General features: G+C 66.2%; 201 protein-coding genes, 2 tRNA genes and 14 pseudogenes (2 of these 217 only partly in view). 120 read left to right on the forward strand and 97 right to left on the reverse strand.

What is annotated here, in order from left to right:
• From R0D99_RS08130 to R0D99_RS08150, 5 genes are all read left to right on the forward strand, one after another.
• A protein-coding gene (locus tag R0D99_RS08130; RefSeq protein WP_317750896.1) for a cobyric acid synthase crosses the window boundary here: on the forward strand, positions 1-895 show its 3' portion. The gene continues 644 nt to the left of window position 1, outside the view; only the last 895 of its 1,539 coding nucleotides appear in the window; its start codon lies beyond the left edge, outside the window; it ends in the stop codon at positions 893-895.
• A gap of 177 nt (positions 896-1,072) precedes the next feature.
• Complete coding sequence (gene cobT / locus R0D99_RS08135) at positions 1,073-2,134, forward strand: nicotinate-nucleotide--dimethylbenzimidazole phosphoribosyltransferase (RefSeq protein ID WP_317750897.1); 1,062 nt, start codon at positions 1,073-1,075, stop codon at positions 2,132-2,134.
• A gap of 69 nt (positions 2,135-2,203) precedes the next feature.
• Positions 2,204-3,007: an adenosylcobinamide-GDP ribazoletransferase gene (locus R0D99_RS08140; RefSeq protein ID WP_317751043.1), complete on the forward strand. Its 804-nt coding sequence runs from the start codon at positions 2,204-2,206 to the stop codon at positions 3,005-3,007.
• Complete coding sequence (locus R0D99_RS08145) at positions 3,004-3,558, forward strand: histidine phosphatase family protein (RefSeq protein ID WP_317750898.1); 555 nt, start codon at positions 3,004-3,006, stop codon at positions 3,556-3,558. The genes R0D99_RS08140 and R0D99_RS08145 overlap by 4 nt, the downstream gene beginning before the upstream one ends.
• A 60-nt stretch (positions 3,559-3,618) precedes the next feature.
• Positions 3,619-4,194, forward strand: a complete 576-nt coding sequence (locus R0D99_RS08150) for an alpha-ketoglutarate-dependent dioxygenase AlkB (RefSeq protein WP_317750899.1) — start codon at positions 3,619-3,621, stop codon at positions 4,192-4,194.
• 34 nt (positions 4,195-4,228) lie between these two features.
• Here the strand turns inward: R0D99_RS08150 and lysS are convergent, their stop codons facing one another.
• A complete protein-coding gene (gene lysS / locus R0D99_RS08155) occupies positions 4,229-5,776 on the reverse strand; it encodes a lysine--tRNA ligase (protein ID WP_416365994.1) in 1,548 nt (515 codons plus the stop codon).
• Between the two features lie 184 nt (positions 5,777-5,960).
• Here lysS and R0D99_RS08160 point away from each other — a divergent pair, with 184 nt between their 5' ends.
• The 7 genes from R0D99_RS08160 (at position 5,961) to R0D99_RS08190 (ending at position 13,957) form a co-directional block, all read left to right on the forward strand.
• Positions 5,961-7,229 (forward strand): lipopolysaccharide biosynthesis protein, encoded by a 1,269-nt coding sequence (locus R0D99_RS08160; RefSeq protein ID WP_317750901.1) that lies wholly within the window; start codon positions 5,961-5,963, stop codon positions 7,227-7,229.
• A complete protein-coding gene (locus R0D99_RS08165) occupies positions 7,226-7,837 on the forward strand; it encodes an acyltransferase (protein WP_317750902.1) in 612 nt (203 codons plus the stop codon). Before R0D99_RS08160 ends, R0D99_RS08165 begins: the two co-directional genes overlap by 4 nt.
• Positions 7,838-7,962: 125 nt before the next feature.
• Positions 7,963-9,036, forward strand: a complete 1,074-nt coding sequence (locus R0D99_RS08170; protein ID WP_317750903.1) for a glycosyltransferase — start codon at positions 7,963-7,965, stop codon at positions 9,034-9,036.
• Complete coding sequence (locus R0D99_RS08175) at positions 9,033-10,058, forward strand: glycosyltransferase family 2 protein (RefSeq protein WP_317750904.1); 1,026 nt, start codon at positions 9,033-9,035, stop codon at positions 10,056-10,058. The genes R0D99_RS08170 and R0D99_RS08175 overlap by 4 nt, the downstream gene beginning before the upstream one ends.
• Before the next feature lie 47 nt (positions 10,059-10,105).
• Positions 10,106-11,269 carry a DegT/DnrJ/EryC1/StrS family aminotransferase gene (locus tag R0D99_RS08180; RefSeq protein WP_416365982.1) on the forward strand — a complete coding sequence of 388 codons (1,164 nt, stop codon included), beginning with the start codon at positions 10,106-10,108 and terminating at the stop codon, positions 11,267-11,269.
• A gap of 85 nt (positions 11,270-11,354) precedes the next feature.
• Positions 11,355-12,122, forward strand: coding sequence for a sugar transferase (locus R0D99_RS08185; protein WP_416365983.1), 768 nt, complete (start codon positions 11,355-11,357; stop codon positions 12,120-12,122).
• Positions 12,116-13,957, forward strand: coding sequence for a nucleoside-diphosphate sugar epimerase/dehydratase (locus R0D99_RS08190; protein WP_317750906.1), 1,842 nt, complete (start codon positions 12,116-12,118; stop codon positions 13,955-13,957). The genes R0D99_RS08185 and R0D99_RS08190 overlap by 7 nt, the downstream gene beginning before the upstream one ends.
• 12 nt (positions 13,958-13,969) lie before the next feature.
• Here R0D99_RS08190 and R0D99_RS08195 read toward each other — a convergent pair whose 3' ends face one another.
• On the reverse strand, positions 13,970-14,614 hold the full coding sequence (locus tag R0D99_RS08195) for an LON peptidase substrate-binding domain-containing protein (protein ID WP_317750907.1): 645 nt from the start codon (positions 14,612-14,614) through the stop codon (positions 13,970-13,972).
• 134 nt (positions 14,615-14,748) lie between these two features.
• On the opposite strand from R0D99_RS08195, the gene R0D99_RS08200 reads away from it, so the two are divergent.
• Complete coding sequence (locus R0D99_RS08200) at positions 14,749-15,318, forward strand: YggT family protein (protein ID WP_317750908.1); 570 nt, start codon at positions 14,749-14,751, stop codon at positions 15,316-15,318.
• Between the two features lie 231 nt (positions 15,319-15,549).
• On the opposite strand, the gene accD is transcribed toward R0D99_RS08200, so the two are convergent.
• The 6 genes from accD to R0D99_RS08230 form a co-directional block, all read right to left on the reverse strand.
• Positions 15,550-16,425: an acetyl-CoA carboxylase, carboxyltransferase subunit beta gene (gene accD, locus R0D99_RS08205; RefSeq protein WP_317750909.1), complete on the reverse strand. Its 876-nt coding sequence runs from the start codon at positions 16,423-16,425 to the stop codon at positions 15,550-15,552.
• Positions 16,426-16,465: 40 nt separating this feature from the next.
• Complete coding sequence (gene trpA / locus R0D99_RS08210) at positions 16,466-17,275, reverse strand: tryptophan synthase subunit alpha (protein WP_317750910.1); 810 nt, start codon at positions 17,273-17,275, stop codon at positions 16,466-16,468.
• Entirely contained in the window at positions 17,272-18,549 is a 1,278-nt protein-coding gene (gene trpB, locus R0D99_RS08215; RefSeq protein WP_317750911.1) for a tryptophan synthase subunit beta, read from the reverse strand. The genes trpA and trpB overlap by 4 nt, the downstream gene beginning before the upstream one ends.
• A 57-nt stretch (positions 18,550-18,606) precedes the next feature.
• Positions 18,607-19,305: a phosphoribosylanthranilate isomerase gene (locus R0D99_RS08220; RefSeq protein ID WP_317750912.1), complete on the reverse strand. Its 699-nt coding sequence runs from the start codon at positions 19,303-19,305 to the stop codon at positions 18,607-18,609.
• Positions 19,306-19,314: 9 nt separating this feature from the next.
• Positions 19,315-20,097 carry a tRNA pseudouridine(38-40) synthase TruA gene (truA, locus tag R0D99_RS08225; protein WP_317750913.1) on the reverse strand — a complete coding sequence of 261 codons (783 nt, stop codon included), beginning with the start codon at positions 20,095-20,097 and terminating at the stop codon, positions 19,315-19,317.
• Between the two features lie 90 nt (positions 20,098-20,187).
• The gene (locus R0D99_RS08230; protein ID WP_317750914.1) at positions 20,188-22,275 is read right to left on the reverse strand and encodes a FimV/HubP family polar landmark protein; all 2,088 of its coding nucleotides are present in this window, start codon (positions 22,273-22,275) and stop codon (positions 20,188-20,190) included.
• Positions 22,276-22,577: 302 nt separating this feature from the next.
• Here R0D99_RS08230 and R0D99_RS08235 point away from each other — a divergent pair, with 302 nt between their 5' ends.
• Positions 22,578-22,850 (forward strand): hypothetical protein, encoded by a 273-nt coding sequence (locus R0D99_RS08235; RefSeq protein WP_317750915.1) that lies wholly within the window; start codon positions 22,578-22,580, stop codon positions 22,848-22,850.
• 246 nt (positions 22,851-23,096) lie between these two features.
• On the opposite strand, the gene asd is transcribed toward R0D99_RS08235, so the two are convergent.
• Positions 23,097-24,227, reverse strand: coding sequence for an aspartate-semialdehyde dehydrogenase (asd, locus tag R0D99_RS08240; protein ID WP_317751044.1), 1,131 nt, complete (start codon positions 24,225-24,227; stop codon positions 23,097-23,099).
• A gap of 529 nt (positions 24,228-24,756) precedes the next feature.
• The gene (locus tag R0D99_RS08245) at positions 24,757-25,491 is read right to left on the reverse strand and encodes a haloacid dehalogenase type II (RefSeq protein ID WP_317750916.1); all 735 of its coding nucleotides are present in this window, start codon (positions 25,489-25,491) and stop codon (positions 24,757-24,759) included.
• A 136-nt stretch (positions 25,492-25,627) separates the two neighbouring features.
• Here R0D99_RS08245 and R0D99_RS08250 point away from each other — a divergent pair, with 136 nt between their 5' ends.
• A complete protein-coding gene (locus tag R0D99_RS08250; RefSeq protein ID WP_317750917.1) occupies positions 25,628-25,843 on the forward strand; it encodes a toxin-antitoxin system HicB family antitoxin in 216 nt (71 codons plus the stop codon).
• Between the two features lie 17 nt (positions 25,844-25,860).
• Entirely contained in the window at positions 25,861-26,136 is a 276-nt protein-coding gene (locus R0D99_RS08255; RefSeq protein WP_317750918.1) for an addiction module antidote protein, read from the forward strand.
• 140 nt (positions 26,137-26,276) lie between these two features.
• On the opposite strand, the gene R0D99_RS08260 is transcribed toward R0D99_RS08255, so the two are convergent.
• The 5 genes and pseudogenes from R0D99_RS08260 to R0D99_RS08280 all read right to left on the reverse strand — a co-directional run bounded on the left by R0D99_RS08260 (position 26,277) and on the right by R0D99_RS08280 (position 32,453).
• A complete protein-coding gene (locus tag R0D99_RS08260; RefSeq protein WP_317750919.1) occupies positions 26,277-27,029 on the reverse strand; it encodes a hypothetical protein in 753 nt (250 codons plus the stop codon).
• On the reverse strand, positions 27,026-28,591 hold the full coding sequence (locus R0D99_RS08265; RefSeq protein ID WP_317750920.1) for a hypothetical protein: 1,566 nt from the start codon (positions 28,589-28,591) through the stop codon (positions 27,026-27,028). The genes R0D99_RS08260 and R0D99_RS08265 overlap by 4 nt, the downstream gene beginning before the upstream one ends.
• Before the next feature lie 226 nt (positions 28,592-28,817).
• Positions 28,818-30,803 (reverse strand): DNA ligase D, encoded by a 1,986-nt coding sequence (gene ligD / locus R0D99_RS08270; protein ID WP_317750921.1) that lies wholly within the window; start codon positions 30,801-30,803, stop codon positions 28,818-28,820.
• 226 nt (positions 30,804-31,029) lie between these two features.
• Positions 31,030-31,632: pseudogene (locus R0D99_RS08275) on the reverse strand (DNA polymerase ligase N-terminal domain-containing protein); the annotation flags it as partial.
• Positions 31,580-32,453, reverse strand: a pseudogene (locus R0D99_RS08280) (Ku protein). The pseudogenes R0D99_RS08275 and R0D99_RS08280, both read right to left, overlap by 53 nt.
• Positions 32,454-32,642: 189 nt before the next feature.
• Between R0D99_RS08280 and R0D99_RS08285 the strand changes: the two are divergent.
• Together R0D99_RS08285 and R0D99_RS08290 are read left to right on the forward strand one after the other, a co-directional pair.
• The gene (locus R0D99_RS08285; RefSeq protein WP_317750922.1) at positions 32,643-32,864 is read left to right on the forward strand and encodes an AbrB/MazE/SpoVT family DNA-binding domain-containing protein; all 222 of its coding nucleotides are present in this window, start codon (positions 32,643-32,645) and stop codon (positions 32,862-32,864) included.
• A gap of 56 nt (positions 32,865-32,920) precedes the next feature.
• Positions 32,921-33,394: a PIN domain-containing protein gene (locus tag R0D99_RS08290; protein ID WP_317750923.1), complete on the forward strand. Its 474-nt coding sequence runs from the start codon at positions 32,921-32,923 to the stop codon at positions 33,392-33,394.
• Here R0D99_RS08290 and leuB read toward each other — a convergent pair.
• The 5 genes from leuB to R0D99_RS08315 all read right to left on the reverse strand — a co-directional run bounded on the left by leuB (position 33,391) and on the right by R0D99_RS08315 (position 38,053).
• On the reverse strand, positions 33,391-34,464 hold the full coding sequence (leuB, locus tag R0D99_RS08295) for a 3-isopropylmalate dehydrogenase (protein ID WP_317750924.1): 1,074 nt from the start codon (positions 34,462-34,464) through the stop codon (positions 33,391-33,393). The genes R0D99_RS08290 and leuB overlap by 4 nt on opposite strands.
• A 151-nt stretch (positions 34,465-34,615) precedes the next feature.
• Positions 34,616-35,266 (reverse strand): 3-isopropylmalate dehydratase small subunit, encoded by a 651-nt coding sequence (leuD, locus tag R0D99_RS08300; protein WP_317750925.1) that lies wholly within the window; start codon positions 35,264-35,266, stop codon positions 34,616-34,618.
• A gap of 152 nt (positions 35,267-35,418) precedes the next feature.
• Complete coding sequence (locus tag R0D99_RS08305) at positions 35,419-35,565, reverse strand: entericidin A/B family lipoprotein (RefSeq protein ID WP_416365984.1); 147 nt, start codon at positions 35,563-35,565, stop codon at positions 35,419-35,421.
• A gap of 45 nt (positions 35,566-35,610) precedes the next feature.
• Entirely contained in the window at positions 35,611-37,083 is a 1,473-nt protein-coding gene (leuC, locus tag R0D99_RS08310) for a 3-isopropylmalate dehydratase large subunit (protein ID WP_317750926.1), read from the reverse strand.
• A gap of 10 nt (positions 37,084-37,093) precedes the next feature.
• Positions 37,094-38,053: a LysR family transcriptional regulator gene (locus tag R0D99_RS08315; protein ID WP_317750927.1), complete on the reverse strand. Its 960-nt coding sequence runs from the start codon at positions 38,051-38,053 to the stop codon at positions 37,094-37,096.
• A gap of 357 nt (positions 38,054-38,410) precedes the next feature.
• On the opposite strand from R0D99_RS08315, the gene R0D99_RS08320 reads away from it, so the two are divergent.
• Positions 38,411-39,019 carry a class I SAM-dependent methyltransferase gene (locus tag R0D99_RS08320; protein WP_317750928.1) on the forward strand — a complete coding sequence of 203 codons (609 nt, stop codon included), beginning with the start codon at positions 38,411-38,413 and terminating at the stop codon, positions 39,017-39,019.
• Positions 39,020-39,186: 167 nt separating this feature from the next.
• Here R0D99_RS08320 and gltA read toward each other — a convergent pair whose 3' ends face one another.
• The 7 genes from gltA to R0D99_RS08355 all read right to left on the reverse strand — a co-directional run bounded on the left by gltA (position 39,187) and on the right by R0D99_RS08355 (position 45,225).
• Positions 39,187-40,482 (reverse strand): citrate synthase, encoded by a 1,296-nt coding sequence (gltA, locus tag R0D99_RS08325; RefSeq protein WP_317750930.1) that lies wholly within the window; start codon positions 40,480-40,482, stop codon positions 39,187-39,189.
• Positions 40,483-40,513: 31 nt separating this feature from the next.
• On the reverse strand, positions 40,514-40,801 hold the full coding sequence (locus R0D99_RS08330) for a succinate dehydrogenase assembly factor 2 (RefSeq protein ID WP_317750931.1): 288 nt from the start codon (positions 40,799-40,801) through the stop codon (positions 40,514-40,516).
• Positions 40,802-40,823: 22 nt separating this feature from the next.
• A complete protein-coding gene (locus tag R0D99_RS08335; RefSeq protein ID WP_317750932.1) occupies positions 40,824-41,528 on the reverse strand; it encodes a succinate dehydrogenase iron-sulfur subunit in 705 nt (234 codons plus the stop codon).
• A 31-nt stretch (positions 41,529-41,559) separates the two neighbouring features.
• Positions 41,560-43,365 (reverse strand): succinate dehydrogenase flavoprotein subunit, encoded by a 1,806-nt coding sequence (gene sdhA, locus R0D99_RS08340; RefSeq protein WP_317750933.1) that lies wholly within the window; start codon positions 43,363-43,365, stop codon positions 41,560-41,562.
• Between the two features lie 46 nt (positions 43,366-43,411).
• Entirely contained in the window at positions 43,412-43,777 is a 366-nt protein-coding gene (sdhD, locus tag R0D99_RS08345) for a succinate dehydrogenase, hydrophobic membrane anchor protein (RefSeq protein ID WP_317750934.1), read from the reverse strand.
• 25 nt (positions 43,778-43,802) lie between these two features.
• Entirely contained in the window at positions 43,803-44,234 is a 432-nt protein-coding gene (gene sdhC, locus R0D99_RS08350; protein WP_317750935.1) for a succinate dehydrogenase, cytochrome b556 subunit, read from the reverse strand.
• A gap of 214 nt (positions 44,235-44,448) precedes the next feature.
• Positions 44,449-45,225 (reverse strand): GntR family transcriptional regulator, encoded by a 777-nt coding sequence (locus R0D99_RS08355; protein WP_317750936.1) that lies wholly within the window; start codon positions 45,223-45,225, stop codon positions 44,449-44,451.
• Between the two features lie 230 nt (positions 45,226-45,455).
• Here R0D99_RS08355 and R0D99_RS08360 point away from each other — a divergent pair, with 230 nt between their 5' ends.
• From R0D99_RS08360 to acnB, 4 genes are all read left to right on the forward strand, one after another.
• Entirely contained in the window at positions 45,456-46,442 is a 987-nt protein-coding gene (locus R0D99_RS08360) for a malate dehydrogenase (RefSeq protein ID WP_317750937.1), read from the forward strand.
• A 93-nt stretch (positions 46,443-46,535) separates the two neighbouring features.
• Positions 46,536-47,510 (forward strand): HpcH/HpaI aldolase/citrate lyase family protein, encoded by a 975-nt coding sequence (locus tag R0D99_RS08365; protein ID WP_317750938.1) that lies wholly within the window; start codon positions 46,536-46,538, stop codon positions 47,508-47,510.
• Between the two features lie 55 nt (positions 47,511-47,565).
• Positions 47,566-48,132 carry a hypothetical protein gene (locus R0D99_RS08370; protein WP_317750939.1) on the forward strand — a complete coding sequence of 189 codons (567 nt, stop codon included), beginning with the start codon at positions 47,566-47,568 and terminating at the stop codon, positions 48,130-48,132.
• A 90-nt stretch (positions 48,133-48,222) separates the two neighbouring features.
• A complete protein-coding gene (acnB, locus tag R0D99_RS08375; protein WP_317750940.1) occupies positions 48,223-50,817 on the forward strand; it encodes a bifunctional aconitate hydratase 2/2-methylisocitrate dehydratase in 2,595 nt (864 codons plus the stop codon).
• Positions 50,818-50,879: 62 nt separating this feature from the next.
• On the opposite strand, the gene R0D99_RS08380 is transcribed toward acnB, so the two are convergent.
• From R0D99_RS08380 to R0D99_RS08395, 4 genes are all read right to left on the reverse strand, one after another.
• Positions 50,880-51,074: a hypothetical protein gene (locus R0D99_RS08380; protein WP_317750941.1), complete on the reverse strand. Its 195-nt coding sequence runs from the start codon at positions 51,072-51,074 to the stop codon at positions 50,880-50,882.
• Between the two features lie 94 nt (positions 51,075-51,168).
• Positions 51,169-52,851: a PhoH family protein gene (locus tag R0D99_RS08385; protein WP_317750942.1), complete on the reverse strand. Its 1,683-nt coding sequence runs from the start codon at positions 52,849-52,851 to the stop codon at positions 51,169-51,171.
• 170 nt (positions 52,852-53,021) lie between these two features.
• Positions 53,022-53,498 (reverse strand): peroxiredoxin, encoded by a 477-nt coding sequence (locus tag R0D99_RS08390; protein WP_317750943.1) that lies wholly within the window; start codon positions 53,496-53,498, stop codon positions 53,022-53,024.
• A 116-nt stretch (positions 53,499-53,614) separates the two neighbouring features.
• A complete protein-coding gene (locus R0D99_RS08395) occupies positions 53,615-54,010 on the reverse strand; it encodes an Mth938-like domain-containing protein (protein WP_317750944.1) in 396 nt (131 codons plus the stop codon).
• Positions 54,011-54,088: 78 nt separating this feature from the next.
• Between R0D99_RS08395 and R0D99_RS08400 the strand changes: the two genes are divergently transcribed.
• From R0D99_RS08400 to R0D99_RS08425, 6 genes and pseudogenes are all read left to right on the forward strand, one after another.
• Entirely contained in the window at positions 54,089-55,363 is a 1,275-nt protein-coding gene (locus R0D99_RS08400) for a pyridoxal phosphate-dependent aminotransferase (protein ID WP_317750945.1), read from the forward strand.
• 36 nt (positions 55,364-55,399) lie between these two features.
• Positions 55,400-56,746, forward strand: a complete 1,347-nt coding sequence (locus tag R0D99_RS08405) for a homoserine dehydrogenase (RefSeq protein ID WP_317750946.1) — start codon at positions 55,400-55,402, stop codon at positions 56,744-56,746.
• Between the two features lie 55 nt (positions 56,747-56,801).
• A complete protein-coding gene (gene thrC, locus R0D99_RS08410) occupies positions 56,802-58,253 on the forward strand; it encodes a threonine synthase (RefSeq protein WP_317750947.1) in 1,452 nt (483 codons plus the stop codon).
• A gap of 67 nt (positions 58,254-58,320) precedes the next feature.
• Positions 58,321-58,866, forward strand: coding sequence for a molybdopterin-guanine dinucleotide biosynthesis protein B (gene mobB, locus R0D99_RS08415; protein ID WP_317750948.1), 546 nt, complete (start codon positions 58,321-58,323; stop codon positions 58,864-58,866).
• On the forward strand, positions 58,859-60,112 hold the full coding sequence (gene glp / locus R0D99_RS08420; protein ID WP_317750950.1) for a gephyrin-like molybdotransferase Glp: 1,254 nt from the start codon (positions 58,859-58,861) through the stop codon (positions 60,110-60,112). Before mobB ends, glp begins: the two co-directional genes overlap by 8 nt.
• Positions 60,109-60,362, forward strand: a pseudogene (locus tag R0D99_RS08425) (MoaD/ThiS family protein). The gene glp and the pseudogene R0D99_RS08425 overlap by 4 nt, the downstream one beginning before the upstream one ends.
• Before the next feature lie 28 nt (positions 60,363-60,390).
• Here R0D99_RS08425 and R0D99_RS08430 read toward each other — a convergent pair.
• A pseudogene (locus tag R0D99_RS08430) lies at positions 60,391-61,251 on the reverse strand (4-hydroxy-tetrahydrodipicolinate synthase family protein).
• 325 nt (positions 61,252-61,576) lie between these two features.
• On the opposite strand from R0D99_RS08430, the gene R0D99_RS08435 reads away from it, so the two are divergent.
• From R0D99_RS08435 to R0D99_RS08455, 5 genes are all read left to right on the forward strand, one after another.
• A complete protein-coding gene (locus R0D99_RS08435) occupies positions 61,577-62,125 on the forward strand; it encodes a molybdenum cofactor biosynthesis protein MoaE (RefSeq protein WP_317750951.1) in 549 nt (182 codons plus the stop codon).
• A gap of 99 nt (positions 62,126-62,224) precedes the next feature.
• On the forward strand, positions 62,225-62,683 hold the full coding sequence (locus R0D99_RS08440) for a thermonuclease family protein (protein ID WP_317750952.1): 459 nt from the start codon (positions 62,225-62,227) through the stop codon (positions 62,681-62,683).
• 164 nt (positions 62,684-62,847) lie between these two features.
• Complete coding sequence (gene clpB, locus R0D99_RS08445) at positions 62,848-65,448, forward strand: ATP-dependent chaperone ClpB (protein ID WP_317750953.1); 2,601 nt, start codon at positions 62,848-62,850, stop codon at positions 65,446-65,448.
• A gap of 133 nt (positions 65,449-65,581) precedes the next feature.
• A complete protein-coding gene (locus R0D99_RS08450) occupies positions 65,582-66,037 on the forward strand; it encodes a hypothetical protein (RefSeq protein WP_317750955.1) in 456 nt (151 codons plus the stop codon).
• Positions 66,037-67,464 (forward strand): coniferyl aldehyde dehydrogenase, encoded by a 1,428-nt coding sequence (locus R0D99_RS08455; protein WP_317750957.1) that lies wholly within the window; start codon positions 66,037-66,039, stop codon positions 67,462-67,464. Before R0D99_RS08450 ends, R0D99_RS08455 begins: the two co-directional genes overlap by 1 nt.
• 130 nt (positions 67,465-67,594) lie before the next feature.
• On the opposite strand, the gene R0D99_RS08460 is transcribed toward R0D99_RS08455, so the two are convergent.
• The 4 genes and pseudogenes from R0D99_RS08460 to R0D99_RS08475 form a co-directional block, all read right to left on the reverse strand.
• A complete protein-coding gene (locus tag R0D99_RS08460) occupies positions 67,595-68,926 on the reverse strand; it encodes an FAD/NAD(P)-binding oxidoreductase (RefSeq protein ID WP_317750958.1) in 1,332 nt (443 codons plus the stop codon).
• A gap of 19 nt (positions 68,927-68,945) precedes the next feature.
• Entirely contained in the window at positions 68,946-69,245 is a 300-nt protein-coding gene (locus tag R0D99_RS08465; protein ID WP_317750959.1) for a c-type cytochrome, read from the reverse strand.
• Positions 69,246-69,516: 271 nt separating this feature from the next.
• Complete coding sequence (locus R0D99_RS08470) at positions 69,517-69,627, reverse strand: helix-turn-helix domain-containing protein (protein ID WP_317751046.1); 111 nt, start codon at positions 69,625-69,627, stop codon at positions 69,517-69,519.
• Positions 69,628-69,697: 70 nt separating this feature from the next.
• Positions 69,698-70,324, reverse strand: a pseudogene (locus R0D99_RS08475) (AraC family ligand binding domain-containing protein); the annotation flags it as partial.
• Positions 70,325-70,491: 167 nt separating this feature from the next.
• Here R0D99_RS08475 and R0D99_RS08480 point away from each other — a divergent pair.
• The 3 genes and pseudogenes from R0D99_RS08480 to R0D99_RS08490 all read left to right on the forward strand — a co-directional run bounded on the left by R0D99_RS08480 (position 70,492) and on the right by R0D99_RS08490 (position 73,651).
• Positions 70,492-71,730 (forward strand): MFS transporter, encoded by a 1,239-nt coding sequence (locus R0D99_RS08480; RefSeq protein ID WP_317750960.1) that lies wholly within the window; start codon positions 70,492-70,494, stop codon positions 71,728-71,730.
• 233 nt (positions 71,731-71,963) lie between these two features.
• Positions 71,964-72,260: pseudogene (locus tag R0D99_RS17235) on the forward strand (thiamine pyrophosphate-binding protein); the annotation flags it as partial.
• Positions 72,261-72,547: 287 nt separating this feature from the next.
• Positions 72,548-73,651 (forward strand): thiamine pyrophosphate-dependent enzyme, encoded by a 1,104-nt coding sequence (locus tag R0D99_RS08490; RefSeq protein ID WP_317750961.1) that lies wholly within the window; start codon positions 72,548-72,550, stop codon positions 73,649-73,651.
• Between the two features lie 122 nt (positions 73,652-73,773).
• Here R0D99_RS08490 and R0D99_RS08495 read toward each other — a convergent pair whose 3' ends face one another.
• Positions 73,774-74,181: an SWIB/MDM2 domain-containing protein gene (locus R0D99_RS08495; RefSeq protein WP_317750962.1), complete on the reverse strand. Its 408-nt coding sequence runs from the start codon at positions 74,179-74,181 to the stop codon at positions 73,774-73,776.
• Positions 74,182-74,507: 326 nt separating this feature from the next.
• Entirely contained in the window at positions 74,508-75,404 is an 897-nt protein-coding gene (locus R0D99_RS08500; RefSeq protein WP_317751047.1) for a DMT family transporter, read from the reverse strand.
• 247 nt (positions 75,405-75,651) lie between these two features.
• Here R0D99_RS08500 and R0D99_RS08505 point away from each other — a divergent pair, with 247 nt between their 5' ends.
• The 3 genes from R0D99_RS08505 (at position 75,652) to R0D99_RS08515 (ending at position 78,192) form a co-directional block, all read left to right on the forward strand.
• Complete coding sequence (locus R0D99_RS08505) at positions 75,652-76,089, forward strand: gamma-glutamylcyclotransferase family protein (protein WP_317750963.1); 438 nt, start codon at positions 75,652-75,654, stop codon at positions 76,087-76,089.
• A 290-nt stretch (positions 76,090-76,379) separates the two neighbouring features.
• Positions 76,380-77,708, forward strand: a complete 1,329-nt coding sequence (gene aceA, locus R0D99_RS08510) for an isocitrate lyase (RefSeq protein WP_317750964.1) — start codon at positions 76,380-76,382, stop codon at positions 77,706-77,708.
• Between the two features lie 169 nt (positions 77,709-77,877).
• A complete protein-coding gene (locus R0D99_RS08515) occupies positions 77,878-78,192 on the forward strand; it encodes a YdhR family protein (RefSeq protein WP_317750965.1) in 315 nt (104 codons plus the stop codon).
• A gap of 63 nt (positions 78,193-78,255) precedes the next feature.
• Here R0D99_RS08515 and R0D99_RS08520 read toward each other — a convergent pair whose 3' ends face one another.
• Positions 78,256-78,504: a hypothetical protein gene (locus R0D99_RS08520; RefSeq protein ID WP_317750966.1), complete on the reverse strand. Its 249-nt coding sequence runs from the start codon at positions 78,502-78,504 to the stop codon at positions 78,256-78,258.
• Between the two features lie 535 nt (positions 78,505-79,039).
• On the opposite strand from R0D99_RS08520, the gene thrS reads away from it, so the two are divergent.
• The 13 genes from thrS to arsA all read left to right on the forward strand — a co-directional run bounded on the left by thrS (position 79,040) and on the right by arsA (position 91,051).
• Positions 79,040-80,947, forward strand: a complete 1,908-nt coding sequence (thrS, locus tag R0D99_RS08525; protein WP_317750967.1) for a threonine--tRNA ligase — start codon at positions 79,040-79,042, stop codon at positions 80,945-80,947.
• Between the two features lie 153 nt (positions 80,948-81,100).
• Positions 81,101-81,637 (forward strand): translation initiation factor IF-3, encoded by a 537-nt coding sequence (gene infC / locus R0D99_RS08530; protein ID WP_317750968.1) that lies wholly within the window; start codon positions 81,101-81,103, stop codon positions 81,635-81,637.
• A 145-nt stretch (positions 81,638-81,782) separates the two neighbouring features.
• Entirely contained in the window at positions 81,783-81,986 is a 204-nt protein-coding gene (gene rpmI, locus R0D99_RS08535) for a 50S ribosomal protein L35 (protein ID WP_317751048.1), read from the forward strand.
• A 26-nt stretch (positions 81,987-82,012) separates the two neighbouring features.
• Positions 82,013-82,369 carry a 50S ribosomal protein L20 gene (gene rplT, locus R0D99_RS08540; protein WP_317750969.1) on the forward strand — a complete coding sequence of 119 codons (357 nt, stop codon included), beginning with the start codon at positions 82,013-82,015 and terminating at the stop codon, positions 82,367-82,369.
• Between the two features lie 118 nt (positions 82,370-82,487).
• On the forward strand, positions 82,488-83,561 hold the full coding sequence (pheS, locus tag R0D99_RS08545; RefSeq protein WP_317750970.1) for a phenylalanine--tRNA ligase subunit alpha: 1,074 nt from the start codon (positions 82,488-82,490) through the stop codon (positions 83,559-83,561).
• Positions 83,562-83,603: 42 nt separating this feature from the next.
• Positions 83,604-86,039 (forward strand): phenylalanine--tRNA ligase subunit beta, encoded by a 2,436-nt coding sequence (pheT, locus tag R0D99_RS08550; RefSeq protein WP_317750971.1) that lies wholly within the window; start codon positions 83,604-83,606, stop codon positions 86,037-86,039.
• A 23-nt stretch (positions 86,040-86,062) separates the two neighbouring features.
• Positions 86,063-86,422, forward strand: a complete 360-nt coding sequence (locus R0D99_RS08555) for an integration host factor subunit alpha (protein WP_317750972.1) — start codon at positions 86,063-86,065, stop codon at positions 86,420-86,422.
• A 96-nt stretch (positions 86,423-86,518) separates the two neighbouring features.
• Entirely contained in the window at positions 86,519-86,989 is a 471-nt protein-coding gene (locus R0D99_RS08560) for a MerR family transcriptional regulator (protein WP_317750973.1), read from the forward strand.
• A 12-nt stretch (positions 86,990-87,001) separates the two neighbouring features.
• Positions 87,002-87,078, forward strand: a tRNA-Pro gene (locus R0D99_RS08565).
• Positions 87,079-87,424: 346 nt separating this feature from the next.
• The gene (locus tag R0D99_RS17330; RefSeq protein WP_416365995.1) at positions 87,425-87,922 is read left to right on the forward strand and encodes a helix-turn-helix transcriptional regulator; all 498 of its coding nucleotides are present in this window, start codon (positions 87,425-87,427) and stop codon (positions 87,920-87,922) included.
• Between the two features lie 451 nt (positions 87,923-88,373).
• A complete protein-coding gene (locus R0D99_RS08570; protein WP_106702855.1) occupies positions 88,374-88,760 on the forward strand; it encodes an ArsR/SmtB family transcription factor in 387 nt (128 codons plus the stop codon).
• A 70-nt stretch (positions 88,761-88,830) separates the two neighbouring features.
• Positions 88,831-89,247, forward strand: coding sequence for an arsenite efflux transporter metallochaperone ArsD (gene arsD / locus R0D99_RS08575; RefSeq protein ID WP_106702856.1), 417 nt, complete (start codon positions 88,831-88,833; stop codon positions 89,245-89,247).
• 22 nt (positions 89,248-89,269) lie between these two features.
• The gene (gene arsA / locus R0D99_RS08580) at positions 89,270-91,051 is read left to right on the forward strand and encodes an arsenical pump-driving ATPase (RefSeq protein WP_164675516.1); all 1,782 of its coding nucleotides are present in this window, start codon (positions 89,270-89,272) and stop codon (positions 91,049-91,051) included.
• Between the two features lie 68 nt (positions 91,052-91,119).
• Here the strand turns inward: arsA and R0D99_RS08585 are convergent, their stop codons facing one another.
• The 3 genes and pseudogenes from R0D99_RS08585 to R0D99_RS17240 all read right to left on the reverse strand — a co-directional run.
• The gene (locus R0D99_RS08585) at positions 91,120-91,932 is read right to left on the reverse strand and encodes a nitroreductase (protein WP_317750974.1); all 813 of its coding nucleotides are present in this window, start codon (positions 91,930-91,932) and stop codon (positions 91,120-91,122) included.
• A pseudogene (locus tag R0D99_RS08590) lies at positions 91,929-93,035 on the reverse strand (arsenate reductase (azurin) large subunit); the annotation flags it as partial. The pseudogene R0D99_RS08590 and the gene R0D99_RS08585, both read right to left, overlap by 4 nt.
• Before the next feature lie 177 nt (positions 93,036-93,212).
• Positions 93,213-93,395: pseudogene (locus R0D99_RS17240) on the reverse strand (LAGLIDADG family homing endonuclease); the annotation flags it as partial.
• A 118-nt stretch (positions 93,396-93,513) separates the two neighbouring features.
• Between R0D99_RS17240 and R0D99_RS08595 the strand changes: the two are divergent.
• From R0D99_RS08595 to R0D99_RS08615, 5 genes are all read left to right on the forward strand, one after another.
• The gene (locus R0D99_RS08595; RefSeq protein ID WP_317750976.1) at positions 93,514-93,825 is read left to right on the forward strand and encodes a helix-turn-helix transcriptional regulator; all 312 of its coding nucleotides are present in this window, start codon (positions 93,514-93,516) and stop codon (positions 93,823-93,825) included.
• 664 nt (positions 93,826-94,489) lie between these two features.
• Positions 94,490-96,226, forward strand: a complete 1,737-nt coding sequence (locus tag R0D99_RS08600) for a hypothetical protein (protein WP_317750977.1) — start codon at positions 94,490-94,492, stop codon at positions 96,224-96,226.
• Positions 96,223-97,191 (forward strand): DUF2726 domain-containing protein, encoded by a 969-nt coding sequence (locus R0D99_RS08605; RefSeq protein ID WP_317750978.1) that lies wholly within the window; start codon positions 96,223-96,225, stop codon positions 97,189-97,191. Before R0D99_RS08600 ends, R0D99_RS08605 begins: the two co-directional genes overlap by 4 nt.
• 5 nt (positions 97,192-97,196) lie before the next feature.
• A complete protein-coding gene (locus R0D99_RS08610; protein ID WP_317750980.1) occupies positions 97,197-98,072 on the forward strand; it encodes a DUF6035 family protein in 876 nt (291 codons plus the stop codon).
• Between the two features lie 94 nt (positions 98,073-98,166).
• Positions 98,167-99,702, forward strand: coding sequence for a DEAD/DEAH box helicase (locus R0D99_RS08615; protein WP_317750981.1), 1,536 nt, complete (start codon positions 98,167-98,169; stop codon positions 99,700-99,702).
• A gap of 156 nt (positions 99,703-99,858) precedes the next feature.
• On the opposite strand, the gene R0D99_RS08620 is transcribed toward R0D99_RS08615, so the two are convergent.
• Positions 99,859-100,938 (reverse strand): IS5 family transposase, encoded by a 1,080-nt coding sequence (locus tag R0D99_RS08620; protein ID WP_317750982.1) that lies wholly within the window; start codon positions 100,936-100,938, stop codon positions 99,859-99,861.
• A gap of 1,201 nt (positions 100,939-102,139) precedes the next feature.
• On the opposite strand from R0D99_RS08620, the gene R0D99_RS08625 reads away from it, so the two are divergent.
• The 4 genes from R0D99_RS08625 to R0D99_RS08640 all read left to right on the forward strand — a co-directional run bounded on the left by R0D99_RS08625 (position 102,140) and on the right by R0D99_RS08640 (position 108,445).
• Complete coding sequence (locus R0D99_RS08625; RefSeq protein WP_317750983.1) at positions 102,140-103,393, forward strand: hypothetical protein; 1,254 nt, start codon at positions 102,140-102,142, stop codon at positions 103,391-103,393.
• 960 nt (positions 103,394-104,353) lie between these two features.
• Positions 104,354-104,572, forward strand: coding sequence for a protein NO VEIN domain-containing protein (locus R0D99_RS08630; protein ID WP_317750984.1), 219 nt, complete (start codon positions 104,354-104,356; stop codon positions 104,570-104,572).
• Positions 104,573-104,590: 18 nt separating this feature from the next.
• Positions 104,591-106,816 (forward strand): dynamin family protein, encoded by a 2,226-nt coding sequence (locus R0D99_RS08635; protein ID WP_317750985.1) that lies wholly within the window; start codon positions 104,591-104,593, stop codon positions 106,814-106,816.
• A 78-nt stretch (positions 106,817-106,894) separates the two neighbouring features.
• Complete coding sequence (locus R0D99_RS08640) at positions 106,895-108,445, forward strand: DUF1156 domain-containing protein (protein ID WP_317747851.1); 1,551 nt, start codon at positions 106,895-106,897, stop codon at positions 108,443-108,445.
• Positions 108,446-108,494: 49 nt separating this feature from the next.
• On the opposite strand, the gene R0D99_RS08645 is transcribed toward R0D99_RS08640, so the two are convergent.
• Entirely contained in the window at positions 108,495-109,721 is a 1,227-nt protein-coding gene (locus R0D99_RS08645; RefSeq protein ID WP_317747852.1) for a site-specific integrase, read from the reverse strand.
• A gap of 402 nt (positions 109,722-110,123) precedes the next feature.
• Between R0D99_RS08645 and R0D99_RS08650 the strand changes: the two genes are divergently transcribed.
• The 7 genes from R0D99_RS08650 to R0D99_RS08680 all read left to right on the forward strand — a co-directional run bounded on the left by R0D99_RS08650 (position 110,124) and on the right by R0D99_RS08680 (position 117,462).
• Positions 110,124-110,948, forward strand: coding sequence for a thiazole synthase (locus R0D99_RS08650; RefSeq protein ID WP_317747853.1), 825 nt, complete (start codon positions 110,124-110,126; stop codon positions 110,946-110,948).
• A gap of 12 nt (positions 110,949-110,960) precedes the next feature.
• Positions 110,961-112,577: a bifunctional hydroxymethylpyrimidine kinase/phosphomethylpyrimidine kinase gene (locus tag R0D99_RS08655; RefSeq protein WP_317747854.1), complete on the forward strand. Its 1,617-nt coding sequence runs from the start codon at positions 110,961-110,963 to the stop codon at positions 112,575-112,577.
• Positions 112,578-112,731: 154 nt separating this feature from the next.
• Complete coding sequence (gene thiD / locus R0D99_RS08660) at positions 112,732-113,601, forward strand: bifunctional hydroxymethylpyrimidine kinase/phosphomethylpyrimidine kinase (protein ID WP_317747855.1); 870 nt, start codon at positions 112,732-112,734, stop codon at positions 113,599-113,601.
• A 33-nt stretch (positions 113,602-113,634) separates the two neighbouring features.
• On the forward strand, positions 113,635-114,669 hold the full coding sequence (locus tag R0D99_RS08665; protein WP_317747857.1) for a histone deacetylase family protein: 1,035 nt from the start codon (positions 113,635-113,637) through the stop codon (positions 114,667-114,669).
• Entirely contained in the window at positions 114,666-115,811 is a 1,146-nt protein-coding gene (locus R0D99_RS08670) for an NAD(P)/FAD-dependent oxidoreductase (RefSeq protein WP_317747858.1), read from the forward strand. The genes R0D99_RS08665 and R0D99_RS08670 overlap by 4 nt, the downstream gene beginning before the upstream one ends.
• 114 nt (positions 115,812-115,925) lie before the next feature.
• Positions 115,926-116,498, forward strand: coding sequence for a LemA family protein (locus R0D99_RS08675; protein WP_317747859.1), 573 nt, complete (start codon positions 115,926-115,928; stop codon positions 116,496-116,498).
• A 31-nt stretch (positions 116,499-116,529) separates the two neighbouring features.
• Positions 116,530-117,462, forward strand: coding sequence for a hypothetical protein (locus tag R0D99_RS08680; RefSeq protein ID WP_317747860.1), 933 nt, complete (start codon positions 116,530-116,532; stop codon positions 117,460-117,462).
• A 20-nt stretch (positions 117,463-117,482) separates the two neighbouring features.
• On the opposite strand, the gene R0D99_RS08685 is transcribed toward R0D99_RS08680, so the two are convergent.
• Positions 117,483-118,565, reverse strand: coding sequence for a quinone-dependent dihydroorotate dehydrogenase (locus tag R0D99_RS08685; protein ID WP_317747861.1), 1,083 nt, complete (start codon positions 118,563-118,565; stop codon positions 117,483-117,485).
• A 63-nt stretch (positions 118,566-118,628) separates the two neighbouring features.
• On the opposite strand from R0D99_RS08685, the pseudogene rpiA reads away from it, so the two are divergent.
• A pseudogene (gene rpiA / locus R0D99_RS08690) lies at positions 118,629-119,304 on the forward strand (ribose-5-phosphate isomerase RpiA).
• Positions 119,297-119,857, forward strand: a complete 561-nt coding sequence (locus tag R0D99_RS08695; protein WP_317747862.1) for a hypothetical protein — start codon at positions 119,297-119,299, stop codon at positions 119,855-119,857. Before rpiA ends, R0D99_RS08695 begins: the two are co-directional and overlap by 8 nt.
• A 129-nt stretch (positions 119,858-119,986) precedes the next feature.
• Here R0D99_RS08695 and R0D99_RS08700 read toward each other — a convergent pair.
• The 3 genes from R0D99_RS08700 to R0D99_RS08710 form a co-directional block, all read right to left on the reverse strand.
• A tRNA-Ser gene (locus R0D99_RS08700) sits at positions 119,987-120,077 on the reverse strand.
• A gap of 154 nt (positions 120,078-120,231) precedes the next feature.
• Positions 120,232-121,167: an SPFH domain-containing protein gene (locus tag R0D99_RS08705; RefSeq protein ID WP_317747863.1), complete on the reverse strand. Its 936-nt coding sequence runs from the start codon at positions 121,165-121,167 to the stop codon at positions 120,232-120,234.
• A 57-nt stretch (positions 121,168-121,224) separates the two neighbouring features.
• Complete coding sequence (locus R0D99_RS08710; RefSeq protein ID WP_317747864.1) at positions 121,225-121,650, reverse strand: NfeD family protein; 426 nt, start codon at positions 121,648-121,650, stop codon at positions 121,225-121,227.
• Between the two features lie 143 nt (positions 121,651-121,793).
• Here R0D99_RS08710 and R0D99_RS08715 point away from each other — a divergent pair, with 143 nt between their 5' ends.
• Together R0D99_RS08715 and R0D99_RS08720 are read left to right on the forward strand one after the other, a co-directional pair.
• On the forward strand, positions 121,794-124,148 hold the full coding sequence (locus tag R0D99_RS08715) for an arginine/lysine/ornithine decarboxylase (protein WP_317747865.1): 2,355 nt from the start codon (positions 121,794-121,796) through the stop codon (positions 124,146-124,148).
• 43 nt (positions 124,149-124,191) lie between these two features.
• Positions 124,192-124,422: a DUF465 domain-containing protein gene (locus tag R0D99_RS08720; protein ID WP_317747866.1), complete on the forward strand. Its 231-nt coding sequence runs from the start codon at positions 124,192-124,194 to the stop codon at positions 124,420-124,422.
• Positions 124,423-124,579: 157 nt separating this feature from the next.
• On the opposite strand, the gene R0D99_RS08725 is transcribed toward R0D99_RS08720, so the two are convergent.
• Positions 124,580-125,428 carry a DNA ligase gene (locus tag R0D99_RS08725; RefSeq protein WP_317751049.1) on the reverse strand — a complete coding sequence of 283 codons (849 nt, stop codon included), beginning with the start codon at positions 125,426-125,428 and terminating at the stop codon, positions 124,580-124,582.
• Between the two features lie 97 nt (positions 125,429-125,525).
• On the reverse strand, positions 125,526-126,329 hold the full coding sequence (gene fabI, locus R0D99_RS08730) for an enoyl-ACP reductase FabI (RefSeq protein WP_317747867.1): 804 nt from the start codon (positions 126,327-126,329) through the stop codon (positions 125,526-125,528).
• 43 nt (positions 126,330-126,372) lie between these two features.
• Between fabI and R0D99_RS08735 the strand changes: the two genes are divergently transcribed.
• From R0D99_RS08735 to R0D99_RS08775, 9 genes are all read left to right on the forward strand, one after another.
• Positions 126,373-128,187, forward strand: a complete 1,815-nt coding sequence (locus tag R0D99_RS08735) for an extracellular solute-binding protein (RefSeq protein WP_317747868.1) — start codon at positions 126,373-126,375, stop codon at positions 128,185-128,187.
• Between the two features lie 42 nt (positions 128,188-128,229).
• Positions 128,230-128,484 carry a type II toxin-antitoxin system CcdA family antitoxin gene (locus tag R0D99_RS08740; RefSeq protein WP_317747869.1) on the forward strand — a complete coding sequence of 85 codons (255 nt, stop codon included), beginning with the start codon at positions 128,230-128,232 and terminating at the stop codon, positions 128,482-128,484.
• An 8-nt stretch (positions 128,485-128,492) separates the two neighbouring features.
• A complete protein-coding gene (locus R0D99_RS08745) occupies positions 128,493-128,822 on the forward strand; it encodes a CcdB family protein (protein WP_317747870.1) in 330 nt (109 codons plus the stop codon).
• 168 nt (positions 128,823-128,990) lie between these two features.
• On the forward strand, positions 128,991-130,022 hold the full coding sequence (locus R0D99_RS08750; protein ID WP_317747871.1) for a microcin C ABC transporter permease YejB: 1,032 nt from the start codon (positions 128,991-128,993) through the stop codon (positions 130,020-130,022).
• A 214-nt stretch (positions 130,023-130,236) separates the two neighbouring features.
• The gene (locus R0D99_RS08755) at positions 130,237-131,532 is read left to right on the forward strand and encodes an acetyl-CoA hydrolase/transferase family protein (RefSeq protein ID WP_317747872.1); all 1,296 of its coding nucleotides are present in this window, start codon (positions 130,237-130,239) and stop codon (positions 131,530-131,532) included.
• Between the two features lie 78 nt (positions 131,533-131,610).
• A complete protein-coding gene (locus tag R0D99_RS08760; protein WP_317747873.1) occupies positions 131,611-131,910 on the forward strand; it encodes a type II toxin-antitoxin system Phd/YefM family antitoxin in 300 nt (99 codons plus the stop codon).
• Between the two features lie 16 nt (positions 131,911-131,926).
• A complete protein-coding gene (locus tag R0D99_RS08765; protein WP_317747874.1) occupies positions 131,927-132,331 on the forward strand; it encodes a type II toxin-antitoxin system VapC family toxin in 405 nt (134 codons plus the stop codon).
• 2 nt (positions 132,332-132,333) lie between these two features.
• Positions 132,334-133,380, forward strand: coding sequence for an ABC transporter permease (locus R0D99_RS08770; protein WP_317747875.1), 1,047 nt, complete (start codon positions 132,334-132,336; stop codon positions 133,378-133,380).
• A gap of 73 nt (positions 133,381-133,453) precedes the next feature.
• Positions 133,454-135,076 (forward strand): dipeptide ABC transporter ATP-binding protein, encoded by a 1,623-nt coding sequence (locus R0D99_RS08775; RefSeq protein WP_317747878.1) that lies wholly within the window; start codon positions 133,454-133,456, stop codon positions 135,074-135,076.
• Between the two features lie 25 nt (positions 135,077-135,101).
• Here the strand turns inward: R0D99_RS08775 and chrA are convergent.
• Positions 135,102-136,354 (reverse strand): annotated as a pseudogene (gene chrA, locus R0D99_RS08780) (chromate efflux transporter).
• Between the two features lie 223 nt (positions 136,355-136,577).
• On the opposite strand from chrA, the gene rimP reads away from it, so the two are divergent.
• The 9 genes from rimP (at position 136,578) to R0D99_RS08825 (ending at position 147,671) form a co-directional block, all read left to right on the forward strand.
• Positions 136,578-137,156: a ribosome maturation factor RimP gene (gene rimP, locus R0D99_RS08785; protein ID WP_317747879.1), complete on the forward strand. Its 579-nt coding sequence runs from the start codon at positions 136,578-136,580 to the stop codon at positions 137,154-137,156.
• Positions 137,157-137,215: 59 nt separating this feature from the next.
• Entirely contained in the window at positions 137,216-138,700 is a 1,485-nt protein-coding gene (nusA, locus tag R0D99_RS08790; RefSeq protein ID WP_317747880.1) for a transcription termination factor NusA, read from the forward strand.
• A 24-nt stretch (positions 138,701-138,724) separates the two neighbouring features.
• On the forward strand, positions 138,725-141,559 hold the full coding sequence (gene infB / locus R0D99_RS08795; protein ID WP_317747881.1) for a translation initiation factor IF-2: 2,835 nt from the start codon (positions 138,725-138,727) through the stop codon (positions 141,557-141,559).
• Positions 141,560-141,571: 12 nt separating this feature from the next.
• Complete coding sequence (gene lepB / locus R0D99_RS08800; RefSeq protein WP_317747882.1) at positions 141,572-142,252, forward strand: signal peptidase I; 681 nt, start codon at positions 141,572-141,574, stop codon at positions 142,250-142,252.
• A gap of 10 nt (positions 142,253-142,262) precedes the next feature.
• Positions 142,263-142,643 (forward strand): 30S ribosome-binding factor RbfA, encoded by a 381-nt coding sequence (rbfA, locus tag R0D99_RS08805; RefSeq protein WP_317747883.1) that lies wholly within the window; start codon positions 142,263-142,265, stop codon positions 142,641-142,643.
• Positions 142,640-143,623 carry a tRNA pseudouridine(55) synthase TruB gene (gene truB / locus R0D99_RS08810; RefSeq protein WP_317747884.1) on the forward strand — a complete coding sequence of 328 codons (984 nt, stop codon included), beginning with the start codon at positions 142,640-142,642 and terminating at the stop codon, positions 143,621-143,623. Before rbfA ends, truB begins: the two co-directional genes overlap by 4 nt.
• The gene (gene typA, locus R0D99_RS08815) at positions 143,620-145,452 is read left to right on the forward strand and encodes a translational GTPase TypA (protein WP_317747885.1); all 1,833 of its coding nucleotides are present in this window, start codon (positions 143,620-143,622) and stop codon (positions 145,450-145,452) included. Before truB ends, typA begins: the two co-directional genes overlap by 4 nt.
• A 29-nt stretch (positions 145,453-145,481) precedes the next feature.
• Positions 145,482-146,420: a DMT family transporter gene (locus R0D99_RS08820; RefSeq protein WP_317747886.1), complete on the forward strand. Its 939-nt coding sequence runs from the start codon at positions 145,482-145,484 to the stop codon at positions 146,418-146,420.
• A gap of 144 nt (positions 146,421-146,564) precedes the next feature.
• On the forward strand, positions 146,565-147,671 hold the full coding sequence (locus R0D99_RS08825; protein ID WP_317747887.1) for an enoyl-CoA hydratase/isomerase family protein: 1,107 nt from the start codon (positions 146,565-146,567) through the stop codon (positions 147,669-147,671).
• Positions 147,672-147,875: 204 nt separating this feature from the next.
• Here the strand turns inward: R0D99_RS08825 and R0D99_RS08830 are convergent, their stop codons facing one another.
• The gene (locus tag R0D99_RS08830; protein WP_317747888.1) at positions 147,876-148,289 is read right to left on the reverse strand and encodes an ATP-binding protein; all 414 of its coding nucleotides are present in this window, start codon (positions 148,287-148,289) and stop codon (positions 147,876-147,878) included.
• Positions 148,290-148,373: 84 nt separating this feature from the next.
• Complete coding sequence (gene smpB / locus R0D99_RS08835; protein ID WP_317747889.1) at positions 148,374-148,853, reverse strand: SsrA-binding protein SmpB; 480 nt, start codon at positions 148,851-148,853, stop codon at positions 148,374-148,376.
• A 94-nt stretch (positions 148,854-148,947) separates the two neighbouring features.
• On the opposite strand from smpB, the gene R0D99_RS08840 reads away from it, so the two are divergent.
• Positions 148,948-149,397, forward strand: a complete 450-nt coding sequence (locus R0D99_RS08840; RefSeq protein ID WP_317747890.1) for a type II toxin-antitoxin system RatA family toxin — start codon at positions 148,948-148,950, stop codon at positions 149,395-149,397.
• A gap of 56 nt (positions 149,398-149,453) precedes the next feature.
• On the forward strand, positions 149,454-149,735 hold the full coding sequence (locus tag R0D99_RS08845; RefSeq protein WP_317751051.1) for an RnfH family protein: 282 nt from the start codon (positions 149,454-149,456) through the stop codon (positions 149,733-149,735).
• Positions 149,736-149,832: 97 nt separating this feature from the next.
• Here R0D99_RS08845 and R0D99_RS08850 read toward each other — a convergent pair whose 3' ends face one another.
• A complete protein-coding gene (locus R0D99_RS08850) occupies positions 149,833-150,360 on the reverse strand; it encodes a DUF4124 domain-containing protein (RefSeq protein WP_317747891.1) in 528 nt (175 codons plus the stop codon).
• A gap of 143 nt (positions 150,361-150,503) precedes the next feature.
• Between R0D99_RS08850 and guaB the strand changes: the two genes are divergently transcribed.
• The 5 genes from guaB to R0D99_RS08875 all read left to right on the forward strand — a co-directional run bounded on the left by guaB (position 150,504) and on the right by R0D99_RS08875 (position 153,572).
• Positions 150,504-151,973, forward strand: coding sequence for an IMP dehydrogenase (gene guaB, locus R0D99_RS08855; protein WP_317747892.1), 1,470 nt, complete (start codon positions 150,504-150,506; stop codon positions 151,971-151,973).
• Positions 151,974-151,990: 17 nt separating this feature from the next.
• On the forward strand, positions 151,991-152,353 hold the full coding sequence (locus tag R0D99_RS08860) for an NINE protein (RefSeq protein ID WP_317747893.1): 363 nt from the start codon (positions 151,991-151,993) through the stop codon (positions 152,351-152,353).
• A gap of 87 nt (positions 152,354-152,440) precedes the next feature.
• Positions 152,441-152,665 carry an AbrB/MazE/SpoVT family DNA-binding domain-containing protein gene (locus R0D99_RS08865; RefSeq protein ID WP_317751052.1) on the forward strand — a complete coding sequence of 75 codons (225 nt, stop codon included), beginning with the start codon at positions 152,441-152,443 and terminating at the stop codon, positions 152,663-152,665.
• Between the two features lie 28 nt (positions 152,666-152,693).
• Positions 152,694-153,116 (forward strand): putative toxin-antitoxin system toxin component, PIN family, encoded by a 423-nt coding sequence (locus R0D99_RS08870; protein WP_416365996.1) that lies wholly within the window; start codon positions 152,694-152,696, stop codon positions 153,114-153,116.
• A 3-nt stretch (positions 153,117-153,119) separates the two neighbouring features.
• On the forward strand, positions 153,120-153,572 hold the full coding sequence (locus R0D99_RS08875; protein ID WP_317747895.1) for a DIP1984 family protein: 453 nt from the start codon (positions 153,120-153,122) through the stop codon (positions 153,570-153,572).
• A gap of 284 nt (positions 153,573-153,856) precedes the next feature.
• Here the strand turns inward: R0D99_RS08875 and R0D99_RS08880 are convergent, their stop codons facing one another.
• Together R0D99_RS08880 and R0D99_RS08885 are read right to left on the reverse strand one after the other, a co-directional pair.
• On the reverse strand, positions 153,857-155,311 hold the full coding sequence (locus R0D99_RS08880; protein WP_317747896.1) for a UdgX family uracil-DNA binding protein: 1,455 nt from the start codon (positions 155,309-155,311) through the stop codon (positions 153,857-153,859).
• A gap of 304 nt (positions 155,312-155,615) precedes the next feature.
• Positions 155,616-156,920 carry a putative DNA modification/repair radical SAM protein gene (locus R0D99_RS08885; protein ID WP_317747897.1) on the reverse strand — a complete coding sequence of 435 codons (1,305 nt, stop codon included), beginning with the start codon at positions 156,918-156,920 and terminating at the stop codon, positions 155,616-155,618.
• A 63-nt stretch (positions 156,921-156,983) separates the two neighbouring features.
• Between R0D99_RS08885 and guaA the strand changes: the two genes are divergently transcribed.
• The 3 genes from guaA to R0D99_RS08900 are packed head-to-tail and all read left to right on the forward strand — an operon-like array spanning position 156,984 to position 159,312.
• On the forward strand, positions 156,984-158,600 hold the full coding sequence (gene guaA, locus R0D99_RS08890; protein WP_317747898.1) for a glutamine-hydrolyzing GMP synthase: 1,617 nt from the start codon (positions 156,984-156,986) through the stop codon (positions 158,598-158,600).
• Between the two features lie 41 nt (positions 158,601-158,641).
• The gene (locus R0D99_RS08895) at positions 158,642-159,001 is read left to right on the forward strand and encodes a type II toxin-antitoxin system RelE/ParE family toxin (RefSeq protein WP_317747899.1); all 360 of its coding nucleotides are present in this window, start codon (positions 158,642-158,644) and stop codon (positions 158,999-159,001) included.
• Entirely contained in the window at positions 159,001-159,312 is a 312-nt protein-coding gene (locus R0D99_RS08900; protein WP_317747900.1) for an XRE family transcriptional regulator, read from the forward strand. Before R0D99_RS08895 ends, R0D99_RS08900 begins: the two co-directional genes overlap by 1 nt.
• A 76-nt stretch (positions 159,313-159,388) precedes the next feature.
• Here the strand turns inward: R0D99_RS08900 and R0D99_RS08905 are convergent, their stop codons facing one another.
• Positions 159,389-159,919, reverse strand: coding sequence for a hypothetical protein (locus R0D99_RS08905; protein ID WP_317747901.1), 531 nt, complete (start codon positions 159,917-159,919; stop codon positions 159,389-159,391).
• Between the two features lie 126 nt (positions 159,920-160,045).
• On the opposite strand from R0D99_RS08905, the gene R0D99_RS08910 reads away from it, so the two are divergent.
• Together R0D99_RS08910 and R0D99_RS08915 are read left to right on the forward strand one after the other, a co-directional pair.
• Positions 160,046-160,789, forward strand: coding sequence for an SDR family oxidoreductase (locus R0D99_RS08910; RefSeq protein WP_317747902.1), 744 nt, complete (start codon positions 160,046-160,048; stop codon positions 160,787-160,789).
• Positions 160,790-160,873: 84 nt separating this feature from the next.
• Entirely contained in the window at positions 160,874-161,470 is a 597-nt protein-coding gene (locus R0D99_RS08915) for a 2-hydroxychromene-2-carboxylate isomerase (protein WP_317747903.1), read from the forward strand.
• 102 nt (positions 161,471-161,572) lie between these two features.
• On the opposite strand, the gene R0D99_RS08920 is transcribed toward R0D99_RS08915, so the two are convergent.
• Together R0D99_RS08920 and R0D99_RS08925 are read right to left on the reverse strand one after the other, a co-directional pair.
• Positions 161,573-162,202, reverse strand: a complete 630-nt coding sequence (locus R0D99_RS08920) for a hypothetical protein (protein WP_317747904.1) — start codon at positions 162,200-162,202, stop codon at positions 161,573-161,575.
• Positions 162,199-163,365 carry a DUF72 domain-containing protein gene (locus R0D99_RS08925; protein WP_416365854.1) on the reverse strand — a complete coding sequence of 389 codons (1,167 nt, stop codon included), beginning with the start codon at positions 163,363-163,365 and terminating at the stop codon, positions 162,199-162,201. Before R0D99_RS08925 ends, R0D99_RS08920 begins: the two co-directional genes overlap by 4 nt.
• Before the next feature lie 140 nt (positions 163,366-163,505).
• Between R0D99_RS08925 and R0D99_RS08930 the strand changes: the two genes are divergently transcribed.
• From R0D99_RS08930 to R0D99_RS08945, 4 genes are all read left to right on the forward strand, one after another.
• Positions 163,506-164,186 carry an FMN-binding negative transcriptional regulator gene (locus tag R0D99_RS08930; protein ID WP_317747905.1) on the forward strand — a complete coding sequence of 227 codons (681 nt, stop codon included), beginning with the start codon at positions 163,506-163,508 and terminating at the stop codon, positions 164,184-164,186.
• Between the two features lie 24 nt (positions 164,187-164,210).
• Complete coding sequence (locus R0D99_RS08935; protein WP_317747906.1) at positions 164,211-164,456, forward strand: hypothetical protein; 246 nt, start codon at positions 164,211-164,213, stop codon at positions 164,454-164,456.
• Positions 164,457-164,541: 85 nt separating this feature from the next.
• A complete protein-coding gene (gene tadA, locus R0D99_RS08940; protein ID WP_317747907.1) occupies positions 164,542-165,885 on the forward strand; it encodes a tRNA adenosine(34) deaminase TadA in 1,344 nt (447 codons plus the stop codon).
• Positions 165,886-165,978: 93 nt separating this feature from the next.
• Positions 165,979-166,965, forward strand: coding sequence for an LD-carboxypeptidase (locus R0D99_RS08945; RefSeq protein ID WP_317747908.1), 987 nt, complete (start codon positions 165,979-165,981; stop codon positions 166,963-166,965).
• Between the two features lie 23 nt (positions 166,966-166,988).
• Here R0D99_RS08945 and R0D99_RS08950 read toward each other — a convergent pair whose 3' ends face one another.
• The 7 genes and pseudogenes from R0D99_RS08950 to mltG all read right to left on the reverse strand — a co-directional run bounded on the left by R0D99_RS08950 (position 166,989) and on the right by mltG (position 172,470).
• Entirely contained in the window at positions 166,989-167,321 is a 333-nt protein-coding gene (locus R0D99_RS08950) for a hypothetical protein (RefSeq protein ID WP_317747909.1), read from the reverse strand.
• A gap of 408 nt (positions 167,322-167,729) precedes the next feature.
• The gene (locus R0D99_RS08955; protein ID WP_317747910.1) at positions 167,730-168,401 is read right to left on the reverse strand and encodes an ankyrin repeat domain-containing protein; all 672 of its coding nucleotides are present in this window, start codon (positions 168,399-168,401) and stop codon (positions 167,730-167,732) included.
• Positions 168,398-169,204: a TatD family hydrolase gene (locus R0D99_RS08960; protein ID WP_317747911.1), complete on the reverse strand. Its 807-nt coding sequence runs from the start codon at positions 169,202-169,204 to the stop codon at positions 168,398-168,400. Before R0D99_RS08960 ends, R0D99_RS08955 begins: the two co-directional genes overlap by 4 nt.
• Before the next feature lie 87 nt (positions 169,205-169,291).
• Positions 169,292-169,672, reverse strand: coding sequence for a PilZ domain-containing protein (locus tag R0D99_RS08965; protein WP_317747912.1), 381 nt, complete (start codon positions 169,670-169,672; stop codon positions 169,292-169,294).
• A 28-nt stretch (positions 169,673-169,700) separates the two neighbouring features.
• Positions 169,701-170,703, reverse strand: a pseudogene (gene holB / locus R0D99_RS08970) (DNA polymerase III subunit delta').
• Complete coding sequence (tmk, locus tag R0D99_RS08975) at positions 170,691-171,350, reverse strand: dTMP kinase (protein WP_317747913.1); 660 nt, start codon at positions 171,348-171,350, stop codon at positions 170,691-170,693. The pseudogene holB and the gene tmk overlap by 13 nt, the downstream one beginning before the upstream one ends.
• A 124-nt stretch (positions 171,351-171,474) precedes the next feature.
• Positions 171,475-172,470 (reverse strand): endolytic transglycosylase MltG, encoded by a 996-nt coding sequence (mltG, locus tag R0D99_RS08980; protein ID WP_317747914.1) that lies wholly within the window; start codon positions 172,468-172,470, stop codon positions 171,475-171,477.
• Positions 172,471-172,516: 46 nt separating this feature from the next.
• On the opposite strand from mltG, the gene R0D99_RS08985 reads away from it, so the two are divergent.
• The gene (locus R0D99_RS08985; protein ID WP_317747915.1) at positions 172,517-173,461 is read left to right on the forward strand and encodes a folate-binding protein; all 945 of its coding nucleotides are present in this window, start codon (positions 172,517-172,519) and stop codon (positions 173,459-173,461) included.
• 79 nt (positions 173,462-173,540) lie between these two features.
• Here R0D99_RS08985 and R0D99_RS08990 read toward each other — a convergent pair whose 3' ends face one another.
• The 6 genes and pseudogenes from R0D99_RS08990 to R0D99_RS09015 all read right to left on the reverse strand — a co-directional run bounded on the left by R0D99_RS08990 (position 173,541) and on the right by R0D99_RS09015 (position 179,095).
• A complete protein-coding gene (locus R0D99_RS08990) occupies positions 173,541-174,452 on the reverse strand; it encodes a porin (RefSeq protein WP_317747916.1) in 912 nt (303 codons plus the stop codon).
• A 268-nt stretch (positions 174,453-174,720) separates the two neighbouring features.
• A complete protein-coding gene (locus tag R0D99_RS08995) occupies positions 174,721-175,590 on the reverse strand; it encodes a YbgC/FadM family acyl-CoA thioesterase (RefSeq protein WP_317747917.1) in 870 nt (289 codons plus the stop codon).
• Positions 175,591-175,833: 243 nt separating this feature from the next.
• Positions 175,834-176,808, reverse strand: coding sequence for an alpha/beta hydrolase (locus R0D99_RS09000; protein ID WP_317747918.1), 975 nt, complete (start codon positions 176,806-176,808; stop codon positions 175,834-175,836).
• Between the two features lie 138 nt (positions 176,809-176,946).
• The gene (locus R0D99_RS09005) at positions 176,947-177,468 is read right to left on the reverse strand and encodes a DUF3011 domain-containing protein (protein ID WP_317747920.1); all 522 of its coding nucleotides are present in this window, start codon (positions 177,466-177,468) and stop codon (positions 176,947-176,949) included.
• Between the two features lie 76 nt (positions 177,469-177,544).
• A pseudogene (locus tag R0D99_RS17335) lies at positions 177,545-178,069 on the reverse strand (DUF3011 domain-containing protein); the annotation flags it as partial.
• Positions 178,070-178,189: 120 nt separating this feature from the next.
• Positions 178,190-179,095, reverse strand: a complete 906-nt coding sequence (locus tag R0D99_RS09015; protein ID WP_317747922.1) for a fumarylacetoacetate hydrolase — start codon at positions 179,093-179,095, stop codon at positions 178,190-178,192.
• A gap of 66 nt (positions 179,096-179,161) precedes the next feature.
• On the opposite strand from R0D99_RS09015, the gene R0D99_RS09020 reads away from it, so the two are divergent.
• On the forward strand, positions 179,162-180,298 hold the full coding sequence (locus R0D99_RS09020) for an iron-containing alcohol dehydrogenase (RefSeq protein ID WP_317747923.1): 1,137 nt from the start codon (positions 179,162-179,164) through the stop codon (positions 180,296-180,298).
• Positions 180,299-180,322: 24 nt separating this feature from the next.
• On the opposite strand, the gene R0D99_RS09025 is transcribed toward R0D99_RS09020, so the two are convergent.
• Positions 180,323-181,477, reverse strand: coding sequence for a phospholipase (locus tag R0D99_RS09025; protein ID WP_317747924.1), 1,155 nt, complete (start codon positions 181,475-181,477; stop codon positions 180,323-180,325).
• Between the two features lie 8 nt (positions 181,478-181,485).
• A complete protein-coding gene (locus R0D99_RS09030; protein ID WP_317747925.1) occupies positions 181,486-181,848 on the reverse strand; it encodes a DsrE/DsrF/TusD sulfur relay family protein in 363 nt (120 codons plus the stop codon).
• A gap of 197 nt (positions 181,849-182,045) precedes the next feature.
• Here R0D99_RS09030 and R0D99_RS09035 point away from each other — a divergent pair, with 197 nt between their 5' ends.
• Positions 182,046-182,249: a hypothetical protein gene (locus R0D99_RS09035; RefSeq protein ID WP_317747926.1), complete on the forward strand. Its 204-nt coding sequence runs from the start codon at positions 182,046-182,048 to the stop codon at positions 182,247-182,249.
• Positions 182,250-182,305: 56 nt separating this feature from the next.
• Here the strand turns inward: R0D99_RS09035 and R0D99_RS09040 are convergent, their stop codons facing one another.
• From R0D99_RS09040 to R0D99_RS09115, 16 genes and pseudogenes are all read right to left on the reverse strand, one after another.
• A complete protein-coding gene (locus R0D99_RS09040; RefSeq protein WP_317747927.1) occupies positions 182,306-184,723 on the reverse strand; it encodes a Tex family protein in 2,418 nt (805 codons plus the stop codon).
• Positions 184,724-184,892: 169 nt separating this feature from the next.
• On the reverse strand, positions 184,893-185,804 hold the full coding sequence (locus R0D99_RS09045) for an SDR family oxidoreductase (protein WP_317747929.1): 912 nt from the start codon (positions 185,802-185,804) through the stop codon (positions 184,893-184,895).
• Positions 185,805-185,965: 161 nt separating this feature from the next.
• Complete coding sequence (locus tag R0D99_RS09050) at positions 185,966-187,624, reverse strand: isovaleryl-CoA dehydrogenase (protein WP_317747930.1); 1,659 nt, start codon at positions 187,622-187,624, stop codon at positions 185,966-185,968.
• A gap of 12 nt (positions 187,625-187,636) precedes the next feature.
• Positions 187,637-188,653, reverse strand: a complete 1,017-nt coding sequence (locus R0D99_RS09055) for an NADP-dependent oxidoreductase (protein ID WP_317747931.1) — start codon at positions 188,651-188,653, stop codon at positions 187,637-187,639.
• A 78-nt stretch (positions 188,654-188,731) separates the two neighbouring features.
• On the reverse strand, positions 188,732-189,172 hold the full coding sequence (locus tag R0D99_RS09060; RefSeq protein ID WP_317747932.1) for a PaaI family thioesterase: 441 nt from the start codon (positions 189,170-189,172) through the stop codon (positions 188,732-188,734).
• Between the two features lie 136 nt (positions 189,173-189,308).
• A complete protein-coding gene (locus tag R0D99_RS09065) occupies positions 189,309-190,100 on the reverse strand; it encodes an SDR family oxidoreductase (protein ID WP_317747933.1) in 792 nt (263 codons plus the stop codon).
• A 157-nt stretch (positions 190,101-190,257) separates the two neighbouring features.
• Positions 190,258-192,087: an acyl-CoA dehydrogenase gene (locus tag R0D99_RS09070; protein ID WP_317747934.1), complete on the reverse strand. Its 1,830-nt coding sequence runs from the start codon at positions 192,085-192,087 to the stop codon at positions 190,258-190,260.
• A gap of 95 nt (positions 192,088-192,182) precedes the next feature.
• On the reverse strand, positions 192,183-193,358 hold the full coding sequence (locus R0D99_RS09075) for an acetyl-CoA C-acyltransferase (protein ID WP_317747935.1): 1,176 nt from the start codon (positions 193,356-193,358) through the stop codon (positions 192,183-192,185).
• 37 nt (positions 193,359-193,395) lie between these two features.
• Positions 193,396-194,893, reverse strand: a pseudogene (locus tag R0D99_RS09080) (M20 family peptidase).
• A 16-nt stretch (positions 194,894-194,909) separates the two neighbouring features.
• Positions 194,910-197,024: a 3-hydroxyacyl-CoA dehydrogenase NAD-binding domain-containing protein gene (locus R0D99_RS09085; RefSeq protein WP_317747936.1), complete on the reverse strand. Its 2,115-nt coding sequence runs from the start codon at positions 197,022-197,024 to the stop codon at positions 194,910-194,912.
• 309 nt (positions 197,025-197,333) lie between these two features.
• Positions 197,334-198,029 (reverse strand): ABC transporter ATP-binding protein, encoded by a 696-nt coding sequence (locus R0D99_RS09090; protein ID WP_317751054.1) that lies wholly within the window; start codon positions 198,027-198,029, stop codon positions 197,334-197,336.
• An 11-nt stretch (positions 198,030-198,040) separates the two neighbouring features.
• Positions 198,041-198,814, reverse strand: a complete 774-nt coding sequence (locus R0D99_RS09095) for an ABC transporter ATP-binding protein (RefSeq protein ID WP_317747937.1) — start codon at positions 198,812-198,814, stop codon at positions 198,041-198,043.
• Positions 198,811-200,110: pseudogene (locus tag R0D99_RS09100) on the reverse strand (branched-chain amino acid ABC transporter permease). Before R0D99_RS09100 ends, R0D99_RS09095 begins: the two are co-directional and overlap by 4 nt.
• A gap of 2 nt (positions 200,111-200,112) precedes the next feature.
• Positions 200,113-201,147, reverse strand: a complete 1,035-nt coding sequence (locus R0D99_RS09105; RefSeq protein ID WP_317747938.1) for a branched-chain amino acid ABC transporter permease — start codon at positions 201,145-201,147, stop codon at positions 200,113-200,115.
• Positions 201,148-201,297: 150 nt separating this feature from the next.
• Positions 201,298-202,533 carry a branched-chain amino acid ABC transporter substrate-binding protein gene (locus R0D99_RS09110; protein WP_317747939.1) on the reverse strand — a complete coding sequence of 412 codons (1,236 nt, stop codon included), beginning with the start codon at positions 202,531-202,533 and terminating at the stop codon, positions 201,298-201,300.
• 210 nt (positions 202,534-202,743) lie between these two features.
• Entirely contained in the window at positions 202,744-204,372 is a 1,629-nt protein-coding gene (locus R0D99_RS09115; RefSeq protein ID WP_317747940.1) for a 3-(methylthio)propionyl-CoA ligase, read from the reverse strand.
• Positions 204,373-204,690: 318 nt separating this feature from the next.
• On the opposite strand from R0D99_RS09115, the gene R0D99_RS09120 reads away from it, so the two are divergent.
• Both R0D99_RS09120 and msrB read left to right on the forward strand, forming a co-directional pair.
• The gene (locus R0D99_RS09120; RefSeq protein WP_317751055.1) at positions 204,691-206,175 is read left to right on the forward strand and encodes a protein adenylyltransferase SelO; all 1,485 of its coding nucleotides are present in this window, start codon (positions 204,691-204,693) and stop codon (positions 206,173-206,175) included.
• A complete protein-coding gene (gene msrB / locus R0D99_RS09125; protein WP_317747941.1) occupies positions 206,172-206,582 on the forward strand; it encodes a peptide-methionine (R)-S-oxide reductase MsrB in 411 nt (136 codons plus the stop codon). Before R0D99_RS09120 ends, msrB begins: the two co-directional genes overlap by 4 nt.
• Before the next feature lie 70 nt (positions 206,583-206,652).
• On the opposite strand, the gene R0D99_RS09130 is transcribed toward msrB, so the two are convergent.
• Positions 206,653-207,327, reverse strand: coding sequence for a hypothetical protein (locus tag R0D99_RS09130; protein ID WP_317747942.1), 675 nt, complete (start codon positions 207,325-207,327; stop codon positions 206,653-206,655).
• The gene (locus R0D99_RS09135; protein ID WP_317747943.1) at positions 207,273-208,859 is read right to left on the reverse strand and encodes a hypothetical protein; all 1,587 of its coding nucleotides are present in this window, start codon (positions 208,857-208,859) and stop codon (positions 207,273-207,275) included. Before R0D99_RS09135 ends, R0D99_RS09130 begins: the two co-directional genes overlap by 55 nt.
• Before the next feature lie 214 nt (positions 208,860-209,073).
• On the opposite strand from R0D99_RS09135, the gene R0D99_RS09140 reads away from it, so the two are divergent.
• The 3 genes from R0D99_RS09140 to R0D99_RS09150 all read left to right on the forward strand — a co-directional run bounded on the left by R0D99_RS09140 (position 209,074) and on the right by R0D99_RS09150 (position 210,899).
• The gene (locus tag R0D99_RS09140) at positions 209,074-209,622 is read left to right on the forward strand and encodes a septation protein A (RefSeq protein WP_317747944.1); all 549 of its coding nucleotides are present in this window, start codon (positions 209,074-209,076) and stop codon (positions 209,620-209,622) included.
• Complete coding sequence (locus tag R0D99_RS09145) at positions 209,619-209,894, forward strand: BolA family protein (protein ID WP_317747945.1); 276 nt, start codon at positions 209,619-209,621, stop codon at positions 209,892-209,894. The genes R0D99_RS09140 and R0D99_RS09145 overlap by 4 nt, the downstream gene beginning before the upstream one ends.
• A gap of 186 nt (positions 209,895-210,080) precedes the next feature.
• Entirely contained in the window at positions 210,081-210,899 is an 819-nt protein-coding gene (locus R0D99_RS09150) for a peptidylprolyl isomerase (RefSeq protein ID WP_317747946.1), read from the forward strand.
• 116 nt (positions 210,900-211,015) lie between these two features.
• Here the strand turns inward: R0D99_RS09150 and R0D99_RS09155 are convergent, their stop codons facing one another.
• Positions 211,016-211,816, reverse strand: a complete 801-nt coding sequence (locus R0D99_RS09155) for a DUF1624 domain-containing protein (RefSeq protein ID WP_416365855.1) — start codon at positions 211,814-211,816, stop codon at positions 211,016-211,018.
• A 55-nt stretch (positions 211,817-211,871) separates the two neighbouring features.
• Here R0D99_RS09155 and R0D99_RS09160 point away from each other — a divergent pair, with 55 nt between their 5' ends.
• From R0D99_RS09160 to R0D99_RS09170, 3 genes are all read left to right on the forward strand, one after another.
• Positions 211,872-214,064: an AsmA family protein gene (locus tag R0D99_RS09160; protein WP_317747947.1), complete on the forward strand. Its 2,193-nt coding sequence runs from the start codon at positions 211,872-211,874 to the stop codon at positions 214,062-214,064.
• 116 nt (positions 214,065-214,180) lie between these two features.
• Entirely contained in the window at positions 214,181-216,169 is a 1,989-nt protein-coding gene (locus R0D99_RS09165; protein WP_317747948.1) for a U32 family peptidase, read from the forward strand.
• 230 nt (positions 216,170-216,399) lie between these two features.
• Positions 216,400-216,852 carry a universal stress protein gene (locus tag R0D99_RS09170; RefSeq protein WP_317747949.1) on the forward strand — a complete coding sequence of 151 codons (453 nt, stop codon included), beginning with the start codon at positions 216,400-216,402 and terminating at the stop codon, positions 216,850-216,852.
• A gap of 80 nt (positions 216,853-216,932) precedes the next feature.
• Here the strand turns inward: R0D99_RS09170 and R0D99_RS09175 are convergent, their stop codons facing one another.
• From R0D99_RS09175 to purL, 3 genes are all read right to left on the reverse strand, one after another.
• Complete coding sequence (locus R0D99_RS09175; RefSeq protein WP_317747951.1) at positions 216,933-217,244, reverse strand: AzlD domain-containing protein; 312 nt, start codon at positions 217,242-217,244, stop codon at positions 216,933-216,935.
• The gene (locus tag R0D99_RS09180) at positions 217,241-217,954 is read right to left on the reverse strand and encodes an AzlC family ABC transporter permease (RefSeq protein ID WP_317747952.1); all 714 of its coding nucleotides are present in this window, start codon (positions 217,952-217,954) and stop codon (positions 217,241-217,243) included. The genes R0D99_RS09175 and R0D99_RS09180 overlap by 4 nt, the downstream gene beginning before the upstream one ends.
• A gap of 148 nt (positions 217,955-218,102) precedes the next feature.
• Entirely contained in the window at positions 218,103-222,257 is a 4,155-nt protein-coding gene (gene purL / locus R0D99_RS09185) for a phosphoribosylformylglycinamidine synthase (protein WP_317747953.1), read from the reverse strand.
• A 216-nt stretch (positions 222,258-222,473) separates the two neighbouring features.
• Here purL and map point away from each other — a divergent pair, with 216 nt between their 5' ends.
• Both map and R0D99_RS09195 read left to right on the forward strand, forming a co-directional pair.
• A complete protein-coding gene (map, locus tag R0D99_RS09190; protein ID WP_317747954.1) occupies positions 222,474-223,292 on the forward strand; it encodes a type I methionyl aminopeptidase in 819 nt (272 codons plus the stop codon).
• A gap of 12 nt (positions 223,293-223,304) precedes the next feature.
• The gene (locus R0D99_RS09195) at positions 223,305-225,995 is read left to right on the forward strand and encodes a [protein-PII] uridylyltransferase (RefSeq protein WP_317747955.1); all 2,691 of its coding nucleotides are present in this window, start codon (positions 223,305-223,307) and stop codon (positions 225,993-225,995) included.
• Positions 225,996-226,078: 83 nt separating this feature from the next.
• Here R0D99_RS09195 and R0D99_RS09200 read toward each other — a convergent pair whose 3' ends face one another.
• Positions 226,079-227,118, reverse strand: the 3' portion of a protein-coding gene (locus R0D99_RS09200) for a cation diffusion facilitator family transporter (protein ID WP_317747956.1). 1 nt of this gene lie beyond the right edge of the window; only the last 1,040 of its 1,041 coding nucleotides appear in the window; only part of the start codon is in view: it crosses the right edge, with 2 bases visible at positions 227,117-227,118; it ends in the stop codon at positions 226,079-226,081.

The raw sequence follows: 227,118 nt of genomic DNA on the forward strand, positions 1-227,118 counted from the left end.
ACAGTTGCAGGCGCTGACCGGCGTGCCCACCGTGGCCGTGGTGCCCATGCGCTTCGGCCATGGCCTGCCCGAGGAGGACGGCGTGTTCGACGCGGCGGCGACGCAGGCGCACGCACCGCTTCAAGCGGAATCGGCTGCCAGCGCTTTACCAACGGGCGGCGGCAGCTATGGTAATGATAGTGAAGCCGTGCCGCGCCACATCGCCGTCATCGCCTACCCCCGCATCAGCAACCTGGACGAATTCCAGCCGCTGAAGAACGTGCCCGGCGTGACGCTGACCTGGGCGCGCACGCCCGCCGCGCTGCACGGCGCCGACACCGTCATCCTGCCCGGCAGCAAGGCCACCGCCGCCGACCTGGCGTGGCTGCGCGCGCAGGGGCTGGACGCGGCGATTGCCGCCCACGCCGCGCGCGGCGGCCGCGTGCTGGGCATCTGCGGCGGCCTGCAGATGCTGGGCGAGGCGCTGATCGACCTGCACGGGGTGGAATCGAACGGCAACGCGCCGGGCCTGGGGCTGCTGCCGCTGGTCACCCGCTTCGAGCCCGACAAGACCGTGCGCCGCACGCAGGCCCGCTTTGGCGATGTGGCCGGCGCGTGGTCGGCGCTGTCGGGCGTCGCCGCGGTCGGCTACGAAATACACGCTGGCCAGACCGCGCAACACCCTGCCATGGCTGCCCAGGGCGACGTGGCGCGCGACATCGTCCCCGGCCTGGCCTGGCAGAACGCCGCCGGCAACGTGCTGGGCGTTTACCTGCACGGCCTGTTCGAAGACGCCGCCGTGCTGCACGCGCTGTTCGGCGCGCGGGCGCCGTCGCTTGACGCGGTGTTCGACGGCCTGGCCGCCGAGATAGAACAGGCGTTTGCACCCGGCGCGCTGGCGTCGCTGATCGGCTGACGGCGCGACCGCATGGCAACCCAACCGCTTTCATCCATGACTTCCACTAAACCCGATCACGCCTACCCACCGTCATTGCCAAGCAGGCGGCAATTCATGCACCCATCCACCATCCCGACGGCGCGACCGACAGGGATTGCCGCCTGCGCGGGCATGACCGGCGAGGGGGGGTGAGCAATGAGCCGCTTGCTGCGCCACCAATCGGCGCCCGCTTTGCCCGCCGTAGCCGACCTGCACGACCCCGCACTTGCTGCCGCCCTGCAGCACCGCATCGACCGCAAGACCGTGCCGCACGGCGCGCTGGGGCGGCTGGCGGCGCTGGCGATGCGGCTGGGGATGATCCTGGGCACGACCGAGCCGCGCCTGGTCGCGCCGCAGCTGGTGGTGTTTGCGGCCGACCACGGCATTGCGGCGCGCGGCGTGTCGGCCTACCCGAGTGACGTGACCTGGCAGATGGTGGGCAACTTCCTGGCCGGCGGCGCGGCGGTGAGCGTGCTGGCGCGCCAGCACGGCATCGCGCAGACGGTGGTTGATTGCGGTGTGCGGCACGACTTTGAGCCCGCGCCTGGGCTGATCAGCCACAAGATCGCGCCCGGCACCGCCGACATGAGCGCCGGCCCGGCCATGACGGCCGCGCAGTGCGCGCAAGCCATCGCCAATGGCATCGATATCGTCAAAAGCCTGACCGGCAACGCGCTGCTGCTGGGCGAGATGGGCATTGGCAACACGTCGCCCGCCAGCTGCCTTTCGGCGCGGCTGGGCGGCATCGACGTGGGCGAAGTCACCGGCGCCGGCACCGGGCTGGACGCGGCCGGCATCGCGCGCAAGACGGCGGTGCTGCGCGAGGCGCTGGCCGCCAACGCAGGTGCCACCGAGCCGCTGGACGCGCTGGCCGCGCTGGGCGGCTTCGAGATCGCCACCATGGTCGGCAGCGTGCTGCAGGCGGCGGCCGAGCGGCGCGTGATCGTGGTCGATGGCTTCATCGCCAGCAGCGCGGTGCTGGTGGCGGCGCGGCTGTCGCCGCACGTGCTGCAGCGCTGTGTGTTTGCGCACCGATCCGACGAGCGCGGCCACGCGCGGCTGCTGCAAATGCTGCCCGCCGAGCCGCTGCTGGACATGGGCCTGCGGGTGGGCGAGGGCAGTGGCGCGGTGCTGGCCTGGCCGCTGCTGGAGTCGGCCTGTCGTATCCTGAACGAGATGGCCAGCTTTGAGTCGGCGGGCGTCAGTGACAAGGGTTGATATCAAAACGATAGCTGCTGGCGCTTGTCTGGCAAGCGCTGCGGCCATGAATTCATGCGCATGAAACCCGTGCAGGCCTTACGCCACTTCCTGCTTGCGCTGCAGTTCTTCACCCGCATTCCGGTCACCGGCCGGCTGGCGGACTGGGTGGGCTACAGCCCGGCCATGCTGCGCGCCAGCGCCGGGCACTTTCCGGGCGTGGGCTGGGTGGTGGGCGCGGCGGCGGCGCTCGTGCTGGCGGCGGGGCTGCGCTGGCTGCCGCCGGGGCCGCTGGGCGCGCTGGTGGCGACCGGGCTGGCGACGGCGGCCACGGTGTGGCTCACCGGCGCCTTTCACGAAGACGGCCTGGCCGACACCGCCGACGGCCTGGGCGGCGGGCTGACGCGCGAGCGCGCGCTGCAGATCATGAAGGATTCGCGCATCGGCAGTTACGGCGCCGTCACGCTGGTGCTGGCGCTGGGGCTGAAGGTGGCGCTGACCGCACTGCTGGCCCAGCGCGGCGCCGGTGCCGCCGCCGCGGCGGTGCTGGGCGCGCACGTGCTGTCGCGCGCCGCGCCGCTCGACGTGATGCGGCGCCTGTCCTATGTGGGCGAGGCCGACGGCAGCAAGGCCAAGCCGCTGGCCGATGCGATATCGCCGGGCGGCATCGCCACCGGCATCGCGTGGTCGCTGCCGGCGCTGCTGCTGCTGGCGTGGGCGCTGGGCGGGTGGTCGCTGCTGGCGGCCGGGGTGCTGTGGGTGCTGGCGCTGGCCTACATGCGCCGGCTGCTGGCGCGCCGCCTGCAGGGCTTTACCGGCGACACGCTGGGGGCCACGCAGCAGGTGTGCGAGCTGGCGCTGCTGCTGGGCCTGGCGCTGGCGGCGTCGCCATGACGCTCTGGCTGCTGCGCCACGCGCCGGTGCTGGCGGAAGCTGGCCTGTGCTACGGCGCCAGCGACCTGCGCGCCGACCCGGCTGTCACGCGGGCGGCAGCCGGCGCGGCCGCTGCCGCCTTGCCGCAGGGCTTCGCGTTGTTCACGTCGCCGCTACAACGTTGCGAGCAGCTGGCGCAGTCGCTGCAAGCGCTGCGGCCTGATTTGTCGCTGCAAATCGACCCGCGCCTGCGCGAAATGGACTTTGGCGCCTGGGAAGGCCGCCGCTGGGCCGACATCGGCCGGGCTGAATTCGACAGCTGGATCGCCGACTTCGCCAACGCGCCGCCGGGCGGGCAGGGCGAGCCCGTGCGCGACTTCATGGCGCGCGTGGGCGCCGCCTGGGACGACTGGCGCGCCAGCGGGCGCGACGCCGTGTGGGTGACGCACGCCGGGGTGATGCGCGCGGCGCTGCTGCTGTCGCGCGGCGTGCGGCTGCCGGCCAGCGCCGCCGACTGGCCGGCCGAGGCGCTGGACTTTGGTGAACTGCGGGCGTTGCGCGCGGATCCGTAGACGCCCGAACGCCGCCCGTCCCCCTTGCGCGACAGCCCGCGCAGCGTTAGCATGGACTGTATGAATTCACAGTGTTTGCTGTTCGCCGACGAAGCGCTGACCCTCGTGCACGACGCGCAGGGCGGCATCCGCCACCACCCCGGCGTGGTGGCGCCCGACGTGGCGGCCGAATGGCTGGCCGCGCTGCTGCCGCTGGTGCCCTGGCGCAGCGAACGGCGGCCGATGTACGACCGCATCGTCGACGTGCCGCGCCTCATGTCCAGCGTGTCGCTGGCCGACCCCGACCGACCGCCGTGCATCGACGCCGCGCTGGCGGCCGTGCAGTCGGTGGCGCCCGCGCCCTACACGCGCGCGGGGCTCAACCTGTACCGCGACGGGCGCGACAGCGTGGCCCTGCACAACGACCGCGTGCACGACCTGGCGCCGGGCCAGCCCATCGCCATCGTGTCGCTCGGCGCGCCGCGCGACATGCTGATCAAGCCCAAGCGCGGCGGCAGCGCCCAGCGCATCTGCCTCGAAGCCGGCAGCGTGCTGGTGATGAGCCACGCCTCGCAGTTCACGCACGACCACGGCATCCCCAAGACGGCGGCGCGGGTGGGGGCGCGGGTGAGCGTGGCGTTCCGGGTGCGGCTGTAGCGCGCGCAGGCCGTGGCGCAGCGCCTGCGGGCGCTCAGGCTTCCTGCCGCAGCGCCGGGAACAGGATGACGTCGCGGATGCTGGGGCTGTCGGTCAGCAGCATCATGAAGCGGTCGATGCCCACGCCGCAGCCGCCGGTGGGCGGCATGCCGTATTCGAGCGCGCGCACGAAGTCGGCGTCGTAGAACATGGCCTCGTCGTCGCCCGAATCCTTCGCGCTGGCCTGGGCTGCAAAGCGCGCGGCCTGGTCCTCGGCGTCGTTCAGCTCGCTGAAGCCGTTGGCCATCTCGCGGCCGGTGATGTAGAGCTCGAAGCGCTCGGTCACCTCGGGCCGCTGGTCGTTGGCGCGCGCCAGCGGGCTGATCTCGGTCGGGTGTTCCATGATGAAGGTGGGCGCCCACAGGTGCTGCTCCACTTCTTCCTCGAAGTACATCACCTGCAGGCTGGCCAGGCTGCGCGCGCTCAACTTGTCTTTTTCTTCGGTCAGGCCCAGCTTCTTCAGGCGGCGGGTCAGTTCGGCGGCGTCGTCCACATGCGCGCCGATGTCGGTGTGCGCGTGGATGGCTTCGCGGATGGTCAGGCGCGCAAACGGCTGGCTCAGGTCGACCGCGCGGCCCTGGTAGGACAGCTGCAGCGAGCCGACGGCCTGCTGCGCCGTGTCGCGCAGCAGCTGTTCGGTGAACGCCATCAGGTCCTGGTAGTTCCAGTACGCGGCGTAGAACTCCATCATCGTGAATTCGGGGTTGTGCCGCACGCTGATGCCTTCGTTGCGGAAGCTGCGGTTGATTTCGAACACGCGCTCGAAGCCGCCGACGATCAGGCGCTTGAGGTACAGCTCGGGCGCGATGCGCAGGAACATCTGCTGGTCCAGCGCGTTGTGGTGCGTGACAAACGGCTTGGCGTTGGCGCCGCCCGGAATCGGGTGCAGCATGGGCGTCTCGACTTCCATGAAGCCGTGGCCGGTCATGAAGCCGCGCATGGCGGCCAGCGTCTTGCTGCGCGCGGCAAAGCGCGTGCGCGCCGCCTCGTCCATGATCAGGTCGACGTAGCGCTGGCGGTATTTCAGTTCCTGGTCCTGCATGCCGTGGAACTTGTCGGGCAGCGGGCGCAGACTCTTGGTGAGCAGGCGGATCGACGTGGCGTGGATCGACAGCTCGCCCGTCTTGGTCTTGAACAGATGGCCTTCGGCGGCCACGATGTCACCCAGGTCCCAGTGCTTGAAGGCGTTGTAGGTGTCCTCGCCCACGTCGTCGCGCACCACGTAGATCTGGATGCGGCCGGTGGCGTCCTGCAGCGTGGCAAAGCTGGCCTTGCCCATCACGCGCTTGAGCATCATGCGGCCCGACACGCTGGCGCGCACCGGCTCGGCGGCCGCCATTGCTTCTTTTTCGATAGCGCCATGCGCTTGATGCAGCTGCGCTGCGCGGTCTTTGGGCTTGAAATCGTTGGGAAAGGCCACGCCGCCGGCGCTGCGCAGCGCCTTCAGCTTGTCGCGCCGCTCGGCGATCAGCTTGTTTTCGTCTTGTGGCAGGTCGTCGGTGGGCGGGGTCTGGGTCACGGTGAATCGCGGAAAGGAAGGAATGGGGAGAGGTTGCGGTGAGCCCCGTGGCCGATAATGGCCGTGCTCACGCGAAAAGAGCAATTTTAGGCGGCTTGCCCGGTGCGTCTGCCGACCCGCGCGGCGCTGACCCGGTTCGCCACGCGGCGCACGGGTCATATTTAAGCGGGTGCCTGCGCCGCAACCTCTACACACCACCCCATCGCCCATGCTGCGCGCCACCCTGACCCTGCTGACCGGCGGCGCGCTGGCGCAAATGGTGCCGCTGCTGCTGGGGCCGGCGCTGGCGCGCCTGTTCAGCCCCGAGGCGTTTGGCCTGTTCACCGCGTTTTCGACCATCGCCGCCAGCGTGGCCGTGGTGGCCTGCGCGCGCTACGAATACGCGCTGCCGATGGCGCAGGACGATGCCGAGGCGACGGCGCTGCTGGCGCTGGCGCTGCGCATCGGGCTGGCGGTGACGCTGCTGAGCGTGCCGCTGGCGTGGGCGCTGCACGTGGCGGGGCGGCTGCCGGTGGCGTGGGCGCTGCCGCTGTCGGTGGCGGCGGCCGGGCTGTTGCAGGCCCTCAGTTTGTGGGCCAACCGGGCCGAAGCGTATCGGTCGCTGGCGGCCAGCCGCTTCGTGCAGTACGCCGGCGCGGCGCTGCTGCAGGCGGCGCTGGGGCTGGCGATCTGGCGCGCCGGCAGCGGCCAGGCGGCAGGTGCCGACGCGGCCTGGGCGCTGGTGCTGGGGCCGGTGGTGGCCGTGCTGCTGGCCGCGCTGTGGCTGGCGCGCAGGGCGCCGCCGGGCGGCTGGCGCGCGCTGTGGCAGGTACCGGCCGATGCCTTGCGCGGCGTGGCGCGCCGTTATCGCGACTTTCCGCTGCTGAACACCCCGCACGCCTTTCTGGGCACGCTGCAGGACGCGCTGGCGGTGGCGCTGCTGATCGCCTGGTCGGGCGAGGCGGCGGCGGGCTTCTGGGGGCTGGCGCTGCGCTACCTGAAGGCGCCGGCCACGCTGGTGGGCTCGGCGGTGTCGCAGGCGCTGTACCCGCGCCTGACACAATCGGCCCCGGCCGAGGCGCAGCGCGCGGTGCGCCAGACCATGGCCGTGCTGGCGCTGCCGGCGCTGGGGCTGATGGCGCTGCTGGCGCTGGCGGGGCCGCGCCTGTTTGAATGGGCATTTGGTGCGCCGTGGCGCGACGCGGGCGAGCTGGCGCGCGCGCTGGCGCCGTACATCGCCGCGCACTTCGTCGCCGCGCCGCTGGCGGTGGTCACCATGGCCTGGCACGGGCAGCGCTGGGCGTTCAGGCTGGCGCTGGTGGGGCAGGCGGTGTTTCTGCTGTGCCTGGGCTGGGGTTTGTGGACGGGCGGCTTGTTGCGGGGGGCTTGGGCGGTGTCGGCGGGCATGGTGATTTACTTCGGCTACTACTTCTGGCGGCTGGCGCACTGGCCGCACATTCCGTCGCGTGGCGCGGCCGCGGGCGAGGCGCGGGCATGAGCGTGGGCCTGCGCGCGCTGGCCAACCGCTGGCGGCGGCGGCTGTGGCATGCGCTGTTCTTTCGCATGCTGTTTGGCGAACGGGCGGCGGATGGCGCCGCGCTGCACGGCACCCGCATCTCGCCCACCACCTGCATCGAAAACGAAGCCGGCCTGACGCTGGGCGACGACGTGTTCATCGGCCACTTCAACTACATCGAAGCCAGTGCGGGCGTCACCATCGGCCGTGGCACGCAGGTCACCAACTACGTCAGCATCGTCAGCCACAGCACGCACCGCGCGGTGCGCGTGGCGGCCGGGCTGTCGGGCGCGGCGCTGGAGGCGGCCGTGATCCGCGCGCCCATCGCCATCGGCGAGCGCTGCTTCATCGGCCCGCACAGCACCGTCGAAGCCGGCACCACCCTGGGCCACGACACCCTGGTGGCCGCGCACAGCCGCGTGCGCGGGCAGTTCCCCGACTTCGCCGTGCTGGCCGGCAGCCCGGCGCGCGTGGTGGGCGACGTGCGCGAGGCGGATGCGCGGTGGCTGGAAAGGATGCGTCAGGGCGGGGAGAGGGATTTTTTGAACGCAAAGGGCGCAGAGGGTTCGCAGAAGGCGCAGAAATTTTGATGAAAAATGTCTTTGGCGCTTGCTGGACCAGCGCAGGCAGCTATTATTTTTGAAGCAATGAATTCTTTTCTGCGACTTTTGCGTGACCTTCGCGCCCTTGGCGTTCAAAGGACTTTTCAGCCGACATGACCCAAGCCCCCCATCTGGTCCTGCTGGGCGATGCCATCAGCGTGCACGTGCAGCGCTGGGTGGCCGAGATGCGCGCGCGCGGCTGGCGCATGTCGCTCCTCACGGCGCGGCCGCAGGCCATCGACGGCATCGAGCAGGTCACGCTGCCGCCGGTGCGCCGCTCGACCGACTGGCTGTTTCGCGTGGGGGCCGCGCGGCGCGCGCTGGCCCGGCTGCAGCCCGACCTGGTGCACGCGCACTACGTCACCTCGTACGGCTATCTGGCGGCGCGCGCGCATCGCGGCACCCGTTGCCCGCTGGTGATGACCGCGTGGGGCAGCGACCTGCTGCTGACGCCGCGCGAAAGCGCGCTCAAGCGCCGGCTGACGGCGTGGACGCTGCGCCAGGCCGACGTGGTGACCGGGGATTCGGCCGACCTGCTGGCCGCCGCGCGCGCGCTGGCGCCCGGCGTGCGCACCGAGCTGATCCACTGGGGCGTGGACCGCGCGCGCTTTGCCCCGGCGGCGTGGGCCGACAAGCCCGGCTTCGAAGCCGTCAGCCTGCGCAGCTGGGAGCCCAATTACGAGATCGGCACCATTCTGCACGCCTTCGCGCTGGTGCGCGCCACCCATTCGCAGGCGCGGCTGCACCTGCTGGGTGGCGGCTCGCAGGAAGCCGCGCTGCGGGCGCAGATCGAGCGGCTGGCGCTGGCCGACGCGGTGCAGATGCACGGCCGGCTCGACGACGCGGGCATGGCCGCAGTGTTGGCGCGCGGCAAGCTGTCCGTCAGCGTGCCGCGCAGCGATGCCACATCGGTGTCGGTGCTGGAAAGCATGGCCTGCGGCCTGGCCGTGATCGCCAGCGACCTGCCGGCCAACCGCGACTGGCTGGACGCGCGGCTGCTGGTGCCCCCGGGCGATGCGGCGGCGCTGGCGCGCGTGTGGGGCGGCCTGATTGACGACGACGCACAGGCGCGACAGGCCGGCGCGCGCAATGCCGCGCGCATCGCGCTGGACGGCGACCGGCGCGTGCAGATGGATGCGGTGGACCGCCTGTACCGCGAACTGATCAACGGCCGGGGCCGGACATGACCGAGCCGGCCATGCCACTCGTCAGCGTCATCGCGCCGTGCCGCAACGAGCGCGCCGCCATCGACGCCTTCTGCGACAGCGCGCTGGCCCAGCAGCTGCCGCCTGGCTGGCAGCTGGAAGTGCTGGTGGCCGATGGCCGCAGCGACGACGGCACGCGCGAACGGCTGGCCGAGCGCGCCGCGCAGGATGCGCGCCTGAAGCTGATCGACAACCCCGGCCGCATCGTTTCAACCGGCCTGAACGCCGCGCTGGCCCAGGCGCGCGGCAAGGTCATCGTGCGCTTCGACATCCACACCGAATTCGCGCCCGACTACATCGCCGAATGCCTGGCCGCGCTGGCGCGTACCGGCGCCGACAACGTGGGCGGGCCCTGGGTGGCGCGCGGGCAGGGCGCCATGGGGCGCGCGGTGGCGGCGGCGTTTCAGAGTCGCTGGGTGGTGGGCGGCGCGCGCTCGCGCGACCGGGCGTACGAAGGGCCGGTGGACACGGTCTACCTGGGCTGCTGGCCGCGCGCCACGTTCGACCGCTTTGGCGGCTTCGACGAACGACTGGTGCGCAACCAGGACGACGAACACAACCTGCGCCTGCGCCTGGGCGGCGCGCGGCTGTGGCAAAGCGCGCGCATCCGCTCGCTCTACCAGCCGCGCGGCAGCGTGCGCCAGCTGTTCAACCAGCAGATGCAATACGGCTACTGGCGGCCGTTTGTGATGCGCAAGCACGGGCAACCCGGATCGCTGCGCCAGCTGGTGCCGGCGCTGTTCGTGGCCGCGCTGGCCGGCAGCGCGCTGGTGGCGCCGTGGTGGCCGTGGCCGCTGGCGCTGCTGCTGGCCGCCTATGCCGCGTACGTGGCCGGCGCATCGCTGGCGGCGGCGCGGCAGGCGGGCGATGCGGGCACGCTGGCGCGCCTGCCGCTGGTCATCGCCGCCTATCATCTGGGCTATGGCGTGGGCACCTGGCGCGGCCTGCTGGACGTGCTGCTGCGGCGCAACGCGGGGCAGCGCTGGAGCCGCCTCACGCGCTAACAAAACGATAGCTGTTCACGCGCTTCTGACAAGCGCTGGAGGCTGATTTGGCTTTGAAAAACGAATCTTTCATCCCCTTTGCCCGACCCGACATCACCGACGCCGAGATCGACGCCGTGGCGCGCGCCATGCGCTCGGGCTGGGTCACCACGGGGCCGGAAACGAAGGCGTTCGAACAGGAATTTGCCGCGTACCTGGGCGGCGGCCTGCACGCGATTGCCGTCAACTCGGCCACCGCCGGCCTGCACCTGGCGCTGGAGGCCATCGGCATCGGCCCCGGCGACGAGGTGATCGCGCCGACGCTGACCTTCACCGCGACGGTGGAAGTGGCGCGCTACCTGGGTGCGGACGCAAAGCTGGTGGACGTGGACCCGGTCACGCTCAACATCGACCCCGCCGCCATCGAGGCCGCCATCACGCCCCGGACGAAGGCCATCCTGCCGGTGCATTACGGCGGGCTGGCGTGCGACATGACGGCGATTTTCGACATCGCGCGCCGCCACGGCCTGCAGGTGATCGAAGACGCGGCGCACGCGCTGCCCACTACCACAAACGGAGCGCTGGTCGGCCAGCTGGCCAGCGCTGCCGCAGTCTTCAGCTTCTACGCCAACAAGACCATGACCACCGGCGAGGGCGGCATGGTGGTGACGCGCGACGAGGCGCTGGCGGCCCGCATGCGGGTGATGCGCCTGCACGGCATCAGCCGCGACGCGTTCGACCGCTTCAGCAGCCGCACGCCCGCGTGGTATTACGAAATCGTCGCGCCCGGCTTCAAGTACAACATGACCGACATGGCCGGCGCGCTGGGCCGCGTGCAGCTGGCGCGGCTGCCCGGCTTTGTGCAGCGGCGCCAGCAACTGGCGGCGCGCTATCGGGCCGAGTTGCAAGGCCTGCCGCTGGTGTTGCCCGCCGACGCGCCGGCGGGCGATGCCCACGCGTGGCACCTGTTCGTGCTGCGCCTGTCCGACGCCGCGACGGTGACGCGCGACGAAGTGATCCAGGCGCTGAGCGACGCCGGCATCGGCACCAGCGTGCATTACGTGCCGCTGCACCGGCAGCCGTACTGGCGCGATCGCTATGGGCTGACCCCCGAGCAGTTTCCGGTGGCCGAAGCCGCGTACCAGCGCATGTTCAGCATCCCGCTGTTCACCGCCATGAGCGACGACGAGCAGTCGCGCGTCATCGCCGCGCTGCGGGCCTGCGTGCGATGAGCGTGCGGCGGTTGCAAGCCAAATCGGGCGCCAGCGCTCGCCTGATCGGCGCAGGCAGCTATCAAAAGATGAGAAGGCGCGGCGCGTGAACACCCGCAGCGCCGCCGCCAAGCGCGCCATGGACCTGGCGCTGACGCTGGCCGCGCTGCCGCTGGCGCTGCCGATGATGGCGGCCATCGCGCTGTGGGTGCGGCTGGATTCGCCCGGCCCGGCGCTGTTCAGGCAGCAGCGCGTGGGGCGGGGCGGGGCGCTGTTTCGCATCCACAAGTTCCGCACCATGCACCTGCACGACGGCGCCGGGCCGCAGATCACGGCCGGCGGCGATGCGCGCATCACCCGCGCCGGCAGCTGGCTGCGGCGCACCAAGCTGGACGAATTGCCACAGCTGATCGACGTGCTGCGCGGCGACATGAGCCTGGTCGGCCCGCGGCCCGAGGTGCCGCGCTACATGGCGCTGTATGACGACGACGTGCGCCGCCAGATCCTCAGCGTGCGACCCGGCATCACCGACCGCGCGGCGATCGAGTTCCGCGACGAAGAGCGCCTGCTGGCCGCCAGCACGGACCCGGAGCGCACCTACGTCCAGCAGGTCATGCCCGTCAAGCAGCGCTATTACCTGGACTACGTGGCGCGCCGCAGCGTGGGGGGGCGATGTGCGCATCCTGCTGGACACGCTGCGGGCGCTGGTGAAATGAATCGCGGGCAGGCGGCTGGGCTGGCCAGCGCGCAGACCCGCGGAGGCTACACCGCGCGCCCAACGCATAATCACACGCCTGCGCTGGCCCATCCAGCGCGGACAGCTATGAACACTGTAGCAATTTCAACCGTGACCCACAGGATTCCGCCGTGCTGAGTGGCTGGTGGAAAGACCTGCGCAGCAAGAGCTGGCTGCCCGATCTGGTGCTGATCGTGCTGGCGTGGTGGGCCGCGTTCTGGCTGCGCTTCAACCTGACGGTGCCGCAGCCGTACCGCGACCAGGCGCTGCAGACGACGCCGCTGGCGCTGCTGTGCATGGCCGTGGGCCTGCTGCTGGCGCGCGTGCCCCGCCAGTCGTGGCGCTATGTGGGCCTGGCCGACCTGCGCCAGCTGGCGGGCGGCGTGGCGCTGGGCGCGCTGCTGACCACGGCGGTGGTGATGGGCTCGCGCACGCAGGGGTTTCCGCGCTCGGTGTTTCTCATCAGCGGCGTGCTGGCCCTGCTGGCGCTGGCCGGCGCGCGCGCCACCTGGCGCACGCTGGCCGAATACACGCAGGCCCAGGCGCGGCCGGCGGCGGCGCTGCAGCCCTTGCTCATCGTCGGCACCATCGACGAGGCCGACCAGGCGCTGCGCACGCTCAAGGGCGTGGAGGGCTGGCAGGTGGTCGGCATCGCGTCGCCGCGCGCGCAGGACGCGGGGCGCACGGTGCAGGGCGTGCGCGTGCTGGGCGGGGTGGACGCGCTCGACCAGCTGGCGCGCGCGCAGCAGGCCGGCACCGTGCTGCTGGCCAGCGCGCCGGGCGATCTGGCGCGGCGCGACGTGCTGATGCGCTGGTCGGGCAGCGGCCTGAACCTGCTGACACTGCCCACCGCCGACGAACTGCTGCGCCCCGGCGCGGCCACCCGGCTGCGCCAGGTGCGGCTGGAAGACCTGCTGGGCCGCACGCCGGTGCAGCTGGACGCGCGCGGCCTGGCAGCGCTGTTCAGCGGCCAGACCGTGCTGGTGACGGGGGCGGGCGGCTCCATCGGGTCGGAGCTGTGCCGCCAGGTGGCGCGGCTGGGCGTGGCGCGGCTGGTCTGCGTCGATGTGTCGGAATACGCCACCTACCGGCTCGAGCAGGAACTGCGCCAGGCCTTTCCCGCCATGGAAGGCGTGTACTACACCGCCAACGTGCGCGAGCCCGATCGCCTGCGCGCCATCGCCCTGGCGCACCGGCCGGGCGTGGTGCTGCACGCCGCGGCCTATAAGCACGTGCCGCTGATGGAGACCCACAACGAGATCGAGGCGCTGCGCACCAACGTGCTGGGCACGCTGCACGCCGCGCGCGTGGCGGGCGAGGTGGGCGCGGCGCGCTTCGTGCTGGTGTCGACCGACAAGGCCGTCAACCCCACCAATGTGATGGGCGCCACCAAGCGGCTGGCCGAGCAGGTGGTGCAGGCGGTGGCGCGCGAGTTCGAGCACACGCAGTACGTGTCGGTGCGCTTCGGCAACGTGCTGGGCTCCAGCGGTTCGGTGGTGCCGCTGTTCACCACGCAGATCGAGCTGGGCGGCCCGGTGACGGTGACGCACCCCGAGATCGTGCGCTACTTCATGACCATCCCCGAGGCCGCGCAACTGGTGCTGCAGGCGGGGCTGATGGGCCGCTCGGGCCAGATCTTCGTGCTGGACATGGGCGAGCCGGTCAAGATCGTCGAACTGGCGCGCCTGCTGATCCGCCTGTCGGGCAAGACCGAGGCCGAAGTGCCCATCGCCTTCACCGGCCTGCGGCCCGGCGAGAAGCTGTACGAGGAACTGCTGGCCGACGACGAAACCACCGAGCCCACGCCGCACCCCAAGCTGCGCGTGGCGCGCGTGTCGCCGCCGGCGGACGACGTGGCGGCTGCGGTGCTGGCGTGGCTGGCGCAGGCCGGCGCGGCGCCCGGCCCGGCGGACCTGCGCGGCTGGCTGCACCAGCGCGTGCCCGAATACCAGGCGCAGCCGGTGCGCTTCTGACGGCGGGGGGCGTCAGCCGGGCTGGGCGCCGATGCCGGCCTTGCCCAGCGCGTCGGCCACCAGCTCCAGCCGCAGCAGCGGGCTGTCCAGGCTCATCAGGTGCTGGCGCACGGCGCCGGGCAGCGGCAGCAGCTCGCACCAGCGGTTGGCCACCCAGCCTGCATCGTCGAAAAGTTCACTGCCCGCCTGGGGCAGGGGCGCGGCGGCGGCCTGCGCGCGCAGGCCGGCGTACAGCTTGTTCAGCGCGTGCGCCGTGTGCTGCAGGTCGGCGGGGATGGCCAGCGGCCGGTCGGCGGCCAGCAGGGTGACGTCGGCCACCCACAGCCCGTGCTTCAGCTGGCTGGCGCGGTCGATGCGAAAGCGCTGGTCGCCCCGGCATTGCACCGTCAGCAGGCCGGGCTGCGGGCGTTCCAGCGCGGTGATGTGGGCCAGCGTGCCGATGCCCGCCAGCTGCTCGGGCGGCGCGCCGGCGGCGCGCACTTCGTGGCCGTGCTCCAGCGCCACCACGCCAAAGGGCGCACCGGCGCGGTGGCACTTGGTCACCATGTCGAGATAGCGCACCTCGAACACGCGCAGCGGTAGCACGCCGTCCGGAAACAGCACCGTGCCCAGCGGAAACAGCGGCAGGGACGAAAGGGTCAGCGTGGGGCTTGGCATGGTCCGGGCATCGCGGCAGCACGCCGGTGGCGGCGCGACGCGGGGCAGGTCGTGGCTCGCTATCATCGCACGCAACACCCTTTGGGCGCCGCGCCGGTCCAGCGATGGACGCGCGCCGCCCGCCTTGCCTGCCCATGCTGTTTCAAGTCCTTGCCTTTGTGATCGAAGTCGCCGTCACGCTGATCGGCGGCGCCTGCTTGCTGCGCCTGTACATGGGCTGGCGCCGCCTGTCGCTGGCCAACCCCGTGGGGCGCTTCGTGCAGGCGCTGTCGGACTGGCTGGTGTTGCCGCTGCAGCGCCTGATGCCCGCCGCGGGGCGCTGGGACCTGGCCAGCCTGCTGGGCGCGTGGCTGCTCAAGCTGCTGCAGTACGCGATGCTGGTCGGCATGCTCGGACTGGGCCGCTGGAGCGTGCTGCCGGTGCTGGCCTTGCTGGGCGTGGCCAAGCTGGCGGTGTCGGTGGCCACGGCGGTGATCATCGTCGCCGCCGTGCTGTCATGGACCGGCAACCGCACCCCCGTGCGCGACGTCTTCGAGCGGCTGTGCGAACCCATGCTGGCGCCCCTGCGCCGCCGCTTGCCGCTGGTGGGCGGGGTCGATCTGTCGCCGCTGTTGCTGGTGGTGGCACTGCAGGTCGCCGGCATCGTGCTGGGGTCGATGCAGGCCGGCCTGCTGGGGGCGGGCGCGGCGATGCTGGCGGGGTGAGTTTGCTATCGAGTTGATAGCTTTAGGCGCAGTGCGGGCGAGCGCAAACAGGCGATGGGCTTTGGTTGCGTTGTAAAAGTCAACAGCCGGACGCAGAGGACGCAGAGATTCCGCAGAGGACGCAGAAAAAGCCAAAAAATATTCTTGGGCTGTTTCTTTTGCGTCCTTCGCGATCCCTTCGCGTCCTTCGCGTCCGGTATTCGGTCTTCTCTACCTGGGCTCAGCGCCCCATCATTCCACCGCGTCCGCAGGCTGGCGCTGCAGCATCGCCAGCACCTTGGCGATTTTTTCGCGCAGTTCGCGCCGGTCGCAGATGAAGTCGACCGCGCCTTTTTGCTGCAGGAACTCGGCGCGCTGAAAACCGTCGGGCAGCTTCACGCGCACCGTGTTCTCGATCACGCGCGGGCCGGCAAAGCCGATCAGCGCCTTGGGCTCGGCAATCACCACGTCGCCCACAAAGGCAAAACCGGCCGACACGCCGCCCATGGTCGGGTCGGTCAGCACGCTGATGTAGGGCAGGCCCTTCTTGGCCAGGCGGGTCAGGGCGGCGTTGGTCTTGGCCATCTGCATCAGGCTCAGCAGGCCTTCCTGCATGCGCGCGCCGCCGGTGGCCGTGAAGCAGATGAAGGGCACCTTTTGTTCGATGGCGGTTTCGACGCCGCGCACGAAGCGCTCGCCCACCACGCTGCCCATGCTGCCGCCCATGAAGTCGAACTCAAACGCCGCCGCCACCACGCTGATGGAATGCACGGCGCCGCCCATGACGACCAGGGCATCGGTTTCGCCGGAGTTTTCGAGCGCTTCTTTCAGGCGCTCGGGGTACTTGCGGCTGTCCTTGAACTTCAGCGCGTCGACCGGCAGCACCTCCTGCCCGATCTCGTAGCGGCCTTCGTTGTCGAGGAACACGTTGAGCCGCTCGCGCGCGCCCATGCGGTGGTGGTGGCCGCATTTCGGGCAGACGTTCTGGTTGCCTTCCAGGTCGCTCTTGTACAGCACCGTGTCGCATTCCGGGCACTTGATCCACAGGCCTTCGGGCACCTGGCGGCGCTCGGCGCCGTCTTCGGTCTTCTGGATCTTGGGCGGCAGCAGTTTTTCGAGCCAGCTCATGGCGGAACTCCTTGTTTGATAGCGCGATTATGCGTGCACTTCATGCGTCCAGCGCGGCGCGGATCGGCCGCAGGAAGTCGATGGCGGCGGCGGCCACGCGCTCGTGCGGCTGGGTTTCGATCTGCTGGATCAGCCGGCTGCCGATGACCACGGCGTCGGCCACCTGGCCGATGGCGCGGGCGGTCTCGGCGTCGCGGATGCCGAAGCCGACACCGACCGGAATGTGCACGTGCTGGCGGATGCGGGGCAGGGCGGCTTCCACTTCGGCCGTGTTGAGCGCACCCGAGCCGGTCACGCCCTTGAGCGAGACGTAGTACACGTAGCCGCTGGCGACCTGCGCCACCTGCTGCATGCGCTGCTCGGTCGAAGTCGGGGCCAGCAGAAAGATCAGGTCCATGCCGTTCGCTCTCAACTTGGAAGCAAACTCGGCACATTCCTCGGGCGGGTAGTCGACAATCAGCACCCCATCGACCCCGGCGGCCGCGGCATCGCGGATGAAGGCGTCGGCGCCGTGGCGCTGGTCGTAGCGCTCGACCGGATTGGCGTAGCCCATCAGCACCACGGGGGTTTTCTGGTCCTTTTCGCGGAAGGTCCTGACCATGGCCAGCACCTGCGCGAGGCCGATGCCCAGTGCCAGCGCGCGGTCGCCGGCCTTCTGGATGACGGCGCCGTCGGCGCTGGGGTCGGAAAACGGCACGCCCAGCTCGATCACGTCGGCGCCCGCGGTGACCATGCCGTGCATCAGCGCGGGCGTGATGTCGGCGTACGGAAAGCCGGCGGTGACGTAGGGAATCAGCGCCTTGCGCTTTTGCTCTTGCAGCCGGGCGAAGGTGGCGGCGATGCGGTTCATGGCTTGGCTCCTGGCTTGGGCGCGCCCTTGACGACGTGGCCGCGCATGGATGGTCGGTCGTAGAACTCCACGCCGTCCAGGTCGGCGACGGTGCCGATGTCCTTGTCGCCCCTGCCAGAGAGGTTGACCAGGATGGACTGGTCGGGCCGCATGGTCGGCGCCAGCTTCATGGCATAGGCAAAGGCGTGGCTGGATTCGAGCGCGGGGATGATGCCCTCGGCGCGGCACAGGTGGTGGAAGGCGGCCAGCGCCTCGGCGTCGGTGGCACCCACGTATTCGGCGCGGCCGATGTCCTTGAGCCAGGCGTGTTCGGGGCCGACGCCGGGGTAATCCAGGCCGGCGCTGATCGAATGCGTCTCGGTAATCTGGCCGTTGTCGTCCTGCAGGATGTAGGTGCGGTTGCCGTGCAGCACGCCGCTGGAGCCGCGCTGCAGGCTGGCCGAGTGCTTGCCGCTGTCCAGGCCCTCGCCGGCGGCCTCTACGCCGATCAGGCGGGTCTGCTCATGCGGGATGTAGGGGTAGAAGATGCCCATGGCGTTGCTGCCGCCGCCCACGCAGGCGATGACGGCATCGGGCTGCTGCGCGGCGATGCCTTGCGCGGCCAGCAGCTCGGGCATCTGCGTCAGGCATTCCTGCCCGATCACGCTCTGGAAGTCGCGCACCATCATGGGGTAAGGGTGCGGGCCGGCCACGGTGCCGATGATGTAGAAGGTGTTGTCCACGTTGGCGACCCAGTCGCGCATGGCTTCGTTCAGCGCGTCCTTCAGCGTCTTGCTGCCGGATTCGACCGGCACCACGGTGGCGCCGAGCAGCTTCATGCGGTAGACGTTGGGCGACTGGCGCTTGACGTCTTCGCTGCCCATGTAGACCACGCATTCCAGCCCGTAGCGCGCGCAAATCGTGGCCGTGGCCACGCCATGCTGGCCGGCGCCGGTTTCGGCAATGATGCGCGGCTTGCCCATGCGGCGTGCCAGCATGGCCTGGCCGATGACGTTGTTGATCTTGTGCGCGCCGGTGTGGTTCAAGTCCTCGCGCTTCAGGTAAATCTGCGCACCGCCCAGTTCGCGGCTGGTGCGCGCGGCGTGGTAGACGGGCGAGGGGCGGCCGACGTAGTGCGCCAGTTCGTACTTGAATTCGGCCAGGAAGTCGGGGTCGTGCTGGTACTTCGCGTAGGCGTCTTTCAGCTCGTTGATGGCGTAGGTCAGCGTCTCGCTGATGAAGCTGCCGCCATAGCGGCCGAAATGGCCTGAAGCGTCGGGTTGTTGGTAATCCATGGTGTCACATCCAAGGCAAGGGCGGGGCACTGGCCCCGCGGGGGAAATGGGGGGAGGTCACGCCGCCAGGTCGGCGGCGCGGACGGCGGCCACGAAGGCGCGCATGCGGGCGGCGTCCTTGATGCCCTTGAGGGGCGCACCGTCGGGGTCGACGGCTTCGACGCCGCTGCTCACGTCAACCGCCAGCGAGCGGCCGCGCGAGCGCAGGGCGCGCAAGCCGTCGCCCACGTTTGCAGGTGTGAGCCCACCAGACAAGACGAGGTGAGCGGGAACGCTTGGTGGAAGCCGTGACCAATCGAATGTCTTTCCGCCGCCGCCGTAGCCCTGCGTCTGTGCGTCGAGCAGGATGCCGGTGGCCGCGCTGAAATCGTGGGCAAATTCTAGCAAGTCGAAGCCTGCCGCCGGGTCGGCCGGAATGCGTGCGGCGCGCAGCCAGGGCAGGTGGCAGGCGCGCGCGATGCGTGCGCATTCGGCCGGTGATTCGTCCCCATGAAATTGCAGGCAACCGGGCGTCGATAGGGCGCAGTCAGCTTCTATTTCTGTAGCATCGGCGTTGACGTACAGCAGCACCGCGTTGACGAACGGCGGCAGGCGGCGCATCAGCTCGGCCGCGCGCGCGGCGCTGACGTGGCGCGGGCTCTGGGCGTAGCGCACGAAGCCGATCGCGTCGGCGCCGGCTTCGACGGCGGCGTCCACGTCCTGTTCGCGCGTCAGGCCGCAGATCTTGATGCGGGTGCGAAGCGGTGAATCAAGCATGGCGGGGTGTCATTCGATCCAATCATAGGCGCTGGTGCGTTCGGGCAGGCCCCAGGCCGGGTCGTAGCGGGGCCCCAGGAAATAGAGGCCGTCGGGCGCGAAAGTGGGCGCGGCGGCGTCGCGGTCGCGCGCGGCCAGGACTTCGGCCATGGCGTCGGGCGGCAGCAGGCCCTGGCCGATCTGCACCAGGCTGCCCATGATGTTGCGGATCATGTGGTGCAGGAAGGCGTTGGCCTCGAAGTCGAAGCGCCAGTAAGCGCCCTTGCGCGTGATGTCGAGCCGCGTCAGCTGTTTGACTGGCGACAGCGCCTGGCACGCCGATGCGCGAAACGAGGTGAAGTCGTGCGTGCCGATCAGGTGACGGGCCGCCTGGCGCATGGCGTCGCCGTCGAGCGGGCGAAATGTCCAGCCGACGCGGCCGGCGTCGACGCTGGGGCGCACGGGCGATTCGAGCAGCAGGTAGGCGTAGCGCCTAGCCAGTGCGCTGGCGCGCGCGTGAAAGGCGTCCGGCACCGCCTGCGCCCACTGCACCGCAATGTCGGGCGGAAGGAAGCGGTTGGTGCCGCGCACCCACGAAAACGCTTCGCGCGCCAGATCGGTGTCGAAGTGCAGCACCTGCATCAGGCCGTGAACGCCGGCGTCGGTGCGGCCGGCACACAAGGTGTTGAGCGGTACCGTGGCGAACCGGGACAGCGCCGACTCCACCTGGTCCTGCACCGTCTGCCCCGAGGGCTGGCTTTGCCAACCCTGATAGTGCGTGCCAAGGTAGCTGATGCCGAGAGCGATTCTCACAATGGGCCGATTGTCCGGCAAATCGATGGCCCCAAAAGCGCGCGGCGCCCCAAGGGCGCCGCGAGCGGGACAGCTATAGACGACGCCAGGTCACCCCAGCTCGGACAGGAAGCGCTCTGCCTTGGTGCGCATGACGCCCGACGATTCGGCAATCACTTCCTTCAGCAAGGCGCGCGCGCCTTCGGTGTCGCCAATGGCGTGGAACTCCCTTGCCAGCGCCAGCTTGGTGCCCAGCGGGTCTTCGTCGGCGTCGTCGGATTGCCGAGTGCGTCCATTGGACGACGATTGGGCGCCGGCATCGGCCGCAAGAGCTTCTAGCTCGAAGTCAATCAGAGTGGAATCGACGGCGTCCCCATGCGACTGTGCGGGAGCGGATATCCTGGCCGATGGCACCGGAGGTTTGCTCAGTTCCGAGGGCGGTGCGAAGGCGATGTCCAAGTCAAGGTTGGGCGGTTGGATATGACTGGACAAAGGCGTGGGCACAGGCGCGGCGGGCGCAGTCGGGGGTTGCGTGGCCAGGACGGAGGAGGCGCCAGCGGCCACCGCGGCTGCGGCGGGGCGGCCTGCAGGAGGCACCGTTCTTATCGGCAACTCGGACGACGAAACGTGTGTTGGCTGCGTGTCGGGGCTGTAGGCCGGGGTGCGCACGCCCAGGGGCTCGGTGTCGGCGCCGAAGTCGTGACGAATCGGTGTGGAAGTAGGCCCGTTGCCGGGTGCGCCGCCAGGACGATACATCGGGTTGCTTGGGTCAAGGGTGCTGCCCAAACTCGCAATGGCCAGCCATTCGGAACCTTGGCCCTGGGTGACTTTGTACGCATCGATCGCAATTGCTTCAAGTCCACGCACGTCGCGGCGCTTGGCGTAGATTTCGACCAGCTTTCGATGAATAGCCACGCGGCCCGGGTGCGTGCGCAGTGCTTCGCGAAGAATTTCTTCAGCCTGCAGGTCGCGGCCATAGGCCAGATATACGTCGGCTTCCGCCACCGGGTCGACGTCGCCGCCGGCATCGAGTTGGCTGGGCGAATAGGACATCGATGAGCTGCCGCTGATCGACGAGCCACTGTTCTCGGTATTCACCCGTTGACCGCCACTGGCGCCGAAGAACGAATCGGCTGGCCGATGGCTTTCAATGAACGAGCTATTGAGCTGCGCGTTTTCTTTTTTTTTGCGTTGGCGCGACCGGTACAGGAGACCGTATCCCGCCAACAAGGCCACCAAACCGGCGCCTGCCACCGGCAGCATGGGGTTTTCTGTCAGGCTATCGAGGAACGATGGCGCTTCAACGGGTGCCGGCGCAGGATTGAAGCGCGGACGGGACGCTGCCGGCGCAACTGCGCTGGCAACGGTGGCTCCCGATGCGGGCGACTCCATCCTGGCAGCGGTTTCGGCCGCAGATGCCGGCTGTGTCACCGCAGGCGTCGCAGGGCTGGCCGTATCTGACGCGGGATTGAGCGCTGCTGCAGGCACTTTTGCGGGCGGGGCTGCCGATGCCGCTGGACTGGCCGGCGGGGCGGCTGGCGGCTTCACCGGCGAGGTGATTGGCACGGTGATGCCTGGTGCAGATGCACGGGTCGACGGGGCGCTGCCCGAGGCCGACTGAAGCTGAGTCAGGTCGCTGAGATTCTTGTTCAGCTCGGCCACGCGGGCGGCCTGTTCCTGAGCCTGGCGGGACTGCGCGATCTTGGATTCGGTTGCGCTGGGGGCGCCGCCACGGGACAGCGTCAGGCGATCTTGCGCCGGCGCTGCGGGGCGGCTTTCCTGCACCTGGGGCTGCACGCCACCCGAGGCGCTGCGCGTGGCAGCTGCCATGCGCGTGCTGCCCGAACGCAGAGCCAGGCCGCGGCGGTAGGCGTTGAAGTCCCGCGTTTGGGCCGCGACCGCACGCCGGGCAGCTTGGCGCGAGGTTGCCGCCGCCTGTTCGGCGGAAGGCATATTGAGCACGACTCCCGCTTTCATCCGGTTGACGTTGCCGCGGATGAAGGCGTTGGGGTTGGCACGCAGCATGGCGACCAACATCTGGTCAAGCGACACGCCGTCGGCGGCGTGCGCCGACGCAATGGCAGAGGCGGTGTCGCCGCGCTGCACCGTGACCTGGGCGCCGTCGCCCGCAGGCGCTACGGCCCGCGCACGATGGCGCAGTCCTTCGGCCGTCGGCGCGGCGCGACGAGGGAGGGCCAAGGTCTGGTCCCTGGGGGCCTGCACCACAGCGGCAGGGTCGATGGCCGGTGCAGCCGGTAGAGTGGGCGCCACCGCCGGAGGGGCGGGCGTTGTGACGGACTGGGGGGGCGATTTGAGATGGGTTGACCGCCACCGCTGGCGGCGCCGCTCGGCCCGGAGGATCAACCAGCATGGTGTAGTCGCGCACCACCCTGCCGCTGCTGGACGTGGTCTCGATCACAATGCCCAGAAAGGGCTCGTTGATCGGCCGCTCGCCCGTTACGCGCAGATAAGCCTGCCCATTGGCACGGCGATGCAGGCTGATGCGGGTGTTGGTCAGCGCGGGCGTGTATTCCACCCCGGCGGCGCGGAACGCCTGCGGCGAAGCGACCGACGCGCTGAACGTGGCGGCTTCCTGCGAGGAAATGTCAGGCACCTCGATCTCGGCGCGCAGCGGCTCGCCCAAAGCGGAGCGCACGCTGATGGCGCCCAGCGCCAAGGCGTGCGCGTCAAAGGCGACGGCGCCCCACAAGGCCAGCGCTGCCGCGGTGGCCACGACCCCTGTCCTCCATGGTTGCCGGGCCATGCTGTCTTGATCGATCGACCCGTTCGGGGCCAGCGCGGTCTTATTCTGCATGCGTTTGGGTGGGCAGGCCGAGCCTCGCCGGAAGGGAATTGAATAGGGGAATTAACATCATATTCGGCGGTCAACCGGAGCCCCAAGTTAACCAACGTCACAAATTAACACATCCCGGCAAGTTGGCCGGGATGTTGCCCCCTTGCAACGCGCACGGCAGCCAGCGCACCGCCTGAGGCGGCCATTTGCCGCCCGCGCCGCGGCCTTACGCGGCCAGCAGAATCCGCAGCATGCGGCGCAGCGGCTCGGCCGCGCCCCACAGCAACTGGTCGCCGATGGTGAAGGCGCCCACGTAGTCCGGCCCCATGGCCAGTTTGCGGATACGACCGACGGGAATGGTCATTGTGCCGGTAACGGCGACCGGCGTCAGGTATTTCAGCGTGTCTTCGCGGTTGTTGGGCACCACCTGCACCCATTCGTTGTCAGCGGCGATCATGGCCTCGATGTCGGCCACCGGCACATCCTTCTTCAGCTTGAAGGTCAGCGCCTGGCTGTGGCAGCGCATGGCGCCCACGCGCACGCAAAAACCGTCGACCGGCACGGCGCGTGTGCCGAAGCCTTCACCCTGACCCAGGATCTTGTTGGTCTCAGCCATGCCCTTCCATTCTTCGCGGCTGACGCCATTGCCCAGGTCCTTGTCGATCCAGGGGATGAGCGAGCCGCCCAGCGGCACGCCGAAGTTGGCCATCTCAGCGGGCGACAGCGCACGCTGCTTGGCCGCCACCAGGCGGTCAATTTCAAGGATGGCGCTCTTCGGGTCGTCCAGCAGCGCGCGTACCTCGGCGTTGAGCGTGCCGTATTGCGTCAGCAGCTCGCGCATGTGCTGCGCGCCGCCGCCGCTGGCGGCCTGGTAGGTCTGGGTGCTCATCCATTCGACCAGGCCCGCCTTGTACAGCGCGCCCACGCCCATCAGCATGCAGCTCACGGTGCAGTTGCCGCCGATCCAGTTGTTGCCGCCCTTGAGCAGGGCGCTCTGAATCACTGGCAGGTTCACCGGGTCCAGCACGATGACCGCGTCGTCCTTCATGCGCAGCGTGCTGGCGGCGTCGATCCAGTGGCCCTTCCAGCCGGCGGCGCGCAGCTTGGGGAACACCTCGCTGGTGTAGTCGCCGCCCTGGCAGGTGATGATGACGTCGCACTTGCTTAAAGCGTCGATGTCGTGCGCGTCCTTCAGCGTCTTCTCGTTCTTGGCCATCGCCGGCGCCGCGCCGCCCGCGTTGCTGGTCGAGAAGAACACCGGCTCGATCAGGTCGAAGTCTTTTTCGGCCTGCATGCGGTCCATCAGCACGGAGCCGACCATGCCGCGCCAGCCGACGAGGCCAACCAGGTTACCGATCTTGTTCATGATTTCTCGCGCCTTTCAAACAAAGTAAATCTGTCTGACCTGTCCCCGGCTCGTCTGGCAGCGGGGAGGCGCGCACGACGAACCGAGAGCTGGGTCAGCCCTTTTTGGTGGTCGTGGTAATGGAAGAGGCAATGCACGCAACCCCGCCTGCTGCCAGGAGCAGGGCGGTGGGATCGAAGCGATCTGCAGCGTTCATCGTGGCCTCGATTGTAATGGAGCCGCCTTCGCCAGCCTGACGCCGATCACCGGCTGGGCGCAGGGTTGTTGGCGTGGTACGACGTGTGCTGACTGCTGTGCACGTAGGTTGAGGCGTAAAAAAAGGCCTCTGGCGCACGACAGACAAGCGCAGCTAGCTATCAAAACAGAAGCGACGAGGATGGCCTGCCGAGGGACATTGATCGAACCCACGTCCCGCCGGCCCCTTGGCCAGCGCCGCCATGGCGCGGTCGCCGCGTGCCTACGGCCGTCGGTCACGCGTCTGGCGCAGAGTCGCCCAAGCCCTGCAGCGACGGCGCTAACGTCACCCGCCGGCGTCCTCATCCGCCGGCGCCCCGCGCGACGCCAGTTGCCGCGCCAGGTCGATGAAATCCCGCGCGTGCAGCGTGTTCTCAGCCACCGGCGACACATCCTTGGGCCGCGCCGCGCCAAACTCCAGCGGACGCTCGATGTAGGCCGTCAGCAGTCCGCAGGCCCGCGCGGCGGCCAGGTCGTCGTGGTGCGCGGCCACCAGCATCACCTCATGCGGCGCCACGTCGAACACCTCTGCCACGCCCAGGTACACGCGCGGGTCGGGCTTGTAGGCGCGAAACACCTCGGACGACAGCACGCAATCCCACGGCAGCCCGCCGTGCTTGGCCATGTTGGTCAGCAAGCCAATGTTGCCGTTCGACAGCGTGGTGATGATGTGCCGCCGCTTCAAAAGCGATAGCCCCTCCACCACGTCCGGCCAGGGGTTGAGCCGGTGCCACACGCGGTTGAGCGCGCGCCGCTCGTGCTCGGGCAGGTCGCCCAGACCAAAGCGCGGCAGGATGCTGTCCAGAATCAGCCGGTGCAAGTCGTCGATCTTCGTCCATCCCAACTCGCCCGACCGCACCCGCTGCATCGCCGGCTGATACCCCTCGCGCCACGCCAGCGCCAACCCGTCCCCATCCACCTGCGGATACAACTGCCGCACCTCCGCCGCGATGGAGCCGTGCCAGTCGACCACGATGCCGAAGAAGTCGAAGGCGAGGATTTTGGGGGTGATTTGGGACATGGGGCAACGTCCAGTGTGCGGGAGAAGCTATGAATTTGAGAGTATCTCAGTAACATTGTTCACTGCACAGTGGGTACGCCGCAACGTGCGCGATTCGCGCGTGCTGACCTCCGCGCAATGCTTGTAGATATAGGCCATGAGCAGGCTGACCATTCGTTTGCCCGATCAAACCGCCGCGCGCCTAAAGCAGGTGGCGCAAAGCCGTGGCCTGTTCATGAGCACACTCATCGAGGAAATGAGCCAGGCCACTGCCGCGTTCGATGACGAAACGCGCTTCCGCGCGCTGGCCGCGCAGGCTGATCGGGTCGACGCTCTGGAGGTGCTGGATCGGTTGGACAGGGTGACGAGTTGAAGCGCGGAATTGCCAACATGACCAACATTGCAGATCTGCCCGATTTCGACATGGCCGAATGGCTGCCCGACGAGGCGGGGGTGGCCGAATACCTGACCGTGGTGATGGAAGAAAACGACCCGGCTGCCTTGGCCAAAGCGCAAAGGACCATTGCGCGCGCACGCGACATGACCGAGATGGCGGCCAAGACGCGCATTGGCCGCGAGGCGCTGTGCAAGGCGCTTACGCACAGCGCTTCAACGCGCTACAAGACTATTCTAGGGTATCTCCGGCGCTTCGAGTTAAGGTGGTAGCGGTGCTATACGGGAATTAAAATTATCGCAATTGTAATCGTCCGATTTTCCCCATTTTTCCAATATGAGTTTTACTATACTTGAGCAGAAGTAATCCGCTTTGAAAATGTTCGAATTGATAATGAAAAAAATAGAACTTTCTAAATCTTCTTCTTTTTTAAGCATTCCCACTTAAAATCTCCGATAGGAAATGTTCCAGTTTCGATTGCATCAGTCTTAAACCCTTCTCCAACCGTTCTCTTTTCAGCTACGTTCTTGAAATCATTTAACACGTGTACCGCCGATCCAAGCCCAGTAGATAAGAGCAAATCTGGCGACCCAAGAAATCTTGCGAGCCCGTTGACTGGTGAGCCCCAAACGTGTTCGTCTTCTGCTCGCCATTTAGAGTTAGTTGGAATCAAATTGTCAATAAGTGTTATAAACAAAGTTGCTTCGATGACTCCATTGGTGCAAAGTATTTCATATTCATAGTCGTCATATACGCTCGGCTCTATCGCATCTTTCTTCAATAGGCTTGCCTCTACAGCCGGGTCCAACATAGAATATGGCCCAACGTCCACAATAGACACATCCAAAAAGAAATTACCAAAATGGCCGTCTGGATGAGAATCCTTGTATCCGATCGTGTATCGACCATCCCCTGTACGCGTCAAGCTATCTTGACTCGCTAGAATTCTCGATGTTGAGCCGACCGAGTGGAATCCAGTGCATTGAACGGTCTTAGGGAATATCGCTCTTGGGAATTTATATTCCTCTCCAGGCTTAAGTGGTGCCATTACCACTGTTTTTCCATCTATGATCAATTTGTATTCAAGCCAATGAGCCCATGCTGCGTCCCCCGCCCGTGCTTTTAAATGTAGAACGTCGCCCTTTTTTATCTCAAATTCTCTCATTTTAGACTCCTGTAGTTCGCTTGAATTTGTTGGACGATCGCCCCGCTGCAGGCGGTCCCGTTTACTAACGACTTGTCGACCTCCAATTCCGCTTCCTGTAATACATCCTCTGTCGGCGCAAATCCATCTAGTTTTTTTCTTGCGGCAGCCAACTTGCGAAGCTCAGACTTTAGAAAAAGCCCATATGCGCATGCTGCTTCCGTTTTCAGCGTATCCTCTTTAGATGCGGCGTTTGAAATTATGCCTTTCCTATCGATTTCGCTAATAACATTGAACGCAAGTGGAAATTTGGCTCTGTAAGCGTAATCGTTGTACGCAGGGATTTTAATCGTTTGGCATACTTTTTTGTTTCCCGATTTCGGCATACATGCCGCGAGGCCGTTGCTTACATCGGACAGTACGGATAATATATTCTTTCTTAAGTCGCGTAGTCCATTGAGATCGCGAAGAGGAGTATCGAATGATGGGACTATGAAATAATCTTCGCTGGTGGACCCAGAGGCATTCATTTTTGCCACGATCAGGTCATCAATCTCGTTTAAAATTGAGTTAGCGCGCCCGCCGATTCTTATAAGTGTTTCTATTTTTGATATATCACTCATTGTGAATTCCTCGGAGACACTAGCAAAATCCGTATATCTCACCACAACCATGGAGAACGCCCGCTCGTTATTTTTTAACTCTTTAGGGAAATTTTTATATATATCTAGTAAGTCTTCTTTGTTTACTGGGTTGAATGCGCCGCCTCCCCCGGAGCGGGAATATTTGATATTGGTTTTGTTGGATAGATTTTTGTATGTTTCTTCGCTTTTTGATGTGCCATTAACAGAAAACAAATTTGCTGGCCCGCTAGCATTAATTGCGGCAATCAGTGATTGATTTTGTTCGTAACTCAATCCTGTGAATTCGAATGTTGCATACATTTCTCCGCCATAATTTATTTGTTGGACAAAACCATCACCACAGACATCTCTGAATGCAACACGGTCCTTCTTATAAAGTTCCAGTGCTTTGGGTGTCAAATCAACCCGGAGGGCTGGGTATTTTTTGTCTTGATAGATTGTTCCGTCTATTTTAGGTACTTCGATGAAATCAGAGTAAGAAAAAATGTCGGACCCGACAAGAATGACTTTTTTCGTACTGGCGGATTTTGTCTCAATAGATGACGATGTGGAACCTCCCCCCGAGTAACCGGCATATGATGCACGCCCCTCAAGGCTGTAATTCAACTTTCTTGTGAGCACTTCCTCATCGGTTATTTCATATAGCGAGCTGTGCTGCTTCATAATCGGAATTTTTCCTTTATTATTGTCATTGACGCATCGAGCAAGTTTTCGCCTATTAGTTAGCAGATCGTAGCCATGTCCAAGTGTTGTAACCTCTTCGGTCGGAAAAGGTAGTACGAAGTACTGGGGAACTGCCACAGCGACGGAATCGTCAAAGGTTCGGGTGCCCTCACTCTGCGCCCGCTCTGTCATAGGTTGTACGACAGTCTGTTCCCATGCTTGGGCAACAGAAAATGTGAATATTGACGCAACGACAAACACTGTCGATTTTTTCATAAATCCCTCCTGTTAAATCTCAGTTATCTTTTGCGTTTTCTCGCGCGCTTATTTTCTGATGCGCCACTGTTTGGAAGTTCAATTGTCTACAGCTATGAAATCGCTCCCAATACTATCTGAACCAGAAACTACTTAGTTACGAAAATGATCTTGAGATCTGAGCGGATGACACTTTTTCCAAACCGCTACGCCGGGCCAATCTAATCATCTGACCACTAGAGGAACGTCATCGCGCATGCTCTCTACGAAGCCCCAAAGTCGCTCCACTCAGGCTATTGGCGCTTTCATGGTATGCGCTCCACGGTTGACTTGCAACCCTTAACCTCGCCTCCACATTCCCCACCGTCCACTGCGCCGCCCCCGTCAGCCCCGCCAGTTCATCCCAGGCGACCGGCACCGACACCCCCAATCCCGGCCGGGCGCGCACGGACCACGCACACACCGTCGTCGCCCCGCGCCCATTGCGCAAATAGTCCGGGTAAATCTTGCCGACGCGGTTCTTGGGGCCGCTGACGGCGGTGAAGCGGTCGGGCATGAGGCGGGCGAGGTGGTCGACCAGTTGTTTGCTGAAGGCCTTGACGGTGTCCCAGTCGTACAGGCGCTTGATGGGGGTGACCACGTGCAGGCCTTTGCCGCCGCTGGTTTTGAGGAAGGGCACCAGGCCCAATTCGGTGAGCAGGGTGCGCACCAGTTGCGCGGCTTCCTGCACTTGCGGCCAGGCGACGCCTTCGCCGGGGTCGAGGTCGAGGACGAAGCGGTCGGGGCGCTCGATCTTGTCGTGGGTGGCGTTCCAGGTGTGCAGCTCGACGGTGTTCATCTGCACCACGCCCATCAGCGCGGCCTCGGTGTCGATTTCGAGCAGCGCGGCGTGGCCGGGGTCAAGCGCGGGGTCGAGCAGGGTGACGCCGGGGAGCTGGCGGCCTTCCATGTGCTTCTGGAAGAACTGCTCGCCCCCCACGCCATCCGGCGCGCGCAGCAGGGCGACCGGGCGCTTGGCCAGGTGCGGCAGGATGAGCGGGGCGACGGTGGCGTAGTAGCGCGCCAGGTCGAGCTTGGTGGCGCCGCTGGCGGGGTCAATGACGCGCTCGGGGTGGGTGATGGTCTGGCCAGCGAGCACGGCGGGGCCGTCGGTCTTGGCGGGGGGTGTTACAGATTTCATAGCTGCTCGCGATGGGTTGACGCCGACCCGCGCCTGTTTAGAACCTGAAATGGCATCGGCCCGGAGTTCGGCAACGGGTTTGTCTTCGCGCAGGCCCTGAAACACCGGGTGTCGCAGATGGCCAGCCTGCGTGACGCCGGCGTGCGTGATCTGCGCCACCAGCTCGGGCCGCACCCAGGTGATGGCGGACGGCGCCTTGACGCGCTGGCCCTCGGTCAGCGGGCTGTCGGGCGTGACGAGCGGTGCGAGCCGCTTTTTGAGCAGCGCGAGGGTGCCGCCGTCAAACCCGCTGCCCACGTTGCCGGCCCAGCGCAGGGCGCCGTCGGCCGTGGGCGCGGCCAGCACCAGCGCGCCCAGGTCCCCCGCCGCCGCGCGCGCGCCCTGACCGGCGGTGAAGCCGGCAATGATGAATTCGTCGCCTTGGCCGCATTTGAGCTTGATCCAGTCCGCCGAGCGCCCGCTGCGGTAAGCCGCGCTGGCGCGTTTGCCGATGACGCCTTCCATGCCCAGCTTGCAGGCGCTGGCCAGCAGGCTTGGCGGGTCGGGCGGCAGCTGCTCTGATAAACGCAGCATGGGGGAATGGTCGGCGGCCAGCAGTGCGGCCAGCCGCGCGCGGCGGTCGGTCAGCGGGGCAGGGCGCCAGTCTTCGCCATCCAGCCAGAGCAGGTCGAACAGGTAGTACACGAGCGCGTCGGTCTTGCGGCCGTCAAAGGCGTTTTGCAGCGCGCCGAAATCGGGCAGGCCGTCGGCGCCGGGCATGACGACTTCGCCGTCGAGCCAGGCGTTTTGCACCGGCAGGGCGGCCAGCGCGCGCGCCAGGGCAGGCATGCGCGCCGTCCAGTCGAGGCCGTTGCGGGTGAACAGCTGGGCGCGGCCAGCGCTGGTGCGCGCGAGCAGGCGGTAGCCGTCGAATTTCAGCTCCCACAGCCAGTCGGTGGCGGCATCGGGCGGGGGCTCGGTGACGAGCGTGGCGAGTTGGGGGGGCGATGGTGTCGGGCAGCAGCTGTTTCTTGGTTGCTTTAGTTTTGATAGCTGCTCGCGCTTGTCCAGCAAGCGCTGGGGGCTGTTTTTTATCTGAATCCCCAGACTGCGCCTTGCGTGCGCGAATCTGCCGCACCGTGTCGGCCAGGATGGCGTCGGGCGCGGCGCGCCGGTCGGCCGGGCCGACGGAATCGGGCAGCGCCTCGGTCACGCTGAATTCGCTGGCGGGGCGGGCGAAAGCGTCTTTTTCCTTGATGAGCAGCCAGTTGGCCTTGCCGGGCTGGCTGTCCTTCAGACGCACCAGCGCCCAGCCGCCTTGCAGCTTGGCGCCGTGCAGCATGAACTTGAAGTTGCCGGCCGCCAGCCCGGCCTGTGCTTCGTGCCCGGGCGTGGGGGACCAGCTGCCGCGGTCCCAGATGATGACGCGGCCGCCGCCGTACTGGCCGGCGGGGATCTGGCCTTCAAAGTCGTTGTAGCTGATCGGGTGGTCTTCCACCTGCACGGCCAGCCGCTTGTCGCGTGGGTCGAGGCTCGGGCCCTTGGGCACGGCCCAACTGCGCATGGTGCCGTCCAGCTCCAGCCGCAGGTCGTAGTGCAGGTGGCTGGCCCAGTGCTTGTGGATGACGTAGCTGAAACCGGCCGCGCTGCCAATGTCGCCGGCCGGTTCGGGCGTGCGGGTGAAGTCGCGCTTGGCGTGGTAGCGGGCGAGCGGGGCGTCGTTGCCGGAGGCCGAGGGCTTTGAACGCTTCTTCGCGGCGGGCTTCTCTGATACTACGTTTTTTATAGCTGCTCGCGCACGTCCAGCAAGCGCTGGGGCCTTTTTTGGCGTGGGATCGGCGCGGCCAACCTCAGGCGCGCTTGCGGCTGGCTTTGGCTTTGGCGGGCGCTTTGGCGTCGGCATTGTCGGTCTCTTCGTCCTTGACCGACGACTTGCCGCCGCCTTGCAGGCTGCGCTTGAGCAGTTCGGTCAGATCAATGATTTCCGCCCCCGGCTTGGCGGCGCCGGGCGAGGCGACTTTTTCGACGCTCTGCACCTCGCCGGCTTCGGCTTTTTGCTTGACCAGCCGCATGATCTCGTCCTTGAACGAATCGCGGAAGTCGTCGGCGTCCCAGGGGGGCGGACATTTCCTCGATCAGCTTCTCGGCCATTTTCAGCTCGGCGTCTTTCAGGCCGGCGGCCTTGGCGCCTTCGGGCGGCAGCTTCAGCGCCTCGAACGACTTGATCTCGCCGCCCCAGCGCAGCAGGTTCAGGATCAGCGCCGGGCCGCTGGGCACCAGCACGGCCAGGTGCTGCTTGGTGGAGATGACCACGCGCGCCACGCCCACGCGGCCGCTGGCGATCAGCGCCTCGCGCAGCAGGGCGTAGACCTTTTCGCCGCGGTTGATGGGGGCCAGGTAATACGGGCGCTCCAGGTAGACAAACGGAATCTCGCTGGCCTTGATGAAGGTCTCGATCTCGATGGTCTGCGTGGTCTTGGGGAAGGCGGCCTTGATCTCGTCGGCGCTCAGCACGACGTAGTGGCCGTCTTCCACCTCCACGCCTTTCACGATGTCGGCCGAGGCGATTTCCTTGCCGGTTTTCTTGTTGACGCGCTTGTAGCCCACCGGCTCCATGGTGCGCTTGTCGAGCCAGTCAAAGTCCACCCCGCTGCTGGTGGTGGCGGTGTACAACGCCACGGGGATGTGCACCAGGCCAAAGCTGATGGCGCCTTTCCACACCACGCGGGCGGTGGAGCGGGTGGAGGAATCGTCGGTGGGGGGTGGAGTCGTCGGCCATGGCGCTGCCTGAGGGTGATGGTGGCAGCTTAAATGAGGCCAGATGGGTTCGGTTGTAGGACGCGAAGTCAAGACGTTGACATGTGGCTTGCAGAATTACTGCATTGCAGTATAATTGACACTATGCAAGCCACATTGACCATCAACAGCCGCGGCGTCGTCACACTGCCGGCCAAGCTGCGCCAAGCCATGGGACTGAAGGCCGACGATCAATTGATTGCGGAAACCACGGTCGAAGGCCTGCTGCTGCGCCCGGCCGTCACGCTGCCTATCGAGATTTATACCGACAAGCGGATTCGGGAGTTCGAACAGGGTGAGGCCGAACTGGCGGCCTATCTGAAGAAGCAGGGCCTTTGATTTCGTCCAGCCGGTATCCCCGGCTGTTTTCCAGTGCTCTTATAACAACAAGAACAATGAGCATCCGGTCCCTTGAACCGTCCAGCGATCAGCATCGCATTTATCTCGACGCCAACATTCTTTTCTCAGCCGCGAGGTCGGATGGCGCGGTCCGAAAGGTATTTCGGCTTGGTATCGACTGGGGATACGCGTACGTCGCAGATGCTTATGTAGTGGCAGAAGCGAGGAGAAATCTCAGCAGGAAGGCGAGCGCGGACAGTCTTAAGTCCTTCGAGTCACTGCTGCAACAAATCGACGTGGTCGAGGCGCAGCGATTCGATCCAGACGCGGAGATCGCGGCGTGGTTGCCCGCGAAGGACCGGCCCGTCTTGCTGGCCGCCATCGCCTTGCGCTGCGAATTGCTGGTGACGGGAGACCGGGATTTCGAGGCAGGCTACGACGAGCGTTTTGATGGCGTCAAGGTCGTCAACGCCCAGCAGTGGGCCGAGCACATGCTGACCCGTCGAAAGCCGCCAGAGCTGAGCTCTTAGCTGAGCGCCCTTACCACCGCCTCGCCCATCTCGCGCGTGCCCACTTTCGTGGTGCCTTCGCTGTAAATGTCGGGCGTGCGCAGGCCCTGGGCCAGCACCTTTTTCACCGCCGCCTCAATGCGGTCCGCCGCCTCGGGCTGGTTGAGCGAGAAGCGCAGCATCATCGCCGCGCTCAGGATGGTGGCCAGCGGGTTGGCCACGCCTTTGCCGGCGATGTCGGGCGCGCTGCCGTGGCTGGGTTCGTACAGGCCCTGCTTTTTGTCGTTGAGCGACGCGGAGGGCAGCATGCCGATGGAGCCGGTCAGCATCGAGGCTTCGTCGCTCAGGATGTCGCCGAACATGTTGCCGGTGACGACCACGTCAAAGCGCTTGGGTTCCTTCACCAACTGCATGGCGGCGTTGTCGACGTACATGTGGTCGAGCGCGATGTCGGCGTACTCCTTCGCGTGCACCTCGGTGACCACGTCTTTCCAGAGCTGGAAGGTTTCCAGCACGTTGGCCTTGTCCACGCTGGTGACGCGCTTGCCGCGCTTGCGCGCGGCCTCGAAGGCGACGCGGGCGATGCGCTCGATCTCGGGGCGCGTGTAGCGCATGGTGTCGAAGGCCTCTTCGGCGCCGGGAAAGTGCCCGTCGGGCGCCACGCGGCGGCCGCGCGGCTGGCCGAAGTAGATGTCGCCCGTCAGCTCGCGGATGATGAGGATGTCCAGGCCCGCGACCAGCTCGGGCTTGAGGCTGCTGGCGTGCGTGAGCTGCTCGTAGCAGATGGCGGGGCGGAAGTTGGCGAACAGGCCGAGCGCCTTGCGCAGGCCCAGGATGGCCTGCTCGGGGCGCAGCGGGCGGTCCAGCTTGTCGTACCTCCAGTCGCCCACGGCGCCGAACAGGATGGCGTCGGATGCCTGGGCCAGCTTCAGCGTGGCTTCGGGCAGCGGGTGGCCGTAGGCGTCGTACGCGGCACCGCCGACCTTGGCTTCTTCCAGCTCAAACTTGAGGTCGAGCGCCTTCAGGACCTTGACCGCCTCGGCGACGATTTCGGTGCCGATGCCGTCACCGGGGAGGATTGCGATTTTCATGGGTGTAAAGGTGGGAATGAGAAAGAAAACAGCCGGACGCGAAGGGCGCAAAGATTTCGCGAAGGACGCAAAATAAAAACCAAATACCTGATTGGTTTTCTTTCGCGCACTTTGCGAGCTTTCGCGCCCTTCGCGTCCGGCTGTTCGAATTTCAAGCGCTGAGGGTATGCGCCAGCCAAGGCTTTGTAGCCAGGCGGTTGGCCTCGAACGCCTGGATCTTGTCCTTCTGGCGCAGGGTAAGGCCAATGTCGTCCCAGCCGTTCAGCAGGCATTCCTTGCGGAAGGGCTGCACGTCGAAAGGCAATTCGGTGCCGTCGGGCTTGACGATGACCTGGCGCGGCAGGTCCACCGTGAGCCGGTAGCCAGGGAAGGCAGCCACTTCGTCGAACAGCTTGGCAACGGCGCTTTCGGGCAGCACGATGGGCAGCAGGCCATTCTTGAAGCAGTTGTTGAAGAAAATGTCGGCAAAGCTGGGCGCGATCAGGGCGCGAAAGCCGTACTGCTGCAGCGCCCAGGGCGCGTGCTCGCGGCTGGAGCCGCAACCAAAGTTCTTGCGGGCCAGCAGCACGCTGGCGCCGGCATAGCGCGTCTGGTTCAGCACGAAGTCGGGGTTGGGCTTGCGCGTGGCGGGGTCCATGCCCGGCTCGCCCTTGTCCAGGTAGCGCCACTCGTCGAACAGGTTGGGGCCAAAGCCGGTCTTCTTGATCGACTTGAGAAATTGCTTGGGGATGATCGCGTCGGTATCGACGTTGGCGCGGTCGATGGGTGCAACCAGGCCCTGATGAACGGTGAACTTTTCCATGATGCAGTCGATGGATGGGACGCGGCCCGCGCGGCAGGCTAGGTCAGGGGGAATCGCCCTGCGGCAGCGGGGCGGTAGGGCGGCCAGCGTGATGCGGCCGCGACGTCAGGCATGCGCTGGTGGCAAGGCTGCCAGCGCATGCCATCGGTGGCTTAACGCTTGGCTTTTTCGGCGGCGTTCTGCACGCCTTCGCCGGCTTTTTCAACGTCTTTGCCCATGCCGGCCACGGTGTTGCAGGCGGTCAGGGAGGTCAGGGCCACGGTCAGCGCGCCAACCAGCATGGCGATTTTCTTCATCATGATGAAACTCCTCTATTGAGTTGAATGGACTCCCGTTGCCGGGCCTTACATGAAAGCACGGACATCGACGAAATGCCCGTGCACCGCAGCCGCCGCGGCCATCGCCGGGCTGACCAGGTGGGTGCGGCCGCCATTGCCCTGGCGGCCTTCGAAATTGCGGTTGCTGGTGGAGGCGCAGCGCTCGCCCGGCTCCAGCCGGTCGGCATTCATGGCCAGGCACATGCTGCAGCCAGGTTCGCGCCACTCAAAGCCAGCGGCGGTGAACACCTTGTCCAGCCCCTCGGCCTCAGCCTGGCGTTTGACCAGGCCGGAGCCTGGCACCACCAGCGCCTGCTTGACGTTGCCTGCCACCTTGCGGCCCAGCTTTTTGACGACGGCCGCAGCTTCGCGCATGTCTTCGATGCGGCTGTTGGTGCAACTGCCGATGAACACCTTGTCGACGTGAATGTCGGCCAGCGCCTTGTTGGGCTCAAGGCCCATGTAGGTCAGGGCGCGTTCGATGGCGCCGCGGCGCGTGTCGTCCTTTTCCTTGTCGGGGTCGGGCACGCGGCCGTCGATGCCCAGCACCATCTCGGGACTGGTGCCCCAGGTGACTTGCGGCACGATCTGAGCGGCGTCGAGTTCGACTACGGTGTCGAATTTTGCGCCGGGGTCGGAATGCAGCGTCTTCCAGTGGGCGACAGCCTGGTCCCACTCGGGGCCGCCGGTGAACTTGCCTGTGGCAGAGTCGGTACCCGGCGCCAGCAGGCGGCCCTTGACGTATTCGATCGTCTTGTCGTCCACGGCCACCAGACCTGCGCGCGCGCCGGCCTCGATGGCCATGTTGCACACCGTCATGCGGCCTTCCATGCTGAGCGCGCGGATGGCGTCGCCGGCAAACTCGATGGTGTAGCCGGTGCCGCCGGCGGTGCCGATCTTGCCGATGATGGCCAGCACGATGTCCTTGGCCGTGACGCCGGGCGCGGCCTTGCCGTTGACCTTGACCAGCATGTTCCTGGCCTTCTTGGCCAGCAGCGTCTGCGTGGCCAGCACGTGCTCGACCTCGCTGGTGCCGATGCCGTGCGCCAGCGCGCCAAACGCGCCGTGCGTGCTGGTGTGGCTGTCGCCGCAGACCACCGTCATGCCGGGCAGCGTGGCACCGTTTTCAGGGCCGATCACATGCACGATGCCTTGGCGCGCGTGCAGGAAGGGGAAGAACGCGGCCGCGCCGTGTTCACTGATGTTGGCGTCCAGCGTGGTGACCTGCTCCTTGCTGATCGGGTCTTCAATGCCGTCGTAGCCGCGCTCCCAGCCGGTGGTGGGCGTGTTGTGGTCGGCCGTGGCAACCACGCTGCTGACGCGCCAGACCTTGCGGCCGGCTTCGCGCAGGCCTTCGTAGGCCTGCGGGCTGGTGACTTCGTGCACCAGATGGCGGTCGATGTAGAGGATGGCGGTGCCGTCAGGCTCGGTGTGGACGACGTGTTCGTCCCAGAGCTTGTCGTAAAGCGTGCGTGCGGTCATGGCTTGGGCAATGGACATGGTTGAAATTCTATGCGGCGGCGGAGGATTCAGCCGATGGCGCGGGTGCCGCATGCGCGTGTAGGTGATCGACCAGTGCGCGGGCGGTGACGGGCAGGGTGTCGAAGTCGCGCGCCACCAGTTCGATGGCGCGCGTGGCCCACGCGTCGGTGAGCGGGACGGCGCGCAGGGCGCCGGCGCCACTCATCAGCGTGAAGGCGCGTTCCGGCATGACGCCTACGCCCAGGCCGTTGTCAATCATGCGGCACATGGCGTCGAGCCCCGTGACGCGAATGCGCAGGCGGATCGGCCGCGCGACGGCCGCCGCCGCCTGCTGGCTGGCCAGCGCGATGGAGCTGTTGGCGTGCAGGCCCACGTGGTCAAAGTCCAGGGTGTCGGCAAAGGCCACAGCTGGCAGGCCTGCCAGCGCATGGGTCGCCGGCACCACCAGCACCAGCCGGTCGGTGCGGTAAGGCCGCCGCTGCAGGGCGGCGCCGCTGAGGGTGACCGCGCTGACGTTGCAGATGCCCAGGTCGGCCGCACCTTCCTGCACGGCCCGCATCACTTCGGAAGAAAGGTGTTCTTCCAGATCGACCTTGACTTCGGGGTGGCGGCGCACGAAGGTGCCCAGGTCTTCCGGCAGAAACTGCACGATGGCCGAGATGCTGGCGTGCACGCGCACGTGGCCGCGCACGCCGTCGGCGTATTCGCTCAGTTCGCCCTGCATCTTTTCCAGCCCGAACAGCAGGCTGCGTGCGTGGTGCAGCAGGCTCTGGCCCGCCGGCGTCAGGTCGACGCCGCGCGCATGGCGGTAGAGCAGGGCGGTGTCCAGCGCCGCCTCCAGGTCGGACAGGCGCTTGCTGACGGCAGACGGTGCAATGAATTCTCGCTCGGCCGCCTTGCCGATGCTGCCGGCCTCGCACACGGCCACGAACAACTGCAACGAAGTGAGGTCGATGCGGCGGGCGAAGCTGCGTTCGGTGAGTTTCACGGGGGTCGGAGGGCGTCTCGGTTGAAGACTGCTTTTCGCTATTGTCCCCCCAAGCGAGGCGCGAGACATCGCAAATCGAGATGGCTTGGGTGGTGGGCGCCGATGGCTGAGCGACCGGACGGACAAGCCCGCTTGTCGCGGCGAGTCAGGACGCCATGGGCGCCTGCGCTATGGTGTCAGCTTGCCAGCGCTTTTTGCGATCCGTGGCGTGTTTTAAAGTGCCGGTCGGGTCGCACCATGCTTGTGTCAACACGCTATCAAAAATGAAGCTCAGTCCGCAGACGGGATATGCGCTGGTGGCACTTTTTATGCCCTTTTTTCTTCTAAACACTTCCCTGGCTTTTTGACCTCTACCCCATGCAATCTGCGCCCGCCACCACGTTCGACGAAGCCTATTACCAGCGCTTCTATTTCGACAAGAAGACCCGTGTGGTCGATCGCGCGCATGTCGACCGGCTGGCGGCGTTTGTGGCGACCTACCTTCAGTATCTGCGCGTGCCGGTGCGGCGGGTGCTGGACGTTGGTTGCGGCATCGGCCTGTGGCAAGGGTTGATTGCACGGCATTTTCCGGACGCCAGCTACCACGGCGTGGAGATCAGCGACTACCTGTGTCAGCGCTACGGATGGGCGCATGGCTCGGTGGTGGACTACCGCGCTGCCGAGCCGTTTGACCTAGTGATCTGCCAGGGCGTACTGCCTTACCTGAACCCGCCGGACCTGCGGCGTGCGCTGGACAACCTGGGCCAGCTGAGCCGTGGCGCGCTCTATCTGGAGGCGGTGTCGCGGGAAGACTATGAACGCGACATGATCGACGAGGAACTGACCGATGCGCGCCAGTTTCGTCATCGCGCCGGGCTGTATCGCGCCGGGCTGCGCCCGCACATGCGCGAGATGGGTGGCGGCCTGTGGCTGAGCCGGCAGGCGGACGTGCCGCTGTTCGCGCTGGAGCACGTTGACGAGCGGTGAGAGCGTAAGGAGCTGCGGGCGGGCGCTGGCTTGGCCTGACCGGGTCCGCCTGTGGCCGCGGCGCAGCATTCATCACAACCCATGCGCGCGTCCCATAACAAAACCCGCCACCAGGGCGGGTTTGTAAGCCGGCAGCGGCCGAGTGTGCAGCCGCAGCACCGGATCTTTCAGGGCACGTCGCGACGCGGCGAGCCGGTGTACAGCTGGCGCGGACGGCCGATCTTGTATTCGGGGTCGGCCATCATTTCGTTCAGCTGTGCGATCCAGCCCACGGTGCGGGCCAGCGCGAAGATGCCGGTGAACAGCTTGACCGGCACGCCGATGGCGCGCTGCACGATGCCGGAATAGAAGTCGACGTTGGGGTAAAGCTTGCGCGAGACGAAGTACTCGTCTTCCAACGCGATCTTCTCCAGCGCCTTGGCCAGCGCGAACAGCGGGTCGTTCTCGAGGCCCAGCTCTTGCAGCACTTCGTCGCACGTTTCCTGCATCAGCTTGGCGCGCGGGTCGTAGTTCTTGTAGACGCGGTGACCAAAGCCCATCAGGCGCACGCCGGAGTTCTTGTCCTTGACCTTCTCCATGAACTCGCCGACCTTGGCCAGGCCACCCATCTTCTGGATGTCTTCCAGCATGTTCAGGCAGGCCTCGTTGGCACCGCCGTGTGCCGGGCCCCACAGGCAGGCCACGCCGGCGGCGATGGCCGCGAACGGGTTGGTGCCGGAGCTGCCGCACAGACGCACGGTGGAGGTGGACGCATTCTGCTCGTGGTCGGCGTGCAGGATGAAGATGCGGTCCATGGCTTTTTCAAGCACCGGATTGACCTTGTAGTCTTCGCACGGGGTGCCGAACATCATGCGCAGGAAGTTGCCTGCGTAGCTGAGCTCGTTGCGCGGGTACATGTACGGCTCGCCCACGCCGTACTTGTGCGCCATGGCCACCAGGGTGGGCATCTTGGAGATCAGGCGGATGGCGGCAATGTCACGGTGCTCGGCGTTGTGCACGTCGATCGAGTCGTGATAGAAGGCCGACATGGCACCGACCAGACCCGTCAGCACGGCCATCGGGTGGGCGTCGCGACGGAAGCCGCGCAGGAAGAACTGCATCTGCTCGTTGACCATGGTGTGCTGCAGCACGACCTTGTGGAAGTCTTCGCGCTGCTTGGCGTCGGGCAACTCGCCCTTCAGCAGCAGGTAGCAGGTGTCGAGGTAGTCGCACTTCTCGGCGAGCTGCTCGATGGGGTAGCCGCGGTACAGCAGTTCGCCCTTGTCGCCGTCGATGTAGGTGATGGCCGACTGGCAGGCCGCCGTGGACATGAAGCCCGGGTCGTAGGTGAACTGACCGGTCTGCGCATACAGCTTGCGGATGTCGATGACGTCCGGACCGATGGTTCCCTGATAGACGGGCAGATCGACGTCGGGGCTGCCGTTGGAGAAAGACAGCTTGGCTTTGTTGTCGGAGAGTTTCATGTCCAGGTGGTTGCTTGAGGGAAGTTGGCGATCATGCGCTGAGTGCCTGGCCGCGCGGCGGTGTCCGCAGCATGCCCAGCACCTCGCGCACGTCGGGCGAGTTGAGGTCGTCTCCTGGCTCTTTCCGGCGCAAAAGCAGGTCGAGCAGATCGTTATCCGAGAGGTCCATCAGTCTTAACAGCGCGTCGGCCTGCCGCGCCGTTAGTTGGCTTTCGTGCTGGCTGAAGAATCGCTCGATGAACAGGTCGTTCTCCAGCATGCCCCGGCGGCATCGCCACTTGAGCCTGGAAAGCGAAGTCGTGTCGAGCAATGCCGTCATGGGTGCCAGCGAGGGCTGCGCTTTAGACGGTGCGACGCACCATCAGCTCCTTGATCTTGCCGATGGCCTTGGTGGGGTTGAGCCCCTTGGGGCAGACGTCGACGCAGTTCATGATGCTGTGGCAGCGGAACAGGCGGTACGGGTCTTCCAGGTTGTCCAGCCGCTCGCCGGTGGCCTGGTCACGGCTGTCGGCGATGAAGCGGTAGGCCTGCAGCAGGCCGGCCGGGCCGACGAACTTGTCGGGGTTCCACCAGAAGCTGGGGCAGCTGGTGGAGCAGCTGGCGCACAGGATGCACTCGTACAGGCCGTTCAGCTCTTCGCGCTCTTCGGGCGACTGCAGGCGCTCGGTCTCGGGCGGTGGGTCGTTGTTGATGATGTACGGCTTGATCGAGTGGTACTGCTTGAAGAACTGCGTCATGTCGACGATCAGGTCGCGCACCACGGGCAGGCCGGGCAGGGGCTTGAGCACGATCGGGTCTTTCAACGTGCGCAGGTTGGTCAGGCACGCCAGGCCGTTCTTGCCGTTGATGTTCATGGCGTCCGAGCCGCACACGCCTTCGCGGCATGAGCGACGGAAGGACAGCGTCGGGTCGACCGCCTTGAGCTTGATCAGGGCGTCGAGCAGCATGCGCTCGTTGCCTTCCAGCTCGATTTCCACCGTCTGCATGTACGGCTTGGCATCCTTGTCCGGGTCGTAGCGGTAGATCTTGAAGGTGCGTTTTTGCATCGTGGTTTCCTTGTGACCGGGCGCGTGCGAATCAGAACGTGCGAACCTTGGGCGGCACGCTTTCGACGGTGAGCGGCTTCATGCGCACGGGCTTGTAGCTCAGGCTGTTGTCTGCGCTGTGCCACAGGGTGTGTTTCATCCAGTTGGCATCGTCGCGGCCCAGCGGGGCGGTGGGGTGGTCGGCCGGGTGCTCGTAGTCGACCACGGTGTGGGCGCCGCGGCATTCCTTGCGGGCGGCGGCCGAGACCATGGTGGCCTGCGCCACTTCGATCAGGTTCTCGACTTCCAGCGCTTCCTGGCGCGCCATGTTGAACACGCGCGAATGGTCCTTCAGGCCCAGCCCGGCAACGCGCTCGCGAAGTTCAGCCACCTTGACCACCCCTTCGTCCATGCTGGCCTGGGTGCGGAACACGCCCGCGTGCGTCTGCATGGTGGAGCGGATGTCGTTGGCTATGCGCTGCGCGTATTCGCCGTCGCTGGCCGCTTCCAGGCGGTTGAGGCGCTCGAGCGAATAGTCGGCCGCGTCGGCCGGCAGGGGCTTGTGCGCGCCCTTGCCGTGGTGGGCGATGATGTGGTTGCCGGCAGCCTTGCCAAACACCAGCAGGTCGAGCAGCGAGTTGGTGCCCAGGCGGTTGGCGCCGTGCACGCTGACGCAGGAGCATTCGCCCACGGCGTACAGGCCCTGGATCGGCACGTTGTGGTCCTGGCCCGTCGGCACGCACACCTGGCCGTTGATGTTGGTCGGCACGCCGCCCATCTGGTAGTGGATGGTGGGCACCACCGGGATCGGTTCCTTGGTGATGTCGACGTTGGCAAAGTTGATGCCGATCTCGTACACCGAAGGCAGGCGCTTGTGGATGGTGTCGGCGCCCAGGTGGTCGAGCTTGAGAACGACGTAGTCCTTGTTGGGGCCGCAGCCACGGCCTTCCTTGATTTCCTGGTCCATCGAGCGCGAAACGAAGTCGCGCGGCGCCAGGTCTTTCAGGGTGGGGGCATAGCGCTCCATGAAGCGTTCGCCATTGCTATTCAAAAGGATAGCGCCTTCGCCGCGGCAGCCTTCGGTCAGCAGCACGCCCGCGCCGGCCACGCCGGTGGGGTGGAACTGCCAGAACTCCATGTCCTGCAGCGGGATGCCGGCACGCGCGGCCATGCCAAGGCCGTCACCGGTGTTGATGAAGGCGTTGGTGCTGGCGGCAAAGATGCGGCCCGCGCCACCCGTGGCCAGCATCACCGTCTTGGCGTGCAGCACGTAGAGTTCGCCGGTTTCCATTTCGATGGCGGTGACGCCCACCACGTCGCCCTCGGCGTCGCGGATCAGGTCCAGCGCCATCCATTCGACAAAGAAGGTGGTCTTGCTGGCCACGTTCTGCTGGTACAGCGTGTGCAGCATGGCGTGGCCGGTGCGGTCGGCCGCGGCGCAGGCACGTTGCACGGGCTTTTCGCCGTAGTTGGCGGTGTGGCCGCCGAACGGGCGCTGGTAAATGGTGCCATCGGGGTTGCGGTCGAACGGCATGCCCATGTGCTCCAGGTCGTAGACGACCTTGGGGGCTTCCTGGCACATGAATTCGATGGCGTCCTGGTCACCCAGCCAGTCAGAACCCTTGATGGTGTCGTAGAAGTGGTAGTGCCAGTTGTCTTCGCTCATGTTGCCCAGCGAAGCGCCAACGCCGCCTTGCGCCGCCACAGTGTGCGAACGGGTCGGGAAGACTTTGGACAGCACGGCGACGTTCAGGCCGGCGCGCGCCAGTTGCAGCGAGGCGCGCATGCCCGAGCCGCCCGCACCGACGATCACCACGTCGAACTTGCGGACATTGATTTGGTCTTTGGTGTAACTCATGTTCGTGGCTCAGTAATTCTTGTCATCAGGATCGGACGGTGGCCGGTCACAGGCGCCACAGCACCTGGAAGGCCCAGCCGGCGCAGCCGACCAGCCAGGCGAGGGTGATCGCCTGCAGCGTGAGGCGCATGCCCACTGGCTTGACGTAGTCCATCCACACGTTGCGCATGCCAACCCAGGCGTGCCAGATCAGCGCCACGACGACCGCGAACGTGAGCACCTTCATCCATTGCGACGCGAAGATGCCTGCCCATTTGTCGTAGCCGATCGGGCCGCTCGACAGAATCACCTGGGCCAGCAGCACCAGCGTGAACACCGCCAGCAGCGCGCCGGTAAAGCGTTGCACCAGCCAGTCGGCGGTGCCATAGTGCGCGCCGGTGACGGTGCGCTTGGAGCCGTAGTTGACAGCCATGAATTTGCTCCTATGAATGTGCGAATCAGTACAGGCCGAACAGCTTGGCGCCCAGGATCACGAGCAGCACCAGGCTGACCACCAGCACCCCGGCGGCGGACTGGCGGCCAAAGTCCTTGGTGGTGTTGTGCGACATGTCCATGTACAGGTGGCGCAGGCCGGCCAGCAGGTGATGCAGGTAGGCCCAGATCAGCACCAGCGTCACCAGCTTGATGAACCAGCCGGGGAAGATGCCCAGGCCGGCCGAGAACGCCGACGTGAACTGCCCGAACGAAATCTCGGACGACACCGACTTGTCGAACAGCCACAGGATGAAGGGCAGCAACAGGGCCATCAGCACGCCGCTGAGTCGGTGGGCGCCAGACACAAGCGCGGCCAGCGGCCAGCGGTAGGAGGGGAGATCCCGAAGCGCATTGATGTTGCGGAATTCGGGCCGGGGCTTGGCTGCTTCGCTCATGTGGGGGTTCTCGTGGGAAAAGATGTAACGACGTCTTGATTTCTTCGAAGGCGAACCTGCAAATTCTATTGCAACGCAACAAGCTGACGACGGCATTGCAAAGGGGCGCCGTTCACGGAGAAAAAACGGGCTTTATCAGAGGCTGCAGAACGCACGGCTGCGGGCGCAATTGCGCCGTCCTGCGCATCAATGGTTGCGACCGCACGACCCGCCGTCAGCTCAGCTGGTTGCGGTAGTGGTGCGTATCGGTTCGATACAACCCGCGACGCAGTTCCATGGGCGCGTCGTTATAGGTATAGGCAATGCGTTCCACGCTGAGCAGCGGCGTGCCAGCGGACACATCGAGCAGCGTGGCCTGCGCTTCGTCGGGCAGGACGGCGCGAATTTTCTCGTCGGCCCGGACCATGCGGACGCCGAACTCGGCTTCGAACAGCGCGTACATCGGGCCGTGGTACTGCGACAGCCGCTCCACGGTCAGGCCCTTGAACGGGCCGCCCGGCAGCCAGATGTCTTCCAGAATCGTCGGTACGCCGCCATAGCGCAGCAGCCGGCGCGCCTGCAGCACCGGGTCGCCCGGCCGCAGGCCCAGCAGGCGGGCCACTTCGGCGCTGGCGCGCTGGCGCTTGCAGTCGACGAAATCGCGCTGCGCGGGGCCTTCGCTGTCCACGGTGCCCTGGTCGGGCTGCAGGCGCAGAAAGCGGTATTGCACATGCTGCTCGGCATGCGTGGCCACGAAAGTGCCGCGGCCCTGGCGCCGCACCAGCAGGTTTTCGGCCGCCAGTTCGTCCACCGCCTTGCGCACGGTGCCCTGGCTGACCTTGTAGCGCGCGGCCAGTTCCAGCTCGCTGGGGATGACTTCGCCCGGTTTCCAGTCGCCCGCCTGCAAGCTCTGCAACACCAGGCCCTTGATCTGCTGGTACAGCGGGCTGAACGCGGGCGCCTGGCCCGCCCAGGTGGTCTGGGGCGGCGCGCTCGCAGCGGCGTCGGGCAAAACGGAAACAGGGGGGGGCGGTGGCCATTGGCTCAGGCGCGCGGCTTGGCGCGCGTGGGGTACTGCAAAGGGGTAATCATATCTTATATAAGACACAAGACAAATTGACCCTCAGGGTTTTCGCGGATACACTTGCACACTGCGCCGGTTGCTCGTTCTGAGCTTCCGTGCCGGTCCGCCGAGGCGCGGCGGTCCGTCGACTTTTCATCACCCTTCCTGGAGTTATTCCCATGAGCAAGAAGCCCGTCCGCGTAGCCGTCACCGGTGCCGCCGGCCAAATCGGTTACGCCCTGCTGTTCCGTATCGCCTCCGGCGAAATGCTGGGCAAGGACCAGCCGGTCATCCTGCAACTGCTGGAGATCCCGGACGAAAAGGCGCAGAAGGCGCTCAAGGGCGTGATGATGGAACTGGAAGACTGCGCCTTCCCGCTGCTGGCCGGCATGGAAGCGCACAGCGACCCGATGACCGCCTTCAAGGACACCGACTACGCGCTGCTGGTCGGTGCCCGTCCGCGTGGCCCCGGCATGGAGCGCGCCGACCTGCTGGCCGCCAACGCACAGATCTTCACCGCCCAGGGCAAGGCGCTCAACGCCGTGGCCAGCCGCAACGTGAAGGTGCTGGTGGTTGGCAACCCGGCCAACACCAACGCCTACATCGCCATGAAGTCGGCGCCCGACCTGCCGGCCAAGAACTTCACCGCCATGCTGCGCCTGGACCACAACCGCGCCGCCAGCCAGATCGCCGCCAAGACCGGCAAGGCCGTCAAGGACATCAAGAAGCTGACCGTGTGGGGCAACCATTCGCCCACCATGTACGCCGACTACCGCTTTGCCACCATCGACGGCGCCAGCGTCAAGGACATGATCAACGACCAGGACTGGAACGCCAACGTCTTCCTGCCCACCGTGGGCAAGCGCGGCGCCGCCATCATCGAGGCGCGCGGTCTGTCGTCGGCCGCGTCGGCCGCCAACGCCGCCATCGACCACATGCGCGACTGGGCGCTGGGCAGCAATGGCGAGTGGGTCACCATGGGCATCCCGTCGCAGGGCTGGTATGGCATTCCCCAGGACGTGATGTTCGGGTTCCCGGTCACCACCGAAAACGGCGAATACAAGGTGGTCGAGGGCCTGCCCATCGACGAGTTCAGCCAGCAGTGCATCAACAAGACGCTGGCCGAGCTCGAAGGCGAGAAGGACGGCGTGAAGCACCTTCTGTGATGCGAGGTGGAGCGTTGGGCGTTCAGCGTTGGGCGTGAAGACCGACGCGAGATCCGCCCACGCTCCACGCCCGACGCTGAGCCCTCAACCGACATGACCCATCCGCGTGACATCCTCCTTGGCGCCCAGGCTGCCGCCGGCTTGTTGCCGGTGTGCGACCACTACAGCGGCGTCGAGGCGCGCATGCGCAAGAGCCTGCAACTGCAGGCCGAGATGACCGAGGAGTTCGGCACCTGCGTGTTCGACGTCACGCTGGACTGCGAAGACGGCGCGCCGGTGGGCGGCGAGGCCGAGCACGCGCTGCTGGTGACCGAGCTTGCCATGTCCGCGCCCGATGGCGCACGGGTGGGGGTGCGCGTTCATCCGGTCGACCATCCGTCGTTCGAGAGCGACATGGACATCGTGGCGCGCGATGCGGGCCAGCGCCTGACGCACATCATGATTCCCAAGGTGGAATCGGTGGACGACGTGGTGCGTGCCGAAAAAGCCTTGCTGGCCGCGTATCCGAAGGGCCTGCCGCTGCAGGTGCTGATCGAGTCTCCCGGCGCGGTGCACCGTACATTCGACATCGCTGCGCACCCGCGCGTGCAGTCGCTCAGCTTCGGGCTGATGGACTTCGTGTCGGCGCACGGCGGGGCGATCCCGGCCGATGGCATGGGCATCGAAGGGCAGTTCACGCACCCGCTGGTACTGCGCGCCAAGCTCGAAATCGCCTCGGCCGCGCACGCTTTCGGCAAGGTGCCCTCGCACTGCGTGGTGACGGAGTTTTCGAACGCCGATGCCATGCGGACGGCGGCACGCCGCGCCGCGCGCGAGTTCGGCTACACGCGCATGTGGAGCATCCACCCGAGCCAGATCCGGCCGATCCTGGCGGCCTTTTCGCCGGACGAGCAGCAGATCGACACCGCCAGCGACATCCTGCTGGCCGCTGCGCGCGCCGACTGGGCGCCCATCAGTTACCAGGGCGCCTTGCATGACCGCGCCAGCTACCGCCATTTCTGGCAGGTGCTGGAACGCGCCCACGCCACCGGCAGGGCGCTGCCGAGCGAGGTGACCGCATGGTTCTGACGCGCGCTGCGTGTCATGATCGCCGTCTTCCTGTTTTATTGAGAGAGATCGCAGTATGAAAATCCTCACCATCGCCGTTGCAGCCGCCCTGGGTCTGTCGCTGGGCGCAGCGCAGGCGCAAACCGCCAGCGCGGCCAAGAAGCCCGTAGCCACCAAGAAGGCACCGGCCAAGAAAGCAGCGCCCAAGAAGGCGGTCACCAAGAAGGGCGTGCCGGCCAAAACCGCCAAGGCGGTCGAGGCGCACACCCCCGTCGCGTCGCCCAGCCAGCGGCTGAGCGACACCGAACTGCAGATCGCCAGGAACATCCACACCGGTCGCATCCAGTGCGAACTGGGTGCCGACGTGACGGTGACCGCGGACGAGAAGAATCCCGGCTTCTTCCACATCAGCGCCGGCAAGCAGCACTACTACATGCACCCGGTTGAAAGCCGCACCGGCGCCATTCGCCTCGAAGACAACCGCGCGGGCGCCATGTGGCTGCAGTTGGGCAACAAGTCGATGCTGATGAACCAGAAGCTGGGCCAGCGCGTGGCCGACGAATGCGCCGCGCCACAACAGCGCGATTTCGCCGCGCGCATGAAGGAGCAGCCCCAGGTCGACCTGCTGGGCGGCAACAAGTAACGCTATTAATTGGATAGCTGTAGACGCTTGTTCAGCCAGCGCGGGCGCCGGTTTTGCCTTGAATAATTGATTGTCTATCAGGAGAAGAAAATGTTGAACGCCTACCGTGCCCACGTGGCTGAACGCGCCACCCTCGGTATTCCGCCGCTGCCGCTGGACGCCAAGCAGACGTCCGAGCTGATCGAGCTGATCAAGAACCCGCCCGCGGGTGAAGACACTGCCTTCCTGCTCGACCTGCTGACCCACCGCGTGCCGCCCGGCGTGGACGACGCGGCCAAGGTCAAGGCCAGCTTCCTGGCGGCCGTGGCGCACGGCGACGTCAAGGTCGACCTGATCAGCAAGGCCAAGGCCACCGAACTGCTGGGCACCATGGTGGGCGGCTACAACGTGCACCCGCTGATCGAACTGCTGGACGACGCCGAAGTCGCCGGCGTGGCCGCCGAGGCCCTGAAGAAGACGCTGCTGATGTTCGACTTCTTCAACGACGTGGCCGCCAAGGCCAAGGCCGGCAACGCCAAGGCCAAGGAAGTCATGCAAAGCTGGGCCGACGCCGAGTGGTTCACCAGCCGCCCTGAGGTCGAGAAGAAAATCACCGTCACCGTCTTCAAGGTGCCGGGCGAGACCAACACCGACGACCTGTCGCCCGCGCCCGACGCCTGGAGCCGCCCGGACATTCCGCTGCACTACCTGGCGATGCTGAAGAACACCCGGCCCGACGCCGCCTTCAAGCCCGAGGAAGACGGCAAGCGCGGCCCGATGCAGTTCATCGAAGACCTGAAGAAAAAGGGCCACCTGGTCGCCTACGTGGGCGACGTGGTCGGCACCGGCTCCAGCCGCAAGTCGGCCACCAACAGCGTGATCTGGGCCACCGGGCAAGACATTCCCTTCGTGCCCAACAAGCGCTTCGGCGGCGTCACGCTGGGCGGCAAGATTGCGCCGATCTTCTTCAACACGCAGGAAGACTCGGGTTCGCTGCCGATCGAAGTCGACGTCAGCCAGTTCGAAATGGGCGACGTGCTCGACATCTACCCCTACGACGGCAAGATCGAGAAAAACGGCCAGAAGGTCGCCGACTTCCAGCTCAAGAGCGACGTGCTGCTGGACGAAGTGCGCGCCGGCGGCCGCATCAACCTGATCATCGGCCGCAGCCTCACCGCCAAGTCGCGCGAGGCGCTGGGCCTGCCGGCTTCCACGGCGTTCCGCCTGCCCAACGCTCCGGTCGATACCGGCAAGGGCTTTACGCTGGCACAGAAGATGGTCGGCCGCGCCTGCGGCCTGCCGGAAGGCCAGGGCATCCGCCCCGGCACCTACTGCGAGCCGCGCATGACCACCGTCGGCAGCCAGGACACCACCGGCCCGATGACGCGCGACGAGCTGAAGGACCTGGCATGCCTGGGCTTCTCGGCCGACATGGTGATGCAGTCGTTCTGCCACACGGCGGCCTACCCGAAGCCAGTGGACGCCAAGATGCACCGCGAGTTGCCCGCGTTCATCAGCAACCGTGGCGGCGTGGCGCTGCGTCCGGGCGACGGCGTCATCCACAGCTGGCTCAACCGCCTGCTGCTGCCCGACACCGTGGGCACGGGCGGCGACAGCCACACGCGTTTCCCCATCGGCATCAGCTTCCCCGCTGGCTCTGGCCTGGTGGCCTTTGGCGCCGCCACCGGCGTCATGCCGCTCGACATGCCCGAATCGGTGCTGGTGCGCTTCAAGGGCGAACTGCAGCCGGGCGTGACCCTGCGCGACCTGGTGCACGCCATTCCGCTGTACGCCATCAAGCAGGGCCTGCTGACGGTGGCCAAGGCCGGCAAGAAGAACATCTTCTCGGGCCGCGTGCTCGAGATCGAAGGCCTGCCGCAACTCAAGGTCGAACAGGCGTTCGAGCTGTCTGACGCGTCGGCCGAGCGCAGCGCGGCCGGCTGCACGATCAAGCTCGACAAGGAGCCGGTCATCGAGTACCTGAAGTCCAACGTGGTGCTGATGAAGAACATGATCGCCAACGGCTACCAGGACGCCAAGACGCTGGCGCGCCGCATCGAGAAGGTGGAGCACTGGCTGGCCAACCCGCAACTGCTCGAAGCCGACAAGGACGCCGAGTACGCCGCCGTGATCGAGATCGACCTGGCCGACATCAAGGAACCCATCGTCTGCTGCCCCAACGACCCGGACGACGCCAAGTTCCTGTCCGAAGTGGCCGGCACCAAGATCGACGAGGCCTTCATCGGCTCGTGCATGACCAACATCGGCCACTTCCGCGCGGCGGCCAAGCTGCTGGGCGGCCAGCGCGACATCCCCGTCAAGCTGTGGGTCGCACCACCCACCAAGATGGACGAAGCCGAGCTGATGAAGGAAGGCCACTACGCCGCCTTCGGCACCGCCGGTGCGCGCACCGAGATGCCTGGCTGCTCGCTGTGCATGGGCAACCAGGCGCAGGTGCGTGAAGGCGCCACGGTGATGAGCACCAGCACCCGCAACTTCCCCAACCGCCTGGGCAAGAACACGCAGGTGTTCCTGGGCAGCGCCGAACTGGCTGCCATCTGCTCCAAGCTGGGCCGCATCCCGACGGTGGAGGAATACCGCGCCGAGATGGGCATCATCGACAAGGACAAGGCCAGCGTGTACCGCTACATGAACTTCGACCAGATCGAGGAATACGCCGAGACCGCGAAGGAAGTGACTGCCTGAGCCAGGCGGCACCCCAAAAAGAAACGACCCGGAAGGGTCGTTTTTTTATGCCTGCGCAGGTGTTACAGCGGCGGCTCCTGGCGCTTGTCCTTCATCACCAGATAGACGCCCGCGGCCGCCAGCACGGCCCAGATGGCAAAGGCCAGCATGCCGATGCGCTCGGCGATCGGGTTCATGAAGAGCAGCATCAGCAGCGCGACGACCAGCAGCGCGTTGCCGAGCCAGAAGGAGGTTCTGGAGGAATCAGGCGTGTTCATGACGATGGCGGGATAAGGCGGAAAATCAGGGTGTTTCGGGTCACTGGCGCTTGCCTGGCAAGCGCTGGCAGCTATCAAAATAATAGTTATCGGGTCACAGCACTTCGCTGGCGAAGTCCGCCAGGCGTGAACGCTCGCCGCGCGCCAGCGTCACGTGGCCGCCGTGGGGCCAGCCCTTGAAGCGGTCGACGGCGAAGGTCATGCCTGAGGAGCCTTCGGTCAGGTACGGCGTGTCGATCTGCGCCAGGTTGCCCATGCAGATGATCTTGGTGCCCGGGCCGGCGCGGGTGATCAGCGTCTTCATCTGCTTGGGCGTCAGGTTCTGCGCCTCGTCGATGATGATCCACTTGTTCATGAAGGTGCGGCCGCGCATGAAGTTCATGCTCTTGATCTTGATGCGGCTGCGGATCAGCTCGTTGGTGGCGGCGCGGCCCCATTCCCCGGCGCCCGAGCCGTCGCCCTTGGCCAGGAATTCGAGGTTGTCGTCCAGCGCGCCCATCCACGGGCCCATCTTTTCTTCCTCGGTGCCGGGCAGAAAGCCGATGTCTTCGCCCACGCTGACGGTGGCGCGGGTCATGATGATCTCGGTGTAGCGCCGGTCGTCCAGCACCTGCGTCAGGCCCGAGGCCAGCGCCAGCAGCGTCTTGCCCGTGCCGGCCGTGCCGGCCAGCGTGACGAAGTCGATGTCCGGGTCCATCAGCAGGTTGAGCGCGAAATTCTGCTCGCGGTTGCGCGCCGTCACGCCCCACACGCCGTTCTTCAGGTGCGTAAAGTCCTTCAGCGTCTTCAGCACGGCCGTCTTGTCGCGGATTTCAGTCACGCGGGCGTACAGGCTCGGCTCGCCGGGCGATTCGAAATAGACGAACTGGTTGATGTACAGGTTGGCCACCACCGGCCCGCTGATGCGGTAGAAGGTGGCGCTGCCCGACTGCCAGCTTTCGATGGTCTTGCTCTGCCGCGTCCAGAAATCCGGCGGCAGCTGCAGCACGCCGGAGTAGAGCAGGTCGCCGTCCTCCAGCGTCTTGTCGTTCTCGTAGTCTTCGGCGCACAGGCCCAGCGCACGCGCCTTCACGCGCATGTTGATGTCCTTCGACACCAGCACCACCTCGCGGGGTGCGTGCTGCTTTTCGAGTGCGGCGACCACGCCGAGGATCTGGTTGTCGGCCTTGCCCTGCGGCAGCGCGGCCGGCATGGTCACGTCCAGCGGCGTGGTCTGGAAGTACAGCTTGCCGCCCGCAGCCACATGGCCGGTCGAATTGAGCGCCAGGCCGCGCGCCATGTCAGCACCCTTCACGCCGGCCAGGGCGTCCAGCTGGCGGCTGGTCTGGCGGCCGTTGCGGGCGACCTCGGTCATGCCTTTCTTGTGGCCGTCCAGCTCTTCCAGCACGATCATCGGCAGGAAGATGTCGTGTTCTTCGAAGCGGAACAGCGCCATCGGGTCGTGCAGCAGGACATTGGTGTCCAGCACGAACAGGCGCGTCGGCCCGGTCGAGCGCGCCTTCGCGGCCTTGGCCGGCCGGCGCGCTGGCGTGGCGGCTTCGGGCGCTCGGACCAGCGCTGCGGGCCGGCGCGGCGCATCGGCGCGTGCGGCGTGCGATGCCGGCGCTGCGGCGGGCGGCGCGTTCTGGGTTTCTTCCACCAGCGGCAGCGCCTGCTGCGCGACGCTGGCTCCGCGCGACCCCGCTGCCGCGCGCGATGGGGTCCGCCGCGCGGACAGGTCGATCACATCAGAGGAAAGCTTGGCGCCGCGTCGGCTCGGGGGAGGGGGCAGGGGCATGCTGGTAGAGGGTGCTTAAGAGCGAGCGTCCACGGCGTCATCCACCGCGGCAACAAAAGAAAAAGCCGCCTTGGCTGCCAAGGCGGCTTTCGCGGGTTCGGTCAGGCAATACTGCTGCTGCAACATTCCGGCCCATTATGCATGAGCGGGGTGGGTAGCCCCGTGCAGCGTCAGGCGGCCTTTTTCAGCACTTTCACCGCCTTCAGGACGTCTTCCACGTGGCCCGGCACCTTCAGGCCGCGCCACTCCTGCACCAGGATGCCGTCGGCGTTGACGAGGAAGGTGCTGCGCTCGATGCCCTTGACCTTCTTGCCGTACATGATCTTGTTCTTGACCACGCCGAACATGTGGCACATTTTTTCTTCGGTGTCGGCGATCAGCTCGAAGGGCAGTTCCAGCTTGGCCTTGAAGGCGTCGTGCGAGGCCATGTTGTCGCGGCTGACACCGTAGACGACGGCGCCGGCCTTGACGAAATCCTTGTACTTGTCGCGAAACTGCATCGCCTCGGTGGTGCAGCCGGGCGTGTTGTCCTTGGGGTAGAAGTACAGGACGAGGGCTTGGCCGAGGTGGGAGGTGTTGGTTACTTTGACGTCGCCGGTCGCAATCGCTTCGAATTCGGGCAGGGGTTTGTTGACAACGATCGGCATATGGACTTCAATCTCCGGACGGTATGGTTGGGGCGCAATGACAGACGCTGTCGCCCATTCCGCCGTCAGCCGCTGTTGCAGATGAAGGCGAGGTCAGGGCAACAGTTGCCAGCCCCTCATTTTAACGCATCCGGCTGTGGCGCGTCGGCTTCCACCAGCAGCGCGGCCACCACGCGTCGTCCCTCCGCCGCCAGAATGTTGTAGGTGCGGCAGGCGGCGGCGGTGTCCATCGATTCCAGGCCGATGCCTGCCTCGACCAGGGGCCGCGTCCACGCAGGCTTCGGAAACCGCAGCGTGTTGCCGCTGCCGAAGATCACCAGTTCAGGCCGCCGGTCGGCCAGCGGCGCGAAATGCGCGGCGGTCAAATCGTCGAAGTGCTGGCACGCCCAATCGGCGCGCTCCCCCTCGCTGTCCAGCACCAGGCTGTGCGCCACGCGCTCGGCGCCCATGGCGATCCAGCCGGGGCCGTATCCGGTGATGGCGGAGCCGAAGCGTTCGGGCTGGAATTTCATGCGTATCGAGAGAAGCGGAGGGCGCGAATGTGTTCCAATTCTATGTTTTACCCCGAAGACCCTTCCGGAGCTGCCGCCATGAAGCCCATCCACAAATCCGCCAAGCTGGCGAACGTGCTGTACGACGTGCGTGGACCCATCGTGGACGCCGCCCGCCAGATGGAGGACGAGGGCCAGAAGATCATCAAGCTGAACATCGGCAACCTGGCGCCGTTCGGCTTTCAGCCGCCCGAGGAGATCGTGCAGGACATGATCCGCAACCTGCCCGATTCGGCCGGTTACTCCGACAGCAAGGGCATCTTCTCGGCGCGCAAGGCGGTGATGCATTACACGCAGGAGCAGGGCATTGCCGACGTCACCATCGATGACATCTATCTGGGCAACGGCGCCAGCGACCTGATCGGCATGGCCACCAACGCGCTGCTGTCCGAGGGTGACGAGATGCTGGTGCCCGCGCCCGACTACCCGCTGTGGACGGCCGTCGCCAGCCTCTCGGGCGGCAAGCCGGTGCACTACCTGTGCGACGAGGGCAACGGCTGGATGCCCAACCTGGCCGACATCCGCGCCAAGATCACGCCGCGCACCAAGGCCATCGTCGTCATCAACCCCAACAACCCGACCGGCGCGCTGTATTCGGACGAGTTGCTGATGGGCATCATCGAAATCGCGCGCGAGCACAACCTGGTCCTCATGGCCGACGAGGTGTACGACAAGGTGCTGTTTGACGGCAACCGGCACACGGCGCTGGCCAGCTTGTCCGAAGACGTGCTGACGCTGACCTTCAACTCGTTGTCCAAGGCCTATCGCTCGTGCGGCTTCCGCGCGGGCTGGATGGTGATTTCGGGCGACAAGTCGGCTGCCAAGGACTACATCGAGGGCATCAACATGCTCGCGAACATCAAGCTGGGCAGCAACGTGCCGGGCCAGTTCGCGATCCAGACCGCGCTGGGCGGCTACCAGAGCATCAACGACCTGGTGAAGGAGGGCGGCCGCCTGCGCCGCCAGCGCGACCTGGCTTACGAGCTGATCACCGCCATTCCCGGCGTGACCTGCGTCAAGCCACAGGCGGCGCTGTACATGTTCCCGCGCCTCGACCCCAAGATGTACCCCATCGAGGATGACCGCCAGTTCTTCATGGAAGTGCTGCGTGCCACCCGCGTCATGCTGGTGCAGGGCAGCGGCTTCAACTACCCCGACAACCACCACTTCCGCATCGTCTTTCTGCCGCACGAGGACGATCTGCGCGAAGCCATCGGGCGGCTGGCGAAGTTTCTCGAAGCCTACCGGGCCCGCCACGCACGCACCGCGCCCGTGTTCGACATTGCTACCAAAAAAGAAGCTGCCCGCGCTTGATTGGCGGGCGCCAGAAACATTTTCAGTTCTTATTTCATGAAACCGATTCAAGTAGGCCTGCTGGGCATTGGCACCGTGGGCAGCGGCACGTTCAACGTGCTCAAACGCAACCAGGAAGAAATCAAGCGCCGTGCGGGCCGCGGCATCGCCATCACCATGGTGGCCGACCTCGACACCGCGCGCGCGCAGCAGGTCGTCGGCCCCGACGTGCAGGTGGTCTCCGACGCCCGCGCCGTCATCGCCAACCCCGACATCGAGATCGTCATCGAACTGATCGGCGGCTACGGCATCGCCAAGACGCTGGTGATGGAAGCTATCGCCGCCGGCAAGCACGTGGTCACCGCCAACAAGGCGCTGCTCGCCGTGCACGGCACCGAGATCTTCGAGGCGGCGCATCAAAAGGGCGTGATGGTCGCGTTCGAGGCCGCGGTGGCTGGCGGCGTGCCCATCATCAAGGCGCTGCGCGAAGGCCTGACGGCCAACCGCATCCAGTGGATCGCCGGCATCATCAACGGCACGACCAACTTCATCCTGTCCGAGATGCGCGACAAGGGGCTGGACTTCGACGTCGTGCTGAAAGAGGCGCAGGCGCTGGGCTACGCCGAGGCCGACCCCACCTTCGACATCGAGGGCGTGGACGCCGCGCACAAGGCCACGATCATGAGTGCCATCGCGTTCGGCATTCCGGTGCAGTTCTACAAGGCCCACGTCGAGGGCATCACCAAGCTGTCGGCCACCGACATCCGCTACGCCGAGCAACTGGGCTACCGCATCAAGCTGCTGGGCATCACCAAGCGGCGCGAAGGCCAGGGCGTCGAGCTGCGCGTGCACCCCACGCTGGTGCCGGCCCGGCGGCTGATTGCCAATGTCGAGGGCGCGATGAACGCGGTGGTGGTCAACGGCGACGCCGTCGGCACCACGCTGTACTACGGCAAGGGCGCCGGCAGCGAACCCACGGCCAGCGCGGTGATTGCCGACCTGGTCGACGTCACCCGCCTGGCCACCAGCGACCCGCAGCACCGCGTGCCGCACCTGGCCTTCCAGCCCGGGCAGATGCGCGACGTGAGCGTGCTGCCCATGGACGAGGTCGTCACCAGCTACTACCTGCGCCTGCGCGTGAAGGACGAAGCCGGCGTGCTGTCGCAAGTCACCCGCATCCTGGCCGACGGCGGCATCAGCATCAACGCCGTGCTGCAGCGCGAGGCCGATGACGTGGCCGGCACCGACGCCGGCGCCGGCGAGCCCACGCCCGACCAGACCGACCTGATCATCCTGACGCACGACACGCGCGAAGGCGCCATGAACACCGTGCTGGCGCAATTGCAGGCGCTGCCCAGCGTGTTGGCGCCCATCGTGCGCATCCGCAAGGAAGAACTGGCCTGAACCTCTTGAACGGCCTTTGACCGTTGATGCCGGCCAAGGGCCGGTTGCTGACCTGATGAACTACCTCTCCACCCGCGGCGACACCACGCCGCGCAAGTTCTGCGACATCCTGCTCGAAGGCCTGGCGCCCGACGGCGGCCTGTATCTGCCCGACCATTACCCGCAGGCTGACGCCGCCACGCTGGCGCGCTGGCGCGATGTGCACGCCCAGCAGGGTTACGCCGCGCTGGCGTTCGAGATTTTGTCGCTGTACATCGACGACATTCCGCCGGCCGACCTGAAGGCGCTGTGCGATAAGACGTACACGCCCGCCGTGTTCGGCACGCGCGAGATCGTGCCGTTGAAAAAATTGCACGATGCGTCGACCAGCCCAGCACGAACGGATTTTTATCTGGAAGCGCTGTCCAACGGCCCCACGCTGGCCTTCAAGGACATGGCGATGCAGCTGCTGGGCAACCTGTTCGAATACGAACTGGCGCGCCGTGGCGAACAGCTCAACATCCTGGGCGCCACCAGTGGCGACACCGGTAGCGCGGCCGAATACGCCATGCGCGGCAAGCGCGGCATTCGCGTCTTCATGCTCAGCCCGCACGGGCGCATGAGCCAGTTTCAGCAGGCGCAGATGTTCAGCCTGCAGGACGCCAACATTTACAACATCGCCATCGAAGGCGTGTTCGACGACTGCCAGGACATCGTCAAGGCGGTCAGCAACGACCTGGCCTTCAAGCGCCAGTACCGCATCGGCACCGTCAACTCGATCAACTGGGCGCGGCTGCTGGCGCAGGTGGTCTATTACTTTGCCGGCTACTTTCAGGCCACGCGCAGCAACGACGAGCAGGTCGATTTCACTGTGCCCAGCGGCAACTTCGGCAACGTCTGCGCCGGCCACGTGGCGCGCATGATGGGCCTGCCCATCGGCCGCCTGGTGGTGGCCACCAACGAGAACGACGTGCTGGACGAATTCTTCCGCACCGGCGTGTACCGCGTGCGTGGCAGCGCCGACACACACGAGACCAGCAGCCCGTCGATGGACATCAGCAAGGCCAGCAACTTCGAGCGCTTCGTGTTCGACCTGCTGGGCCGCGACGGGGCGCGCTGCAAGGCGCTGTTCCACGATGCGCTAGCGGGTCAGGGCCAGTTTGACCTGAGTGGCGACGCCGCCTTCGCGGCGGCGCGTGACCGCTACGGTTTCGAGAGCGGCAAGAGCACGCACGCCGACCGCCTGGCCACCATCCGGCAGGTCTACGAGCAGCATGGCGTGATGATCGACACCCACACTGCCGACGGCGTGAAGGTGGCGCGCGAACACGCGCGGGCAGGGGTGCCGATGATCGTGCTGGAAACGGCGCTGCCGATCAAGTTCGCCGCCACCATCCGCGAGGCACTGGGCCGCGACCCGGATCGTCCCGCGCGCTTCGACGGGATCGAGGATCTGCCCCGGCGCGTGCAGGTGATGGGGGCCGACGCGCAGGCGGTGAAGACGTTCGTCGCGCAGAATTGCGCATGAATTGTGGGCGCAGCGCTTGCTGCACACCGGTCTTTTGCTATCGATTTCGTAGTTTGGTGCCGCAGTCATGAAGGTGGTCGGTTTTGCAGGTTATTCGGGGTCGGGCAAGACGCAGCTGCTGGAGCGCGTGATTCCCGCGCTCAAGCTGCGTGGCCTGCGCGTGTCGGTGGCCAAGCATGCGCACCACAAGTTCGACATCGACCACGTGGGCAAGGACACCTTCCGCCACCGCGAGGCGGGCGCGTTCGAAGTCGTCGTCGCCTCGCGCCATCGGCTGGCGCTGATGCGCGAGTTCGAGCGCGACGCGCAGCTGTCGGTGCACCAGCTGATCGCCGAGCTGTACGACGGCGTGGACTGGGTGCTGGTGGAGGGCTTCAAGGAGAGCGACCTGCCCAAGATCGAGGTGTGGCGCGCCTCCGCCGGCAAGGCGGCGCGCTATCCGCACGATGAATTCATCATCGCCGTCGCCACCGATTCGCCCAACGATCTGCCGGAGCCGACCTTGCGCCCCGTGCTGGATTTGAACGACGCCGACGCCGTGGCCCAGTGGCTGGTCGACAATGGCCATCGCTTTGACTACGAACTCGAACGACACCTGTCGGCCTATGACTGACGCGCCGCGCCGCCCGCCCTTGATGCCGCTGGACGACGCCCTGCAGCGCCTGCTGGCGCAGGCCGTGCCGCTGGGCATGACCGAGCAGGTCGACACCTTCGACGCCGATGGCCGCGTGCTGGCGCAGGACGTGGTGTCCGCGCTGCATGTGCCGCCGCACGACAACTCTTCGATGGACGGCTACGCGGTGCGCGCGGCCGACGTTGCGCAGGCAGGGGTCGAACTGCCGGTGACGCAGCGCATTGCCGCCGGCCAGTCGGGCCAGCCGCTGGCGCCGGGCAGCGCTGCGCGCATCTTCACCGGCGCGCCCCTGCCGGCCGGCGCCGACGCGGTGGTGATGCAGGAAGACACCGAGGCGCTGGCGGGCGGCGCACGCGTGCGCTTCACCGCCGTGCCCGCGCCCGGCCAATGGGTGCGCGCCGCGGGCGAAGACGTCACGCGCGGCGCCGTCGTGCTTCAAAAAGGGGAGCGCCTTGCGCCCGCTGGCATGGGGCTGGCGGCCGGAATCGGCCTGGCCGAGTTGTGCGTGGCGGCGCGGCCGCGCGTGGCGCTGTTTTCGACCGGCGACGAGCTCGTCATGCCCGGCGCCGTGCCGCCCGAGCAGATGGCGCCGGGCGCCATCTACAACAGCAACCGCTTCTTTCTGCGCGCCTTGCTGCAGCGCCTGGGCTGCGACGTCACCGACCTGGGGATCGTGCCCGACAACCGCGCCGCGACGCTGGCGGCGCTGCAGTCGGCGGCCGAAGCGCACGATCTCATCCTGACCAGCGGCGGCGTGTCGGTCGGCGAGGAAGACCACATCAAGCCCGCCGTGGAACAACTTGGCTCGCTGGACCTGTGGCAGATCGCCATGAAGCCTGGCAAGCCGTTTGCCTATGGCCACGTCAACCGGGCGACTGGCGGCCAGGCGCATTTCATGGGTTTGCCGGGCAACCCGGTGTCGAGCTTCGTTACCTTTCTGCTGCTGGTGCGGCCCTTCGTGCTGAAGCTGATGGGTGCAACGCGGCTGGACGCGCCGGCCATGACCCTGCGCGCCGATTTCGATCTGCCGAGGCCCGACAAGCGGCGCGAATTTCTGCGTGCGCGCCGCAACGCGCAAGGCGGGCTGGACCTGTTTGCCAACCAGAGTTCCGGCGTGCTGACCTCGGCGCACTGGGCCGACGGGCTGATCGATCACCCGGCGGGTGCCACCATGGCGCGGGGCGACGCCGTGCGCTTCATCCCGCTGGCGGAGCTGCTGTCATGAACCAGGTCACGGTGCGCTATTTCGCCTCGATCCGCGAAGCCCTGGGCTGCGCCAGCGAACAGGTGGCCACCCGCGCGCCCACGCTGGCCGCGCTGCGCGACGAACTGATCGCCCGCGGCGGCGTGCATGCCGAGGTGCTGGCGCGCGGCCGCGCCGTGCGCGTGGCGCTCAATCAGGACATGAGCGACGAATCCGCCGCGCTGCCTGCCGGCGCCGAGGTGGCGTTCTTCCGCCCGTCACGGGCGGTTGACGGGCGCGGCAGCGAGTATCTGCGGGCGTCACGCCTGCGCGGCGGCATCGCTGGCGGCCAGCAGACGCTGGACGACGTCATCGGCCGCAGTGGTCATGGGCAGGCGCAACTCACCCTTGCACCAGCCCTGCGCCGCCAGCAGCGCTTTCAAGGGGCCGGGGTTGGGTTCGGCAAACAGCGCTTCCACCAACGCAACCAGTGGAAGCCAGGCCGCCCGCGCCTGATCGAGGTTGCCGCTCGCCAAGGCGGCCAGCAGCGCCACGAAGCGGCGCGTCTGCACATGCCCCGACGCGGCAATGGCACCGACCCCGCCCTGGGCCACGGTGCTGAAGATCTGCAGGTCCTCACCGGCCAGCACCTGCAGGCGTCCATCGCGGATCAGCGCCAGCGTCTTGCCAGCGTCGCCGCCGCAATCTTTCACCGCGCGGATGTTGGGATGCGCGGCCAGGGCAAGCAGCGTTTCGCGCGTCATCACGGCGCCCGTGCGATACGGGATGTCGTACACCACCAGCGGGGCGGCGCTGGCATCGGCCAGATCGGTGAATCAGTGCCGGATGCCCTGCTGCGCCGGGCGCACGTAATGCGGCGGCGCCACCAGCAGGCCGGCCAGCGCGGGCAGGTCGGGCGCACTCAGGCGGCGCACCCAGTCGCGCGTATCGGGCAGGTGGTAGCCGCTGGCGCCCATCAGCAACGGCAACCCGGCCGCGTGTGCGGCCACGGTATGCAGGCACGCCAGTTGCTCCTCTTTCGAGAGCGCCGCCGCCTCGCCCGTTGAGCCGCAGACCACGAAGCCGCGGATGCCGGTGGCCGCCAGGTGCGCGGTGAGCCGTGCCAGCGCGGCGTGATCGACCGCGCCGCCATCGAACGGCGTGATGAGGGGAATCCACAGGCCCGAGAAATCGGGCGCGGGTGCGGGGGGTTGATGTGAGACTCACGCGAAACATCCTTTCAGTGACAAGGCCATGACCGCAGGGGTTGGAGCCGAAGTCGGATGTGCGCGGGAATCTGCCTTAAAAGCCTGAAGGCGGGGTTTGCCGTCGCTCACCTGACGACGGCTGCCGCAGCGCCGGTCAGATGCGCTGGGGTTTTTTCGATTGGGATGCCGCGCACGACGCAGCGCCCGCCGCAGGGCGCGGCAAGGGGCAGGGCAGGGCGTGCGGGGACATGCGGTCAGTGTAGCGGCGTGCGTGGCGCCCCCGGTGCAAAATGCGCGCATGAGCCTGCCCCGTGTTTCGATCCAGCCACACGACTTCGACCTGAGTGCCGAAGTGGCGGCCTTGCGCGCGGGCGATGCGCGCGTGGGCGCGGTGTGCGCCTTTGTCGGCACGGTGCGCGACAGAAACAGTCCGGCCGCGCAGGCTTCGCTGCCCCCCGCAGGGGCTGACTCCCGTTTGACCGACCCGGCGGCGGACCGCAACGGCGCCACGGTCCGCAGCATGGAGCTGGAGCATTACCCCGGCATGACCGAAAAGGCCATCGAGGCCATGATCGATGAGGCCCATCGCCGGTTTGACCTGTTCGGCGTGCGTGTCATCCACCGCGTCGGCCTGCTGCAGCCGCAGGACCAGATCGTGCTGGTCGCCGTCACCTCCGCCCACCGGGGCGAAAGCTTCCAGGCCTGCGAATTCCTGATGGATTACCTGAAGACGCAGGCGCCGTTCTGGAAGAAGGAGCAGACGGCTGAAGGCGCACGCTGGGTCGATGCGCGCGTCAGTGACGACGCGGCCCTGGCCCGCTGGGGCATCGAGGCGTCCAACGCGTGAGCCGGACGGTGCGGTGGCGGTGCGCGCTGGGCACCGCGTGGGTTCTGGTGCTGGCGTTCGTCCAGCCGGTGGCCGCGCAGGATGGCGCGGGCCCCCCCGATGGGCACGCCCTGGGTGGCGCGCGTGAGCTACGTGGTCGACGGCGACTCGATCTGGGTGCGGCCCGAAGGCGGCGGCAACCGCGTGCGGCTTCGCCTGGATGGCGTGGACGCGCCCGAAATCTGCCAGGCCTACGGGCCCGAGTCGCGCCAGGCGCTGCAGGCGCTGGCGTCGAACCAGCGCGTGCGGGTCACGGTGCGGGCGCGCGACCGCTATGGCCGTGCCATCGCGTCGGTGGTGCGGCTGGACGGTGACGTCGACCTGGGCGAGCGCATGGTGGCCGATGGCTGGGCCTGGACGGACGGCTGGAGCACGCACCTGGGCAAGTACTGGCGTGCCGAAGCGCAGGCGCGCTGGGCCGGCCGGGGCCTGTTCGCCGAGGGCTGGCCCGAACTGCCGGCCGACTTCAGGCGCCGCCATGGGCCGTGTACGGCCGACAAGCCCGCGACGGGCCACTGATTTTTGCTCATGGTTTGATAGCTGCCGGCGCCCGCTCCCCATGCGGTAAAGGCGATTTATGATGGCGGGACAGCGAGCGCGCGGCGTGACCGGGGCCTGTCCAGAAAACCCTTGATTCCTTGTGGAAACCCCCCATCTGAAGTGGCAATTCGGAGGTTTTTTTCATGCGTCTCGACAAACTCACCACCAAGTTCCAGGAAGCGCTGGGCGATGCGCAATCGCTCGCGCTGGGCAACGACAACGCCTACATCGAACCCGTCCACCTGCTGGCCGCCATGCTGCGCCAGGCCGAGGGGCCCAAGTCGCTGCTGCAGCGCGCCGGCGTCGACACCGCTCGGCTGGCGCAGGAGGCCGAAGCGGCCGTCAAGCGCCTGCCCAGCGTGACGGGGCAGGACCAGGTCACCCTCGGCCCCGACCTGACCCGCCTGCTGCAGGCGACCGAAAAAGAAGCCATCAAGCGCGGCGACCAGTTCATCGCCGCCGAGCTGTTTTTGCTGGCGCTGGCCGACGCCAAGGGCGAGGCCGGGCGTATTGCCAAGGAAGCCGGCCTGCAGCGCAACGCGCTCGAAGCCGCCATTGACGCCGTACGAGGAGGGCAAACCATGGATTCCGCCGAAGGTGAAAGCCAGCGCGAGGCGCTGAAGAAATACACGCTCGACCTGACCGAGCGCGCCCGCATGGGCAAGCTCGACCCGGTGATCGGTCGCGACGACGAGATCCGCCGCGCCATCCAGGTGCTGCAGCGCCGCAGCAAGAACAACCCGGTGCTGATCGGCGAGCCGGGCGTGGGCAAGACCGCCATCGTCGAAGGCCTGGCGCAGCGCATCGTGGCCGGAGAAGTGCCCGACACGCTGAAAGACAAGACCGTGCTGGTGCTGGACATGGCGGGCCTGCTGGCCGGTGCCAAGTACCGCGGCGAATTTGAAGAGCGCCTGAAGGCTGTGCTGAAGGAAGTGGCGCACGAAGAAGGCCGCATCATCCTGTTCATCGACGAGATTCACACCATGGTCGGCGCTGGCAAGGCCGAAGGCGCCATGGACGCGGGCAACATGCTCAAGCCCGCGCTGTCGCGCGGCGAGCTGCACTGCATCGGCGCGACCACGCTGGACGAATACCGCAAGTACATCGAGAAGGACGCGGCGCTGGAGCGGCGCTTTCAGAAAGTGCTGGTCGGCGAGCCGAGCGTGGAAGACACCATCGCCATCCTGCGCGGCCTGCAGGAGAAGTACGAGGTGCACCACGGCGTGGACATTACCGATCCCGCTATCGTTGCCGCAGCAGAGCTGTCGGCCCGCTACATCACCGACCGCTTTTTGCCCGACAAGGCGATTGATTTGATCGACGAAGCGGCGGCCAAGATCAAGATCGAGATTGATTCGAAACCCGAGGTGATGGACAAGCTGGATCGCCGCATGATCCAGCTCAAGATCGAGCGCGAGGCGGTCAAGCGCGAGAAGGACGAAGCCTCGCAAAAGCGCCTGGCGCTGATCGAGGAAGACCTGACCAAGCTCGAGAAGGAATACGCCGACCTGGACGAGATCTGGAAGGCCGAAAAAGCCAACGCGCAGGGCAGCGAGCAACTGCGCAAGGACATTGACCAGATCAAGTTCCAGATGCAGGAAGCCACCCGCAAGGGCGACTTCAACAAGGTGGCGGAGCTGCAATACGGCAAGCTGCCCACACTCGAAAAGCAGCTGAAGGAAGCGCAGGCCAGCGAAGGCAAGCGCGAGCAGGCCGCGCCGCAACTGTTGCGCACGCAGGTCGGCGCCGAGGAGATTGCCGAAGTCGTCAGCCGCGCCACGGGCATCCCCGTCAGCAAGATGATGGAAGGCGAGCGCGAGAAGCTGCTGAAGATGGAAGACGCCCTGCACCAGCGCGTGGTGGGGCAGAACGAGGCCATCGACGCTGTGGCGAACGCCATCCGGCGCTCGCGCTCAGGCCTGTCCGACCCCAACCGGCCGCTGGGCAGCTTTTTGTTCCTTGGCCCCACGGGCGTCGGCAAGACCGAGCTGACCAAGGCGCTGGCGAGCTTCCTGTTCGACAGCGAAGAGCACCTGATCCGCATCGACATGAGCGAGTTCATGGAAAAGCACAGCGTGGCCCGTCTGATCGGCGCGCCGCCCGGCTACGTGGGCTACGACGAAGGCGGCTACCTGACCGAAGCCGTGCGCCGCAAGCCCTACAGCGTGATCCTGTTCGACGAGATCGAGAAGGCGCACCCCGACGTCTTTAACGTGCTGCTGCAGGTGCTGGACGATGGCCGGCTGACCGATGGCCAGGGCCGCACCGTGGACTTCAAGAATACCGTCATCATCATGACCAGCAACATCGGCTCGCCCATGATCCAGAGCATGGCGGGGCAGCCGTACGAGGAGGTGAAGGACGCGGTGTTTGGCGAACTGAAGAACCACTTCCGCCCCGAATTTCTCAACCGTATCGACGAGATCGTGGTGTTCCACGGCCTGGACGCGAGCCAGATCGGCGCCATCGCCAAGATCCAGCTCAAGACGCTGGCCGACCGGCTGGAGAAGATGGAGCTGCACCTGAAGGTGTCCGACCAGGCGTTGGCCGAGCTGTCCAAGGTCGGCTTCGACCCCGTGTTCGGCGCGCGGCCGCTCAAGCGCGCCATTCAGCAGCGCATCGAGAACCCGCTGTCCAAGCTGCTGCTGGAAGGCAGGTTTCCGCCCAAGTCGGAAATCGACGTCGGCGTTGATCCGATCCATGCGCCGGGGGTCTTCAACTTCGTGGCGAAGAACGCGGACTGAGCGGACTGACGGTTTGCCGGCCGAAAAAGGCGACGGCTGCGCCACAGGCGCACCGTCGCTTTTTTGTCGTACGCAAGTTTTACTCGAATACACTTTGTGACGGTTTCGCCACCCTAAAAAAGAAAGCCGTCTCATGAGACTCCAAGCCCTTTTTCTGACCTTTGCCATGCTGCTGGCCGCGCTGCTGGCGGGCTGTGCCACCACGCGGACCGAATACCGCCCGCCCGCGGACCCGCAGGGGCGCATGTGCATCACCAACTGTTCCGGCATCAAGCAGAGCTGCGAGATGTCGCAGCAGATGATCCGGCAGCAGTGCGAGCACGATTTTCAGCGTCGCGAGGCCGCGTTCCGGCGCTGCGAAGCGGAGTACCGCAGCACGCCCACGTCCGTGTGTACGCAGTGGACATCCAGGACCGTGACGGTGAATGGCCGTACCGAAACCAGGCAGGAATGCATGGTCACGTCGTATAAGAGCAATCCCTGCCAGCGTCCGAACACCACCTGCAACAGCGGCAGCAGCTGCGACCGCAACTACGACCAGTGCTTCGTGGGCTGTGGCGGCCAGATCGTTGAAGTGCCCCTCGATTGATGAGCCTCATGCACCAGCCGCTGACACCGTTGTTCGAGAGCCAGCGCATCGCGTCGCGCGCGGCGGCCGACGTGCCTTTGGCGGTGCGGCGCGACCGCCTGGGCCGCGTCAGCGAGCTGGTGCAGACGCACGCCGATGCGCTGTGCGATGCGGTCAACGCCGATTTCAGCCTGCGCGGCCCGCGCCTGACTGAAATCGCCGACCTGTTTCTGCTGCGCGCGATGCTGGGCGATCTTCGTCGCAACCTGGCGCGCTGGTCACGGTCGCGCCGCGTGCACACCCCTGTGTACCTGCTGCCCGGCGCCGGCCATGTGCAGCGCCAGCCGCTGGGGGTGGTGGGCATCATCGGGCCGTGGAACTATCCGCTGCAGTTGACGCTGGGCCCGGCGGCGGCCGCGCTGGCGGCGGGCAACCGCGTGATGCTGAAGCCGAGCGAAACCACGGCGCGCACGTCGGCGCTGCTGGCAGAGCTGGTGGCAAAGCATTTTTCGCCGGACGAATTTGCAGTGGTGCAGGGCGACGCGGACGTCGCCGCCGAATTCGCAGCGCTGCCTTTCGACCACCTGTTCTTCACCGGTTCGACCGCCGTGGGGCGCAAGGTGGCCGAGGCCGCGGCGCGCAACCTGACGCCTACCACGCTGGAGCTGGGCGGCAAGTCGCCTTGCATCGTCGACGCCTCTTGCCAGGATCTGCAGCAGGCGGCGCTGAAGATCGCGCACGGCAAGCTGCTGAACGGCGGGCAGACCTGCATTGCGCCCGACTACGTGCTGCTGCCGCGCGGCCGCGAAGCCGAATTCACGGCCGCCTACCGGCAGGCCGTGGCGCAGTTGTTCCCGTCCATCGAAGGCAACCCGGACTACGCCGCCATCATCACCCAGCGCCATCGCGACCGCCTGCTGTCGCTGCTGGACGAAGCGCGTGCCGCCGGCGCGCAGGTCGAGGACGTGGGGCCGCCGCCTGCCACGGGCGGTGGTGGCACCACGGCTCGGCAGTTGCGGCCCATGCTCGTCTTTGGCGCACCCGCTTCGACGCGGCTGATGCAGGAAGAAATCTTCGGCCCCATCCTGCCGGTGCTGCCGTGCGACCGGCCCGAGGACGCCATCGCCCACATCCACGGCGCGGCGCGCCCGCTGGCGCTGTACTGGTTCGGCACCGACACGGCCGCGCGCGACCGGGTGCTGCACGGCACCGTGAGCGGCGGCGTGACGGTGAACGACACGCTGATGCACATCGCCCACGACGGCCTGCCTTTTGGCGGCGTGGGCGCCAGCGGCTGGGGCGCGTACCACGGCGAAACGGGGTTTCTGCGCTTCACGCACCAGAAGGCGGTGTTCGTGCAATCGCGCTGGGCGGCGGGATCGCTGCTGTACCCGCCCTATGGCCCGCGCTTTGACCGTGTGATGGCGCTGATTCGGCGGCTGCTGTAGCTCATGTTTTGATAGCTGCTCGCGCTTGTCTGGCGAGCGCTGGAGGCGGATTTTTCTTCAAGCCCTGGTGCGGAGGCGGCGCATCCGCCGCCCCGCAGTCCGCCCGCTTTCGGCGACCCGGTGCGCAGGTTCAGGCAAAGCTGTCGGCCATCAAGGCGTTGAACCAGGTGTTCATGTCCTTGAAGTCGTCCGCGCTCCAGCCGGCCGAAGCGCCCGTGGCCGCCGGCACGGACGCCATGGCGCGGGCCGCGGCGTCGTACTGGAACACGGCGTGCAGCCACGACGCCTGCGACATGGTGATGGTGGAGTAGCACGACGAGTTGGTCACCGGCGCCGGGTCGGGCTGGCCGCCGCTCAGCAGGCGGGCGATGGCGTCGGCGCACACCTTGGCTTCCTGGTTGGCGATGTGGCCCGCCTTGGGCTGCGTGGTGGCGCTGGCGTCGCCAATGATGTGCACCTTGCCTGCGCCGGCCACGGTGCTGGCGTAGCTCAGCACATCGACGGCGCCGAAGCGGCCCTCGGTGGCGTTGGCCAGGCCGGCGGTGGCCAGCAGCGCGCCGGCGCGCTGGCGCGGGATGAGGTTGATGACGTCGCCGTGAAACGTGCCGCCAGCCGTGACCAGATTCATGCCCGCCGCATCGGCCTGCAGCACCTCGGCGTTGTTGTGGTACTCGATCACCCCGCCGTGCAGGCCCAGGAAGGCGTTCATGAAGTTGTCGCGCTCGGCCACGATATCGGGGTTGGCGTCCAGCACGATCAGCTTGCTGCGCGGCTTGTTCACGCGCAGCCAGTCGGCCAGCAGGCAGGCGCGTTCGTACGGGCCGGGCGGGCAGCGGTAGGGCGTCTTGGGAATGGTCAGGATGGCCGTGCCGCCCGCCGGCATGGCCTTGAGCTGGTCGGCCAGCAGCGTGGTCTGCGCGCCGGCTTTCCAGGCGTGCGGCATGCGGTTGAAGTCGGCCAGGCCCGGCGGCAGGTCAAAGTCGATGCCGGGCGCCAGCACGATGCGGTCGGCCACCAGCGTCTGCCCGCCGGCCAGCGTCACCTTCACGCCCACCGGGTCGATGGCCAGCACGTCGCCCAGCACCACGTTCACGCCGTAGTTGGCCTTGAGCTTGTCGTAGCCGTAGGCCAGGCTGCCGATGCTGCGCTGGCCCGTCAGCACCAGGCTGCTGAGGATGTTGGAGGTGTAGCTGGCGCTGCGCTCGACCAGCGTCACGTCGATGCCGTCGCCCCACAGGCGCAGGTACTTGGCCACGGTGGCGCCGGCCATGCCGCCGCCGACGACGATGACGCGCGACCTGGCGAACGGCGTGGGCGCCGGCACGGGTGGCGTGGGCGTGGGGTCTGGGGTGGGTGCGGGTGTCGGCGTGGTGCTGTCGCTGCCACCGCCACACGCCGCCAGCAGGGTGCCGCTGGCCATCGCGCTCAACGAGGCGCGGCGCAGGAATTGTCGTCTGTCCATGGTGGTCTCTCCCTCGTGCTCAGCGTTGGCTGGCCAGCCAGGCGGCCAGCGCCTGCAGCTGCGCGTCGGTGTAGCCCATGGCGTGCTTGGCCATGATGCTGTTGCCTTCCTTGCCGGCCTGGAATTTCTTCATCTCGTTGTAAATCTCGCTGGCCGATCCGCCCGCGAGGCGCTCGAATCCTGGCCCCTTGCCGTCGGTGCCGTGGCATTGAAAGCAGTTGGAGGCCAGCAGCCGTCCAGGTTGTCCGACCTTGGCGGCTTGCGACCATGCCGTGGTGGCCGCGCCCAGCATCAGCAGCGCGATGCCCATTTTTCTCATAGGGTGCTCCTCGTTGGTGCGGGCGCCGGTGGCACCCGCGCCTGCACTGTGAACGCTCAGCCTGAAGCCAGCATTAAGGCGACGCTGAATGAGTCGCCGCGGAGGCTGGCGCTGTGGTTTGGGATGGGCTGCAAGGCGCAAACCGCAGCCATAGCGTGGGCCATGGCGAGGATTTGCAACGCTGCAGACCGCCCAAATCCACAGATGCCAGCGCCGCGAGGGGCTTGTTCAGCGTTGCCTTAAGGCCGCCTGAACGCCGCCCGCGCGTGCATCACGCCGTGCGGGCGCGAAAGCTGCTGGGTGACTGGCCGAGCGCGGCGCGGAACATGGCGCTGAAGGCGCTTTCGCTGGCGTAGCCGCAGGCGGCGGCCACCTGGCCCACGGGGGGTGCCGCGCGCCAGCAGCGGCAGCGCGTGGGCCAGCACCGCCTGCTGGCGCCATTGCTGGTAGCTGGTGCCCAGCTCGTCGCGGAACAGCCGCGCGGCGGTGCGTTCGCTGGCGCCCACGTGGCGCGCCCAGTCGGCCAGCGTGGCGCGTTCGGCCGGCGCGGCGATGACGCCCTGGCACAGCGCGCGCAGCCGCTTGTCGCCGCCGTCGGCGCGCGGCAGCGGCACGCCCAGCGTCTGCACTTGCGCACTGGCGATTTCGTGCAGGGCCAGATCGGCCAGCCGCCGTTCGCGCTCACCCGGCTCGGCATGCTCCAGCGCCAGCAGCAATTCGCGCAGCAGGGGCGATACCGCCATGGCGCGGCTGCGCTGCCAGCCGGCGGGCACCACGCTGGCGTCCATGTAGAGCGTGTGCAGCTCGGCCAGCTCCAGCACCGTCACGCTGTGCAGCGCACCGGGGGCGATCCACACGGCGCGCGAGGGCGGCACGCGGTAGGTCACTTCGTGGCCCTGCGGCGCGTCCTGCACGTTGACCTGGATCACGCCGCTGGCGCAGTAGGCGACCTGCGCCCAGGCGTGGCGGTGCCGCTCGAAATGCGCGTCGGGCTGCATGGCGCGGGCTTCCTTGCCGCGCAAGGGGCGCTCGGGCGTGGGGCGATAGCGTCCCTGGTCGCCCGACATCCAGGCCGGCATGGTGCGCGGCGGGCGAGGGCGGGGCGGTGCGTGCGGGCGCGGGTCGGACACGGCGGTTTTGGCTTGAATTCGACGATGTTTGTCGATCAATCGATTTTCAGCAAGTGTAGCCCTGGCCCGACTCGCCCAACAATCGGGCGCATCGCCTTTCGCATTTGCTGCCCGTCATGAACACCGCCGCCGCGCGCGCCACGCCAGCCGTTCCCGCCCCAGCGCCTGAAGTGCCGCTGTCGCAGGACGCCCGGATCATCGGCCTGGTGGGCCTGGCGCACGCCAGTTCGCACTTTTCGCACCTGCTGCTGCCGCCGCTGTTTCCGATCTTCGCCAAGGAGTTCGGGCTGTCGTTCTCGCAGCTGGGCTTTCTGATGACGATGTTCTTCATCATCTCGGGTACGGGGCAGGCGCTGTCGGGTTTCGTGGTCGACAAGGTGGGGGCGAGGCCGGTGCTGTTCGGCTCCTTCGTGTGCTTCATCTGCGCCTGCCTGTCGGGCTATTTCGCGCACAGTTACGCCGGGCTGATGCTGGTGGCGGTGTTTGCGGGGCTGGGCAACGCGCCGTTTCATCCCGTGGACTTTTCCATCCTCAACCAGCGCGTGTCGACGCGCCGGCTCGGCTACGCCTTCAGCGCGCACGGGCTGAGCGGCAACCTGGGCTGGGCGCTGACGCCGGTGTTCCTGTTGTTCTTCACCGCGTCGCACGGCTGGCGCGCCGGCTACCTGGCGGCGGCGGCGCTGTACGCGGGCATCCTGGCGGTGCTGGTGTTGAACCGCAGTGCGCTGCGCACCGAGGTCGTGCACCACGCGGCCGATGCGGCGCAGGGCAGCGGCACGGCCTTCCTGAAGCTGCCGGTGGTGTGGTGGTGCTTCTCGTTCTTCCTGCTGTCGACCATGACGCTGGCGGTGGTGCAGAACTTCGCCTCGCCCATCATGCAGGCCATGCACGGCGTCAGCTTCGAGGCGGCGACGACCATGATCACCGCCTACATGCTGTGCGGCGCTTTAGGCATGTTCATCGGCGGCTTCGTGGCCGCGCGCATGCCGCGCCAGAGCGACCGCGTGGTAGCCTGGGCCATGGGCATCGGCGCGGTGCTGATCGTGCTGGCGGCCACCGGCTGGCTGGGCGGGTTCGGTTCGATGGCAATGCTGGCGGCCACCGGCTTCGCGGTCGGCATCGGCGGCCCGAGCCGCGACATGATGATCAAGAAGGCCACGCCCAAGAGCGCCACCGGGCGCGTCTACGGCACCGTGTATTCGGGGCTGGACATGGGCTTTGCATTGGCGCCGCTGATCTACGGCCTGTTCATGGACCGCGGCCTGTACGCCGCCACGCTGATGCTGGCGGCGGTGTTCCTGACGCTGTCGGTGGTGGCGGCGCTGGGGGTGGGCAAGCGCACGGCCGCCTCTTGAAGATGCTCTGAAAAAAAGAGCTGCTCGCGCCGGCGCCACGGCGATGGGCGGTAGATTTGATTCGATTGCCTCTTGGGGCGGCCAAGGGCACGAAACGAACGGCGCGGCGCAGGCCATGTGAGCGATCGCCGCGGAAGGGCTTGGCCCGCCCGCTGGCGGTGTCCCCCCCCCTCGCGCGGCAGAGGGGGGAAGCGGCGTCAGCCGCTCAGGGGGGGTAGTCATAATCCCCCCGCATGACCCAACGCATTGCCGGCCATCTTCTCGTTGAATGCCTTCTGGCCCAGGGCGTCACCCATGCGTTCGGCGTGCCGGGCGAAAGCTATCTGGCCGCGCTGGACGGCTTTTATCAGCACCGCGACGAGATCGAATTCGTGATCTGCCGGCAGGAGGGCGGCGCCGCCTTCATGGCCGAGGCGCATGGCAAGCTGACGCGGCGGCCGGGCGTGTGCTTCGTCACCCGCGGGCCGGGGGCGACCAACGCCAGCATCGGCGTGCACACGGCATCGCAGGATTCGACGCCCATGGTGCTGTTTGTGGGCGACGTGGCCAGCGACCAGCGCGACCGCGAGGCCTTCCAGGAAGTGGACTACGGCGCCTTCTTCGGCGCCTTCGGCATGGCCAAATTGGTCGAACGCATCGACAGCGCCGAGCGCCTGCCTGAATACGTCGCGCGCGCTTTCGCCACCGCCATGAACGGCCGTCCCGGCCCCGTGGTGCTGGCGCTGCCCGAAGACATGCTGACGCAGCCCGTGCCCGACAGCCTGCGCGCCACGCCGCGCTGGGACCCCCCCCCGCGTATCAGCCCGACGCGCAGGGCATGCAGCGGCTGCGCCAGATGCTGTCGGAGGCGAAGCAGCCCCTCGTCATCGTCGGCGGTGGCGGCTGGACGCCCGAGGCCGCGCGCGACCTGGCGGCCTTTGCCGAAGCCTGGCACCTGCCGGTCGGCAACGCCATGCGTTTTCAGGACACCTTCGACAACCACCACCCGCTGTACGCGGGCGACGTCGGCATCGCCATCAACCCCCGGCTGGGCCAGCGCATCAAGGATGCCGACCTGATCCTGGCCATCGGTCCGCGCCTGGGCGAAATGACCACCAGCGGCTACACGCTGCTGAAGGTGCCGCGCCCGGCGCAGAAGCTGGTGCACGTGCACACCAGCGCCGAAGAGCTGGGCCGCGTCTACCAGCCCGACCTGGCCCTGTGCGCCAGCCTGCCGGCCGTGGCCGCCGGGCTGGCCGGCCTGCAGCCGCCGGCCGAGCAGCCGTGGCGCGGCTGGACCGAGGCCGTGCACATGGACCACGTCGCCAACATGAAGCCGCAGCCGCTGCCCGGGCCGGTCGACATGCACGCCATCGTCTGCACGCTGCAGAAGCTGCTGCCCGCCGACGCCGCCATCACCAACGGCGCCGGCAACTTCGCCAGCTGGACGCACCGCTACTTCCACTTCCACGGGATCGCCAAGGGCCACAAGACACAGCTGGCCCCCACCAGCGGCGCCATGGGCTACGGGGTGCCGGCGGGTATCGCGTGCGCCATCACCACCGGGCGCACGGTGGTCACCATCGCGGGCGACGGCGACTTCATGATGAACGGGCAGGAACTGGCCACCGCGCGCCAGTACGGCGCCAGGACCATCGTCGTGCTGCTCAACAACGGCGTGTACGGCACCATCCGCATGCACCAGGCGCGCGACTACCCGCACCGGCAGGAAGGGACCGAACTGGTCAACCCCGACTTCGTGAAGCTGGCCGAAAGCTATGGCTACGCGGGCGTGCGCGTCGAGCGCACCGAGCAGTTCGAGCCGGCACTGCGCGACGCGCTGGCGCGAGCCGAGGGCACGTTGATCGAGGTGATGCTGAGCGAGCAGGTCATCACCACCCGCATGACGCTGGACGCGATCGAGAACAAGGGCGCTGCCTGATCGGTGAAGCTGCGGTTTTGATAGCTGCCGGCGCTGATACATAAAGCGCTGGCAGCCTTTCAGGCAACAAAAAAGCCGGCTCATCGAGCCGGCTTTTGCGTGCGATGGCGCTCAGCGCGCGATCACGACAGGTGGTTGTTGATGAGCTTGGTCATCTCGAACATGGTGACCTGCGCCTTGCCGAAGATGGGCTTGAGCTTGGCGTCGGCGTTGATGTTGCGCTTGTTCACTGCGTCCTGCAGCTTGTTGGCCTTGATGTATTCCCACACCTTCTTGGTCACTTCGGTGCGCGGCAGCGGCTTGCTGCCCACCACGGCGGCCAGGGCGGCGCTGGGGGTCATGGCCTTCATGAAGGCGGCGCTGGGGGTGCGCTTCTTGGCCGGGGCGGCCTTCTTGGCGGGCGCAGCCTTCTTTGCCGGAGCGGCTTTCTTGGCCGGTGCGGCCTTCTTCGCGGGCGCAGCCTTCTTGGCCGGGGCGGCCTTCTTCGCCGGGGCGGCCTTCTTGGCCGGAGCTTTCTTTGCAGTTGCCATGATGCTGTTCCTCTTTGCTGGAAAAGTCGTCTTGTGATGCCAACTTCGCTTCAGCATCCGTTGGCTGACGGTGATGCTACTGGATAAGTAGCACGCTTCCAAGGGGGAACCACGGTTTTTCCCTCTGCAATGTTGCTTTTTTTGCAGTGCGCCGTGCGCCTGGACACGGCGATGGCGCGCCGGTGGTGCGCAGCAGGCGCCGCGGGCACTTCAGGGGCGACTTCAAGCCAGTGCTGCAAGCTGCCGTCGCGCTTCGATTTCTGCGTGGCTGTGCGTGCCGTTGGGCCACTCCAGCACTGCGCTGGCCACGCGCACGGCACGTCGGCCTATCCATCGCCCCGGTCGCGCGCAGTGCGGCTGGGCGCCGTGGCCAGCAGCACGCCGGTCAAGGCCACGCCGTAGGCCAGCATCTGCAGGCCGCTCAGGCGCTCTCCCAGGACGCCGACGCCAACGGCGGCCGCGCTGACGGGCAGCAGCACCGTGAACACACCGGCCTGCGCGGCAGGCACGCTTTTCAGGCCGGTCATCCACAGCCACACCGTCCACATGCAGGCCGCCAGGGCGTAGAAGACCAGCAGCACCCACGTGGCCACCGGCACGGCACCGAAGTCGAAGCGCCAGGCCAGCCACAACCCGAACGGTGTGGTCAGGATCAGCCCCCACAGGTTGATCAGCGCACTGATGCGGCGCGGCGACAAGCTGACCGTGAGCGCCTTGCCGATCACGGCATAGCTGGCCTCGCACAGCACCGCGCCGATCAGCAACAGGTTGCCCAGCCACGCCAGGGTTGTGGTGTTTTGGGGCGCACCCGCGCTCGGGTCCAGCGCTGGCAGCTCCTGTTTCGATAGCGCCACCAAGGCGATGCCGACCACCGCGCAGGCCACGCCCGCCCACACGCGCGGCGCCACGCGCTCGCGCAGGAACAGCCAGCTCAGCACCGCCACCGCCGCCGGTATCGCCGCCATGATGACGCCGGCCGATACCGCGTTGGTCAGCTTCACGCCGCTGATCATGCACAGCGTGAACAGGAAGTTGCCAAGAAACGATTCAAGGAACAGCAGCCGCCGCGTCCGGGGCGACATGGGCGGTTCGCCGGGCGGCTTCTTCAGCCAGTGCGCCATGGCCAAGCCGCCGATGCCGAAGCGCAGCCACGCCAGCAGCAGCACCGGAAACACGGCCGCCAGCGGCTTGGACAAGGCCACATAGCTGCCCACCAGGCTCATCGACAGCGCCAGGCAGGCATAGGCCAGCGGGCGGGGCAGGGCGGGGGCAGACGTCACGGCGAGCGGGCGGCAGGGCGATGCGGGACTATAGGCGACGGCCAGCCGGCGCCAATGGGCTGGCCATGCCAAGGCAACGCCCCGCGCAGCACTTGCATGTGGGTTCGGTGCGATCTGTGACTGCACACCGTGCGCGACAACGGCACCGCATCGCTGCGGCGCATGGCCGGCGTCGCCGTAAGCTCGGCGCATGACGAACGCACCGCCCTTCGAATCGTTTGCCCAGCGCTCGCAGCCGGTGACGCATGTGTTCGTCTACGGCACCTTGCGGCGCGGCGGGGCCAACGACATCACGCGGCTGGCGCCTGCGCCGGTGTTCGTCGGGACCGCGCACGTGGCGGGCACGCTGTACGACTTGGGTGCCTATCGGGGTGTGGTGTTGGGCGGCGCGGGGCGCGTGCATGGCGAGGTCTACGCCATCGTGCCCGCGCTGGAGCGGCGACTGGATGAGATCGAAGGGCTGTACCCCGCGCAGGGCGACGAGTACTTCAAGCGCGTGGTGGATGTGACCGTGCAGCGGGCGGAGGGCGGCGCGGTCGATCTGCGCTGCATCGTGTACGAATACAACCCTCGCTACCTGCGCGGGGCGGCGGTGCTCATCGGCGGTGACTGGCTCGCCGCTGCTTGATTTTGCATTGTGAGATCGCACAAGCGCATCATAAAAAGCCAGTTTGTTGCAGCGCCGCAAAATTTCTTGATATGAAAAAATGGATTCCGCATGGAGGAAACTGCTGCGCAAGCCATTGATTTTCAATGAAATAAATTTTGTCTTGTATAAGACATAAGAATGGTTTTGGGTCTTATACAAGAGTATGATCGCCTTCAACGGCAACCCGCCAGTGCAGCGCTCCCGCGTTGCGCCACAGGTGCCGGATCGGTTCCTCACAGTTCTCTTTTCTCTTCAACCGGAGCTTTCACATGCCCAACACCACCGCCCAACTCAGCCGCGAACAGCAGATCGCCGCCCTCGAAAAAGACTGGGCCACCAACCCGCGCTGGAAAGGCATCAAGCGCGGCTACAGCGCCGCCGACGTGGTGCGCCTGCGCGGCAGCCTGCCGATCGAGTACACGCTGGCCAAGCGCGGCGCTGAAAAGCTGTGGGGCCTGATCAACGGCGAGGCCAAGAAGGGCTACGTCAACGCCTTCGGCGCCATCACCGCCGGCCAGGCCATGCAGCAGGCCAAGGCGGGCCTTGAGGCCGTGTACCTGAGCGGCTGGCAAGTCGCCGCCGACGGCAACACCAGCGAAACCATGTACCCCGACCAGTCGCTGTATGCGTATGACTCGGTGCCGACCATGGTGCGCCGCATCAACAACACCTTCAAGCGCGCCGACGAGATTCAGTGGAGCCGCGGCATCGGCCCTGGCGACAAGGATTTTGTCGACTACTTCCTGCCCATCGTGGCCGACGCGGAAGCCGGTTTTGGCGGCGTGCTGAACGCCTTCGAGCTGATGAAGAACATGATCGCCGCCGGCGCCGCCGGCGTGCACTTTGAAGACCAGCTGGCCGCCGTCAAGAAGTGCGGCCACATGGGCGGCAAGGTGCTGGTGCCCACACAGGAAGCCTGCGAGAAGCTCATTTCTGCCCGCTTCGCCGCCGACGTCATGGGCGTGCCCACCATCGTGCTGGCCCGCACCGACGCCGAGGCCGCCAACCTGATCACCAGCGACCACGACGCGAACGACAAGCCCTTCCTGACCGGCGAGCGCACGCAGGAAGGCTTCTACCGCGTCAAGAACGGCCTCGAGCAGGCCATCAGCCGTGGCGTGGCCTACGCGCCCTACGCCGACCTGGTGTGGTGCGAAACCGGCACGCCCGACCTGGGCTTCGCCCGCGAATTCGCCCAGGCCGTGCACGCCAAGTCGCCCGGCAAGCTGCTGTCGTACAACTGCTCGCCCAGCTTCAACTGGAAGAAGAACCTGGACGACGCCACCATCGCCAAGTTCCAGGACGAGCTGTCCGCACTGGGCTACAAGTACCAGTTCATCACGCTGGCCGGCATCCACGTCAACTGGTACCGCACGTTCGAATTCGCCAAGGCCTACGCCGGCGGCGAGGGCATGAAGCACTACGTCAACATGGTGCAAGAGCCCGAGTTCAAGGCGCGCGAGCAGGGCTACACCTTCGTGTCGCACCAGCAGGAAGTGGGCGCGGGTTACTTCGACGACGTGACCACCGTCATCCAGGGCGGCTCGTCCAGCGTCAAGGCGCTGACCGGCTCGACCGAGGAAGAGCAGTTCCATTGATCCATAGCGAGGGTTGACCGCGCGCCAGCGGTCATCGAGGAGACAGAGCCACGGCCTTGCGCCGTGGCTTTTTTGTTGGATGGCTCGCGCCTGCGCGTGAGCTGGGCGATGGGCGCGGCCGGGGCGCCGCGTTCACAATGGCACGCACCGCCGCCCGAAGGAGTCAACCATGATCACCGCACTGGTGCAGTTCACCCTGCCCGAACCCATGACCGTCGAACAGGCGCGCGACGTGTTCAACAGCACGGCGCCCCGCTACCTGGGCATGACCGGGCTGGTGCGCAAGCACTACCTGCTGTCGGAAGATGGCCGGACGGCCGGCGGCGTTTACCTGTGGCAAAGCCGCGCCGACGCCGAACGGGTGTACGACGACGCGTGGCGCGGCTTCATCCGCCAGAAGTACGGGTGCGACCCGCAGCTGACGTACTTCGAGACACCGGTGATGGTGGACAACGTCGCCGGGCGCATCGACGGCGATGCCTGAACCCGGGATGCTATTAGCTTGATAGCTGCCAGCGCTCGTCAGACAAGCGCTGACAGCCGATTTTTATCGGTGCCAGCCGCCACCATGCAGCTGCCAGCCACCGCGCGGGCCCTGCGACCAGCGCGGATTCTGGTAGTGATAGCCGGGGCGCGGGCGCTCGTAGCGGCCGGGCGTCCACACGTGGCGGCCGCCGCTCCAGTTCCAGTAGCCGTTGATCCAGATCGCGCCGGGGTAGGGCAGGGCAGGCTGCACTTCGTAATAGGGGGGCGGGCGGCGCGACCGGCGCGTACACGGTTTGCGTCGGGCCGCCATAGGGGTCGTTGTAGACGGTGCCCGGCACCGGTGCCACCACGCAACCGGCCAGCAGGGCGGCCGCGGCGACCGATGCCAGCAGAGCCGGACGAGCGACGGAAGATGAAAGCAGTTTCATGGGGTGCGTCCTGTGACATGCGAGCGAACACCGCCCGCCTTTCCGTCCCAAAACGGTCGGCTGGGGCGGTGGGCTGACGCCAGGGGCGCGCCTTCACCCAGCTTTACACGCAGTTCACACGGTGGCCGCGGCCGATGCCGCACCGCGCACGGCGACAAGTGGGCTAAAATCCCACTTGTTGCGCCGCAGCACGCGAGCGCCGGTCAACCACCTCACACAAGAGCGAGAAAGGCATCTTCGGTTATGACACCGCGAACTACTCCCTTCGCCAGGAACGGGTTGTCAGGCCGATGACGGTGTAGCCATTGCGCGCAGCGCGCGATGTGCCAGCAAAACATACCGAAAGCGCGGCCCCACCCGCGCTTTTTTGTTGCCCGCTTTTTTTGACATACACACGCGATTTCCAGAGGTTCTCACATGGTTCAAATCACGCTTCCCGATGGCGCGCAGCGCGAATTTCCCGGCCCGGTGACGGTGGCCGAAGTGGCGCAGTCCATCGGCACGGGCCTGGCCAAGGCAGCGCTGGGCGGCAAGGTGGACGGCAAGCTGGTCGACACCAGCTTCGTCATCGACCACGACGCGCCGCTGTCCATCGTCACCGCCAAGGACGCCGACGGGCTGGAGATGATCCGCCACTCGACGGCGCACCTGCTGGCCTATGCGGTGAAAGAGCTGTTTCCCGATGCGCAGGTCACCATTGGCCCGGTGATCGAGAACGGCTTTTATTACGACTTCAGCTACAAGCGCCCCTTCACGCCCGACGACCTGGCCGCCATCGAGAAGAAGATGGAAGAACTGGCCGCCAAGGATGAGCCCGTGGTGCGCCGCGTGCTGCCGCGCGACGCGGCGGTCGAATACTTCAAGGGCCTGGGCGAAGCCTACAAGGCCGAACTGATTGCCAGCATCCCCAGCAACGAAGACGTGTCGCTGTACCGCGAAGGCGCCTTCGAGGACCTGTGCCGCGGCCCGCACGTGCCCAGCACGGGCAAGCTCAAGCACTTCAAGCTGATGAAGGTGGCGGGGGCCTACTGGCGCGGCGACCATCGCAACGAGATGCTGCAGCGCATCTACGGCACGGCCTGGGCCAGCAAGGAAGACCTGAAGCAGTACCTGACGATGCTGGAAGAGGCCGAAAAGCGCGACCACCGCAAGCTGGGGCGCGAGCTGGACCTGTTCCACATCGACGAGCATTCGCCCGGCACCGTGTTCTGGCACCCCAAGGGCTGGACGCTGTGGCAGGAAGTCGAACAGTACATGCGCCGCGTGTACCGCGACAACGGCTACCAGGAAGTGAAGGGCCCGCAGATCCTGGACAAGGCGCTGTGGGAAAAGACCGGCCACTGGGACAAGTACCGCGACAACATGTTCACCACCGAGTCGGAAAAGCGCGACTACGCGCTGAAGCCGATGAACTGCCCCGGTCACATCCTGATCTTCAAGCAGGGCGTGAAAAGCTACCGCGACCTGCCGCTGCGCTACGGCGAATTCGGCGCCTGCCACCGCAACGAACCCACGGGCGGCCTGCACGGCATCATGCGTGTGCGCGCCTTCACGCAGGACGACGGGCACATCTTCTGCACGGAGGATCAGATCCTGCCCGAATGCACGGCCTACACGGCGCTGCTGCAAAAGGTCTACAAGGACTTCGGCTTCACCGATATCATCTACAAGGTCGCCACGCGGCCCGAGCAGCGCATCGGCAGCGATGAAAGCTGGGACAAGGCCGAGCACGCGCTGATGGAAAGCCTGCGCGCTTCAGGCTGCGAATTCGAGATTGCCCCCGGCGACGGCGCCTTCTATGGCCCCAAGATCGAATACACGCTGAAGGACGCCATCGGCCGCCAATGGCAATGCGGCACCATGCAGGTCGATTTCTCGATGGCCGAGCGGCTGGACGCCGAATACGTGGGCGAGGACGGTGCGCGGCACCGCCCGGTCATGCTGCACCGCGCCATCGTCGGCAGCCTGGAGCGTTTCATCGGCATCCTGATCGAGCAGTTCTCTGGCGCGCTGCCGGTCTGGCTGTCGCCGGTGCAGGTGGTGGTGACCGGCATCACCGACGCGCAGGCCGATTACGTGCAAAACGTGGCTAAAACGCTGCGAAATCAAGGGCTTAGGGTGGAAACTGACCTGCGCAACGAGAAGATTACCTATAAAATACGCGAGCATTCGTTGCAAAAGCTGCCTTACATCCTGGTCATCGGCGACAAGGAAAAGGAAGCCGGCGCCGTCGCAGTGCGCGCCCGGGGCAATCAAGACCTCGGTGTGATGTCCCTCGATGCGTTTGCCAAACGCATCGCCCAGGACGTCGCTTCCAAAGCCTGATTTTTTAAGAAAACCAGCTCTGGCCCGCGTGGATTGTGCGGCTGTAGCTACTTGTTTCGTAGCATTTTTAGTTAGAGGATTTTTGCCATCGCTACCAATTTTCGTGACCGCCGCCACCGGGAAGAGCGCGCGCATCGTCTGAATCGAGAAATCATGGCGCCCGAAGTGCGCCTGAACGGCCCCGAGAACGAACCCCTGGGAATCGTCCCGCTGCAGGAAGCCCTGCGCATGGCGGGCGAACTGGACGTGGACCTGGTGGAAATTGCCGCCACGGCCAACCCGCCGGTCTGTCGCCTGATGGACTACGGCAAGTTCAAGTACCAGGAACAGAAGAAGGCCGCCGAGGCCAAGGCCAAGCAGACGGTCATCGAAATCAAGGAAGTCAAGTTCCGCCCTGGTACCGATGACGGTGACTACAACATCAAGATGCGCAATATCCGGCGCTTCCTGGCCGATGGCGACAAGGTGAAGGTCACGCTGCGCTTTCGCGGCCGCGAGATCACGCACCAGGAACTGGGTCTGGCTCTGCTCAACCGCATTCGCGACGAACTGGCCGACAGCATCATCGTCGAGCAGTTTCCCAAGCTGGAAGGCCGCCAGATGATCATGATGATCGCCCCGGCGCGCAAGAAGGTGGCGGCCGGTGCGGCCAAGCCGGCCAGCGAGCAGCAGCCGGCAGCGGCGGCCTGACCGGACAGGCGTTTTTGAAGGATTTGCCGGGGCAACCCGGCGAACGGGCAGGCTGAAAGGCCTGCCGCAACAAGTGGCTCGGGGCCAACAAGGGTGCAAAGCTGTTTTGCGCACGCCTCACGAGCACAATAAAACGGAGCATTCAATGCCCAAGATGAAAAGCAAGAGCAGCGCGAAGAAGCGTTTTCGCGTCCGTCCCGGTGGCACCGTCAAGCGCGGTCAAGCCTTCAAGCGTCACATCCTGACCAAGAAGTCCACCAAGAACAAGCGCCAGCTGCGTGGTGCGGTGAATGTGCATGAGACCAACATGGGTCACATGGCGCAGATGCTGCCCTTTGCCGGCCTTTGATCAACTGACGGAACAGGAGAGAACCTATGCCTCGCGTCAAACGTGGTGTTACCGCCCGTGCTCGTCACAAGAAAATCCTCGCGCTGGCCAAAGGCTACCGCGGTCGTCGCAAGAACGTCTATCGCGTCGCCAAACAGGCGGTGATGAAGGCGGGCCAGTACGCCTACCGTGATCGCCGCACCAAGAAGCGCGTGTTCCGTCGTCTGTGGATCGCGCGTATCAACGCCGCCACGCGTGAACTGGGCCTGACCTACAGCCAGTTCATCAACGGCATGAACAAGGCCGGCATCACGCTGGACCGCAAGGTCCTGGCCGACATCGCCGTGCACGACAAGGCCGCATTTGCCGGCATCGTGGAGCAGGCCAAGGCCAAGCTGGCTTGATTCCGGCACCGCCACGCGCACTCTACTTTCAATAGCTGATCGCGCTGGTGGTTCAAGGGGTTGAGGCCTGATTGGCTTCAATCCCTTTTTCATTTGAGAACCCGTGGGCCCTGCACCGATGATCACCGACTCCCTGGCTTCCACCGATCTGGCCGAACTGGTCCGAAGCGCCGAAGCCGCCTTCGCCCGCACCGACACCCCCGCCGACCTCGAAAACGCCAAGGCGCAGTTCCTGGGCAAGTCCGGCCGCGTGACCGAGCTGATGAAGGGCATGGCGCAGCTGTCCGTGGACGACAAGAAAACCCGCGGCGCCGCCATCAACCAGGCCAAGCAGGCCATCGAAGCCGCCTTGACCGCGCGCCGCCAGGCGCTGGCCGATGCCGAACTGGCGCGCCAGCTGAAGGCGCAGGCGCTCGACGTGACGCTGCCGGGCCGCCAGCGCGGCACAGGCGGGCTGCACCCGGTCAGCCTGGCGTGGGAGCGCATCGAGCAGATCTTCGGCAGCATGGGCTTTGACGTCGGCGATGGCCCCGAGGTCGAAAACGACTGGTTCAACTTCACCGCGCTCAACAACCCGCCCAATCACCCGGCGCGGTCGATGCAGGACACCTTCTACGTCGACATGCAGGGCGAGGACGGCCAGCCCTACTGCCTGCGCACGCACACCAGCCCGATGCAGATCCGCTATGCCACCGCGCACGCGCGCAAGCACGCGGCGGCCCTGGCGGCGGGCGAAATCCCTGAGGTGCGCGTCATTGTGCCCGGCCGCACTTACCGCGTCGACAACGACGCCACCCATTCGCCCATGTTCCACCAGGTCGAAGGCCTGTGGCTGGGCGAGAACGTGAGCTTCAAGGACCTGAAGGTCACGTACCTGAACTTCTGCAAGGCCTTCTTCGAGACGGACGACCTGATCCTGCGCTTTCGGCCCAGCTACTTCCCCTTCACCGAACCCAGCGCCGAAATCGACATCCAGTTCCGGACGGGGCCGCTGGCCGGCAAATGGCTGGAGGTGTCCGGCTCGGGCCAGGTGCACCCGCAGGTGGTGCGCAACATGGGGCTGGACCCGGAGCGCTTCATCGGCTTCGCCTTCGGCTCCGGCATCGACCGGCTCGCCATGCTGCGCTACGGCGTGAACGACCTGCGCCAGTTCTTCGACGGCGACATCCGCTTCCTGAGCCAGTTCCGTTGATGCGCCCGCGTCGCACGGCCCCCGTTTTTCGCTGACACCGCTATGCAGTTTCCTGAATCCTGGTTGCGCGAGTTCTGCAACCCGCCCCTTTCCACGCAACAACTGGCCGACACGCTGACCATGGCCGGGCTGGAGGTGGAGGCCATCCGCCCCGTCGCGCCGCCGTTCACCGGCGTGGTGGTGGGCGAGATCCGAACCGCCGAGCAACACCCCAACGCCGACCGCCTGCGCGTGTGCCAGGTCGACGTGGGGCAGGGCGCGCTGCTGAACATCGTCTGCGGCGCGCCCAATGCGCGCGTCGGCATCAAGGTGCCGTGCGCGCTGGTCGGGGCCGAGCTGCCGCCGGGCGAAGACGGCCAGCCGTTTCGCATCAAGCTGGGCAAGCTGCGCGGCGTTGAAAGCCAGGGCATGCTGTGCTCGGCCCGCGAGCTGCAGTTGTCCGAAGACCACGGCGGCCTGCTCGAATTGCCGGCCGACACGCCCGTCGGCCAGGACATCCGCACCGCGTTGCGGCTGGACGACGCCATCTTCACCCTGAAGCTGACGCCCAACCTGGGTCACGCGCTCAGCGTGTATGGCGTGGCGCGCGAGCTGTCGGCGCTGACCGGCGCGCCGCTCGTCACCCCCGCCATTCCCGCCATCGCCGTGACGACGAACGAGGTGCTGCCGGTCAACATCAGCGCGCCAGACCTGTGCGGGCGCTTTTCCGGACGCGTGATCCGCGACGTCAACACGCAGGCCGCCACCCCGGCGTGGATGGTCGAGCGCCTGGCGCGTTGCGGGCAGCGCAGCGTCACCGCGCTGGTGGACATCTCCAACTACGTGATGTTCGAGTACGGCCGGCCCACGCACATCTTCGACCTGGACAAAATCCACGGCGGCCTGGATGTGCGCTGGGGCAAGCCGGGCGAGCAGCTCAAGCTGCTGAACGGCAACACCGTCGCGCTGGATGAAAGCGTGGGCGTGATTGCCGACGACAAGGAAGTCGAATCGCTCGCCGGCATCATGGGTGGCGACGCCACGGCAGTGTCCGACGACACCCACAACGTCTACGTCGAAGCCGCCTTCTGGTGGCCCGAGGCGGTGGCCGGCCGGTCGCGCCGCTTCAACTTTGCCACCGACGCCGGGCACCGCTTCGAGCGCGGGGTCGACCCGATGCTCACGGCCGCGCACATCGAGCGCATCAGCCAGCTCATCATCGACATCTGCGGCACGCCGCAAACCGCGTGCGGCCCCATCGACGACCAGCAGCCGCGCGTGCCCGCGTCGGCGCCCGTCACCCTGCGGGTGGCGCGCGCGGCCCAGATCATCGGCATGCCCATCACCCAGGCGCAATGCGCCGATGTGTTCCGCCGCCTGGGCCTGCCGTTCACCGAAGGCGAGGGCGTGCTGACGGTGACGCCGCCTGCCTACCGGTTCGACCTGTCGATCGAGGAAGATCTGGTCGAAGAAGTGGCCCGCGTCGTCGGCTACCAGCAATTGCCCGAGGCGCCGCCGCTGGCGCCCATCGTGCCGCGCACGGCGTCGGCCCAGCGGCGCGGCCCGTTTGCGGTTCGCCACGCGCTGGCGCGTCTGGGTTATCTCGAAACCATCAACTTCAGCTTTGTCGACGAAGCATGGGAGCGCGACCTGGCCGGCAACACCGATCCGGTGCGGCTGCTCAACCCGATTGCCAGTCAGATGAGCGTGATGCGCTCGTCCCTTCTGGGTTCTTTGCTACATGTTTTGAAGCACAACATCGACCGCCGTGCCGAGCGCGTGCGCGTGTTTGAAGTCGGCCGCGTGTTCCTGCGCGACGCGTCGGTGGTCACGTCTGAAAGCGACGTGCGCGGCGTGGCGCAGCCCATGCGTGTGGCGGGCGCCGCGTACGGGCCCGACAGCCATCAAAGCTGGCAAGGCAAGCAGGCGGCGGTCGACTTCTTCGACGTCAAGGGCGACGTCGAAGCCCTGCTGGCGCCGCGCCAGCCGTCATTTGAGCGAATTGAGCATCCCGCCCTGCACCCCGGCCGCGCCGCGCGCGTCCTGCTGGACGGTCAGGCCATCGGCGTCGTGGGCGAGTTGCACCCGCGCTGGCGCCAGCAGTGGGAACTGCCGCAGGCCCCCGTGCTGTTCGAACTGGATCTGAACGCGGTGATGCAGCGCGATCTGCCGCATGCGCGCCCCGTGCCGCGCCAGCAGGCGGCCGAGCGCGACATCGCCGTCGTGGTGCCCGAAAGCGTGACGCACGGGCAACTGATGAACTCCGTTCATGCCGCAGCCACCGAGGGCCTGCTGCGCAGCGCCACGCTGTTCGACATTTATCGGCCCCAGGCGGGCAACGAAGCGGCCGCGGGCATGAGCGCGCAGGAAAAGAGCCTGGCCTTGCGCCTGGTGATGGGCAGCGCCCAGGGCACGCTGACGGATGAGCGCATCGACGGCGTCGTCAAGACCGTGATCGACCGCCTGCACCAGGACCTGGGCGCGCGGCTGCGTGGCTGAACCGGGCCACGAAAGGGGAGCAAATGACTCAGCCACCGAATGACGCGCTGGAACTGGCGGTCGACAGCCTGGAAACCTCGGCGCTGACCAAGGCGCAGCTGGCCGAGATGCTGTTCGAGCAGATCGGCCTGAACAAGCGCGAATCCAAGGACATGGTCGACGCCTTCTTCGACCTGATCTCCACGCAACTCATCGCAGGCGACGACGTCAAGCTGTCGGGCTTCGGCAATTTCCAGATGCGCGTGAAAGCGCCTCGGCCGGGCCGCAACCCGCGCACGGGCGAACTCATCCCCATCGCCGCGCGGCGCGTGGTCACCTTTCACGCCAGCCAGAAGCTCAAGGACCAGTTGCAGGAAGACGCCCCCAGCGCGCCCGACCGATAGCCATTCGCGCGCATACCCAAAGCTTGCGCGCGCACGCTGGCGCCCCGCCAAAACTTGCGCTACGCTCAAAGGCTTGCTGCGCCAGTTCTCGTTGTGATGGAGTCCGTTCTTCCCCCCATTCCCGCCAAGCGCTACTTCACCATTGGTGAAGTGGGCGATCTGTGCGGCGTCAAACCGCACGTGCTGCGTTATTGGGAGCAGGAATTCACGCAGCTGCGACCCGTCAAGCGGCGCGGTAACCGGCGCTATTACCAGCACCATGAAGTGCTGATGATTCGCCGCATCCGTGAACTGCTGTACGACCAGGGCTTCACCATCAGCGGCGCACGCACGCGGCTGCAGGAACTGGTGCAGACGGAACGCGCCCGCGCGCGCAGCGTTGAAGTACAGCTGGCGGGCGTGGACGAAATCGATGCCGAAGCCGCGCCCATCAGCGCACTCGACGACAACGGGGTGTTCGACGACACCACGCTCCTGCCCGAACAGCTGCGCGAGGTCGAGCGCGAGCTGAAGGAAATTCGCGAATTGCTGACCCTATCGCCATGGCAGCACGCGCAGCCGCTATAATGGCAGGCTTGTCGGCGTGTAGCGCAGCCTGGTAGCGCACTTGCATGGGGTGCAAGGGGTCGCGAGTTCGAATCCCGCCACGCCGACCAATAAAATCAACGGGTTACAGCAGAAATGCTGTAACCCGTTTCTCGTTTCCGAGCGCTCCAGGCAGATTTGCCCACACTTTTGCCCACACCGGCGTGGAACTGAGTCGATGTTTCGAAGGGCGTCTGCTCAACGCCAAGTAAGCACTCGACTATGTGGGCGAGAAGCAACAGGGTCGTTTTTGGCGAATTTTGGGAATTGGTCTACTTTGCGTCATGTGCTCACGTCGAGCAGCAGACGTTTAAGGAGGTGCCCCCAATGCATTCAATCAGTGCTATTTCCTCTGTGGATATGCCGATGCAGATCCCACCAAGACCGATCATCGTGTTCCTCTCGGCGGAGCAAGCGATGGGCAGTCTCACCATCGGAAGATCCAAGTTCTATGAGTTGATCCGGGACGGGCTGCTACCCCGGGGAGTCAATGTGCTCGGAAGGTCGGTTCGGTGGGTCGAATACGAAATTGAGACTGTCAAACATAGCCTCGCGACTGCGGCTGACCGCAGTGCCATCGAGAGCTTGGTCGCGTGGTTACAGGCCACCCGATGCGCGCCCGTAGCGCCCTCCCGTCAAGTCTGGCTTCAAGGCTCGGCACTTCGTCATGTCGATCAAGAGATAAAGCCTCTCACGTTCCTGACGGAGCGACAGGTTCGTAAGGAACTCTGCGTCGGACGCACGAAGTTGTACGAGGCGATCGAGCAGGGGCTAATCCCCCAGGGGCTGCATTTGATAGGCAGGTCGAAGCGTTGGGTCTCATACGAAATTGAATGGGTGAAACGCCTGCTTGCGATCGAGACCAGTTCGTCAGGACTTCAGATGAGCACACGATGGCTCACCTTGTTTCGATAGGCACGCAGCTTGAGCGTCGCCACTCGACAGGCACGCTCGGCCACGAGGCGGACGAACAAGCAATGGCCGTATCGCCTGCTCGCATCTCCAGAGCCATCCCCTCAAAAGGTTTGCATGTCTGACGCATCATGTGAACTCGCCTTGGTGCCAAATTTGGCACCCAAAATGTTTTTTTTTTGTGGCGGCGCCTGCTGGGATTAGCGCTTCAAGGTGCGCCAAGTTGCCGCCGCGTGACACTCGTGGCGCGCTTCCGGGACAAGCTGGCGATGTGTGTTCGGCCCTTCACGACCCAAAGCCGCCAGTTGACCAAGCTTGGCGAATTTCTGGACTGGTGCAGCTTGCCGTCGCTCGGTGATTGGTCGTCAGCCCTTCGGGCCTCAACATTCATCCAGAAGCGGCGCTTGACCTACGTCAGTTGCCGGCGAACGATAATTCAACAATAATTGAATTCATGGAACAGGATGAAGCCATCAAGGTCTTTGAGTCGCTCGCGTCAGGCGTACGGTTGGACATCTACCGTCTGCTGATGCGCCAGGGTCCCGAAGGTTTGGTTGCGGGACAGATTGCAAGCACGTTGGACATTCCTCCAACCAACCTGTCATTTCACTTGAAAGCGCTGACTCACGCCGGCCTCTTGGGCGTCACGCCCGAGGGGCGGTTCCAGCGTTATCGCGCCAATCTGTCGTTGATGCAGGACTTGATCGAATACCTGACCGCCGAGTGCTGCGCTGGCCATCCGGAGGAGTGCGCTGAACTGCATGATGCAGCGTGTGAGCCTGTTGCATGCAGCCCTTCGAAGAAGGCGAGCGTCCAACGCACCGTTGGTCACCAATCATAGTTTGCGGCTGAGTTCGGCTATAAAAGTTGTAGCATTAATTCATTATTTTAAAGATCGTTGGAGATTCAAAATGACCGCTTCAGCCCGCATCCAAATCTTCGACCCTGCCCTGTGTTGCGCGAGCGGTGTATGCGGCACTGACGTCGATCAGGCCTTGGTGAGCTTTGCGACCGACGCCGCCTGGGCCACTGGCCAGGGCGCACACATTCAGCGCTTCAATCTATCGCAACAACCGCTGGAATTCGCGCAGAACGCCATCGTGAAACGTTTCCTCGAACGTTCTGGAGCCGAGGCGCTACCCCTCGTGCTCGTTGATGGTGAGGTGGCTCTGGCTGGTCGCTACCCGCAACGAGCGGAGCTGGCGCGCTGGGCCTTGCTGCAAGTCGACGCTGGGCCGGAAGCAAGTGGATGCTGCGGCGCAGATGCCTCGCCAATGATCGGCTGTTGCGCGCCCAAAACCGAAGCGAGCAGTGGCAAGTGCTGCTGACTGAAGTGCTTTCAGGGCAATCATGAACTTCCTGCACAACCCACCCCGCTTCCTGTTCTTTACCGGCAAGGGCGGCGTCGGCAAGACCTCCATCGCTTGCGCCGCCGCAGTGCAACTGGCCGATGCCGGCAAGCAGGTGCTGCTGGTCAGCACCGACCCGGCGTCAAATGTCGGCCAGGTGTTTGGCCTTTCCATTGGCAACCAAGTCGTCGCCGTGCCGGCGGTGTCCAACTTGAGCGCGCTGGAGATCGACCCTCCCGCCGCCGCGCAGGCCTACCGTGACCGCATCGTCGGCCCGGTGCGCGGCGTGCTGCCGGATGCGGTGGTCAAGGGTATCGAGGAGCAACTCTCCGGCGCCTGCACCACCGAGATCGCCGCATTTGACGAGTTCACCGCCCTGCTGGCTGACGACGCGGCCACGCGCGGGTTTGACCACGTCATCTTCGACACCGCGCCCACCGGCCACACCATCCGCCTGCTCAGCCTGCCTGGCGCCTGGAGCGGCTTTCTGGAAGCGGGCCAGGGCGATGCCTCTTGCCTCGGCCCACTGGCGGGGCTGGACAAGCAGCGCACGCAATACCAGGCCGCCGTCGCCGCACTGCAGGACGGCGCCCGCACGCGACTGGTGCTGGTCGCGCGCGGCCAGGGCGCCACGCTGCGCGAAGCCGCGCGCACGCACGAGGAATTGGCGGCCATTGGATTGAGCCGGCAATACCTGGTCATCAACGGCCTGCTGCCCGAAAGCGAAGCCGCGCACGACCCACTGGCCGCCGCCGTGCTGCGGCGCGAGCGGGCGGCGTTGGCCAATCTGCCCGCCGCGCTGCGTGAATTGCCGGTCGATAACATCGCGCTCAAAGCCTTCAATCTGGTGGGTCTGGAAGCGCTACGCCAACTGCTGCAAGCCGAGGTATCTGGAATCACGCCGATTGGGAGCGAACCCCATATCGGTCTGCCGGACGCACCCACCCTCTCCACGTTGGTCGACGGCATCGCCGCGCCCGGCCACGGCCTGGTCATGCTGATGGGCAAGGGCGGCGTCGGCAAGACCACGCTGGCGGCCGCCATCGCCGTGGAGCTAGCCGCGCGCGGCTTGCCCGTGCACCTGACGACCTCCGACCCCGCCGCGCATCTGAGCGAGACCCTGGCGGGCGAGTTGCCCAACCTCGCCGTAAGCCGCATCGATCCGCACGCCGCCACCGAGGCCTATCGGGCCCATGTCATGGCCACCAAGGGTGCGGCGCTGGATGAGGCCGGCCGCGCTTTGCTGGCCGAAGATTTGCGCTCGCCCTGCACCGAGGAGATTGCCGTGTTCCAGGCCTTCTCGCGCGCTATCCGCGAGTCCGGTCGCCAGTTCGTGGTGATGGACACTGCGCCCACCGGCCACACCCTGCTGCTGCTCGACGCCACCGGCGCCTACCACCGCGACGTGGCGCGCCAGATGGCGACCGGCAGCCACTTCACCACGCCCATGATGCAGTTGCAGGACCCGGCCCGCACCAAGGTGCTGATCGTCACGCTGGCTGAAACCACGCCCGTACTGGAAGCCGCGCACCTGCAAGACGACCTGCGCCGCGCCGGCATCGAGCCCTGGGCCTGGGTGGTGAATAACTGCATCGCCGCTGCACCCGTGGCCTCGCCGCTGCTGCGCCGCCGCGCAGACAGCGAACTGCGTGAGATCGACGGGATCCGCAGCCGCCACGCCCAGCGCTGGGCCGTGGTGCCGCTGCTGGCGAACGAGCCTGTGGGCGCGGCGCGCTTGCGTGCGCTGGCCAATTGCGAGCACACGGCTGAACTGAGAGGCTAACCCAGGCATCCGCTCGGGCTTCACGAAATCGTCACATACGTGCGGACAATTCAATAGTTCTCTAAGGGTTAAATTAAAGTGATGAAAGTTGGCATCAATGGGATGGGTCGTATCGGCCGCCTTGCACTGCGGGCGGCGTTTGGCGCGGCAGAGCGCCAGTCCGATGACCCGAGGGCGAGTAACCGACTTGAGGTGGTGCATCTCAATGAACTCAAAGGGGGGGGCGGCAACGACCGCACATCCACATTTGGACGCACGCGTCCGACTCCATTCGATTTGACGGAGCGTCCAATGCTGATGCAGCAGATCGCGCGCTCGCTCTCCGCAAGCTCAAAGAGGGATCTGACGTGCATGGAGTCCATGGCACGCCCACTGCTCAGGCCAACGCTGAATCCCATGGCCACAGCCCCAAGCTGGATGTTTTGTATCGCCGCTCCAAGCGACACAAGCTGATCCACGGGCGGCACATCTGCCCTGTCGGAGACAGTGCACGCTATGGCAACCAAAAGAACTGGAGCGCGGTCTGCCTTCTCGCGTGCGGTGACCAGTTGCTCTTCAGAGGCACCAGGATCTCGGTCGAGGAGCGCCAGCGCGAAGGCACGCCCGAGCAAGTGCCGTGACTCGGCAGGAACGAGCACAAAACGCCACGGAATCAATCGACCGTGATCTGGCGCGGCGGCGGCGAGCCAGAGCAGCTCTTCCAACTGATCACTGTTCGGACCCGGATCGACCAGCCACCGCGGCCCGACGTGGCGGCGTGACTGAATCAGATCACGTGCCCGATCGAAATCGACCCGTGCTATGGGCTCGAAGCCATTCGCCGCGACCTGCAGCGTTGCAGGTTCGTCCTTTTCCGGGCTCGTCGCCGTGCCGCGGATCATGAGTAGCGCCGTTCCTTGAAGCTGATAGATTGCTTCCAGTCCTCAACGCTGCCAACGCGCTGGACGCTGGCCCAGGTGCCCTTGTAATACGGCACGACGTTCCGATCCACCCAGGATGTCACGACGTCGCCTGCAACGCCCTTGATGTAGCCGAACAGCATGAATGTATGCCCGGGCTTGATCGACTTCATCGGGTATGCCATGGCATAGGTGCTTCCGAAGTCGTTCCACACCTCGATCACATCGCCAGCCTTGATGCCGAGTTGCGAGGCGTCCGCTGGATTCATTTCCAGGTAGGCCATGGGATAGCGATCGCGCACAAAGCTGTTGTATTGATCGTGGTATGCGGTCTGCCACACCTCGTTGGCGCGTCCCTGGTTGATCCAGAATTTGTGCTTTGCCTTCTGATCGGACACCATCTTCGGTAATCCGTTCCACGGCGCTGGCTTGAATTCAGCCTTGCCGTCCTTGGTGTCGAACTTGTAGTCGGCATACAGCATTTCCGTGCCGATCAACTTGCCGTCCTTGACCTCCTTGATTGGCAACTGCACGCCGTTGTTGCCGGCCTTGCGCAGCAGTTCGTAGGTGGCGAGGTAACCCGTGTCGCCACCCTGGCTGTCGATGGGCGGCGAGCCAGGCCGCCCCGCGCGACGAAAACCGTCATTGAAGGCGTCTTCCTCGCTCGTCCAGTTGAAGCCGTCGAAGCGAGCAGCCATGTCGGCCTTTCCCTGCTTCTGGTACATCGCTTTCAGCGTGTTGGCGATGTCCGCCGCGATCAGGCAGTCTGCCTTGGCAGAGCCCGGCGGGTCCATGAACTTCTCGGACAGTCGCAGACGTCGCTCGCCATTCATCGACGTGAGGTTCGCCTCGCCTGGGTGGGCGGCAGGCAACAGCATGTGCGCCTCTTCGGCGATCATCGTCGGGTACAGGTTGATCCCCACCACGAACATTCCGCCTTTGGTCTTGCAGGCGTTGTAGATCACATCGATCAATTGCTCAGTGTTCGCGCCGCGCGCCTTTGCAATTGCTTCGTTAACGATGGCTGTCCGCTTGTGGAGTGCGAGGCGATGCTGCTCAGCGTTCAGGGTCGTCTGGAACGGGTTCCATTGCACGCGGGTAACGTGCTCTGCAAACTCGATCCCGAGCTCTGCCTCTCGACGCTTGCGCACCAAGAATGGTTGCAGTAACCGTAGAACCTCCAGCGCATTTCGGCTGCGATAGGTCAGGTAGTAGACGTTGCTGCGAACGCGGCCAGTGCCTGTGTGAATCAGGGAGCCCCCGCACGGCACGCCCAGAACCTGCTTCAGGTGCTCGAGCGTGCGAAGGCAGTTCTGGCTCACAGTGACCTCCAGGCTATACGTCGGGTTGCGCTTGGTGCGACGGCGGGCAATGCGAACGCAGCCCTCACCGTCAATGAATCCTGCGGCCCAGGCCAGTTGCAGTTGTGATCGATTCAGCTTCATCTGTATCTCCAAAGTTCTGGTGTATGCATTGAATACCTATCATTGGTAGTTGTCAACTACCAATGCGGTCTTTTGGCGAAAAACATACAATGGAGACTTCCGACCAAGAGATGAACCAATGATTCGCTTTTTGCTGCGGCGGGTCATCGAGGAGTACGAGTTCAAGCACCAACGCCGGCTCTCGCTGAAAGAAATCAGCGAAGCGACGGGAATCGTGCGACCGACTTTGTCCTTGATGATCGGCCCCAAACCGTTCAACACAACGACCAACAACTTGGGCAAGTTGTGTGAGTTCTTTGGCTGTCAGATTTCCGATCTGGTGGAGTACATACCCGAGCCGCCGCACGTTGAGTCAGCGTCGACAAGTACTGATCAGGCGCCGACGAGGAAGAAGGCGCCTGTTAAAAAGAAGACGGTACGGGATGCTTGACGGCCTGCGCCAATCTCGCCGAATACATGCGGTAGCGGTGCAGTCGAACGCACTTGGGTGAGCGCGCCAAGCCCGGACTTGGAAGTTTTACGAATCGGAGGGGCTTCTGCCAGGGCGGCCTCACGACGCGTTGCGAAAGGCAGAACAAGGCACGGAGCGGACCATCGCCACGGGTCCGTCCGTGTCTCAATACGTCCCGTTAGCGGACGATCTTCGACCGCCAGCATCAACGGTGGGCTAACAAGAGGCTGTCGGATCGACCACAAGCCAATCGAACGGAAGGCTCCGCGAATTTCTCGACTGCTTCCTAAAAGCTTCACATGCCGATTCGTGCTCGATCACACAGCCTACGACTTTCTATGGGCCATGCTCGCTGGCATTGCGATGCCCGACTTCAAGGCGACACCCTTGAAGCTGAAAACCGTTTCGAGCGAGCATACGGATTCTGAGACTTGACGTCGGCGCACAAATCTGGTTACGATTTGGTCGCGGTTCAGCCGAACCGTGGGTGAGTTGCTCCCGTCAGTGCACGCACCGGACACCTGTCCGGCCTGGCAAAACCAGCGTGAAGTACCCCGTTCATTTTCCCGGCTTGGTTTGAGTCCCGGAAAGCCGAACAACGCGTGCCGTTCTTCATTGTGCTTTCCATGACGGAGCTCAATCCATGGCAACGCCCACTTCGGGTTCTTCGGCCGCTGCGGCCGCATCCCCTTCCCCCTCTGCTGCTTCGGCGGCGCCCCTGACCGACGAGGCACGCGCCGGCGCTCTCTGGACCTTTCTCCAAGCCCAGGCACCACGCTTCACCTTCGACCAAGCGCTCGACGTCGTCCAGTCGCTGCGCATCGACCCGCGCGAGGATCACAAGACACTCGCCAAGCGTCTGCGCAAGGCGCTGCAAGAGCGGCGCATCGCGCTCAAGCACGTGAATGCCCTGCATGCTGCGGCCCGGCTGAACGGTCACGCCAGTTGGCACACCGATGACGAGACGGCGGTTGCGCGCCTGCGCTTCGAGGTCATCGACAGCGGCCCCCAGATGCGGCAGTCCGACTTCGCGTCTTGGAGCGAGCTTGCGGCAGCGTTGCGCGCCTGGGCCGACAAGCTACATGCCAGCGGCCAGCTGCCGCTGGGCGTGCTGGTGATGAACTTCACCGGCCGCTTGCTTCGCTTCATGGTTCCTGTGCCCAAGCAAGGTGAAGGTGCAGGCCCGGGCCGCAACGAGTTGTGGACCGTAGCTGGTGTCGGACCAGTGTCTGACGATGATCAGGACTGGCTGGCCGAAGCGCCGGCCGCGCTGGAGAAGCTGCGCCGGCACCTGGAGGAGACCGGCAAGGCCGTGCTGGACGGCTACGCCACGCTCTACCTGTGCGCCAACTCCCATGACCGAGCCGGCGACATCAACGCCGTGGCTGCTGGCGACGTCTTGAATTCCGAGCTGGTGCTGCTGCGGGAACCGGATGAGGGCGACCCGCACAGTGGCTACGAAATAGCCCGTGGCGACGAGCTGACCTGCTGGCACCAGTTGGAGCTGTCCCTGCGCGATGACCAGACCGCGCGCACGCCGGTGTCCATCGATGTGCACATCCCGCAAGAGGGCGCGGGGGCCTGGTTCGTCAATGGCGAGCGCTACGTGTGGGCGCTGGAAACGTTGAAGCCTGACGAATTCGTGCCGGGGCGCGTCAACCGGCAGCTTGGCATCCCGGACTGCGAGCGGCTGCTGCGCCGCTACAAGCTCGCCCGGCGCATCCACGACGGCGGCTTCCGCCACCACGACATAACCAAGCGCGTTGACTATCTGGGTGGGCCGCCGGAGACGTGGCGTGTCGATCTGCACCGGTTGCTGCGCATTTTGAATAAGGCTGGCCTGACCTGGGAGAGATACATTGAGAAGTTCGGCGCCGAGCCGCTGCCGATGAAGGCCATCCTGCCGGTGGGCTTCGTAATGCAGATGCTGGAGGATCTGGAGGTCGAAGAGCCGAACAAGGTGTTCGCTTGGCCGACACTGGCCGAAATGGCGCCCGTCACGGACGACAAGCTGCTGTACAGCCTGCTGCCACGGGTGGATGCTGTCCGCTACGTCAAACCGAAGGATCTCGACGAGCAGACCGCAGCCGATGTGCACAAGGCCATCGACGAGTTCGTAGGCGCGCTGCAGATGCACAAGATGGTGGCGGCTGGGGGGCTGCCAATGGAGAGCGATCTGCCGTACCTGGTGTACGCCAACGATGCCCAAGAACTGCGCATGTCTGCGGAGGCCCTAGGCATGCGGCTGTACGTGGCGGTGTCGCCGCACCTCATCTCGACCAAAGGCTTGCTGCCCGAAGTGCCGGGAGTGAAGACGTGGCCGTGGGCGTTCGCACACGCGCTCCTCGTGCGCTACGAGCGCGAAGGAGCTGCGCAATGACGCCGGTCGCCGAGAATCTGCGCGAGCTCCTCGAAGCCCGCGACATTGACGGCTTCCTGACCGCCCTGGAGGACTACTGCCAACAGCACTCCTTCGAGCCCGTGGTCACTGCCTTAACTCAGCGGGTGTTCCCACCGCTGCTGCGCACGGCGCTCCAGGAGAAATGCGTGCCACCCACATCCCTGGTTCGGCTCTACCGCATGGTGCGCTCCGGCAAGCTGCTGCTCGTCGAGGACGACCTCCTCGCTGCCATCAACCTGCTCATCAACGATGCCGTCCGCAAGGTGGAGCCGGCGACGGTCACGCCGGTGCAGCCGCTGATCACCGGGGAAGATGTAAGGCCGAAAGCAGTGCGGTGGTCGCCGCCCTCGGCGCCAAGCGGCCAGCGGCTGGCTGCAACGGAGATGAAGCGGATTGCCGTCGTCAGCGCCTTCACCTTTGGCGTCTGGGCTGCGGTCGATGCGTTCGACTTCCGCCGCAACGCCTGTGCCAGCCAGCAGGAGCGCGAGTTCCTGTGCGCGGTCCGCCAGTTCTTCCCGTCGCTGCAGGCCTACCCCAACATGCCGGTGAAGAACTTCATCGACATCGACAAGCTCGAGGCGATCGTTCCGGCGCGGGTCCGCCAATACGCCTGGTTGGCGCAGGTAGATGTCCTGCTGTGCACCGCCGACGAAGACCCGGTGGCCGGAATCGAGCTGGACTCCGTGCACCACGACACCGAGGAAGCGGCCGAGCGCGACGAGCTGAAGAACCTGCTTTTCAAGCTCGCCGGGCTGCCCCTGGTGCGTATCAGGGCAGACGACGAGAAGGCGGTGCGAGCGGAAGACTTCTACGACCTGCTAATGGCGGAGTCCAAGACGCTGGATGCGATCAGGCCGCGGCGCCTGCGGCCGAGAAGGACGCACGACTTCCTGGTGCCTGCCGAATTGGCCACACGCACGGCACCCGCAAACATGGCTCGGTGATAGACATGGAAGAAGTAGTCTCCCCGTTTCAGCATGAGACCGACGGACGTCTTCGGCCCGCCCGCCGGCGGGAGCAGGAGCGGCCCACTCCGGGCGAGCCGCTTGCACTCGACAAGCCCGAGGTCAAGGAGGTGATGGAGACCGAAACGGGCTGGCATCTGCCAGTTTCGGTCGTGATGGGCACTGACTACGAGAAGCTCATGCAGCTACGCATGGCGGTTCGCACCCAGATGCGCAACGACGATCCGCTCTATCGATGCTCGCTGTGCGGCGTCGCAGTCCACATCTGCCGCTCCAAAGACAAACCGAAGTTCTTCTTCAAGCACCGGCACGAAGATGGCAGTTGCCCCGCGCAGACCAAGGGTGAGTTGAGCCAGGACGAAATCAATGCCCGCAAGTACAACGGCGCAAAGGAAAGCAGGCTACACCGCCGCATGAAGGCTTGGCTCTGCCAGTGCCTGGCGGTGGATGGCCGGTTCGAAGACATTGCCCAGGAGCCCACCTGGAAAGGCCCGCTGACCGGCACCCGCCGGCGACCGGACGTCAAAGCCATGTACAACGGACTGCCCATTGCCTTCGAGATCCAGCTGTCCACGACGCACCTGGATGTCATCGCCGCGCGGCGCGACTTCTACATGCAGGAAGGCGGACTGCTGGTCTGGCTGTTCGCCGAGTTCGACACCGAACACCGGCGTATGACCGATGACGATGTCTTCTACAACAACAACCTGAACGCCCTCGTCGTCAACGCCAAAACGGTTGAAGCGTCACTAATAGCGAAGGAGTTCCTGCTGGACTGCATCTGGGCACAGCCCGTCAAGGAGGGGGGGCCATTCAGGCCTATACCGCCGTGTCGTGCCCTTCCACGAACTGCAGCTTGACCCGAAGGCCCAGCAGGCATACGCAATCGCAATGAATGCAGTGCCGCTGGCTCAGGTCGTAGCCGCTCCTTCAAAGACTGCTACGTAGCCTGGTATGAACCAGCACCTCCTCCGATGGATTGGCGATGCGGACGCAGTCAGGCACAGCGAACGCTTCAAGGTGGACCAAATCACCGTTCGGCAAGCTGAAGTTCAGGCTCGAACTGATGACTACTACATAGCACTTGTGGGCGAGTTGTTCACCAGAATGCGAACCCGGTCAGAAGACGCTGACGGCTGGTCGAGGCTAGGGAACGCGCTTGCATTGATTGCCGCGCCTGGGCAAGAGCAAGAGCTCAAGCGCTCGGGCATCTCGCAGCCGGAAGCGACCCTGTTTGCCGCAACTGCTTTTTATTGCGGTGGGTTCCCAGCCTCAGCAAACATAACCATAAAGAGCCGCCGTGGCGATCCCGCCGAGTCAGAAAGCTACCTAGCCTGCGCAGACCTACTCGAGCGACCCACTGCTATGAGGTCGCAGCTAGGCCGATACCTGCTTGATGCTCTGGAAAGAGGGGCGCTCCAGCAGATCGAGGACATCCGCCTGAGCACGGAGAAAGATGCGGCGAGGAAGTTGGACGTAAGTGCCACCGAATGGATCCCGGCACGGCTACTGGAGAACCTGGTTAGGCGCTTCGCAAGTACGAACGTCCGAGCCGTGTTGCCCGATGGGGACAGCGCAGTCTGGACTCCCTTCGTTCAATCGCTACTGAGGCGACGCACACCAATATGGGACTTCTTCCCTTCGCAAATCGAGGCAATAAAGCGCGGCCTGATTGAGTCCGACCAGACATTCTCGCTTCAGATGCCAACCAGCGCTGGGAAGACCGCGCTGATGGAGACGCTCCTCTACTGGCACGCTGGAAAGACACGAACGGAGATCGCAATCCTGCTAGTGCCGTTTCGGTCGTTGGCTTCCGAGTTGAAAGGCAGTCTGGTCCGACATCTCAACGACCTTAGAATCCCGGCGAAATGCATCTACGGTGGCACCGTGCCGACGGGCGATGAGGTTCACGACCTTGCTGCGACACGAGTGATCATCGCTACCCCGGAGGCACTGTCTGGCCTCTTGAATGCCGGCGAGCTCGTTCCGAGAATTTCCCTCGTCATCTGCGACGAGGGACACCTCCTTGACGGCGAGGGACGTGGCGTGGGCCTGGAGATGCTGCTTGCCCGACTGAAAACGAGGCTGAGCGGCCCTCCTCGTTTCGTCTTCATTTCCGCCATCGTGCCCAACGTTGAGGAGATCAACTCCTGGCTAGGGGGAGACGAAAGTGGCGTTGTCAGGAGTTCATACCGCCCAGCAATTGCCGAGTATTCCGTTCTCCGTCCTCGGGGTGACGGAGTGAACCGGCAGATTGATTTGGAGATGCACCCGCAGCTAGAGGATGACGCCAGCTACCGTATGGCGAATTTCCTCGGCAGATCCGCGTTCCAGTATCAGAACGAAGACACTGGGAGGTTGAAGACATATAGCTTTGCGTCCAACAAGGTCCTGGCAGTCGCCGCAGCGCGGAAGGCACTGAGAATCGGGACGGTGGCTCTCTTTGCGGGGAACAAGCGGGGGGGACCGCGGCGCAATAGGGATGGCTGAAGAACTGAGCAAACAGCTTGCTCTGCCGCTTGATCTACCGTCTCCTCAAAGCTACGCTGACCAAGCGGCCTTGGCACCAGTCGTCGCCTACCTAGCGGCAGAGTACGGGCAGGATTGGTTGGGTACCAAAACCGTTTCGTCGGGAGCCGTATTGCATCACGGCGACATACCACAGGAAACCCGGGAAGTTCTCGAAAATCTATTACGCCAAGAGACAGTGAGGCTTGTGATTTGTACGAGCACCCTAGCCGAGGGTGTCTTGAGCTTGCGATGGGCCTTCAGCAGGTTCATCCCCAGTGCCGCCCAACACATCTGCGCCTGCACTTTGGCCGCTCCGAAGTACCGGGCTCTGGCCAGGTGGAATCGGCGCTTCATCGTCCCAAAGGCCTGCTCGACCTTGAAACGGATGCTGCCGATCTTCTGATTGAAGGCCTTGAGCAGTGGGTGCACCGGCTTGCCCGCACTGCCCTTGTGCTGGATCAGATCGCCAATGCCGCGCTCGGCGAGCCAGTTTCTATTTGCCTTGCTCGCATAGCCCTTGTCGGCCAGCACGGCCTCGACCCCGGGGGCCAAGGTCTGGACGATCTCGGGCAGTTTGGTGATCTCGGCCTCATTGGCTGGATGAACATGCACATGTTCGACGTAGCCATCGTCACTGTCGACTGCCGTGTGGCCCCGATAGCCGAAGAAGGCTTGCTTGCCTTTCTTGACCCAGCGGGCATCTGAATCGGCGCTGTCGACAACTTTCGCTTGCTTGCCATCGCCCTGCACATGCTGGCGCGGTCTGGCCGCGCTGGGGATGATGGTGGCATCGATGATGGCTCCGCGCGCACCTTGCACTTTCAGGCCGCGCTGCTCAAGCTGGCTGTTGATGAGCGCCAGCAGCCTCTGATCCACACCGGCAGTCACCAGCCGGTTGCGGAAGCGGCAGATGGTGCTGGCGTCGGGCAACTCACCCCTACTTGGCTCGAAGCCGGTAAAGACCATGAAGTCCAGGCGCACACGCAGCGCTTGCTCCAGTTGGGTGTCTGACAGGCCATGCCACTGGCCCAGCAGCATCAGCTTGAACATGCCCAGCGGTGAATAAGGCTCGGGGCCGCCGGCGCCGGAGATCTCGCGCTGGTACAGGCCTTTCAACTTCCCGGCAATGGCGCTCCAGTCGAGCAGCTCGTGCAGCTTCATGCTCGGGCTGCCTTCGACCAGCGGGCGCGCGCCCATCAGAAAGAAGCTGTCCATCGCTATCACCTCCTGCCGGCATTGCAGCGCAGATCGGTCAAGCACGCATCGGGTGTGCTACCAGTTATGCAGCGGTCTTGGATCGATCAGGAAACGCAGAGGTTGCCGGCGCGTCTTATCTCATGCTGCCAGCTTCTGTCTCGTGCCGTCTAACGCTCGTCCTGCCGGTACCGCGCGCACAAAGCCACCAGCAATTCCTTGTCGCAAGCATGAGCTCAGATCGCGTTGATGGCCCTTGCCAGCGCGCTTCTGAGCTTCTGAAGATGCGACCACACCATCTTACGAAGCCTAGACCAAGACTCGATGACGACGGGCTTTGTCGCTGGGACGAACTGAGATCGATCAGGCTATCGGTGGTCGGGCGCAGCTCAAAAAATAATCAAATTAATTATATTGACGCGGGTAACAATAATCGACCCGCTGGACAGTGAGATTATTTAAAACTCCATAAATTTTACTGCACACATGTCAAGTTAATAATGAATATTTAAAATCACTTGTTGGATTAAGTTCTTATCGGAAAGTTCCCATGAATCTCAAGAAAATTCTGGAGATTTTCGATGGATTGGATCCTATGGCCTCCTGCTTTGTGCCAAAATTTAGGCACTGAATTGACGAGGCTTACCGATGGTTGTTCGGTTCAGTTAAGCAGTAGGGGATCGAAATTCATTTGTTTCCATGAAAATGTCTATCCCTTCTGGCTCGATCCCGTTATATCAAGAAATACGACTCGTTGGCAGGCGCATCCAAAGGCTGAATCGACCCACCAAGGTTAGATCTGTCGAAGCAGCCTTGAAATGATGAATCAAAAAAGGTAGAGAAATGAAGAACGTCCTAGAAGATCATGCGCTTCTGGCGCAACTTCGTCGACTGGGGAAAGACGTGCGCGAGCAAAAGCGCGCAGCTTTAACCCAGGGCGAGACCAACTCTCCTGGCCATAAGGAGACTGGCCTCAAGAACGCATCGGCAGAGTCTGCTCCCGGCGCCTCGCTGCATCCTGGAAGGTCGACTCCTCCTGGGATCTCCTCGTGTTCTGGCGCGCAGACACATCCTGGTGGCCCACATCCTAGTGCTAATCCTCCTAGGTCGGCTGTTGGGATTTCGACATTGTTGAAGCCTTCGAATAATGTAGCTCAACCTTCAACAATGTCCCCCCGACGTCAGGAGGGGGGGGGTATTTGCGGCGCCCGATGCGACTGACGTGACAGACCGCCCCGTGGGCGGGCTGGCCGCGTCGGTTGCGGCGCCGCCGGACGCCGGAGGCGGCCCACTGCCTCTTGGGGATTCGGCTTTCGACGAGCCACTTCTTGGAGATCACTATGACGTCACGAAAGAAGCGGCCAGGCACAAATTGAGTGCGCGGAGTTGGACAGGATACATCAGAGATGGCAAGCGGATGTGGACACAGGCGGTAGGCAATGCGGAAACCCTAAGCGACATATCGACGCTGCTCTTACGCGGCCTGATTGAGGCAGCCTCGCAATCGAAAACGTATTATCGGTACCGGCGAAGCTTGTGTTTTTTCTTAGCGAACTATAGAGAGGAGGCGATTGACATTGGCACCCAAATTCGAGGGGTCAGTCGTGACGCGATCGGATGGGAAATCGATCGTTCGGAGATTCGCAGCTTGGCAGAGCTGACGTGCAGCGCAGTCAAAAAGCACTGGGCCGTTATCAGTGGACCCGATGAAAGCAAAAAGGTTATCCTTTCATTGCTGAAAGAGGGTTGGCAGGAAGCTTTGATTGGAGAAATTAAAAACCCCTATTATGCCGCCCTAGTCAGTTTCATGGCCATAACCGGTGTGCGTCCGGTTGAATTGCGTGGTCGCATCGTGATCGAACGTCAGATTGATGGTCAATTTAAAGCGCTCATATTTTCCGCAAAAGTTACGGCCAAAACAGGCCAGCCAACGCGTGAATATGTATTGAGTGAAATACCTGAATTCTTCAAGGAGCAAATGAAGGCCAATGGAATGAATTCGTATCATATATCGGCTACTAAAAGAGATACAGATGCTATAAGGACTCAATTGGCAGAAAAGTCTAGGAAATGCTTTCCCGAGCTTCAGGGGTCCAAGGCGAAAAGGCAGGCCGAGTTCCTAAAGAAAGTTGCAGCAGCGCAAAACACAGTAGATCAATACAACGATACAGTTAAGCGATCAAAGGACAGTCCAGACGATTGCGTGTCACCTTATTGTTTTCGACACGCCCTAGCTGAGGTTATGCGCATGAATGGATTTACGAAAGCGATGATCGCTGGTGTTTTGGGTCACAATACGGAATCGACTGGAAAATTCTATGGGAACTACAAAAGAGGACGAAACGTAAAGCCACCGCTTTCAATTGATCCAAGTTCAATTAAGGTAAAAAGAAAGATAAAACCGGAAAAGACGAGCGAGCATGTGCAAAAAAAGATGAAGGAAAGAACGAATAAAAAAGGGATGCAGCCAAGGTAACGCCCGCATCCAAGATGAGCACTATGAGGCGAAGGTCGCGACGAGTAGCGTCGCCGTCCGCCGTAGCGCGCCCTTTGGCGAAGGTCGAGATAGTCGATCTGCGCTTTTTTTCGTTCATGTGGGCCGCTGACGGTTGGGGTCGATGCTCGTTCATTGCAAGAAACCGAGTCGGGCGTTGGCTGCAGAGTTGGCCGGTTCGACCGATGCTATAGGCGCGTCACACGACTGAGCCGATGGTGGCAGGTTGATTGACACATTTCTCACGACGAACGATGTATCGTTCAAGATCGTTCAACATGAACGATGTATCGTTCAAGATCGTTCAACATGAACGACCTATCGTTCAAGATCGTTCAACATGAACGATTAATCGTTCGAAATCGTTCAACATGAACGATGCATCGTTCAAGATCGTTCAAGATCACCGATGATCAGACTCCCCGTCGATCACTTCGGTCGGATTCTTCGGCTCTCTGACCATGCTGCCTGCAGTAAGTCGGCACTTGTTCACGACAGCGTCAGTAATGACCAATGACGGCGGTCATCGCAACCTACGATAGCGGTCATGGTTCGTCTCGAAGATCTCCAGGTTGGAGCGTCCGTTAAGGGGCTCGTTCCGCACATTAGCGTCAACATCGTCAGCATCCAGTGGTTTGGAGCGGACGCGGCTGAAGTAACTTACAAGTCCCCCGACGGGCGGGTCGGCAATGAACTTGTCCAGCGTTGGCGTGAGTCCGATCTGGAGATCGTTGCTGTCGGCCGGCCTTGGGCGTTCGATGGTGATGGCGAGCTATTTCGACTTGTTTCAGAGGCTCAGCGCATCCGGCTGGCGCATTTGTTTGATCCGCTGCTAGCGGTCCACACGTCGCTGGTTGACCCGCTGCCGCATCAAATAACTGCGGTTTATGAGCACATGTTCCCGGCACGGGCAAGCTGCGGTTTATCGAAGTCAAGGGTCGTGTGGAAAGTGCCGACACGATCACCGTCACCCGAAACGAGGTCCTCTATTCGCTCAACAAGCCGGACGACTTCATTCTCGCCATCGTCGAATTTCTCCCCACTGGTGACCACCGGGTTCGCTACGTGCGAAGTCCCTTCGAGCGCGAGCCCGACTTCAAAGTAACAAGCCTGAATTACAGCCTCTCGCAACTGTTACTCTCAGCCCATTCCCCGTCCTGACTAGAGCATCACGTTTCCATGGATTCCCTTGAACGAACCAAGCAGCACCACGATGCCGTCGGCAACTGGTTTGGTGAAAAGGTGGCTCCGCTTGCGAGCGGTGCGTACCCGTCTGAGCATCGAGCCTGGCAGAGCGAACTGAACTGGATTCGGCGTCAAATTGACAACCCCGAGCGGACGCGCATCGCGCTGGTTGGCAGCACAGGCGCCGGCAAATCGAGCTTTCTGAATGCGGTGCTCGGGCAGGAAGTCCTCCCTGTCGGTGTCATGCAGCCATGCACCGCATTCGTCACACTGGTTCGTCAATCGCCTGATTCAACTTACACGCTGCACATCGAGTTCTGTACGCGCGACGAATGGCATGAGGAAATCGAAGCATACGCGGCTCTGCTTCGGCCAGGCGATGACGCTGAAGCGCAAGATGATGCCGACGCTCGCAGGTTGATTGAGACAACGTTCAAGCGCCTGCAGGCGGTGCTGGGTGATCATGTCACGCGGGACATGTTGGTCGATGCCGTTCGTTCCGTGCCGCTCCCGACAGAGGCAGAAGACGTCTTCAGCGGGCGTCGCCCTTCAGTCCTTCGATTCGACGACGGGCCCAGCATGCAGAAGGAACTGCGGGCGCTGATTCGCGGTGACAGCAATCTCTGGCCGCTGGTCAAACAAGTTTCTATTTCGGGCCCTTATGACTGCTTGTCTGGCGGCCTGGAGCTGGTGGACCTCCCGGGTGTCAATGATCCCAACGCGGCGCGCGTGGAGGTCACTCGGGAGTTTCTGCGCAGTTCTCCCTTCGTGTGGGTGATTTTCTCGATGGTTCGAGGATTGACCCACGACATCCAGATGCTCCTCGGTGAGCAAAAACTTCTCCGAACACTGGTGCTCGCAGGGACCTATGACGCACTGGGGCTCATTGGCACCAAGGCTGACGAAATCGATCTTGATGCCGCTGATCAACTGGGATTGCCCGACGATTGCGAACAAGACGCCCTTATCCGGGAGTATTGCCGGCAGACCCAGGTGCAGGTTCGGACTCAACTTGAATCACTGGTACGCGACCTAGCTGGTCCCGAGGATGGTGGCGAGACCCTGAACCGCATGCTCGAACTCGCCCGACAGGCGACGGTGCACACCACCTCTGCCAGCGCCTACATGCGTCTGCGGAACATCGGTCGGCTCCGCAAGGACTACGGCTTGCACGATGTGCGTGACACGGGCATTCCCGGAATTCACGACCTCATGCGGAAGATTGCCAAACAGACTGGCATTGATCAGCGCAGCCTCACCGCCATGCAGAGATTGCGAAAGCTCGTTGAGGAAATCAAGTTTTTTTTTCAATCCGCCGCAAGACAAAACACCCCAGTCGCTAATGAAGTCACGGCGCTGATTGATGACGAGTTGCGCCGCTTCCAGACCGCGCTGGAGCGGGAGCAGTCGAATGCCCAAGCACAACTCCAAGCCTACCGCGATGGCTTTGTGCGGCAACTGTTGCCCATGCTTGACACCAGCATCCACGGCGTCAAGCAGGCTTGTCGAAGATGGGCGGGCATCCCATGGCAAACGCTGCGTGCGGTCGTTCATCGCGACGGCCTCTACAAAAGCCCAAGCAGCGGCCGCTCATACGACCTCAATGCCGACCTGACCGAGCCATTGCTCAATCAATTGCCGTTGACGTGGGAACGGTATTTCACCGACGACATTGGTCGTGTGACATCCCGGTACGCACAAGAGGTCGTCCGCTTGGGCCGCGAGTGCGCAGACCGTGTTGAACTGGTGATCAAGCTGAAGCTTGGCCGCAACGGTGCTGGTTCGACCAAGCAACTGGCCTGGTTTACCGAAAAGATGCAGCTTCTCGCTGGCCAAGCCCAATCCGACCTGAAAGCCGTGGTCATGGGGCGAAGAAGCGAGCTGGCGGCCAAAATGCCCAACTTGGCTGGAGGCTACATGGCGCCAGCGTACGAGTCGGCCAAGCATGAAAGCGGGAGAGGCATGAAGGTGCGCATGCTCGACACACTGTCCAGAACGGCGGTCTCCGCAGCGCCTCCCATATTCGAATCCATCCAGGCCGACATTCTTGAAGGCACAGAAGAGCTGGACGTCCAGCTTGTCGGCTTGCTGTCGTCGCTAGCGACGGCTGCCGGGCAGCAGATCGAGGTGGTCAAGCACAACGCAGGCGTGGATGTGGACGAAGCCTCCATCCCGGCCGAGTTCCGAGCGCTGATCGAGTCTGCTCCGGCCATGCCCTGAGCTCTCACAAACTGTCTCGGCGCCCCGCGGCATCGGCACTCCAGCAAACCGCAGCCGTAGCGCTCAACAAAAATACCCATGGCAACGCAAACCAAAAAGCTCATCGAAGTCGCCCTCCCACTGGCTGCTATTAATGCGGCCGCGGCGCGCGAAAAATCCATCCGCCATGGCCACCCCAGCACGCTGCACCTGTGGTGGGCCCGTCGGCCGTTGGCGGCAGCGCGTGCGGTCATCTTTGCGCAGATGGTCGATGATCCCAGCGCCTGGCCTGATCTGTTTCCGACGGAAGACGCGCAAGAGGCTGAGCGCCAACGCCTGTTTCGCATCATCGAAGAACTGGTCAAGTGGGAGAACACCACCAACGAAACCGTGCTGGACGCCGCCCGCGCCGAGATTCGCCAGAGCTGGCAACGCACCTGCCAGGCCAATGCCGATCATCCACGCGCAGCAGAACTGTTCGACCCCGAGCGCCTGCCCGCCAATGGTGGCGATGTGCCCGACGATCTGGATGCGCGATTGGTTGTGTTGGCACCAGACTGCCCGCATACAAAGGATGGCGGCAGCCCGGCAGAGGCTGCAGCAAAGGCCATTTTGGAGACCCGCGGCAACGCGCCGAGGCTGTATCGGAACACGTTGGCTTTTCTTGCGCCTGACCGAACACGGTTGCAAGACTTGGACGAAGCCGCTCGACGCTTTCTTGCCTGGAACTCGATTCTTGCGGATGATGAAACACTTGGATTGACCGCGCATCAGAAGCGCCAGGTTGAACAACAGATAGCCTCGGCTGATGCGGCTGCCGCTGCGCGTTTGCCAGAGACTTATCACTGGTTGCTGGTGCCCTCTCAAGGGCAACCTACGGAACCCATGCGATGGGAGGCTTTGCGACTGACGGGTAACGACGCTCTGGCGGTACGAGCCGCGAAGAAGCTGCGCTCGGATGGTTCGTATCTGGTCAGTTACTCGCCGACCTTGCTGAAGATGGAACTGGATCGGGTTCCGCTATGGCGCGGTAACCATGTGTCGGTCAAGCAGTTGGTCGAAGACTATGCGCGCTATTTGTACCTGCCTCGATTGAAGGATCCAGCATCGCTATTGCATGCGATGTCTGAAGGCGTCGGCCTTCTGACTTGGGCGCAGGAAGGCTTTGGATACGCGGATGATTTCGATCCGGCCGCGGGTCGTTATAAGGGGCTGCGTGGTGGGACGTCCGTCACGTTGGGCGACCCTTACAGTGCGGCTCTGCTCGTCAAGTCAGACATTGCTGCGATGCAACTCGATGCGGAACGCGCGGTTCTTGTTCCTGTGGGCACTGGAGTGCCGGCGTCCCCTGGGGAGACCGGGTCGAGCGGCGGGGCCGCCCGTTCACCGTCTACGCCTGTTGCGCCGCAGGAAGTTATGCCCACGCGTTTCCACGCGACGGCAACTCTGGATGCGACCCGCATAGGAAGAGACGCTGGACGGATCGCAGAGGAGATCGTGGCGCATCTGTCCAGCCTCATTGGTGCTGAGGTGACGGTGACACTGGACATTGCAGCGTTGGTCCCTGACGGCGTGCCTGGCAACGTCGTGCGTGTAGTCCGAGAGAATTGCGCCGCGCTACGCATCATTCCTGATTTCGAGGATCGGTGATGGCAGACGGGCAGTGGCTGCCCAACCTGAACCGGCGAGTTAGCGCCCTTCAGGCCTGTGCCTGAAGGGCAGCGAGTTGACTTCCGAGGAGACACCACGCAGCCTGTTGAGGTCCCTCGTACCGGGCTTGCTGGTAGATCCGACGAAGCTTTGACTGCTCAGAGTGATTGAGGCAACGTTCCACGATCTCAGGCGCCACGCCGCCCTCTGCCATGAGTGTTGCGCCGGTGCGCCGGAGATCATGCGGGCGCCAAGGACCCCCTGGCAAGATCAGCGCGTCCGTCCGATTTGAACGTCCGGCCATGCGTGGTTGGGTGCGCTGGCGGTCTGCCACCTGCTTAGTGACCGTCTTGACACATACTGGTCCTTGCGTCCGAGAGGCGGGAAAACACCAAGGCGTGCTGCCAGTCAGTCGGTACAACCGCAAAAATTGTTCCTTGGCGAAGTCGCTCAACATCACCCTATGCGGCTTTCCGTTCTTGGTTTCGGGAATGGTCCACACGCCGTTTTTTAGGTCGACATGCTCCCACCGAGCTGTCAGGATCTCTCCGATACGAGTGATCGTTGAGAGTTGAATGAGCAGGGCGCATATGGACGGTTCCGCCATGCCCGCCTGGGGCAATTTTTGGAAAAGCGCAATCAGCTCTGGTTCGCTCAGAACTCGATCGCGCTCAATGTCAGGCCCGATCCGCGACTTCTTGATTCGCGCGGTTGGGTCGATCTCTACGATGTCACGGTCCAGAGCGAAACTGAACATCTGTCGCAAGTCCGACAGGACGCGCTTTGTCATGCGAACAACGTCGCGTTCCATCATCGTGTCGACGATCAGTTGGATGTTGGCCTTGGTGACGTCAGCGGCCGCCACTTCGCCAATGATGGGGAAGACGTCGCGCTCGAACCCACGCTTGATTTCTGCACCGCCATCAGCGCGAGATTTGAGCTCGCGCGTCTGCCACAGGTCGAACAAACCCCGCACCGTGACTCGCGCCTGCTGCGTCGCCAACTCGCTCAGGCGATCTCGTTGCGTTTGGATCGCTTCGATCTGGTCGGCTTGGACCTTGAGCCGTTCGACCGCCTTTATCTCTAGTGGATCTTCGCCGGCTTGCCGGCTGACCGCTAGGCGATGGCGTTGCTCGCGGAGCGCCTTTAGGCTGGCCGAACCGCCGGCCCGCCAAGAGCCTAGGCGCGCTTCGCGGACTCGCCCTTCGACCTTGTACCGCCAGACCACGTAAACGCTCACCGTACCGTCTCGGCCGGAACGAACGGTGCCGTACATTGAATCTCCGAGACTCAGTCGTCTTCCGTCATCTGCGGCAGTCAATGCTTCGAGCTGCTTGACCGTTACGATTGCCATCCTGCACCCCTGATTTTTGCCCACACTTTTGCCCACACCGCAGGCGCGGCTGGCGACAGACTTTAGTGCATCATGGCGAACAGGTCAAATCAATGAGCTGCATGTAACGCGTTGATTTATAAGGGATAAGTTAGAATTCGCGAGCAAGGATGGATCGTGGCAAATCATCTCTAATTTGCATGGGGTGCAAGGGGTAGCGAGTTCGAATCCCGCCACGCCGACCATCTACACAAGGGGCTACAGCTATTAAAGTTGTAGCCCCTTTTTTTGCGTCCGCGGCGGTCGTGATGGCCACGCCGCAGTTCGTTGGCAGAATATCGAGCCATGCGAGATTCATCCCTGTCCGCCGCGCCCGCCGATGCCTGGAACGTGGGCGACGTGGCGCTGTCCAGCCGCTTTTTGCTGGGTACGGCCGGTTATCCGTCGCCCCAGGTGCTGGGCGATGCGATCCAGGCGTCGGCCACGCAGATCGTCACCGTGGGCCTCAAGCGGCAACTGGCCGCGGCGGGCGACAACGGGTTCATCGAGATCATCCGTGGTGCCATGAAGACGCAGGGCGCGCGCCTGCTGCCCAACACCGCCGGCTGCCGCACGGCGCGCGAGGCGATTCAGCTGGCGCACATGTCGCGCGAGCTGTACGACACGCCCTGGGTCAAGCTGGAGGTGGTGGGCGACGAATACACGCTGCAGCCCGACCCGATTGAGCTGATCGAGGCCGCGCGGCAACTGGCGCGCGACGGGTTCACCGTGTTTCCGTACTGCACCGACGACCTGGTGACCTGCAAGCGCCTGCTCGACGCCGGCTGCCCGCTGCTGATGCCGTGGGGCGCGCCCATCGGGTCGGGACAGGGGCTGATCAACCCGTTTGCGCTGCGCACGCTGCGCGAACGCCTGCCGGACGTGGTGCTGATCGTCGACGCCGGCATTGGCGCGCCCAGCCACGCGGCGCAGGCGCTCGAAATGGGCTACGACGCCGTGCTGCTGAACAGCGCGGTCAGCCAGTCGCCGGACCCGGTGCGTATGGCGGGCGCGTTCCGGCAGGCCATTGAAGCCGGGCGCGCCGCTTACCGGGCCGGCGTGATGACGCGGCAGGATTTTGCGGTGGCGACGACGCCGGTCACCGGCAACCCGTTCCTGATCGGTGGCTGAAGGCGCTCTCGCATGAATTTCCCATGGGCCCCTGCACCCGGCCACGCCAGGCCCATCGTCTGGAGCATCGCCGGCAACGACAGCGCGGGCGGGGCGGGCCTGTCGGCCGACCAGCGCGCCGCGCAGGCGTTTGGCGTGCATCTGTGCCCCGTGGTGGCGGCGGTCACGGCGCAAAGCTCGACCGGCGTGACGCGCATTGACGCGGTATCGAGCAAGACGCTCGACGCGCAACTGCACGCGCTGGCCGCCGACATGCCGCCCGCCGTCATCAAGACCGGGCTTCTGGCCAGCGCCGCCCACGTGCTGACCGTCGCGCGCTGCGTGGAAAAGCTGCGCCAACGCGCGCCGGTGGCGCTGGTCGTGGACCCGGTGCTTCGGTCCAGCACCGGCGCATCGTTTGCGGCCGACGATGTGCTGGACGCCTATGTTCGCGAACTGCTGCCCCGGGCGACCCTGACTACGCCCAACGAGGCCGAGGCGCGGCGGCTGGTCGCGGCGCTTGACCCTTCTGTGGGCGCAACCACGGCCCCGGCACTTGCGCGGCGCCTGCGGGCGACGGGCGTGCAGGCGCTCGCCGTGACCGGCGGCGACAGCACGGGGCAGGGCGCGCACGCGATGGACTGGCTGGATACGCAGCACGCGAGCGGCTGGCTGTCGTTGCCGCGCATCGACACGCGCCACACGCACGGCACCGGGTGCACCTTTGCCACCAGCGCGGCGGCGGCATTGGCGCTGGGCTTTGTACCGGCCGACGCGCTGGTGCTGGCCAAGATGGCGACGGCGCAGGCGTTGCGCCACGGTTATGCGGCCGGGCAGGGCGCGGGGCCGGTGGCGTCCGTGGGCGGTTTTGCAACCGATTCATCGCTCATGCCCATGCTGACGTGGGGCGCTCGCTTCGAAATCGATAGCGACTCGCCGACGCACCCGGGGCGGGCTGCTGCCGACATCGGCCTGTACGCCATTGTCGACAGCGTCGAGCGCGTGGCCCAGGTCGTGGCGGCCGGCGTGCGAACCGTGCAATTGCGCATCAAGACACCGGACGCGCCCGACGTGGCCTGGCATGCCGCGCTGCGCGAATCGATGGTGCAGTCGCTGGCCGCGTGCGCCGCCGCCGGCGCCACGCTGGTGGTCAACGACCACTGGCAGCTGGCCGCCGAACTGGCGCCAACCCACCCCGGCACGCTGGCCGTGCACCTGGGGCAGGAAGACCTGCTGGCGCTGGGCGATGCGGGCCGGGCCGCGCTGGCGGCCACGCGCCTGCCGCTGGGCATCAGCAGTCACAGCCTGTGGGAACTGGCGCGCGCCTGCGCCTTGAAGCCGTGGTACGTCGCCTGCGGCCCTGTGTGGCCCACGCTGACCAAGGCCATGCCCTGGGTGCCGCAAGGGCTGGACAACCTGGCCTGGTGGGTGCACATGGCCGGCGTGCCGGTGGTGGCCATCGGCGGCATCCTGGACCTGGACCAGGCCACGCAGGCCGCCCGCAGCGGCGCCAGCGGCGTGTGCGTGGTGCGCGGCCTGGGCGACCTGCCGACGCGCACGGTGCCGGCGTGGCAGGCGGCGATCCAGGCCGGTCGCGCTGCCGCGCCGCTGCCCGTGCCGGCGTTTCCGCACCCGTCGCTCAACGCCTGAAGGCGGCCGCGTGCCGGGGGTGGCGGGCTGGTCAACAATAGGGTGGGGCGCAACGCTGTGCCCGTGCGGTGGCCGGCCGCTGCGGGCGCCACAGATGCTTCATATTTGATAGCTATACATCCTTATTACATCAGCGCAAAAGGCGTGAATCGACATGCAAACGTTTGATCTGACCCAGGAATATGTGCGCGTGCTGACCATCGCCACCAGCGACTCGGGCGGTGGCGCCGGCGTGCAGGCCGACCTGAAGACCTTTGCCGCGCTGGGCTGCTACGGCATGAGCGCCGTGGCCGGCCTGACGGCGCAGAACACGCAGGCCGTCAGCGGCATCCACATCGCGCCGCCGGAATTTCTGGCCGCACAGATCGACGCCGTGGCGCAGGACATCGGCGCGCACGCGGTCAAGATCGGCATGCTGTTCTCGGCCGACGTGATGCGCGTGGTGGCGGCCGCCATCGACCGCCATGCGCTGCCGCACGTGGTGGTCGACCCGGTGATGGTGTCGGCCACCGGCGCCGCGCTGATCGAGCCCGACGGCGTGCAGACGCTCGTGGCCGAGCTGTTTCCGCGTGCTGCGCTGGTCACGCCCAATCTGCATGAGGCCGAATTGCTGCTGGGCCACCCGGTCGGTAGCGCCGCCGACATGGCCGCCGCCGCGCAGGCGCTGCTACAGATGGGCGCGCGCGCCGTGTTGCTGAAGGGCGGCCACCTGCCGGGCGACACCGTGTTCGACGTGCTGCTGGAGCGCGGCGCCGAGCCGCAGGTGATGCAGGCCGAGCGCGTGGCCACGCAGAACGTGCACGGCGCCGGCTGCACGCTGTCGTCGGCACTGGCAGCGTTTCTGGCGCAGGGCCTGCCGCTGCGGCTGGCGGCCGAGGCGGCGCACAGCTTTGTGCTGGACGCGCTGAAGGAAGGCGCCATGGTGCGCACCGGCCACGGGGTGGGCCCGCTCAACCACGGCTTTTCGCCGCGCGCCATGGTGCTGCGCGACCTGCCGCGCGCCGCGCCGCCGCAGGCGGGCTGACGCAGCGGCCGCGCGCCATTCACCGCTTGACCGATGCTGTGCTTCGTCAACCCCGAGCAGGCGCAGCACGCGCCGCGCTTTGAAATCTTTCGCGGCGAGCGCGTGCCCTGCCACGAAGGGCCGCCGCGCGCCGCCTTCGTCGAGCAGGCGCTGCGCGAACAGGGCCACGTGCTGCGCACGCCCGACGTCGACAGCACGCCCTGGCTGACGCAGGTGCATGCGCCGCGCTATCTCGACTTTCTGCGCGGCGCGTGGCACGACTGGCTGGCGCTGGACGCAGCCAACGCCGACCGCCAGCCGTTTCCGTCCGTCTGGCCGGTGCGCACGCTGCGCAGCGACGTCGAGCCGCGCAACTTCATCGCCCGCCTCGGGCTGTATTCGATGGACAACGGCTCGCCGCTCAGCGCCGGCACCTGGGCGGCGGCCAAGGCAGCGGCCGACTGCGCCGCCAGCGCGGCCCGGGCACTGGGTGGCGGCGCGCGTGCGGCCTTCAGCGCCAGCCGCCCGCCCGGCCACCACGCGGGCCGCGACTTCATGGGCGGCTACTGCTTTATCAACCACGCCGCCGTGGCCGCGCAGGCCCTGCGCGACGGCGGCGCGGCGCGCGTGGCGGTGCTGGACGTGGATTACCACCACGGCAACGGCACGCAAAGCATCTTCTACGACCGCGCCGACGTGCTGTTCTGCAGCATCCATGGTGACCCGCGCACCGAATACCCGTTCTACCTGGGCCACGCCGATGAAACCGGCGTGGGCGAGGGCGCCGGCTACACCCTGAACCTGCCGCTGCCCGCCGGCAGCAGCGCAGGCACCTGGTTCGACGCGCTGCATACCGCCTGCGCGCGCATCGAGCGCTACGGCGCCGATGCCCTGGTGGTATCGCTGGGCCTGGACACGTTCGTGGGCGATCCCATCAGCCAGTTTCAGCTTCTCAAGGCAGACTTCGTGCGCCTGGGCGAGCGGCTGAAGCGCCTGGGCCGGCCCACCGCCTTCGTGCTGGAAGGCGGTTACGCGGCGGCCGAACTGGGCCACAACGCAGCCGCCGTGTTGCAAGGATTTGAGGCATGAGCGTGGAACACGTCGACACCGTCGTCATCGGCGCGGGCGTGGTCGGCCTGGCGGTGGCGCGCGCGCTGGCGCAGTCGGGGCGCGAGGTGATGGTGCTGGAAGCGGCCGAGGCCTTTGGCACCGCCACCAGCGCGCGCAACAGCGAGGTCATTCACGCCGGCATCTACTACCCGCCCGGGTCGCTGAAGGCGCGGCTGTGCGTGCAGGGCCGCGACATGCTGTATGCGTACTGCGCGGCGCGCGGCGTGGCGCACCGCCGCTGCGGCAAGCTCATCGTGGCGTGCAACGACGTCCAGGTAGCTGAACTGCGTGCCATCGAGGCGCGGGCGCGCGCCAATGGCGTGAGCGACCTGTGCTGGCTGGGCCGCGCCGAAGCGCTGGCGCTGGAGCCGCAACTGGACTGCCAGGCCGCGCTGCTGTCGCCCTCCACCGGCATCATCGACAGCCATGGCCTGATGCTGTCGCTGCTGGCCGACCTGGAACATGCGGGCGGCCTGCTGGCCGTGCATTCCAAGGTCAATTGGCTTGTAGCGCTGTCTGATCAAGGGCAACCAGCTATCAAATTGGGAGTGATTACGGCCGATGGCGATGAACTGGAATTGCAGGCGCGCCAGGTCGTCAACGCCGCCGGCCTGGGCGCCATCGCACTGGCACACCGCACGCAGGGCCTGGCGCCACAGCACCGCCCGCCGCTGCCCACGCGCTGGGCCAAGGGCAACTACTTCACGCTCAGCGGCCGCGCGCCGTTCAGCCACCTGATCTACCCGGTGGTCGAGCGCGATTCGCCCAGCCTGGGCGTGCACCTCACGCTCGATCTGGGCGGCCAGGCCAAGTTCGGCCCCGACGTGCAATGGCAGGACTCGCCGGACGACTACCGCGTCGACGCATCGCGCGCCGACGCCTTCTACGACGAAGTGCGCCGCTACTGGCCCGGCCTGCCCGACGCCGCGCTGCAACCCGCCTACGCCGGCATCCGGCCCAAGCTGACCGGCCCCGGCGAGCCGGCGGCCGACTTCGTCATCCAGGGGCCGCGCGAGCACGGCGTGGCGGGCCTGGTCAACCTGTTCGGGATCGAATCGCCGGGGCTGACGAGTTGTCTGGCCATTGCCGACGAGGTGGCGGGGCGCTGGGTTGTTCCGTGAGAAAACCGCCACGATGATCCGCGGCGGGCGCGCGGCAAGCGAAAATACTCGCCGATGGCTGCGCTGGTGACGAGAGCACGACGCCACGGCTGATAACGGTTGGAGGGGTTGACGATGGCGATCTTGGGTTGGGTGCTGCTGGCGGTGCTGCTGGTGCTGTGCGTGTATGCCGTGATGCTGTACAACGGGCTGGTCACGCTCAAGCACAACGTGGCCAAGGCGTGGGCCAACATCGACGTGGTGCTCAAGCAGCGCCATGACGAATTGCCCAAGCTGGTCGAAACCTGCAAGCAGTTCAAGCAGTTCGAGCAGCAGACGCTGCAGCGCGTGATCGAGGCACGTTCGCGCGTGCACCAGGCGCGCGAGCGGCACGATGTGGCCGCCTTGGGCGAGGCCGAGGGCGCGCTGCGCACGGGCCTGGGCCGCCTGTTTGCCGTGGCCGAGGCCTACCCCGAACTCAAGAGCAACCAGAACTTCATGCAGCTGCAGCAGCGCATCAGCTCGCTCGAGGGGTTGATCGCCGACCGGCGCGAGTTCTACAACGAATCCGTCAATCTGAACAACGTGCGCATCGAGCAGTTTCCCGACGCGCTGCTGGCGCGCCTGTTCCAATTCAAGCCACAGCCGCTGCTGGAGTTCAGCGCGACCGAGACGGCTGACGTCGACATGAAGCAATTGTTCGGCTGAAAGCGCTGCCGCAGGCCTGGGGTCGAGCATAGTGTCGTGGACCGGCGTCTCCCCATCCGGCGCGCGGTGGCGCTCGTGGCCGGAGCTGGCGGGCCTGTCGAGCGCGAGCGTGCTGTGCTTCGCACTTGGGTCGCTGGTGTACCAGGGCTACGCACCGATGCGGGTGCCGGCATTTGCCTTGCTGCTGGTGGTCAGCTTCGTGGCCTGGGTGCTGGGCTATCGCAGGCAGCGCGAGCTGGCCAGTGTCCCTGTCTCGCGGGTCGAGACCGCGGCGCAGGGCTATGTCAGGCTCAGTGGCCAGGCGCGCTGCATCGAAGACTGGCCGCTTCTGGTGGCGCCTGCGTCGCTGCGCCAGTGCCTGTGGTACCGCTGGCAGACTTTTTCCAAGGACAGCGACGGCCATTGGGTCAGGGACGATGAGGACGAAAGCCATCGGTCGTTCTGGCTCGACGATGGCAGCGGCTCATGCTTCATCGACCCGGACGTCCTGACCATCCTGCCCAGCGAGGCCCACAAGCGCACGCACCGCGAAGCCAGGCGCATGCAGCACGAATGGGTAATCATGCCCGGCGAGCCGATACAGGCGGTGGGCAACCTGCGCACCCGTCATGCCAGCGCCGAACTGGACATGGCGGGCGACGTCCGCGATCTTCTGGCCGATTGGAAGAAAGACCGCAAGAGCCTGCTGGAGCGATTTGACCTGGATCGCGACGGCGAAATCGATCTGCGTGAGTGGGATCTGGCGCGGGGCGCCGCCCGGCGCGAGGTGGAGCACGCGCACAACCAGGTGCGCGCGCAGGCCGCGTACACACACTATCTCGAGGCGGCGCAGGGACGGCCCAGCCTGGCATCGGCGGTCGCGCTGGACAAACTGGGGCGCAACTACCGCTGGCAGGCGTGGTTTCACCTGGCCACGTTCTTCGCCTCGCTGGTCATCCTGATCTGGGCGCTGCGCCCGTCCTAGGCGAGGGCGGCGGCTGAACTCTATCGGGCTGCGCGGGCCGGCGTGGCCGTGGCCAGCGCCTGGGCCGCTTCACGCACCAGCCCCGGTCCCTGGTAGATGAGCCCGGTGTAGATCTGCACCACGTCTGCACCGGCTTCAACCTTGGCCACGGCATCCGCGCCGCTCAGGATGCCGCCCACGCCGATGATCGGGAAGCCCTTGCCCAGCGCGGCGCGCAGCTGGCGCACCACGCGGTTGCTGGCTTCGCGCACGGGCGCGCCCGACAGGCCGCCGGCCTCTTCGGCGTGCCGCAGGCCGGCGACGGCTTCTCGCGACAGGGTGGTGTTGGTGGCGATCACGCCGTCGATGCCGTGGCGGCGCAGGGCGTCGGCAATGGCCAGCACCTGGTCGCCGTCCAGGTCGGGCGCGATCTTGAGGAACAGCGGCACCTGCTTGCCATGCTCGGCGGCCAGTTCGCGCTGGCGCGACTTCAGGGCCGACAGCAGGGCGTCCAGCGCGGCGTCGCTTTGCAGGTCGCGCAGGTTCTTGGTGTTGGGGCTGCTGATGTTGACCGTGACGTAGTCGGCGTAGGGGTAGACGCCGGCCAGGCCCAGCAGATAGTCGTCGGTGGCGCGCTCGATCGGCGTGGCTGCGTTCTTGCCGATGTTCAGGCCAAGAATCATGCGCTCGCCCTTGTCAGTCAAGCGCTGGTCGCTATGAAAACGGGAGCTTCGGACATTGCGCACGAACACGTCCAGCCCCTCGTTGTTGAAGCCCAGGCGGTTGATGAGGGCCTGCCGCTCGGGCAGCCTGAACATGCGCGGCTTGGGGTTGCCGGACTGCGCCAGCGGCGTCACCGTGCCGACTTCGACAAAACCGAAACCCATGGCGCCAAAGGCGTCAATGGCGCGGGCGTTCTTGTCCAGGCCCGCCGCCAGCCCCACGCGGTTGGGAAAGGTGAGGCCCGCCAGCGTCACCGGGTCGTGCACGGGCGGCGCGGCCCACGCGCACTGCAGCGGCGTGCCCTGGCCGCGCGCCAGCATGTCGATGGTGAGTTCGTGCACCGTTTCAGGATCCATGCCGAACAGCACGGGGCGCGCCAGACCGTAGGGGAGCAGGGCCATTGGATAATTCTTCTCAAATCGTTTTTTGCAATCAAGGAATTGTCTCAAATGACCCAGGCCGACATGACGCAGGACCAACTCAAGGCCATGGTGGGCCAGGCCGCGCTGGATTACGTGGTGCCCGGCGAGATCGTGGGCGTGGGCACCGGATCGACGGTCAACAAGTTCATCGACGAACTGGGGCTGATCAAGGACCGCATCGCCGGCGCGGTGTCGTCGTCGGTGGCGTCCACGCAGCGGCTGCAGGCGCTGGGCATTCCGGTGTTTGACTGCAACGACGTGGGCGAGCTCGCGGTCTACATCGACGGTGCGGACGAGATCGACCACCGCGGCCACATGGTCAAGGGCGGCGGTGCTGCGCTGACGCGCGAGAAGATCGTCGCCGCGCAGGCCCGGCGCTTTGTCTGCATTGCCGACGAATCCAAGCTGGTCGAGCGGCTGGGGCGCTTTCCGCTGCCGGTGGAGGTGATCCCCATGGCCGCGCAGCGCATCGCGCGCCAGTTTGCCGCCATGCAGGGCCAGGCCACGCTGCGCCTGAAGGACGGCGCGCCGCTGGTCACCGACAACGGGCAGCACATCCTGGACGTGCGCGGGCTGCTGATCGCCGATCCGCTGGCGTTCGAAAGCGAAGTCAACCAATGGCCCGGCGTGGTGACGGTGGGGGGTGTTTGCCCACCAGCGCGCGCAGGTCTGCCTGCTGGGCACGCCCTCGGGTGTGCGGACGCTGCGCTTTGACTGAGCGCGGTCCGACGTCGCCGTCGCGCGCGCGCCTGTACCTGCTGGCGGCCGCGCTGCGCGGCATGGTGATGCTGGCCGCGCTGGGCGGGCTGGTGCTGGGCTGGCGCTATGCCAGCGGCCCGTCCGATGTCGACGGCCCGCCCAGCGTGCGCGTGCTCAAACTGCTGCCCGGCACCTTCATGTGGACTGACGCGCCGCGCGACGCGCGTTACCTGCCCGAAGGCCTGCGGCCCGCCGACGCCGCCCGGCTGAAACTGCTGCTGCTGCGCGACGAGGCCGGCACCGTGCGCGGCTTCTGGCTGCCGCAGCAGGACGGCCGGGCCGACATACCCGTGTCACCGTCGCCGGCCAGCCCCGGCATCCCGTGCGAAGACCTGGCCCCTGACTTCCGCACCGGCGACATCGCCTGCCGCCAGACCACCGCCGGCATGGCCTTCGGGCAGCGCCACCGCTGGTCGCTGGAAGGCCGCGCCCTCACGCCCGGCACGCCGGACCTGTATCCGGCCGCGGGGCGCGAGGTGGATGGCGACTGGGTGCTGCAGGCGGTGCGCTGACGGTAGCTATCCCGCGTTCAGTGCCACGCACATGGCTAGGCACGCCAACAAAAAACCCCGTAACTCATTGAATGACGGGGCTTTTGTCAGACCGTTCTGGACGTCGGCGGAACGTCAAAAACCGAATTCTGGCGGAGCAGGCGGGATTCGAACCCGCGGAGGGCTGTTAACCCTCACACGCTTTCCAGGCGTGCGACTTAAACCACTCATCCACCGCTCCGTGGAACCACGCATTGTAGCAGCGGCACCCGCGCACTGGCTTGCATCAGCTTGACACGATCTTCGAGTGCCGTTTCGCGCTCCTGCGCTTAACCAGAGGGCGCCCGCAGCTATCATAAAGATAGCATCTGGCGGACGGTGCACCACCGCACCGATCAAGCGCGATCGGTAGGCGAGGGGTTGGCCTGCCCAGCCTGCACCATCTTCATGGCCGAGGTGATCAGCGCCGACACTTCAGTCATGTTGCTGGGCACGACCAGCGTGGTCTTGGCCTGGGCGGCGAGCTGGCTGTAGGCTTCGACGGCTTTTTCGGCCACCTTCAGTTGCACCGCCTGTTCGCCGCCCGGCTGGCGGATGGCGGCGCCGACGCGCGCCACGGCCACGGCGGTGGCGGTGGCGACTTCGGTGATGGCGGCGGCCTGGCCTTGCGCGGTGTTGATGGCGGCCTGTTTTTCGCCCTCCGACTTGGCGATGGCGGCCTGCTTCTGGCCTTCGGCCAGGTTGATTTCTTCCTGGCGGCGGCCTTCCGACGTGGCGATGACGGCGCGCTTTTCCCGCTCGGCGGTGATCTGCGCCTGCATCGAGCGCAGGATTTCGGCCGGCGGCGTCAGGTCCTTGATCTCGTAGCGCAGCACCTTCACGCCCCAGTTCAGCGCCGCTTCGTCGATCGCTTCGACCACCTTGGCGTTGATGATGTCGCGCTCCTCAAAGGTCTTGTCCAGCTCCAGCTTGCCGATCACGCTGCGCAGCGTGGTCTGCGCCAGCTGGGTGATGGCCATGATGTAGTTGCTGGAGCCATAGCTGGCGCGCATCGGGTCGGTGACCTGGAAGTACAGCACGCCGTCCACCTGCAGCTGGGTGTTGTCGCGCGTGATGCAGACCTGGCTGGGCACGTCCATCGGGATTTCCTTCAGGCTGTGCTTGTAAGCCACGCGGTCGATGAAGGGCACCAGAAAGTTGAGGCCGGGCGACAGCGTGGTGTGGTACTTGCCCAGGCGCTCGACCACCCACGCGTTCTGCTGTGGCACCACCTTGACCGAGCGGGTGATGAAGATGACGGCGACGATGAGAAGAATCAGGGCGATTTCCAAGGCGGTTCCTTTCGAGTGGCGCGCGGTGAAAAAAGACGGCGAAGCGCTGCGGCGCGGCTATGCCGGGTCGACCAGCAGGCGGCTGCCCACCAGTTCGGCCACGCGGTGCGGGCCAGGGCGGGGTGCGGTGCCGGGGCGGTGCATGACGGTCCACGCTGCACCGCGATAGCGGATCTGCGCGGTGCCGTCGGCGTTCCAGCCATCCACCTGCACGATTTCGCCCACGTCCAGGTTGACGCTGCGCTCGGCGCGCGGCGACGGATCGCCCGGCCGGCGGCGGCGCACCACGTAGCAGGCGACGACCGCCAGCCCACCCACCAGCGCGGCCACCACCATCTGCGTGGTCAAGGGGGCGCCCGCATGGGCGGCCAGCGCGCCGGCCACGCCGCCGATGGAGAGCATCAGCAGGTAAAAGGTGCCGCTCACCAGTTCCAGCGCCACCAATGCGCCGGTGATGATCCACCACCACGTCGAATAGGCCATGCAGCGCCTCCTGTGTCTGCCGATTGTCGTTGTGTATGACTCCTGAAACCGATTGTGGTTCATTCCGGCGTCAAAGCTGGCCGCGCGCGTCAATTCCGTACACTTGCAAGCTGTGGGCCGTCTTTCGGCCGGAGCATTGCTGAATGAAATTTCGTTTTCCCATCGTCATCATCGACGAAGACTACCGCGCCGAAAACACCTCGGGCTTTGGCATCCGCGCGCTGGCGGCCGCCATCGAGGCCGAGGGCTTCGAAGTGGTGGGCGCCACCAGTTATGGCGATTTGAGCCAGTTCGCGCAGCAGCAAAGCCGCGCCAGCGCGTTCATCCTGTCGATCGACGACGAGGAACTGGGCGGCGACCCCGAAACCGACACCGCCGTACAGAACCTGCGCAACTTCATCCAGGAAGTGCGGCGCAAGAACGAGGACGTGCCGATCTACCTGCACGGCGAGACCAAGACCAGCCAGCACCTGCCCAACGACATCCTGCGCGAGCTGCACGGCTTCATCCACATGTTCGAGGACACGCCGGAGTTCGTGGCCAAGCACATCATCCGCGAGGCCAAGGCGTATCTGGAAGGCATCCAGCCGCCGTTCTTCAAGGCGCTGCTGGACTATGCCGAGGACGGCTCGTTCTCGTGGCATTGCCCGGGGCATTCGGGCGGCGTGGCGTTTCTCAAATCGCCCATTGGCCAGATGTACCACCAGTTCTATGGCGAGAACATGCTGCGCGCCGACGTGTGCAACGCGGTGGAAGAACTGGGTCAGCTGCTGGACCACAACGGCGCCATTGGCGAATCCGAGCGCAACGCCGCGCGCATCTTCAACGCCGACCACGCGTTCTTCGTCACCAACGGCACGTCCACGTCCAACAAGATGGTGTGGCACCACACCGTCGCGCCGGGCGACGTGGTGGTGGTCGACCGCAATTGCCACAAGAGCAACCTGCACGCCATCATCATGACGGGCGCGATTCCGGTCTTTCTGAAGCCGACGCGCAACCACTTCGGCATCATCGGGCCGATTCCCAAAAGCGAGTTCGAGCCCGAGACGATCAAGGCCAAGATCCGCGCCAACCCGCTGCTCAAGCACGTTGACGCCGACAAGGTGAAGCCGCGCATCCTGACGCTGACGCAAAGCACCTACGACGGCGTGCTCTACGACACCGAGGGCATCAAGACCATGCTCGACGGCTACGTCGACAACCTGCACTTCGACGAAGCGTGGTTGCCGCACGCGGCCTTCCACCCGTTCTACGGCACCTATCACGCCATGGGCAAGAAGCGCCCGCGCCCCAAGCAGAGCGTGGTGTATTCCACGCAGTCCATCCACAAGCTGCTGGCCGGCATCAGCCAGGCCAGCCATGTGCTGGTGCAGGATTCGCAGAACGTCAAGCTGGACCGCTACCTGTTCAACGAGGCGTACCTGATGCACACCTCGACCAGCCCGCAGTACAGCATCATCGCCAGCTGCGACGTGGCCGCCGCCATGATGGAGCCGCCCGGCGGCACCGCGATGGTGGAAGAGAGCATCTCCGAAGCCCTGGACTTCCGCCGCGCCATGCGCAAGGTCGAAGAGGACTTCGGCAAGGACGACTGGTGGTTCACCGTCTGGGGGCCGGAGAAGATCGCCACCGAAGGCATTGGCCGCTCGGACGACTGGATCATCAAGAACGGCACGGCCAAGAAGAGCTGGCACGGCTTCGGCAAGCTGGCGCCGGGCTTCAACATGCTGGACCCGATCAAGGCCACCATCGTCACGCCGGGCCTCAACCTGGACGGCAAGTTCGACAAGACGGGCATTCCGGCCAGCATCGTCACCAAGTTCCTGGCCGAGCACGGGGTGGTGGTGGAGAAGACGGGCCTGTACAGCTTCTTCATCATGTTCACCATCGGCATCACCAAGGGCCGCTGGAACACGCTGCTGACGGCGCTGCAGCAGTTCAAGGACGACTACGACCGCAACCAGCCCATGTGGCGCATCATGCCGGAGTTTGCCCGCGCGCACCGGCAGTACGAACGCATGGGCCTGCGCGACCTGTGCCAGCACGTGCACGAGATGTACGCCAAGTACGACATCGCGCGCCTGACCACCGACATGTACCTGAGCGAGCTGACCCCGGCGATGAACCCGGCCGACGCCTACGCCTGCATCGCGCGCCGCCAGGTGGAGCGCGTGGAGATCGATAACCTGGAAGGCCGTGTCACCGTCGGCCTGGTCACGCCATACCCGCCCGGTATTCCGCTTCTGATCCCGGGTGAGGTGTTCAACAAGAAGATCGTCGACTACCTGAAGTTCTCGCGCGACTTCGCCAAGCTGTGCCCGGGCTTCGAAACCGACATCCACGGCCTGGTCGAAGTGGAGGACGAGCACGGCCAGATGCGCTACTACGCCGACTGCGTAGCCACCAGCGCCAGCCCCAGGCTGCTGGCCCCGGTCACCGACATCAACGACATGATCGACACCGCCACCGATTCGCCCTACGCCAGCAATTTCTGACGCTGCGCGTGGGCTATCATTTCGGCATTGAAAAGGAGAAACGATGTTTCCTGAATACCGCGACCTGATCACCCGCCTGAAGACAGAAGGCACCAACCACCGCTTTCTGCACCTGTTCGAAAAGCACAACCAGCTCGACCACAAGATTTCGTCGCTGGAATCGCACGATGCGGGTGGCATTCACACCGAGATCGAGACGCTGAAGAAGGAAAAGCTGCACATCAAGGACGAGCTGTATTCGCTGCTGCGCAGCGAAGCCGCGGCGTCCAAATAAGGCGCTCCAGCCGGCGTTCCGCCGCCGATGGGTGTGCGGCGCCTGCACATAAGACGACCCGCTTCGGCGGGTTTTTTGTTACCTTTTGCAGCCTGAGCCCGCGAAGGACAAGGCTCTGACGCTATGAATTCAGGACGGCGTGACGGGCACGGACCGATCAGCGCACGTCGCGAAAGCGTGGCTCGTCGCTGCGCACGCGCACGAAACTGGCGAAGCGCGGCAGGCCGCTGCCGGCGTGCAGTCCGCGATACCGGTAGGTCACCCAACTGCCCAGGGGCGGCGGCTGCTCGCGCTGGGCGTCGGTCAGGCCGGTGCCCAGGCGAAAGCGCTGGCCTTGCGGCGTTTCGACCAGCAGGGCGCCCAGCCGGCCCGCGTGACGGCCCGTTCCCGGCAGGTGGCCGACGACGCGGGCTTCGGCGTCGTCGTGCAGCTTCAGCTTGAGCAGATCGTCGCCGCGCCCGGCGCGGTACAGCGACGCGCCGCGGTGCAGCATCAGGCCTTCGCCGCCGCCGCGCACCACGTCGCGCAGCCACGCCTGCAGTTCGGCATCGTCGGCCACCTTGCGCTGTGGCACGGCCACCACCCACGGTTGGCCGATGGCGGCCACCGTGCTGCGCAGCGCGGCCAGCCGTTCGTCGAAGTGGCCGGGGTGCGCGGGCAGGTCGAACACCATGAAGCGCATGCGCCGCCACGCGTCGTCGCCGGCCTGCGCGCGCCCGATCGTGGATTGCGCGTGCTCGAATGCGCCGCGCCCGGCCCACAACTCGCCGTCCATCGGGGTGGCGGGCCAGCCGTGGGTGAACCAGTCGGGCGCGTTGACGCGTTCGCCGCCGCGTGTGGTGAGCTGACGGCCGTCCCACACGCCACGCACGCCGTCGTATTTTTCGCTGACCCAGTAATCACCCAGGTCGATGCCGGGGCGATAGCGGCCCGCCAGCAGCAGCGCAGGTGCATCGCGCTGCGCCCAGGCGCCGCCGCCATGCGCGGTCGCCAGCAGCGCCGTCAAGACGGACAAGGCACGCCGACGATTGATCACTATTAATTCGGTAGCTGCAGTTGCTTGCCTGACAAGGGCGCTGGCCTGATTTGATCGAAAAACCGGGTCAGCCCACCATGTCAGCGCTCAAGCCTGCCGTCTGGCTGAAACCGCCATCGACGTAGGTGATCTCGGCCGTCACGCCGGCGGCCAGGTCGCTCAGCAAGAAGGCCGCGACGTTGCCCACGTCGTCGATGGTGACGTTGCGGCGCAGCGGCGATGCGCTGGCCACGTAGCCGAGCAGCTTGCCGAAATCCTTGATGCCGCTGGCGGCCAGCGTCTTGATCGGGCCGGCCGAAATGCCGTTGACACGAACACCGCGGCCGCCCAGCGCCTCGGCCATGAAACGCACGCTGGCTTCCAGGCTGGCCTTGGCCAGGCCCATGGTGTTGTAGTTGGGGATCGCCCGCAGCGCGCCCAGGTACGACAGGGTGAGCAGCGCCGACTTGTCGCTCAGGTAGGGCAGGGCGGCCTTGGCCATGCCGGGGAAGCTGTAGGCGCTGATGTCGTGCGCGATACGATAGTTCTCGCGGCTCAGGCCGTCGAAGAAATTGCCGGCGATGGCCTCGCGCGGCGCAAAGCCGATGGCGTGCACGAAGCCGTCGAACGTCGGCCAGGTCTTTGAGAGGTCGGTGAACATGCGCTCGATCTGCTCGTCGCTGCCGACGTCGCAGTCGAAGACCAGCTTCGAATCAAACTCGGCCGCGAACTCGGTGATGCGATCCTTGAAGCGCTCGCCCACGTAGCTGAAAGCCAGCTCGGCGCCCTGGTGGCGGCAGGCGCGCGCGATGCCATAGGCGATGGACCGGTTCGACAACACGCCGGTGATCAACAGTTTTTTGCCCGCCAGAAAGCCGCTGGGGTTGCTCATGTGCTTCATGCTCCTTCTCAAGAAATACCGTCAGAATTGTCGCATGCGTGTTTTGCTTGCTTTCCTGCTCGCGGCCTGTGCGCCCGCCACCTGGGCCGCCCACGGCTACGCCCTGTGGGGCGACATGAAGTACCCGCCGGGTTTCAGCCATTTCGACTACGTCAACCCCAGCGCGCCCAAGGGCGGCGAGATTCGCCTGGTCAGCAACCTGCGCCTGTCCACCTTCGACAAATACAACCCCTTCACCATCCGCGGCGGCGCGCCGGCGTACCTGAGCCAGCTGATGTTCGACAGCCTGCTGGCCGGCGCGCTGGACGAGGAGGGCGCCGGCTACGGGCTGCTGGCCGAAGACGTGGCGGTGGCGCCCGATGGCCTGTCGGCCACCTTCAAGCTGCGCCCGAACGCGCGCTTTCACAACGGCGACCCGGTTCTGGCGCAGGACGTCAAGCACAGCTTCGACACGCTCGTGGGCAAGCACACCTCGCCCGCCTACAAGACGCTGCTGATCGACGTGGCCGGCGTCGATGTGGTCGATGACCGTACCGTGCGCTACCGCTTCAAGCGCGCCAACCGCGAACTGCCGCTGACGGTGGGCGGCCTGCCCGTGTTCAGCCGCAAGTGGGGGCAGGGCAAGCCTTTCAACGAGGTGGTGATGGAGCCGCCGATTGGCAGCGGCCCCTACAAGATCGGCCCGGTGAAGTTCGGCAAGGACATCACCTACGTGCGCGACCCAGACTATTGGGCCAAGGATCTGAACGTGCGCCGCGGCACGGCCAACTTCGACCGCATCTACGTCAAGATCTACAAGGACAACACCGCCCGGCTGGAGGCGCTGAAGGCCGGCGAGTTCGACCTGATGGCCTTTTATTCCGCCGGCGACTGGGCGCGGCGTGTCAACGGCAAGCGCTTCGACTCGGGCGAACTCGTCAAGGGCGAGTTTCAGCACAAGCTGCCCACCGGCTTTCAAAGCTACGTGCTCAACACGCGCCGGCCGCTGCTGCAAGACGTGCGCGTGCGCCAGGCGCTGGGGCTGGCGATGGACTACGAGTGGATGAACCGCCAGATGTTCTACAACTCGTACCAGCGCGTGCGCGGCCTGTTCGGCAACACCTCGTGCGCCGCCACCGGCACGCCATCGCCGGAAGAACTGGCGCTGCTCACGCCCTGGCGCGGCAAGATCCCCGACGCCACCTTCGGCCCCGCGCACGAGCCGCCGCGCACCGACCGCCCGCAAGACCCCGTCGCCGGCGGCCTGCGCGAGAACCTGCGCCGCGCGCAGAAGCTGCTGGCCGACGCGGGCTGGACGGTACAAAACGGCACGCTGCGCAACGCGCAAGGCCAGCCCTTCGTTCTGGAATACCTCGACAGCAACGAAGGCGGCGCCCGCACCGTCACGCCATGGATGCGCAACTTGGAAAAGCTGGGCATCACGCTGCGTTTCCGCCCCGTGGACTTCGCCCTCTACCAGCAGCGCCTGCAGAAGTTCGACTTCGACATCACCACCATCGCCTACGCCGGCACCGCCAACCCCGGCCAGGAATACGCCGACCTGTTCGGCAGCCAGGCGGCCGATACCGAAGATTCAGGCAACCTGGCCGGCGTCAAAAGCCCGGCCGTCGACGCCATTCTCGACCGCATGGTCGCCGCCAAAACCAAAGACGACTACCTGGCCGCCTGCCACGCGCTGGAGCGCGTCATCACCCACAGCCACGTCTTCATTCCCCAGTGGTACAGCGGCACGCATCGCATGGCCTACAACGCGCATCGACTGCAAAAGCCCGAAGTCACGCCGCCGTACTTTCGGGGGGAGGCTTGGGCGATTGATGCGTGGTGGGCAAGGCCAAGCAGCGCAAAGTGACGCGCCATTGCGCACAACGGTTCATGCGCATATCATGCGCATATGACCGCTTCTCTCCCGCTTCAACCCCGCAAACGCCCTGTCAACCTCACACTGAGCGAAGACTTGGTGCAAGAAGCCAAGGCCTTGAGCGGCAATCTGTCGGCAACCGTCGAAGCCATGCTGACGGAGTACGTTGCGCGGGCGCGTGGTGAGCGAGCGCAACGGCAGCGCGAAGCAGACGCCGCGTGCCGCGAGTGGAACGCCGTGCTCGACGCCATGGGCGGCTCGTTTGCCGACGACCATTCGACGCTCTGACGGCTGCCGTGGCTCAGTTCGACGTACACGTCAACCGGGGCACGCGGCGCGCCGACGTTCCTTACTTCGTGCTGGTTCAGTCGGCTTTGTTCGACAGTTATCGTCGCCGCGTCGTCGTTCCGCTGGTGCGCGCAGGTGTGTTGGCCACCGGCATCCAAAGCGCGGGCTCGCGCATGCACCCGTCTTTTGACGTGGACGGACAGCGCGTGGTGCTTCAGCCTCTCGACATGGTGTCGGTGGATGTGGCGGTGCTGGGACAGCCGGTGGCATCGCTGGCCGCGCAGGGCCAGATCATCACCGACGCGCTGGATGAACTGTTCACGCGCTCGTGGGGTTAGTGTCGTGTCACCGATCATCTGTCGGTCTGCACTTGCCCTCGACTCGCATCGCGGCGTTGCAGTCCTTGCCCATACTCTCGGTATGGGCTGCGGCCTGCGCCTTGCGCTGCGAGCCGATGGCGGCGCGCCGCCTGCGACATCTGATCGGTGACACGACACTATCCCGCCATGTTCGCCTACATCCTCAAACGCCTCCTGCTGATGATTCCCACGCTGCTGGGCGTATTGCTGCTGACCTTCGCGGTGATCCAGTTCGTGCCGGGCGGGCCGGTCGAGCAATACCTGGCCGAAGCCAAGGCCGGCGCGGGCGGCGGTGCGGCCGAAGGCGGCGGCATGGCGTACCGGGGCGCGCAGGGGGTGGATGCCAAGCGGCTGGAAGAGATCAAGAAGCTCTACGGCTTCGACAAGCCGCCGCACGAGCGCTTCATGCAGATGCTGGGGCAGTTTGCGCGGTTTGACCTGGGGCGCAGTTTTTTCCAGAACAAGGACGTGTGGACGCTGGTGAAAGAGAAGCTGCCCGTGTCGATCAGCCTGGGGCTGTGGACGTTTTTCATCAGCTACCTCATCAGCGTGCCGCTGGGCGTGGCCAAGGCCGTGCGGGCGGGCTCGCGCTTTGACCTGGTGACGACGCTGCTGGTGCTGGTGGGCTACGCGATTCCGGGCTTTGTGCTGGGCGTGGCGCTGCTGGTGATTTTTGGCGGGCAGTTGCAGTGGTTTCCGCTGCGCGGGCTGACGTCGGCCAACTGGGATGAGTTGAGCTGGGGCGCGAAGATCGTGGATTACCTGTGGCACATCACGCTGCCGGTGACGGCGATGGTGCTGGGCAGCTTTGCGGTGACGGCCATGCTGACCAAGAACGCCTTTCTGGAAGAAATCCGTAAGCAGTACGTGCTGACGGCGCGCGCCAAGGGGTTGACCGAGCGGCAGGTGCTGTGGAAGCACGTGTTCCGCAATGCGCTGATTCCCATCGTGACGGGCTTTCCGGCGGCCTTCATCGGCGCTTTTTTTACCGGCGCGCTGCTGATCGAGACGCTGTTCTCGCTCGACGGGCTGGGGCTGCTGAGCTACGAAAGCGTGATCCGGCGCGACTACCCGGTGGTGCTGGGCACGCTGTACCTGTTCACGCTGATCGGGCTCATCACCAAGCTGATCAGCGACTTGACCTATGTGTGGGTGGACCCGCGGGTGAAGTTCGACTGAGCGCGGTTTGACATAAAAATTGGCCTCCAGCGCTTATCAGACAAGCGCATTTCGCTATTTAAATGATAGCTGTTTCCGGCCTGCGACACCCGCTCGTCGATTGGCGCGAATGACGACGCAGGTCAGGATTTGGCAAGAGTGCCCGCCCTAAACTTTGTTGCATCAGCGGCGCGTGGCTGCCAGCTTCAGCGGACGCTGCCATAGGGGTGAATTCATGGCTTTCCAGGCGCAATACCAGGCCCGGCGCTGCACGGCGGCAGACGCGTTGCAGCATGTCAAGGACGGCGACACCATTGTGGTGCCCACCGGCGTGGCCGAGCCGCCCGCGCTGCTGACGGCGCTGTCGGAGCAGCGCACGCGCTTCCATGATGTGACGGTGTCGCAGATTCTGCCGGTGCGCAAGTTCGGCTATTTCGATCCGGCCACGGTGCAGCATGTGCGGCACACGGCGTACTTTCTGGGCGGCGCCTCGCGCCCCGGCGCGCAGGAGGGTTGGATTGATTACCGGCCCGGCTATTTCTCCGAGATGCCGATGCTGTTCGACCGTGGCCTGATGCCGGCGGAAGTCGTCTTTGCCCTAGCCTCGCCCATGGACGCGCACGGCTATTTCGCCATCAGCCTGGGGCCGGACTACACCATGGCCGCCATCAAAAAAGCGCGCGCCGTGGTGCTGGAGGTGAACCCGCACGTACCCTTTGCCTACGGTCAGTGCCACATCCACGTGTCGCAGGTGGCGGCGCTGGTGGAAGACGAAACACCCATCACCGAGGTGGGCCTGCCCAAGATCGGCCCGGTGCAGCAAGCCATCGGCAAATACGTGGCCGACATGATCGAGGATGGCGACACGCTGCAAATCGGCTTTGGCGCTATCCCCGACGCCGTGGTGATGCAGCTGACCGACAAGCGCGACCTGGGCGTGCACACCGAGATGATTGGCGACGGCATCATGACGCTGGTGGAGGCGGGCGTGGTCACCAACCGGCGCAAGAACTACCTGCCCGGCAAGATGGTGGCCACCTTTGGCCTGGGCTCGCGCAAGCTGTACGACTTCATGGACCACAACCCGGCGCTGGAGATGCACCCGGTCGACTTCACCAACGACCCTTACCTGGCCAGCCAGAACGACCACCTGATCGCCATCAACGCCAGCATGCAGATCGATTTGTTCGGGCAATGCGGGTCGGAGACGCAGGGCTTCAAGCCGTATTCGGGCACCGGCGGGCAGGCCGACTTCGTGCGTGCTGCCAACCGCAGCAAGGGCGGCAAGGCGATCATCGTGCTGCCATCCACCGCCAAGGACGACACTATCTCGCGCATCGCCCCGGTGCTCAGCCCCGGCACGCACGTCAGCGCCGGCAAGAACGACACCAACTACGTGGTCACCGAATACGGCGTGGCGCAACTGCGCGGCAAGACGGCCAAGGAGCGGGCCCGGGCGCTGATCGGCATCGCGCACCCCAAGTTTCGGGATGAGTTGACCGAGGCGGCCAGGAAGATGAAGTTGCTGTAGCACAGACGGGCGCGCCTGGCGCCCATGCCTGATCTTGTCTAAAATAAACTTCGATTTGGACAAGTCAAGGAGCGCGCCATGCACTGGAACATTGGCAACGCCAAGCAGCAGTTCTCCGAAGTGCTGCGCCTGACGGCCGAGGAGCCGCAGGCCATCTACAAGCGCGACAAGCCGGTTGCGGTGGTGATTTCAGCCGAGGATTTCGAGGAGTTCCGGCGCTGGAAGGAGCAGCGCCAGCGGCCGACGCTGGCGCAGCAGTTTGCGGAAATCCGCGCCGCGCTGGTGGCCGAAGGGTCCGACGGCATCGAGATTCCGCCGCGGCATGACCGCTTCAACCCATTGGTGGATGACCCGCACTACTGGGACGACGAGGAATAAAGCGTCAGGCTGCCTCATGTACTTGATCGACACCAATGTCGTCAGCGAGTTGATGCGGTGCGATCCGCATCCTGCCGTGTCCGCGTGGGTGAACGCGCTGCCCGAGCCGTCGGCTCCGTTTGCCCTGTCTGTCGTGACGGTGCACGAGATTCTCTACGGCCTGACGCGCCGCCCCAAACCCACGGCCTTGAGTCGTTTCAACAGCATGGCGGCGACCAATGTGGTGCTGGACGTGACGGAAGCCATCGCGCGCCGCGCGGGTGAAATTCGCGGATTCCTGGCCGCACGTGGCCAGGTTCGCACGCAAGCCGACATGCTCATTGCCGCCACCGCGCAGGCGCATGCGCTGACGCTTGTCACGCGCAACGTTCGCGACTTTGACGGCTGCGGCATCGCCGTGCTGAATCCTTTTGAACGCTGAGCTTGACCGACACCGCCATCCCGCCCAGCCTGTCGCCCAGCCGCCGCGCGTGGCTGCGCTTCAAGCGCAATCGACTGGGTTTCTGGAGCCTGGTGGTCTTCGTCACGCTGGTTGCCTTAAGCCTGCTGGCCGAGGTCATCTCCAATGACAAGCCACTGGTGGTGCGCTACGACGGGCAGTTCTACTTTCCGCTGGTCAAGACCTATCCTGAAAAAACCTTTGGCGGCGATTTCGAGACCGAAACCGACTATCTCGACCCCTTCATCCGTGATCGGTTCGCAAAAAACGGCAATTGGGCCATTTATCCGCCCAACCCGTACGGCAGCAAAACCATCAACTACTTCGCCAAGCAGCCCAACCCCAGCGGCCCGAGTCGCGACAACTGGCTGGGCACGGATGACCGGGGGCGTGACCTGCTGGCGCAGCTGATCTACGGCTTTCGCGTCAGCGTGCTGTTTGCGCTGGCGCTGACCTTTGTCGGCACGCTGCTGGGCGTGGCGGCGGGGGCCGTTCAAGGTTTTTTTGGCGGCAAGACCGACCTGGCGTTTCAGCGCTTCATCGAGGTGTGGGGGTCGATGCCTGAGCTGTATTTGCTCATCATCTTCAGCGCCATCCTCTCGCCCAGCCTGGGGCTGTTGCTGGTGCTGCTGAGTTTGTTCGGCTGGATGGGGCTGTCGGACTACGTGCGCGCCGAATTCCTGCGCAATCGCCAGCTGGATTACGTGAAGGCCGCGCGCGCCTTGGGCGTGCCCAACCGGCAAATCATCTGGCGCCACATCCTGCCCAACAGCATGACGCCAGTGGTCACCTTTCTGCCCTTTCGCATGAGCGCGGCCGTGCTGGCGCTGACCTCGCTCGACTTCCTGGGCCTGGGCGTGCCGCCGGGCACGCCGAGCCTGGGCGAGCTGCTGAGCCAGGGCAAGAACAACATCGACGCCTGGTGGATCTCTCTGTCCACCTTTGGCGTGCTGGTACTGACGCTGCTGCTGCTCACCTTCATGGGCGATGCGCTGCGCGATGCGCTCGACCCGCGCAAGGCCGACGCATGAGTTACAAATCAAATCGGCCTCCAGCGCTTGTATGTCAAGCGCGAGCAGCTATGATTTTGATAGGGCTCAGCGCATGACCGCGCCGCTGCTCCAGGTCGAGAATTTGAGCGTCGCCTTCGGCCCCAAGACGGTGGTCGATAGCGTGCGCTTCGACATCGCCCCGGGCGAGAAGCTGGCGCTGGTGGGCGAATCCGGCTCTGGCAAGACAGTGACGGCACTGGCGCTGCTGCGCCTGCTGCAAGGCGCGCGGGTGAGCGGGCAAGCGCTGTTCAACGACGGGCAGCAAACCCGCGACCTGCTGGCCTTGCCCGAGCGCGAACTGCGCGGCCTGCGCGGTGACGACATCGCCATGATCTTTCAGGAGCCGATGACCGCGCTGAACCCGCTGATGCCGGTGGGCGAGCAGATTGCCGAAGTTTTAAGGCTGAAAAGGGCGATCACTCCCGCCCAGAGCGCGCAAGCAGCTATTGAATTGTTAGCAAAAACCGGCATCCCCGAGGCCGCCCGCCGCGCCGGCGCCTTCCCGCACCAACTGAGCGGCGGCCAGCGCCAGCGCGCCATGATCGCCATGGCGCTGGCCTGCGCGCCCAAGCTGCTGCTGGCCGACGAGCCCACCACGGCGCTCGACGTCAGCCTGCGTGGCCAGATCCTCGACCTGTTGGGTGACTTGCAACGCGCCAACGGCATGGCCGTGCTGCTGATCACGCACGACCTGAACCTGGTGCGCCGCTTTGCCGACCGCGTGGCCGTGATGCAGCATGGGCGAATGGTGGAGCAGGGCGCCACGGCCGACATCTTCGACGCGCCGCGCCATGCCTACACCCAGGCGCTGATGGCCAGCAAGCCCGAGCGTGACGTGGTGGAAGCACCGCCCGCGCCCGGCGCCACGCCGGCACTGGCGGCGCAGGGCCTGCGCGTGGCGTACCCGACGCCGCTGCCCGGCATCCGCGGCTGGTTCCACAAGGGCGAATTCGTGGCGCTGCAGGGCGCCGACCTGGCGATCGCGCCGGGCCGCACGCTGGGCGTGATTGGCGAATCCGGCTCGGGCAAATCCACGCTGGCGCAGGCCGCGCTGGGCCTGTTGCCGCGCCCGCTGGTGCGTGGCAATGTTGAATTGGTCGGGCGCCGCTGGCAAGGCAAGGCCGCCGCCGACAAGCCGCTGCGGCGCGCGGTGCAGGTGGTGTTTCAGGACCCGTTGTCGTCGCTGTCGCCCCGCATGACGGTCGAAGAGATCGTGGGCGAAGGGCTGCAGGTGCACGCACCCGACGTGGCGCCCGCGCAGCGCGCGGCGCGGGTACGCACGGCGCTGGCCGACGTCGGGCTGACCGAGGCGCAGTTTCCCAACCTGCTGGCGCGCTACCCGCATGAATTTTCGGGCGGGCAGCGCCAGCGCATCGCCCTGGCGCGGGCGCTCATCGTCGAACCTCAACTGCTGGTGCTGGACGAGCCGACCAGCGCGCTCGACGTCACCATCCAGAAGCAGGTGCTGGCGCTGCTGCAGAAGTTCCAGCGGGAACGCGGGCTCAGCTACCTGCTCATCACGCACGACGTGGACGTGGTGCGCGCCATGGCGCACGACGTCATCGTCCTGAAGGACGGCGCCGTCGTCGAAGCCGGCTCCACCGCGCAGGTGCTGGGCGCGCCCGGCCACGCCTACACGCAGAAGCTGGTGGCTGCGGCCGGACCTGGTCGCTGACGCCGCGCCCTGCGAAAGGGCGCAGTCATCCCGCGCCAGCCTGTGCCAGCGCGATGCCGGCCCCTGCGCAGGTCAGCACCACGATCCAGGGCGGCACTTTCCAGCGCATCAGGGCCAGCAGCGCCACCGCCGCCAGCACCACGTCGGCCACACTGCGCAGGCCGTGCGTGGCCACCGGGTCGATCAGCGCCGCCAGCAGCAAGCCCACTACCGCCGCGTTCACAGCTGAAAGGGCCGCTCGCGCTTCAGGCACGGATTTCAGCCGCTCCCAAAAGGGTAGCGCCCCGACCACCAGAAAAAACGCCGGCAGAAAGATGGCACCCAGTGCCAGCCCGCCGCCCCACCAGCCGGTGGGCGCACCGCTGCGCGCCGCACCCAGAAAGGCGGCAAACGTGAACAGCGGCCCCGGCACGGCCTGCGCGGCGCCGTAGCCGGCCAGAAAGACGTTCTCGCTGACCCAGCCCGTCGGCACCACCTCGGCCTGCAGCAAGGGCAACACCACATGGCCGCCGCCGAACACCAGCGCGCCAGCGCGGTAGAAGGCATCGACCAGCGCCAATGCGGGTGGCGTGCTGGTGCCCCCCCAGCTGCACCGCCAGCGGCAGACCGATCAGCAGCAGCGCGAACACGATGAGCCAGGGCGCGCCGCGTCGCTTCGAGGTTGTGGGTGCAGCGTGCCGCGCGTGGGGGGGCCGACGCCACCGGGGCGCGCACCACGCCGGCCGCGCCCAAGGCCGCCGCAGCCGCCATCAGCGCCAACTGGGTCCAGGCCGTCGGCCAGGCCAACGCCAGCGCCGCCACGGCCAGCGCCAGCAGCCGCCGGCGAAGGTCCGGGCACAACTGCCGCGCCATGCCCCACACGGCTTGCGCCACCACGGCCACCGCCACCACTTTCAGCCCGTGCAGCGCACCCTGGGCCAGCGGGTGGTCCATGCGCCCGTGCGACAACCCAAGCGCCAGCGCGATCAGGGCGGCCGCCGAGGGCAGCGTAAAACCCGCCCAGGCGGCCAGCGCGCCCGCCACGCCCGCACGCTGCAGGCCCAGCGCCATGCCGACCTGGCTGCTGGCCGGGCCGGGCAGGAACTGGCACAGCGCCACCAGTTCGGCGTAAGCCGCCTCGCTGAGCCACGCGCGCCGCACCACGAACTCGTCGCGAAAATACCCGATGTGGGCCACCGGGCCGCCAAACGACGTCAGCCCCAGGCGCAGAAAGACCAGGAAGATGTGCCCCACGCTGTCGCGCGAAGCTTCAGGGGGCAGGGCGGTGGGCGGCGTCATGGCGGCCGCCAGCATAGCCGGCGCGGGTGACGCAGCGCTGGCCACCCTGTGCGGGTAAGCGAGCGCCTCGGCTGGCACGCAGCGTGCTTGGCCGGCTTGTCAAGCGCGGGGTTTTGGTGCTAAAATTCGCCTGATTTGACGACCACTTGGGCGGCCTAGCACCCGCCCATTTTTTTTGCCCGTCGTTTTGATGGGCCCGGATGCAACCTTCTAAAAAGGCCACGTGGCACTGCAGCAGACCATTGACGATACCGTGCGTGGGCTCGGTTTTGAATTGATCGAGGTGGAACGTTCCGCCGGGGGCTTGCTGCGCGTCACCATCGACCACCCTTGGACGCCCGGCGCGCCCGAGCAGCTGATCACCGTCGAGGATTGCGAGCGCGTCACGCGCCAGTTGCAGTATGTATTGGAAGTCGACAACGTCGATTACAAGCGGCTCGAAGTCTCGTCGCCCGGCATTGATCGCCCGCTGCGCCACGTGCAGGACTTCGAGCGTTTCGAGGGCGAACTGGTCGACCTGACGCTGAAGGCGCCCATTGGCGACGCGGCGGCAGGCCAGGTGCATGCCAACCGCAAGAAGTTTCGCGGTGCGCTGCAGCGCGGCGAAGGCAGCAGCTGGCAGATTGTGTGGCGCGACGAGCCGGCCACCAAGCCGGGCCAGCGCGTCAGCGCCAAGCGGCCGCCGGCGCCCGAGCAGGCGCTGACCTTCGAACTGGATGAATTGCAGTCGGCGCGGCTGGCGCCGGTGGTGGATTTCAAGGGACGCAAGTCGCCCGCAGGCAACACCGAAAACCTGGAATAACGCAGATCGAAAGCGCCCGGGGCGCTTTCATTTAGAGAGCAATTGGAGCTGGTGGAATCATGAATCGCGAACTGTTGATGCTGGTCGAGGCGATCTCGCGCGAAAAGAACGTCGAACGCGACGTGGTGTTCGGCGCCGTCGAGGCTGCCCTGGCGCAGGCCGCCAAGAAGCAGTACGAGGGCGACGTCGACATCCGCGTGGCGATTGACCGCGACACCGGCGTGTACGAAACCTTCCGCCGTTGGCACGTGGTGCCCGACGAGGCCGGCCTGCAACTGCCCGACCAGGAAATCCTGCTGTTCGAGGCCAAGGAGCAGATCGCCGACATCGAGGTGGACGAATACATCGAAGAGGCCGTCGAATCGGTGCCCATCGGCCGCATCGGCGCCATGGCGGCCAAGCAGGTCATCCTGCAGAAAATCCGAGACGCCGAGCGCGAGATGCTGCTGAGCGACTTCATGAGCCGGGGCGAGAAGATCTTCACCGGCACCGTCAAGCGCATGGACAAGGGCGACATCCTGGTCGAGTCCGGCCGGGTGGAAGGCCGCCTGCGCCGCAGCGAAATGATCCCGAAGGAAAACCTGCGCAACGGCGACCGTGTGCGGGCCATGATCATGGAGGTCGACCTGACCCTGCGCGGCGCGCCCATCCTGCTGTCGCGCTCCGCCCCCGAGTTCATGATCGAGCTGTTCCGCCAGGAAGTGCCCGAGATCGAACAGGGCCTGCTCGAGATCAAGAGCTGCGCGCGCGACCCCGGCAGCCGCGCCAAGATCGCCGTGCTGAGCCACGACAAGCGGGTCGACCCCATCGGCACCTGCGTCGGCGTGCGTGGCACGCGCGTCAACGCCGTCACCAACGAGCTGGCGGGCGAGCGCGTCGACATCGTGCTGTGGTCCGACGACCCGGCGCAGTTCGTCATCGGCGCGCTGGCACCCGCCAACGTGTCGTCCATCGTGGTCGATGAAGAAAAGCACGCCATGGACGTGGTGGTGGACGAGGAAAACCTGGCCATCGCCATTGGCCGCGGCGGGCAGAACGTGCGCCTGGCGTCCGAACTGACGGGCTGGAAGATCAACATCATGGACGCCAACGAGTCGGCGCAGAAGCAGGCCGAGGAAACCGGTTCGCTGCGCCAGCTGTTCATGGAAAAGCTCGACGTCGACCAGGAAATCGCCGACATCCTGATCGAGGAAGGCTTCACCAGCCTCGAAGAAGTGGCCTACGTGCCGATCCAGGAAATGCTGGACATCGAGAGCTTCGACGAAGAAACCGTCGAGGAGCTGCGCGCCCGCGCCAAGGACGCGCTGCTGACGCAGGAAATCGCGCGCGAGGAAAGCGTCGATTCCGTGTCGCAGGACCTGCGTGACCTGGAAGGCCTGACGCCCGACCTGATTGGCCGACTGGCCGAAGCCGGCGTGCAGACGCGCGACGACCTGGCCGACCTGGCCATTGACGAATTGACCGAGATTACAGGGCAGTCTGAAGAGGACGCCCGCGCCCTGATCCTGAAGGCCCGCGAACACTGGTTCGCCGACCAAGAGTAATGGGCATGGAGACCGACACAGCATATGACGAACACCACCGTTGCCGATTTCGCGAACGAACTCAAACGCCCGACTGACGCCTTGATGGAGCAGTTGCAGGCCGCCGGCGTGGTCAAGCAATCGGCGTCCGACCCGTTGACCGACAGCGACAAGCAGAAGCTGCTCAATTACCTGCAGACCAGCCACGGCACCGACACCGCGCCGCGCCGCAAGATCACGCTGACCAAGAAGACCACCAGCGAGATCAAGCAGGCCGACGCCACGGGCAAGGCGCGCACGATCCAGGTCGAGGTACGCAAGAAGCGCACCTTCATCAAGCGCGACGACGAGCCGGCGCCCGCGCCGGTCGAGGCGCCAGCGCCCGCTGCCGCGGCCCCCGCGCCTGCAGCGGCACCCGTGGTGCCCACCATCGACGCCGCCGAACTGGCCCGCCGCGAGGAAGAAGCGCGCCGCCAGGCCGAGTTGCTGCGCCGTCAGGAAGAAGACGCCCAGCGCCGCCGCGAACGCGAAGAGCAAGAGCGTGCGGCCAGCACGCGCGACACGGCACCCGCCCCAGCCGCTGCCGAAGCGGCAGCGCCCGCGCCGGTCGCTGAACCCGTGGCCGCGCCCGAAGCGCCGGCTCCGGTTGCGGAGCCTGTTGAAGCGGCAGCCCCCGTGGCGACGCCGGAACCCGCCGCCGCGCCTGCGCCTGCCGCGCCCAGCGCGGACGACGAGGCGGCGCGCGCCCGCGAGCAGGAAGCCAGCCGCCGCAAGGCGCTGGCCGAGGCCGAGGCCATTCGCGCCATGATGAGCGCCCCGCGCAAGGTGCTGGTGGCCAAGAAGCCCGAAGAGAAAAAGGCCGACCCGGCCAAGGGCACGCTGCACAAGCCGGCTGGCGGCGCAGCGGCCAAGACCGGCGCGCCCAGCGGTGGCCAGAAGGAAGTCAAGTCGGCCAAGCTGTCGTCCAGCTGGGCGGGCGATCCGGCCAAGAAGAAGGGCATCCCTACCCGTGGCGACAGCTCGGGCGGCGTGGGCCGCAACAACTGGCGCGGAGGCCCGCGCGGCCGCCGTGGCGAGCGTGATCGCGACGACCACGCCCAGGCCGCAGCGCCCACCGAGCAGCGCGTGCTGGAAGTGCACGTGCCCGAAACCATCACCGTGGCCGAGCTGGCGCACAAGATGGCGATCAAGGCGTCCGAAGTCATCAAGGCGCTGATGAAGATGGGCCAGATGGTCACCATCAACCAGCCGCTGGACCAGGACACGGCCATGATCGTGGTCGAGGAAATGGGCCACACCGCCGTGGTGGCGGCGCTGGACGACCCCGAAGCCTTCACCGACGACGAAGTGCAGGCCGCCGCGGCCGAAGCGCTGCCGCGCCCGCCGGTCGTCACCGTCATGGGCCACGTCGACCACGGCAAGACCTCGCTGCTGGACTACATCCGCCGCGCCAAGGTGGCGGCGGGCGAGGCCGGCGGCATCACGCAGCACATCGGCGCCTACCACGTCAGTACGCCGCGGGGCGTGGTGTCGTTCCTCGACACGCCCGGCCACGAGGCCTTCACCGCCATGCGTGCCCGCGGTGCGCAGGCTACCGACATCGTCATCCTGGTGGTGGCGGCCGACGACGGCGTCATGCCGCAGACGCGCGAAGCCATCAAGCACGCCAAGGCGGCGCAGGTGCCCATCGTGGTGGCCATCACCAAGTCCGACAAGCCCGAAGCCAACCCCGACAAGGTCAAGGGCGAGCTGGTCGGCGAAGAAGTCGTGCCCGAGGAATTCGGCGGCGATTCGCCGTTCATCTCCGTGTCGAGCAAGACCGGCCAGGGCATCGACGACCTGCTGGAGCAGGTGCTGCTGCAGGCCGAGGTGCTCGAGCTCAAGGCGCCGGTCGAAGCCGCCGCCAAGGGCCTGGTCATCGAAGCCAGCCTGGACAAGGGCCGCGGTCCGGTCGCCACCGTGCTGGTGCAATCCGGCACGCTGAAGGTGGGCGACGTGGTGCTGGCCGGCCAGACCAGCGGCCGCGTGCGCGCCATGCTGGACGAAAACGGCAAGCCGACCAAGTCGGCCGGCCCGTCGATCCCGGTCGAAATCCAGGGCCTGACCGAAGTGCCCCAGGCGGGCGACGACTTCATGGTGATGGCCGACGAGCGACGTGCGCGCGAAATCGCCACCTACCGCGCCGGCAAGTTCCGCAACACCAAGCTGGCCAAGCAGCAGGCCGCCAAGCTGGAAAACATGTTCGCCGACATGACGGCGGGCGAGGTCAAGACCCTGCCCATCATCATCAAGGCCGACGTGCAGGGCTCGCAGGAAGCGCTGTCGCAGTCGCTGCTCAAGCTGTCGACCGACGAAGTCAAGGTGCAGCTGGTGTACACCGGCGTCGGCGGCATCAGCGAATCCGACATCAACCTGGCGATTGCGTCCAAGGCCATCGTCATCGGCTTCAACGTGCGTGCCGACGTCGGCGCGCGCAAGCTGGCCGAAGGCAACGACATCGACATCCGCTACTACAGCATCATCTACGACGCCGTGGACGAGCTGAAGACGGCCATGTCCGGCATGCTGGCGCCCGAGCAGAAGGAAGAAGTCATCGGCACCGCCGAAATCCGCACCGTGTTCGTGGCCTCCAAGATCGGCACCGTCGCCGGCTCGTACATCACCAGCGGCGTGGTGCGGCGCGATGCGCATTTCCGCCTGCTGCGCGACAACGTGGTCATCTACACCGGCGAGATCGATTCGGTCAAGCGGCTCAAGGACGACGTGCGCGAAGTCAAGGAAGGCTTCGAGTGCGGTATCAAGCTCAAGAACTACAACGACATCAAAGAGGGCGATCAGCTCGAGTTCTTCGAGATCAAGCAGATCGCGCGGACGCTGTAAGCGGAGAAGGTCATGCAGTTCATCGGAAGGCTATGGCGCCAGAACAAGGGGTTCATGCTCTTTATCGGCCTGATGCTCATATTCCGTTCGGCGGTAGCTGACTGGAACTATGTGCCTTCGTCCTCAATGAACCCCACGCTCCTGGCCGGGGATCGGGTGTTGATCGACAAGCGTGCGTACAGTCTGCGCGTTCCGTTCACGCGGTTGGAGTTGGCACGTTGGGATTCGCCGCATCGCGGCGACGTGATCACGTTCGACTCGCCTGCTGACGATCTCAATCTCATCAAGCGTGTCGTTGCGGTTGCGGGTGACGAAGTATCGATGTGGGACAACCAGTTGATCATTAATGGTCGTCCCGTGTCGCGTCATCTGGCGCAGCAGGAGCGCTGGCTGCCAACCGAAGCCGGTTGGATCAAGGCGCAGATCTGGCGCGAGGAGTTGACGGAGCAAAGCATTTCAGTCGCTACGTTGCTCGAACACAATCGCTTCAAGAGCTTCGCTCCCGTTCGCGTGCCTGAGGGTCATGTGATGGTGTTAGGTGACAGTCGTGACAATAGCCGCGATTCCCGGTTCCTCGGCTTCATTGACGTAGGCCGCGTGACAGGACGCGCAGTTCGGGTGGCCATGTCGCACGATCTGGGCCGCGCCTATCTGCCGCGCATGGATCGCTGGTGGTTGCCGCTGCACCTCTGAAGGGGCGTCGATGCCACACAAGAAGTCATCCACCCCCAATCGCGGCTTTCGCGTCGCCGACCAGATCCAGCGCGATCTGGCGGAGCTGATCGCGCGCGAATTGAAGGACCCGCGCGTCGGCATGGTCACGATCAACGCGGTCGAGGTCACGCCCGACTATGCGCACGCCAAGGTGTTCTTCAGCCTGCTCACTGGCGATCCGGTCGAAACGGAAGAAGCGCTGAACCACGCCGCGGGCCACCTGCGCAACGGGCTGTTCAAGCGCCTGCACATCCACACCGTGCCCACGCTGCACTTCATCTTCGACCGCACCACCGAGCGCGCGGCCGACATGAACGCGCTCATCGCCAAGGCGGTGGCATCGCGTTCGAAGGAAGACGACACGCCATGACCGCCACCCCTCGTGCACGGGTGCAGCGGCGCCCAGTGCATGGGGTGTTGCTGCTCGACAAACCGCTGGGCCTGTCCAGCAACCAGGCGTTGCAAAAGGCCAAGTGGCTGCTGCGCGCCGAAAAGGCCGGCCACACCGGCACGCTTGACCCGCTGGCGACCGGCGTGCTGCCGCTGTGCTTTGGCGCGGCCACCAAGTTCAGCGGCCTGCACCTGGACGCCGACAAGACCTACGAAACCACGGTGCGGCTGGGTGTGACCACCAGCACCGCCGATGCCGAAGGCGAGGTACTGCGCCACCTACCGGTGGATTGCAGCGTCGGCCAGGTCGTCGAAGTGCTGGACTGTTTTACCGGGCCGATCAGCCAGGTGCCGCCCATGCACAGTGCGCTCAAGAAGGACGGCAAGGCGCTGTACGAATATGCGCGCGCTGGCGAGACGGTCGAGCGCGCGCCGCGCGACGTGGTGATCCATGAACTCGACCTGCTCGACATGGATCTGACCGGCGAGACGCCCCACCTGAGCCTGCGCGTGCGCTGCAGCAAGGGCACGTACATCCGCACCCTGGGCGAAGACATCGGCCAGGCCCTGGGTTGCGGCGGTCACCTGTCGCAATTGCGCCGCACCGTGACCGGGCCGTTCACCGTTGCGCGGTGCATCACCCTCGAACAACTCGAAGCCATGGCCGAACCCGAACGCCTGGCCGCGCTGCGCCCGCCTGAAGCATTGCTGCCCGACCACGCCACCGTCACGCTGGCGGGCGACGAGGCAGGGCGCTTTCTGTCCGGCATGCGCCGTCGCGGCGCGTGGCCGGATGCGGAGCAGGTGGCTGTCTTCGGCGCCGCGCCGCGTGCGCTGCTCGGCACCGCCCACGTGAAGGCGGGCGAACTCATTCCGGGCCGCTTGCTGAGCCCGATCGAAATCCAGCAAACCCTGATGCAGACAGCGCCTGACGCTGCAAGAACCGAAGCAATCGCATGAGCAACAAACAGATTCGCAACATCGCCATCATCGCCCACGTCGACCACGGCAAGACCACCATGGTCGACCAGCTGCTGCGCCAGTCCGGCACCTTTGCCGACCACGAAAAGGTGGTCGATACCGTGATGGACAACAACGCCATCGAGCGCGAGCGCGGCATCACCATTCTGGCCAAGAACTGCGCCGTGTCGTGGCAGGGCACGCACATCAACATCGTCGACACCCCGGGCCACGCCGACTTCGGCGGTGAGGTGGAGCGCGCGCTGTCCATGGTCGACGGCGTCGTGCTGCTGATCGACGCGCAGGAAGGCCCCATGCCGCAGACGCGCTTTGTCACCAAGAAGGCGCTGGCACTGGGCCTGCGCCCCATCGTGGTGGTCAACAAGGTCGACAAACCCGGCGCCAACTGCGACAAGGTCATCAACGCCGCGTTCGACCTGTTCGACAAGCTGGGCGCCACGGACGAGCAGCTGGACTTCCCGGTGGTCTACGCCTCGGGCATCAACGGCTGGTCCAGCCTGAAGGAGGGCGCTGCGGGCGAGCAGTGGGGCCCCGACATGTCGGCGCTGTTCGACACCATCCTCAAGCACGTGCCCCCGCACGAGGGCGACCCGGCTGCGCCCCTGCAGTTGCAGATTTCGGCGCTGGACTATTCCACCTTCGTCGGCCGCATCGGCGTCGGCCGCATCAATGCCGGCACGCTGAAGCCCGCGCAGGAAGTGCTGGTGATGGAAGGCGCCGATGGCAAGCAGTTCAAGGGCCGCATCAACCAGGTGCTGACCTTCGAGGGCCTGGACCGCGTCCAGGTCAAGGAAGCGTTCCCCGGCGACATCGTGCTGATCAACGGCATCGAGGACGTGGGCATCGGCGTCACGCTGACCGACCCGCTGGATCCGCAGCCGCTGCCCATGCTGAAGGTCGACGAGCCGACGCTGACGATGAACTTCTGCGTCAACACCAGCCCGCTGGCCGGGCGCGAAGGCAAGTTCGTCACCAGCCGCCAGATCTGGGACCGCCTGCAGAAAGAGCTGCAGAGCAACGTGGCCCTCAAAGTGAAGGAAACCGACGAGGAGGGCGTGTTCGAAGTCTCTGGCCGCGGCGAACTGCACCTGACCATCCTGCTGGAAAACATGCGCCGCGAAGGCTACGAGCTGGCCGTGAGCAAGCCGCGCGTCGTCTTTCACGGCGACGGCGACGAGCGCACCGAGCCGATCGAGCTGGTCACTGTGGACATCGAGGAGCAGCACCAGGGCGGCGTGATGCAGGCGCTGGGCGAGCGCAAGGGCGAACTGGTCAACATGGAACCCGACGGCCGCGGCCGCGCGCGGCTCGAATACCGCATTCCGGCGCGCGGGCTGATCGGCTTTTCCAACGAATTCCTGAACCTGACGCGCGGCAGCGGCCTCATCAGCAACATCTTCGACCGCTATGAGCCGTACAAGGGCGACATCGGCGGGCGCAAGAATGGCGTGCTGATCAGCATGGACGACGGCGAGATCTTCACCTACGCCCTGGGCAAGCTGGACGACCGCGGCCGCATGTTCGTGAAAGCGGGCGACCCGGTGTACGAAGGCATGATCGTCGGCGTGCACAGCCGCGACAACGACCTGGTGGTCAACGCCACGCGCACCAAGCAGCTGACCAACTTCCGCGTCAGCGGCAAGGAAGACGCCATCAAGATCACGCCACCCATCGCGCTGACGCTGGAATACGGCGTCGAATTCATCGAGGACGATGAACTGGTCGAGATCACGCCCAAGAGCGTGCGCCTGCGCAAGCGCCACCTGAAGGAACACGAGCGCAAGCGCGCCAGCCGCGAAGGCGCCTGAGCGTTGCGGCACGACCCCGCTATCGCCCCATGAACCGCCCCGCATGGAGCCACACCCGCGCGGTGTGGACGATGGTGCTGGTCACGCTGCTGTGGTCCACGGCGGGCGTGGTGTCGCGCCAGCTGACGGCGGCGCAGGGCTTTGAGGTCACTTTCTGGCGCAGTTTTTTCACGGCGCTGTCGCTGCTGGTCATCCTGCCGCTCTGGCAGGGCGCGGGCGTGTGGGCGGGCATGCCGTGGCGGCGCGGCGCGTTCTGGCTGTCGGGCGCGTGCTGGGCGACGATGTTCACCGCCTTCATGGTCGCGCTGACGCTGACCAGCGTGGCGCACGTGCTGGTCACGCTGGCGCTGGGGCCGCTGCTGACCGCGCTGCTGGCGCGCGTGGTGACCGGCCACCGGCTGCCGGGCCGCACCTGGGCGGCCATCGCCGTGGCCGGCGTGGGCATGGCGTGGATGTTCGGCGGGCAGATGGGCGGCGCTGCGGGGGGCTGGCTGGGCTCGGTGGTGGCGCTGGGGGTGCCCATGGCGGCGGCCATCAACTGGTCGGTCACGCAGCGCAGTCAGGCGCACGGCGAGCCGATTGACCTGGTGCCAGCCGTGCTGCTGGGCGCCGTGATCTCCAGCGCCGTCACGCTGCCGCTGGCCTGGCCGTTTGCGGCCACGGCGCGTGACCTGGGCTGGCTGGGCTTTCTGGGGCTGACGCAGCTGGCCATTCCGTGCGTGCTGGCGGTGCTGTGCGCCCGCGTGCTGGCCGCTGCCGAGGTGTCGCTGCTGGCCTTGCTGGAAGTGGTGTTCGGCATCGCCCTGGCCTGGGCGCTGGCGGGCGAGACCCCGCAACGTGAAGTGTTGGCGGGCGGCTCGCTCGTCATCGGCGCGCTGGTGGTGAACGAATGGCTGGGCTGGCGCGCCGCGCAGCGGGCCGCCAGCCGCCCGGCCGACAGCGACGTGGCGCCGCTCGGCCCCGCCTGACGCCATGGCGCCCGCCGCGCTGGCGGCTTGTGCATCAAATAAACGCCCACCGCCCGCAGGATATGCGTATTAAGCTATCATTTTTATATTGTTGACTCTTGCGCGCGGCGGCGCCACAGCCCATGACCCTGACCTCGACGCCCGATGCGGCCCCCCCTTGTCATCACCGAACGCGCCGCCTATGGCGTGGGCCTCATCACCCTGAACCGCCCACAGGCGCTGAATGCGCTGTCGCTGCCCATGGTGCGCACGCTGACCGACACACTGCGCAGCTGGCAGCGCGACCCCGGCATCAAGGCCGTGGCCATTCGCGGCATGGGCAAGTCGCCCGATGGCTTTGCGCCGTTCGGCGCCTTCTGTGCGGGCGGCGACATCCGGTTCTTCCACCAGGCCGCGCTGGCGGGCGACGCCGCGCTGGGCGATTTCTTCACCGAGGAATACGCGCTCAACCACCTGATCTTCACCTACGGCAAGCCTTACATCGCATTCATGGACGGCATCGTCATGGGTGGTGGCATGGGCCTGTCGCAAGGCGCCAGCCTGCGCGTGGTGACCGAGCACACCCGCATGGCCATGCCCGAAACGCGCATCGGCCTTTTCCCCGACGTCGGCGGCGGGCACTTCCTGGGCCGCTTGCCCGGCCATCTGGGCGAATACATCGCGCTGACGGGCCACGTGCTGAAGGGCGACGCCGCCGTGGCCGCCAGGCTGGCCGATGGCAGCGTGGCCTCTGCCGAGCTGCCCGCCATCTGGCAGCACCTCGCTGAAACCGACTGGCCCGATGGCGCGGCCGCGCAGCGCTGGGTGGCCGCGCAGTTTGCGCCGCCCACGGCCGACCGGCTGCCGCACCAGGGCGAGATCGACCACTTCTTCGGCCAGCCCGACGTGCCCGCCATCGTGGGCGCGCTGGAGGCCGCCGATTCGGCCTGGGCGCGCGACACCGCGGCCGAGCTGCGCACGCGTTCGCCGCTGATGCTGCACGTGACGCTGGAGCAGATTCGGCGCGCGCGCGGCATGGCGCTGGCCGACGAACTGCGCATGGAGCGCGACCTGGTGCACCACTGCTTCCACCTGCGCGAGGGGCAGGGCAGCGAAACGGTGGAAGGCATCCGCGCGCTGGCCGTGGACAAGGACCATGCGCCGCGCTGGAACCCCCAGCGCATCGAGGACATTCGCCCCGACATGGTGGCGCCGTTCTTCTTCAGCCCGTGGGAGCCGGTGGCGCATCCATTGGCATCGCTGGGCGGTTGAATTTGCATCCGATTGGCGTCTTGCGCACGCCAGTGGCGCGTTTATAGCTATTTAAAAGATAGCGATCGACTGTAAAACTGGATGGGTGATGGCATCACGCACGCAGCCATTGCACCCCGATACCGCCCATGAAAAAAGCCGTGGGTCACCCCACGGCTTGGGACTGAAGCGCGCGACCGGTAGATGCCCGTCGCGGCCCGTGCGTCAGCGGCGCGCGATGCGCCAGTTGCCGCCCACGCCGTCGCCCAGCTTGTCGCCGACCTTGGCGTCTTTCACAAAGTAGTACAGCGGCATGCCCTTGTACGCCCACTGCTTGCTGCCGTCGGCGCGCGTGATGATGGTGTAGTCGCCCAGCGGCACGGCCGAGGCGGTCACGCCCAGCGGCGGCCAGTTGGCGGCGCAGGCGTCGACGCAGGCCGACTTGCCGCTGCCCGCCACGTCGCGGCTGAACACGTACAGCGTGCGGCCATCCGGGCCGACCAGCGTGCCGTCCACGGCCTGCGTGGGCGTGCTGGGCCGCGCATTGGCGGGCACGTTGCCGGCGGTGGGTTGGGTGGTGCCGCAGGCAGCCAGCAGGGCAGCGGTGGCGAGGGCGGCGGTCAATGCCTTGATGTTCATGCGAAGCACTCCTGTCGTCAGTGTGGATAACCCAAAGAGTGTAGCCCCCGCGCATGCCGCCGGCCTGTGGGACAAGCGGCCGCGTCAGCGGTGGCGCTCTTTCATGGCGCGCTCCACCTCGCGCTTGCCTTCGCGCTCCTTGATGGTGTCGCGCTTGTCGTGCGTGGCCTTGCCCTTGGCCAGGGCGATCTCGCACTTTACGCGGCAGTTCTTCCAGTGCAGGTTGATGGGCACCAGCGTGTAGCCTTTTTGCTCGACCTTGCCGATCAGCCGGCGAATCTCGTCGGCCTTCATCAGCAGCTTCTTGGTGCGCACCGCGTCGGGCCGCACGTGGGTGCTGGCGGTGCCCAGCGGGTTGATCTGGCAGCCGATGACGAACAGCTCGCCATTGCGGATGACCACGTAGCCGTCGGTCAGCTGCGCCTTGCCGGCGCGCAGGGCCTTGACTTCCCAGCCTTCCAGCACCATGCCGGCTTCGAAGCGCTCTTCGAAGAAATAGTTGAACGCGGCTTTCTTGTTCTCGGCGATGACCGGGTTGGGTGACTTGGGTTTCTTGGTGGCCATCTGTGAAATATGGAGCGCTGCTCGCACTTTGCAAGCGGCTCGGGCGGCAGGCGCCGCGGGCGGGCGCCTAAAATCGGCGTGCAGCGTGCATTCTATGAAATCTGTCCACAAGTCCGTCCTGATCTGGTACACCGCCCAGGAGATGTTCGACCTGGTGATCGATGTCGAGCGCTACCCCGAATTCCTGCCCTGGTGCAACCACGGCAAGGTGCTGGAGCGCCATGAAGCCGGCCTGACGGCCGAGGTCGGCATCGACTTCAAGGGCGTGCGCCAGGTGTTCGTCACACGCAACGAACACGTGCCCGGTCGCGAGGTGAAGCTGCACCTGGTCAAGGGGCCGTTCTCGAAGCTGGAAGGCACGTGGCAGTTCACGCCGGTGCGCGAGAACGAGCGCGCCTGCCGCGTCGATCTGCGGCTGGACTACGGCTTTTCCAACCGCCTGCTGGCCACGCTGGTGGGGCCGGTGTTCGACAAGATCGCCAACAGCCTGGTCGACGCTTTCGTGCAGCGCGCCGAACAGGTGTACGGAAGCGCGGCGGCGTGAGCGCGCCCCTGCAGGTCGTCGTGGCGTACTCGCCCGCGCCGCGCGAAGTGCATGAAATGACCCTGACGCTGCCCGCCGGCAGCACCGTGCGCGACGCGCTGCAGGCCAGCGGGTGGATCGAGCAGTTTGCCGACCTGCCCGTCGAGCCTGGCAGCGTCGGCGTGTGGGGCCGCAAGGCGCCCCCCGGCCAATTGCTGCGCGACCGCGACCGGGTGGAAATCTGGCGGCCGCTGCGGGTCGACCCCAAGCTGGCGCGGCGCGAGCGATTCGGTCAGCAGGGCGCGCGCACGGCGGGGCTGTTTGCCAAGCGCCGGCCGGGGGCGAAGCCGGGGTATTGAAGACGCCAGCGGCCGCTGCGTGAAGCGCGCGTGGCCAATGGTTGACTGTGGGGTGGCCGGCCCCCAGCGCGCGGCCAGCGACGAAGCCCGTCCGGCCTCAGCCGCAGTCCGACGCGATGATGGCGTTGGCGCGTTTCAGTTCTTCGGCGCGCTGCGCGTCGTCCAGAAACTCGCGCTCGCCCTGGCTGTTGATGCGGGCCATGCGCATGCCCGATTCGATGGTGGCCTTGGAACTGGTCGCACGCTTGCAGTTTTCGGCGCGCGCGGCAGCGATGCGGGCTTCTTCGGCTTTCTTTTTCTCGGCCTCGGCCTGTTCGGCCTTGCGTTTTTTCTCTTCGAGTGCCTTGTCGACACCGGCGGGCGCTGCGCCGCTGGCCGCTGCGGCCGGACGGGTGGCGGCAGTCGCCGCAGCGGCGGCGGCATCGGCGGGCGGCATGGCGGTGCGCCCGGCGGGCGCCTGGCCGGCGCGGGGCTGGGCCAGCAGGTTCTTGGCCGGCACGTCGGCGGGCGGCGGTCGGTCGCTGAACACGCGCCTGCCGTCCTTGTCGATCCATTGGTACTGGGCATGGGCCGCCATGGCGGCGGTCAGCGTCAAACCAAGAAGCAATGCGCGTGTGGGCTTCATCATGATCCGCAGAGTGTAGTAGGGGCAGGGCGGGCCAGCCTGACTTGAAACGCCGCGCGGCGCCGATTTGCCGACAGCCGGTGCGCCGGCCGCAACAGTGTCATGCCCCGCTGTTTACAATTCGTCTTTTGGAGCCTTCATCCATGCGCCTTCTCGGCAAAGCGCTCACCTTCGACGATGTTCTGTTGGTGCCCGCGTTCTCCCAGGTCCTGCCCAAGGACGTCAATCTCTCCACCCAGTTCACCCGCAACATCCGCCTGAACCTTCCCCTGGTTTCGGCCGCGATGGACACCGTGACCGAAGCGCGCCTGGCCATTGCGATCGCGCAAGAGGGCGGCATCGGCATCGTGCACAAGAACCTCACCGCGCAGGAGCAGGCCGCGCAGGTGGCCAAGGTCAAGCGCTATGAAAGCGGCGTGCTGCGCGACCCGGTGGTCATCACGCCCGAGCACACCGTGCTCGACGTGATGCGCCTGTCGGACGAGCTGGACATCAGCGGCTTTCCGGTGCTGGACGGCGGCAAGGTGGTCGGCATCGTCACCGGGCGCGACATGCGCTTTGAAACGCGCTACGACGTGAAGGTGCGCGAGATCATGACGCCGCGCAACAAGCTCATCACGGTGGATGAACACGCCAGCCCGGCCGAGGCCAAGGCACTGCTCAACAAGCACAAGCTCGAGCGCCTGCTCATCATCGACGACCAGGACCGCCTGAAGGGCCTGATCACGGTGAAGGACATCACGAAGCAGACCACTTTCCCCAACGCCGCGCGCGACGCCGACGGGCGCCTGCGCGTGGGCGCCGCCGTGGGCGTGGGCGAGGGCACCGAAGAGCGCGTCGAGGCGCTGGTCAAGGCCGGTGTGGATGCGCTGGTGGTGGACACCGCCCACGGCCACAGCCGCGGCGTGATCGAGCGCGTGCGCTGGGTCAAGCAGAACTACCCGCACGTCGATGTGATCGGCGGCAACATCGCCACCGGCGCGGCGGCCAAGGCGCTGGCTGAGGCGGGCGCCGACGGCGTCAAAGTCGGCATCGGCCCCGGCAGCATCTGCACCACCCGCATCGTCGCCGGCGTGGGCGTGCCGCAGATCACCGCTATTGATAATGTAGCTACCGCCCTTGCAGGGACGGGCGTGCCGCTGATCGCCGACGGCGGCGTGCGCTATTCGGGCGACATCGCCAAGGCCATCGCCGCCGGCGCCAGCAGCGTGATGATGGGCGGCATGTTCGCCGGCACCGAAGAAGCGCCGGGCGAGATCGTGCTGTTCCAGGGCCGCAGCTACAAGAGCTACCGCGGTATGGGCAGCATCGGCGCCATGCAACAAGGCAGCGCCGACCGCTACTTCCAGGAAAGCAGCACCGGCAACCCCAACGCCGACAAACTGGTCCCCGAAGGCATCGAAGGCCGCGTGCCGTACAAGGGCAGCGTGGTCAGCATTCTGTTCCAGCAGGCGGGTGGGTTGCGCGCCAGTATGGGGTACTGTGGGTGCGCGACGATTGAGGAGATGCGGTCAACCGCCGAGTTTGTGCAGATCACCGCCGCGGGGATTCGTGAATCGCACGTGCATGATGTGCAGATCACGAAGGAGGCGCCGAATTATCGGGCGGACTAGGAATATTACTGGAGGGCATGATGGGGGAAGTGGTACATAAAGGAATTGATGAGAAATTCTGCAGTGAATGCGGATCGATCATTAAGGCCAAAGCGGAAATTTGTCCCAAATGCGGCGTTCGGCAGATGCCAGCGCCTGCGGCATCAATCAACCTTGGCCCCACTGCCGTAAATGGTAAGAGCCGGATTGCAGCGGCGTTGCTTGCCTTGGTGTTGGGCGGCCTTGGTGTTCATAAATTTTATTTGGGCCAGACAGGTATGGGCATCTTGTATCTGGTGTTTTGTTGGACATTTATTCCCGCCTTGATTGCCTTTGTCGAATTCATTCTGCTGTTGACGATGAGCGACGAAAAGTTTAATCAGAAGTATGGAGGCGCTTGAGGTACGGTCGTTTAGCCAGTCAAAGTTCGTTGATGACGCCTAGCCGAAATATGCTAAAGTAAGGATTCCTTACTCATGGATCCTGCCATGCTTGCCAAAATGACCTCCAAGAACCAGATCACGCTGCCCAAGGCGGTGGTGGCGCAGCTACCGCCCTCGGAATACTTCGAGGTAGAAGCGATAGATGGTCGATTGATGCTGACCCCTGTACGCCTGCAGAAGGCCGATGCCGTGCGCGCCAAGTTGGCTGCATTGGGTATCGGCGAGGAGGACGTGCGAGACGCGGTGGCGTGGGCGCGCCGGGGTGACTGAATCGGCAGCGACATCCCGCCGATTGCGGGTGGTGCTGGATACGAATGTGGTGCTGTCGGCGCTGCTCTTCGGCTCGGGCCGCTTGAGTGCGCTGCGCGTCCACTGGCAATCAGCACGCGTGTTGCCGCTGGTCAGCAAAGCCACGGTGCAAGAGTTGCTGCGCGTGCTGGCTTATCCGAAATTTCGTCTGACCGCGGCTGAGCGCAACGAGTTGTTGGCCGACTACCTGCCGTATGCCGAAACAGTGACTGCGACCGACGCGTTGAGCGATTTGCCCGAGTGCCGCGATCCTAAAGACCAAATGTTCCTGCTGCTTGCTCAGCTCGGTCGCGCCGATGTGTTGGTCACGGGGGATGACGATCTGCTTCATCTGGCACACAACGCCGCGTTGCCCTTTGCCATCTGTACGCCAGCCACGCTGCTTGATCGGCTGGCTGTGCCCGACAATTGACGCATGAAACTCGCCGAAGCCCTGCTGATCCGCGCCGATCAGAAAAAGAAAATCCTCTCATTGCGCGAGCGCATTGCGCAGAACGCGCTGGCGCAGGAGGGTGATGCGCCGCGCGAAGACGTGGCGAAGCTGATCGCCGAATGCTTTGCCGTCATAGCCGAACAGCAGGCGCTGGTGCTGAGGATCGATGCCGCCAACGCCGCCGCCAAATTGCCCGACGGCCGCGCGCTGGCCGCCGTGCTGGGCCAGCGCGACGTGCTGATGCAGCAGCACAGTGTGCTGAAAAGCGCGGTGGACGCCACCCACAAGGAAGAAGACCGCTACAGCCCGCGCGAGATCAAGTGGGTACCGCAGATCGACGTGGCGGCGACGCAAAAGCACATGGAAGACTACTCGCGCAAGATTCGCGAGCTGAACGTGCAGATTCAAGAGACCAACTGGCGCGTTGAACTGTGAACTGGATACTATGATTTTGAGAGCTGCTCGCGCTTGCCCCTCAAGCGCTGGCGGCAAATTTGACTGATATTTTTCTGGAGCGTACCGGGCGAGCACAAGACCCCGGCTGGCCGCCAGGGGGTTGAAAACATACTGGGGGGCCGTGTCACGGCGCGAAGGGCAGCGCCACTCGATCACCCATCAGCCCGCCACCCCTGACCCCGCACACCGTACCCTGCACACATCACCACCATGTGCTGACGGTACGCTCCTCCTCCTTCATGCGGCGCTGTTGTTTTTAGCGCTCACGCCAACACGCCTGAGCCGCTCGCCATCGGATGGTTGCCGGCGTCAGCCAAACCGGGATCGGGCGCCTGCGGCCCTTGCGCAGCCGTCCGCAAATCGTCCAGCCACAGCGCCCACACGCGAGCGCGCTCCGGCTCGGGCAGGCGCAGCAGCGCGGCGGGGTGCCAGGTGACCAGAACCGGCCTGCCGCCCGGCCCGGGCCACCAGCGGCCGCGCGACTGAGCCAGGGTGACGCCGGGGCCGAGCAGGGCGCGCGCGGCGGTGGCGCCCAGAGCCAGCAAGGCGCCCGGTTGCACCAGATCGATCTCGCGCAGCAGCCAGGGCTGGCAGGCGGCGGCTTCGCGCTGGCCGGGGGTTTTGTGCAGGCGGCGCTTGCCGCGCAGCTCGTGCTTGAAGTGGCGCACGGCATTGGTCAGAAACAGCTCGCCACGGTTTAGCCCGGCGCGCTCCAGCGCCTGATCGAGCAACTGGCCGGCGGGGCCGACGAAGGGTTGGCCAGCCAGATCTTCGTGGTCGCCCGGCTGTTCGCCCACCAGCATGAGGCGCGCGCCCAGCGGCCCGCTGCCGTTGACGGCCTGCGTGGCACAGGCGCCGATGGGGCAGGCGGCGCAGCTCTGCACGGCGGCGTGCAGTGAAGCCAGCGTGGTATGGCGGGCGGCCAGCGCGGGCGTTTCTGCCGTGCTGGGGTTTAGTACAGCTGACCGGGCAGGCGTTGAGGTGCTCAAAGCCAAATCAGCCCCTGGCGCATGCCCATCAAGCGCGGGCAGCTCTTTATTTGATAGTAAAGGCACTGGCGATGCCCCGTCGTCGCCCGCGGCCAGCATGGCGGCGGTGCGGGCCATGGCGCCCGCAGCCAGTTCACCGATGGCGGCGGCTTCGGGCAGGTTGGCCCAGTATTTGCGCGGCATGTGTTGCCGCATCAGGGTCAGGTTGAGCCGCGCGGGGTTGAAGATGTGACGGTAGTAGGTGAGCCACAGCGCCTCTCCGTCGTCGGCCGCCGGAGCTTGGGCGCGCTCGGCGCCGGGGCCGAATTGCAGGCGCTGGCTGCTGGGCGACCAGCGCACGCTTTGGCGCGGCGTGAGGATGGCCCAGCGCATGCCGGCAAAGCGGCGCGCGAACCACGGCGCCACGGCTTCAAGCACGTCGTGCTCGGGCTCGAACCAGGCGACGTGCAGGGTGCCGGCCCCGTTGGGTGCATTGGTGCCTGGTGCCGCATCGTCGCGCACGGGGCGAAAGCGCACGAAGGCGCGCATCTTGTACGCATCGCGCTGCACGGCGCGGGCCATCTGGCGCAGGCGCAGCCATTCGGCGTCGAGTGGGTCGTGGCGCAGGCCCGGCTCGTGCACCAGGCGCCAGAGCAGGGCGTAGAGCGCGTCGAAGCGGCCCGGCGCGCTGTGCAGCACCACGCGGCGCGCGAGCGCGACGAAGGCGCTGGGCACGAGGGGGGGCCGCACCGGCGCGCGGCGGGGTGGCGCGGGGTGCGCGCGTGCTGGCCTCTGCGCGCGGCTGCAATCCCGCGTCAGCAAACAGATCTGCGGCAATGGGCGCTGACCTCCGGTGTGACGCGTCCGCATCGGCCCAGGCGCCGATGGCGTCGGCAGGGGGCACGCCGGCGGCCAGCAGGGCGCGGGCGCGTTGCCGAAAGCGCGTGAAGGCAGCGGTTGCCGCCACGACGTCGTCGCGCGCTGACGCCGCGCTGTCCACTTCGGGCGGCGATGGCGGCGCGCTGACAGGCTGGAAGCGACCCGGCATTGCTATCTAAAACAGAGCTGCTTGCGCAGTCTGAGCAAGCGCAAGAGCCGATTTTGACCTTGACGCCGCCGCTTCCACCAGCCGCTGCGCCGCGCCAGCGTCGGGCCGATGATCGACCAGCACCACGAACGGCAGCACGCGCCGCACCGGCACGCGCAGCGCCGTCAGGTCGGCCACGCGCAGGCGCCGCGCACGCCGCGCCATGAGCAGGCGGCTGACTGCGCGCACGCCCAGCCCTGGCACGCGCAGCAGTTGTTCGCGCGGGGCACGGTCCAGATCGACGGGGAACCGCTCAGGGTGCGCCACGGCCCACGCGGTTTTGGGATCGACCTCCAGCGCCAGCATGCCGCCCGCCGTGGGTGCGATCTCATCGGCGGCAAAGCCATAGAAGCGCATCAGCCAGTCAGCCTGGTACAGCCGGTGCTCGCGCAGCAGCGGCGGCGCCTGCGCGGGCAGGGTGGCCGAGGCGTGCGGGATGGGGCTGAAGGCGGAGTAGTACACCCGCTTCAAACGATAGGCGCCATACAGCTGCGCGCTGGTGGCGAGGATGGTGGCGTCGTTCGCGCCATCGGCGCCGACGATCATCTGCGTGCTTTGGCCGGCGGCGGCAAACGTGGGCGCGGCCGCGCGGCGCGGGCGGGCGCCGGGCAGCAGCCGGATGGGCTGAGCTTGCTGCTCGCGTTTTTGCGCCTTGGCGTCGTCAATCGACAGGCGCAGGCGCGCCATGCTGCGGCGGATGCTGGCCACGTCCTTCTCGGGCGCCAGCGCGGTCAGGCCGGCTTGCGTGGGCAGTTCGATGTTGACCGACAGCCGATCCGCCCAGCGGCCGGCCTGGGCCAGCAGGTCGGGCGAGGCATCGGGAATCGTCTTGAGGTGGATGTAGCCGCGAAAGTCGTGCACCTCGCGCAGCGTGCGCGCCACGCCCACCAGTTGCTCCATGGTGTAGTCGGGGCTCTGGATGATGCCGCTGGAGAGGAACAGCCCCTCGATGCAATTGCGGCGGTAGAAGTCAAGCGTGAGCGCCACCACTTCTTCCACCGTGAACCGCGCACGCTGCACGTCGCTGCTGCTGCGGTTGATGCAGTAGGCGCAGTCGTAAAGGCAGAAGTTGGTGAGCAGGATTTTCAGCAGCGAGATGCAACGCCCGTCGGGCGCAAAGCTGTGGCAGATGCCCGCGCCCTCGTTGCTGCCGAGGCCGCCCTTGCCGCCGCCCGCGCGCGACGAATCGCGCCGCGTGCCGCCGCTGGAGGCGCAACTGGCGTCGTACTTGGCCGCATCGGCCAAAATAGCAAGCTTGGCGTCGAGTTCCACTGTTTGAATATACAGTGTTTGAGCGCGCTTGTCCTTGGCTTTTGACATACCGGCCACCGCTTCATGCAACACCAGAAAATCCTCATCCTCGACTTTGGCTCCCAGGTCACGCAGCTCATTGCGCGCCGCGTGCGCGAGGCGCATGTATATTGCGAGGTGCACCCGTGCGACGTGACCGACGACTGGGTGCGCCAGTACGCGGCCGACGGCAGCCTGAAGGGCGTGATCCTCTCCGGCAGCCACGCCAGCGTGTACGAGGTGGATGACCGCGCGCCCGACGCCGTGTTCAGCCTGGGCGTGCCCGTGCTGGGCATCTGCTACGGCATGCAGACCATGGCGCAGCAGCTTGGCGGCAAGGTGGAAGGCGGGCACACGCGCGAATTTGGCTACGCCGAAGTCCGCGCGCGCGGCCACACGGCGCTGCTCAAGGGCATCGAGGACTTCCACACGCCCGAGGGCTACGGCATGCTCAAGGTGTGGATGAGCCACGGCGACAAGGTGACGGAGTTGCCGCCGGGCTTCAAGCTGATGGCGAGCACCGACTCGTGTCCCATCGCCGGCATGGCGGACGAGGAACGCCGGTTCTACGGCGTGCAGTTCCACCCCGAGGTCACGCACACGGTGCAAGGTAGGGCGCTGCTGGAGCGCTTTGTGCTGGAGATCTGCGGCGCGCGGCCGGACTGGGTGATGCGCGATCACATCGAGGAAGCGGTGCAGAAGATCCGCGAGCAGGTGGGCGACGAGGAAGTGATCCTGGGCCTGTCGGGCGGCGTGGATTCGTCCGTGGCCGCCGCGCTGATCCACCGCGCGATTGGCGACCAGCTCACCTGCGTGTTCGTCGACCACGGCCTGCTGCGCCTGAACGAAGGCGACATGGTGATGGACATGTTCGCCGGCAAGCTGCATGCGAAGGTGGTGCGGGTGGATGCGAGCGAGCTGTTCTTCAAGGATTTGGCCGGCGTGAGCGACCCGGAGCAGAAGCGCAAGATCATCGGGCGGCTGTTTGTCGATGTGTTCAAGGCCGAGGCCGGCAAGCTGACGGCGTCGGGCGCTTCTAAATCAGGAGCGAAGTGGCTGGCGCAAGGCACCATCTACCCGGACGTCATCGAATCGGGTGGTGCCAAGAGCAAGAAGGCGGTGGTCATCAAGAGCCACCACAACGTCGGCGGCCTGCCTGAGCAACTGGGCCTGAAGCTGCTGGAGCCGCTGCGCGACCTGTTCAAGGACGAGGTGCGCGAGCTGGGCGTGGCCCTCGGTCTACCGCACGACATGGTCTACCGCCACCCCTTCCCCGGCCCCGGCCTGGGCGTGCGCATTTTGGGCGAGGTGAAGAAGGAATACGCCGACCTGTTGCGCCACGCCGACGCCATCTTCATCGAAGAACTGCGCTCCACCATCGAGCCGCACAGCGGCAAGAGCTGGTACGACCTGACCAGCCAGGCCTTCACCGTCTTCCTGCCCGTCAAGAGCGTCGGCGTGATGGGCGACGGCCGCACCTACGACTACGTCGTCGCCCTGCGCGCCGTGCAGACCAGCGACTTCATGACCGCCGACTGGGCGGAATTGCCCTACGCCCTGCTAAAGCGCGTGTCCAGCCGCATCATCAACGAGGTGCGCGGCATCAACCGCGTGACCTACGACGTGTCATCCAAGCCGCCGGCGACCATTGAGTGGGAATAATATTTACTTGACGGAATATTCCTTTTGGGCTATATTCATGCATGGCTTGGGAAGTTGAGTTCACCGACGAGTTCGAGACGTGGTGGGCTTCGCTCAGTGAGGCTGAACAAGTGTCGGTGGCGGCATCGGTGGGTTTGCTGGAAGCCAGAGGGCCCAACCTGGGGCATCCGCACAGCAGTGCCATCAACGGCTCACGCCACGGGCATATGCGCGAATTGCGTACACAGCATGGTGGACGGCCATTGCGTACGCTGTATGCCTTTGACCCACGCCGCGTGGCGATCTTGCTGATCGGTGGTGACAAGACAGGCGATGACCGCTGGTATGAAGTGCATGTGCCCATGGCTGATCGGCTCTATGACCAGCATCTTGAGCAACTCAAGCGTGAAGGAGAACTGTGATGGCCAAGAAGTTTGCAGACCTGCGTGCCCAGATGACGCCTCAGGCGCGCGAGCAGGCTGACGAAAAAACCCAGACGATGCTGGCTGAAATGCCTCTGCATGAGCTTCGCCGCGCACGTGGGTTGTCGCAAAAGATGCTCGCCGAAGCCCTGCACGTGCAGCAGCCGTCGGTTGCCAAGCTGGAGCGGCGTACGGACATGTACATCTCGACATTGCGCAGTCACATCGAGGCCATGGGCGGTGAACTGGAAGTGATTGCCAAGTTTCCGGATGGCGTGGTGAAGATCAACAATTTCGCAGAATTGGCTTGAAAGCGACCAAACTCAATGGAAGTCAGGGTTTCTTAAAGCAACTCTCAAGCCCTTTCCGTCAAGCCGTCGAAGCGCGTCAGTCGAAGCTCACCGCATCTCCCGCCAGCAGCCGCTGCGGCACCTGCTGAAAGCGCCAGCCGCCGCCCGGCTCGGCGTCGAAAACCCACACGCGGTCGAAGCAGTCGTCCGCCCATTGGGGTGGCACCGTGGTTTTCGGGGCGATGGCAGCGGCCAGCGCGGGGATGCACTCGTGGTGCCACGAAATCAGCACCACGCCGTTCAGGCCCAGGCAGTGCTGTGCCACGGCGGCTTCCTGGCTCTTGGTGAAGCTTTCATCCACTTTCAAGCCCATCGCATCCGACAGTGGCACCAGCGTCTGGTGCGGGCGGCGGCTGGTGTTGCCGGCAAAGCTGGCCCCGATCAGGTGCGTGGGCACGGCGATGGCGGCGTGATCGGGCTGCATGAAGAAGCGGATAAGCGCGCCCGCGCGCTGCCAGCCGCGCACGATGAGCGAATGTTCGTCGGTCTCACCGCTCTGGCGCACGCCCTTGAAATGGCCGGGCACCGGCTTTTCGGCGTGGCGGATGACCATGATCTTGCGGGCCATGTGAATCCTTTCATGGGCGGCCGGGGTGTCGCCGGTGCAGCATCGCCGCCGTGTGCAGTGCGGTCGCCCGTCTTACACTGAATCGGTCCGGGCGCGTCTGGCGCCCGCGTGGAGGAGATCGACATCATGCCAACGAATCCCGCCGCCAAATCCAAGGTGGCGCTCGTGATCGGCGCCGGAGATTCGACCGGCGGCGCCATCGCCAAACGCTTTGCGCGCGAAGGCTATGTGGCTTGCGTCACGCGCCGTTCGGCCGACAAGTTGCAGCCGCTGGTCGATGAGATCACGGCCGCCGGCGGCCAGGCGCGCGGCTTTGCCAGCGACGCGCGCAAGGAGGAAGACGTGGTGGCGCTCATCGAGCAGATCGAGCGCGACATCGGCCCCATCGAGGTGCTGGTGTTCAACATTGGCGCTAACGTGCCGTGCAGCATCCTCGAAGAAACCGCGCGCAAGTACTTCAAGATCTGGGAGATGGCGTGCTTCAGCGGCTTTTTGAACGCGCGCGAAGTGGCCAAGCGTCAGGTGGCGCGCGGGCGCGGCACGATCCTGTTCACCGGCGCCACCGCCGGCACGCGCGGCGCGGCGGGCTTTGCGGCGTTTGCCGGCGCCAAGCACGCGCTGCGCGCGCTGGCGCAAAGCATGGCACGCGAACTGGGGCCGCGCGGCATTCATGTGGCGCACGTGGTGGTCGATGGCGCCATCGACACCGAATTCATCCGCACGCAGTTCCCCGAGCGCTATGCGCTGAAAGCGCAGGACGGCATCCTCAACCCCGACCACATTGCCGATAACTACTGGTACCTGCACCAGCAGCCGCGCGATGCGTGGACGTTTGAGCTGGATCTGCGGCCGTACATGGAAAAGTGGTGAAACACTATTGTTTTGATAGCTGCTTGCGCTTGTCCGTCGGGCGGTAGCGGTTGATTGGATGCACAAGAGCGGTCAGGAGGCAACATGAACAAGCAAGTGGATTTCTTCTTTGACGTCGGCAGTCCCGCGTCGTACCTGGCGTGGACGCAGATCGGCGCCATGGCGCGCGAAGCCGGCGCCACGGTGGTCTACAAGCCCATGCTGCTGGGCGGCGTTTTCCAGGCCACGGGCAATGCATCGCCCGCCACCGTGCCTGCCAAGGGCGCGTACACCTTCACCGACTTTGACCGCTTTGCCAAGCGCTACGGCGTGCCCATCCAGCGCAACCCGCATTTCCCCATCAACACGTTGACGCTGATGCGCGTCATCACCGGCATGCAGATGCGGCACGCGGAGCGCTTTGAAGCCTTCACGCAGGCCGTGTTCGAAGCGATCTGGGTCAAGGCGCTCAACCTCAACGATCCGGCGGTCGCGGCTGGCGCCCTGCAGGCGGCCGGCTTCCATGCCGCCGAGGTGCTGGCGCTGGCGGCCGACCCGGACGTCAAGGCGCGCCTGAAAACCGTCACCGACGAAGCCATCGCCCGCGGCGTGTTCGGCGCGCCGACGATGTTCGTGGGCGAGCAGATGTTCTGGGGACAGGACCGGCTGGATTGGGTCAGGGAGGCGCTGCTCAGCGTTTGAACCGGGCGTTGCAGGCGCCGAGCACACGCAGCTCAATGACCGTCGTGTGGCAATGACAACGGGCCTAAAGCGGTAGCAGCACCTCGTCGCCAAAATCCAGTGTCAGTTGCACCGGCACGCGACATAGCTTGAAATTCCGCCAAGGTCGCGGCACGATTGATCACGCAGCACACACGCGAGGCTGCGCTGCCGGCCAGCGAGGGTGACCGCTCGATTGACGCAACGGTATGCCCAAGACCGCGAAATCAACAGGTGCCGGGCCACGGCGAGCATGTCCTGGTTGAAGTGTTGAATCAGTCGAAGCCAGGCCGCCGCCGGGCTGATGGCGGCATCTGCCCCGGCCTGCTGTTCATTTTGAGCTTCAGCAGCAAGCAAGTGCGTCAACGGGTCGAAGCCATCATCGCTCACGAGCCGAGCAGCGATGGGGTTCCAACCGTCAACATCGTCGTGTCCGGACGGTGCGTGGTCAAGTCGGACACCGTTGCGTACTTTCTTATCCTGAAAATCGACCAGCCGCTTGTAGAGCCGCCGCAAGAGCCCATCGATGAAGTTCGGGGCGTCCAAGTCAACGCGTTCGGCACTTCTGCCGGCCAACTCCACCACGATTAAACGGGCTTCTCCGGCGACGTCATGCGGAGAAAATTCGCCCCTTGTGGCGCGTGAGATGCGAGAAAAATCGCGGCTGTGCTGCGCAAGAAATTGCTCCAGCAGCGTCCAGTCGATTGAGGTCATTGCCTGTCGTTCCTCGTCATTTGCTCCACTACGGCATCCCCCAGCGCCCGCACCGACAGCGGCGCCGAACCCTCCGCCTTGTTGTTGACCGTGATGTACGCCCGCTGCCCCGCGCCCGTGGTGGCGGCAATCACCCGGGCCAGCGTGTGGCGGGTGTCGAGGTCGGGGTCAACCAGCGCGTTGAATGGCTCGTACTGTGCCTTGGCGGCTTCGTAGCCATACGCGCCGTGGCGGCGGTGCAGGTTCCAGCGGCAGACCAGCGGGCCGGGCCACAGGGCGCGCAGCAGGGGCAGCTGGTCTTCGATGGGTGGCATCTTGGCGTGCAGGCCCAGGCAGTAGGTGACGGGGTTGCCGCTGGCCTGGCGCGCTGCGCGCACGGTGCGGGCCAGGTGCGGGGCGTGCGCAGGCGCCAGAAAGGCGGCGTCGCGCACTTCCATCGCGATCACGCCGTCGGGCGCGGTGGGTGCCAGGCGGGGCAGGGCGGACAGCAGGGCGCCGATGCGGTCGTTGAGCGCGGGCACATCGGCCAGCAGGGCACGGGGCAGGGGGCTGATCTGGAACACCAGCGCGCCGACCCGGTCGCCCAGGCCTTCGAGCGCGGGCGCAATGAATTCCTGCACCGCCAGGTCGGGGTTCAGGAAGGCGGGGTTGGGCGCCATGCCGCGCCCGTCTTCGGCGCGCACCAGCGCATCGCACACCAGCGCCGGCGCCTTGACGACGAAGCGGAAGTCCGGCGGCACCTGCGCCGCGTAGCGCGCGTACTGGCTGGCCGACAGCGGCCGGTAGAAGGCGCGGTCCAGGCTGACGGTGCCCAGCAGCGGGTGTTGGGCATAGGCGGCCAGGCCTTCCTTGGACAGCTTCGCCTCCGCATAGTCGCCGCCCCACACCAGGCCTGCCCAGCCAGGGAAATTCCATGACGATGTCCCCAGGTACAGCCCGGCGGGCAGGGCGCGGGCGAGCGTGCGCGTGGCGTCGTCCGCGTCGGCAGGTTGCACGTCGGCGGGGGCACGGCGCGTGCGGCGCGGTGGGGTGGGCAAGGCCTCGTCGCCATCCGGCACCCGCCATGCGTCTGTGAGGGGTGCAGCATCGTCCGCCCCCGGCAAGTCAGCCGCCGGCTCGTCGAACAAGCCGGTTTGCTCAGGCGGGGGCGGCGCGGCGGGCATGAGATCAGAACAAAAAAAGGCGCTGGCCGTTGACCTGTCTGCGCAGCCAGCTATCTGAAGCATAGCACCCCGCGCGCGTGGGCGGCGCGGCGGCGAATGCGCCAGAATCGCGTCACGGCTTGGCGCCGTTGCCCACCCCCATGTACCTGCCCCTGCATTTCAACCAGCGCGACCCTGCCGTGGCGGCGCGCCTGATGCGCGAACACCCGTTCGCCAGCCTGATCACCACGGACGACGACGGCCTGCCCTTTGTGACGCACCTGCCGCTGCATCTTTGGGAGCGCGGTGGCGAGGCGGGACAAGCGCCAGCGGGCGAATCGGCATCGGCATTCACGCTGCTGGGCCACGTCGCGCGGCCCAATCCGCAGTGGCGCCACCTGGCCGAGCGCCCGCGCGCCGTGGTCACCTTCATGGGGCCACACGCTTACATGTCGCCCTGCGTGTATCCCGATCTGGCGCGCGTGCCGACGTGGAACTACATCGCCGTTCATTGCACCGTGACCGCCCGCCTGCTGCCGCACGACGACGCCGAGGCAAAGGACCGGCTGCTGAAATGTCTGATTGGCGACCACGAACCCGCCTACGCCGAACAATGGCGGGCGATGGACGCCGAACTGGCGCACAAGCTGCTGCAGGGCATCGTCGGTTTCGAGCTGACGGTGACCGACTGGCAATGCAAGGCCAAGCTCAATCAGCACCGGCCCGAGGCGCGCGTGGCGCTGCACGCGGCCTATGCCAGCGGCACGCCGCACGAGCGTGCGCTGGCGGAGTGGATCGAGCGGCTGGGTTTTGCGGCGCCCGCACCAGCCTCCGGCTCTTGATGCCATGACGGCGGCACCCTGACCATGCGCCTGCTCGGACTTGTCGGCCTGCTTGCCGCCCTCGTCATCGTCGGCCTGCTGGCCAAGACATCGCTGCGTGGCACGCGCCCCGTGCTGCCGTCCGCCGCGGTCGTGGTGCCCGGCACCCCGCCGGCCGTGCCCGCCTCCAGCGTGCGCGCACAGGCGCAGCAGATGCAGCAACAGGTCCAGCAAGCGCTGGACGCCGCCATGCAGCAGTCCGCCCGCAGCGTGCCGGACGATGCGCGCTGAAGGCGAAAGCGGCAAAACGGGCCATCTTGAGAATGCACATCCACCATGACTGACGAGCGCACCCCCCCTCGACGACATCGCCGCCATGCGCCTAGCGCTGGCCGAAGCGCGCGCCGCCGCCGCCGCGGGCGAAGTGCCGGTGGGCGCCGTGGTCGTCAAGGACGGGCGCGTCATCGCCACCGGCCGCAACGCGCCCGTGGCGGGGCACGATCCGACCGCGCATGCCGAAATCGCGGCGCTGCGCGCAGCGGCGCAGGCGCTGGGCAATTACCGGCTGGACGGCTGCACGCTGTTCGTCACGCTGGAGCCCTGCGCCATGTGCGCCGGTGCCATGCTGCACGCGCGGCTCGATCGGGTGGTGTACGGCGCGGCCGATCCCAAGACAGGGGCGGCGGGCTCGGTCGTCAACCTGTTGGGCGAGCCGCGGCTGAACCACCGCACGGCGGTGCAGGGCGGCGTGCTGGCGGACGAATGCGCGGCGCTGCTGCACGACTTCTTCAGGCCGCGCCGCGTCAACCCCAGCCCATTGCGCGACGACGCGCTGCGCCCGCCGGACGCGGCCTTTGCCGACCTGCCCGGTTACCCGTGGGCGCCGCACTACGTCAGTGATTTGCCGGCGCTGAACGGCTTGCGCATGCACTATCTGGACGAGGGGCCGGCCGACGCGCGCCGCACGTGGCTGTGCCTGCACGGCAATCCGGCGTGGAGTTACCTGTACCGGCACATGATCCCGGTCTTTGTGGGCGCGGGCGACCGCGTGGTGGCGCCCGACCTGATCGGCTTTGGCAAAAGCGACAAACCCAAGAAAGCGGCGGCGCACACCTTTGCGTGGCATCGCCAGGTGCTGCTGGACCTGGTCGAGCGGCTGGACCTGCGCGACGTGGTGCTGGTGGTGCAGGACTGGGGTGGCCTGCTGGGGCTGACGCTGCCCATGGCCGCACCGCAGCGCTACCGCGGCCTGCTGGTGATGAACACCACGCTGGCCACGGGCGACGTGCCGTTGTCGGATGGTTTCATCGCGTGGCGCGACTGGTGCGCCAAGAACCCGGCGTTCGACGCGGGCCGCCTGTTCGCGCGCGGCAACCCGCAGCTGTCCAAGGCCGAATGCGCGGCCTACATGGCGCCGTTTCCGGACGCCGGCCACCGCGCCGCGACGCGCGCGTTTCCGGACATGGTGCCCGAATGCGCGGACGACGATGGCGCCGCCGTGTCGCGCGAAGCGCGCGAATTCTGGCGCCACGCCTGGCAAGGCCGCAGCCTCATGGCCGTGGGCGCGCAAGACCCGGTGCTGGGGCCGCCGGTGATGTCGGTTCTGCAGCGCGACATCCGTGGCTGCCCCGAACCGTGGCTGCTGCCGCAGGCGGGCCACTTCGTGCCCGAGCAGGGCCGCGTGATCGCCGAAAGGGCGGTCAGCCACTTCGCCCGCTGAAGGGGCGTGCGACGCGGTTGAATATAATTTTGATAGCTGCCTGCCCAGTCACAGAGCGGGCAGGGGCATCATTTTGTTGAAATTGGGTTGACCATGGCACATGTGTACGTCTATTCCCCCTCGGGCGCGGTGCGCGACCGCGCCGCCTTCCAGCGCGGGGTCCAGCGGCTGAAGGCGCTGGGGCACGATGTCGAGGTCGATCCGGTCGCGCTGACCAGCTGGCAGCGCTTTGCGGGCGACGACGCCACGCGTCTGGCCGCCATCGGCCGCGCGGCGGCCAGCGGCGCCGATGTGGCGCTGATCTCGCGCGGCGGCTACGGCTTGACGCGCTTGCTGCCCGACATCCCGTACCGTCAGATCGCCCGCGCCATCGACAAGGGCACGCGATTTGTCGGCTTCAGCGACTTCACCGTGCTGCAACTGGCGCTGCTGCAACAGGGCGGCGGCGTCACCTGGGCCGGCCCGGCGCTGTGCGAAGGCTTTGGCGCGGCCGATGCCGGCGACGCCGCCGAGGGGCATGGCGGTGCAGGGCAGGGCGACGGCCCCGACGAGATCATGCTGGCCTGCTTCGACGACATGGTGACCGGCGCGGGCGAAGGCACCGGCTGGCGTCTGCCCGCACGCGACCTGGCCGCGTTGGATCCGAAAGGCGGACTGCTGGCCCGCAACGCCCCGCTGTGGGGCGGCAACCTGGCCATGGTGCTGTCGCTGCTGGGCACACCGTGGTGGCCGCAGATCAAGGGCGGTGTGCTGTTTCTGGAGGACGTGAGCGAGCACCCGTACCGCGTCGAACGCATGCTGACCCAGTTGCTGCACGCCGGCGTGCTGGCGCGGCAGAAGGCCATTGTGCTGGGTCAGTTCACCGACTATCAGCTGAGCCCGCACGACCGCGGCTATTCGATGGCCAAGGTCGTCGATGGGCTGCGCGCACGGCTCAAGGTGCCGGTGCTGACGGGGCTGCCGTTTGGGCATGTGCCCACCAAGGTGCTGCTGCCCGTGGGCTTGAAGGTGGATCTGCTGGTCGAAAACCGGGATGCCCTGGTGCTGTGGGGGGCACCGTCACTGATCGACGGGTTTTGACCGGCGCGGCGCCGGGCAGGCGGTCAGAGCCGCAGCGAGGTCGACCGGCTGGCCATGCCCTTGGGCAGCATGCCGTCAAACAGCTCGGACAGCGCGGCCATGCGCTTGCGGGCCTTCTTTTCGCCGTGCAGGCCCGCCAGGGCGGCCATCAGATCGGCGCGGGCGTACCACAGGTCCAGCGCGTCGGCGCCCATGCGGATGCGCCGCGCCACGTGCGGATACTGACTGGCGCCGATGTCGCCCAGCAGGTCGAGCATGGCGAAGCGAATGTCTTCGACACGGGCGTGTTCCGACTTGTGACCTGACAGGCGTGCGTACCAGGCGCCCAGCCCATCCAGCTTGAACCATCGCGTCATCGGCTATCCACAACTTGCTTACGGACGATTACGAATGGTTTCGATGTTAGTCGGCCCACCGACCATTGGCCAGCCAGCGAGAGACAACAAGGCTTCATTCCGTGAAAAAACAACGACGTACGCAGCATTTCGAATGCAGTGTGACGGCGTCGGACTGTGGCGCGTCATGGGGTGACGACGGTGTTGAGGTGCGAAAAGTGGTCTTTTGCCTTAAGACGGCGAAACAGAGGGCGATGGCCCGAAGGGCGAGCGCCGGCACATCCATCGGCTCAACTCTGTCTGTGTATTAACATAAGACACATTGTATGAAGTCAAGCAACCGCCAAGTCAAAAGCCTTCAACCACCCATACCACCGCAAATGCATCAACAGACGCCAGCCGCCAATGGCCTCCGGCCCCCAACCCCCATCACCACTGCCCACGTGGCGCCTGACCGGGCTGGGGGCGCATGCGCAGGCCGGCTTCGATCAGTTCGACGGAATCCGGTCGTTCGGCACGTCGGGCAAAGTCCAGCGCGGTCATGCCTTGCTGGTTGCGCATGTTCAGGTCGGCGCCGGCTTCGATCAGCAGCTTGACGGCCTGCGGCGTGCCGTACGACGCGGCCATCATCAGCGGCGTGGTGCCGTTGGGCGATTCGGCGTCGATGAAGGCATGTTCGTCCAGCAACAGGCGCATCACGTCCAGCTGGCCACCGGTGGCCGCGTAATGCAGCGGCGTCCAGCCCGGCTTGTTGACGTCGGCGTCCTTGGCGATCAGTTGCCGGGCGATATCCAGTTGGCCTTTGAGCGCCGCCATCATCAGCGGGCTCTCGTCCGACGCGTTGCGGGTCTCAGCCTTGAAACGCGGTGACTCCATCAGTTGCCGGGCGACCTTCAGCGAACCTTCCTGAAGCGCCATGTACATGCCCGGCACGCCTTTTTCGTTCTTGCTGTTGGGGTCGACGCCGCTCGCCAGCAGGTTGCGCATGGCGATGTCGTTGTCCTGCTTGATGGCGCGAAAGAACGGCCCCGTGTCCTGGGCCCAGGCCAGCGGCAGCGTGGCGGCAAAGATCAGGGCGGCGGAAAGCTGGCGTAGTCTCATGACGAAACCCTCGAAAACAAACGGGTGAAATTGGCGCTGGTGATCTCGCCGATGCGCTCTGTGGTGGTGCCGCGCAATTCGGCCAGGCGCGCTGCCACGTGGGGCACGTAGGCCGGCGTGTTGGTCTTGCCGCGGTACGGCACGGGCGCCAGGTAGGGCGAATCGGTTTCGATCAGCAGCCGGTCATCGGGCACCAGCGCACCGACTTCGTGCAGTTCGCGCGCGTTCTTGAAGGTGACGATGCCGGACAGCGAAATGTAAAACCCCAGGTCCAGCGCGGCGCGTGCCACTTCGCGCGTTTCGGTGAAGCAGTGAAACACGCCGCCCGCACTGCCAGCGCCGCCGTCCTCGCCCTCCTCCTCCAGGATGGCCAGCGTATCCTGGGACGCCGCGCGGGTGTGGATGACCAGCGGCACCGCCGCCTGCCGCGCGGCGCGGATGTGCACCCGGAAGCGGTCGCGTTGCCACGCCATGTCGGCGATGTCGCGGCCGCCCTTGCGTTCTTCCATCTGGTAATAGTCCAGCCCGGTTTCGCCCACGGCCACCACCTTGGGCAGGCGCAGCGCGGCCAGCAGTTCGTCGACGTCGGGCTCGTGCACGTTTTCGCTGTCGGGGTGCACGCCGGCCGTGGCCCAGAAGTTGTCATATTGGGCGGCCAGGGCCTGCACGCGCGGAAATTCTTCCATCGTGGTGCTGATGCACAGCGCGCGCGTGACCCGCGCGGCAGCCATCTCGGCCCGCACGCGGGCCATGTCGCCCGCGAGTTCGGGAAAAGTCAGGTGGCAGTGGGAATCGGTGAACATGCCAGGGCCGGCAGAAAAAGAGGGGCACGGCACAGACAACCGGCATCTCTGCCGATGCTAGCAGAGCGGGTGCCCGCCCGCTGGCGCTCAGATGGTCTGCGTCGCGCGGTCGCTTCGCAGCGCCGAGCCCAGAATCTGCTCGATGCGCTGCTTCAGCTGTTCGGACTTTTCGTCCTTGGGAAAGCGGATGCCCACGCCCTGCGTGCGGTTGCCGGTCGACCGCGCCGGCGTGATCCACGCCACCTTGCCCGCCACCGGGTAGCGCTGCGGGTCGTCCGGCAGCGTGATCAGCACGTACATGTCGTCGCCCAGCTGGTAGTCGCGCGTCGTTGGGATGAACATGCCGCCCTCGGCAAACATGGGGATGTAGGCCGCGTACAGCGCCGCGCGTTCCTTGATCGCCAGCTGGATGACGCTGGGGCGCGGCGTGGCGGCGGAGCCGGTCAGGGGCGTGGGGCTGGTGGACATGGCGGGGCGCAAAGTCGATGCGAGGGGTTCAGCGGCGTGAGTTTAGGGCCTGGCGGGCGGCGCTGACCAGCGCTTCCGTCGCCAGGCCGTCGTTCAGCGGGTGGTCGGCCGTGCGCGCCGATTGGGCCAGTTGCTGCCACCAGCGCGCCAGCGCCGGCAGCGACAGCGGGCCTTGCGGCAGGTCGGCCGCGTCAAAAAAAGCGCGGCGCGGCCCCCACGCGCAGCGCCATCAGGTCGTGGCACAGCTTCTGCAGCCGCGCCACCGCTTCGGGCCGTGGCACGTCGGCCAGCGCCGTGACGTCGCCTTTGGCCAGCGCGCGCGGCAGCAAGGACCAGCGGCGCGCGCTGTCCTTGGCCTGGGCCAGGGCCAGCGCCTCGGCCGGCCGGCCGCCGGCGGCGCGCAGCAGGGCGGCGCCCTCCTCGCCCGCCACGCCTTGCGCGCCCAGCCAGGCCAGGGCTTCCGCCGTGTCGGGCCAGTCCAGCGTGTGCGTCTGGCAACGGCTTCGAATGGTGGGCAGCAGCTGGTGCTCGGCGTCGGTCGCCAGGGCAAAGCGCACGTCGCCGGGCGGCTCTTCCAGCGTCTTGAGCAACGCGTTGGCGGTCACCGCGTTCATGCGCTCGGCCGGATAGACCAGCACCACCTTGCCGCGCCCGCGGCCGCTGGTGCGCTGGGCAAATTCGATCACGTCGCGCATGGCATCGACGCGAATGTCCTTGCTGGGCTTGCGCTTCTTGTCGTCGATGTCGGCCTGCGCCTTTTCGGGCAGCGGCCAGCCCAGCGCGATCATGTCGGCTTCGGGCATCAGCACGGCCAGGTCGGCGTGCGTGTGCACGTCGATGCCGTGGCAGCTGGCGCACTGGCCGCAGGCGCCCTGCGGCGTGGGCTGGTCACACAGCCAGGCGCGGGCCAGGCCCAGCGCCAGCTCGAACTGGCCCAGCCCCGACGGCCCCTGCAGCAGCCAGGCGTGGCCACGGCGCGCCAGCAGGGCTTGCAGCTGGCGGGCGATCCACGGCGCCGTCACGACAGCCACCCCCTGCCCTGCACCGCTGCCCGCACGTCGGCACCCACGGCCTCGCGCGGCTGGTCGGCGTTGATGCGGGCAAAGCGCGCGGGCGACTCGGCGGCGCGGCGTGCGTAGCCGGCGCGCACGGCGTCAAAAAAGGCGGCCGGCTGCGCTTCGAACTTGTCGGGCACGCGCGCGCCGCTCAGCCGCCGTGCGGCGACGTCGGGCGGCAGGTCGAACCAGATCGTCAGGTCGGGCTGGACCAGCGGATTTTCAGTCAAATCGGGCGCCAGCCCTTTCTGGTTCTGCGCAAGATGCTCTAAAATAGATAGCGATTGCCAGTCGAAGCCGCGCCCGCCGCCCTGGTAGGCAAAGGTGGCATCGGTAAAACGGTCGCACAGCACCACGTCGCCGCGCGCCAGGGCGGGCGCGATGATCTGCGCCAGGTGGTCGCGTCGGGCAGCGAACATCAGCAGCGCCTCGGTCAGTGCGTCCATCGGCTCGTGCAGCACCAGCGCGCGGATTTTTTCGGCCAGCGGCGTGCCGCCCGGCTCGCGCGTTCGCACCACGGTGCGGTCGGCGCGCACAAAGGCGTCGGCCAGCGCGTCGATGTGGGTCGACTTGCCCGCACCGTCGATGCCCTCGAAGCTGATGAACAGGCCGGGTACGGTCATGCGGCCATGCCTGAGAAGAACGTGAACACCAGAAACGCCGCGCGCGCATCTGCGCCGCGGGCTGGCGTTGTCCCCCCTCGCGCAGCAGAGGGGGGAAGGCGCGTCAGCGACTCAGGGGGGTGTTTCACTGCCCTCCCCGCTGGTATTTGTTGACAGCGCGGTTGTGCTCGCCCAGCGATTCGCTGAAGTGGCTGCTGCCGTCGCCGCGCGCCACGAAGTACAGCGCCTTGGTCTGTGCCGGCTGCACCGCCGCCAGCAGCGAGGCCTTGCCCGGCATGGCGATGGGCGTGGGCGGCAGGCCGGCGCGGGTGTAGGTGTTCCAGGGCGTGTCGGCCTGCAGGTGGCTGCGGCGCAGGTTGCCGTCGAAGGCGTCGCCCAGGCCATAGATCACCGTCGGGTCGGTCTGCAGCCGCATGCCGATGCGCAGGCGGTTGACGAACACGCCGGCCACGTGGGTGCGGTCGCCGGCCTGCCCGGTTTCCTTTTCGACGATGCTGGCCAGGATCAGCGCTTCGTCGGCGCTTTTCAGCGGCAGGCCGGGCGCGCGCGCATCCCACGCGGCCTGCAGGCGTTTTTCCATCAGCTGCATCGACTGGCGCAGCACGTCCAGGTCGCTGGCGTTCTTGAAGTAGTGGTAGGTGTCGGGGAAGAAGCGCCCCTCGGCCGCCACACCGGGCTTGCCCAGTGCCTTCATGATGTCGGCCGGCGCCATGGCCTGCGTTTCGTGGCGCAGGTGCTCGGCCTTGGCCAGCGCTTCGCGGAACTGCTTGAAAGTCCAGCCTTCGACCAGCGTCACCGCCAGCGCGATGCGGTCGCCGCGCACCATTTTTGACAGCAGGTCGGCCGGCGTCATGCCCTGCGTCACGGCGTAATCGCCCGGCTTGATGGTCTGATCGCGCCCCGCCAGGCGGAAGTACCAGCCGAGCAGATCGGGCTGCGTGCGCACGCCGCCTTCGACCGCCTTGAGCGCGGCGGTGCGGGTCGACGCGCCCTGCGGCACGGTGATTTCCACCCGTTCGGCGGTCAGCGGCAGCGGCTGCGTGGTCCACCACCAGGCCCAGCCGCCGGCCGCCAGGGCCAGCGCCAGCAGCAAAGCCAGCAATTTGATAAGGGTTCGCACAGGGTACAAAGCGTCCAGAAATCGAGCCGGCCATGATAATTCAGCCATGTCCCATGCCGTACCCCCCGTTTCGACCGCCGCCGCCCTGAACGGCGTCGCCCCCGTGCCCCAGCTGGGCGTGATCCGCGCCCAGGGCGAAGACGCCGCCTCGTTCCTGCAAGGCCAGCTGACGCAGGACGTGGTGCTGATGAAACCCGGCGAGGCGCGCCTGGCCGCCTTCTGCAACGCCAAGGGCCGCATGCTGGCCAGCTTTCAGGTGCTGAAGGTGAACCGCGACGAACTGCTGCTGGTCACCAGCGCCGACCGGCTGGCCGCTACGCAAAAACGCCTGTCGATGTTTGTGCTGCGCGCCAAGTGCAAGTTGAGCGACGCCACGACCGAGGTGGCGCTGGCTGGCCTGCTCGGCGATGCTGCGGTTTCGATAGCTGCCGGCGCTTTGCCATCCAGCGCTGGCGGTCCATTTGACCATCCGTTCACCATCGCCCTGCCGCCCGCCGATGGCACGCCGCGCGCCCTGTGGCTGGCGCCCGCCGGCACGCCGCTGCCGCCCGGCGCCACGGCCTCCGAAGCCGACTGGCTGCTGGCCGAAGTGCGCGCCGGCGTGGCCCGCATCACGCAGCCGGTGGTCGAGGCCTTTGTGCTGCAGATGCTGAACTACGAAAGCGTGGACGGCGTGAACTTCAAGAAGGGCTGCTACCCCGGCCAGGAAGTGGTCGCGCGCAGCCAGTTTCGCGGCGCCATCAAGCGGCGCGCGTTCGTCGGCCAGGTGGCGGGCGAAGCGCTGGCGGGGCAAGAAGTGTTCGACGCCGCCACGCCCGATCAGCCCGTGGGCCTGATCGCGCAGGCCGCGACCGTGCCAGCAGGCACGGCGGTCATCGCTTCGCTGCAGTTGTCGGTGGTGGCGCCGACCGCCCGACTGGTGGTCGGTGCACCCGATGGGCCCGCGCTGGCCGACGTGCACGTGCCCTACCCGCTGCTGGCCGACGTGTAGCGCCCAAGAAAAAGCCACCCGTTGAGGGTGGCTGTGAAGAACCTTGGAAAAAAACGGCCGCGCGGGACGGCCGCGGCGATCAGAACTTGTGCATGATGCCGACGCCGTAGGTGTAGCTGTACGTGTAGCCGTAGCCGTTGTTGGTGCGGCGCACGTAGTCGGCGTAGATGGAGGTGCGCTTGGACAGGTTGTAGCCGCCGAACAGTTCGGTGGCGTTGACCTTGGCGGCGGTGTTGCGCGCGTATTGCAGGCCCGCGTAGAACGCGCCGAACGGTGCCATCACGCCGGTGTGCCAGCCCTTGCCGCGCGCCACGCTTTCGCTGACGACGTAACCGGCCTGCACCTTGGCCACGCCAAAGTCGTACGAGCCGGCCAGCGCCTGCGCCGTGCGGTTGGCCGCGGTGCGCTTGGTTTCAGCGACGTAGCCGACCGACATCGGGCCGTTTTCGTAATTGACGCGGAACTGCATGCTGGACTTGCCCACGCCGGCGGTGACGTTGTCAGCCGAGAACACGTACGCCACGCCAGCCTCGAGGCCGCCCATGTTGGGCGTGACGTACTGCAGCACGCTGTTGCGGCGCGAAGAGCCGTACCAGGTCACCGGGCTGACACCCGCGTTGTCCATGGCCGACGACTGCGAGATGCCGTTGAAGTCGTAGCGGGCGTGGCCCTGGGTGCCGAACGAAGATGTGCGGCCCAGGCGCGTCGAGCCGAAGTTGCCCGACAGACCCACCCACGCCTCGCGGCCCCAGAAAGTGCCGGCTACCGAGCCGTCGTCGCCGGTGATGCCACCGCTTTCAAAGTTGAAGTTGGCCTTCAGGCCGTTGCCCAGGTCTTCGGTGCCGCGCACGCCGATGCGCGTGGGCGTATGGAAGCTCTGGCTGGCCGTCGGGCTGCCCGGCTTGCCGTTGTCGAGGCCGAGGCCGTTCACGGACGACTTGCCCAGACCAAAGTCAACCACGCCATACATGGTGACCGACGATTGCGCCATGACGGCGCCAGACACCAGCAGCGCAGCACCGGCCAGAAGGGTTTTTTTTCATGGAAATGTCTCCGAAGTGTGTGTTGGACGCGTCGGTCCGGGCGATCACCGTCACAGATGCTTGCACCGAGCCTCCCCGAGAGCACGAATTGTCACAGCGCTGTAGGAAAACAGCGCTTCTTCTGCCGGCGCCGGTCTCAAATTGTTGCAAATTGTCGACATGGGGCGACGTCGCCGCACACCATGGCCGCGGCTCGGCCGGGTCACGGCCGAGGCCTCAGTCCAGCGTCCGCGCCATGCCGATGTGGGGGATGCCCACTTCGTCGTACGGCTCACCATACGGCGCGTAGCCCAGTCGCTGATAAAAGCCCTGGGCGCTGCGCTGGGCGCCCAGCACCACGCGCCGGTCGCCGCGGGCGCGGGCGGCCTGCTCCAGCGCCTGCACCACCTGCCGGCCCACGCCGGAGCCGCGCAGCGTGCGGTCAACCGCCATGCGGCCGATGCGCGCCGTGCCGCTGGTGGCGTCGCCTTCGCGCAGCAGGCGGCCGGTGGCCACCGGCATGCCGAGCAGGTTGGTGACGAGGGCGTGCACGGCGGTCTGGTCGGCTTCGTCCCATTCGTCTTCACGGGCGATGCCCTGCTCTTCGACAAACACCGCCGTGCGCACGGCCGACGCGCCGTCGCGCAGCGTGGCCCAGTCGCCGTTCTGCACGCGGGTGACGGGCTGGCCGGCCTCGAAGGCCTCGATCAGCGCGCGCAGCGGCGCCGGCACCGGGCGGCTGGTCTGCGTGGCCGGGTCGGCGTAGACGTAGACCAGTTCGCCCGCCGTCAGCAGCTGTTCGCCCCGGAAGATGGCGCCGACGAAGGTCATGGACGAGTTGCCGATGCGGTCGCAGCGCAGCGCCACGTCCAGCCGGTCGTCCATCAGCGCCGAGGCGTTGAACTCCACCGCCGTCTTGCGCAGGAAGACATCGCCCTGCAGCCGCTGCATGGCCGCCTCGTAGGGCATGGCCAGCGCGCGCCAGTAGTCGGCGACGGCGCAGTCGAAGTACATCAGGTAGTGCGGGTTGAAGACGATCTTTTGCATGTCCACCTCGGCCCAGCGCACGCGCAGGTGATGGTGGTGGCGGAAGTCGGTGGGTTTCATGGGGCGGCGTTGAAATCAAAAATGTCTGGTGTGAGTTGGATCTCGAGAAAGACCGAATACCTGACGCAGAGGACGCAAAGGATTCGCAGAGGACGCAAAAAAACAGCCAAAAAAATTTTAAGATTTCTTCTGCGTCCTCTGCGGAATCTCTGCGTCCTCTGCGTCCGGCTGTTTTTGTCTTTTAAGAAAATCGGGCGCTCGCGCTTGCTGGATAAGCGCACGCAGCTATCGTCATCATAGCAATCAGCCCGCCGGCGCCGGCAGCCCGAAGGCCTTGCGCAGCGCCGCCGCCGCGTCCTGGTGCAGCTGGCGCGCCTCGGCGATGGCGCGGCCCATGGTGATGAAGCCGTGGATGACGCCGCGGTAAATCTCCAGATCGACCGGCACGCCAGCGGCGCGCAGCTTGTCGGCGTATTGCACGCCCTCGTCCACCAGCGGATCGCACTCGGCCAGGCCCACCCAGGCGGGCGCGACGCCGTCGACGTCGGCGCTTTTCAGCGGCGCAAAGCGCCAGTCGCTGCGGTCCACCGCGTCGATGTAGTGGTGGAAGAACCAGTCGATCAGCACCTTGTCCAGCACCGGGCCGTGCTCGAACAGGGCGTGCGAATCGGTGTCCTGGTGGTCGGTGGTGCCGGGGTAGATGAGCAGTTGCAGCGCCAGCTTCAGCCCTTCGTCGCGCGCGTGCAGGGCGCTGACGGCGGCCAGCGTACCGCCGGCCGAGTCGCCGCCGACGGCGATGCGCGTGGTGTCCAGCCCCAGCGCGCGGCCGCCCTCGCCCGCCAGCCAGTGCAGCGCGTCCCAGGCGTCGTGCACGGCCGTGGGAAAGCGCCATTCCGGCGCCAGCCTGTAGTCCAGCGACAGCACGGCGGCGCCGCTCAGCTGGCTGATGGTGCGGCAGAAGATGTCGTGCGATTCGATGCTGCCAATGGTGAAGCCGCCGCCGTGCGTGTACAGCAGCACGGGCAGCCCGGCGTCGTGGCTGGGGGCGACCAGGCGCGCGGGCAGCCGGTGGCCGTCGCGCGCCGGAATGTGCAGGTCTTCGACGCGCGCCAGCGCCGGCTTGGGCACGTCCAGTACGCCGATGGACTTGGCGTGCAGGTCCTTGGCCTGCTGGGCCGACAGCGTGTGCAGGGGCGGGTGCGGCGCCTTGGCCATGCGCTCGACCAGCAGCCGCATGGCGGGCGTCAGGCGGGCGTGGATGTCGAAGGAATGTTTCATGAAAAACCGGCGCCAGCGCTTGTCTGTCAAGCGCTGGCAGCTATCAAAATGAGAGTTGGCTATGCAGCGGCGTCGGCCGACGCGTGCCAGCCACACCGCGCATGATGCCCGACGGCGCCGGCTGCCGTCAGCCCCGCACTATCGGCCGGCGAAGCGTCCGCGGCAGCCGCGGTCGACCCAGATCTGGCCGCGGCCGTCAAAGCCCCAGCTGCGGCCCTCGTGGCAGGCGTCGCTCGACATCTGCTCGGCCAGGTAGGGGCGGCCCCAGCGCGGGTCCCACGCGCAGGCGTTGTAGCGGCGTTCGACGCTTTCGCACACCACGCCACTGCCGCCTCCGCCGTAGCCATAGGCGCCGCCGGTCTGGGCGCCGCTCCAGCCCTGCGCGGGGGCAAACTCGCCGCGGCAGCCGTAGCGCACCCAGACGCGGCCGCGGTTGTCGCTGCCCCAGCTCTGGCCTTCGACGCACGCGGATTCGGACAGCTGGCGCACCAGCGTCAGGCGCGTGGCCACGTTGGCGCGGCATTCGCGCTGGCGGCCGTTGTCGCTTTCGCAGCGGATGGCGTTGCCGTCGCTGTAGCCATAGCCCGACGGCACGCCGGGGACGGCGCCCTGGCCCCAGCCCTGCGCGGGGGCAAAGTCGCCCCGGCAGCCGTAGCGCACCCAAACGCGGCCGCGGTTGTCGCTGCCCCAGCTCTGGCCCTCGACGCAGGGGGGATTCGGACAACTGGCGCACCAGCGTCAGGCGCGTGGCCACGTTGGCGCGGCACTCGCGCTGGCGGCCTTCGTCGCTCTCGCAGCGCACGGCGTAGCCGTCGGCCTGCCCATAGGCCGGTGGCATGCCGGGCTGGGCGCCGTAGGCGTCCACGAATTCGGCGCGGCAGCCTGCCATGACCCACACCGATCCCGCGCCGCGGCTGCCCCAGGTCTGGCCCTGCACGCAGGCGCTGGACGACAGCGTGCGGGCGATGGCCGGCGGGCCGCTGAACGGCGTGCGGCATTCGGCGAACGCGCCGTCGCGGCTTTCGCACACCACGGCCTGTCCGCCGTAGCCGGCGCCATAGCCCCCTGCCGGCGCGCCGTAGCCGCCCACGGGCGCCCCGCCGTACCCACCCACCGGCGCGCCGCCATACGCGGGGCCACCCCACGGCGCCTGACCCAGTGGCTGGCCGATGGGCCGGTCGTACTGGGCGTGCCCGGTCAGCGGCGCCAGGCCCACGGCGGCCAGCGCCAGCGCGGCGGCCACGGTGCGAAAACGATTCATCTTGTTCTCCTGCAAATGGGGTCGGGATGCAGCCTCAACGCGCCGCGCCACCGCCGCGTTGTCGGGCGGCGCCGACGGCGCACGCGCGCCCTGCCCCGTGGCCAGTGGCGTGGGGCGTCGTCAGCGGAAGTTCACCGTCACCGGCTGCAGCCCGGCCACGCCGTCGTAATGCACGGTCGCCGTCAGGCCTGGCTTGGGCGGCAGCAGGGCCGAGAACGAACCCAGGCTGATGACCTGCCCCGGCCGCATGGCCAGCCCCTGGGCTTTCAGCGCCTGGGCCAGCCAGACCACGGCGTTCAGCGGGTGGCCCAGCACGTCGCTGCCCTTGCCGCCGCCCAGCGCCGCGCCCTGCGCGTCGACCAGGCGCACATTCATGTCGCGCAACTGGTCGGACAGACGCGCCCGGCCCGCCGCGTCGGCCGGCACCGCCAGCGGCGCGCCGCGCACACCCAGCCGGGCGCCGACGTTGATGGCGCTGATGCCCGCGCCGTTGAGCTTGGGCGGGGTCTGCACCAGCAGGTCGGGCAGTTCGATGAACGGGATGATCTGGTCCACGCTGGCCAGCACCTCGGCGGGCGTCTTGGCGCTGTTGATGGCGGCGTCTTTCACGCGCACCAGCAGGTCGGCCTCGTACAGCGGACGCGAGCCGAAGCTGGCGTCCAGCGTGGCGCCGCTGTGGAGCAGCATGTTGGCGTACAGCGCGCCCCACACCGGCTGGTCGGTATTGAAGCGCTTTTGCACCGCCGGGTTGGTCAGCCCCGCCTTGTAGCCCACCAGCGGCCCAGCCTGCGCCGCCAGCCGCTGCTGCAGCTTGCCGCGCGTGCACACGGCGTCGGCCATGGTCAGCTCGGCCGGCAGGTCGGTGGCGGGACGGCGCCCGTTGTAGTCGGCCATCAGACGGTCGACGGCGCCATCGGCCAGGCAGCCCGGCGTGGGGGCGATGACCGGTGCGACGGTGGTGGCGCAGCCGGCCAGCAGGGCCACGGCGGCGCCCACGGCCAGGGTTTGTAGCGTGCGGGACTTCATGCGGCGATCTCCTCGGGGGTTTGATTGAATAATGAAGCCGCTGCATCGTACTTTGGAAAACATCGCATGGCCCTCATCCAATACCTGACGCAAATCGAATTCGACTACGGCGCGCTGGCGCAGATCCAGGCGCATTGCCAGCGCGCCGGCATCACGCGCGCGCTGGTCGTCACCGACAAGGGCGTGCGCGCCGCCGGCGTGCTGCAGCCGGTGCTGGACGCGCTGGGCGACGTGGCCGTGGCGGTGTTCGACGACGTGCCGTCCAACCCCACCGAAGCCGCCGTGCGCGGCGCGGCCGACGTGTACCGCACGCAGGACTGCGACGGCCTGGTCGCCGTCGGTGGCGGCAGCCCGATCGACTGCGCCAAGGGCGTGGCCATTGCCGCCACGCACCCCGGCCCGCTCAAGACCTACGCCACCATCGAAGGCGGCAGCCCGAAGATCACCGACGCCGCCGCGCCGCTGATCGCCGTGCCCACCACCGCCGGCACTGGCAGCGAGGTGGCGCGCGGCGCCATCGTCATCGTCGACGACGGGCGCAAGCTGGGTTTTCACAGCTGGAGCCTGATGCCCAAGGCCGCCATCTGCGACCCGGCGCTGACGCTGGGCCTGCCGCCGCCGCTGACCGCCGCCACCGGCATGGACGCCATCGCGCACTGCATGGAAGTGTTCATGGCGCCGGCCTTCAACCCGCCGGCCGACGGCATCGCGCTGGAAGGCCTGCGGCGCGGCTGGGCGCACATCGAGCGCGCCACGCGCGATGGCAGCGACCGCGAGGCGCGCCTGAACATGATGGCCGCCAGCGTCCACGGCGCCATGGGCTTTCAGAAAGGGCTGGGCTGCGTGCACAGCTTGAGCCACAGCCTGGGCGGCGCCAACCCGCGGCTGCACCACGGCACGCTGAACGCGGTGTTTCTGCCGGCCGTGGTCCGCTTCAACGCCGGGGCTGAGAGCATTCAAAAAGAAGAGCGCCTGGCCCGCATGGCGCAAGCGATGGGGCTTGAAAAAGGCGCTGACGTGGCTCAGGCCGTGCACGACATGACCGCGCGCCTGGGCCTGCCCACCGGCCTGCGCGCCATGGGCGTGACGGAAGACCTGTTCGACGCCGTGATCGAGCACGCCCTGCTCGACCACTGCCACAAGACCAACCCGCGCATCGCCAGCGCGGAGGACTATCGGCGCATGCTGGCCGCGTCGATGTAAGCCCGGCAACAAGGCCGGCGCCGCTCACAGCGGCAGCAGCCGTGCCGGGTCTGGGCGCGACAGCCAGGCTTCGAATTCATCCGCCAGTTGGTTCGCGGCTTGCACCGCGATGGTCCAGGCGCGCACGCGCTCGGGGTGCGACAGGTGCTGGAAGTCGGTGCGGTCGGGCAGTTTGGCGCCAGGCAAGGTCTTGACCCAGTCGGGGTTGGGCGCCAGCAGCAGCATGCCGTCGAGGAAGGGCGTGGCGCGGTGGCGGCGGCGCAGCGGCTTGTCAAGCCAGCCAGGCACCACGGCTTGCTGGAAGTGCGGGTACAGCACCAGCCCGGGCGACGATGGTGTCACCTCAGGTTCTGACGCTTTTTCGGCTCCGGCGCTGATCTGGTGCGCGTGTGCAGCTATCGAATGTGAAGCAAGATAGTCCAGGTGCAGGTGGTAGTCGGTGATGCCGCCGTCCCAGTAGGCGCCGCGCGGTGCGCCCGGAATGTCGTGCACCGCCTTCAGCATGAAGGGGATCGAGCCGCTGGCCTGCAGCGCCGGGTAGAAGTTGTCCGCTGTCAGCGTGGCCCGGTGCGTGCGGTAGTCGCGCGTGCCAAAGGGCAGCGGCGGCAGCGCGCCGTCGTGCGGGGCCGAGAACACCACGCGCTCCAGCCAGGCGCCCATGGCGGCGCGGCTGGCCAGGTTGGTCATGCCCGCGCCCAGGTAACCGGCGGCGGTGCGCCAGCGCCCTTCGCGGCCCAGCAGGTGGCGCCCGCGCGTGGTCATCACGTGCAGCCGGTAGCGCGGGTGCGACAGGATGTCCGGCACGTGGCCTTCGAACATGGCGCGCAGGTTGTCGGCAAAGGTGGCGCTGACCTGCTCGGGCGGCGGCAGCTTGCGCCCGGGCGGCGCCTTCATGTCGCCGTGGATGTAGCCGTGCTCCAGCGCCTCGAACCCGGCCACCGCATGCGGCATGCAGGCCGTGGCCATGCGCCAGGCGCCGATGCTGGCGCCCACCAGGTCCACCGGCTGCGCGCTTTGCGCCAGCCAGCGGCCGAAGATGAAGCGGTCCAGCGGCCCCAGCATCAAGCCCTTGGGCCCGCCGGCGGCGGCAGGAATCACGCCGATGTCCGACGGCGCCAGCCCGTGGCGCTCGATGTGGCGGCGCGCGGCCGGCCCGGCGTACAGCCGCAGTGCCTGCATGGGCGCCGTCAGAAGGTGATGACCTTGTCGGCGCGCAGCGTGGCGTCGGCCAGTTCGGCCAAGGTGCCGATGGTGACGCCGCCGACCAGCGGCAGGTTCAGCAAGCCGCGATTGCCGGCGCAGGTCTTGCACAGGCGCACGGGCACGCCGTGGCCGATGAGTTGCTCCAGCATCTTCTGCAGCGTGTTGCCCGAGGCGTCCTGCTGGTCGGGCAGTGCCAGCACCGTGGCGTCGGACATCAGGAACACGTCGAGCGCGGGCGCCTCGCCCTCGCGCCCCGCCAACGCCAGCGCCAGCGCCAGCCGCAGCGCGGACAGGCAACGCTCGCTGCCGTAGGGCGGTGCGTGGACGATGATGAGAATCTTCTGCATGGTGACAAGCCTTCCAATTGCCAGTCCGCCGATCGTAGCGCGCCACGTGCGATGCATCTGGTCACGGTTTGTCGCGCTTTGGGTCGGAACCCCCCGGGGCATGAGGGGTTCACACCTTCATCGCCGCGTCACGAAGCCGTGGCATACCCGGTGTGCCGCCCCACTTGGGGCACCGCCCAGGATCAAAGGAGACAGCCGTGCATTCCTTGTTTTCAAAACTCACCCTGCGCTGGGTCGAAGTGGTGACCGGCGCCGCGCACGTCGACACCGCCTTGCGCGCCGCCATGCGCCAAGCCGATGCCCCCGCACCCGCCCAGCGGCGCCCGAAGGCGCCGCGCGCCAGACCGGCCGCGCGCAGCCGCCCACCTGCACGCAGCGCCGTGGCGCGGCCGGCTGCCTGAACCTGTCTGCTACGAATAACGTAGCTTTCTGCGGCCGCTGGATCAGCGCCAGAGCGCTATTTGGCGCCCAATCCCTTGAGCTTTTCGAACGCCGACGCCATGGCGCTGGCAGGGGCGGGCTGGCCCGATCCCCGACCGCCCGGCGCACCTGAATAGCCGCCGCGCCCGCGACCCGCACCTTCAAAGCGGTTTTCGCGCGGCCGATCATCACCCGGTTGGCGCCGGGGCGCCTGCGCGTCCAGCTTCATCGTCAGGCTGATGCGCTTGCGCGGCACGTCGACCTCAAGTACCTTGACCTTCACGATCTGGCCGGTCTTGACGACTTCGCGCGCGTCGTTGACGAACTTGTTGGCCAGCTGGCTCACATGCACCAGCCCGTCCTGGTGCACGCCCAGATCGACGAAGGCGCCGAACTGCGCCACGTTGCTCACCGTGCCTTCCAGCACCATGCCTTCGCGCAGGTCGGCGATGTCTTCGACGCCGTCGTTGAAGCGCGCGACCTTGAAGTCGGGACGCGGGTCGCGGCCGGGCTTTTCCAGCTCGGCCAGGATGTCCTTCACCGTGATGGCGCCGAACTGCGGCGTGGCAAAGGCGTCGGGCTTGAGCGGTTTGAGCAGTTCGGCGCGGCCCATGATCTGGTCGATGGGCTTGGCCACCTTGACGATGATCTGCTCGACCACCGGATAGGTCTCGGGGTGCACGCCCGTCATGTCCAGCGGGTTGTCGCCGCCGCGGATCCGCAGGAAGCCCGCGCTCTGCTCAAACGTCTTGGGGCCGAGGCCGCTCACGTCCAGCAACTGCTGGCGACTCTTGAACGCGCCGTGCTGCTCGCGCCAGCGCACCACCGCCTTGGCGACGGTGCCCGACAGGCCCGAGACGCGGCTCAGCAGCGGCGCGCTGGCGGTGTTCAGGTCGACGCCGACGCCGTTCACGCAGTCCTCGACCACGGCATCCAGCGTGCGCGCCAGTTCGCTCTGGTTCACGTCGTGCTGGTACTGGCCGACGCCGATGGATTTGGGGTCGATCTTGACCAGTTCGGCCAGCGGGTCTTGCAGCCGCCGAGCGATGCTGGCGGCGCCGCGCAGGCTGACGTCGACATCGGGCAGCTCTTGCGAAGCGTATTCGCTGGCCGAATAGACCGAGGCACCGGCTTCGCTGATCACTACCTTTTCGATAGCTGGTCGCGCTTGTCCTGCATGCGCCGGGGCCGCTTTCTGCATCAACTTGATGAGATCGCCCGCCAGCTTGTCGGTTTCGCGGCTGGCGGTGCCGTTGCCGATGGCAATCAGTTGCACGCCGTGCTGGTCGACCAGCTTGGCCAGCGTGTGCAGGCTGCCATCCCAATCCTTGCGCGGCTCGTGCGGGTACACCGTGGCGGTGTCGACCAGCTTGCCGGTGGCGTCGCACACGGCCACTTTCACGCCGGTGCGGATGCCGGGGTCCAGCCCCATCACCACCTTCTGCCCGGCCGGCGCGGCCAGCAGCAGGTCGCGCAGGTTGTCGCCAAAGACCTTGATGGCGACTTTTTCGGCGTCTTCGCGCAGGCGGGCGAACAGGTCGCGCTCGGTGCTCAGGCTCAGCTTGACACGCCACGTCCACGCCACGCACTTGCGCAGCAGGTCGTCGGCCGGGCGGCCCTGGTGCGACCAGCCCAGGTGCAGGGCGATGCGGCCTTCGGCCAGGCTGGGGGTGGCGGCGGTTCTGGCAGCCGTAGGCGCTGGTTCCGCCTCGGGCACCACCAGCTTGGCATCCAGAATCTCCAGCTGCCGCCCGCGGAACACCGCCAGCGCGCGGTGGCTGGGCACGCGGCCGATGGGCTCGTCGTAGTCGTGGTAGTCGCGGAACTTGGCGACCTCGGGGTCGTTCTCGTTCTTGCCGGCGGCCAGTTTGCTTTGCAGCAGCCCTTCGGCCCACAGCCATTCGCGCAGCGACTGCACCAGCGCCGCGTCTTCAGCCCAGCGCTCGCTCAGGATGTCGCGCACGCCGTCCAGCACGGCGGGCACGGTGGTGAAGTCTTCGCCGCCCTCGCCTTTTTCGGCTTTGACGAACGGCTTGGCGGCCTCCTGCGGATCGAGCGTCGGGTCGGCAAACAACTGGTCGGCCAGCGGCTCGATGCCGAATTCGCGCGCGATCATGCCCTTGGTGCGGCGCTTGGGCTTGTAGGGCAGGTACAGGTCTTCCAGCTCCTGCTTCGTCGGCGCGGCGTCGATGGCGGCGCGCAGCTCGGGCGTCAGCTTGCCCTGCTCTTCGATGCTCTTCAACACCGCCGCGCGGCGGTCGCGCAGCTCGCGCAGGTAGGCCAGGCGCGCTTCCAGCTCGCGCATCTGCACGTCGTCGAGGCCGCCGGTGGCCTCCTTGCGGTAGCGGGCGATGAAGGGCACGGTGGCGCCGCCGTCGAGCAGGTCGACGGCCGACTGCACCTGGGCTTCGCGCACCTTCAGTTCGGCGGCGATCTGGGCTGTGATGGAAAGCATGGACTTTGCGGCGCCGTGCGGTGACCGGCGGCGCCCTTGAAAAAAGCGTCGGAGTTTGCCATACGGCGCGGGGGTCCGCCGGCGTCCACACACCCCTGCGTGACCGCGGCAAAAGCCGGGCGACGAGCCCGCCGCTTACCCCGTCACGCCACGCGCCGCAGCGCGCCGGTCAGGACTGCGCCGTGCGCAAGGCCTTGCGCAGCTCCACGCCAATCTCGGGCCGCTCGGCAAACGGGTCGGGCGGATTCTGGATGTTGACGATGGCGTCGGTGCGCGACTTGACGTTGCCGAGCGCCCGGGGGTGGCTGAACACGTAGAACTGGTCCTGCTCGATGGCGTCGAACACCTTGCGCGCGACGTCGGCGGCGGTCACCTTGCCGCTGCCGGTGGCCTTGTCCGTCATGGCCTGCTGGATGCGCTGGCTGGCCGTCAGTTCGGCCGCCGGCATGTCGGCCGGGCGGTTGCGCTCGCTGTTGTGGATGCCGGTGGCCACGAAGTACGGGCACAGCACGCTGGCGCTGATCTGGTCGGTGACGAGTTTCAGGTCCTGGTACAGCGATTCGGTCAGCGCCACCACGGCGTGCTTGCTGACGTTGTAGATGCCCATGTTGGGCGGCGTCAGCAGCCCGGCCATGCTGGCGGTGTTGACGATGTGGCCCTGGTACGCCGGGTCGAGGCGCGCGGCGTCCAGCATCATCGGCGTGAAGCTGCGCACGCCGTTGACGACGCCCCACAGGTTGACACCCAGCACCCATTCCCAGTCCTTGACGCTGTTTTCCCAGATCAGGCCGCCAGCGCCGACGCCCGCGTTGTTGAAGATGAAATGCGGCGCGCCGAAGGCGGCTTTCACCTCGTCGGCCAGCCGGTCCATGTCTTCGGGCTTGCTGACGTCCACGCGGCGCGCCAGCGTGCGTGCGCCGGCCGCGCGAATCTCGGCGTCGGCCGCGTCCAGCGCGTCCTGCTGGATGTCGACCAGCACCACGTTCATGCCGCGCTGCGCGGCAATGCGCGCGCACTCCAGCCCGAAGCCCGAGCCGGCGCCGGTCAGCACGGCGGTCTTGTCTTTGAAATTGTCGATCACTGGTACATCTCCTGAATGTGGATTCGTTGAAACAGCCGAACAGCCGGACGCAGAGGACGCAAAGGATTCGCAAAGGACGCAAAAGGAAAACCAAATTTTTGGCTGTTCTTTTGCGTCCTCTGCGTAACTTCTGCGTCCTCTGCGTCCGGCTGTCCTTTTTCTTAAACCGGCATCGCGCGCGCCACGATGGCGTCCACGTCGGTCCCCGCGCCCAGCGTGCCGAACACGTCGTGCCGCTGGGCGATGCGTGAATCGCAGAACGCGCCGAACACCGCCGACGGCGCCGTCTGCGCCAGCAGCGCCGCCTGCACGATCAGCGCCACATCGCGCGCCAGCGTGCGCGCCGTGGTCTCGCTGGCGTGGGCGTCGATCAGCGTGGGCAGGGCGTCGATGGCGCGGTCCAGGGCGGCGTGCTGGCCGCGCGCGGGCGCCAGCTCGTGCGCCAGCGCGCCAGCCACATCGCCTTTGCGCAGTGCGCGCAACAGGTCCAGCGCCATGATGTTGCCGGCGCCTTCCCAGATGCTGTTGACCGGCATCTCGCGGTAGATGCGCGCGGGAATGCCCTCGCCGCCTTCTTCCACGTAGCCGTTGCCGCCCAGGCATTCCATGGCTTCCTGCGCGAAGGCGCTGCCGCGCTTGCAGATCCAGAACTTGGCAATGGGCGTGAGCACGCGGGCCAGCAGGCGTTCGTGCTCGTCGCCCGCCCGATCAAATGCGCGCGCCAGCCGCATCGACAAAGCGGTGGCCGCTTCGCTTTCGAGAGCAAGGTCGGCCAGCACGTTCTTCATCAGCGGCTGCTCGACCAGGCGCTTGCCAAACGCCTGCCGCTGGCCAGTGTGGTGCAGCGCAATCGACAGCGCCTGCCGCATCAACCCGCTGGTGCCCAGGGCGCAGTCCAGCCGCGTCATGGTGCCCATCGACAGAATCTGCGGCACGCCACGGCCCGGTTCGCCCACCAGCCAGGCGACGGTGTTGTCAAACTCCACCTCGCTGCTGGCGTTGGCCTGGTTGCCCAGCTTGTCTTTCAGGCGCTGGATGCGCAGCGTGTTGCGCGTGCCATCCGGCAACACGCGCGGCAGAAAGAAGCACGACAGCCCGCCCTCGCCCAGCCCCTCCACATAGGCCAGCACCAGGAAGGCATCGCACATCGGTGCCGAGAAGAACCACTTGTGGCCGGTGAGCCGATAGCGCTCGCCCCATTCGTCGCGCCCGTCGTGTACCGCGCGCGTGGTGTTGGCGCGCACGTCGGAGCCGCCCTGCTTCTCCGTCATGCCCATGCCCATGGTCACGCCGGCCTTGTCGCGCCAGACTTTCAGCTGCGGGTCGTAAGCGCGGGCCTCCAGCCTGGGCGCCCAGTCGCAGTGAATGGCGGGGTTGTCACGCAGCGCGGGCGTGACCGCGTAGGTCATCGAGATCGGGCACAGAATCGACGGCTCGGCCTCGGTGAACAGCATGAAGCCCGCCGCGCGCTTGACGTGCGCGTGGCCGCTGGCCTGCTCGTCCGCCGCATACGGCGTGCCGTGCAGCCCCGCCTCTGCGGCGGCGGTCATCAGCGCGTGGTAGCTGGGGTGAAACTCCACCTCGTCGATGCGATGCCCAAAGCGGTCGTGGCTTCTGAGTTGCGGCGTGAACACATTGGCCAGCCGCGCGTGGCGCTGCGTCTCGGCGCTGCCGGCCAGCGCGCCCAGCGCCTGCAGCGGCGCCGTGTCCAGGCCCGGCGCGTTGAAGCGGATCGCGTCCTGCAGCGCGCGGTTGCCGCTGAACAGGTTCACGTCGGCCAGCGGCGCGGGCTGGTTGAAGACCTCGTGCGTGGCAGACATGGCGCCGCTCCTTCAGATCAGCTTGACCAGCTGCTTGCCGAAGTTCTTGCCCTTGAGCAGGCCCAGGAAGGCCTCGGGCGCGCTGTCGATGCCCTGCGCGATCGTTTCGCGCGGCTTGAGTTTGCCGGTGGCCACCAGCGTGCCCAGTTCCTTCAGCGCCTCGGGCCACACGTCCATGTGCTCACTGACGATGAAGCCCTGGATCAGCAGGCGGTTGACCAAAATGAGCGCCGGGTTCTGCATGGGCAGCGGCTGGCCATCGTAGCCGGCGATCATGCCGCACAGGGCAATGCGCGCGAAGGCGTTGGTGCGCAGCAGCACCGCGTCCAGGATGTAGCCGCCGACGTTCTCGAAATAGCCGTCGATGCCGTTCGGGCACGCGTCCTTGAGCGCCTTGCTCATGGTCTTGACATCAGGGTGCTGGCGGTAGTCGATGCATTCGTCGAAATGCAGTTCCTCGACGGCGTACTTGCACTTTTCGGGGCCGCCGGCAATGCCGACCACGCGGCAGCCACGCGCCTTGGCCAGCGCGGCAAAGGCGCTGCCCACGGCGCCGGTGGCGGCGCTCACGACCACCGTGGCGCCTTCCTTTGGCGCAATGATCTTCACCAGGCCGTACCACGCCGTCACACCCGGCATGCCAACGGCGCCCAGGTAGAACGACAGCGGCACGTGCGTGGTGTCGACCTTGCGCAGCATGCCCGGCGCGTTGCCGTCGACCACGCTGTATTCCTGCCAGCCGCCCATGCCGACCACCTTGTCGCCCGCAGCGAACTTGGGGTGCTTGCTGTCGACCACCTCGCCCACCGTGCCGCCGATCATCACTTCGCCCAGCGGCTGGCTGGCGGCGTAGCTCTTGCTGTCGTTCATGCGGCCGCGCATGTAGGGGTCAAGGCTGAGGTAATGGTGGCGCACCAGCACTTCGCCGTCTTTCAGCGACGGCGTGTCGGTGGTGACCAGCTTGAAGTTGCTGGCGGTGGCTTCACCCTGGGGGCGGTTGTCTAGCAGGATCTGGCGGTTTTGCGGCATGGGTAACTCCTTTGCTATGAATGTAAGAGCTGCCTGCCCACCTCTGGCAAGGGGTGGCAGCGGTTGAGGCACTGAAAATCAGTCGGTGGGCAGCGGGCCCGGGGTGTGGTCCGGCCGCTCGGCCGGCGCCACGTACTTGAAGGTACCGGTGGCCGTGGCGCACAACTGGCCTGCCGGGTCGTAAATGGCACCTTCGACAAACGCCATGGTGCGTGTGCGGTGCAGCAGCCTGCCCTTGCCCACCAGCGGCTCACCGTGTTTGGACGCGGGTGCGGGCCGCATGAAGCTGGTCTTCATCTCGATGGTGACGATGCCGCTGTGCACGTTGGCGCTGCGCGCCGCCGTGGCCATGATGACATCCAGAAACGTCATCACCGCGCCGCCATGCGACACGCCGAACGAGTTGCAATGCTCGGGGCGCGGCGCAAAGTGCAGCGTCGACTCACCGCCCTCAAAGCGCTCCAGCGTGAAGCCGAGGTGGTGAACGAAGGGGATGACGGCGCCGAAGTCGAGGCTCATGGTGTACCTTGCTCCCTCCCCCGCTGGGGGAGGGTTGGGGCGGGGGTCCACCACGACGCTAAAGCGGCGCTCGGCTCGCCCCCATCCCTGCCTTCCCCCAGCGGGGGAAGGAGTGAATCCAGTCCGCTGCGCATGGTCAGCCGCCGGTGATGACGCTCACGCCACCATCCACCGCCAGCCACTGCCCCGTGATGTGCTTGCCCGCGTCGCTGGCGTACAGCAGCGTGATGCCCTTCAGGTCCTCGTCGTCGCCCAGGCGCTTCAGCGGCGCATGCGCGGCCAGCTTTTCTTCGCCCAGCTTTTCCAGCGTGCCACGCGTCATCTTGCTGGGGAAGAAACCCGGGCAGATGGCGTTAACGGTGATGCCGTACCTGCCCCATTCGGTGGCCAGTGCGCGCGTGAAATTGACGACCGCGCCCTTGCTGGTGTTGTAGGCGATGGTCTGCATCTCGGGCGGGTTGCCGCCCAGCCCGGCGATGCTGGCGATGTTGATGATGCGCCCTTGCTTGCGGCCGATCATGCTCTTCTTGGCCACGCGCTGGCTCAGCAGAAAGTAGCCGCGCACGTTGAGGTTCATCACCTTATCCCAGGCATCCAGCGGGTGGTCCTCGGCCGGCGCGCCCCAGGCGGCGCCCGCGTTGTTGACCAGGATGTCGATGTCGCCCATGCGCTCCAACGTTTCGTCGGCCAGGCGGTGGATGTCGGCTTCGATGGCGCAGTCGGCGGCGATCCAGCGCGCGTCAATGCCGGCGGATTGCAGTTCGGCCACCGACTCTTCGAGATCGGCCGCCTTGCGCGAGCTGAGCATGATGCGCGCGCCCGCCTCGCCCAGCGCGTGCGCCATCTGCAGGCCCAGCCCGCGCGAGCCGCCGGTGACGAGGGCCGTCTTGCCCTTCAGGTCGAACAGTTGTTGGATGGTGCGGGTCATATTCTTCAGGGTTGTGGGTGTGCGATAACAAGATGCCACATCATCCCGTCATTCCCGCGAAGGCGGGAATGCAGGTTGGCCGCCCGGACGCGTTTTGCTCACACGCCCGTGGATTCCCGCCTTCGCGGGAATGACAGTCGATACGTCTGCTGCGCAGTCAAAACGCCTGCTCCGGCATGTCGGCGCAGGTCATGTCGCGCGATTCCACCACGCGCAGCCAGGCGTCGATCCTGGGCAGCTCGTAGTGATAAAAATAACGGGTCGCGCTTGCCACGCCTTGCGCAGCAGCTTCTGTTTTTGTAGCGTCGGCGACCAGCGCCAGCTCCAGCCAGGTCCAGGCGATCACCACATGGCCAAACGCCTGCATGTAAGGCACGGCGTTGGCCAAGGCTTCGGTCGGGTTGCCGGTGGCCCAGGCGGCCTTGGTGACGGCGCCGACGCGCGCCAGCGCCTTGGCCAGGGCATTGGCGTGTGGCGCCAGCGCGGGTTGCTGGATGGCGCGCTCGATGGTCGCGTTGATGCGCCCGGCCAGCAGCTTCAGGCCGCGGCCGTTTTCCATCAGCACCTTGCGGCCCAGCAAATCCATGGCCTGGATGCCGTGCGTGCCTTCGTGGATCATGTTCAAGCGGTTGTCGCGCCAATATTGCTCCACGGGGAAGTCGCGCGTGTAGCCGTAGCCGCCGTGGATCTGGATGGCCAGGCTATTGGCTTCCAGGCAGTTCTCGCTCGGCCAGCTCTTGGCAATCGGCGTCAGCACTTCAAGCAGCAGGCGCGCCTCATCCGCCTGCTGCGCATCGCCGGTGTGCTGCTCGTCGACCAGCTTTGCGCAGTACAGCAGCAGCGCCAGCGCGCCTTCGCAATACGCCTTTTGCGCCAGCAGCATGCGCTTGATGTCGGCGTGCTCGATCAGGCGCACGGGTGGCTGCGCGGCGTCTTTGCCCGCCGCGCCCACGGGCCTGCCCTGCGTGCGTGTCCGGGCGTATTCAAGCGACGCTTCGTAGCCCGCCAGGCCCAGCATGGCGGCGGCCATGCCGATGGCGATGCGCGCCTCGTTCATCATGTGGAACATGCAGCGCAGGCCCTGGTGCGGCTCGCCGACCAGGTAGCCCACGGCGCCGGCTTGTCCATCGACCTTGAACTGACCTTCGCCAAAGTTGAGCAGCGTGTTGGTCGTGCCGCGCCAGCCCAGCTTGTGGTTCAGGCCCGCCAGCGCCACGTCGTTGCGCACGCCGGTCAGTTGACCTTGCGTATCGACCAGCTTCTTCGGCACGATGAACAGCGAGATGCCCTTGACGCCCGGAATCAGCTTGCCATCCGGCCCCGGAATCTTGGCCAGCACCAGGTGCACGATGTTCTCGGTCAGCTCGTGCTCGCCCGACGAGATCCACATCTTGTTGCCGCGCAGGCGGTAGCGGGGGCCGAGTGGGTCGTCCTGATCTTCCAGCACGGCGCGCGTGGTGATGTCACTCAGGGACGAGCCCGCCTGCGGCTCGCTCAGGCACATGGTGCCGGCCCAGCGGCCATTGAATTCGTTGGCGGCAAACACGCGCTGCTGCGCCTCGGTGCCATGCACCATCAGCAGGTTGGCGTTGCCCACCGTGAGCAGGTTGGAGCCGATGCTGATCGACGCCTTGCCAAAGAAGGCATTGGCCGCCGCCTCGACCAGATAAGGTAGCTGCATGCCGCCGTGTTCGTAGTCCTGCGCAGCGGCCAGCATGCCGGATTCCGCGTAGGCGGCACGCGCATCGTGCGTGGCCTGGGGCAGCACCACGCGCAGGCTGCCGTCCGGATCTGTTTGCGTGCGCGGCTCTTCGGTGTCGACCAGGCGGTTGAACGGCGCGTACTTTTCGCGCGCGATGCGCTCGCAGGTCTCCATCACCGCGTCGAAGGTCTCGCGCGAATGCTCGGCAAAGCGCGGGCGCTCGGTGAGCGATTCGGCCTTGAGCCAGTCGTACAGCAGGAAGTCGAGCAGCGGACGCAGGGCCATGATGTTAAAAAAACGCTGCAGCGCTTTCCCAACAAGCGCTTTCAGCTATCAATTCAATAACAAACGGCGCCACGTGCGGTGGCGCCGCGCCTCGATCAAAGCACCTCGAAGATGCCCGCGGCGCCCATGCCGCCGCCGATGCACATCGTGACCGCCACGCGCTTGGCGCCACGGCGCTTGCCCTCGATCAGTGCATGGCCCGTCAGGCGCTGGCCGCTCACGCCGTAGGGGTGGCCCAGCGCGATGGCGCCGCCGTTCACGTTCAGGCGGTCGGCGGGAATGCCCAGCTTGTCGCGGCAGTACAGCACCTGCACGGCAAAGGCTTCGTTCAGCTCCCACAGGTCGATGTCGCTGACCTTCAGGCCCAGCTTGGCCAGCACCTTGGGCACGGCGAACACGGGGCCGATGCCCATTTCGTCGGGTTCGCAGCCGGCCACGGCAAAGCCGAGGAAGCGGCCCATGGGCTTGAGGTTGTGCTTGCTGGCGTAGTCCTCGCTGACCACCACGCAGGCGCCCGCCCCGTCGCTGAACTGGCTGGCGTTGCCGGCCGTGATCAGGCCGCCGGGCAAGGCGGGCTTGATGCCGCTGATGCCTTCCTTGGTCGTACCTTCGCGCGTGCCTTCGTCCTTGCTGCAGGTGACTTCCTTGGCGCGCAGGCCCATCACCGGGTCGGCCACGCCGGCGGTGACGGTAATGGGGGCGATCTCGTCGTCGAACTTGCCGGCGGCCTGCGCGGCGCAGGCCTTCTGCTGGCTGGCGGCGCCGTATTCGTCCATGGCGTCGCGGTCGATGTGGTAGCGCTTGGCGACCTGCTCGGCGGTCTGCAGCATGCTCCAGTAGATGGCGGGCACCTTGGCTTCGAGGTTGGGGTCGCGCAGCATGTGGGTGTTCATTTCCTGCTGCACGCACGAGATGCTTTCGACCCCGCCGGCCACGAACACGTCGGCCTCGCCGGCGATGATGCGCTGCGCCGCCAGGGCGATGGTCTGCAGGCCCGACGAGCAGAAGCGGTTGACCGTCATGCCCGACGTGGTGACCGGGCAGCCGGCCATCAGCGCGATCTGGCGGCCGATGTTGGCGCCGGTGGCGCCTTCGGGGTTGGCGCAGCCCATGATGACGTCGTCCACCGCGCCGAATTCGATGCCGGCGCGCTCGATGGCGTGCTTGACCGCGTGGCCGCCGAGCGTGGCGCCATGGGTCATGTTGAAAGCGCCCTTCCAGCTCTTGGCGAGCGGCGTGCGGGCGGTGGAAACGATGACGGCTTTGCTCATGGGGCAACCTTTCTTGAAAGACGTGAAGGATGAAGACTTATTGCGCCGCGCCCTCGCCCGCCGAGGCGTTGCGCAGCAGTTGGACATAGAAGCGGATCAGCTCGCCCAGGTTGGCGATGCTGACGCGCTCGTTGGTGCCGTGAAACCGCGCCAGGTCTTCGGACTTGGCGCGCACGGGCGAAAAGCGGTAAACGTGGTCGCTGACCGCGGTGAAGTGCCGCGAATCGGTGGCGGCGATCATCAGGCCGGGCGCGACCAGCGTTTCGGGAAACAGCGAGCGCAGCGTGCGGCTCAGCAGCGCATACGACGTCGAGGCGGTGGGGCTGATGGGCGACGGCTCTGAACTGCCATCGAGCGACTTCAATTCGAAGCGCCCTTCAGGTTGCGGGCCCACGGCGTCGTGCACGTGCTGCATCACCGCCTCGCGCGTGTCGCCCGGCAGCAGGCGGAAGTTGACGGTGGCGCTGGCTTCGCCGGGGATCACGTTGTCCTTGTTGCCGGCGGCCAGCACGGTGGGCGCGGTGGTGGTGCGCAGCATGGCGTTGGTGCTGGCGCCGCCTTCCAGTTGCCGCTGCACGACCGGGCCGAACAGCCACAGGTTGGACAGCGCCACGCGTCCAAAGCCGCTCATCTCCGGCGCGATGGTGTCGAACATTTCCTTCGCCACACCGCGGATATGCGCCGGCATCTGCTTGTCTTCCAGCCGCGCCAGCGCGCTGCTCAGCATGCCGATGGCGCCCGTGCCAGCGGCCGGCGGCATGGACGAGTGGCCCGGCGTGCCGGTGGCGCGCATCACCACCGACAGATAGCCCTTTTCAGCGATGCCGATCAGGGCGGCGGGTTTTTCCAGGCCTTTCAGGATGCCTTCGGTGATCAGCAGGCCTTCGTCCAGTACGAAGTCCAGCTTGACGCCGCGCGCAGCCAGCAGTTCGGCGATTCTTTTTGGCGCCGCGCAGGCCTCCGACTTCTTCGTCGGCACCCATGGCCAGGTAGATCGTCTGGCGCGGCTGGAACCCCTGCGCCAGCAGCATCTCGACGGCCTCCAGCTGGCTGATGAGGTTGGCCTTGTTGTCCCACGCGCCGCGGCCCCAGACGAAACCGTCCTTGATCTCGCCGGCAAAGGGTTGGGCTTGCCAGTTCGACTCGGTCCCGGGCGCGATGGGCACCACGTCCTGGTGGGCCAGCAGCAGGATGGGCTTGGCCGCGGCATTGGTGCCCGGCCAGGTGTAGAGCAACGACAGATCGCCCACCACCTCGCGCTTGAGCGCCGCATGCACGCGCGGATAGCTCTGCTGCAGGTGCGCCTGCAGCGCGCGGAACTGGTCGGCGTTGAGGCTGGCGTCGTCCAGGCTCGACACCGTCCTGGCCTGAATCGCCCGCGACAGGCGCTGGGCCGCAGCGTCGGCGTCGACGGCCAACGGCGGTGCGGCAGGCACGCTGATCTGGCGCGAACCCTGGCGCAGCGTGTTTACCGCCACCGCCGCGATCAACGCGGCGATGAGCAGCAGCACGGCGAGCGCCCCTTTCTTCAGCACGGCAGAACGTTGACTGTCAGCCGTTGAAGCTCTTGCCCTCGGCCGCCAGCTTGGCCAGCAGCGGCGCGGGTTGCCAGAAAGCCGCGTCGTCGCGCGGGTTGCGCGCAAAGCGCTTCATGCTCTCGGCGACGTTGAACAGGCCCATCTGGTCGGCGTACTTCATGGGGCCGCCGCGCCAGATCGGGAAGCCGTAGCCCGTCAGGTACACCATGTCGATGTCGCTGGCCTTGCTGGCGATGCCGTCTTCGAGGATGTGGGCGCCTTCGTTCACCAGCGAATACACCAGGCGCTCCACGATCTCCTGGTCGCTGATCTTGCGCGGCGTGATGCCCTGGTCCTTGCGGTGCTTCTCGACCATGTCTTCGACCAGCCTGGACGGGATGGCGTCGCGCTTGCCGGGCTGGTAGTCGTACCAGCCGGCGCCCGTCTTCTGGCCAAAGCGGCCCAGCTCGCACAGCAGGTCAGCCGTCTTGCTGTACTTCATGTCGGGCTTTTCTTGATAGCGGCGCTTGCGGATGGCCCAGCCGATGTCGTTGCCAGCCAGGTCGCCCATGCGGAACGGGCCCATGGCAAAGCCGAACTTCTCGATGGCCTTGTCGACCTGTTGCGGCGTGGCGCCCTCCTCCAGCAAAAACCCAGCCTGGCGGCTGTACTGCTCGATCATGCGGTTGCCAATGAAGCCGTCGCACACGCCCGAGACCACGGCGGTTTTCTTGATCTTCTTGGCAATGGCCATCACGGTGGCCAGCACGTCTTTCGCCGTGGCCTTGCCGCGCACCACTTCCAGCAGCTTCATCACGTTGGCCGGGCTGAAGAAGTGCATGCCGACCACGTCCTGCGGGCGCTTGGTGAAGGCGGCGATCTGGTCCACATCCAGCGTGGACGTGTTGGACGCAAGGATGGCGCCGGGCTTGGCCACTTCGTCCAGCTTCTTGAACACGGCTTCCTTCACGCCCATTTCCTCGAACACGGCTTCGATGATCAGGTCGGCGTCCTTCAGGTCGTCGTAGTTCAGCGTCGACGTGAGCAGGCCCATGCGCTGCTCGTACTTGTCCTGTTTGAGTTTGCCGCGCTTGAGCTGCGATTCGTAGTTCTTGCGGATGGTGGCCAGGCCGCGGTCCAGCGCTTCCTGCTTGGTTTCCAGAATGGTGACCGGAATGCCGGCGTTGAGGAAGTTCATGGCAATGCCGCCGCCCATGGTGCCGGCGCCGATCACGCCGACCTTCTTCACCTCGCGCGGCTTCACGTCGTCGCCCACGTCGGGAATCTTGCTGGCGGCGCGCTCGGCGGCAAAGATGTGGCGCAGCGCCTTGCACTCGGGCGTCTGCATCAGGTTGATGAAGATCTCGCGTTCCTTGGCCAGCGCGTCGTCAAACTTGTACTTGGTGGCGTTTTCCACCGCGTCCACGCACTTGGCGGGCGCCGGAAAGTTCTTGGCCATGCCCTTGACCATGTTGCGCGCGAACTGGAAGTACGCATCGCCATTGGGGTGCTTGCACGGCAGGTTGCGCACCAGCGGCAGCGCCGAGCCATCGGCGTGCCTGGCGGCCATCTCTTTGGCCAGCGCCACGGCTTCTTCCAGCAGCTTTTCGGGCGACGAGGCCATCTTGTCGAACAGCTTCTGGCCCGGCAGGCTGGCCAGCAGTTCGCTGTTGACAGGATCGCCCTTGACGATCATGTTCAGCGCGGTTTCAACACCCAGCACGCGCGGCAGGCGCACGGTGCCGCCGGCGCCGGGGATCAGGCCCAGCTTGACTTCGGGCAGCGCGATCTTGGCGCCCGGCGCGGCGATGCGGTAGTGTGCGCCCAGCGCCAGTTCCAGCCCGCCGCCCATGGCGACCGAGTGCACGGCAGCAACCACGGGCTTGCGCGACTGCTCGACCGCGGTGATGACCGACAGCAGGATCGGCTCCTGCATCGCGCGCGGCGAATTGAATTCACGGATGTCGGCGCCGCCGGAAAAGGCCTTGCCCTCGCCCGTCAGCACGATGGCCTTGACGGCCGGATCGGCGTTGGCCTTTTCCAGCCCGTTGGTGATGCCCACGCGCGTCTCGTAGCCGAGGCCGTTGACGGGCGGGTTGTGCATGGAAATGATGGCGACGTCGCCTTGAACCTGGTATTGCGCGGTCATGGATGCGGACTCCTGGAGTTTCTTGTGAGGTGGTTTGTCATACACACCGGGACAACCGATGCATTTTGAAAGAGGATAGGCCCGACTGCAAACAAGCTTGTCGCCGCAGGGACAAAACCCATTGTGGCCCCGGATGGCGGCGGCTGGACGAATGCCGTCACCCGGTTGATCTCAAGGCGCGCTGCGGCGCCTTTCATGCGCCTGTACACGCTACTGGATTACCATAAAAAACCGTGCCTGGCGCTTGCTGTACAAGCGTTGACAGCTATCAATACAATAGCTTTCGCCATCGCTGGCGCACAGGCGGCGTCAAACTTCGAGCCACTCCTTGCGGATCGCCGCATCGGCACGCAGCTGGTCCGGCGAGCCATCGAACACGATGCAGCCGTGGCCCATGACGAGCGCGCGGTCAGAGATGCGCATGGCAATGGTCAGCTTCTGCTCGATCAGCAGCACCGAAATGCCGCGCTCCTTGAGCTTTTTCAGGTATTCGCCCACCAGCTCGACGATCTTGGGCGCCAGGCCTTCCGTGGGCTCGTCGATGATGATGAGATCGGGGTCGCCCATCAGCGTGCGGCACAGCGTCAGCATCTGCTGCTCGCCACCGGACAGCACGCCGGCTTCGGTGTGCTCGCGCTCTTTCAGGCGCGGGAACATGGTGTACATGTCGCCAAAAGTCCAGCGGCTGCCTTTGCCGCTGCCCTTCTGCCCCAGCAGCAGGTTCTGGTGCACCGTCAGCTTGGGAAAGATGTCGCGGCTTTCGGGCACATAACCCAGGCCCAGGTGCGCGACTTCGAATGGCTTCTTGCCCAGGATGGGCTGGCCCTTGAAGCGCACGTCGCCGCGCGCATCCACCATGCCCATCACGGCCTTGGCGGTGGTGGACCGGCCCGAGCCGTTGCGCCCCAGCAGCGCCACGATTTCGCCCGGCCGCACGTCGAAGTTGACGCCGTGCAGCACGTGGCTCTTGCCGTAATAGGCGTGCAGGTCGGTGACCTGAAGCATCGACTCGGCCATCAGTGCCCTCCCGCCTGCTCGTCGGCCACCACGGAGCCGAGATACGCCTCCTGCACGCGCGCATTGGCGCGCACGGCTTCGGGCGTGTCGAAGGCCAGCACCTCGCCGTACACCACCACGGCAATCTTGTCGGCCAGGCCAAACACCACGCCCATGTCGTGTTCCACCGTCAGCAGCGTCTTGCCCACCGTGACTTCCTTGATCAGCTCGATGAAGTGGTGCGTTTCGCTGCGGCTCATGCCGGCGGTCGGCTCGTCCAGCAGGATCACGCCGGCGCCGCCGGCGATGGTGATGCCGATCTCCAAAGCGCGCTGCTCGGCGTAGGTCAGGTTCATGGCCAGCGTGTCGCGCTTGCGCTCCAGGTGGATCATGCGCATCAGCTGTTCGGCGCGCTCGTTGGCGTCGTCCAGGTCGGCCAGGAACTTGAAGAAGGTGTAGCGATAACCCAGGCTCCACAGCACGCCGCAGCGCAGGTTCTCGAACACGCTCAGCTTGGGGAAGATGTTGGTGATCTGGAAGCTGCGCGAGAGGCCGGCGCGGTTGATCTCGTACGGCTTCTTGCCATCGATGCGCTGGCCATTCAGCAGGATTTCGCCGCTGCTAAGGCCAAAGCGGCCGCTGATCAGGTTGAACAACGTCGACTTGCCGGCGCCGTTGGGGCCGATCACGCCCACGCGCTCGCCCGGCTGCACCACCATGCTGACGCCGCGGATGATCTCGGTCTTGCCAAAGCTCTTGCGCACGTCGCGCAACTCAAGGGCGGGCGCGCTCATCCGTGCAACTCCTGGTGTTTGATGCGGGCCTCGATGTCGGCCTGGATCGCGCCCCACTGGCGGGCGAAGCGGCGCCGCGCCCATTCGAACAAGCCGCCGCCGATCAGCGCCACCACGGCGGCGCCGATCCAGTGCGCGGGCTGCGCCACATCCAGGTTCAGACCCAGAAAGCGCAGCGTGCCCGCGCCCGCGCCTTCCAGTTGCATGTGATAAACCATCTCGATCAACGCCGACACACCCAGCAAAGCGATCAGCCCGAAGACAGCCAGCAGCGCGTAGTGCGGCAGCAATTCCTTCAGCCGCCCATACTTGGCCACGCGCAGGTTCATCATCAGCAGGCTGGCAATGCCGCCCGGCGCGTACATCACCATGAACATGAAGATCAGGCCCAGGTACAAGAGCCAGGCCTTGGTCAGCTCGGAAAACAGCACGAAGGCCAGCACCATCAGCACGGCGCCGATGATGGGGCCGAAGAAGAAGGTGGCGCCGCCCAGAAAGGTGAACAGCAGGTAGGCGCCCGAACGCGCCGCGCCCACCACCTCGGCCGTGACGATCTCGAAATTGAGCGCCGCCAAGCCGCCCGAAATGCCGGCAAAGAAGCCCGACACGATGAAGGCCAGGTAGCGGATGCGCTGGGCGTCGTAACCGACGAACTCGACCCGCTCGGGGTTGTCGCGCACGGCGTTCAGCATGCGCCCGAGCGGCGTGCGCGTGAAGGCGTACATGGCCGCCACGCAGATGAAGGTGTAGACGGCGATCAGGTAGTAGACCTGACGCGGCGGCCCGAAGGTGATGCCCATGAACGGCTCGCCCACCATGCGGTTTCCCGACACGCCGCCCTCGCCGCCAAAGAACTCGGGAATCATGAGCGACATGGCAAACACCAGTTCGCCCACGCCCAGCGTGATCATGGCAAAGGTGGTGCCCGACTTCTTGGTCGTCACATAGCCCAGCAGCACGGCAAACACCAGGCCAGCCAGGCCCCCCCACCAGCGGGATCAGCGACACCGGAATGGGCAGGTGCCCGCCCGCCGCGGCGTTGAGTGCGTGGATGGCCAGGAACGAGCCCAGCCCGGTGTACACGGCGTGGCCGAAGCTCAGCATGCCGCCCTGCCCCAGCAACATGTTGTAGGACAGGCAGGCGATGATGGCGATGCCGATCTGCGACAGCATCGTGATCGACAGGCTGCTGGACAGCACCAGCGGCGCGATGACCAGCACCAGCGCGAACAGCGTCCAGATGACCCAGCGCGCCAGGTCCAGCGGGCGATAACGGTAGACAGTGTGGGCCGCCATGCTCAGCCCTCCCTCGTTCCAAGCAGGCCCTTCGGCCGGAAGATGAGGATCAGCACCAGCAGCAGGTACGGCAGGATGGGCGCCACCTGCGACACCGTCAGCTTGACCAGCGAATTGCCCTGCGCGGCCGGGCTGAGCTGCATGCCCAGGCTGGTCAGCAGCGAGCCAAGTGAGTAGTCCAGCGCCACCGCAAAGGTCTGCAGCACGCCGATCAGCAGCGATGCAACGAAGGCGCCCGCGAGCGAGCCCATGCCGCCCACCACCACCACCACGAAGATGATGGAGCCCACCGTGGCGGCCATGGCCGGCTCGGTGAGGAAGGTGCTGCCGCCAATCACGCCAGCCAGCCCGGCCAGTGCCGAGCCCGCGCCAAACACCAGCATGAACACGCGCGGCACGTTGTGGCCCAGCGTTTCCACCGCGTCGGGGTGCGTCAGCGCGGCCTGGATCACCAGCCCGATGCGCGTGCGCGTCAGCAGCAGCCACACCGCCAGCAGCATCACCACCGCCACCAGCATCATGAAGCCACGCGTGGCCGGGAACGGCGAGCACACCACGCGCACGGCGGCGTCGGCGGCGCGGCACAGCTCGGGTGCGGCGCGGCCCCAGACCAGGCTCAGCCCCTCGGACGAGTTGTTGATGAGCGTGAACACCGGGCCCTGCAGGATTTCGGGCGGGCGAAATTCCAGCGCCAGCCGGCCCCAAATGAGCTGCACCACTTCCAGGATCACATACGACAGCCCGAACGTGATGAGCAGTTCCGGCACGTGGCCAAAGCGGTGCACGCGACGCAGGCACAGCCGCTCGAACAGCGCGCCCAGCGCGCCCACCAGCAGCGGTGCCAGCACCAGCGCCGGCCAGAAGCCGGTGATGCGCGAGATGGTGTAGCCCAGGTAGGCACCCAGCATGTAGAAGCTGGCGTGCGCAAAGTTCAGCACGCCCATCATGCTGAAGATCAGCGTCAGGCCGGAACTCAGCATGAACAACAACAGGCCATAGCTCAGCCCGTTGAGCATCGAGATAAGGAAGAATTCCATGCGGAAGCTTGAGAATTTGAAACCAGCGCCACCTGATCGTCCGATGGCCGCGGAGCAGGCCACGCGGGGCCGCCGCGGAGCGGGCTTGGCCCGGCCGCTGGCGGCGTCCCCCCTCCGGGGGGAAGGCGCGTCAGCGCCTCAGGGGGGAGCTTACTTCGGCCGCTTCATCTGACAGGAAGTCGGCGTGCTCGACACGTAGTTCGCGTACTCCTTGACCGGCACCAGCGTCATGCCGGTGTTCTCGGGGCTGTAGGGGTACTTGCCGCCAGCCTTTTCCCAGCGCGAGATGTACAGCGGCTGCTGCAGCTGGTGGTCGGTCTTGCGCATCTCGATCTCGCCGTTGAACGAGTTGGCCTTCAGCCCTTCCATGGCCGCAGCCACCTTGACCGGGTCGGTCGACTTGGCCTTGGCCATGGCTTCGCCCAGCATCTGGAAGATGCGCGGGATGGAGCCGGTGTAGAAGTCGTCGTTGTACTTGGCCTTGAACTCGTCCATCCACTTCTGCATCTGGCCGCCCATGTTGTAGTGGTTGTAGGCCACCTGGTAGACGCGCCCTTCGCCGGCCTTGCCCAGGGCAGACGGCGTGCCGGTGACGCCGGCGTAGTAGGTGAAGAAGCGGCCGTTGTAACCGCCTTCGTTGGCGGCCTTGATCAGCAGCGACAGGTCGGACCCCCAGTTGCCGGTGATCACCGCGTCGGCGCCCGAGGCCTTGATCTTGGCGATGTAGGGCGCGAAGTCGCGCACCTGGCCGAGTGGGTGCAGGTCTTCGCCGACGATCTGGATGTCGGGCCGCTTGCGCGCCAGGTTTTCCTTGGCGTACTTCACCACCTGCTGGCCATGCGAATAGTTCTGGTTGAGCAGAAAGACTTTCTTGACGTCCGGCAAGTCCTTGATGTAGGTCGTCATGGCCTCCATCTTCATCGATGTGTCGGCGTCGAAGCGAAAGTGCCAGTAACTGCACTTGCTGTTGGTGAAATCCGGGTCGACCGCCGCGTCGTTCAGGTACAGCACTTCCTTGCCGGGGTTGCGCTCGTTGTGCTTGTTGACGGCATCGATGATGGCCGCCGCCACCGACGAGCCGTTGCCCTGGGCGATGTAGCGCACGCCCTTGTCGATGGCGGCCTTCAGCGCGTTCAGGCTTTCGGCGGGGCTGAGCTTGTTGTCGATGGTTTCGAACTCGAACTTGACGCCGGCCGGGTTGCCCTTGCCGCTGAACTTTTCGGCAAAGAACTTGTAGCTCTTGTCCTGGTTGGTGCCCACCGGGCCCATGAGGCCGGTCAACGGGTCGATGCGCACGATCTTGACGACCTCGCCCTGCTGGGCCGAGGCCGCGCCTGCAACGGCCATGGCCGCGGCGAACACCATCAGATTGACACGGTACTTCATGCTTGTCTCCTGCATATGCGAATTGAGGGATGCGCAGAGGGTATCGCCCCCCCCGGTCATGCGCCATCGGGTTTTGCCCTGAGCCACTGTCGCCAACGTGCCTGCCTGCCGGCATGCGGCGGCTTGCTATGCAAACAATAGCTGCATAGCCAAGTCTGATCAGCGCCTGCACGCTCACCGAGCAAGCGCTGCAGACGTCTGCGGGATTGCTCAGGCGCTGGGCAACCGGTAGTCTTTCAGCTGCTCGCGCAGCTTGGTTTTCAGCATCTTGCCGGTGGCGCCGATGGGGATCGAATCGACGAACACCACGTCGTCCGGAATCTGCCACTTGGCCAGCTTGCCGTCGAAGAAGGCCAGCAGTTCGTCGCGCGCCACCTCGGCGCCGGGCTTCAGCGCCACGGCCACGATGGGCCGCTCGTCCCACTTGGGGTGCGGCATGCCGATGCACGCCGCCATGGCCACCGCCGGGTGCGCCATGGCGATGTTCTCGACGTCAATGGAGCTGATCCATTCGCCACCGGACTTGATCACGTCCTTGCTGCGGTCGGTGATCTGCATGAAGCCATCGGCGTCGATGGTGGCCACGTCGCCGGTGGGGAACCAGCCGCCCCGCAGCGGGTCACCGCCCTCGCCCTTGAAGTAGCTGCCCAGAATCCACGGGCCCTTGACGTACAGGTCGCCATAGGTCTTGCCGTCCCAGGGCAATTCCTGCTCGTCGGCGCCGACGATCTTCATGTCGACACCGAAGATGGCGCGGCCCTGCTTCAGGCGCAGCTTCATCTGATCGGCCTCGGGCAGGTCGCGGTGCTTTTCCTTCAGCGTGCACAGCGTGCCCAGCGGGCTCATCTCGGTCATGCCCCAGGCGTGCAGCACGTCCACGCCGTACTGGTTGCGGAAGGTGTCGATCATGGCCGGCGGGCAGGCCGAGCCGCCGATCACGGTGCGGTTCAGCGTGGAGAACTTCAGCTTGTTCTGCGCCATGTGGCCCAGCATCATCTGCCACACCGTGGGCACGCCGGCGGCAAAGGTCACCTTCTCGCCTTCGATCAGCTCGTAGACCGACTTGCCGTCGAGCGCACCGCCCGGAAACACCAGCTTGGCGCCCGTCATGGCGGCCGAATACGGAATGCCCCAGGCATTGACGTGGAACATGGGCACCACCGGCAGCACCGAATCGCGCGCCGACAGCGACATCACGTCGGGCAGCGCGGCCGCGTAGGCGTGCAGCACGGTGGAGCGGTGGCTGTACAGCGCCGCCTTGGGGTTGCCCGTGGTGCCGCTGGTGTAGCACATGCTGGAGGCGGTGTTCTCGTCGAACACCGGCCAGTCGTAGCGGTCGGCCTGGCTGCCGATCCACGCCTCGTAGCTGACCAGATGGGGAATGCCGGTGTCGGCCGGCAGCTTGTCGGCGTCGCACAGGGCGATCCACTGCTTGACGCCCGGGCAATGCGAATGAATGCCCTTCACGATCGGCAGGAAGGTCATGTCGAAGCACAAGATGCGGTCTTCGGCATGGTTGACGATCCAGGCGATCTGCTCGGGCAGCAGGCGGGGGTTGACGGTGTGCAGCACGCGGCCCGAGCCGCTGACGCCAAAGTACAGCTCCAGGTGGCGATAGCCGTTCCAGGCCAGCGTGCCAACGCGGTCACCGGCGCCCAGCCCGGACGCATCCAGCGCGTTGGCCACCTGCATGGCGCGGCGCCGCACATCGGCCCACGTATAGCGGTGGATGTCGCCTTCGACGCGGCGCGACACGATCTGGCCATCGCCATGGTGGCGCGCGGCGTGTTCGATCAGCGCGGAAATAAGCAGCGGATGGCTCTGCATCAAACCCAGCATGGTGTCTCCTATGGCGGCGGGCATTTGTAAGAAAGATCGAAGCAAATACTAATCCATCGTCGGGGGCGGATGGCATTTTCATGGCGCTTTGGCGACCGGCCTCGGGGGCACCTGGGGCGGCGGCCGGTGAAGTGACTACACCGCACGGTCGGCCCTTTTGCTATCGTTATGGAAGCTGCGAGCGCTTGTCAGACAAGCGCTGAAGCCTTATTTGTTAAGAAAACCGGGGGCCAGGCCCCGACCCTGCACCGTCCGCAGGCATCACCGCCTTGCCGTGCGCCCGCAGCGCCCTGCGCCGACAATGCCTTCATGCAGGACATGGTGACCACCCCGCCCCTGGCGGCCGAACCCGCCTTCGAATGGCGCCACGGGTTCGAAAGCCTCGGCCCCGAATTTCACACGCCGCTCGCGCCCACGCCCTTGCGCGACCCGTATTGGGTGGCGCGCAGCGACGCCATGGCGCGCCAGCTGGGCCTGCCCGCCGGCGCGTGGCAGACGCCACACCTGCTCGAAGCCCTGGCCGGCAACCGCGTGCTGCCCGGCAGCCGGCCGCTGGCCAGCGTGTACAGCGGCCACCAGTTTGGCGTGTGGGCCGGCCAGCTGGGCGACGGGCGCGCCCACCTGCTGGGCGAGGTGCGCACGCCCGCGGACGACTGGCTGGAGCTGCAGCTCAAGGGCAGCGGCCTCACGCCCTACTCGCGCATGGGCGACGGGCGCGCCGTGCTGCGCTCGTCGATCCGCGAATTCCTGGCCAGCGAGGCCATGCACGCGTTGGGCATACCCACCACCCGTGCGCTGTGCATCACCGGGTCTGACCAGCCCGTGCGGCGCGAAACGGTCGAAACCGCTGCCGTGGTCACGCGCGTGGCGCCCACATTCATCCGCTTTGGCCATTTCGAGCATTTCAGCGCCAACGGACAGGTGGACGAATTGCGCCGCCTGACCGACCACGTCATCGACCATTTCTACCCCGCTTGCCGCGCCGCCGCCAACCCCGCTGCTGCGCTGCTTGCCGCCGTGACGCAGCGCACTGCCGCCCTCATGGCCGACTGGCAGGCGGTGGGCTTCATGCACGGCGTGATGAACACCGACAACATGAGCATCCTGGGCCTGACCATCGACTATGGCCCGTTTCAGTTCATGGACGGCTTCGATCCCGCGCACATCTGCAACCACTCCGACCACAGCGGTCGCTACGCCTACCACCGGCAGCCGCAGATCGGCTACTGGAACCTGTTTGCGCTGGCCCAGGCACTGATGCCGCTGATCGACGACCAGCAGGCGGCACTGGACGCGCTGGAGCCGTACAAGACGCTGTTCCCCGCCGCGCTGGACCAGCGCATGGCCGCCAAGCTGGGCCTGCCGCAGGCCAGCGACGCGTCGCGCGCGCTGGTGCGCGAGGTGCTGGAACTGATGGCGCGCGAGCGCACCGACTGGACCATCTTCTGGCGGCGTCTGTCCCATCACGTGGGCGGCGCGCCCGCCGACACGGTGCACGACCTGTTCGTCGACCGCGCGGCCATCGACCGCTGGTTGCTACAGTATCAGGAGCTTCTTGCGCAATCTGATCGGGCGCTGGCGGCCGGTTTGATGCTCAAGACCAACCCCGCCATCGTGCTGCGCAACCACATGGCCGAGGAAGTCATCGCCCGCGCGAAGCTCAAGGACTTCCAGCCCATTCAAGACCTGCTGGCGCTGCTCGAAACGCCGTTCGACGAGCAGCCCGCACACCCGCGCTGGGCCGACTGGACCGGCTTTCCGCCCGACTGGGCATCCCACATCCAGATAAGCTGCTCGTCATGAACCATCCTGTGCAAAAGACCGACGCCGAATGGCGCGCCCTGCTGGCCGAAAAAGGCGCCGAAGCGCCCGCCTATCAGGTTACCCGCCACGCGGCCACCGAGCGCCCCTATACCGGCAAGTACGAACAGCACTGGGCCGACGGCAGCTACCACTGCATCTGCTGCGGCGCCAAGCTGTTCGATTCAGACACCAAATTCGACGCCGGCTGCGGCTGGCCCAGCTTCTCGCTGGCCGTGCCAGGCGCCATCGAAGAGCGGCGCGACACCAGCCTGGGCATGGAGCGCGTCGAAACCGTCTGCGCCAGTTGCGGCGCCCACCTGGGCCACGTGTTCCCCGACGGGCCGCAGCCCACGGGCCTGCGCTATTGCATGAATTCGGCGTCGCTGGACTTCAGCGACGGCAACTGAAAGCGCGGCAGCACGACGAAAAGCCCTTTCGTTTGCGCGCTGCCGCCCTTTCGGCGGTCCGACGCCGCCTTCAGTCTGGGCGGCGCCCCCGCAGCCGGCGCAGGCCCAGGGCCAGCACGCCAGGGGCCAGCAGCCACCACGGGCCCACCGGCACCGAGACCGGAGGGCTCACCTTCACGGTAGCGATGGCCTCCGAGCAGCTGGGCGGATCGGTAGCAGGCACCGAGCAGATTTTGTACGGATAGGCGTACGAGCCCACTGGCGTGTCGGGCTTGACCGTGATGGTTCCGTCCGCATTCATCACGATGCCCGGATTGGGAGACGTGCCGGGGGTCAGCGTGGCGTTGGTGTCCGGGCCAGTCAGCACCACCGGCTGGCCACTCATCGTGTCATTGGCCAGCACCGAAGGCGTGGTGCCGCCGGCGCCGTTTGTCACGTAGGGCATAGCGTCGTCGACCGCCAAAGGCGTGGGGGCCACCACGATGGTGGCCGTGGCGGTGGCGCAACTGGCGGGGTCGGTCGCTGGCACCGAGCAGATGGTGTACGGGTAGCTGTACGTGCCCGGGGTGGTGCCGGGTGCGATGGTGACCACGCCGGTCGTGGGATCCATCTTGATGGAGCCGGCCGTGGGCGTGGGGGCCGTTCCGGGCGTGAAGGTGGCGTTGGTGCCCAGCACCACCGACTGGCCACTCATCGTGTCATTGGCCAGCACCGACGGCGTGGTGCCGCCGGCCGCCGACGGCACGGCCGGTGGCGTGTCGTTGACGGCCTTGGGCGTGGGGGCGACGACGACCGTCGCTGTGGCGGTTGCACAGGCGGGGGCGTCGTTGCCGGCACGGCGCACAAGGTGTAGGGGTACGAGTAGGTGCCGGGCGCCGTATTGGCGGCCACTGTGATCGTGCCGTCCGAATTCATCGTCAGGCCGGTCACCGGCGAAGTGCCGGGTGTCAGGGTGGCGTTGCCGTTGGCGCCCAGGACGGCGGCCACGTCGCCCTTGCCATCGCCCAGGTTGACTTTGTCGTTGGCCAGCACGGACGCCGTCGTGGCGCCCGCTGCCGACGGGATGGGACCGTACGAGTCGTTGGCGGGAATGGCGCCCTCCACCACCACCGTGGCGGTGGCGGTGGCACACGATTCCGGCGTGGTCGCCAGCTTGCTGCACACCTTGTAGGGGATGGTGTAGGTACCGGGGGCCGTGTTGGCGGCAATGGTGATGGTGCCGTCGGCGTTCAGCGTCAGGCCCGTGGGCGGCGTGCCGGTGGGTGTGACAGTCGAATTGGTGCCGGTGGCGGGAGCCCCGCCCATCGTGTCGTTGCCTAGCACCGAAGCGGTCGTGGCGCCGGAGGTGGGCACGCGGTACAAGTCGTCCTTCGCAACGGGGCCGCTGCGGACGCCGAAGCCGATCCACTCGTTGAAGGTTTCGCCGACCCGAGTGGTCAAGTTGCTATCTCCCTTCATGTTGCCGGTGTAGGTGACCCTGACGGTGGTTGCGTTGACAAAGTCGAACCGGTAGCGGGAGCCGTCGTAAGTCGTGCCCGAAACATTGGTACTGGCGTTGTAGGCCGCCAGAGACTGAACCTTGTCGCCCGAAAAGATGGAAGTCGGCGCGGAAAGTGCGGTGTTGGCGCCTGGAAGGGGGCTGGCCTTGTCCAGCGTTGGCGTATTCGAATCGAACGTGCGAATCTGCGGCGTTGAGGTATCGGCGACGTTCGAGGGGTTTTGGCTGTGCAACTTCACCGCCGGGTTGGCGGCCAGCACGCCACTGGCGCCGGGGGCGTATTCAAACTGAATGGTGGCGACTTCACTGTTTCCCACGGGGCTGCTGCCCTGCACCACCTCGATCGTCAACGGGCCGCTGTTGGGCGCTGGGCTCAACGTGAGGGTGTAAACGAACTTGTCCGGGCTGTCTTTGCAATAGGTCAGCGTGGAGTGCTTCACGGATTCACAGACACTGTTTCTTGCAGTGATGCCGTTTGCGCCCGTCTCGAATGAGGGCCCGGTCGGTGACCCACCCGCCGCTGTGATGTAGCCGGTGGAACTGTCCCGCGTCAATGTGAAACTTCCGGTATCGCCGAGAGGCGTGGTGTAGGCTCCACTGACCGTCTCGGTGACTGACCCACTGGGCACCGAGCTCGGCGACGTGATCGTGAACGTCCCCGATCCGCTGATCGCAAACGCCGACATCGCCACGAGCTGCAGCCCCGCAGCGACCACCACCGACCGAAGGCGCTGTGGCAATGGGCGGGCCCAGGACGGATTTTTTGCGTTCAAAGACATCGTGCGTTCCTCAACGGGCGACTTACCCAAAAAGCAGGTCGCGTGGAGCATACCTCCAGTTCAGTATCCAATGATGGTGACATAGCCACCAGGGTGGCAAAATTCGTGATCGGCTTCACGGCCCGACGCAGAATGTCGTGCCACCGCAACGCGCCCTGGCCGGATGAGCCCAGGCGCCGCCGGACATCCCGCCCCCTGTAAACTGCCCGGCCATATGAAGCTGCTGCTGGATTTCCTGCCCCTGGTGCTGTTCTTCGGTGCCTACAAGATGTATGGCATTTACGTGGGCACGGCCGTGCTGATGGCGGCCACGGTGGCGCAGATGGCCATCATCTACGCCATCGACAAGAAGCTGACGACCATGCACAAGGCCACGCTGGCCTTGATCCTGATCTTTGGCGGGCTGACGCTGTTTCTGCAGGACGAGCGCTTCATCAAGTGGAAGCCGACCGTGCTCTACACCGCCATGGCGGTCGCGCTGGCGGTGGCGCTGTGGGTGTACCGCAAGAACTTCCTCAAGATGATGCTGGGCAGCCAGCTGGCCCTCCCCGACCCGGTGTGGAACCGGCTGACCGCTGCCTGGGTGCTGTACTGCCTGTTCATGGCCGCCATCAACGGCTACGTGGCGGCGTTTTTCTCGACCGACGCCTGGGCCAACTTCAAGCTGTGGGGCTATGTGTTTCCGCTGGCGTTCATCGTCGGCCAGGGCATTTACGTGGCGCGCCATCTCAGTGACGAAGCGCCGGCGGAGAAGACCGAATGACCACCCTGCCCCTGGCCGACCGCATGGCCGCGCGCCTACGCGAACAGCTGCAGCCCACCCAGCTGGAGGTGCTGGACGAAAGCTGGCAGCACGAAGGCCATGCCGGCGCCAACGGCACCGGCTTCGGCACGCATTTCCGCGTGCGCATCGCCTCGCCGCAATTCGACGGCCGCCCGCGCGTGGCGCGGCACCGCATGGTGTACGCCGCGCTGCAGGACTTCATCGACCGCGATGGCGTGCACGCGCTGGCGATAGAAGCGACATCCGCCTGAGCGGCTGATGCGGCTTATCCGCAGGGGCGGCCACGCCCGCGGCCGGCACGGGTCCGTCTGCGGCGTTCAGCAACTTGGCCTGCGCCGCCGCCGACCCTGCCTTGCCAAGACGCGATAATTGCTTTTTTTTGCGCCGCGCCGCGGCATCTTCCCCTCCCGCCAGGGAGTCTCCCGAGGTCTCATCACATGAACAAGTCCCTTCTGGCCGCCACCACCGCGGCCCTGCTGGCGGGTGCGCTGGCGCTGCCCGCTGCCGCGCAGAACGTCGCCATCGTCAACGGCAAGCCGGTGCCCAAGGCGCGGCTGGACGCGCTGGCGCAGCAGATCAAGGCGCAGGCCGCCCGCACCGGCCAGCCCGTGCCGCCCGAAATGGACAAGCAGCTGCGCGAGGAAGTGATCGCGCGCGAAATCTTCATGCAGGAAGCGCAACGCCGCGGCCTGGAAGCCTCGCCGGACTTCCGCGCCAAGATGGACCTGGCGCGCCAGAGCGTGCTGATCAACGAGCTGTTTGCCGACTTTCAGGCCAAGAACACCGTGACCGACGCCGAAGCCAAGGCCGAATACGACCGCGTGGTGGGCAGCCAGGCGCCGCAGGCCGGCGCCAAGGAATTCAAGGCGCGCCACATCCTGGTCGAGAAGGAAGACGAGGCCAAGGCCATCATCGCCCAGATCAAGAAAGGCGCCAAGTTTGAGGACATCGCCAAGAAGCAGTCCAAGGACCCGGGCTCTGGCGCGCAGGGCGGCGACCTGGGCTGGGCCAACCCGCAAGGCTACGTGCCCGAGTTTGCCGACGCGCTGAAGAAGCTGGACAAGGGCCAGATGACCGACGCGCCCGTCAAGTCGCAGTTCGGCTGGCACGTGATCCGCGTTGACGACGTGCGCGACGCCAAGGGCCCCGAGTTGCCGCCGTTCGAGCAGGTCAAGCCGCAGATCGTGCAGCAGATGCAGCAGGAGAAGCTGGTGAAGTACCAGGAAGAGCTGCGCGCCAAGGCCAAGGTGCAGTAAGCGCACCGGGCGACCGATGCATCCAAGGGGCAGCCGTCGCGCTGCCCTTTTTCATTTGCTATCGTAAAAGTAGCTGGCTGCGCTCGTCTGGCAAGCGCTGGCGGCGGATTTTTGCCTCAAGCCGCGCGCCACGCCCCCCACGCCATCAGCGCGCCGATCAGCACCGGCTGGTGCAGCATGTAGTAGCTCAGGCTCCAGCGCCCCAGCGGCGCGATGGCACGGGCCAGCGGCCCCGGCGCGCGTGCCATGCGGGCCGCCCAGCGCGGCCACTGCATCAGGCCGACGCCCAGCCACATCACGCCCAGCCAGGGCAACAGCGGCACGTAGTCTTCGGTGACGGGCTTGCGCGTCACCACGCCGATCCAGTTGAGCCAGCGGCTGTCCAACGCGGCCGCCCACCCGGCCGGGGCCTGCGTGCGCAGCCACTCGCCCGCCAGCGGCGCGGCGGCCATCAGCAGCGCGGCGCCCACCCAGGGCACGGCGCCGCGCAGCCAGCCGCGCACCAGCAGCCAGCGCGTGATCAGCAGCATGGCCGCCATGCCATGCAGCACGCCAAAGCTGATCCAGCTGCGCGGAAACATCAGCGCCGACGACGCCGACACCAGCAGCGCACACGCGGCCACCTGCCCCCAGCGGCGCCAGAAGCGCGGCCAGCTTTGCCCCTGCTGCACCGCCAGCGCCTGCCCCATGCCCGCGCACAGCAGAAACAGGCTGACGATGCCGGTGCGCTGCCAGGTCCATACCGGGTCGGTGTAGAAGTTCTGGCGGATGTGGCCGAAGTGGGTGAGGTCGAACGCGAAGTGGTAGGCCGTCATCCACAGCATGGCGGCGCCGCGCAGCGCGTCGACGCCGAAAAAGCGGTGCGATGGCGTGACCATGTCGGACAAGGGGCGCCGCCCTTCGTAGGCTTGGCGCATGACGCTGTAGGAAGAAGGCGATAGCGGCGATCTTAGCGACCGCAGCACGCCGCGCGTGGCTAGCATCACTGACGTCTGCCGGCCAATCCGCCGGCCGGCGACGCTGTACGTCATGAGCCTGAGCCCGTCCCCATCCACCCGCCCGCCCCGCCGCGCCCTGCTGCGCTGGGGCTTGGGGCTGGTCGCGGCGCTGCTGGTGGTGCTGGGCGCCGCGCTGGCGTGGCTGACCTGGAACGACTGGAACCGCTCGCGCGCATGGGTGTCGCAGCAGGTGTCGCAGGCCATCGGGCGCGACTTCGAGATCCGCGGCCCGCTCGACATCGACTGGCAGTGGCCGCAGCAGATGGAAACCGGCTGGCGCCGCTGGATCCCGACGCCGCTGGTCAATGCCGACGACGTGCTGATCGGCAACCCGCCCGACTTTCCGGCCAAGGGGCCGCACTTCGCCCACATCGGGCGCGCGTCGGCCGACATTGCGCTGCTGCCGCTGCTGGCGCGCCGCATCGACATCCGCAGCGTGGCCTTGACCGAGCCCGACGTGCGGCTGGAGCGTGCCGACAAGGAACGCAACAACTGGACCTTCGACTTCCGCCGCCAGCCGGCCGACGCACGCGGCCGCTGGGACGTGACGCTGGGCCGGCTGCTGCTGGACGAAGGCCATCTCGGCTTCGAAGACTTTGTGCGCCAGCTCAGCGTGTCCAGCACGGTCGAAACGCTGGCGCCGGACGCCACCGAAAACGGCCGCTACGGCGTGGGCTTTCAGTTCTCGGGCTGGCACGGCAAGGCCGAGGTGCGCGGCAATGGCAAGGCCGGCTCGCTGCTGTCGCTGTCTGAAGAGCAGCTCGACTTTCCGCTGAAGTTCGACGCCCGCGCCGGCCGCCTGGGCGCCGCCGCCGAAGGCCACATCGCCAACCCGCGCCACCTGTCGGGCGTGGACTTCCAGGTCACGCTGCGCGGCGGCAGCCTGGCCGACCTGTATCCGCTGACCGGCATCGTGCTGCCCGACACGCCGCCGTTCAACACCCGCGGCCAGTTGGTCGGCACGCTCAAGCCCGACGCCTCGGTGTGGGACTACCGCGACTTCACCGGCACCGTGGGCAAGACCGATCTGGCTGGCGACGTGACCTACACGTCGCGCCAGCCGCGCCCGCTGCTCAAGGGTACGATGCGGTCCAGGCTGCTGCGGCTGGAAGACCTGGGCCCGGTGGTGGGTGCAAAGTCCAACAACCCGGAACGCAGGCAGCGACCCGGCAAGGTGCTGCCCGACGACCCGTTCGACACCAGCCGCTGGAACAAGATGGATCTGGACCTGCAGTACACCGGCCAGCGCATCGAGCGCCCGCAGGCCGTGCCGCTGGACAGCCTGAAAGTCCACGCCTTCATGGAAGACGGGGTGCTGAAGCTGGCACCGCTCGAATTCGGCGTGGCAAAGGGCCGATTCAAGACGCAGGTGCTGATGAATTCGCGCGTCAAGCCGATGCAGGTGTCGGTGCGCGGCGATGTGCGCGACCTGCATCTGTCGTCGCTGTTTCCCAAGATCGAACTGATGAAGAAGAGCCTGGGCGACGTCGATGGCGGCATTGCGCTGGATGGGCGCGGCAATTCGGTGTCGCAGATCCTGGCGTCGGCCAACGGCGAGGCGCGGCTGTACGTGCGCGAAGGCACCATGAGCCAGCTGCTGCTGGACATGGCGGGCCTGAACCTGGGCAGCGTCGTCGTCACCCGCCTGTTCGGCGCCGACAAGGAAGTGCGCCTGCGCTGCGCCATTGCCGACGTGCCGATCCGCGGTGGCGTGGCCCACATGCAGAACGTGAAGATCAACACCGAAGAAGCGCTGATCGACATCACCGGCACCGCCGACATGCGCAGCGAGCAGTTCGACATCGACGTCAACCCGAAGGCGTACGACCTGAAGTTCTTCTCGCTGCGCACACCGCTGGAAGTGCGCGGCCCGTTCATCAAGCCGCATGTGGGCGTACAGGCCGGCCCGCTGATCGTGCGCGCTGCCGCCGCGGTGGCGGCGCTCGCGGCCGCACCGGGCGCGCTGGTGCTGGTGCCCATCACCGTGCCGGGCGCCGAAGACAACGCCAATTGCGCTCCGCTGATGGCCAAGGCCGGGCAGCCCCCGAAGGCCGGCGTGCCAACGCTATCGGCCCCGGCCAGCGAAGCCGGCCCGTCCGGACGGAAACCGCCGACGCAGATGCCGGCAGCCGGCGAATTCTCGGGGGGTCAGCCCCAGCGCCGATAAGCGCCCGCTCCCTCTGGCAACCGGTTGGGGCGAGCGCCTGCGACAAGCTATATAAACCATAGCTGTCACCGCAAGCCAGACAAGCGCCGAAGGCGGATTTGAACGATAATCCGCCCATGCCCCTGCCCCACCAGCTTGAACTGCTCAGCCCCGCGCGCGACGCCGACATTGGCATCGAGGCGGTGAACCACGGCGCCGACGCCGTCTACATTGGCGGCCCGGGCTTTGGCGCGCGCGCCAGCGCCGACAACAGCGTGGCCGACATCGAGCGCCTGGCGCGCCACGCGCACCGCTACGACGCACGCATCTTCGTCACGCTCAACACCATCCTGCGCGACGACGAACTGGAACCTGCGCGCCGTCTGGCCTGGCAGGTGTACGAAGCCGGCGCCGACGCGCTGATCATCCAGGACATGGGGCTGCTGCAGCTTGACCTGCCGCCCATCCAGCTGCACGCCAGCACGCAGACCGACATCCGCACGCCCGAAAAGGCGCGCTTCCTGCAGGACGCGGGCCTGTCGCAGATCGTGCTGGCGCGCGAGCTGGACCTGGGCGAGATCGCCGCCATCCGCGACGCGCTGGACCCGGCGCGCTGCAGCATCGAATTCTTCATCCACGGCGCGCTGTGCGTGGCCTACAGCGGCCAGTGCTACATCAGCCACGCCCACACCGGCCGCAGCGCCAACCGGGGCGACTGCAGCCAGGCCTGCCGCCTGCCCTACCAGGTGCTGGACGCGCAGGGCCGCTTTGTCGCGCACGACGCGCACGTGCTGTCGATGAAGGACAACAACCAGTCGCTCAACCTGGCGCCGCTCATCGACGCCGGGGTGCGCAGCTTCAAGATCGAGGGCCGCTACAAGGACATGGGCTATGTGAAAAACATCACCGCCCATTACCGGCGGCTGTTCGACGCCATTCTGGACGCGCGGCCCGAGCTGGCGCGCGCCAGTTCAGGCCGCTGCACCTTCAGCTTCACGCCCGACCCGCAGCAGAACTTCAACCGCGAATTCACCGATTACTTCGTCAACGGCCGTAAGGACGACATCGGCGCCTTCGACACACCGAAGAACCCCGGCCAGCCGGTCGGCTTCGTCACCCGCGTGGCGGCCGACCATTTCGACCTGATGGCCGACGACCCCGCGCTGGTGCTGCAGAACGGCGATGGCCTGTGCTACTGGGACGCGCAGAAGGCGCTGGTCGGTGCGCAGACCAACCGCGTCGAGGCGCTGGGGGACGGGGCGTGGCGCGTGTTCCCCAAGGACCCGATGGGCGCATTGCATGACCTGCGCAAGGGCACCGTGGTCAACCGCAACCGCCGCATGGACTGGACGCGCACGCTGGACAAGAAATCCGCCGACCGGCGCATCGGCGTGTGGCTGAAGCTGTCCGAAACGGCCGACGGCCTTCAGCTGGCCGCCACCGATGAAGATGGACACACGGCGTCAGCGCAGGTGCAGCTGTCGCACAATGCTCCCAAGGATGTAGCAGGCAGCAACGCCAAACTGCGCGAATCGCTGGCCAGGCTGGGTGAAACGCTGTTCACGCCGATCGAGATTGCGCTGGATCTGCCGCGCCCCTGGTTCGTGCCCGCCAGCGTGGCCAACGCGCTGCGGCGCGACGCCATCGCCGCGCTCGAAGCCGCCCGCGCCGCGGCGTGGCAGCGCCTGCCGCGCGCCGTGCCGGTCGAGCCGCCAGCGCCCTACCCCGAGGATTCGCTCTCGTATCTGGCAAACGTGTTCAACCACGCCGCACGCGACTTCTACGCCCGGCACGGCGTGAAGGTGATCGACGCCGCCTACGAAAGCCACGAGGAAGAAGGCGAAGTCAGCCTGATGATCACCAAGCACTGCGTGCGCTACTCACTGAGCCTGTGCCCCAAGCAGGCCAAGGGCGTGATTGGCGTCAAGGGCACCGTCAAGGCCGAACCTTTGCAACTGATCAACGGCAAGGAAAGGCTCACCCTGCGCTTCGACTGCAAGCCATGCGAGATGCACGTCATGGGCAAGATCAAGCGCGGCGTGCTGCAAGCCGGCGCGCGCGACGCCGCCGAGCACGCGCTGCGCTTTTACCGGCGGCAACCGGTGACGCAGGCCATGACCGATTGAAATGGCCGCTGGCGTGCGCCACCATGGCGCGAGCAGCTATCATTTTTGGATCAACCCAACAGCCGGACGCAGAGGACGCAGAGATTTCGCAGAGGACGCAGAAAAACCAGAGAGAACATTTTCGGGCTGTTTCTTTTGCGTCCTTCGCGAACCCTTTGCGTCCTTCGCGTCCGGTTTTCGGTTGCCTCTCAAGTTCGCCATCGTTCTGAACCCAAGCTTTGAAAGACCCCATGAAAATCCTGCTCCCCGTCGACGGCACCGAACTCTCCCTGCACGAAACGCGCTTTGCCCTGCAACTGCTGCGCCAGGGGCTGCAGGCCAGTTTCGTGCTGGCCAATGTGCAGGAGCCGGCCAGCTTCTACGAAATGGTCACCGCCCGCTCGCCCGACCTGATCGAGGGCGCCGCCATGGAAGCGGGTGAAGACCTGATGGAGCCGTCGGCCCGCCTGCTGCGCGACGCCGGCGTGCCTTTCGAGACCGCCGTGGTGCAAGGCGATCCGGCGCAGGCGATGCTGGAGCTGATCGAGCAGTTTGGCTGCGACATGGTCGTCATGGGCAGCCGCGCGCTCGGCCCGCTGCGCCGCTGGCTCGAAGGCGGATCGACCTCGCAGCGGCTGGTGCAAAGCTCGCCCGTGCCGGTGCTGCTGGTCACGCCGCCGGAGCCGGTGGCAGAAGGCGCCTGATCTGGCGATTTTTTGTGCGCCAGCGCTGACGCCTATTGCCTATCCAGCTATCTTCTCGATAGCGACAACGCGCGGCCGTCTCAAGCCACGCCCAGCGCCCGCAAGCCTGCCGCCGTGGCAGCGGCGATGACAATGACCAGCAGGAACGGCGCGCGCAGCATCAGCGCGACCACGGCCGCCACCAGCCCGGCGGCGCGCGCATCCAGCACCACCCGGCCGCCGCCGTCGAAGGTCTGCACGGCCACCAGCGCCGCCAGCAGCGCCACCGGCAGGTAGGCCATCATGCGGCCCACCAGCGGCCCGGCCAGCCAGCGCTGCGGCACCAGAAAGCCCGCTAACTTGGTGGCCCAGGACAGCAAGCCGGCCAGGATCACGGCGCTCCAGGCGCTCATGGGCGGGGCTCCTGCCGCGCCGCGGCTTCACGGCCCGCCACCCAATCGGGCCGCGCGCCAGCCAGCAGCGCCACCAGCGCGGCCAGCAAAATCGGCACGCCCGGCGGCACCCAGGGCGTGGCCAGCAGCGCCACCGCCGCCGCGCCCACCGCGATGCGGCGCGCCGCGCGCGAGGCCAGGCGGGGCCACAGCAACGCGATGAACGCGCCCGACGCGGCAGCATCCAACCCCCACGCCTTGGGGTCACCCAGCGCATTGCCCAGCAGCGCACCCGCCAGCGTCATCGCGTTCCAGAACACATACACCGACCAGCCCGTGGCCCAGAAGCCCACGCGCTGCTGCACCGGTTCGGCCTGCGCCAGCGCGACGGCGGTCGATTCGTCAATGGTCAGCTGCGCCGCCACCGCACGCGTCACCCCGCGCGGGCGCAGCACACGCGCCATCTGCACCCCGTAAAAACCGTTGCGCAATCCCAGCAGCGTGCTGGCCGCCACCGCTGCCCCTCCCGAGCCGCCCGAAGCCAGCACGCCGATCAACGCAAACTGCGAGCCCCCCGAAAACAGCAGCGCCGACAGCGCGACCGCCTGCCACACGTTCAGCCCCGCCGCCACCGCCAGCGCGCCAAAGCTGAGGCCGTACAAGCCCGTGGCAAAGCCCACCGCCAGACCCTGGCGGGCGGCGGGACGGGTTTCAGGAGTTATGGGGACCATGGGAAGCCACGAGAAAACAGCCGGACGCGAAGGACGCAAAGGATTCGCGAAGGACGCGAAAGTACAGCCCAAAGATTGATTTTTTGACTCTTTTGCGCCCTTCGCGAAATTTTCGCGCCCTTCGCGTCCGGAAGTCCGGATGCCGACTTCACCCCACCCAGCGCCTTGCATTGCGCCAGATCTGCATCCACGGGCTGAAGTCGCTGGGCGGCAGCGGCGTGGTGCTCATCTGGATGTTGCGGAACACGCGCTCCGGGTGCGGCATCAGCGCGGTGAAGCGGCCGTCGGCCGTGGTCACCGCCGTCAGGCCGCCGGGGCTGCCGTTGGGGTTGAAGGGATAGGTTTCGGTGGCGGCGCCGTGGTTGTCCACGTAGCGCATGGCGGCGATGACCTTGGCCTGGTCGCCGCGCGCGCTGAAGTTGGCAAAGCCCTCGCCGTGCGCGACCGCAATCGGCACCCGGCTGCCCGCCATGCCGGCAAAGAACAGGCTGGGCGAATCGAGCACTTCGACCAGCGACAGGCGCGCCTCGAAGCGCTCGCTGACGTTGGTGGTGAAGCGCGGCCAGGCCTCGGCACCTGGAATGATGTCGGCCAGTTCGGCAAACATCTGGCAGCCGTTGCACACGCCCAGGCCGAAGGTGTCGCCGCGCGCGAAGAAGCTCTTGAACTGGTCCGACAGCGCCGGGTTGAAGGTGATGGAGCGCGCCCAGCCGACGCCCGCGCCCAGCGTGTCGCCGTAACTGAAGCCGCCGCAAGCGACCAGGCCTTTGAAATCCGACAGCTTGGCACGGCCGGTTTGCAGGTCGGTCATGTGCACGTCGAAGGCCTCGAAACCCGCTTCGGTGAAGGCGTAGGCCATCTCGACGTGCGAGTTGACGCCCTGCTCGCGCAATATCGCGACGCGCGGGCGCGCACCGAGGATTGCTGCGCTTTTTGTAGCTGCTTGCGCTTGTCCCTCAAGCGGCAGGGCCATGTTTTGCGTTAAATCGTCGCTCAGCAGCACGTGCAGCCCGGGGTCTGCGGGATCGCCCGCCGCCGCGTGCTCCGCATCGGCGCAGGCCGGGTTGTCGCGCTCGCGCGCGATCTTCCAGCTGACGCTGTCCCACACCTGCTGCAGGTCGTGCAGGGTGGCCGAGAAGATTTCGCGTGTGTCGCGCCAGATGCTCAACTGCCCCACGCCTTTGTTGATCGCGCCGCCGGCCGGCCGCGTCTTGCCGATGGCGTGACTCCATTTGCTGAGGCCGTGCGCGCGCAGCACCTGCATGACGGCGTCGCGCTCGGCCGTGCGCACCTGCAGCAGTACGCCCAGTTCCTCGGCGAACAGGGCTTTCAACGTCAATTCATCACGCCGTGCGCTGATCTGCTGCGCCCAGTTCTTGGCGTCGCCGTATTCGGCGCGGCTGTCGCTGATGCCGTCGCCTTCGGTCACCAGCATGTCGACATTCAGCGCCACGCCCACCTGGCCGGCAAACGCCATCTCGGCCGCCGCCGCCAGCAGGCCACCATCGCTGCGGTCGTGGTAGGCGAGGATCTGGCCTTCGGCGCGCAACTGGTTGATGGCGGCGACCAGCGCCTTCAGGTCCTGCGCGTCATCGAGGTCGGGCACGCCGTCCTTGTGCGGGCAGCCGCTTTGCCCCAGCGCCTGCGCCAGCACGCTGCCGGCCAGGCGATGCCGGCCCTTGCCCAGGTCGACCAGCAGCAGCGTCGTGTCCTGCGCGCGGTCCAGCTGCGGCGTGAGCGTGCCGCGCACATCGGCCACGGACGCAAAGGCACTGACGATCAGGCTGACGGGCGAGACGACTTTTTTCGCCTGTCCGGCCTCCTGCCACTGCGTGCGCATCGACAGGCTGTCCTTGCCGACGGGGATCGACACGCCGAGCGCCGGGCACAGTTCCATGCCGACGGCTTGCACGGTCGCATAGAGCGCGGCGTCTTCGCCCGGCTCGCCGCAAGCGGCCATCCAGTTGGCGGAGAGCTTGACGCGCGGCAATTCGATGGGCGCGGCGAGCAGGTTGGTGATGGCCTCCGCCACCGCCATGCGGCCGCTCGCGGGCGCGTCCAGTGCGGCGAGCGGCGTGCGCTCGCCCATGCTCATGGCCTCGCCCGCGAAGCCCTTGAAATCGGCCAGCGTCACGGCGCAATCGGCCACCGGGATTTGCCACGGCCCGACCATCTGGTCGCGGTGCGTGAGGCCGCCCACGGTGCGGTCGCCGATGGTGATGAGAAAGCGCTTGCTGGCGACGGTGGGGTGGCTGAGGACCTGGATGACGGCATCTTGCAGGGTTACGCCATCGAGGTTGAGCGGCGTGAATTGGCGGGCGACGGTCTGCACGTCCCGGTGCATCTTGGGCGGTTTGCCCAGCAGCACGTCCATGGGCATGTCGACGGCGGCACCACCCTCACCCCTGCCCTCTCCCGCCAGCGGGAGAGGGAGTGAAACCGCGCCGCCGCCATCATCGACCCCGGTCTTGCCCCCTCGCCCCTCTGGGGAGAGGGTTGGGGTGAGGGGCAGCGGCGCATCTTCGACGACCAACTGCCGCTCCTGCGTCGCCACGCCCACCACCGCAAACGGACAGCGCTCGCGCGCGCACAGCGCCTCGAACAGCGGCAGCGACTCGGGCGCGATCGCCATCACATAGCGTTCCTGGCTCTCGTTGCACCAGATTTCCTTCGGCGCCAGGCCGGTTTCTTCCAGCGGCACGGCGCGCAGGTCGAAGCGCGCGCCGCGGCCGGCGTCGTTGGTCAACTCAGGGAAGGCGTTGGACAAGCCGCCCGCCCCCACGTCATGAATCGCCAGGATCGGGTTGTCCGCCCCCAGCGCCTGGCATTGCGTGATGACCTCTTGCGCGCGGCGCTCGATCTCGGGGTTGCCGCGCTGCACCGAATCAAAGTCCAGGTGCGCCGCATTGGCCCCGCTGGCCAGCGATGACGCCGCGCCGCCGCCCATGCCGATGCGCATGCCCGGCCCGCCCAGCTGAATCAACAGGCTGCCGGCGGGGAACTCGATCTTGTGCGTCAGCCCCGCGTCGATGCTGCCGAGGCCGCCCGCGATCATGATGGGCTTGTGATAGCCGCGCTGCACTCCGCCCGCGTCCAGCTCGTATTCGCGGAAGTAGCCGGCCAGATTGGGCCGCCCGAATTCGTTGTTGAACGCCGCGCCGCCCAGCGGCCCCTCGGTCATGATCTGCAGCGGGCTGGCCATGTGCTCGGGCTTGCCGAGCGTGGAATCCCACAGCTTGCTCACGGTGAAACCCGTCAGCCCCGCCTTGGGCCGCGCGCCGCGCCCGGTGGCGCCTTCGTCACGGATTTCGCCGCCCGCACCGGTGCTGGCACCGGGGAAGGGGCTGATCGCCGTCGGGTGGTTGTGGGTTTCCACCTTCATCAGCACGTGGCGCGTGGCAGTATCTTTTTGATAGCTGCTTGCGCTTGTCCCGCTTGCGCTGGCGGCTGATTTGGCCTGAAACACCTCGACCTCGTGCCCTTGCATCACCGCCGCGTTGTCGCTGTAGGCCACCACGGTGTGCTGCGGGTTCTGCTGCTCGGTGTGGCGGATCATGCCGAACAGGCTCTTGTCCTGCGCCACGCCGTCGATGGTGAATTGGGCGTTGAAAATCTTGTGCCGGCAATGCTCGCTGTTGGCCTGCGCGAACATCATCAGCTCGACATCGGTCGGGTTGCGGCCCAACTGCGTGAAGGCTTGCAACAGGTAGTCGATCTCGTCGGCGGCCAGCGCCAGGCCCCAGTCGGTGTTGGCCCGCTCCAGCGCGGCGCGGCCGCCGGCCAGCACATCGACGTGCGCCAGCGGCTCGGGATGCAGTTCGGTGAACAGGGCTTTGGCGTCGTCGCGCGAGGCCAGCACGCTTTCGGTCATGCGGTCGTGCAGCAGCGCGGCGACCGCCAATTGCTCCTCGGTTGATAGATGGTTGCGCCCGACCAGCTTGCGCTTGAGGCCGATCTGGTATTCAACGATGCGTTCGACCCGGTGCAGGCCCAACCCGCAGTTGCGTGCGATGTCGGACGCCTTCGACGCCCATGGCGACACCGTGCCCAGGCGCGGCGCGACGACGACCCGCGCGTCCGGCGCGGCGGCCGCGTCCGCAAACGGCTCGCCGTAGGTCAGCAGCGCGCCCAGGCGCGCCAAGGTCTGGCTGTCGGGTGCTTCGTCGAACCCCGCCAGGTGCACGTAGCGCGCGCGGAGGGTTTCGATGGCGGGGTGGATCGCCTGCAGGCGCGGCAGCAGTTGGCGCGCACGAAAGTCGCTGAGGGCGTTGCCGCCGTCGAAGAAGTGGATGTGCTGGGTCAATGTGCTCGAAAACCGCGAGGCTTCGCCAAGAAGACGGTACGAAAAGCCGCTGGCCGCTGACTGGGGCCATGCGTCTGCGAAGGAAGCGTCAATTTTATCGCCGCGGTGTGACGGGGTGCGGGGCGTCCTGCGCGCCGGCAGCGTGCAGCACCGTCGTCACCGGGCCAGCAAGCCCCGCCGAGCAACGATCGGCGCGCCCTACGATAATTCGCCCCCATGACGATCATCATCAAGGACGCCGCCGGCATCGCGGCGATGCGCGAGGCCTGCCGCCTCGCGTCCGAAGTGCTGGACCAGCTGACGCCGCACATCCAGCCGGGCATCACCACGCTCGAAATCGACCGCCTGTCGGCCGAGATGATGCGCGCGCAGGGCACCACCTCGGCCACCATCGGCTACCAGCCGCCCGGCTACCCGCCCTACCCCGGCCACCTGTGCACCTCGGTCAACCAGGTGGTGTGCCACGGCATCCCCAACGACAAGCCGCTGAAAAAAGGCGACATCGTCAACATCGACGTCACCGTCATCAAGGATGGCTGGTACGGCGACAACAGCCGCATGTTCGAGATCGGCGAGGTGTCCATCGCGGCCAAGCGCCTGTGCGCGCTGACGTTTGACGCGATGTGGCTCGGCATTGACCAGATCAAGCCCGGCGCGCGCCTGGGCGACATCGGCCACGCGATCCAGAAATTTGCCGAAGGTCACGGCCTGTCGGTGGTGCGCGAATTCTGCGGCCACGGCGTGGGCCAGAAGTTTCACGAAGACCCACAGGTGCTGCACTACGGCAAACCGGGCACCGGCGAAGAATTGGTGCCGGGCATGATCTTCACCGTCGAGCCGATGATCAACCTGGGCCGTCGCGACATCAAGGAAATGCCCGACGGCTGGACCATCGTCACCAAGGACCGCAGCCTGTCGGCGCAGTGGGAACACACGGTGCTGGTCACGCCCACGGGCTACGAAGTGCTGACGCTGTCGGCCGGCAGCCCGGCAACGCCCGATTTCGTCAAGGGCATGGCGGCCGCTGCGGCCTGAGGGGCGACCCCCATGCCGGTCGACGCGCCCGCCACCGATCCGCGCATCCCTGCGCTGCGCGCGCAGTACCGCGAGCAGAAGAAAGACCTGTTTGATGGCCTGCGCAGCGGCCCGGGCGCGCGCGGCATCCGCGGTGCGCTGGCGCGGCTGGCCGGGCTGACCGACGAGACGCTGCGCGGCCTGTGGCGGCTGGACGGCTTCGACGACCGCTTCGCGCTGGCGGCGGTGGGCGGCTATGGGCGGGGCGATCTGTTCCCGTATTCCGACGTCGATGTGCTGCTGCTGCTGCCCGAAGGCAGCGACCCCGCGCACGACGACGTGCTGCGCCAGCGCATCGAGGCCTTCATCGGCCAGTGCTGGGACGTGGGGCTGGAGATCGGCTCCAGCGTGCGCACCGTGGACGACTGCCTGGCGCAGTCGGCGGGCGACGTGACGGTGCAGACCGCGCTGCTGGAAGCGCGCCTGATCGTCGGCAACCGCGCGCTGTTCGACGCATTCAGGGCGCGCTTCACGGCGCAGCTCAACGCGCGCGACTTCTTCATTGCCAAACGGCTCGAAATGAGCCAGCGCCACGTCAAGTACGAAGACACGCCCTACGCGTTGGAGCCCAACATCAAGGAATCGCCCGGCGGGCTGCGCGACCTGCAGGTCATTTTGTGGACGGCGCTGGCCGCGGGCATTGGCGGGCGGTGGGAAGACCTCCACCGCGCGGGCCTGGTGACGGCGCATGAATTGCGCCAGCTGCGCCACAACGAATCGGTGCTGTCGGCCATCCGCACGCGGCTGCACCTGATCGCCGGCCGGCTCGAGGACCGGCTGGTGTTTGATCTGCAGAACGCGGTGGCCGAATCGTTCGGCTTCCAGCATCGCCACGCCGCCGACGGCCGCATCATGCTGCGCGCCAGCGAAGTGCTGATGCGCCGCTATTACTGGGCCGCCAAGGCCGTGACGCAGCTCAACCAGATCCTGCTGCAGAACATCGAGGAACACCTGCGCGCCGCGCGTGGCGAGCCAGCGCCCCCGCTGCGCCGCATCAACGATCGCTTCTTCGACCGCGACGCGCTGATCGAAGTCGCCAGCGACGACCTGTACCAGCGCGAGCCGCACGCCATCCTCGAAACCTTTCTGCTGTACGCGCAGACGCCCGGCCTGAAGGGCCTGTCGGCGCGCACGCTGCGGGCGCTTTACAACGCCCGCACGGTGATGAACCAGAGCTTTCGCACCGACCCGGTCAACCGCCGCACCTTCCTGGCCATCCTGCAGCAGCCGCAGGGCATCACGCACGCTTTCCGGCTGATGAACCAGACCAGCGTGCTGGGGCGCTACCTGTGGGTGTTCCGCCGCATCGTGGGGCAGATGCAGCACGATCTGTTCCACGTCTACACCGTCGACCAGCACATCCTGATGGTGCTGCGCAACATGCGGCGCTTCTTCATCGCCGAGCACGCGCACGAATACCCGTTTTGCTCGCAGCTGGCAGCAGGCTGGGACAAGCCCTGGATCCTCTACACCGCCGCGCTGTTCCACGACATCGCCAAGGGCCGCGGCGGCGACCACTCTGACCTGGGCGCCATGGAAGTGCGGCGCTTCTGCCGCGACCACGGCGTGCAGCAGGCCGACGCCAAGCTGATCGAATTCCTCGTCAGCCGCCACCTGCTGATGACGCGCATCGCCCAGAAGGAAGACCTTAGCGACCCGGAGGTGATCCAGTCCTTTGCCAACGTCGTCGGCAACGAGCGCTACCTGACGGCGCTGTACCTGCTGACGGTGGCCGATGTGCGCGGCACCAGCCCCAAGGTGTGGAACGCCTGGAAGGGCAAGCTGCTGGAAGACCTGTACAAGCTGACGGTGCGCGCGCTGGGCGGGCGCGCACCCGACGCCAACGCCGTCATCGAATCGCGCAAGCGCGAAGCGCTCATCCAGCTGGCGCTGGCCTCCGAGCCGCACCAGTCGCACAAGGCGCTGTGGGACACGCTGGACGTCAGCTATTTCATGCGCCACGACGCCGGCGACATTGCCTGGCACACGCGCCATCTGGCGCGCCATGTGCGGCCGCAGCCTGCTTCAAAAATCGAAGCACCCAGCGACGACGGAAAGGCGCCGCGCGCCGATAACCCGGCCAAGACCATCGTGCGCGCCCGCCTCTCGCCCGTTGGCGAGGGGCTGCAGGTGCTGGTCTACGCCAGCGACCGGCCGGATCTGTTTGCGCGCATCTGCGGCTACTTTGACCGTGCGGGTTTTTCGATCCTCGACGCCAAGATCCACACCACGCGCAACGGGTTCGCGCTGGACACCTTCCAGATTGTCAGCCCGCTGGTGCCCGACCACTACCGCGAGTTCATCGGCATGGTCGAATCGGACCTGCCGCCGGCCATCGACAGCCAGGTGGCGCTGCCCCCGCCGCGCCTGGGCCGGGTGTCGCGCCGGGTCAAAAGCTTTCCAGTGGCGCCGCGCATCGACCTGCGCCCCGACGAAAAGGCGCAGCGCTGGCTGCTCACCGTCACCACCAGCGACCGCGTCGGCCTGCTCTACAGCATCGCCCGCGTGCTGGCGGCCCACCAGATCGACCTGGAGCTGGCCAAGATCACCACGCTGGGCGAACGGGTCGAGGACATGTTCCTGCTGCAGGGTGCGCAGCTGCAGCACAACAAGACGCAACTGGCCATCGAGCAGGAACTGCTGGCGGTGCTGGAGCACAACTGAGGCGGGGTGGGCCCGCGGGGCATCGCCTCTGGCGTCGGGCCGCGCGCTGAAGCGTCCTGCCGCGCGGCCGGTACACATGCCGATCAGTGAGCCCCGTGCCCGTGCGCCGCGCCATGGCCGTGATCGTGGTCATGGTCATGCCGATGTTCCGGCCGATGACCGTGCGCGTGTGCCGGGGGCGACGGCATGGCGCCTGGCTGGGCCAGGCTGCAATCGGGGTGCGGCGCGTCGTCGTTCCAGTCGATGGCGACTGTGACGTGCTCGATTGAAAAGCGCCCTTTCACCGCGTGTTCGACGGCGCGCGAGACGATGCGCGCATCGTCGTCCTCGACCAGCCGCACATGCAGCGTGGCCAGCGCACGGCCCGACGTGATCTGCCACACGTGCACATGACGCACCTCGGCCACGCCGGTCACGGTGTCCATCAGGTAGGCGGCGATCTGCTCCGGCGCGGCGTGGGCGGGCGCGCCTTCCAGCAGGATGTGCAGCGACGTTTTCAGCAGCACCCAGGCGCTGCGCAGGATCAGCAGCGACACCACCACCGACAGGATCGGGTCGATCGGCGTCCAGCCGGTGGTCCAGATCACCACCGCGGCCAGCACCGCACCGACGGAACCCAGCAGGTCGCCCATCACGTGCAGCACCGCGCCGCGCACGTTGACGTGGTCGCTGTCGCCGCGCGTCAGAATCCACAGCACCCACAGGTTGACCAGCAACCCCGCCACCGCGACCCCGAACATCGGCCCGGCCAGCACCGGGTGCGGCTGATGAAAGCGGCGCCACGCTTCCCACAGAATCCACACCACGATGCCGAACAGCGTCAGCGCGTTGACGAAACCGGCCACCACTTCGAACCGCAGGTAGCCAAAGGTGCGCCGGCTGTCCGCCGCACGCCGCCCGAAGCGGAAGGCCGCGTAGGCCAGCGCCAGCGCCGCCGCGTCGGTCAGCATGTGGCCCGCATCGGCCAGCAGCGCCAGCGAGCCGGACATCAGGCCGCCCACCACCTCCACGATCATGAAGGCGAAGATCAGCACGAACGACAGCAGCACCTTGCGCTCGTTGTGGTGGCTTACCGTGGGCGCGTGCGAATGGTGGTCGTGGTCGTGGTGGTCGTGCACCGACA

This window comes from Ottowia sp. SB7-C50 (assembly GCF_033110285.1).
In the GTDB taxonomy this organism is placed as follows: Bacteria; Pseudomonadota; Gammaproteobacteria; order Burkholderiales; family Burkholderiaceae_C; genus Ottowia.

What these genes read in the sequence shown, in the direction of transcription:
- R0D99_RS08165 (WP_317750902.1), top strand. Translation starts at nt 7,226, where the DNA reads ATGAGCGTGGGCCTGCGCGCGCTGGCCAACCGCTGGCGGCGGCGGCTG.
- R0D99_RS08830 (WP_317747888.1), bottom strand. Translation starts at nt 148,289, where the DNA reads ATGAACATCAAGGCATTGACCGCCGCCCTCGCCACCGCTGCCCTGCTG.
- R0D99_RS08170 (WP_317750903.1), top strand. Translation starts at nt 7,963, where the DNA reads ATGACCCAAGCCCCCCATCTGGTCCTGCTGGGCGATGCCATCAGCGTG.
- R0D99_RS08605 (WP_317750978.1), top strand. Translation starts at nt 96,223, where the DNA reads ATGACGCCGGTCGCCGAGAATCTGCGCGAGCTCCTCGAAGCCCGCGAC.
- R0D99_RS08435 (WP_317750951.1), top strand. Translation starts at nt 61,577, where the DNA reads ATGAGCCTGCCCCGTGTTTCGATCCAGCCACACGACTTCGACCTGAGT.
- R0D99_RS08265 (WP_317750920.1), bottom strand. Translation starts at nt 28,591, where the DNA reads ATGAAAAAATCGACAGTGTTTGTCGTTGCGTCAATATTCACATTTTCT.
- R0D99_RS08750 (WP_317747871.1), top strand. Translation starts at nt 128,991, where the DNA reads ATGTTCGCCTACATCCTCAAACGCCTCCTGCTGATGATTCCCACGCTG.
- clpB (WP_317750953.1), top strand. Translation starts at nt 62,848, where the DNA reads ATGCGTCTCGACAAACTCACCACCAAGTTCCAGGAAGCGCTGGGCGAT.
- typA (WP_317747885.1), top strand. Translation starts at nt 143,620, where the DNA reads ATGAGCAACAAACAGATTCGCAACATCGCCATCATCGCCCACGTCGAC.
- R0D99_RS08925 (WP_416365854.1), bottom strand. Translation starts at nt 163,365, where the DNA reads ATGCCCGCCGCGCCGCCCCCGCCTGAGCAAACCGGCTTGTTCGACGAG.
- R0D99_RS08560 (WP_317750973.1), top strand. Translation starts at nt 86,519, where the DNA reads ATGGAGTCCGTTCTTCCCCCCATTCCCGCCAAGCGCTACTTCACCATT.
- R0D99_RS08390 (WP_317750943.1), bottom strand. Translation starts at nt 53,498, where the DNA reads ATGCCGATCGTTGTCAACAAACCCCTGCCCGAATTCGAAGCGATTGCG.
- R0D99_RS08620 (WP_317750982.1), bottom strand. Translation starts at nt 100,938, where the DNA reads ATGGACAGCTTCTTTCTGATGGGCGCGCGCCCGCTGGTCGAAGGCAGC.
- R0D99_RS09170 (WP_317747949.1), top strand. Translation starts at nt 216,400, where the DNA reads ATGAAAATCCTGCTCCCCGTCGACGGCACCGAACTCTCCCTGCACGAA.
- R0D99_RS08960 (WP_317747911.1), bottom strand. Translation starts at nt 169,204, where the DNA reads ATGTTCACCGATTCCCACTGCCACCTGACTTTTCCCGAACTCGCGGGC.
- leuC (WP_317750926.1), bottom strand. Translation starts at nt 37,083, where the DNA reads ATGTCCATTGCCCAAGCCATGACCGCACGCACGCTTTACGACAAGCTC.
- arsA (WP_164675516.1), top strand. Translation starts at nt 89,270, where the DNA reads ATGAACTTCCTGCACAACCCACCCCGCTTCCTGTTCTTTACCGGCAAG.
- R0D99_RS09155 (WP_416365855.1), bottom strand. Translation starts at nt 211,816, where the DNA reads ATGCGCCAAGCCTACGAAGGGCGGCGCCCCTTGTCCGACATGGTCACG.
- R0D99_RS08720 (WP_317747866.1), top strand. Translation starts at nt 124,192, where the DNA reads ATGTTTCCTGAATACCGCGACCTGATCACCCGCCTGAAGACAGAAGGC.
- R0D99_RS09165 (WP_317747948.1), top strand. Translation starts at nt 214,181, where the DNA reads ATGCCCCTGCCCCACCAGCTTGAACTGCTCAGCCCCGCGCGCGACGCC.
- accD (WP_317750909.1), bottom strand. Translation starts at nt 16,425, where the DNA reads ATGAGCTGGCTCGAAAAACTGCTGCCGCCCAAGATCCAGAAGACCGAA.
- msrB (WP_317747941.1), top strand. Translation starts at nt 206,172, where the DNA reads ATGAACCATCCTGTGCAAAAGACCGACGCCGAATGGCGCGCCCTGCTG.
- R0D99_RS08490 (WP_317750961.1), top strand. Translation starts at nt 72,548, where the DNA reads ATGCAGCGGCTGCGCCAGATGCTGTCGGAGGCGAAGCAGCCCCTCGTC.
- R0D99_RS08825 (WP_317747887.1), top strand. Translation starts at nt 146,565, where the DNA reads ATGCGGCCCCCCCTTGTCATCACCGAACGCGCCGCCTATGGCGTGGGC.
- rpmI (WP_317751048.1), top strand. Translation starts at nt 81,783, where the DNA reads ATGCCCAAGATGAAAAGCAAGAGCAGCGCGAAGAAGCGTTTTCGCGTC.
- rbfA (WP_317747883.1), top strand. Translation starts at nt 142,263, where the DNA reads ATGCCACACAAGAAGTCATCCACCCCCAATCGCGGCTTTCGCGTCGCC.
- R0D99_RS09145 (WP_317747945.1), top strand. Translation starts at nt 209,619, where the DNA reads ATGACCACCCTGCCCCTGGCCGACCGCATGGCCGCGCGCCTACGCGAA.
- R0D99_RS08955 (WP_317747910.1), bottom strand. Translation starts at nt 168,401, where the DNA reads ATGAGACTACGCCAGCTTTCCGCCGCCCTGATCTTTGCCGCCACGCTG.
- R0D99_RS08505 (WP_317750963.1), top strand. Translation starts at nt 75,652, where the DNA reads ATGACGAACGCACCGCCCTTCGAATCGTTTGCCCAGCGCTCGCAGCCG.
- mobB (WP_317750948.1), top strand. Translation starts at nt 58,321, where the DNA reads ATGAAGGTGGTCGGTTTTGCAGGTTATTCGGGGTCGGGCAAGACGCAG.
- R0D99_RS08675 (WP_317747859.1), top strand. Translation starts at nt 115,926, where the DNA reads ATGGCGATCTTGGGTTGGGTGCTGCTGGCGGTGCTGCTGGTGCTGTGC.
- R0D99_RS08515 (WP_317750965.1), top strand. Translation starts at nt 77,878, where the DNA reads ATGATCACCGCACTGGTGCAGTTCACCCTGCCCGAACCCATGACCGTC.
- lepB (WP_317747882.1), top strand. Translation starts at nt 141,572, where the DNA reads ATGCAGTTCATCGGAAGGCTATGGCGCCAGAACAAGGGGTTCATGCTC.
- R0D99_RS08365 (WP_317750938.1), top strand. Translation starts at nt 46,536, where the DNA reads ATGACCCATCCGCGTGACATCCTCCTTGGCGCCCAGGCTGCCGCCGGC.
- R0D99_RS09020 (WP_317747923.1), top strand. Translation starts at nt 179,162, where the DNA reads ATGGCCCTCATCCAATACCTGACGCAAATCGAATTCGACTACGGCGCG.
- R0D99_RS08915 (WP_317747903.1), top strand. Translation starts at nt 160,874, where the DNA reads ATGAACAAGCAAGTGGATTTCTTCTTTGACGTCGGCAGTCCCGCGTCG.
- R0D99_RS08650 (WP_317747853.1), top strand. Translation starts at nt 110,124, where the DNA reads ATGCGAGATTCATCCCTGTCCGCCGCGCCCGCCGATGCCTGGAACGTG.
- R0D99_RS08500 (WP_317751047.1), bottom strand. Translation starts at nt 75,404, where the DNA reads ATGAGCCTGGTGGGCAGCTATGTGGCCTTGTCCAAGCCGCTGGCGGCC.
- R0D99_RS08400 (WP_317750945.1), top strand. Translation starts at nt 54,089, where the DNA reads ATGAAGCCCATCCACAAATCCGCCAAGCTGGCGAACGTGCTGTACGAC.
- rplT (WP_317750969.1), top strand. Translation starts at nt 82,013, where the DNA reads ATGCCTCGCGTCAAACGTGGTGTTACCGCCCGTGCTCGTCACAAGAAA.
- R0D99_RS08845 (WP_317751051.1), top strand. Translation starts at nt 149,454, where the DNA reads ATGACCCTGACGCTGCCCGCCGGCAGCACCGTGCGCGACGCGCTGCAG.
- R0D99_RS09030 (WP_317747925.1), bottom strand. Translation starts at nt 181,848, where the DNA reads ATGCAGAAGATTCTCATCATCGTCCACGCACCGCCCTACGGCAGCGAG.
- glp (WP_317750950.1), top strand. Translation starts at nt 58,859, where the DNA reads ATGACTGACGCGCCGCGCCGCCCGCCCTTGATGCCGCTGGACGACGCC.
- R0D99_RS09120 (WP_317751055.1), top strand. Translation starts at nt 204,691, where the DNA reads ATGGTGACCACCCCGCCCCTGGCGGCCGAACCCGCCTTCGAATGGCGC.
- R0D99_RS08395 (WP_317750944.1), bottom strand. Translation starts at nt 54,010, where the DNA reads ATGAAATTCCAGCCCGAACGCTTCGGCTCCGCCATCACCGGATACGGC.
- nusA (WP_317747880.1), top strand. Translation starts at nt 137,216, where the DNA reads ATGAATCGCGAACTGTTGATGCTGGTCGAGGCGATCTCGCGCGAAAAG.
- R0D99_RS09070 (WP_317747934.1), bottom strand. Translation starts at nt 192,087, where the DNA reads ATGGCCCTGCGTCCGCTGCTCGACTTCCTGCTGTACGACTGGCTCAAG.
- R0D99_RS08245 (WP_317750916.1), bottom strand. Translation starts at nt 25,491, where the DNA reads ATGTCCCAAATCACCCCCAAAATCCTCGCCTTCGACTTCTTCGGCATC.
- cobT (WP_317750897.1), top strand. Translation starts at nt 1,073, where the DNA reads ATGAGCCGCTTGCTGCGCCACCAATCGGCGCCCGCTTTGCCCGCCGTA.
- R0D99_RS08615 (WP_317750981.1), top strand. Translation starts at nt 98,167, where the DNA reads ATGAACCAGCACCTCCTCCGATGGATTGGCGATGCGGACGCAGTCAGG.
- R0D99_RS08440 (WP_317750952.1), top strand. Translation starts at nt 62,225, where the DNA reads ATGGGCACGCCCTGGGTGGCGCGCGTGAGCTACGTGGTCGACGGCGAC.
- R0D99_RS08935 (WP_317747906.1), top strand. Translation starts at nt 164,211, where the DNA reads ATGCGCCTGCTCGGACTTGTCGGCCTGCTTGCCGCCCTCGTCATCGTC.
- R0D99_RS09075 (WP_317747935.1), bottom strand. Translation starts at nt 193,358, where the DNA reads ATGAGCAAAGCCGTCATCGTTTCCACCGCCCGCACGCCGCTCGCCAAG.
- R0D99_RS08820 (WP_317747886.1), top strand. Translation starts at nt 145,482, where the DNA reads ATGAACCGCCCCGCATGGAGCCACACCCGCGCGGTGTGGACGATGGTG.
- R0D99_RS08145 (WP_317750898.1), top strand. Translation starts at nt 3,004, where the DNA reads ATGACGCTCTGGCTGCTGCGCCACGCGCCGGTGCTGGCGGAAGCTGGC.
- R0D99_RS08875 (WP_317747895.1), top strand. Translation starts at nt 153,120, where the DNA reads ATGAAACTCGCCGAAGCCCTGCTGATCCGCGCCGATCAGAAAAAGAAA.
- R0D99_RS08930 (WP_317747905.1), top strand. Translation starts at nt 163,506, where the DNA reads ATGTACCTGCCCCTGCATTTCAACCAGCGCGACCCTGCCGTGGCGGCG.
- tadA (WP_317747907.1), top strand. Translation starts at nt 164,542, where the DNA reads ATGCGCCTAGCGCTGGCCGAAGCGCGCGCCGCCGCCGCCGCGGGCGAA.
- R0D99_RS08860 (WP_317747893.1), top strand. Translation starts at nt 151,991, where the DNA reads ATGATGGGGGAAGTGGTACATAAAGGAATTGATGAGAAATTCTGCAGT.
- R0D99_RS08480 (WP_317750960.1), top strand. Translation starts at nt 70,492, where the DNA reads ATGAACACCGCCGCCGCGCGCGCCACGCCAGCCGTTCCCGCCCCAGCG.
- thrS (WP_317750967.1), top strand. Translation starts at nt 79,040, where the DNA reads ATGGTTCAAATCACGCTTCCCGATGGCGCGCAGCGCGAATTTCCCGGC.
- R0D99_RS09090 (WP_317751054.1), bottom strand. Translation starts at nt 198,029, where the DNA reads ATGCTTCAGGTCACCGACCTGCACGCCTATTACGGCAAGAGCCACGTG.
- R0D99_RS08995 (WP_317747917.1), bottom strand. Translation starts at nt 175,590, where the DNA reads ATGAAACCCACCGACTTCCGCCACCACCATCACCTGCGCGTGCGCTGG.
- R0D99_RS08640 (WP_317747851.1), top strand. Translation starts at nt 106,895, where the DNA reads ATGGCAACGCAAACCAAAAAGCTCATCGAAGTCGCCCTCCCACTGGCT.
- map (WP_317747954.1), top strand. Translation starts at nt 222,474, where the DNA reads ATGACGATCATCATCAAGGACGCCGCCGGCATCGCGGCGATGCGCGAG.
- R0D99_RS09055 (WP_317747931.1), bottom strand. Translation starts at nt 188,653, where the DNA reads ATGCCGCAAAACCGCCAGATCCTGCTAGACAACCGCCCCCAGGGTGAA.
- R0D99_RS08380 (WP_317750941.1), bottom strand. Translation starts at nt 51,074, where the DNA reads ATGAACACGCCTGATTCCTCCAGAACCTCCTTCTGGCTCGGCAACGCG.
- sdhD (WP_317750934.1), bottom strand. Translation starts at nt 43,777, where the DNA reads ATGGCTGTCAACTACGGCTCCAAGCGCACCGTCACCGGCGCGCACTAT.
- R0D99_RS08520 (WP_317750966.1), bottom strand. Translation starts at nt 78,504, where the DNA reads ATGGCGGCCCGACGCAAACCGTGTACGCGCCGGTCGCGCCGCCCGCCC.
- trpA (WP_317750910.1), bottom strand. Translation starts at nt 17,275, where the DNA reads ATGAACCGCATCGCCGCCACCTTCGCCCGGCTGCAAGAGCAAAAGCGC.
- R0D99_RS08715 (WP_317747865.1), top strand. Translation starts at nt 121,794, where the DNA reads ATGAAATTTCGTTTTCCCATCGTCATCATCGACGAAGACTACCGCGCC.
- R0D99_RS08760 (WP_317747873.1), top strand. Translation starts at nt 131,611, where the DNA reads ATGCACTGGAACATTGGCAACGCCAAGCAGCAGTTCTCCGAAGTGCTG.
- R0D99_RS08850 (WP_317747891.1), bottom strand. Translation starts at nt 150,360, where the DNA reads ATGAAGCCCACACGCGCATTGCTTCTTGGTTTGACGCTGACCGCCGCC.
- acnB (WP_317750940.1), top strand. Translation starts at nt 48,223, where the DNA reads ATGTTGAACGCCTACCGTGCCCACGTGGCTGAACGCGCCACCCTCGGT.
- R0D99_RS08370 (WP_317750939.1), top strand. Translation starts at nt 47,566, where the DNA reads ATGAAAATCCTCACCATCGCCGTTGCAGCCGCCCTGGGTCTGTCGCTG.
- R0D99_RS08570 (WP_106702855.1), top strand. Translation starts at nt 88,374, where the DNA reads ATGGAACAGGATGAAGCCATCAAGGTCTTTGAGTCGCTCGCGTCAGGC.
- leuD (WP_317750925.1), bottom strand. Translation starts at nt 35,266, where the DNA reads ATGGAAAAGTTCACCGTTCATCAGGGCCTGGTTGCACCCATCGACCGC.
- R0D99_RS08495 (WP_317750962.1), bottom strand. Translation starts at nt 74,181, where the DNA reads ATGGCAACTGCAAAGAAAGCTCCGGCCAAGAAGGCCGCCCCGGCGAAG.
- R0D99_RS08195 (WP_317750907.1), bottom strand. Translation starts at nt 14,614, where the DNA reads ATGCCAAGCCCCACGCTGACCCTTTCGTCCCTGCCGCTGTTTCCGCTG.
- R0D99_RS09110 (WP_317747939.1), bottom strand. Translation starts at nt 202,533, where the DNA reads ATGAAGTACCGTGTCAATCTGATGGTGTTCGCCGCGGCCATGGCCGTT.
- R0D99_RS08360 (WP_317750937.1), top strand. Translation starts at nt 45,456, where the DNA reads ATGAGCAAGAAGCCCGTCCGCGTAGCCGTCACCGGTGCCGCCGGCCAA.
- R0D99_RS09115 (WP_317747940.1), bottom strand. Translation starts at nt 204,372, where the DNA reads ATGCTGGGTTTGATGCAGAGCCATCCGCTGCTTATTTCCGCGCTGATC.
- R0D99_RS08260 (WP_317750919.1), bottom strand. Translation starts at nt 27,029, where the DNA reads ATGAGAGAATTTGAGATAAAAAAGGGCGACGTTCTACATTTAAAAGCA.
- sdhC (WP_317750935.1), bottom strand. Translation starts at nt 44,234, where the DNA reads ATGAGCGAAGCAGCCAAGCCCCGGCCCGAATTCCGCAACATCAATGCG.
- R0D99_RS09105 (WP_317747938.1), bottom strand. Translation starts at nt 201,147, where the DNA reads ATGGAATTCTTCCTTATCTCGATGCTCAACGGGCTGAGCTATGGCCTG.
- R0D99_RS08455 (WP_317750957.1), top strand. Translation starts at nt 66,037, where the DNA reads ATGAGCCTCATGCACCAGCCGCTGACACCGTTGTTCGAGAGCCAGCGC.
- tmk (WP_317747913.1), bottom strand. Translation starts at nt 171,350, where the DNA reads ATGACCGTACCCGGCCTGTTCATCAGCTTCGAGGGCATCGACGGTGCG.
- R0D99_RS08665 (WP_317747857.1), top strand. Translation starts at nt 113,635, where the DNA reads ATGCTGTGCTTCGTCAACCCCGAGCAGGCGCAGCACGCGCCGCGCTTT.
- R0D99_RS08990 (WP_317747916.1), bottom strand. Translation starts at nt 174,452, where the DNA reads ATGGCGCAATCGTCGGTCACCATGTATGGCGTGGTTGACTTTGGTCTG.
- R0D99_RS08895 (WP_317747899.1), top strand. Translation starts at nt 158,642, where the DNA reads ATGGCTTGGGAAGTTGAGTTCACCGACGAGTTCGAGACGTGGTGGGCT.
- R0D99_RS08685 (WP_317747861.1), bottom strand. Translation starts at nt 118,565, where the DNA reads ATGGCCCTGCTCCCCTACGGTCTGGCGCGCCCCGTGCTGTTCGGCATG.
- R0D99_RS08645 (WP_317747852.1), bottom strand. Translation starts at nt 109,721, where the DNA reads ATGTACGGCACCGTTCGTTCCGGCCGAGACGGTACGGTGAGCGTTTAC.
- R0D99_RS09195 (WP_317747955.1), top strand. Translation starts at nt 223,305, where the DNA reads ATGCCGGTCGACGCGCCCGCCACCGATCCGCGCATCCCTGCGCTGCGC.
- R0D99_RS09140 (WP_317747944.1), top strand. Translation starts at nt 209,074, where the DNA reads ATGAAGCTGCTGCTGGATTTCCTGCCCCTGGTGCTGTTCTTCGGTGCC.
- R0D99_RS17330 (WP_416365995.1), top strand. Translation starts at nt 87,425, where the DNA reads ATGGGCAGTCTCACCATCGGAAGATCCAAGTTCTATGAGTTGATCCGG.
- R0D99_RS08160 (WP_317750901.1), top strand. Translation starts at nt 5,961, where the DNA reads ATGCTGCGCGCCACCCTGACCCTGCTGACCGGCGGCGCGCTGGCGCAA.
- R0D99_RS08460 (WP_317750958.1), bottom strand. Translation starts at nt 68,926, where the DNA reads ATGGACAGACGACAATTCCTGCGCCGCGCCTCGTTGAGCGCGATGGCC.
- R0D99_RS08965 (WP_317747912.1), bottom strand. Translation starts at nt 169,672, where the DNA reads ATGTCCACCAGCCCCACGCCCCTGACCGGCTCCGCCGCCACGCCGCGC.
- smpB (WP_317747889.1), bottom strand. Translation starts at nt 148,853, where the DNA reads ATGGCCACCAAGAAACCCAAGTCACCCAACCCGGTCATCGCCGAGAAC.
- R0D99_RS08840 (WP_317747890.1), top strand. Translation starts at nt 148,948, where the DNA reads ATGAAATCTGTCCACAAGTCCGTCCTGATCTGGTACACCGCCCAGGAG.
- sdhA (WP_317750933.1), bottom strand. Translation starts at nt 43,365, where the DNA reads ATGAGTTACACCAAAGACCAAATCAATGTCCGCAAGTTCGACGTGGTG.
- R0D99_RS08945 (WP_317747908.1), top strand. Translation starts at nt 165,979, where the DNA reads ATGGCACATGTGTACGTCTATTCCCCCTCGGGCGCGGTGCGCGACCGC.
- R0D99_RS08610 (WP_317750980.1), top strand. Translation starts at nt 97,197, where the DNA reads ATGGAAGAAGTAGTCTCCCCGTTTCAGCATGAGACCGACGGACGTCTT.
- R0D99_RS08175 (WP_317750904.1), top strand. Translation starts at nt 9,033, where the DNA reads ATGACCGAGCCGGCCATGCCACTCGTCAGCGTCATCGCGCCGTGCCGC.
- R0D99_RS08865 (WP_317751052.1), top strand. Translation starts at nt 152,441, where the DNA reads ATGCTTGCCAAAATGACCTCCAAGAACCAGATCACGCTGCCCAAGGCG.
- R0D99_RS08775 (WP_317747878.1), top strand. Translation starts at nt 133,454, where the DNA reads ATGACCGCGCCGCTGCTCCAGGTCGAGAATTTGAGCGTCGCCTTCGGC.
- leuB (WP_317750924.1), bottom strand. Translation starts at nt 34,464, where the DNA reads ATGAAAATCGCAATCCTCCCCGGTGACGGCATCGGCACCGAAATCGTC.
- R0D99_RS08220 (WP_317750912.1), bottom strand. Translation starts at nt 19,305, where the DNA reads ATGCTTGATTCACCGCTTCGCACCCGCATCAAGATCTGCGGCCTGACG.
- R0D99_RS09065 (WP_317747933.1), bottom strand. Translation starts at nt 190,100, where the DNA reads ATGACCCGCACCATCCAACAACTGTTCGACCTGAAGGGCAAGACGGCC.
- R0D99_RS09135 (WP_317747943.1), bottom strand. Translation starts at nt 208,859, where the DNA reads ATGTCTTTGAACGCAAAAAATCCGTCCTGGGCCCGCCCATTGCCACAG.
- R0D99_RS08595 (WP_317750976.1), top strand. Translation starts at nt 93,514, where the DNA reads ATGATTCGCTTTTTGCTGCGGCGGGTCATCGAGGAGTACGAGTTCAAG.
- R0D99_RS08755 (WP_317747872.1), top strand. Translation starts at nt 130,237, where the DNA reads ATGGCTTTCCAGGCGCAATACCAGGCCCGGCGCTGCACGGCGGCAGAC.
- trpB (WP_317750911.1), bottom strand. Translation starts at nt 18,549, where the DNA reads ATGGATTACCAACAACCCGACGCTTCAGGCCATTTCGGCCGCTATGGC.
- truB (WP_317747884.1), top strand. Translation starts at nt 142,640, where the DNA reads ATGACCGCCACCCCTCGTGCACGGGTGCAGCGGCGCCCAGTGCATGGG.
- R0D99_RS08465 (WP_317750959.1), bottom strand. Translation starts at nt 69,245, where the DNA reads ATGAGAAAAATGGGCATCGCGCTGCTGATGCTGGGCGCGGCCACCACG.
- R0D99_RS09095 (WP_317747937.1), bottom strand. Translation starts at nt 198,814, where the DNA reads ATGAGCGCGCCCGCCCTTGAGTTGCGCGACGTGCGCAAGAGCTTTGGC.
- R0D99_RS08200 (WP_317750908.1), top strand. Translation starts at nt 14,749, where the DNA reads ATGCTGTTTCAAGTCCTTGCCTTTGTGATCGAAGTCGCCGTCACGCTG.
- R0D99_RS08900 (WP_317747900.1), top strand. Translation starts at nt 159,001, where the DNA reads ATGGCCAAGAAGTTTGCAGACCTGCGTGCCCAGATGACGCCTCAGGCG.
- R0D99_RS08405 (WP_317750946.1), top strand. Translation starts at nt 55,400, where the DNA reads ATGAAACCGATTCAAGTAGGCCTGCTGGGCATTGGCACCGTGGGCAGC.
- thrC (WP_317750947.1), top strand. Translation starts at nt 56,802, where the DNA reads ATGAACTACCTCTCCACCCGCGGCGACACCACGCCGCGCAAGTTCTGC.
- R0D99_RS08235 (WP_317750915.1), top strand. Translation starts at nt 22,578, where the DNA reads ATGCGGGTGTTGGTCAGCGCGGGCGTGTATTCCACCCCGGCGGCGCGG.
- arsD (WP_106702856.1), top strand. Translation starts at nt 88,831, where the DNA reads ATGACCGCTTCAGCCCGCATCCAAATCTTCGACCCTGCCCTGTGTTGC.
- R0D99_RS08305 (WP_416365984.1), bottom strand. Translation starts at nt 35,565, where the DNA reads ATGATGAAGAAAATCGCCATGCTGGTTGGCGCGCTGACCGTGGCCCTG.
- R0D99_RS08985 (WP_317747915.1), top strand. Translation starts at nt 172,517, where the DNA reads ATGTCCCATGCCGTACCCCCCGTTTCGACCGCCGCCGCCCTGAACGGC.
- R0D99_RS08635 (WP_317750985.1), top strand. Translation starts at nt 104,591, where the DNA reads ATGGATTCCCTTGAACGAACCAAGCAGCACCACGATGCCGTCGGCAAC.
- R0D99_RS08330 (WP_317750931.1), bottom strand. Translation starts at nt 40,801, where the DNA reads ATGACGGCATTGCTCGACACGACTTCGCTTTCCAGGCTCAAGTGGCGA.
- guaA (WP_317747898.1), top strand. Translation starts at nt 156,984, where the DNA reads ATGCAACACCAGAAAATCCTCATCCTCGACTTTGGCTCCCAGGTCACG.
- R0D99_RS09050 (WP_317747930.1), bottom strand. Translation starts at nt 187,624, where the DNA reads ATGTCTGCCACGCACGAGGTCTTCAACCAGCCCGCGCCGCTGGCCGAC.
- R0D99_RS09025 (WP_317747924.1), bottom strand. Translation starts at nt 181,477, where the DNA reads ATGCAGGCACTGCGGCTGTACGCCGGGCCGGCCGCGCGCCGCCACATC.
- R0D99_RS09040 (WP_317747927.1), bottom strand. Translation starts at nt 184,723, where the DNA reads ATGCTTTCCATCACAGCCCAGATCGCCGCCGAACTGAAGGTGCGCGAA.
- R0D99_RS08905 (WP_317747901.1), bottom strand. Translation starts at nt 159,919, where the DNA reads ATGGCCCGCAAGATCATGGTCATCCGCCACGCCGAAAAGCCGGTGCCC.
- R0D99_RS08655 (WP_317747854.1), top strand. Translation starts at nt 110,961, where the DNA reads ATGAATTTCCCATGGGCCCCTGCACCCGGCCACGCCAGGCCCATCGTC.
- pheT (WP_317750971.1), top strand. Translation starts at nt 83,604, where the DNA reads ATGCAGTTTCCTGAATCCTGGTTGCGCGAGTTCTGCAACCCGCCCCTT.
- infC (WP_317750968.1), top strand. Translation starts at nt 81,101, where the DNA reads ATGGCGCCCGAAGTGCGCCTGAACGGCCCCGAGAACGAACCCCTGGGA.
- R0D99_RS09175 (WP_317747951.1), bottom strand. Translation starts at nt 217,244, where the DNA reads ATGAGCGCCTGGAGCGCCGTGATCCTGGCCGGCTTGCTGTCCTGGGCC.
- R0D99_RS08670 (WP_317747858.1), top strand. Translation starts at nt 114,666, where the DNA reads ATGAGCGTGGAACACGTCGACACCGTCGTCATCGGCGCGGGCGTGGTC.
- R0D99_RS08710 (WP_317747864.1), bottom strand. Translation starts at nt 121,650, where the DNA reads ATGGCCTATTCGACGTGGTGGTGGATCATCACCGGCGCATTGGTGGCG.
- R0D99_RS09000 (WP_317747918.1), bottom strand. Translation starts at nt 176,808, where the DNA reads ATGAAACATTCCTTCGACATCCACGCCCGCCTGACGCCCGCCATGCGG.
- R0D99_RS08950 (WP_317747909.1), bottom strand. Translation starts at nt 167,321, where the DNA reads ATGACGCGATGGTTCAAGCTGGATGGGCTGGGCGCCTGGTACGCACGC.
- R0D99_RS08320 (WP_317750928.1), top strand. Translation starts at nt 38,411, where the DNA reads ATGCAATCTGCGCCCGCCACCACGTTCGACGAAGCCTATTACCAGCGC.
- infB (WP_317747881.1), top strand. Translation starts at nt 138,725, where the DNA reads ATGACGAACACCACCGTTGCCGATTTCGCGAACGAACTCAAACGCCCG.
- R0D99_RS08740 (WP_317747869.1), top strand. Translation starts at nt 128,230, where the DNA reads ATGACCGCTTCTCTCCCGCTTCAACCCCGCAAACGCCCTGTCAACCTC.
- R0D99_RS08910 (WP_317747902.1), top strand. Translation starts at nt 160,046, where the DNA reads ATGCCAACGAATCCCGCCGCCAAATCCAAGGTGGCGCTCGTGATCGGC.
- guaB (WP_317747892.1), top strand. Translation starts at nt 150,504, where the DNA reads ATGCGCCTTCTCGGCAAAGCGCTCACCTTCGACGATGTTCTGTTGGTG.
- pheS (WP_317750970.1), top strand. Translation starts at nt 82,488, where the DNA reads ATGATCACCGACTCCCTGGCTTCCACCGATCTGGCCGAACTGGTCCGA.
- R0D99_RS09085 (WP_317747936.1), bottom strand. Translation starts at nt 197,024, where the DNA reads ATGACCGCGCAATACCAGGTTCAAGGCGACGTCGCCATCATTTCCATG.
- R0D99_RS08290 (WP_317750923.1), top strand. Translation starts at nt 32,921, where the DNA reads ATGAGCATCCGGTCCCTTGAACCGTCCAGCGATCAGCATCGCATTTAT.
- R0D99_RS08450 (WP_317750955.1), top strand. Translation starts at nt 65,582, where the DNA reads ATGAGACTCCAAGCCCTTTTTCTGACCTTTGCCATGCTGCTGGCCGCG.
- R0D99_RS08150 (WP_317750899.1), top strand. Translation starts at nt 3,619, where the DNA reads ATGAATTCACAGTGTTTGCTGTTCGCCGACGAAGCGCTGACCCTCGTG.
- R0D99_RS09150 (WP_317747946.1), top strand. Translation starts at nt 210,081, where the DNA reads ATGAACAAGTCCCTTCTGGCCGCCACCACCGCGGCCCTGCTGGCGGGT.
- R0D99_RS09015 (WP_317747922.1), bottom strand. Translation starts at nt 179,095, where the DNA reads ATGAAGTCCCGCACGCTACAAACCCTGGCCGTGGGCGCCGCCGTGGCC.
- R0D99_RS08920 (WP_317747904.1), bottom strand. Translation starts at nt 162,202, where the DNA reads ATGACCTCAATCGACTGGACGCTGCTGGAGCAATTTCTTGCGCAGCAC.
- R0D99_RS09180 (WP_317747952.1), bottom strand. Translation starts at nt 217,954, where the DNA reads ATGGTCCCCATAACTCCTGAAACCCGTCCCGCCGCCCGCCAGGGTCTG.
- R0D99_RS08735 (WP_317747868.1), top strand. Translation starts at nt 126,373, where the DNA reads ATGCGTGTTTTGCTTGCTTTCCTGCTCGCGGCCTGTGCGCCCGCCACC.
- R0D99_RS08385 (WP_317750942.1), bottom strand. Translation starts at nt 52,851, where the DNA reads ATGCCCCTGCCCCCTCCCCCGAGCCGACGCGGCGCCAAGCTTTCCTCT.
- R0D99_RS08250 (WP_317750917.1), top strand. Translation starts at nt 25,628, where the DNA reads ATGAGCAGGCTGACCATTCGTTTGCCCGATCAAACCGCCGCGCGCCTA.
- thiD (WP_317747855.1), top strand. Translation starts at nt 112,732, where the DNA reads ATGCAAACGTTTGATCTGACCCAGGAATATGTGCGCGTGCTGACCATC.
- R0D99_RS08585 (WP_317750974.1), bottom strand. Translation starts at nt 91,932, where the DNA reads ATGATCCGCGGCACGGCGACGAGCCCGGAAAAGGACGAACCTGCAACG.
- R0D99_RS08600 (WP_317750977.1), top strand. Translation starts at nt 94,490, where the DNA reads ATGGCAACGCCCACTTCGGGTTCTTCGGCCGCTGCGGCCGCATCCCCT.
- R0D99_RS08765 (WP_317747874.1), top strand. Translation starts at nt 131,927, where the DNA reads ATGTACTTGATCGACACCAATGTCGTCAGCGAGTTGATGCGGTGCGAT.
- fabI (WP_317747867.1), bottom strand. Translation starts at nt 126,329, where the DNA reads ATGAGCAACCCCAGCGGCTTTCTGGCGGGCAAAAAACTGTTGATCACC.
- aceA (WP_317750964.1), top strand. Translation starts at nt 76,380, where the DNA reads ATGCCCAACACCACCGCCCAACTCAGCCGCGAACAGCAGATCGCCGCC.
- R0D99_RS09060 (WP_317747932.1), bottom strand. Translation starts at nt 189,172, where the DNA reads ATGAGCCTCGACTTCGGCGCCGTCATCCCCTTCGTTCACCACCTCGGC.
- R0D99_RS08335 (WP_317750932.1), bottom strand. Translation starts at nt 41,528, where the DNA reads ATGCAAAAACGCACCTTCAAGATCTACCGCTACGACCCGGACAAGGAT.
- R0D99_RS08555 (WP_317750972.1), top strand. Translation starts at nt 86,063, where the DNA reads ATGACTCAGCCACCGAATGACGCGCTGGAACTGGCGGTCGACAGCCTG.
- gltA (WP_317750930.1), bottom strand. Translation starts at nt 40,482, where the DNA reads ATGAAACTCTCCGACAACAAAGCCAAGCTGTCTTTCTCCAACGGCAGC.
- R0D99_RS08255 (WP_317750918.1), top strand. Translation starts at nt 25,861, where the DNA reads ATGACCAACATTGCAGATCTGCCCGATTTCGACATGGCCGAATGGCTG.